The organism is Sorangium sp. So ce448 (assembly GCF_051520915.1).
GTDB classification, from domain to species: Bacteria; Myxococcota_A; Polyangia; order Polyangiales; family Polyangiaceae; genus Sorangium; species Sorangium cellulosum_B.
Genome location: NZ_CP150343.1, coordinates 11,425,041 through 11,655,726 on the forward strand (window position 1 = coordinate 11,425,041; position 230,686 = coordinate 11,655,726).

Sequence of the window (230,686 nt, forward strand, 5' to 3'; positions counted from 1 at the left end):
TGTTCCCAAGAGTGGAGGTGTGCCAGTGATCCTCGCATCCGGGCAGCGTGTTCCATGGGGAATCGCGGTTGATGCAGCCAACGTCTACTTCACGCGCAGCGATAACGGCGGCGTCGACGGAGCGGTACTCCAGATGCCGAAGGGCGGTGGGGACCTCGTCACGCTCGCCGCGAAGCCGAACGGCACCCCGCACGGCATCACGGTGGATGCCACTCACGTCTACTGGGGCTACTACGATGGATCGCTTTTCAAGGTGCCTATTGGAGGCGGAGTGCCCACCCTCATCGCCTCCAACCAACCGGCCCTGGCGGACTTGGCTGTCGATGAAACAAGCATCTATTGGATCAATGAGGTCACCATGTCCAAAGGGACCGTGATGAAGGCGCCGAAGTAGGACTAGCACTACTGCGGGAGGTTCGTCGCGGAAAGAGAGGAACCGCCAAGAACGCCAAGAACGCCAAATTTACGGGGAATGAACCACGCGCCTGACACCGGTACGGAGGAAGGCCACTTTGAAGGTGATCAAGAGGCCAAGCCGTAGTCTTGCCGCCTTGAGGTACGACAGAAGCTGCGCAACGTGGATCGGGGCAATGCCCTCGGTGGCCTTGAGCTCGACGACGAGCTGACCATCCACCACGAGATCCAATCGAGCCTGGCCCACCAGATTCCCCTTGTAGTCCACGCCGATGGGCACTTGCCGGGCGAACGGAATGCGGCGCAAGGAAAGCTCGACGCAGAGCGCTTCCTCGTAGATAGCTTCGAGGAAGCCAGGGCCGAGAGTTCGGTGCACTTCAAGCGCGGCGCCGATCACGCAGTGGGCGAGGCGATCCAACTCCGCGTCGGGCTCGCTCCTCACTTCTTCCTTGGCGTCCTTGGTGTCTTGGCGGTTCATCTCGTGTCTATCGACACAACCCCGCCCTCAGTTGTGCACTCCGCCGCAAAAGAATGCAGTTGACCCTTTGGAGAGTGTGGGATCCCTCGACGGTGACACAGAGGGCATCGAGGGAGCCACGCGATGAGGGCGTACGCTATGGCGAGGCGGAGAGTGGTGAAGGAGTCGGCGAAGTGGCGCTCACGCCGCGCTACGGAGCGCGTAGCCTTGCGCTTCCCCTCGGACCGAGGGGGGAAAATGCCGCACGCGTTCAGCAACAATGAACGCGTAGCAGCACAGGACGACGGACACGTGATGGTGCCATCCAGGGAACGACCGTCCTTCATAGTGGTCGAGCCCCAGCTCCCCTTTGAGCTCCTCGTAGGCGTGTTCGGTGCGCCATCGTTCCTTCAGGGTTCTGACGATCTGCTTCTTGCTCATCCGGCGAGGCAGCGTGGTCAGGGCAAACTTCGTCGGCTTCGTTTCGTCGTGCGGCCACTCGATCACGAGCCACAGGACCTCTCTGTCCTTGGGCTCGGACCCATCGTCATGGGCCGCCTTCACTCTGCGAAAGCAGAAGCGGCTGGCGAGCTTTCCGCGTGTTCCTGTGCGCCACGTCACTCGCCGGAAGGCCTGCAGCCCGAGCTCGATGCCGAGCTTCTGAACGCCGACGGCGGCGCCGCGGCGTCGTTCCTTGGCGTCGAGCAACCACACGCCCGTGGTCGCGTTGACGGCCACGGCGAAGTCAAGCCCATAGCTTCGCAGCGCGTCACGAAAACCGGACGAGGTGCCATAGGCCGCATCCGCGAGAACGATGTCTCCCGGGATCTCGTCGGCTATTGCGCGGGCGATCATGTCGAGCGCGAGATCCGGCTTGGTCTTGAACACCTGATCGGACGGAATCCTGGCCTCCTTCCGGCGCTCCTCGTCATCCAGCCACTGCTGAGGGAGGTACAGCTCAAAATCGAGAGGGACGTGCTCGGTTCTGTTTGCGGCGCAGAGGCTCACGCCAACCTGGCAGTTCGTGATCTTCCCTGCGGTGCCTGTGTACTGGCGCTGGACACCGACAGAGTGGTCCCCTTGCTTGAGGAAGCCCGTGTCATCGACGATCCAGACCGAGATCGGATCCTGTTCGTGCATGGCCCTCGTCACATAGTGCGCAGCCTCACGGCGGACATCGCGATCGCTCCACGGCGAGTCCCTCAAGAAGTGGAGAAGCCGGTCATGGGCGCGCTGCGTCTCGCGTGGCTCTCCGAACGCGCGCGCCGCGATGGGCTCGACGCTCTTTCTCTCCCCCTCGCCCAGAATGCCAAAGGCGTAAGCCGCGAACGACGCCCGCTGCTCCTTTCGTCGTAGGTGGGCGCCGATCTGGGCAAAGTAGTCATCCAACCGAGACTTCGCTGCGTTGTCCAGCGTGTATGTCATCGCGACGCCCATCTTGGGCACCCGACCGCAGATGGAAACCCCCTGTTCTAACTTTCGGAGGACAAAGTGAGAAACAAACGACACCAACCGACCAGGTGGCTGTCGCCGGCCTACTCAGGTCTCACCAACTTCCCGCAGTAGAACTAGGACTGAGCGGCTCGTTGATTTCAGGCGGTGCGTGCAAGTCGTGAAGGATGGCCCGGAGCCGCTCAACAAGCGCGGCGGTAGGTAACCGCCCGACCATCGTCATCGATTGGACTCAGCCCGCTCCCGTTCTCGCTCGCCAGCTGGGCCGCCCTGCGCTCCGCCGCGACCACGCAGCGGCCCCCGCCCGTCCCGTCTCCCTGCTTCAACCCAGAGGACGCCCGTCCGCATTCGCCCGCTGCGTCGTGGTCTGTCAACCCATAGAGCAAGCGCCGTGAAGCGGGCGCGAGAGCGATGCTCGACGAGCGCGGCGCGCTCGTCCTCGATGGTCAGTGCTACGACCTCGCCCTCTCGCACGGCGGGCGGTTCTGCTACGCCGAGCTCGTCCACGTCGGTGCGGCCAAAGCCGCGCCGACGCCAGGCGGCTCCGCACCAGCCCGCGTGTCGCATTCGAGACACTCCCGACGCAAGGTCTGTTGAATTCGCGGCCCCCTATGTCCTGTATGACCCGCGGTGTCAACGCCACCTCGATTACAACCGATTACAGCGCGCCGCCCTCTCCTCGCCTCGCCGGCCGCCTCTCCCTCGATGTCGCGCGAATGGCTCGGCGCAGCAGCATTCAGACGCCTCAGCGTGCCAAACGACCTTGACAGCCACTCTCGATACGCGACCATCCTCCGGTACCACTCAACCAGGAGGGAGCTCATGCCCCCGACAAGCACCGTGAAGAACACGCCCGGATCCACATCTCCCAAGGCCAGGTCGTCCAGCAGGACGCCGGCCGCAACGTCGAAGCGCCCGGCCGCAAGGCCCGACGAACCGACGAGCGATGAGGCGCTCCTCGCGCTGGACTCGGCCTACGCTTCCGCCCCCGACATGCCCACGAGCGTCGCGGAGCGCGAGCTCACCTCCCTGGCGCGCCTCGCGCACGCGCAGCAATCACGCATGTCGAGGATCGGTATCACCTCCGACAAGGTGGATCTCCTCGCGCGCTTCGCGCGGCGCCTCGGCGCCCTCGAGAAGGGGTGGCAGAGGGCGCGCGGCGCCGTGACGCTCACGTCCGCGCAGCGCAAGCTTCGCGACGAGGCCGAGGCGCTCGACGCGAAGCTCGTGGCCGGCGGCCGCTGGGGCTGCCGCAACGACGACGCCGCCCAGGCGGAGCTCTCGCGCATCGCCGACGGCTCCGGCCTTTCGGACACCATCCAGGACCTGCGCGATCTCGTCGACTTCTGGTCCGATCACGAGGGCGCGCTCGGCGTGACCGATATCACGGCGAAGGATCTCGAGCGGGCCAAGGCGCTCGCTGACGCGCTCGAATACGCCGCCGCCAACGAGGCATCGGACGCGATGCGCCGCACACGCGCTGGATCTGCGCAACCGTTGCTTCTGGGCCGCCGACGAGCTCGCCAAGGAGATCCGTGAGGGCGGCCGTTATGCGTTTCGCGACCAGCCCAAGATCGCGGCTAAGTTCGTGTCGCGCTACCGGACGAACGTGAGACGGCGCTCCCGCAGGAAGGCCCTGGCCACCGAACCCGTCGCCGCTCCCGAGCTGAGCCCGGAAGCATAAGCTCTCCCACGGGCGCCATTCTCTCGCTCCCGCGCCCGATCCTCTCGCTCCCGCGCCCGATCCTCTCACTCTGGCGGCCGATCCTCTCGCTCCCGCGCCCGATCCTCTCACTCTGGCGGCCGATCCTCTCGCCCCCGCGCCGATCCCCTCACCCCGGCCGCCGATCCTCTCGCTCCGCCAGCGGATCCTCTCACTCTCGCGCCAAGAGCTCTCTCTTCTTCTCCTCTGCCTCCTCACCCGCTCTCTCTCACCCATCCGCTCCACGCGTCGAGCCCGCACGGGTGCCGCTTCGCCCCTGACGTGCGTCTCCGTCGCGCGCGTTCCGCGCCGCATTCCCTGCGCCGAGGCGAGCCTTGCGCTGCGGCGCCCCCTGCGCTTTGATGCCCGCCCTTCCCCATCCGAGGTGGAACGAACCATGGCGACCCTGGGCGACCTTCGCGAGCGCATCGACAGCATCGACGACCGGATCCTCGAGCTCCTCGCCGAGCGGGCCGAGGTGGCCGTCGAGGTCGCGCACGCGAAGCGCGCCGCGAACGCCACGCAGTTTCACGACCCGGAGCGGGAGCGGCGCGTGCTCACCCGCCTGCAGGCGAAGGGCGCGGGGCGCTTCCCGGGCGACGCCATCCGGGTCGTCTTCCGGGAGGTGATGAGCGCCTGCCTGTCGCTGGAGGAGCCCATGAAGGTGGCCTTTCCGGGGACGGAGGGCGCCTTCGCGGAGGTCGCGGCGCGGCACCTGTTCGGGCTGGCCGCGCGCTACCGGGAGACGGGCACCATCGAGGGCGTCTTCGACGCCGTGCGCGCGGGCGAGGCGGCCTGCGGCGTCGTCCCCGTCGAGAGCTCGACCGACGGCTCGGTGACCCTGACGGCGGACGCCCTGATCGAGAGCGACCTCCAGATCCGGCAGGAGCTCGTGCTCGACGTCGCCTATTGCCTGTTCAGCAAGGCGGAGGGGCTGAGCGGCGTCGCGCGGGTCCACGCGCACCCGCACGCGCTCTCGCAGTGCCGCCTCTGGCTCGCGAAGCACCTCCCCGGCGCGCAGATCGTCCAGACCGTCTCCGCGGCCGCGGCGGCGCACGAGGCCCTCGGCGACCCCGCCGCGGCGGCGATCGGCAGCCGCGGGGCGGGCGAGCTCTACGGGCTGCCCCTCCTGCGGGAGCGCATCCACGACCGCGCCGAGAACGCGACCCGCTTCATCGTCATCGCCCCGGCCGACGCGCCCGCCACGGGCGGGGACAAGACCTCGATCGTCTTCTCGGTGCAGGAGGAGCCCGGCGCGCTCCGCCGGGTCCTCGCCATCTTCGACGACGCGGGCATCAACCTGACCCGGATCGAGTCGAGGCCCAGCCGGCAGAAGCACTGGGACTACGTCTTTCTTGTCGATCTGGAGGGCCACCGGAGCGAGCCGCGCGTCGCCGACGCGATCGAGCGGCTCCGCGCGCGCTGCGAGATGGTGAAAGTCCTCGGCAGCTACCCGCGGTCGACCGGCGCGCGCTGAGGCGCGGGCGCGAGCATCCGCCGGGCCACGACGGGGGATGGTGCCCCGCGGGGAAGGGTGATAAATTTCCGCGCCCGTGCCGGCTGCGTCGCTCGCGCTCGCCCTCCGCGCTGCCCGAACGGCCGCGAGCGCGGTCGCCGGCACCCTGCTGGCCGCCGTCGCCCTGCCCGCCGCAGCGGGCGAGCCTCGCGCCGCAGGTGAACCGGTGCTCGTCCTCGCCGCCTTCCCGGGCGCCGGCGGCATCGACAAACGCGCCATCGACCTCGTCGTCGCCCATATCCGCCCCGTCGGCGTCCGCCTTCAGATCGTCCGCCCCGGCACGCCGAGGCCCGTGCTGCAGACGCTCCTCCCCGAAGCCAACGCGCTCGCCGACGCGTGGGGCGCGCGGGGAGTGCTCTGGATCGACGCCGGGGCGAGCGACGAGCTCGCCTTGTACGTGGTCGAGCGCGACGGCGAGCAGATCTACGGCCGCCGCATCCCGGTCTTGCCCGGGCAGACCGCCACCGCCCTCGAGTCGCTCGCCAACATCGCCGGCGCGGTCGCCGAGGAGCTCCGCGAGGGCCACGTCGCCGGCCTGGCCGAGGTGAAGGTCGCCCCGGTCGGGCCGGCTCCAGCGGCTCCGCCCGAGCCCGTCGGTGCCCTCGAGCTCGCCACATCCCCCGCGGCGCACGCGGACGCCACGCACGCGGACGCCGCGCCGGACCTGCAGCCGCCCGCAGGCCCGCCGTCGCCATCCACGGGCGCCCGCCGCGATGCGAGCCCGCTGCCGACGTTCGCCGTCCTCGCCGGCTACACCGGCGCGAACTTCAGCAGCGCCGCGCCCTGGCAGAGCGCCGCCGCGCTCCGCGCCTCCTGGGCGCCGGTGGACTACGCCGTCCTCGGCCTGGGGTACGAGCTGATCCCCACGACCTCGCTCGGCGACGAGCAGTCCACGTTCGAGCTCTCGCGCCACCCGGTGATCACGACCGGCCAGGTCCGCCTCAGGCTCCCCCTTGGCCTCGACCTGCAGCTCGGCGCGCGCGCCACCGTCGATATCGTCGAGCGCGTTCCCGAGGAAGGCACGACCCAGCAGGCGCTCTCGGAGCCGCCCCCGTTCCCGCCACCTCCCGGTCATGGCCTACCACCACCGCCGCCCCCGTGGCGGTGGCCGCGGATGTTTCCGCAGCAGCTCCCCCCGCCGGAGGCCCGCACCGACGTGCTCGTGAGCGTCGCGCCGGTCGCGGAGCTCGGGGTCCCGCTCACCGGGTGGCTCCGCCTCAAGACGACGCTGGGTGTGGACGTGCTCCTGACGGAGCCTGACGCCACCGTACACCCGGGCCTCGCGCTTTCGGCCAATCCGGTGCGGATCTTCGCCGGCGTCGGGCTGGAGCTCGGTCTCTCCCTGTCGGCCTCGCCAGCCCCCGCGGGCATGGTCAGGAAATGACCACCCGCGCCGCATGACCCGTCACGAAAGGAAAATTGACCCGCTTCGGGCCGTGCATCGCACCAGGTCGAAGCGATGGACGCTGAGCACGCGCGAGCTCTCTCCAGGAGCCTCGGCCCACTGCCCGAGCTGCTCCTGGCCAGCGCCATGACGCGCCCCGTCCCCGCCCCGCCGCCTGCCCCGTCACCCGCCGTGTCCTCGCCGTCTGACCTCGAACGGATGCGCCACGCCGGCGCGGGTGACCCGGAGGCCCAGGCCTGGCTCATGACCCACGTGATCTCACGGGTCCGCCGGATCGCGCGGACGTTCCTCCGCAGCGCGGCCGACGCCGACGACGCCGCGCAGCTCGCCCTGCTCGCGATCCTCGAGAGCGCGTCGAGCTACCGCGGCGACGCCGCCGTCGACGCCTGGGCCAGGCGCGTCGCCGTCCGGACGATCCTCCGGTACGCAAGGCAGCAGCGCAGGGAAGGCGCGCCCGTGGCCCCGGAGAGCGCGATCGACGAGGAGATCGCCCAGGCGCCGCACCAACCCCCGTTCGAGGCCCTGCCGCGCGAGGCGCGCGCGTACCTCGACGAGCTGCCGGAGGCGCAGCGCCATGTGATCCTCCTGCACCACGCGCTCGATTACTCCATCGAGGAGATCGCCGGAATGACCGAGGTCAGCGCCGATACGGTGAAGAGCCGGCTGCGCCTCGGGATCGGCGCGCTCCGCAAGCAGGTGCGACAGGACCTCGCCGTCGGCCGGAAGAGAGCATCATGACAGGGACGCAGAAGTCCGAGATCGATCTGGACCTCCTGCCCGCGATCCTCGCCGCGGAGGCGCGCGGCGAGCCGATCCGCCCCGAGGACGCGGAGCTCCTCCGCCGCGCCGAGCAGGACGACCCCGAGCTCCTCGGCGAGGCGCCGCTCTGGGCCGCCATCGGCAGGCTCGGCGACGCGCGCGGCGACGGCCGCGAGCTCAGCGACGCCGCCATGCTGCAGCAGGTGCTCGCGCGCGCCCGCCTCGAGCCCGGGGGCGCCCGCTTCGAGCCCCGAGCCGCTCGCCTCGACCCGAGGGGCGCCCGCCTCGAGGCCGCGCCCGAGAGCGCGGCGCGGCTGCGCGCGGCGCCTCGGCCGATGCTGCGGCGCGGGATCGCCGGGTCGCTCGCGGGCGTCGCCGTCGCGGCGACGCTCCTGGCCGCGCTCGCGGCGGAGCTGTTCGACGGGCCTGCGCAGGCGCCCCCGCCGGCGCCGAGCGGGAGCGAGACGCTCGATCCGGGCGGCGCGCGGCGCACGGTCCTGAGCCTCCCCACGCTTTCGGTGCCGGAAGCGCCTCCGCCAGGCGCCGGCGCGCCCACCGCCGAGCCCTCACCAGGCGCCGGTGCCCCCTCGCCAGGCGCCGGCGCGCTCGCACCGGGCGCCGGCCCGCCCACCGTCGAGCCGCCGCCCGGCGCGAACGCGCCCGCCGCCGAGCCCTCGCCCGGCGCCGGCGCGCCCACCGGCGGGCTCGCGACCGCCAGCACCGCCAGCGCCGTCGGGGCGCGGGATCGCGCGCAGCAGCCGCCCAGGCCGCGCGCGGAGGAGCCCGCGGCGGGCCCGCAAGCGCTGCTCCTGCGCGCGCAGACCCAGCTCGGGCAGGGGAAGAGCGCCGAGGCGAACGCCTCCTACCGCGCGCTGCTCGCGCAGTACCCGGCGAGCCCCGAGGCGCGGGCGGCCCTGGTGTCGCTCGGTCAGATCGCGCTCCACCAGGGCAAGGCGGCGGAGGCGCTCGGCTATTTCGATCGCTACCTCGCCGGCGCCGGCGGCCCCCTCGCCGCGGAGGCCCGGGTCGGCCGGGTGCAGAGCCTGCGCCGGCTCGGCCGGGCGGCCGACGAGCGCGCGGCCATCGCCGATTTCCTCGCGCGTCACGGCGAGAGCGTCCACGCGCCGCGGCTGCGCGCGCGCCTGTCCGAGCTCGGCGGCGGCTGAGCGCAGGGGCCTGACGCCGGATCGCCGGCGTCCGCGCGGTGGGGCTTCTTCAAAAAAGATTGACCCCTGATCCCGCCGCGTCGCCACCTGGCCATCGAGATGTCGCAAAACCTTTGCCGAATTGAAAAATTCTCCTCACGAGGCGGATGGCGCGCCGGTCTCCTTGGCGGGGCCGTGGCCCTCGTGTCGCTCGCCTGCTCGAGCTCCGGGGGTGGTCCCAACGACGCGTCGGGCTCGGGGGGCTCGGCCGGCGGCTCCGGCGGCTCCGGCGGCTCCACCGGGTCGGGCGAACCGACCGGCGACCCCACGAAGCTCGTCGGCGCCTTCCAGGTGCGCTCGCTGCCTTCTGCCGAGCCGGGCGCGGCGGGCAGCACGGCGGTGATCGGGAAGATCTACGACGGCCCGACGCCCTCGCAGCTCGTCTGGGAGGTGCAGACCGAGGAGGGGGGCTGTCAGCTCCTGACGCCGCGCGTCCCGTTCTGCAACGAGCCCTGCGGGGGCAGCGCCGTCTGCGTGGAGGACGACACGTGCCAACCCTACCCCGCCGCGCACAGCGCCGGCAACGTGACGGTGACCGGCTTGAACCTCGAGTCGGGCGCGGCGTCCCTCGTCATGAGCCCCACGGCGAACAACTACCAGCCTCCCGCCGGCGTGAAGCTCCTCTACCCTCCCGTCGACGAGGGCGGTGTGCTCCGCTTCGAGGCGAGCGGCGATTTCTTCAGCGCCTTCACGGTGGAAGCCAAGGGCGTGAGCCCCCTGGAGCTCCTGAACGAGACGATAGCGCTCGAGCCCGATCAGCCCCTGCAGCTCGAGTGGACCCCGCCGGGGCAGGCCGACATCTCCAAGGTCTACGTGAAGCTCGACATCAGCCATCACGGGGGCACGAAGGGGATGATCGAGTGCAACGTCGAGGACACCGGCTCGCTCGATGTCCCGGCATCCCTCGTCAAGCAGCTCCTCGACCTCGGCGTCGCGGGCTTCCCGACGATCGTCGTCACGCGCAGGTCCGTGGGCTCCGCGACGATCCCGGCCGGCCGGGTCGATCTGGTCGTCTCGTCCCAGATCGAGCAGGCGGTGGTGATCGCCGGGCTCATGTCGTGCAACGACGACTCGCAGTGCCCCGAGGGCCAGACCTGCCAGAGCGATCTCACCTGCAAGTGAGCCTCGCCGATCCGCGGCGCGGCTGACCGTCTAGCTTAACAAGGAAAAGGACACAGAGACCATGACACGCACTTATCTCCCCTTGCTGCTGCCCCTTACCCTCGCGCTGCTCTCCCCTGTGGTCGGCGTCGGCTGCTCCGGCTCGGACTCGGATGTGGGCGCCTCGGGCGACAGCTCGACCACCACCTCGTCCAGCTCCGGCGGCAACACCACCTCGTCCAGCTCCGGTGGCAACACCACCTCGTCCAGCTCCGGCGGCAACACCACCTCGTCCAGCTCCGGCGGCAACACCACCTCGTCCAGCTCCGGCGGCAACACCACCTCGTCCACGTCCGGCGGCGACGCCACCTCGTCCACCTCCGGCGGCGGGACGACCGAGAAATTCAGCTTCTTCGTGACCAGCCTCGTCGCCCTGCAGGAGCTGTCGGGCTCCCAGGACGGCTTCGGCGGCGATCTCCGCTTCGGAGAGACGGGCGCCGGCGCCGGGCTCCGCGGCGCGGACAAGATCTGCGCGACCATCGCCGAGAAGAGCATGCCCGGCGCGGGGGCCAAGCAGTGGCGCGCCTTCCTGAGCGCCGTCGCAGGGGAGGACGGCAAGCAGGTCAACGCGATCGATCGGATCGGCCAGGGTCCCTGGTACGACCGGCTAGGCCGGCTGCTCGCCAACAACAAGGAAGAGCTGCTCAACGACCGCCCCTCCGCGGCCGACCCTGCGATCATCGACGATTTCCCGAACGAGGACGGCGTCCCCAACCACCAGCCCGATCCGAGCCAGCCCGAGGTCGACAACCACGACATGCTGACGGGGACGAACGACAAGGGACAGCTCTACAGCGCGACCGCGACCTGCAAGGACTGGACGGCCAAGTCGGGCGACTCGAGCGAGGGGCGGCCGCGCGTCGGCCACTCGTGGCCCAGGAACTTCGGAGGTGGCGGCTTCCCGACCGGCGGCGGCAGCAGCGGCGCCGGCTTCCCCGGCGGCAGCACCGGCGCCGGCCCCGGCGGCAACATCAACATGGCCAACTGGATGTCGTCGCTCGACGAGTCAGGGTGCGCGCCGGGCATCAACCTCCTGGAGCAGGGGGGACCGCTGCCCGGCGCGGTCACCGTCGGGTCCGGCGGCGGTTACGGCGGGTTCTACTGCTTCGCCCTGACACCTTGACACCTTGACGCGGGATTGACGCGGGATGACCGGCGCGCGCCGCTGCGCGGTCAGCTTACTTGTCTCAGGAGGAATCATGTACAAAGGCACTCGCATCACGTCGATCGTCACGCTCGCCTTGCTCGCCGCGGCGCTCCCGGGCGCGTGCGGCGGCGGCGGCACGGACGACCCCGGCGTGACCGGAGAGGTCTGCGAACGCAAGAACGCCGATGAATCGACGGAGTTCCTGAAGCGCGTCGGGTGCGCCGCGGACTTCGAGGCGCTCGCGTCGGCGCCCATCGACGCCACCTTGCCCGGCGCGCGGTCGGTCAAGGTCGTGCTGGATCAAGCCGATCAGAACGCGCTGTATTTCCAGAACAGCGTTCTCTACCTGATCCACTACGACTTCGTGTCAACGCACCTCTCCGGCGACGCGCTGCCCCTCGTCCCGCCCCTCGCCGAGTTCAACGCGACCGAGTACTTCACGCCGGATCGCCGCTTCGTCCTCGGCGCGGTGACGCACTACGAGGGCCCCGACGTGTGGGCCGTCGAGCTCTCCCCCTACGACACCGCGTCCGCGGACATGATCGCCACCCTGTTCAGGGCGGTCAAGGCGGCCTCCTTCTTCGGGGCGAAGCTCGCCTTCCACCCGACGTCGGAGGCCGTCGCGGCCGAGGCGAAGAAGCTCCCCTCCGACATCCCCGTGGTCAGCACCGGCGATCTCTACGCCGGCATCGACTACCAGCCGCTCTCGCTGGGCACGGCGGTGGGCCGGCTCCACTTCGCGAAGGCGGCGGATCTCGACTCGGAGTACCTGTCCCACCAGGACATCGTCGTCCTCGACGAGGCGCCCAACGACATCTCGGTCGTCCAGGGGATCATCACCGAGGAGTTCCAGACGCCGCTCTCGCACGTCAACGTGCTCTCCCAGAACCGGCGCACCCCCAACATGGGGCTGCGCAACGCCATGACCCACCCCGACCTGCTCGCGCTGAAGGACAAGCTCGTCGAGCTCACCGCGGGGCCGTCGTCCTGGAGCGTCCGCGAGGTCACCGAGGCGGAGGCCGAGGCGTTCTGGGAGGAGCACAAACCCACGCCCGTCACGCTCCCCGAGCTGGATCTGACGGTCACCGATCTGCGCGACATCGAGGACGTGACCCCCGATCCCCCGGAGGGCGAGCCGCTCCGGGACGCGATCAAGCAGGCCGTGCTCGCCTTCGGCGGCAAGGCGGCCCACTACTCCATCCTGGCCAGGCTCCCCGAGGTCCCCATCCTGAAGGCCTTCGCGATCCCGGTGTACTACTATGACCAGTTCATGAGGGATAACGGGTTCTACGAGCAGATCGACGCGCTGCTCGCCGACCCGAAGTTCACGACCGACGCCGCGGCCCGCGACGAGCAGCTGAAGGCGCTCCGCGACGCCATGAAGAGCGCGCCCATCGACGCCGAGTTCCAGGAGATCCTCAAGGCGAAGATCGAGGCGGATTACCCCGGGCACCCGATGCGCTTCCGCACCAGCACGAACAGCGAGGATCTCGACGGGTTCCCGTGCGCCGGCTGCTACGACTCGAACACGGGCGATCCGACGGACTGGGAGGATGTCCTCGACGCCATCCGCAAGACCTACGCGAGCGCCTGGAAGCTCCGCACCTTCGACGAGCGCACCTATTACGGCATCGACCACCGGACCATCGGGATGGCCTTGCTCGTGCACCACAATTTCCCGGCCGAGGAGGCGAACGGCGTGGCCGTGACCAACAACCCGTTCGACACGGCAGGGGTCCAGCCCGCCTTCTACGTCAACGTGCAGAGCGGCGGTGACGTGGAGGTGGTCGCCCCGCCCGCGGGCGTGACGAACGACGCGTTCCTCTACTTCTTCAACCAGCCGAACCAGCCGGTCACCTACCTGACGCACTCGAGCCTCATGCCGGAGGGCCAGACGGTCCTCTCGACGGCGCAGGTCCATCAGCTCGGCGTGGCGCTCGACGCCATCCACGAGCGGTTCTCCCCCGCGTACGGGCCGGCGAGCGGCAACGACGGGTGGTATGCGATGGACGTGGAGTTCAAGTACGACGACGACGCGAACCCCGGCGAGCCGCCGACGCTCTACATCAAGCAAGCGCGCCCCTACCCCGGCCGCGGCGCCGCCTCCGGGGCGCCGTGACGCGGACGCACGTGGATGGAGATGAGCGCGTGGATGTAGACGAGCGCGTGGATGTAGACGAGCGCGCGCCGCGCCCGCCGATCGCCCCAGGAAAGAGCGGCTCGCCGTGATAGACTGGCTCGGATGGGTCACCCAGGGGAGCGCCATGGACTTCCGCAAGGCGGTCGTGGCGCTCCTGCTGGCGTTCGGGCTCGGCCAGGCGGTCGCGCTCGTCTACATGGCCACATTTCGCGGGCTCTCCTACTCCCGCTCATCCGTGCACAGCATGGCGATGGGCAGCGTCATCACCTGCATGCTGATGCTCGCCGTCGGCAGCAGCATCGCGGCCGGCATCGGCGTCGCCGTGGGCCTGAGCGCGGTCCGGTTCCGCACGACCATGCGCGATCCGCGCGACGTCATGTTCGTCTTCGCGGCGCTCGGCGTCGGCATCGCCTGCGGGCTCCAGGCGGTCGGCGCGGCCCTCGGCGGGACCGCGATCTTCGCCGCCGGAACCTTGCTCCTCCATTTCACCGGCTGGGGCTCGCGACGACAGCCGGATGGCCTGCTCCGCTTCACCGCGCCCCCCGTGCCCGAGGTGGAGGACGCGCTCGCGAGGGTGCTCCGCGCGCACTGCCGGACCTTCTCGCTGGTGACCCTCCGGGAGGCTGCGCAGGGGACCGTGATGGAGCATGCTTACCAGATCACCGTCCTCGCGCCCGATCTGCGCTCGGCGCTCGTCGCGAAGCTCCAGGCCATCCCGGGCGTGCAGGACGTCTCTCTCATGCTTCAGGAGCCGACGCTGGATCTCTAGCGGCCGAGGTCCATCGCGGAGGATGCCTGTCGGTCACGCCCTCGTGGGCCCTCTCGCTTCGTTGACACAGCCGCCGTCGTCATCACCGCGCAAGGATCATCGATGTACAGCTACCAGCGACTCCGCGCGGCGCTCCAGGACGCCGCCCCCGCGATCACCTTCGTGCTCACGCTCGGCGCCGCCCTGTGGCTCCACCTGGGCAGCGGCCCGCGCGGGCGGGTCTTCGGCTACGCGGAGGCGCTGCCCGAGGTGCTCTCGCCGGTCGAGACGGCCCGCGTGGCCTCCATCGAGGTGGCCGTCGGCGAGGAGGTCGAGGCCGGGCAGATCATCGCGACGCTGGACAGCTCGGTGATCGACGCCGAGATCGCCGTCGCCAAGGCGGAGAAGGCCCAGGTCGAGGCCGATCTGAACATGGAGCTCGCCGTCCTCGAGCAGGAGCTCGACACGAACCGCGAGACGGTCGAGCGCCACCTCGCCGTCCACCGCGAGGAGCAGCGCCGGGCGGTCGCCGAGGCCAAGGTGCTGGACAGCGAGATATCGCGGGTGAAGGCGCTCGTCGAGAACCGGCAGGCGGTGCTCGACGACCTGACGAAGCTCGACCTGCAGCAGGCGACGGTCGCGGCGATCGCCAGCGAGAAGCCGCGGACGCTGAGCATGCTCACGGAGCAGCTCAAGGCGACCGAGCGGCGGCGGAACGGCCTCCGGGATCGGACGTCGGGGCTGGCGGCGAAGCTCGACGCGGACGTGCGCGTCGCGAGCGAGAACATCGCGATGCTCGAGCAGCGGCGCGCGAGCTACGTGCTGCGCGCCGCGAACGCGGGGCGCGTCACCTCCATCGAGAGGCAGCCCGGCGACGTGGTCCCGGCCGGGATGCCCGTCGTGCAGCTCCTGAGCGGGCGCACGGGCGCGCGCGCTGTCGCCTGCGTCCCCGAGCGCTTCGCCCTCGGCGTCAACGACGGGGACGCCGCCGAGCTCTACATCCGGGGCCAGCTCGGCGGCGCGATCCCGGGCACGGTCGTCGCCGTGGGGCCGCTCGTCTCCCAGCTCCCCCCGCGCTGCTGGCCGACGCCGGAGATGCCGGCGTGGGGCCGCGTCGTCACCATCTCGCTGGACGCGCCGATGGCGCTCGTCCCCGGCCAGGCCTTCGACATCACGTTCGACGCGCGCCGCGGCGCGGCCCCCGCCCAGCCGCCGCCGAAGCCCACCACCACCGCGCCGAAGGCGGGCGCCGCCCCGAAGGCCGGCGCTGTCGCGTCCCAGTCCCCCATGAAGCTGCCCCCGACCCTGGCGAGCCGGACGCGCTTCGAGCCGTCCGGCGTCCTCGCGCGCCCCGGCGAGTCCCGGTACCTCCTCGTCAGCGACGACACGGGCCACGAGCAGAACAACGAGGGCGCGCCGTGGCTCTTCGCGATGTCCGCGGGCGGCGCCGTCGACGCGGATCCGGTGCCGGTGAGCGGCGTCGACGAGCTGAACGACGTCGAGGGGATCGCGGCCGGGGACGCGGGCGAGATCTACCTCCTGTCGTCCCAGAGCTACAGCAAGAAGGGGAAGCGCAAGTCGGAGCGGACCGCGCTCCTCCGCCTCCGCCAGGACGGCCAGGGCTTCCGCGTCGACGGCGAGATCCACCTGGCCGAGGTCCTCGACGCGGACCCCTCGCGCGCCGCGGCGCTCGGCCTCCCCGAGGGGACGCGGGCGCTCGACATCGAGGGCCTCGCCTTCCGGCAGGGCGCCCTGTACCTCGGGCTGAAGGCGCCGCTCGACGCGCAGGGCAACGCGATGATCTGGCGGGTCGGCTCCCCGAGCGCGCTGTTCGGCGGCGAGGCCGCCGCGGCGGTCGAGGCCGCGAGCGCGAAGAAGAAGCATCGGACCGCGGCCGAGGCGACCCGCTTCGACGCGGCCCGGGTCTCGCTGTGGGCGCGCGCGCGCGTCGACGTGGAGGTCGCCGGGAAGCCCACGCCGGGCGGCATCTCGGAGCTCGTGTTCATGCCCGACGGCGCGCTCGCCATGACGTCCACGCCCTCGACGGCGGACGGCGACGCCGGCGCGCTGTGGCGGGTGGATCGCCCCGAGGGCGGCGTCCTCTCGCCGCGCCTCGTCCAGCGGTTCCCGGGGCTCAAGCCCGAGGGGATCTCGCCGTCGCTCACGCCGGGCACGCTGACGATCGTGTTCGACGCCGCCGTGCCCTCGTTCCAGGAGATCTCGTGGGGCCAGTGAGCCAGCGCCGCCGCCGCGCGGCGATCCCCGTCATGTTGCTCTGCGCGGCCCTCTCGGGCTGCTCTTCCCCGCCGAGGCCGGCGGCGTCCGACCGCGCGATCGCCCTCTATCGCGAGGGCCGCGCGTCCGCCGGCGCGCCGGCGCTCCGCCGCGCGGGCCCGGGCGAGCGGCCGGGCGCGTCCAGCGCGGGGCCGGTCGCGATGACCGTGGAGGACGCCGTCGCCTGGGCGAGGGACCACAGCGCCGAGCTCGCCGCGCAGAGCGCCCGCGCCGAGGCGGCCGCGGCGCAGGTCGACGCGGAGGACCACCTCGAGAACCCGGAGCTCCGCATCACGAACATCGAGCTCCAGCGCATCCGCGAGCGCGAGCCGCGCGTGAGCACCGCGCTCCGCTTCCCGGTGACCCGCCCTGGCGAGGTCGACGCGAACGTCGCGGAGGCGCGCGTGGACGAGGCCAAGGCGCTCGCCGAGGCGCGCGAGATCGAGATCGCCCTCGAGGCCGACATCCGGTCGCTGTTCGACGAGGTGCTGCTCTTCGACGCCGAGATCGAGGCCGCCGACGCGGTGGCCGAGGCGCGCCGGTCGCTCGCCACCTGGATGAAGGGGCAGCTCGCGGCCGCGCGGACGACGGCGGTCGACGAGGCGATGACGGAGCTCACCGCCGTCGACGCGGAGCAGGACGGCGTGGATCTGCGCGCGCAGCGGAGCGCGGCGCTCGCCGCGCTCCTGTCGCGCATGGGGCTCGATCCGGCGGTGCCCGTGCGCCTCCTCGGCGCGCCGAAGAGCGCGTGGCCTCCCCCGGAGCTGCCCACGGAGGCGGAGGCCGTCGAGCTCGCGCTCAAGCGCCGCCCCGAGATCGAGCTCGCGGCCGCGCAGGGCGACGCGGCGGACGCGACGCTCCAGGCCGAGCGCGCCGCGCGGTGGCCCTGGCTCTCCTTCGTCGAGGTCGGCTACGACTTCCGGCGAGAGAACGATCTCGGCCTCGGGTGGACGTTCGGGCTCGGCATCGAGCTGCCGGTGTTCGACACGCACCGCGCGGCCACCGTCGCGGCGGACACCGCGCGCAAGGCGGAGCAGCGCTCGCTCGGCGCCGCGGTCGAGCTCGTGACGCGCGAGGTGCGGACGAGCCTGAGCGAGGCGCAGGCCACCCGCGCCCTCGTGACCGAGCTCCGGCGCCGGATGAACCCCGCCGCCGAGCGCGCGGGCGCCGAGGCGCAGCGGGCGATCGAGGGCCGCAACGTCGACGTGGGGCGGGCGCTCGAGGTCGACGAGCGCCGCGTGCGCCTGGAGCTCCGGCTGCTGCGCTTCGTGCGCCGCTACTGGACCGCTGTCGGCGAGCTCCGCCACGCCGTCGGCGGCCGGCTCCCCGCCGAGGTGGGCCACCACGGCCGGAACACGGAGCCCGGGAGCGATGCGGCGCGGTAGAGGGGGAAGAGCGGGAACGATGAGATCCCTTCATGCATCCGCGGTCCTCGCGCTCGTCGCGGCGAGCCAGGGTGGCTGTGTGCCCCTCGACCCGGGCAGCGGCGTGGTCTTCGATCGGACGGCGCTGCACGAGATCGCGATCACCATCGACGACGCCCACCTGGGGCAGCTCCGCACGGACCTCGACAACCGCGTCCCGTGCACCCTCGTCTACGACGGCGACGTCGTCAGCGGCGCTGGCATCCGGCAGAAGGGCAACTCGGCCGTGGATCTGTCCGAGAAGCCGAGCTTCAGCGTCAAGCTCGACGAGTTCGATGAAGAGGCGAACCTGCACGGGCTCAAGAAGCTCCTGCTGAACAACTCCAAGCAGGACCCGACGTTCCTTCGCCAGCAGATCGGCGAGGACCTGCACGACCGCGCCGGCGTGCCCGCGGCGCGCACCGCGCACGCGGTGGTGAGCGTCAACGGCGTGGACGCGGGGATCTACGTCGTCACCGAGGCCATCGACAAGCGGTTCCTGCGGCTGCACTTCGGCGAGGTGAACGACGAGGGCGCGCTCTACGAGGGCCCGTGCTGCGGCGACTTCGCCGAGGACATCGACGCCGTGGAGCTCGACGGCGGCGATGACGGCGGCGGGGCAGAGCTCCGGTCTCTCGCCGCCGCCATCCAGGAGGCGCCGGACGAGCAGCTCGCGGCGGAGGTGAGCGAGCGCCTCGACCTGGATCGGTTCCTCACGAGCTACGCCCTCGAGGCGCTGCTCGGCCACTGGGACGGCTACGCCTACCGGGCGAACAACTATTACCTCTACGAGAACCCGGTCGACGGGCGCTTCGTGTTCATCGCCCACGGGATGGACCGCATCCTGGACGACCCGCATTTCGACACCGAGACGGAGCCGGTCGCCGTGCTCCCGCGCCGGATCCGGGAGATCCCGGCGCTCGACGAGCGGTATCGCGCCGAGCTCGCCCGTGTCGTGAACGCGGCGTGGGACGAGGGCGCCGTGCTCGCGGCCATCGATCGGGCGGAGGAGGTGCTCGGCAAGGCCGACGCCGGCGACGCGACTCGAGGCGACCTGAGCCAGTTCAAGGCGCACGTGGGCGCCCTGCGCAGCGATCTGAAGCTGCGCCGCGCGCTCGTCGATCCCGCGATCGTCTGCGGCGACGGCGACGTCGCGGGGCTCGAGACGTGCGATGACGGCAACACGGCGGCTGGCGACGGGTGCAGCGCGAGGTGCCGCGTCGAGCCTTGATGGGGGCCGGGCTCGGCCCTCAGCGCTGCAACCGCGCTGAACCTGATCCTCGGATTGGCATCCGAGCGCGACAGCGCTCAAACACTGCCGCTCACCTTCGCTGCGCGGGTGCTGCCGTCGACCGATGACTCGATCGTATACAGCGCTCCATGGAAGGAGATGCTCCCGTCCTCGCTCAAGCTTCCGCCGCGCAGCACGTTGGCGGCGCTCTCGTAGAGAAGAAAGGGAGCGAGGCCGACGGGCAGCTCGCTCGCGAGCGTCCAGGTGCCCTCCGTGCCGCCAGAGGCGATCACGAGGTACTGCTGAGCACCGGACGCGTTGACGAGCACGCCGAGCGTCGAGCCGCTCCGGTCGCGGGACGTCGCGCGGAAGTTGAGGTGGGCAGCGGTGGCGAGCAAGGTGGCAGAGGTGACGGGCTTCTGGGAGGTAGACATGGCTGTGTTTGCACGACTCGGTTGCTGGCTCAGCGACAAGTTCACGGTCCCGTGTCCTGCCGGAGCTGGCTGCTGTCCTCGCTCCCGGCCGTCACGGTCCAGGCTCTCACGCGATCGAGCTCTTTGGCTGCCAGAAGAGCCCATCGTACTTCCGGGGAGATCCCGAGCGGTCCAGCCGCTGGAACGTCTCGCCGAACTTGAGGTTCCGCTGGCGGTCGCGATCGAACGGACCATGCTGGCCGTCCGCCGGCTCGTACATGGCCTCGCTCCTCCCGTGCACCTGGAAGCGCCAGCAGAGCCTCTGTTCCACGCCATCCACGACCCGCGATAAACACGCTTTCATGGCGACCACTTTCCTTGCGCTCAGCCGCACGGACGCGGAAGGCACGCCGGGCGTGCGCTTCCGCATGTGCATGCAGGAGCTGCCTCGAGCGGCCCTTTACGGCGTTGCCTGTCGCTCGAGCCCAACGGGTCCAGGCGGCATCGCTATCGACTTCGCAATCAGCTTTCGCTGCGCGTGCGTCATCATGTACCAGAGAACGAGCCGCGGCACCACGAAAGTTGATAGGCCAGGGGTCGATCTCGTCGATTCGGGGCTTTTCACGATCCTGCGCTTCAGGTACCAGCGGCCAGAGACGACCGTGACCCCTCGGCGCGCGCGGCCGCGGGCTCCAGGCGAGCGACCTGATAGCTCGGGTCGACCTGGAACCATCGCACCGCGAAGCTCGGGCCCACTGAGGACTTGTGACGGTTGTTCTGGGAGAGCTCGCCGAGCGTCACGCTATCGAGGGCCAGCGTGTCGCGCGAGCCGTCGTCGTCGTTGAAGCCGCAGTCGCCGTGGCGGTGGCCGCACGAGCTCACGATGGCGCCGTGCGGCGGCCCCAGGGTCCAGTGGCCCTCTCGCCTGGCGCGGCGCGCGCGCACCGGCGCGCGGCTCGGGCGTCTCGAAGACAAAATAAACGCGGCGGGCCTTCATGGCCCGCCGCGATGTTCCGACTCGACGAAGGAGCGATCAGTAACGACCGCGACCGCCGCCGCCGCCGCCGCCGCCAGCCGGACGCTCCTGGGCCTCGTTCACCTTGAGCGAGCGCCCATCGAGCATCATGCCGTTCAGCTGCGAGATGGCGCTGTTCGCCGCCTGGGCCGAGCCCATCGTGACGAACGCAAACCCGCGCGGCTGGCCGGTCTCGCGATCGGTCGGCATCGAGACCTCGCGGACCTCGCCGCTGCCAGCGAACGCGGCCTCGAGGGACTCGCGGGTGGTGCTGTAGGAGAGATTGCCGACGTAGAGACGATTACCCATGACACGTTACTTTCACGGCTTGCAGCTGCGCTCGTGAGCGCTCTTCGCCTGCCATTCGATGAAGCCGTCGCGGATCGAACGGGGACGTGCCGCGCAGCGAACCCGCGCAGGCACACGGTGCGTCGTCCAGTCATCCGCGCGAGCAACGATCTCCCTCGCGTGGAGGAGAGAGAACGCATCGTGTCGAGAGCCAGTGACGTCGTGAGGGGCCCAAGTTACTCCCTTGGGGCACCAACAGCAAGGAGTGTCTCAGCGATCTTGTCTCTTTCTTTCCGCCCGCAGCGGCAACCAGCGCGTGTTCCCGTGCCGTGATGCGCGCGGGATGCGCCCGGGGGCGCTCAGCAACGTCTGCCGGCGGACGAGCTGGATGCGCGCTCCACTGCACCGGCAGCGGCCTCTCACGCGATCAGGGAGCCCCCGCCGACCGGACGCTCACGTCGGCGGATGAACGCGCGGTCCCATCGCCGGGCGCGGAGCCGCCGCCCGGGTGAGGCTCCGCCGCCCCCATGCTATGGGGCCGCCATGCCGAACACAGCCGGCGACATCGACGTGGAGGCGCTGAACGACCGCCTCGCGCGGGAGCACCCGATCGACGACTACTACGAGCGCTCCCCGCTGCCGATCCGGCTCATCGAACGAAAGCGGCTCGCCATCCTCCGCGACATGCTCGGCGACTGCGCCGGCCTCGATCTCGCCGAGGTCGGCTCGGGCGGCGGGCACGTGCTGCGCCTGTTTCCGCGGGCGCGCATCACGGCCATCGACGTCTCCGACGTCTACCTCGACACCGCCCGCAGGAACCTCGCGGGCTACGACGCCCGCTTCCTCAAGGGCGAGGTCGACAAGCTCGACCTGCCGGCCGCGAGCTTCGACCGCATCCTCTGCACCGAGGTCCTGGAGCACACCGTGGACCCCGCCGCCGTGCTCGCGGCGATCGCGCGCCTCCTGCGCCCCGGCGGCGTGGCCGCGATCACGGTGCCGAACGACCCGCTCATCGCGCGGCTGAAGGGCGTCGTGCGGCGCACGCCCGTCGGCTACCTCCTGCGGGATCGCATCCAGTGGGGCGGCGACGCCTACCACCTGCACCAGTGGACGCCCGAGGAGTTCGGCCGCCTGCTGGCGCGCCATCTGCGGGTGACCGAGCGCCGCGCCGCGCCGCACGACGCGCTGCCGATCCGCGCGTGCTTCCGCTGCGTGCCCCTGTGACTCCGGCCCTGTTTCCGGGCCGCGCCGCGCGCCCGCGAACCGCTGCGCGCTCCGCTACCAGGTAAACTAGGTGAACACGCCATGACCGACGCCCATCATGAGCTTGCTCCGGAGACGCCGATCGAGCTCTCCGTCCTCGTGCCCTGTCTCAACGAGGAGCTGAACATCCCCGAGCTCACCGACCGCATCCTCGGCGTCTTCCGCGAGGGGGCGCTCACGGGCGAGCTCATCCTCGTCGACGACGGCTCGACCGACGGCACCGCCACGACGATCCGCGCGCTCATGGCCGCGCACCCCGGGCTCGTCGTGGGGTGCTTCCACCCGCAGAACCGCGGCATCACGGCGGCGTGGCGCACCGGCGCCGCCGCCGCGCGCGGCAAGCTCGTCGCCACCATCGACGCCGATCTCCAGTACCAGCCCGAGGACCTCCTGCGCCTCCGGCGCGAGCTCTACGAGCACAGCGTCGATGTCGTCCAGGGCTGGCGGAGCGCCGTCGGGCGCCGCAGGGACCGCCGCTACCACCTGAGCCGCGGGCTCAACCACCTCTTGAACACCACCTTCGGCATGTCGCTCCACGACAACAAGAGCGGCTTCGTGATGTGCGCCCGGGAGGTGTTCCAGGATCTCTTGACGTACAAGGGCAGCTATTTTTACTGGCAGTCCTTCATCCTGGTCGCCGCCCACGCCAAGGGCTACTCGTACAAGGAGGTCGAGACGCTCTTCGAGCAGCGGCGGCAGGGCGTCTCCTTCCTCGACCAGGCCGCGGCGCGCGCCGTGGTCAAATCGTTCTACGACCTCGGCAAGGCCGCGTGGGAGTACCGCGTGGACCGGATCCCGCCGGACGTGGCCACTCAGTACCTCCGCCGCAACCCGGTGGTCGACCGCTCGCCGGAGCGCGACCCGCTCTCCACGGCGAGGTGGCGCGCGTACCTGGCCGCGTTCAACCACACCCACTGGATGATCACGCGCGACGTCGAGCACTACTACGAGACGCTGCGCAGGACGCAGTGGCTCACGCCGTCGCAGACCCGCGAGCTCCAGGACGAGAAGCTCCGGCGGCTGCTCCGCCACTGCTACCGCAACGTGCCTTATTACCGCGCTCGCATGCAGGAGCTCAAGCTCCGGCCCGAGGACATCCGTGGCCAGGAGGACCTCCACAAGCTGCCGTTCCTCACCAAGGCGGATATCCGGCGCCACCTCTACTTCGACATCATGTCGGAGAACCACGACAAGGCGCAGGTCCTCAAGATCACGACGAGCGGCTCCACCGGCGAGCCCTTCGTCTGCTACGCGGACCGGGCTCAGCTCGAGTTCCGCTGGGCGGCGACGCTGCGGGCGCAGGAGTGGACGGGCTACCGCTTCGGCGACCCCACGGTGAGGCTCTGGCACCAGACGATCGGCATGACCAAGTGGCAGGCGGCCCGCGAGCGCGCGGACGCCGTCCTCTCGAACCGGACGTTCATCCCCATCTTCGAGCTCTCCGACGACAACCTGGGCGAGATGATCGCGAGGATCGCCGGCGCGCGGCCGGTGCTCATGGATGGCTACGCCGAGGCGCTCGATTTCCTGGCCCATTACGTCAAGAGCACCGGAAAGGTCGCGGCCCGGCCGCGCGCGATCATGTCGAGCGCGCAGACGCTGCCGCTGCCGAGCCGCCGGCTCATCGAGGAGGCGTTCGGCTGCAAGGTCTTCGACAAGTACGGCAGCCGCGAGTTCTCGGGCATCGCGTACGAGTGCGAGGCGCACGAGGGCCACCACGTGGTGGCCGAGGGGTACATCGTCGAGGTCCTGCGCGATGGGCGCCCCGCCGAGCCGGGGGAGATCGGAGAGGTCGTGATCACCGATCTCAACAACTTCTGCATGCCGTTCGTCCGCTACCGCATCGGCGACCTCGCCGAGGCGATGTCCCCGTCCTCGCCGTGCCCCTGCGGCCGGGGGGCGCCGCGCGTCGGCCGCATCGAGGGGCGCGTCCAGTCCATCATCCGGGGGACGGACGGGCGCTACCTGCCCGGCACGTTCTTCGCGCACTACCTCAAGGAGTTCGATTACGCGATCAAGCGCTTCCAGGTGGTGCAGGAAGAGCGCGACGCCATCACGTTCCGCGTGGTCAAGGGCGGGCGGTTCTCGCAGCAGGTCCTGGACGAAGTGCTCGCGACGTTCCGCCATCACCTCGGCGAGCGGATGCGCATCGACGTCGAGTTCGCCGACGACATCGCGCTCGTCCGCACGGGCAAGCACCTCGCGAGCGTCTCGCGCCTCAACGTCGATTTCCAGCGCGCCGCGCCGGCGGAGATCCTCTCGTCCGGCCTGAACGGCGCGGGCGCTTGACCGGCGGCTCCCGATGACAGCGACGAGCCGCCGCGTGGTGACGGTCTCCCGGCCGGGCGTGAGCTACGGGGGCAGCGCGCCGTACGGCCCGCCGAGCCCGGTCTACGAGGCCGTGGAGGCGCTCTTCCGCCGGCTCGGCCTCGACGCGGCCCGCGCCGGCACGCCCGCGTGGAACCCGCTCGGCGACCTGATCGCGCCCGGGGACCGCGTCGTCGTCAAGCCGAACCTCGTCTCCTCGAAGAACCTTCACCAGAAGATCACGGGCGAGCGGCTCGCCGCCTCCAGCACGCACGGCTCGCTGCTCCGGCCCGTGCTCGACTATGCGCTCCGCGCCGCCGGCCCGCGCGGACGCGTGCGCGTCGTCGACTCCCCTGTCGAGGGCTGCGAGATCGAGAAGGTCGCCGGCCCGCTCGGCATCTTCGACGTCATCGATCACCTGAAGGCCCAGGGGCACGACGTCGGTTTCATCGACCTGCGGTATTTCCGGATCGCGCCTGTGTTCGCGCTCGACGACGTGCGCCGCTTCGGCCGCTCGTGGAACCTCGGCCTGCTCCTCCGCCGCCGCCTGCCCGGCGATCCGCGGGGCTACCGGGTCGTCGATCTGGGCTCGAGCAGCTTCTTCGCCGGCGCGGGCGCCCCGCGCGGCGCGGCGCTCCGCTTCCACCGCAGCCATTACGCGACGCCGGTGCCGCACCACACGGGGCAGCGGCACGAGTACAGCATTCCCCAGACGCTCCTCGACGCGGATGTCGTCATCAACCTCCCCAAGCTGAAGACGCACAAGAAGACGGGTATCACGCTGTCGTTGAAGAGCGTGATCGGCCTGACGAACGAGAAGTACTGGCTCCCGCACTTCACCGAGGGTGATCCATCGGTCGGCGGCGACGAGTTCGATCGGCCTCAGGGTCTCGGAGACGCGGTGGAGAACAAGCTCAGCCGGTTCCCGCTCCCCGGCGATCACTCGCTCGTCGCGCGCGCGCCGCGGCTCGGGGCGCCGCCGAAGGTGATCGATGGCAGCTGGGAGGGGAACAACACGCTCTGGCGGACCATCCTGGATCTCAACCGCATCCTGTTCTTCGCGGACCGCGGCGGCGCGCTGCGCGGGGAGCCGCAGCGACGGTACCTGACGATCGTGGACGGCATCGTCGCCGGCGAGGGCGAAGGGCCGCTCGGGGCGACGCCCGTGCGCGCAGGGCTCCTGATCGGCGGTTTCGATCCGGGCCTCGTCGACGCGATCGCCTCGCAGGTGATGGGCTTCGATCCGGCGCGGATACCGCTCGTGCGGGAGTCGCTGGGCGGGGTGTTGCTCCCTGGCAGTCACCTGGAGGGCGTCGAGCACGTCGTCGACGGGCCCGCGCCGACTTACCGGTTCAAGCCGCCCCGCAGCTGGCCGTCGCTGCTCCCCGGCATGGCCGGCGCGGCGGCGTGACGGGAAGAATCCAGTCTGCGTCCCTGTGACACCGCCGCCGGCCGCCGCTGCGCACCCATCGGGATCGAGGATGGACCGCGCGCCGGTTTTTGATTGACGCCGACAATGTGAACGTTCACAATTTGGTCTCCGGGTATCCTTCTGCTTTGCCCTGGGTAGGCCGTCATGGGCCCCGGCTTCTCGTCCTCGTGCGCGTTCACCCTGGCGGCCTCATGCGCGTTCACCCTGGCGGTCGGGCTCTGAGGAGCTCGCTGGCCCGATTGGGCATCCCTCTGGAGACTAGCATGATCACTCACCTCGATTTGCCCTCCCACGCTCTGGCTCCGTCTCGTTCCCTCCTTCGTCTCTCTGCTCTCGGCTGTGTGCTCGCGGCGCTCGCCGGCTGCAGCGGCGGCACGACCGACGACCAGCCCTCCCCTGATGGGATGGGTGGCTCGGAGAATCCGGTGACGGGCGCCAGCAGCGCCAGCAGCACCAGCAGTACGACAGGCACCAGCGGGAGCACTGGTGCGTCGAGCTCCGTCGGGAGCGGGGGAAGCGGTACGACGGGTACCGGCGGGAGCACGTCGGCCTCGGGGAGCGGCGGCGATCCAGGGGACGGTGGTGGAGGCGCAGGCGGCTCCCCGCCGACCTGCGAGTTGCCCACCACGTTCAAGTGGAAGGCGGGGCCTCCGGTGATCAGCCCCAAGCCGCCTGCCGGCCGCAGCTGGGCATCCGTCAAGGACCCGACGATCGTGTTCTTCGACAACAAGTACCACGTGTTTGCCACCGTGTTCGACACCACGTCGGGCAACGGCGGATGGCAGTCCATGTACTCGAACTTCACGGACATCCCTCAGGCGAACGCCGCTGAGCAGCACTACATGGCGAGCTGGCCCACCGGCAGCACGGTCGCGCCCCAGGTCTTCTATTTCCAGCCGCACAAGAAGTGGTACCTCATCTACCAGTGGAACGGCCGGTACTCGACCAACGATGACATCAACAACATGAACGGCTGGAGTCGGCCCCAAGGGCTGCTCCGAGGCGAGCCGAACGGCGCGCTGGACTTCTGGAACATCTGCGACGACAAGAACTGCCATCTGTTCTTCTCGCGGGACGACGGAAAGCTCTACCGCTCCAAGGTCAGCATCGACAAGTTCCCGAATTACGACGGTTACGAGACCGTCATGTCGGCCCCCAGCGCGAGTCTCCTGTTCGAAGCCAGCAACGTCTACAAGGTGGATGGGTCGAACAAGTACCTGCTCATGGTGGAGGCGTACGACAACAGCCCTCGCTTCTTCAGGTCGTGGACGTCCGAGAGCCTCGACGGCCCCTGGGCTCCCCTGGCGGACACCAAGCAGAACCCCTTCGCCGGCCCTGCCAACGTGACCTACGAAGGCCAGGACTGGAGCGACGACATCAGCCACGGCGAGCTGATCCGCTCCGGGCACGACGAGAAGATGACCATCAACCCGTGCGACCTGCGGTTCCTCTACCAGGGCAGAGATCCGAAAGTCGGGGGTGATTACGGCAAGTTGCCCTACAGGCTCGGGATGTTGACGCTCCAGAAGTAGCTCCGCTCCCCTCCAGTTGTGGTTTTACCACCCCGGTAAGCCTGGCGGCCGCTCGGGCCGCCAGGCGAACGCCACCTGGATTCCACCCTCCCATGACCCCCGTTCGTCGCGACGCAAAGACCGCGCTCGACGCGCTCGCGGCGCACACGTTCCCCGGCGGGCAGGTCTGGCAGGACCTCTCGGAGCGCTCATGAAAATCATCCGCTACCTGGACACGAACGGACGCGCCCGCTACGCGAGCGAGCAGGGCGATGGCACGGCCCTGCGCATCGAAGGCGACCCCTTCGCTCACTACACGGTCACACAAGAACGTGCGGAGGTCGCGCGCAGGCTCGCCCCGATCGCTCCCACGCAGATCCTCGGCATCGGCCTGAACTACCGCCGGCACGCCGAAGAGATCAAGGCCAAGCTCCCCGAGCACCCGATCGTCTTCATGAAGGGACTGAACGCCGTCCAGGATCCTGGCGCGCCGATCGTGATTCCGCGTCAGCTGGCGAGCGAGGAGGTCGATTACGAGTGCGAGCTCGCCGTGGTCATCGGCAAAGCGTGCAAGAACGTGAGCCGCGCGCGCGCGCTCGAGCACGTGCTCGGTTACACGTGCGCGAACGACGTGTCGGCTCGCGACTGGCAACTCCGGCGCGGCGGCGGGCAGTGGTGTCGCGGCAAGACGTTCGACACGTTCGCCCCGCTCGGCCCCCGCCTCGTCACCGCGGACGAGGTCGGAGATCCAGGAGCGCTCCGCATCGCCACCCTCCTGAACGGCGAGCGCGTGCAAGACTGGACGACCGGCGACATGATCTTCGGCGTGCCCGAGCTCATCGAGTTCTTGAGCGGCAGCACGACGCTGCTGCCGGGCACCGTGATCCTCACGGGGACGCCGCATGGCGTCGGCATGGCCCGAACCCCGCCGCGCTGGCTGCGCCCGGGAGATCGGGTCGAGATCGAGATCGAGAAGATCGGCGTGCTCGAAAACCACGTCGTCTCCGAACGAGAAGCGTGAATGACGGCGGCCCCGCCGCGCGGGGCGCCGGGCAGCTCGCGGCCCGCTCCTGGGAGCTCCTCGATTTCGTCAGCCGGCCGACCGTTCGGCGCGCGGCGCTCGCGCTCGGAGGTCGGGTCCAGATCCTGCCGGAACGGCTCGCGCCCGCGGCGGCTCGCGCCTGGCGCCAAGGTCACACATGGCCCGCGTGGCGCGGGGGAGCCTCCCGCCGCTGGCTCGCACCGGGCGAGCCAATCGCCCTGATCGTCGAGGCCTGGTAGAGCGACGCCGGGAGCGCGTTCCGAGGAATTTCCGGCGATCGGCATCGTGGCCGGCGCGTCCCGCGCGCCGGTTTTCAATTGACGCCGTAGATGTGAGCGCTCACAATTTGGCTCGGAGATTCCTCCGCTTTGCCCTGGGTAGGCCGCCATGCGGCACCGGGCCCTTCGTCCTCGTCCTCGTGCGCGTCAACCTTGACAGTCGGGCTCTGAGGAGCTCGCTGCCCGATCGGGCATCCCTCTGGAGACCAGCATGATCACTCCCTTCGATTTGCCTCGCCAATCTTTGACTCCGTCCCGTTCCCTCCTTCGTTTGTCTGCCCTCGGCTGTGTGCTCGCCGCGCTCGCCGGTTGCGCCAGCGACACGGGGGACGACCAGCCGTCCAGTGGTGGTACGGGTGGCTCGGAGAACCCGACGACGGGCGCCAGCAGCACGACAGGCGCGGGCGTGAGCACGAGCACGAGCGGCACGGGTGGATCAGGCCCCGGCACGAGCACGAGCACGAGCAGCGGAAGCGACCCGGGCACGGGCGGCGACCCGACGGGTGGGACCGGGGGGAGCGGCGGCGCTCCGGGGGACGGCGGCGGCGGCGCGGGCGCGGGCGGTTCGCCGCCCGTGACCTGCGACCTGCCCACCACGTTCAAGTGGAAGTCGGGGGCTCCGGTGATCAACCCCAAGTCGACTGCCGGTCGCAACTTCGTCTCCATCAAGGACCCGACGATCGTGTTCCACGACGGCAAGTACCACGTATTTGCCACCGTGTACGACACGGCGGGCAACGGGGGGTGGAGCTCCGTGTACTTGAACTTCACCGACTTCGCTCAGGCGGCCTCCGCGCAGCAGCAGCACATGGCGGGCTGGCCCACCGGCGGCACGGTCGCGCCCCAGGTCTTCTTTTTCCGGCCGCACAACAAGTGGTACCTCATCTTCCAGTGGAACGGCCGGTACTCGACCAACGACGACATCAACAACGTCAACGGCTGGAGCCGGCCCCAGCCGCTGCTCAAGGGCGAGCCAGGCCAGATGGGGAACACCCTTGGCGCGCTGGACTTCTGGAACATCTGCGACGACAAGAACTGCCATCTGTTCTTCTCGCGGGACGACGGGAAGCTCTACCGCTCCAAGGTCAGCATCGATAAATTCCCGGCTTTCGATGGGTACGAAACCGTCATGTCGGCTCCCACCAACGGGCTCCTGTTCGAGGCCAGCAACGTCTACAAGGTGGATGGCACGAACAAGTACCTGCTCATGGTCGAGGCGTTCGACAACAGCCCTCGCTTCTTCAGGTCGTGGACCTCCGAGAGCCTCGACGGCCCCTGGGCTCCCCTGGCGGACACCAAGCAGAAGCCCTTCGCCGGCCCTGCCAACGTGACGTTCGAAGGCGGAAAGTGGAGCGACGACATCAGCCACGGTGAGATGATCCGCTCCGGGAGCGACGAGCGAATGACCATCAACGCGTGCAACATGCAGTTCCTCTACCAGGGCAGGGATCCGAACGCCGGAGGGGCTTACGAAAGATTGCCGTACAAGCTGGGTCTGATCACGCTCGAGAAGTGACGCCGCGCCCCTCCTCGAGCTCTCGGGAGGGACGTCCAGGCAGAAGCGCCGATCTCCCGATCGGCGCCTCCCCGGCGGGCCCGGGCCGACATCGGCCAGGGCCTGGATCGGGGCAAACCATCGATGCGTCCGGGGCGCCGCGCACGCAGGATCCGCGGCCTGAATCCAGGGGATCGCTGGACGAACGGCATTCTCCGTCTATCCTTGAGCGGTGCGCTCGGGGGAGCTCTTGGGGGGGCGCTTCCGCGTCGAAGCGCTCGCGGAGAGCGGAGGCATGGGCGCGGTCTACCGCGCCTGGGACGTCACCACCGGAAGGCGGGTCGCCGCCAAGGTGCTGCACGATCCGTCGCCGCACCACCTCGCGCGCTTCGCGCGGGAGGCCGAGCTCCTCGCCCGTCTCGCACACCCCGGGATCGTCCGGTACGTCGCCTACAGCGCCGCGCGCGAGAGCACGCCCTTCCTGGTCATGGAATGGCTGGAGGGAGAGGACCTCTCCCGGCTCCTCTCGCGCCGGCGGCTCTCGGTCGCCGAGACCGTGGAGCTCGGGGCGCGCGTCGCCGCGGCCCTGGGCACCGCCCACGCGCTGGGGATCGTCCACCGCGATCTCAAGCCGGCCAACATCTTCCTCGTCGGCGGACGGGTCGAGGAGCCCAGGCTCCTCGATTTCGGGGTCGCCCGCCTCCCGGACATGGCGCCGATCACCGGCGCCGGGGTGCTGGTCGGCACGCCCGACTACATGGCCCCGGAGCAGGCGCGCAGCGGCGATGAGGTCGGCGCGCCCGCCGACATCTTCTCGCTCGGCTGCGTGCTCTTCCAGTGCGTCACCGGCGCGCCGCCGTTCCAGGCCGATCACCTGGTCGCCCTGCTCGCCAGGATCATCTTCGACGATCCGCCGCGCCTGGCGGAGCGCTGCCCCGGCGCGCCCCCGTGGCTCGACGCGCTGGTCTCGCAGATGCTCGAGAAGGATCCGGCGCGGCGCCCGCGCGACGGGGCCGCGGCCCACGCCGCGCTCGCGGCGCAGGAGGTCCACGGCGGGTCGATCTCGGGACCGACGAGCTCCGCCCTCACCAGCTGCGAGCGCCGCTTCCACGGCGTCGCGGTGATCGGCCGCGCGTCAGCGTCCGCGCTGGACGTCACCCTCTCGCTCTGCGAGGCGAACGCGGACGCCGGCGCGCTCCGGGAGGTCGCCGCCCGCTTCGAGGGGCGCCTGGAGCTGCTCGCGGACGGTACGGCGGTGCTCATCGTCGGCCGCCCGCACGTGCCCACCGACGTCGCCGCGCAGCTCGCGCGCTGCGCGCTGGCGCTGCGGGAGCGCGTCCCCGATCGCCCGATCGCGATCACGGTCGGCTGGGGCGAGCTCGGGCGCGGCCTGCCGGTCGGCGACGCGATCCAGCGCGCGGCGGGGCTGCTCCGGAGCGCGGGCCGCGCGGGCGCGCCGCAGATCCTCCTCGACAGGACCACCGCCGGGCTGCTCGAGGCCCGCTTCGAGGCCGCGATCACCGCGTCCGGCGCCGTCGAGCTGCGCGGCGAGCGCAGCGCCGCCGAGCCGTGGCGCCCGCTCCTCGGCAGGCCCACGCCCTGCGTCGGCCGCGATCACGAGCTCCGCCTGCTGGAGCAGACCTTCGCCGCCTGCGCCGGCGAGCCCGCCGCCCGGGCGGTGCTCGTCATCGGCGCCGCGGGCATGGGCAAGTCCCGCCTGCTCCAGGAGCACCTCGCGGCCCTCCGGCGCGCCCGCGCGCCCGCGGAGATCTGGGCGGGGCTCGGGGATCCGCTGCGCGCGCGCTCCATCGGCGGCCTGCTCGCGGAGGTGATCCGGGGCGCGGCGGGGATCCAGGGAGGCGAGCCGATCGAGGAGCGGCGCGCGCTCCTCCGGGCCCGCGTCGCCCGCCGCGCGCCCGAGGCCGAGCGGCGCCGGATCGAGGAGTTCCTCGGAGAGCTCGCCGGCGTCCCCTTCCCCGACGAGGACAGCCTCCCGCTCCGCGCCGCCCGGCAGGATCCCGAGCTGCTCGGCGAGCAGATGCAGCGCGCGCTGCGCGATTTTCTGCGCGCCGAGTGCGCGGCCCAGCCGGTGGTGCTCGCGCTGGAGGACGTGCACTGGGCCGATCGCGCCTCGGTCGCGGCCATCGACGCGGCGCTGCGCGAGCTCGCGGACCAGCCGCTCGTCGTGCTCGCCACCGCGCGCCCCGAGATCAAGCAAGCCTACCCCGATCTCTGGGGCGAGCGCGGGCGGCAGGAGATCTGGCTCAGGCAGCTCTCGCCGAGGGCGTGCGCGCAGCTCACGCGCGAGGCGCTGGGCGGCGCGGCCGACGGGGCGCTCGTCGATCGTCTGGTCACCCAGTCCGAGGGCCAGCCCTTCTTCCTCGAGGAGCTGATCCGCGCGACGGCGGAGGGCCGGGGCGAAGCGCTGCCCGACACCGTGGTGGCGATGGTGCAGGTCCGGCTGGAGGCGCTCCCGCCGCCTGCGCGCCGGATCCTGCGCGCCGCCAGCGTGCTCGGCGAGGTGTTCTGGCGAGGCGCCGTCGCGCACCTGCTCGGCGGCGACGCCGCGCTGCTCGCGGATCACCTCGCCGCGCTCGTCACCGGGGAGCTCTGCGTCCGCCGCCGCGAGAGCCGCTTCCCCGGCGAGGAGGAGTACTGCTTCCGCCAGGCGCTCCTGCGCGAGGGCGCTCACGCGCAGCTCACCGAGGACGATCGAGCGCTCGGCCACCGCCTCGCCGCCGAGTGGCTCGAGGCCGCGGGCGAGGCCGATCCGCTGGTGCTCGCGGCGCACTGCGAGCGCGGCGGCCTGACCGCCCGGGCGGCGTCGCTGCTCGTCCGAGGCGCCGAGCTCGCGGCCGCGCGCCGGGCCTACCTCGACGCCGAGGGCTGCTACGGGCGCGCCGAGGCGCTGGTCGGCGCGCTGCTCCCTGCGGCGCGCCACGCGCGGGGCCTCGCGCGCTTCCGGCTCGGGCGGCACACCGAGGCCCTCGCCGACCTCGCCGCGGCGCGCGAGGAGGCGACCGAGGCGTCGGAGCCAGGGGCGGAGATCGAGCTCCTCCTCGATGAGGCCATGATCCTCGACTGGACAGGCGACTACCGGGCCGCGAGCGAGCGGGTCGAGGCCGCCGAGCGCCTCGCCGGCTGGGTGGACTCCCCCCTGCTCGGCGCCCGCCTGCTCCTCGGCATGGGCCGCTCGCTCCACCGGGACGACCGCGAGGACGAGGCCGCCATGGTGCTGTCGCGCGCCGCGGAGCAAGCCGCGCGGCTCGGGGACGAGGGCTATGAGACACACATCATCGCCCGGCTGCTGCTCGGCTTCATCCTGGCCAGCCTCGGCCGGGTCGACGAGGCGGCGCGGGACCTCGACGCGGTGATCCGGAGCTGCGAGGAGCGCAGCGATCTCATGCACCTCGGCGCAGCGCTGAACAACCGCGCGCTCGCGCGGGCCCTCCAGGGCGACCGCGCCGGGATGATCGCCGACCTCGAGCGCACCCTCGCGCTCGGGCGCGACCTCGGCCAGCCCGCGTTCGAGCTCGTCGGCCGCTACAACCTCGCCGAGTACCTGTATCTGATGGACGATCTCGAGGCCGCGGCGCCCCACGCGCGCGCCGTCCAGGCGATGGGGCCGCGCTGCGACGAGCACCACGCGCCGATCGCCGTGGCGCTCCTGACCGCCCGCCTGCGCCTCTACCAGGGCGACGAGGCGGGCGCCCGCGGGATCGCCCTGCGGCTGCGCGCGGCGCAACAGGAGGCCGGCGGCGACGCGCTGAAGCCCTCGGAGGACGTGCTCTGCTCGATGATCGAGCTCGCGACGCGCGACGACGACGGCGCCGCGTGGGCCGCGCTCGAGGAGCGCTCCGCGCGCTGCTCGGTAGGACAGGAGCGGATCGAGGTGCTCGAGGCGCGGGCCCTCGCCGCCTTCCGTCGCGGCCGGTACGTCGATGCCCGGTTGCAGATCGAGCGCGCCCTCGCGGCCGCCTCCACCACGCCGACCGTCATGGGCAGTCGCCTCCGTCGCTGGCACACGGAGCTGACGGCGCTGTCACAATCGGACGCCCCGGACACCCACCCTCGTCGCCGCTGAATCACCTTGCACGGGCGTGATAATGCGAAAAGATAGAATATTGAACCCGTAGTCAACCTATGGGCGATGTTGGTGAGCCCGCGCTCGCGCGCCGCGCGCAGGGAGCCGCCGGGTATGCGCCAGAAATGGGGGGGAACCCATGTCGCTCAAGGAGACATTCATCGTGCTTGTCGGGGCCGGGGTGCTGTCGGGCTGCGCCGCGGAGGTGGGGGACACCGAGGCGCCGGATGAGCTCGTGGGGGAATCCCAGGGAGCCCTGCTGGGCGACAACGCGCTCGGCGCGAACGCCCTGAACCTCAATGCCTTGAACCTCAACGCCTTGAACCTCAACGCCCTGAACCTCAACGGTCTCAGCGCGCAAAACCTCGCCGCGATCCGGGATCCCGGCGCGAACGGCGCGCTGGCGCGCGAGTTCATGCGGTATGCGACGAGCTGTGCCCTGAGGAGCACAGAGTACTTCGCCTTCTCGTGGACGGACTCCGGCGGCACCGTCCACAACGAGCGCTACCCCGGGCTGCTCGGCGCCGCGCCCACCTGGGCGAGCGGGCCGCTCGACGAGCTCGGGCAGCGCATGGTCTCCAGCTGCGTGGCGGCGCGCGTGAACTACTATCGAATACCGGTCCTCCTCTCCGCCCGCTCGCTGCGGGATCCGCTGAAGACGCTCTCCTCCAGCCAGGAGCTCATCGATTATCCGGACGTCGAGGGGGCCTTCTGGGGCAACCTGTTCGCGGCGCAGCCCTACGTCAACGCTTGCTACAACAGCGCGACGGTCGCCAACTCGCGCGCCTACCAGCGTGACTGCGCCGCGGGCCACCTCATGTCCGATGGCCAGCTCGTCGGGTGCGGCGTGATCCGCATGGTCGGACCCTGCAGCGGGGTCTGCCAGAGCCTCAACGGGGCCGGCCAGTACTACCCGTCCTGCGTCGACCGCCCCGGCCAGAGCACCGCGACCGTCAAGGAGGTGATCACCACCGCCTTGCCCTGACCGGCATGTTGTTGAGCTGGCGTCGCTCTTCCAGCGAAGATGGGTTAACAGGCAAACACGTAACACGACTCACAGTCAGTGAGTTGACGCTCGACAATCTGCACGCGCTTTACTCGCGTGCAGTGCCCGAGGTAACCTGCCGGAATGGGGATCTCGCTGACCCCCGTGGGAGGCGTCGATGCGGTTCTCGCTGTTGCCTGTTCTGCTCGCGTTCTGTATGGGGGGCTGCTCCTGCGGGAGCGACACTGAGGCGGAGGGGCTGCCTACGGGCAGCACAGGTGTCGTTCCAGGCAGCACAGGCGGTGCAGATGGCGGAGGTGGCGCAGGTAGCACAGGCGGCGCAGGTGGCGGACAGGTAGTGTGCATCCCAGGGCTGCAGTCGATCGCCCTGTCGCCTGACAACTCCACGGTGGAGATCGATGGCCGCTCCGCTGCGCCGATCACCTTCACGGCCACGGGGACGCTCTCCGACGGCACCACGAGGGCGCTCGAGCCGGGGGCGCTCACCTGGTCAGCCACGCGCGGCGACGACACGCCTCCGGGGACGGTCGCGGGCGGTGTTCTGGCGCCTTTCGCCTCAGCGGGCGGCACGGTGCGCGTCACTGCGAGCGATGGATGCGTGACGGGAGAGACGACCGTCGTGCTCCACCTGAGCGCGGTCCTCGGTACGCCGAGCGATCAAGGCGCCTGGGCGGGCACCCCTGTCACGGGCGCTCCCGCGCCAAGCATCGTTTACCCGAGCGACCAAACGCGCTTTCCGCGGAACGTCTACCGCACGCTGTTCCAATGGCGGAGCCAGGGGTTCACGGAGTTCCGGCTCGTATTCACGGGCGCGAGCTCTACGGTCACCATCTTCACGGACGGCGCGCACGGCCTCTGCGAGGGGGCCAGCCCCGCCGCCGGGTGCTGGGAGGTGGACGAGGCGACCTGGAACTACATCGCTGGCTCCAATGCCGGCGGGACCGCGACGTGGACGGTCGACGCGCTCGATACCTCGACGACGCCCGCCACCGTGCGCCGCTCGGCCGCCGTCGAGATAGGCTTTTCCAGGCAGGACGTGAAGGGCGCGATCTTCTACTGGTCGACGACCTCTGCCGGAGTGCGGCGGGGGAAGATCTCTCGCCAGACTCCGGAGGACTACATCGTTGGCAAGCCCCCGACGACGTACTCCGACGGCGACAAGGTCAAGTGCGTCGCATGCCACGTGGTCTCGCGCGATGGCAAGTACATGGCAGCCCCTGTGTCCGCCAACTCCGGGAACAGCCTGTGGATCCTCGGGATAACGCCGGACGCGCCGCCCGACCCGCTCGTCAAGAGCGTAGAGAACACGGACGGCCACGTCTTTGCGACGATCTCGCCCGATGACGCGCGGGTCGTCGCCGCGTCGAAGGGAGCCATGTGGATGGTCGAGCGGGAGACCGGCGCCTATGTCAACGATCTCCCGACCGGTGCGCTGAAGGGGACGCATCCGGACTGGTCACCCCTCGGGACGGAGGTCGTCTTCGCCACGGGCGACGGCGACGCTCCCGGCGGCGCATCGCTCGCGCATATTCCGTACAGCAACGGCACCTGGGGGCAGGCATCGGTCCTGCTCGCGCCGCCCGCCAAGAAGACCAACCTCTTCCCGAGCTTCTCTCCGGACGCGGCATGGATCGCGTTCTCGCAGGGGAAGGGCGGCCACGGTGACAACACGGCCCAGCTCATGGTCCTCGGCGCGAGCGGCGGCCAGCCGGTGGAGCTCCTCAACGCGAACCGCGTCACATCGAACCAGATGACCGACGGGCAGTATCAGAACAGCCAGCCGACCTGGGCGCCGCCAGGCGATCTCAACTGGATCGCGTTCAACACGAAGCGGGAGTACGGCGTCGTCCGTCCCGAGGGGACCCAGCAGATCTGGGTGGCCGCTATCGACGTCCAGAAGGCTGATGCAGGCCAGGATCCGAGCTACCCGGCGTTCCGCGTCCCGTTCCAGGGTCTCGACGAGAACAACCACCGCGCCTACTGGACCCTCGACATCAACGAGGACAACAGCGGCGGGGGCGGGAGCGGCGGCGCGGGGGCGGGGGGCGCGGGGGCGGGGGGAAGCCCGACGGAGCCCGTATGCTCGGAGATCCTCGACGTGGGTGAGATCTGCGATGCCGTGAACGACTGTTGCCAGACCGGTTCTTACTGCGACACAGTCGATGATGGCGTGACGTACACCTGCATCGCATCGATCAGGTAGTCGCGCTGGCGCGCATGGGCGCCGGCCTCGCCGGGACGTGACGAGTGCGTCCTCAAAAGGCGCCCACCTCGCCGAGCAGCGTCCCGTTCTCGATCAGGTCCACATGGCCCCGAGGGGTCGACTCGCCCGCCGCCCAGCGCGATTCGACGGAGAGCTCGAATGCGCCGCCGCACCCGGCGCAGCTGTCCCCCGATCCGCGGCCGGCGTACACGTCCGGGAACGGGTTCTCGTCGAAGAGGAAGGACAGGCGAAGGTGCGCGGCCCCGTCGTCGCCCCGGTAGAGCGCCCCGCGCTGCTCGTTGTCGAGGATGCCGTCGCTGCTCGATAGATGCCCGAGCACGAGGATCTGCAGATACGCGTCGGAGCACTCCCTGCTGCGATCGATGTACGCCACGACCGGTGAGCTCTCGGTGTCGGCGACGAGGGACCAGCTCACGGCGCTCGTCGTCCCGTTGGCCCATGTCACGTCGAAGCTCCCGGCCCCCCCGGTCGCGTCGATGGCCTCCTGGCCGCTCACACCGAGGGGCGTCGGGTCGGAGAGGGCATGCTCCACGGCCTGCCCCGTTGACTGCGGGAGGAAGTCGCAGGGATCGGCGGCGACCTCCCCCGTCTGTCCCCCGCGCGTGCACCCGATGAGCAGCCCCGCCACGAGCCAGCAAGCAAGCCGTACGTTCATCGCAGCCTCCATCGACATCCACTTGCCGCGGCGCAGGAGCCCCCGCAAGCGCCGCGTAGCGCAGTTACGCATTATCTATCGCTCCGATGTGCTATGTTCGATGCATAGATGCGATACAAGCCATCGCAATACGCTGAAATAGCGAGGGATTTCTGCCGGGCGCTCCGCGGCCGGCGCTCGCAGCGGCAGCTGAGCGTCCGGCTCGGCTACGGGACGAACGTCGCCTTCGGCTGGGAGTCCGGGCGGCGCTTTCCCACGTTCCCCACGGTGCTGCGCGTCGCCGCGTACAACGGCGTTGACGTCCATCGAGTGCTCTCGGACTTCGTGCGCCAGGAGTCGGCCTTCGGCGCGGCCGTCGCCGTCTCGGACCCGGCCCTCACGGCCACCCTCTTTCAGGTCGTCAAGGGCGGGCTGAGCAACGCCGAGATCGGCGCCCGCATCGGGCGCAGCGCGTCCCAGGTGTCGCGCTTCATCGCGGGAACCTCCCAGCCGCGGCTGCCCGACGTGCTGGCCCTCGTCGACGCGACAACGGACCGGCTCCTCGACTTCCTCGCGCTCTTCGTCCCTCCGGGACAGCTGCCCTCGGTGGCGCGCGACTTCGGTGTGCTCGAGGAGCGCCGGCGGATAGCGACGGAGCTCCCCTGGTCTCACGCGGTCCTGCGCGTCCTCGAGCTCGCGGGCTACACGGCCCTCCCCTGCCATGACGACGCGTGGGTCGCCGCTCGCCTCGCGCTCCCGCGCGACGAGGTGCGCGCGTGCCTCGAGGCCCTGTCGCGGGCAGGCCTGATCCGATGGCGCGGAGGGCGGTACGCCGCCACGGCCGAGACGGTCGACATGACCCGCGGCGCGGCCGAGCCGCGACAGCGATTGAAAGCGCACTGGCTCGACGTCGCCGCGGGCCGGCAGCGCCGCGGCGATCCCGGGCTGTACTCCTACAACCTCGTCAGCGTCGCGCGCGGCGACCTCGCGCGGCTGCGGGCCTTGCACGTGCGGTATTTTCACGAGCTCCGGCAGATCGTGTCGGATTCGCGCGAGCCCGATTGCGTCGCGCTGGTCGCGATGCAGCTCTTCGAGCTGGGCGCGTGAGGCGCGAACCGGGCAGAGAAGGAGGTTCTGTCGACCCGGAGCAGGCAGGTCACGCAGCCGGGGCATGCGGGCTCCCGCGTGCAGACGCCGTACTTTACAGACCCGAAGGACCTTGAGCCCGCCCCTCGCGGTCGAGCCGCCTCCGCCCTAGATTCGGTGCGCTGACGGCCAATTCGACTGCCGGGGAAGCCGATCGGCTCGAAGGAGGAGAATCGCGATGCGTCGTACTATGCCGACCCTCACGGGAAGCCTGATCGCAGGGCTCGCGCTCGGCGTCATGACCTGCATTTCGTCGACCGCGCTGGCCGGGCGCCCCGCCGCCAAGGCCCTCGCGGCGGATCGCCTCGCAGCCAAGGAACCCGGCGCCACGGCGGAGAATGACGAGAACCGGACCATCACGATCGGCGGCATCGGCGAGGTCACGAGGCCTGCGGACTCGATGCGCACGAGCATCGGCGTGGAGGTGCGGGAAAGGACGCTCGGGGCCGCGCGCGACAAGGCCGCGGGCAGGTCGCAGGCCGTGCTCGCCGCCCTGCGCGGCCTCGCCATCCCGGGGCTGGAGATCCGCACGGTCGACATCTCGCTCTCGCCGATCCGGGAGTCGCACGTGGCGCACGAGGAGATCACCGAGCCCAGGATCATCGGCTATTCGGCTTCCAGCCAGCTCTCCGTCGCGCTGCGGGGCGTGTCGCCGGCCGAGCTCCAGGCCGCGGGCTCGAGGATCCTCCAGGCCGCGCTGGCCTCGGGCGCCAATGACGTCGGCGGGCTCGAGTTCTTCTTGGCCGACCGCACCGACGCGCGCCGCAGCGCCATCGCGGCTGCCGTGCAGGACGCGCAGGCGAACGCCAAGGCGGTGGCCAAGGCGGCGAACGTCAGGATCGGCGAGCTGCAGTCGATCTCGGTCGTTCAGCAGGAGCGTTATGCATTTGCGCAGCAGATGAAGGGGTTCGGAGGCGCGGACGGCTTCCCCGTCGAGCCCGGCAACATCCGTGTCACCGCTGCGGTGACGGTCCGCGTGGCGTTTGCCCCGAACCCGTGAGCTCAGGGCGGCGGCCGGGAGGCGGCGCTCGCGATCGCGGCTCGGCGCGTCCTCACGGCATGCCCGTGAAGAAGTCGTACATCGCCTTGATGGCGAAACACGGCACGCCGTGGCTCGTGTTGCTGTACGAGGGGTCGTCGTGGGAGCACCAGATCGTCGGCTCCGAACAGCCGTTGTAGGAGATGCAGCCGGGGTTCACCGTCTTGCCGCTGCTCTGGCAGCCCATCACCTCGGAATACGGCGTCGAGCTCATCTCGCACTTGTTGACGGTGCGGAACCTCGCGACCGTGCTCGCCCCGTCTCCCCCGCGGACCGTGTCGTTCTGGCCCTGGATGTACATCACGGGCGTGGGCACCTGCAGCGCCCCGTAATCGGAGGCCGCGACGGGCGCGACCGCCTTGAAGTTCAGGTGCTCGGCATCGGACTTGTGCCCCAAGATCTGCACGACCATCTGCGCGCCGGAGCTGTGGCCGGTGGCGAACACGCGGTCCATGTCGATGCAGTAGCTGTCCATGAGGTCGTCGTAGATCCGCAGGACCTTGGCGATGTCGCTGTTGTAGTTCCAGCATCCGCCCCCGTCCGACGACCTCCCCACGGCGCGCACGTACTCCGTCTCGAAGGCCGACCCTCGCGTGAGGTTGATGAACTGGTCGATCGGGTTGCCGCAGGCGTGGAAGCCCACCAGGAGGGGGAAAGGGGTGTCGCCATCGTAGCTGTCCGGGAACGTGTAGATGTGATCGCCGTCGACCGTCACCTTCCCGCCCTGGGGCCGCCCCGACTTGCCGCAGCCTGGGCTCGGGTTGCCCGCCGGTGATTCCGTGCCGCCGGTCCCCATGCCACCGGCCCCGGCCTGCGGTCCGCCCCCGGTCGAGCCACCTGTCGTGCTGCTGCTGCTGGAGGAGCTGGCATCATTGCTCGTTCCCCCTGTCGAGGTGGTCTCCCCAGCGCTCGTAGACGTGTGGGCCCCGCCTGCGCCGCCCGTGGCCTGATCGGCTCCGCCGCCTCCCGTGCCGGGCGAGCCGGTCTCGGACGAGCACGCGAGAAACATCAAGGCAACGACAGGAACGGAGGAGTAAGCAGCTAATCTCGGCATCGTCTGGACCCTCTCGTGATCGCCCGATTCGTCTATCCGCGCTCGCCGCGTGCCGATCCCACGATGATCTCGGGCGAGGATGCGACTCACCTGGAGGCACCAGCCCGACCGTCACGGCGGACGCGCAGAAGTGACGAAAGGCCCGGTGCGCACGGCACGCCTGTCCGTGGCAAAGCGGAAGAAGGATCGACGGGTCGACTGTGAACGCTCACATTACCGGCGTCAATCAAATTGGATCGGCGCGACGCCCTCCTCGAGCCCGGCGGGTGCGCGGCGGCGGCAGCCGCGGCACCCGCGTGAGCTGTCATCGGAGCTTGGCTCGCGGTCGGGTCAGTTGGCGATGAACGCGCAGCACCCGGCGATACAGATGTAGCCGTCGGCGCAGCCGTCACTGCAAGGATCCGCGCATGTCGGAGCCGACCCGCCTTCGCCACCGCCGGGGTCGGAGCTGCCGCCGGCGCCGTCGGAGCCGCCGCCGCCGTCGGTCTCGCCCGTGCTTCCGTCATCGGGGCAATCGTGCCCGCCGTCGCCGCCGCCCGGATCGCCGGAGCCGCTGCCCCCGGGGTCGTCGGAGCCGCTGCCGGGGCCGCCGTCGCAATGGCCAGGGCCGATGCCGCCCTCGTTGAAGTCCGCGAGCGCACCGGACAGCGCGACGGCATCCTCGGCCGCGCCGCCTTGCTTGACGCCGTACGGGAGCCGGCCATCGGCGTCCTTGTTGTCCTTCATCCACGCCTCGGCTTCCGCGAGCGCCCCGCCCAGGGCCGCGTCGCTCGCGCCGCTGCCCACGTTCAGCAGCGCGGCGATCAGCTGGTGGCCCAGGATCAGGCTGGTGTCGCCCCGCGGCGGCGTCTGAAAGAGCTCCAGCAGCTCCGCCTGGGAGTACTCGACTCCTCCGATGGTGAGCTTCGATGTCGGCCAGCTCTCCTCGTGGTTCTTCCAGTAGCCCTGGGTGAGCGTACAGCCGTCCCCCTCGGACCCGGACGGAGTCTCGACCACGTTGCCCCTCCCCTCGCCGAAGCGATCCGTGTCGCCGCTCCCACAGGCGACGAGAGCAGAGCCAACCAGCGACAGACACCCCACGAGCACCAACCTGCCAAGCGTCATGATTCCTCCTGAAGTTGCGCATCGCGCGATGGGCGCTGCTCGCGAGGAGCGAGCGACATCGCGCGTGTCAGGCGGCGGGCATCGCGCCGGATCGGGGCGCACAGGCGACCCCGTTCCGGCGGGACGATGTTCTCGATCCACCCGCCCCAGCTGCAGCCCATGAGGAGCCGCGCTCTCGGTTCCTTCAGTGCCGGCCTGCGCTCGGCGCGGCTCATGTTTTTGTGGGTGCTTTCCGATCCCGTGTCGTTCTCGAACGACTGAATTTTTCCTTCATCAACACATGAGTGACCGAGATCACTTCAGGCCACGAGATCCCGTATCCTTCTCGCTCGATCAAAATCTTCCTTCATGAGCACACGAGCGACCGAGATCACTTCAGCCCGTGACGATCCATCTTGTTGAGCAGCCCCTGCCGCGACAGCCCGAGCCGCGCTGCTGCCTGGCTCCTGTTGCCCTGGGTCGCCCGGAGCGCGGCGGCGATCTCGCGCCGCTCCAGCGCCGCGATCTTCTCTTCGAGCGTCGCCCCCTCGGCCGGCTCGTCGCCTGCCGGCGCCGCGGGCGCGCTGCCTCGCCGCGCCGGCGAGAGGTCCTCCTCGAGGATCTCTCCCCTGCCCCCGGCCATCACGAGCGCGCGCTGCATCTCGTGCCGGAGCTCTCGCAGGTTGCCGGGCCAGTCGCAGGCCTCGAGCCGGCGCATCGCGCCGGGCGAGATCGCTGTCGCCGGCGAGCGCGGCACGAGGGCCCGCGACAGGTTCAGGAAGTGCTGCGCGAGGAGCGGCAGATCGCCCACGCGATCCGCGAGCCGCGGCAAGGCGATCTCGATGCCGCGCACGCGCCAGTAGAGGTCGTCGCGAAAGGTCCTGTCCGCCACCATCGACTCGAGCGCTCTGTGGGTGGCCGACACGACACGGACGTCCACGGTCAGCGGGCGCGCCGCGCCCACCGGGAGGATCTCGCCCGTCTCGAGCACGCGCAAGAGCTTCACTTGCAGCGCCGGCTCCATGTCGCCGATCTCGTCGAGGAACAGGGTCCCTCCGTCCGCCTCGACGAACAGGCCGGGAGCGTCCTTGATCGCGCTCGTGAAGGCGCCTTTCCGGTGGCCGAACAGCGTCGATTCGAGGAGCGTCGGCGCGAGCGCGCCGCAGTTGACAGCGATGAAGGCGTTGTCCTTCCGGCGGCTCCTTGCGTGCAGGTAGCGGGCAAACACCTCCTTGCCCGTGCCGGAGTCGCCGGTGATGAGCACCGGGACGTCGGTCGGCGCCGCGCGCTCGCACAGCGTCCTCGCCTCGAGGAAGGCCGGCGACTGGCCGAGCATCGCCGAGGCGTCGCCCTCGCGGGCGGCGAGCGAACGCTCGAGCTCCGCCACCCTATCTTCCAGCGCGAGGCGCGCGGCGGCGCGAGCGACCACGGAGAGCAGCACGTCGGGGTCGACGGGCTTGGCCAGGAAGTCGTACGCGCCGCGCTCGACGAGGCGCAGGGCGAGCGGGGTCTCACCCGCGCCCGAGACGACGATCACCTTGGCCGCGGGCCGCTCGGCGAGGAGCCTGTCCGCGAGCGCCGCGCCCTCCTCGGCGCGGCCCGTCGGCGGGAGCATCAGGTCGAGCACGACGAGGCGCGCGCTCGTGCGGCGGAGCTCCGAGAGCGCCTTCGGGGCGGCCCCGGCCTCGGCGACGGCGTACCCCTCCAGCGCGAGCAGCTCGCGGTAGGCGTCGCGGAACCCCGGATCGTCGTCGATGAGCAGGACGGTCTCGGTCACGGGTGACCGTACCGCGTTAGCAGGGCGCGGATCCAGGGTTGCGCGGGGTGGGGGCGCGGCGATCTCCGTGCTTCACCCGGTTTCGCCCGGTACCTCGTGCCTGGAGGACGAACGGCCGGAAGGTCCGTATGCGAGGCTGGACGACTCCGGCCGACCTCAGCAGACTACCGCATGACCGAGAACGTCAAGACGTGGTTCGAGGACGGCTCCTACCCGGCCGACCTCGGGGTGAAGATCGAGGCCGCCGACGACGCGCAATCGCGCCTCTTCCTGCCCTACGAAAAGCGGAATACCATGTTCGGGCTGGTCCACGGCGGCGCGCTCGCGTCGCTCGTGTCGATCTCCGCGCACGCCATCGCGCGTGATCCCTCTCGCGCGGTCACGGAGCCACTCCGCACCGTCTCGATGCACGTGGGCTACGTGCGCGCGGCGCGCAAGGCGGTGACGGTCGAGACGCGGGCGTTGCGCCGCGTGCGTGAGCTGGGCTTCTTCGAGACGCTCATCACGGACGTGGACGGGAATGCGGTCGCACACGCCTCGTCGACCGTGAGCGAGGCCGGGCCGGACAGCGCACCGGCGGAGTTCCCTCCCCTTACCGATCTTCCCGAGGGAGAGCGCGCCGGCGTCGCTCCCTCGGACGACGCGGAGGGCGGCGGCGCGGGAGCGATCCGCGCGGCGATGGCGGCCAGTCCATTCCTGTCGCGAAGGCAGCTGCGCCTCCTGGGCATGCGCCGCGGGGCGATCGAGATGGCGATGGATGCAGCTGCGACGAACCTCGACGGCAACGGCGCCACGCACGAAGGGGCCGTCCTGACGCTCATCGATGCCGCAGGCGCCACCTGCCCGTGGACGGTCGTCCCGCCGTCGCCGGGGGCGTCGGGCGCGACGATCGCCCTGAGCGCGCAGGTCCTCGGGCCGTTGCCCCGAGCCGGGCTCGTCGCGCGCGCCGTCGTGCGTGCGCGCGATGCGCGGATCTGCTGGACCGACGTCACCGTCGTCGACGGCGCCTCCCGGATCGCGCACGCCTTCGGAACGGTCGTGTACCGCTTCAGCGAGAAGAGCTGGTCATGATCGGTCAGCCGAGCGAGCGCCGAAGCGCCCCGAGCGGCGCCTCAGGTGCGCGGGACCGCCGCGGCCCCGGGCGGCGCCGCCGCATGCGGCTCGGCGCGCCGCGCTACCTGGCGGGGCGCTCGCACCGGACCGGCATCGATTTCACGCCGCTCACCCAGTTCGAGCGGAGCCGCACGGCCGGCCCGGCGAGCTCGAGATCGGGGAGCCTGCGCAGGAGCTCCTCGAAGGCGACCCGCGCTTCCAGGCGCGCGAGCACGAGGCCCAGGCACACGTGGGGGCCGATGCCGAAGGAGAGGTGCTCGTTGGGCGTCCGGCCGACATCGAATTTCTGCGGATCGCTGAAGACCGCCTCATCGCGGTTGGCCGAGACGTACCACAGCACCACCTTGTCCCCGGCGGCGATCCGCTGCCCGTGGAGCTCGATGTCCCGCACCGCGGAGCGCCGGAAGTAATAGACCGGCGGCGTGAAGCGCAGCATCTCCTCGATGGCGGTCGGGAGGAGCGAGGGATCGTCGAGCAGGCGCCGGCGCTGGTCGGGGTGCTCGAGGAGCGCGAGCATCCCGTTGGTGATGAGGTTCTTCGTTGTGTCGTGGCCGGCCGTGAGCAGCAGGTTGAAGAAGCCGCCGAACTCCGTATAGGAGAGCTTCTCGCCGTCCACCTCGGCCGCCATGAGCAAGCTCAGCATGTCGTCCCTGGGCTCCTTCCGCCGCTGCTCGGCGAGCTGGTGCGCATAGGCGTTCATGTTGTGGAGCACGGCGTTCAGCTCCTCGGGCGTCACGCCATAGGCGGGATCGCTGGCCCCGAAGAACCGCGTCGTCCAGTCGAGCATCTGCTCCTGATCCTCGCGGGGGACGCCGATCACCTCGAGGATCACGGAGAGCGGCAGCTTGCCCGCGATGTCGCTGGAGAAATCGCACCCGCCGCGCTCGCAGGCGTCGTCGATGAGCCTCGTCACGAGCTCCCGCACGTGGCCTTCGAGGCGCTGGATGACACGGGGCGTGAACCCCTTGCTGACCAGCGCCCGGAACCGGGCGTGCCGGGGAGGATCCATGATGATCATGACATCGGGGTTGTCGCGCATGTCCCCCGGCGGGAAGTCCTCGATGAAGATGCCGCGCCCCGAGCAGAACGCGGCCGGATCGCGCGAGATGCGGGCGACGTCGGCGTGCCGCGTGATCGCCCAGAACCCCCTGCCCGCCGGCTCGGGGTGCCAGTGGACGGGCGCCTCCCGGCGGAGGATCTCGAAGCGATCGTGCGGCGCGCCCGCGAGGTAGAGGTCCGGATCGAGGATATCGACGGTTTGAGGGGTCATCTGGGCAGGATCTCCTCAGGAGCTTCGGGAGCGCAACCGCTTGCGACGCATTCTGAGCAGCGCGATGAGCGCGAGCGCCGCGGGCCATGGCCAGGGGGGCTCGTCACCGCCAGCGAAGCGGCACCCGCAGCCGGCCGTCGTGTCGCTGCTGGTGGGCGGGTCGCCGTTCGGGCTGGCGCCTGTGGTGGTGCCCGCCGTAGCCGGGCCGGTTCCCGCGCCGCCAGCGCCGCTGGCCGTCGCGCCGCCTTCGCCCGTGGTGCTGCCGCCGCTCGTGCTGGCGCCGCTGGCCGCCGAAGCGCTGCCGGTCCCCGCGCCGCCGGCGCCGCTGCCGGTCGCGCCGCCTTCGCCCGTGGTGCTGCCGCCGCTCGCGCCCGTGCCGCTGGCCGCCGTGGCGGTGCTGGTCCCTGCGCCGCCAGCGCCGCTGCCGGTCGCGCCGCCTTCGCCCGTGGTGCTTCCGCCGCTCGTGACGGCGCCGCTGGTCGCCGTGGCGCCGCCGGTCCCCGCGCCGCCAGCGCCGCTGCCCGTCGCTCCGCCCTCACCCGTGGTGCTTCCGCCGCCGGTACCGCCGCCTTCGCCCGTGCTGCTGCGCGGGCAGCCCAGGACCGACACGTCGTCGATCGCGAGACCGGCAAGCTGGACGCTCGCGTCGCTGTCGAGGTGGAACACCACCTCCACGCGCTTTCCGGCGTATCCGCTGATGTCGGCGTAGTGCGTGCCCCATCCCGCGCTCTCCTGGAGCACCAGGTTGGAGCTACCGACGGTCGTGGTCATCGATGCGTCGAGGAACTCCCAGAGGCGCCTGGCGTTCGCACCCCCGACCTCTCGGATTTCCACCCACCCGTGATCCGAGGACGCGTTGTCGAGCTGGTACTTCATCGCCCAGCGGAGCTGGATGGGCGCCTCCACCCCGGACAGGTCGATCGGCGGGGATACGAGGTCCTGATTCGAGCTCGCGTTGTACACGCCCGAGAGGTTCGTCTTCCAGCATTGCGTCCCGCCGTTGCACGTCGCGATCGGCGCGGCGCTCGGTGTGCCGAGCGCCCACGCGTCGGCTGTGCCGGCGTGCGTGAAGCCCTGCGCGCCGCCCTCGAAGTCCGCCGACAGCCGGGTGGACGGGGCGTCGCCGCTCGAGCACGAGAGCGCGGGGATCGGCGCGTCGCAGATCGTGAGGCTCCACGCGGCCAACACGCCGAGGTTGTTCGAGTTGTCCGTGTCGTCCCGGAGCGTGAGCGTCCACCGGCCCCCGCCGTTCTCCCCATCGAACCAGCGCAAGCGGTAGTCGAGCTCCGGCTGCACCATCATGCCGTTCAGCAGGGTGAAGTGTCCGGCAGGGAACGCAGCCTCGTCGTCGATCGTGATATCGATGTTCGGGTAAGTCCTGTTGCCGATATCGGTGAAGAGACCGTTGGTGTTGCCGGCCGGCGAGACGAGGTACACGTCCACGTCGGGGGGCATGGGATGGCTGAGCCGGACGCTCACGTTCAGGTCACCGATACGGGGCGCGCCCGGGACGTTGATGAACGACGTCGTGGGCGCTCCGAAGAGGATCTCCCTGGGCACGTTTGCGCTGTCGTACGTGGTGCACCCCACGCTCGGCGCCGCCGGATGCACGCTCACGCTGAGCCCGTAATCCCCCGCCGTCACCGAGCCGGTCACGGTCACTCTGTAGGTGCCCGCTGCTTTGACGGTCGCGAAGATGGCGTCCGAGTAGGGTGTCTCGACAGGCCCGGATTGGTTGTCCACCTGGATGTCGAAGCCGGCCCCGAAGGGACCGATCGCGAGCGCGGCGGCGAACTGCGTGAGGTCGCGCGTCGGGTCCTGATCGAGGCTCGCGAAGAGGGTGTCGCCGGCGTTGAGGGAGAGCGAGTAGCTGTCGACGTCGCTCGCGTTGCTGTGCGTACCGGCGATCCAGCCCGTCGCGGGGAGCGGCTGCGGTGTCGTGTCGTTCGGCTCGACCTCCGCCGTGGGCGCGCCGCTCTGCACCTTGAGGTGGAGGTCGTAGGGGCGCAGCTGGGCGGTCGCGGAGGGCGCGCGCACGCGCGCGTAGTAGGTTCCCGCGGTCGCGAGGGGCGTGCCCGCGATGCTCGGAGAGGAGCCCCCGAACGACCCGTTGAAGACGTCTGTCTCCAGCACGGTCGTGCCATCCTGATCGAGGATGTCGAGGTCGGCGTCCTGGGATGCGGTGGAAGACGCCGTCATCACGGCGGCGTAGACGCGGCTCCCGGCGGGCGCCTGGAACGAGAAAAGATCCGTGTCGCCGTCTGGAAAGAGGTTGGCGCGCACGACCGTGTCGCTTGAGATGGCGTTCGCCTGCGACGCCGTCCCGTTGGGCTCCGCCTCCGAAATGAGCTCCTGCCCGACGGCCAAGTGTGCCCTGCCAAGACCGTCGCCTTCGCCTGCGCCACAGGCGGCGAGGATTGACGCCGCCGCCCCCAGCGCGGCGGACGAGCTGATGAAATCCCTGCTCCTCACTTCGTTTCCCTTCCGTTCGGCTGCTCCACAGCGCTCAGTCTCCGTGGCGGGGCAACATCATAGCTGCCGTCTCGATGCCGTGGGTGCCGACCTCTGGAGCCGGATGCCTGAGGTACGTCGCTGTGCGCCCCGCAGGCTGTGGAGTGAAGGCGGCTCCTTCGGTACATGGATAAGCTGCTAATATAGCATCGCTTTTCCAGGGGGAGCAGGATGACACGATCGGGCGGGTTTGCGCAGGTTTCGAGGGCGTCGAGGCCGGTGTCAACGTGCCGATCGTGGGCGCTAACCCCGTGATCTCTGGTCGGCCGGACCATTCCGTGACGCTTCCGGCGGCGCGCTCGGCGCCCATGCACGAGGCAGCGCTGGCGACCCCTCCTCGATTCGAAGCAGCCCCGACCACGCCTCCGGCGAGCACCCCGCGCCAGGTGCTCGTCGCGACCCTCACGCAGACCATCGCCACTGCCCACGCTGCGGCCGACCTCACGACTGCACAGATCGCCGCTCGCACGCTCTCGGAGCTCCTCAGCGCCCCGAAAGCGTCCGCGCACGTCGCGCACGTCGTCGACCTCGCAAGCGCCCGCCGCGCGCGATCTTAAGCCCCTCAACGCCACCACGGTCGCGCTCGACGCTGTGGCGGTCCGTCAAGGCCGGGAAGCACCACCAAGACGCCTACTGCTGTCGGGAAGTCGCCGCCCCCGATCCGCTGGCCCACGTCGCCCGCCGGGATCTCGTGCCATCCCCCCACGTGGATCGAGGCGCGTGCCCTCCTCGAGCTGCTCTGGCGCGTCGAGCCCCGGGAGCGCCGGGTGCTGATCCTCGTCGGCGTGGGCGAGCAGGTGAGCGAGATCGCCCGGAGCCTCGGGATGCCCGTCGCGACAGCGTTCTCGCGGTTCCGCCGAGGACGGATTCGCCTTGTCACCGTGCTCAAGCGGTGGCGGCGCTCGCGGTAAATCCCACTTCCAACCGAACCGGCGAGGGCGAGCAGCTACCAACGTTGTCCGGAGTCCCGTGCTGCCCATCGAGATCGCACCCTCAAAATTGCTTTTTAGACGGAATTTTTGCCACGGTGTTTTCAGGCCGTTCGCGCCTATATCACTTCAATGGAGGCTTACCAGCCGAAGCCAGCTTAGCGTTTAGTGCGGCCTTTTTGTCATCAAGTCGCTTTGGTTGAACGAACACGAAATCAAATAGTGCTTCGAGAACATCTAGCAACCATGCGGCTTCTCCGGGTTCTACCTCCAGAACTTCGCCGATACTTGTGCTCTTCATTGGGTGGGCAGCAAAGTTCCCAACAGTACGTACTGCGTCTACAGCTTGCTTGAGGGTCGATGGAACATCATTTCGCGCGATAAATTCATCTATCTCACGCTCGAGTGACCTGCGGGTGATGCCGAGTTCTTCACGGAGCACATGCTGCAATATCCGTCTGCTAATTGCTGCGCTCGCTTTGGGACTTATGTCGAGTACAGCGGCAGCCTCATCGAAATCCGATCGATAAGGTTTCGGCACCTCAGGCGGCAGCGGCCGTGTGTTGCGCACTGGCGGATAAATAATCTTGATGGACTCCGGTGTCAGATCTCGAGCGCCGTCATCGTTGAAGTCGTGCTGATAATATTTGCCATGACGCAGCAGGACGATGAACTGATGGCATTCGGGACAAAATCCTTCGGCAACATCGTAGCCGGTCTGGCGTTTAGCGTCACTCGAATCGGCGTGAACTGGGCCAGTGTTCGACGGCTCGAACCGGATGGCGATGTTACATTTGGGGCAAATCATTCCGGCTTCCGTTGGTCTGATTGTTCTGTTCTGTTGTTGGATGTCGCTTAGGCCTGGTTTCGAGTCATGAAGTCTTTTAACCAATCGATAAACTGCATTGCCTGTTGGGCTGTGTAGTCTGTGTATTTGCCATGTGCTGCGCTATTGCGCAGGTCTAGCCATGCGGTAACCTGCTTCTGGTCGAACATGGAGTAGGCAACTTTCCCAAGCTCCTGATTTAGCTGGGATGACTTCTTGGGACGCGTGCCCCCGTCAGCTGTGGTGTGCGAAACATCGATACCGTGCTTGTGGCAGAGGCGCCGCAAATGTATTTCGAGCGTGCCGCCGGCTAACGATGCGGCTGCGTCTTTGAATCCTTCTTGGCAGAGGTAGGTGGCCATATCCACGAAGTCTTGAAATAGTTCGCCGCGCACAACTTCGGAAAAGTTGGCTAAGAGCGCCTAACAAAAGCCCGTCGGGATATGGTTGAGGCAGATCATGCATACGGCGAGCAGGAGGAACGCTCGGTGAATGTCGGCACGGCGCTCATACCGCACGGTCAAGCGCCGGAAGCGCCGGAGCCAAGCGATCGTCCGTTCGACGACCCAGCGGTAACGGCCGAGTTTCTCCGACGACTCGATGCCCTTGCGAGCGATGCGGGGCACGATGTGGCGCAGATGGCAAGCCAACCGCAGGGCCGGGTCGTCGTAGGCCTTATCGGCATGCAGTTTCTTGGGGCGGCGCCGCGATCGGCCGCGTGGACGCGCGATCGGCGGCACCGCGTCCACCATAGGAGTGAACATCCTCGAGTCATGGACGTTCGCCGGTGTCATCTCGACGGCGAGCGGGATACCATTCTGATCGACCAGAAGGTGATATTTCGTGCCCGGCCGGCCGCGATCCGTGGGGTTCGGGCCAGTTTTTTCACCCCCCTTTTTGCCGGAACCAGCGAGGCATCCAGCGCAGCACGCTCCCAGTTGATCCTATCGGCTTCGCCGAGTTCATCGAGCAAGACCTCGTGGAGCCGAGCCCAGACGCCAGCCTGCTGCCAGTCGCGCAACCTGCGCCAGCATGTCATGCCGCTGCAGCCGAGCTCTTGCGGGAGATACTCCCAAGGGATCCCGGTCTTGAGCACGAACAAGATACCGGTCAGCGCGATCCGATCAGGCGTACGCGGCCGGCCACCCTGCGGCTTCGGCTCCGTTTTCGGCAATAGAGGTACGATTCGTTCCCAGAGTTCGTCCGGCACCAACAGCTTGCCCACGCTGTATTCTGCCGCACCATCGGCTTCCCTCAAGCAAGCGGGGTGAACGGGCTTTTGTTAGGTGCTCTAAGAATCCATGTTGAATGTCGGCGCGCAATCCCTCGACTATCCCGACGATCTGTTCGGCCTTGTACGCAACATGCGACTCTTCGGCCAATATGGCTTCCATCTGCCGCGTGTAGTGTGACCGTTTTCCGCTAATTTTTTCGACCGCGGTCCTGGCTCGTGGAATTATGCCATGTGCCATGCGCTCGGAAACTCTCTCGAAGTCGATCATCTTGTTGTTGTACGTGTTAATTATCGAGTCGAGGGCCGCCAGGTACTGCTGGATTGAAGTATTGTCCATGGCATGATTCTATGGCTGCAACTGTAAGTGCAACGGTTGGAGGACTCAGAAGGTTTGGTCACAGTGGCGCAGTCATGATGTGAGATGGTCCGGAGTTTATGTCGGAGCAATGAAGCCGCGCGCCCGATCGTTCCTCCGGGTGTCGCTCGTCGGAACCTGCGCCACTCCGGCATCGCTGTGCGTCACTCAGGCGAGGTCTAGAATCGGAGCGTCGATCTCCTCAGTAAACAACGACAGCAAGTTGTTGGGCCATAAGACATATTCAGGCCACTCAAGGCGGGCGCGTTCCAGATCTTGCCTTCTGCTGCCGCGAACACTGTCCCTTCCTGCGCTTAGGAATCCACTAATGAGCTCGGCCACTGTGTCCGTTTCATGTATGGCTGGAATTGTGACGAACATCTCGCGGATAAGCGGCGGCACGATAATATGAATTATGTATTTGTGTAGCTTTTCTGTGCTTTGGAGAAATTCCGTAACATTGAATTCACGATCGAGTGCTGTGGGGGAGATCAAATGTAGCCGATAAATTAATCCGACCGTCGCCCCTGGGGTTTGTTTTTCGTGCGCCACAACGTGGAGGTCGGCGTTCATCAGCGGGCGCATGCGGTAGGATCCTGGGGCGTAGAGCCATTCGCCCTTGGGACTTCTAAGCTCAATGCCGTAACCGACGCGCTCCCAGGAAGCAGCCAGACGCCCTGTGACAGGATCGTTAGACGATTGGCTTAAGCTTGTTGCTCTGGTGTATCTGATGCAGAACTGCCGAATGCCCGGCTCAAGATCGCGCAGGAACAGCTCTAGACGCGCCTCGTCCTGGGGATGTGGTTCGCGAAAATGGGCGACTCTGTTTCGAATGGCCTTTATTTCTTCTATGCGTGCGTCGGTGATTGCCTTCGGCGGAAAGTATGGCTCAAAGAGTGGCCAGTTGTCGTTGTCGGAAATCACGGCCCAGAGCTGGCCAAAGGTTAAGTATGACACTGATGCTTGATGCGACGTCGTCATATGGTGAAGCCGCTTGTCGTTCCCGAATGATGATGGAGGCCATTCGCGGACCCGTCTCTTGATCGGTTCCTCCCAATCAAGGCGAGCCGAACGCAGCTCAACGTACACGAGCAGGCGCAGCCACGTCTCGAGCTGCCATGTCAGGCGATACAAACGGAGCGCGGCGCGTGGAACCGGTTCGTAAATCTCGGACTTTTCGTCTTCACCGTGGGTCACGTGATGCTCCAGGACGGATAGGCGCGTGAAATTGCAGAATGCACGAAGCACATAGCGTGCCAACGCGTTTGAGCGCGTGGACGAGGGGGAAACCCCGGGCAGCGTCGGCCTGGTAGATGTCGGGATAAGATCGTAGACCAACGGATAAACCGTGCCGCTATGTTCCCGAAGGACGTGGGCAATGCGTGGCCTGCGCACCACCTCCCGCCGGCGCTCTGAGGCATCTTCCTGGTCCTCGCTGCCGCTCCAGCTACCCCCTCCGAGGCCAGCCGAGATACCGTCCCGTGTCAAGACGGGCATGCGTTCGGCAGGGAGCCTGGGCCAGCGTCGGGGCGGGGAGACAGGCCACGGACCTCGCCCGCCGCCAGCATCCCCGCTCGGACGTGGCCGCTCACTTGGCCCCGGACTGCGCTAGCAGACCAGCACGCCGGTTCGGCGTTCGATGCGCCGTGTAGCTGTGGACTCTCGAAAGGAAGTTGGACGCCTGGTGGGCTCAGATCGCCAGGGCACCCGCCGCGTAACTGGTTCCCATCGCCCACAATGTGTGGAATGTGGAAAGAGCAACTACTTTAAACGAGTTAGCAGCAATTTGATTCTTGGTCATACCTGCCTCCTTTGCAGCTTTCTGGGTTGGCCAGCTAACAGCAACGTGAAAGATCACGAGGAGGACGACGAAGAACCAGACGCACGCCGGTGGAGTTGAGCCACCGCTGACGACCCCTTGCGGTCTGAGCCCACCAGGGACGCTCAAACTGTGCAGTGTGCTTGCTTTGTCAAGGGGTCCGCGTCCGCCGGCTCGCCCGGCCGCGCTGGAGGTGCCGGCATCGCAGATTCGGACCCGGGATCGAGCCCGCCGGCCGGCTACCCGCCGTGGAGCTCCGTCGAACCCTGTACCCTGGCGCCACCCGCCGCGCCCGCTCCGATTGGTCTCGCCTACATCCTGCTGCGTAGCAATCCAGCGCTGCCGAAATTTGTCAGGTCACACGCAGGTCACACGCCAAAAAAAGACACGGCTCTCGCCGTGTATCTGTGGTGGAGGCACCGGGAATCGAACCCGGTGTTGAGTTGACTAGCTGCCCGCTGCGCACTTTGTCCTCGTGGCGCGCCCGCCGATCGCAGCGTGGCACCAGCGTAGGCCAGCACGGGCACCGGACCGTGGCGGATCTCGACCGGCCGGCGCCGGACCCAGGGCCCCGTACCACGACGGATCACAGCGCCCTCGATCTCAAGCACCATCGTTAAGGAAGGCCCTGTCTTCGTCCCCTGCCCGTCATCCCGGGCTCCTCCCCGCCACTCCGTTCGCCCTCGTGGCACCCCCGCAACCGGTCGCCGCCGGGTCGGCCGCTAGCGCGCGGGAGCGTGCGCGCTACAGCGAGAAGCAGATGGCAGATAGACTGGTGGCGTCTGTGCCGACGACATCAACCTCGGCATCGCGGCACCCGCGTGTTCATCGAATAATCCCACGGCTGCGGCAAACACTCCCCCAACAAACACGGAGCACTTCATGTGCGACCTCCTTGTGTCCGCAAGATTCATAAGGATCGAAGCGGTCGCCTGGAAGCCTCTACGGCAAGACTCGGTGTACGTGGGATGTGTGCGAGCAGCAGGCGTCATCGAGCCGTGCGCGCGCATCATGAGAGACGTCTCGGCAGTCGCCCCCGGGGCGAATCGGCGTCGAGCTCCGCGCCTCGTCGCACGGCCATCTCGGCCCACAAGCGCTGATGCCCCTCCTTCGAGAGCACATCCATGCTTTCCAGCGGAATCTCCGCAAAGCGCGTGTTCGACCACGCCTCTGCCGCAGCCAACCTCTTCTTGCCCCTGGCGCGCCGCAAGCTTCACGGTCTCGATCCCGAGACCTACCCGGCCGCGGTCATCCGCATCACCTCACCCCGCCGCCTCCGCCGCCCTCTCGGGCCACCGCGCCTCGAAGCGCGCTCCGCCCCCCGGAGCGCGCTCGTAGCGCAGCGCTCCCCCGTGCCGCTCCAGCCAGCGCGCCGCGACGGCCAGGCCGAGGCCCGTGCCCGGGTGCTTCGCATCTCGCCCCCGACCCGTCACGAACGGCTGGAACAGCATCGCCTCGATCTCGGCCGGCACCCCCGGGCCGTTGTCCTCCACGCGCACGACAACGAAGCCGGCGTCGCCCCGCGCGACCACCGCCCGGATCCGCCCCTCGGGGCTCCCGTCGAGCGCGATGGCCGCGTTCTGCAGCAGCGCCGTGGCGACGTCGAGGAACGCCCCGCGGTCGGCCTCGACGAAGATCGACCCGCCTGCCTCGGTCGCCACCTCGATGGGCGGCGCGCCCTCGCCGACGATCTGCCGGACCTGGCTCGCCGCGAGCCGCAGCGTGGAGAGCACGTCGACCTCGCTCACCTCGAGCGGCCTCGGGCGGCTGTAGCGGAGGAGATCGTCGAGGAAGCGCCTCGCCCGGTCGACCTGGGCGCGCAGCGACGCCACGGTCTCGGGCCTGGCGCCCTGCCGCTCGAGCAGCTTCGCCTGCGCGGCGATGACCCCGAGCGGATTGCGGATCTCGTGCGCGACCGCGCTCGCGAGGCGGCCGAGCTCCGCGAGCCGCTCGGCCTGGTCGGCGCGCACCTCGACGCGCTCGATCTCGTCGGCGAGATCGCGGACGCCGATGGGCCTCGAGAACAGCCGGCGACCGAGGTGCTCCACGACGAGCATGCGCAGCGGATCGGACGGGAGCGCGGCGAGGAAGACGACGAAGGCGAGCCAGCCGAGTGACGCGCCGCCGCCCGGCGCGAGCGCGGGCAGGACCTTGAAGAAGACAACGAGCCCGAGCGTCGAGAGGAGCGCCGTCAGGCCGGCGTAGGCGAGCCCCTGCGCGAAGACGCGGCGGGAGCGGCCCAGCTCGCCGATGAGCACGGCGTAGGCCACGAGCAAGATGGCGAGGAGCAGGAGCGGCGCGCCGAGGAGCACGTCGCCGAGCCGGAGCACGCGCAGCACCACGACGAAGCCGCCCCCGAGCGTCGCGAGCACGCTGCCGAAGAAGAGCGCGGCGATGCGCTGCCGCTGGAGCCCCCGGGCCGCGAGCGCCGCGCGCCCGAGGCGAACGCCGACCACGACCCAGGCGACGGCCATGACGGCCGAGAGCGGGAAGAACAGCGGGCCCGGCGAGCGGGCGCCAGGACCGTAGAGGAGGCGCGGGTCGACGGCCCCGAGCAGCGCGACCGCGGCGCTCACGGCGTAGGCCAGGACGACGAGGCGGCGCGAGGCGCCGGCGACGTCGGCGTAGGCGTGGGCGAGGCCCGCGCAGACGATGATCCCGCTCGGAATGACGTGCTCGGCGAGGACGAGCGTGCCGTCCGTCTCGAGCAGGATGAGCCCTGTGACCCAGAAGGCGAGGAAGAAGCAGAGCGCGACGAGGCCGCGGCCCACGTTGCGCCCGAGCCGCAGCGCGGTGACCGCGACGGTCACGGCAGCGGCCCAGAGCGGGTAGTACGCGAGAGCGACCAGGGGTCTCACACGGCCTCGGCGGGGTAGGAAGCCCCGACGATAGCGCCAGAGGCCCCGGCAGCGCGAGGTGTCCACGGCGTGGACAGCGGCCTGCCCATGGCCTGGGCACCGCGGCCCGCCGCCGCGCCTCGATCCGGTCGATCAGCGCGGATCCCGCGGATGGCACGGGCGCTGCTGAGAGGCCTGTCGAGGAGACGAACCATGGCAGAAGCGGTCGAAAGCTATCTCATCGCGGTGTACGGGGCCTATGCGGTCATCAGCGTCGGACTGACGATCTGGATCGCCCGCACGCTGTTCAAGAATGGATCGGTGTTCCTGGAGGAGGTGTTCGCCGACAACCCGAGGATGGCCGAGGCGGTGAACCGCCTGCTCGTTGTGGGGTTCTACCTGGTGAACCTGGGGTATGCGTCGCTGATCCTGAAGGCGGAAGGCTCGGCGACGATGACGGAGGCGGTCGAGGTGCTGTCGTCGAAGCTGGGCCTGCTCCTGCTGTCGCTCGCGGTGATGCACTTCATGAACCTCCTCGTGTTCCACCGCATCCGCCGCCGCGCGAAGCTCGCGGTCCTGCCGCCTCCGGTCGCGCCGCAGATGCGCATCGATCCGCGCACGGAGCGCGCGGAAGAGGAGATGGCCGCGCAGCGACAGCGCCGGCGGGCCGTCGCGGAGGCCTCGGCGTGACGAGCACAGACGCGGGCGTGAGGCGCCGTGGCGCCTCGCGCTGGCGGCGCGGCCAGGCGCCCTGGCCTCCGCGCCGCGAGGAGAGCGGGCCATGATCGAGCGAATCACCGTGCTCTATGACGCCGAGTGCGCGCTGTGCACGCGGTGCCGCCACTGGATGGAGCACCAGACGGCGCTTGTCGAGATGGAGTTCCTGCCCGCCGGCTCGCCCGAGGCGGCGGAGCGGTACGGGGCCGTGCCCTGGCTCGGCGAGGAGCTCGTCGTGATCAGCGATCGCGGCGAGGTCTGGGCCGGCCCCGCGGCCTTCATCGTGGCGCTCTGGGCGCTCGAGGGGTACCGCGAGTGGTCGTACCGGCTGAGCGGCGACACGCTTTCGAAGATGGCGGAGCGCTTCTTCCACGCGCTCTCGGGCAACAGGAAGTGGCTCGCGGGCTGGTTCGGCCACCCGTCCTGCGCGAGCGGCTCCTGCCGGCTGCCGGGAGCGCCGGCAGCAGGGCCCTACCGGTGAAGAGAGCTAGTTTCGCCCGCGAGAGGTCCCGCCAGGGATCCGGCGAGAGATTTCAACGCAAAGTCGCAAAGCCGCAAAGTCGCAGACGCTGCCCCTGACCGGGCCGTGTCCCCTGCTTTCGACCGTTGACAAGCGGCAAGCCATAAACTACAAATGTAGTTCTGTAGGAGGCGTTCCAGGAGCCTCTCCTGATGCGGAGACGCGTGAGGGCCCTGTCAGGAAGCGTGCGATGAAGAGGCGCTCGGCGGCGGCAGTTGCCGCAATCGCCACGCAGGTCTGAGCTCGCCCCGGACGGTTCGATTTAGAAGAGGAGTGCCATGGGAAAGAGCGTGCTCGATTGCAAGTTTCCCTCGACGTTGTTCGGCGGTGCGACGTTGTTGCTTCTTCTGGTGAGCGCTTGTGCGACGCAACCGTCCCCGGCGCCTGTGTCCGCTGACTCGAAGCTCCCGCCGAACGGGCCGGAGGCGACGGCGGTCGTTCGAACGCAGGAAACCGAGGGCGGCGCGGCTCCAGCGCCGGCGGCCAACGCCAACCAACTTGCCTCGCCTGCGGTGGAAACGCACCCGAATGCACGAGCTCCGGCGACGACCGCGCCAGGCTCCGCAGGAAGCGCGGAGCGCGCCCAGGAACCGAAAACTGCCCAGGGGATCTCGCGCACGCTGCTCGATCAGGCGGACTTGCAGGAGCTTCCCGGGTGGGAGACGCGGATGTACCTTATCGAGTATGCGCCCGGCGTCGCGGCGCCGCCGCACCACCACCCGGCGCCTGGCGTCGGGTACGTAGTGAGCGGCAGCTTCGACTCCGCCTTCGAGGGCGGCAAGACCATCGAGGTCCGCGAAGGGCAGAGCTTTCGGGACTTGCCGAACGTGCCCCACGTGATGTTCAAGAACACGAGCGCCACGAAGCCGCTCAAGTTCGTCATATCTTACGTGGTCCGGAAGGGCGCTCCAGTGCTGGTCGTCCCGTGACAACGCTTCGCATCGTCGCAACGCTCAGCTGAACGCGGCGAGATGGTCCGAGACGGCCGAGGCGTCGCCGGCGTCGGAGATCAGCGCGACGTAGCCGTCGGGGCGGATGAGCACGAGGGTGCGCTGCGTCGCGCCGTAGGCGCGGGCGAGGTGGCCAGCGGTGTCGGCGACGTCGTCGCGGCCCGCCGGCTGCCCGACGACATGGAGCATCCTCAGGTCGGAGGCTGAGGCCCCGATCGCAGGCGCGGGCCCGAAGCTCAGCAACGTGAAGCGCCCGCCGCGCGTCAGCTCGAACAGCCGGCGTTCACCTGCCACCGTGGTCAGCCTCGTCGCGTCGGGGGCGCGGTCGCCGGCGCGGAGCAGGGCAGCCTCGCCGCGGTCGTCGCGCGCCAGGGAAGAGCCGCGGTAGTGGATGTCGATCTGGGTGATGCTCGCATCGCGGCGGAGGGCGACGTCCTTCCGCTCGAGCACCTGCTGGAGGCGCGTGTTCGAGAGCGCGAGCACGCCGGCCGCGATCGGCCGCCGCTCGGCCTCGTAGCTGTCGAGCAATGCCGGCGAGGCGCCCTTCGCGACCGCCGCCAGCTTCCAGCCGAGGTTGTGCGCGTCCTGGATGCCCGTGTTCATCCCCTGGCCGCCGGCGGGCGAGTGGATGTGCGCCGCGTCGCCGGCGAGGAACACGCGACCTGCGCGATACCTGTCGACGAGGCGGACGTTCGCGCGCCACAGCGACGACCACGTCGGCTCGTGGAGCCGGAGGTCGGAGCGGCCGCTCCGCCGCTCGAGGATCGCCCGCAAGTTCGCGAGGCTGAGCTCGGGGTCCTGTCCCGGCGCGACGACGGCGTGAACCTGGAAGAGGTCGGTCGAGGGCAACGGGCAGAGGCCGACGGCGCCCTCCTCATGCCACCAGATGCGCCAGGCGGCGCGGTCGAGGCCGTCGACGCCGGCGTCGGCGACGATCATCCGCACTTCCTCGCGGGTCTCGCCCTCGAACGCGATGCCGGCCTGCTTGCGGACGACGCTGTGGCCGCCGTCGCAGCCGACCAGCCAGCGCGCGGCGACCGCCTCCGCCTCGCCGCCCTTGACGACCACCGCCGACACGCCTTCGTCGGACTGCTCGAAGCGCGCGAGCGCAGCACCGAACTCGACCGCGCCGCCGAGCTCCAGGAGCCGCAGCCGCAGCGCTTCCTCGGTGCGCCACTGGGGCGTGATCAGGCTCGCCGGATAGGGGATGTCGGAGCGACCCTTCAACGCCTCGGGGACGGCGCCGCCCAGCGTCTCCCGGCCGTCGGGAGCCGTGGAGAGGATCGGCATCGCCATCCGGCCGTGGGCGATCACGCGATCGACGATGCCGAGATCGTCGAAGACCTCGAGCGTGCGCGGCTGGATGCCCTTGCCGCGCGAGCCGGGCCGCGGGCCTGGGGCGGCCTCGATCAGGCGGAAGGACACGCCGCTGCGGGCGAGCTCGCAGGCCAGCGTCAGCCCGGTCGGGCCGGCGCCGACGATCAGCACTGCGCACGCCTCGGGACCCGCCATCGCCAGCCTCCGGTCGAAGAGAGTGATCCATCTCTTATCATCCGCGGCGTTGATAAGAAATGAAAATCTCTCTAAACGATCGGGGCCATGACGACAGGAACAGGAACGGGAGCGCCCCGCAGGCGACGCGGCGCGGAGCTCGAGGCCGATCTGCTCGACGCGACCTGGGAGGAGCTGGTCGAGGTCGGCTTCGCGAACCTGACCATGGACTCGGTCGCCGCGCGCGCTCGCACGGGGATCGCGGTCCTGTACCGTCGCTGGGCGAACAAGGACGAGCTGGTGCTCGCCGCCCTCCAGCACCGCCGGGACGCGAGCCCGGTCGCGGTCCCCGACACCGGCGCCCTGCGCAGCGACCTGCTCGCCCACCTGACGGCCCTGAGCGACGCCCTTGCCGGCTTCTTCGCCATCGCTGCGGCCGCCGCCTTCTCGGGGTTGCTGGCCGGCACCGGCCTGACCCCCTCGCAGGTGCGCGACAAGGTCATGGACACCCGGAAGCCGCGTGTCCGGGTCCCCTACCAGCGCGCCCACGACCGCGGTGAGATCGACCTCGAGCGCATCCCCTCCGCCGTGCTCGCCATGCCGTACGACCTCGTGCGGCACGACCTGCTCATGGATCTCAAGCCGCTGAAGCCCGCGCGCATCCAGTCCATCGTGGACGAGCTCTTCCTGCCCCTGGTGCAGAGCTTTGGAGCGCGCGAAGGCAATGCAGCACGTCGCGTCCGGCGTCGATGACGTACTGACGGGTCCACGAGAGCGCGGCGCGTGGAGCTCGTCGAGAACGCGGCTCTCGCCCGTACGGATCTCGATCAGCTCGTCGTCATCGACCGGTGTCTCTGGCGGGATTTGTGGCACGCGGAGCTACGGGAGCCACTGGCCCACCTCGGCGATGGCACGGGCGACCCCCACGATCGCCGCCGTCCCGCCCAGCCGTTGCAAGAGCGGAGAGAGCTCGGTGAGGCTGCCGTACCCCACCAGCATTCGAGGGAGCTCGTCCGTCCAGTCGTTGCCGAGCGTGTTGCAGATGACGCTGGCTGCATCGGTAAGGGCCATCCAGGGCGCGCAAGCCGAAAGGACGCGCAGCGCCTCCCGATCGCCATGGGCCCAGTATGCGGACATGACCTCTCGTACGGCCCTCTCGCGCATTTCCTCGGGGAGATCGGGCAAGATGCCTGCGAAGCTGACCATCCGCGATTCCCCTTCTCGGCTCTCCGCGAGGCGCCAAGCTTCGTCGGGCGAGAGGTCCGTGGGGCGAATCACCATGTCCCTCGACAGGTACTCGTCGACCTCGTCGTACGTCGCGCCCGCGCGGATCCGACGGGTGCGTTCGCGATTCGCCGCGCTCTGGTCCGTTGCCACGTGAGGGATCGGTCGGGGAAGGATCTCGTCAAGACCTGCGCATGCATCCGTTGCCCATCCCTGAACCAGCTGCCGTTCCGATCCTGTCAACACGGAGGCGAGCGTCACCAGAGCCTCGGCGCGCTCGCGCACGGCGCCCGTCAGCTTCTTCAGATCGACGGTTGGTTCTACATAAGGCTCCGTGCGATAGTCTTCTTCTTCGCGACTTCCCTCTTTCGCGAACAGAGCTCCTTCGGCCAAGGCGCACCGAACAACAGCGCAGAGCAGCGTTGACCGTTCTTGCTCGGCCAATCCAGCGCGCTCTGGACGGCAGAGTTCGATGAGTGCGTCCTCCGCGGCGTAGCGGGCGCGACGAGCGTCGGTGGTGAAGCCGACCAAGCCTCCGGGACGGCTCATCCAGATCCGGAGCCACTCGGGCGACACAAGTTTCATCAAGTCGGATACAGAGGTTGAGCGCCGCTTCATGTGAGCGCCCAGGTATTCCACGAGATAGGATGGCCACGCGTCGGGTGCGAGTTCTCCGCACGTAAGCGCAGCCAGCCCCTTCCCTATGAGAGCGTCTTCCGCGGATGCGACCTTGCCCGCTTCCATCGTCCAGTGCGCGCGGGTCGCGTCATCGCGGAAGGAATATTTTCCATCGTCGCTCAACTGGACAAGCCTATGAACCGCAGGCGGACCGTTCTCGAAAGCGCCAAGCTCGGTCGCATCCAAACCCACTGCCGAGACGAGATCATCGTTCGACACGGGAGCGAGCACCGTCCCAAGCGCATCGAAGAAGCGGACCAACGAGGGTTCCAGGTCGCCAGCTTTTTCAACGGTTCGCCGCGCCTGCGTCGTTCCTTCCGAAGAGTCGCTCTCGCCGGCAAGCAAGAAATGGCTCGTCTGCTCTGGAGACCAGGCGAGGCGTTCATGCAAACCTGGACCGCGCGCGGAAGAACTCTCCGGGCTGGTTGATACAATGATGTGTGCCCCATCGTAGGCTTCGCCCAAGAAGGGCATTCGCCTATGCGGCCATCCATCCGCTGCCCGTTCGATCCCGTCCACGATCACGAGCAACTGGGGACACTCCTCGTTAGGAACCGAGGAGACCCAGTCGACACACCGCAGTGCCATTCGGATTGACAACATCAGCTCCTCGGGGCTCCGCGGTCGACTGAAGACCGCCGTTGTTGAGCTCCGAAATAAGCCGAAGAACAATTTCAGCATGTCGCGTTCGACCGCGGTTCCGAAGCATGGGCTTACCGGCACGAAGATCACCTCGGCGGCCTTGCGCTCCACGATCGATAGAGCCCATCGCGCCAGGAGGGCCGTACGCGCCGCGGGATTGGTGCTGACGACCATCCCGCAGGGCGGCCCGCCGACAAGCCAGTCGTCGAGCTGCGTGAGCAACGGGAGGATGTCGGGCGAAGTCGGCCGAGCGCGGATCTCTTCCGCAATGGTCCGCCAGAACGAAGCAAGGCCGCGGTGTGATCGGGCATAGCCTCCCTCCGGGCCACGCAAGGAGTGGAGCGCATCTCGTCTCACGGCGAGCTCCTGACCGCCAGTCGAGTCGTCGAACCCATCCGCCCACGTACGTGTGCTCATCGAGCTCCCTGGAATACTTTCGCGGTTGCAGGATGATAGGTCGTCGCGCACCCGATGTGGACGCCCACCGCAACCCCGGCGACGCCCATCGAGCCCTGCCGCCCTCCGCCCGGGCGGCCCGCGGGCGGTCCCACGACCCGTGCACATCCGGCGGAGCGATGGCCGCGATGGCCGCAGCGCCAGTTCACTCTCACTGCAATCTCCGGAGGCGTCGCCACGGGACGCATCGCCTCCGGGAGAGCCGCTCGCGGTCCCCAGGAGAGCGCCTCGATGCGCTATTTGTCTGGTGAATGCCCCAGGATGCACCCACCAGCAGGCCAGGCGAGGTCACGCCCGCGGCGACGACCGAGGAGAAGGCGCCTGTGGTCCGGCGCGGCCTGCTGCGGGTGTTCCGTCTGCGCCTTGTTTACTCCGGCGACGACCTCCTGAACCCGCCGGTCACCTTCGCGCCGTCGCGAGGTGCGACGCCCATGGGGCGGGAGGTGCGGAGCGGCATCACCCTGCCCCGCGACGCTCGCGCATCGCGGCTCCACGCGACGCTCCACACAGACGCGCTCGGCCGGCTGCGGGTCGTCGATGAAAAGAGCCGCAACGGCACGCACGTGAACGGACGGCGCATCGACGAAGCGTTGCTGGACGACGGCGACGTGCTCTCCATCGGCGATTCGTACCTGGTGGTCCGCGCCGAAGCAGAGCCTCAGACCGACGCGCCGGTGCCATCGCTCCTCGGCGACGCTCCATCGATGTGCACGCTGCGTGCCGCTATCCACCGCGTCGGCCCCACCAGGGTCACGGTGCTGCTCCTCGCCGAGAGCGGCTGCGGCAAGGAGGTGGTGGCGCGTGCCGTGCACGACGCCAGCAAGCGACGAGGGCCGTTCGTGGCCGTGAACTGCAGCGCCATCCCCGAGGGCCTCGCCGAGAGCCAGCTGTTCGGTCACCTGGCCAACGCGTTCAGCGGGGCTGTGGCCCGCCCCGGGCTGTTCCGCGCCGCCGACGGGGGCACCCTCTTCCTGGATGAGGTCGGCGATCTCCCGCAGGGCGTGCAGCCCAAGCTCCTTCGCGTGCTGCAGGATCGCATGGTGCTCCCCGTCGGGGCGACAGCCCCGGTCGCCTGCGACGTCCGCATCGTCGCCGCGACGAACCGCGACCTCACGGCGGATATCGCGGCGCACCGCTTTCGCGGCGATCTCTTCGCGAGGCTCTCGGAGTTCCCGCTCGGGATCGCGCCGCTCCGCGAGCGGCGCGAGGACGTGCTGCCCCTGCTCGATCACGCGCTGGGCCGGCCCCGCCCGCGCATCAGCTCCGCGCTCGCGGAGGCACTGCTCCTGCATCCGTGGCCGTTCAATGTCCGTGAGTTGTTCGCTCTCGCCGCGCAGCTCCGCATTCGCGGCGGAGAGGCCGAGGTGCTGGATCTCGAGCTCGTGGCCGACCGGCTGGGCCCCGCGTCCGGCGAAGCGGCCGCAGCTTCGCAGGGAACCGCCAGCAGCCGGCGTCCTCTGCCGGACAGCGAGCCATCCAGCGACGAAGAAGCACGGGGCGAAGCCGACGAGAGGGAGCCTCCGCCCGGCCGGGAGCAGCTCGAGGAGTTGCTCCGGGCGCACCGCGGGGTGGTGGCGGACATCGCGCGGGCGACGCGCCGGTCGCGCAAGCAGATCTATCGCTGGATCTCCCATCACGGCCTCGACGTGCAGCGCTTCCGCGGGTGATGTGACACGCACCGCGAGCGCGTCGCCTCCGCCCCACCGATCCCGATGAATATTACAGCGTGGGCGGCATGCTGTGGCACGCCATGGCTGCCGCGCGCTAGTCCATCGATCCGTCTTCTTTCCCGCTCCGTTCGCCGGTATAGGGCTCTGCCGAGCAGCTCGACGCCATCGAGTCTGACCCGAGGCAATGCGTGGATTCACTCGTCGGATCGTGCATCGGCCAGTACCTCGTCGCCGAGGAGATCGGCCGTGGGGGGATGGGGATTGTTTTTCGGGCGGTCCACCAGGGCATCGGGCAGCTCGCGGCTGTCAAGGTGCTCTCCAGCCGCTTCGCTGACGATGCGAGCCACCTTCGTCGCTTCGAGAACGAGGCGCGCGCGCTGAGCCGTGTGGCTCACCCCGGCCTCGTGAAGATCTTCGATTTTGGCCAGACAACTCGGGGCGAGCCGTACATCCTCATGGAGTACCTTGAGGGCGAGCTGCTGCGCAGCCGCCTGGCACGCAGCAAGAAGCTCTCCCTCTCGGAGGTGCTTCAGATTGCCCGCCAGGCCGCCTCCGCGCTCGCGGCGGTCCACAAGAACGGGATCGTTCACCGCGACGTGAAGCCCTCGAACATGATGCTCGTCGCCGACGACGAGGCGCCGGGCGGAGAGCGCCTGAAGTTGCTCGACTTCGGCATCGCCCGGTTCGCCGGCGAGGGGGCCGATCTCACGGCCCCGGGCGCGGTACTCGGCACGGCCCTGTACATGTCGCCGGAGCAATGTGCTGGCGAGTCGCAGGTGGACGGCCGCGCGGACGTCTATGCCCTAGAGCGACAAACACATTGAAAACCATTTAATTCCGTCAGGTTACGCTGCCTGCTGTATCAGGCGCTGGGCCGCCTCGAGATTCTGGATCGCTGCTGCGCGCCGGAGGTCGAAGAGATTTCGCCTGGCGCCGATGTAGCGTGCAGTGTGGCCCTTCCGTGCCGCGATGTGGGCGAGCGCATGCTCCACAGCTACCCGCTGGCGGAGCACGGCGCGACCTGCCCCCGTTTGCTGCAGCTTCCGGAATTTGCGCTGCAGAGTCTCGTCCTTCGCGATGGACACGGTCCGCCCCCGTCCCGAGGCGGCTTGGGTGCATCTGGCTCGGAGGGGGCACGCGCCGCACTCCTCAGGATCGAACTGGACCGTGTCGCCTGGCTCGAATACCTCGACCTGTCCTGCCGGACAGGTGATCGTCTTGGTGCGCAGGTCGATCTTGAAGTCGCGCTTGCTGAACAGGTTGGGGTTGCGAGCACGCTGTCCCCAGGGCTTCGAGAACACCTGGCCACCATCGCGGATCACATCGCCGACGACGGGACTGTTCACATAGGCGCGATCGATGTGGAGCTCGCCGACGTGCAGCCGCTGACGCCGGATGTCCTCGGCGATCGGTGCAGCCCCCTCTTCTTCGGGGCGATTCGCTGGCGTGACCGCACAGGCGACGATGACGGGAAGGTCCAGGTCGCGTGCGATGTGTTCCTTGTAGCCATCGAACCTCTTCGAGCGGCTCTTTCTGCCGTGGCGCATCTCGGCGTCCTCAATGGATACACGGCGGTCGGCTGCAACACCTTGACGGATGCGAACGGTCCCATCCTCACCCGTTTCCAGGTCTTGGTCCCGAACCTGTGTGACCGCATCCAAGTAGAAGCGGAGCGGCTGCTCGACGACGTCGTCCAGATGGCGGTCCACCCACTGATGCAGCGACGAGACCTGCCGCTCCAGGATCTGAATCGCCGCCGCCTTCTGTTTCGGGTCGCTCCAATCGAGGTCGAGCCCCGCCTTGATGCTGGGCGCCAGCAGCAGCGGAATGCCCGCCTTGCGGCAGATCTCCTCGGGCGGGCGCTCCATGATCTTCGACACGACGCGAACGATGCTGCGTGCTGCATGGCCGAGCAGGTTGATCGTGTCCTCAACCCGCCCGGCTCCCGCTAAAGGGCGGCTATCGACGGCCACGCGCAGCGCTTTGGACACCGCACGCCTCTCGCCCTCCGTCATCGCGCCGGACCGAACGAGCGCCACGGTCCGCTCCAGCAGCACCCGGTCCATCTCATGCTCGACCATCCGCTCTCGGAACCCCTGCAGCGCGCCCTGCGAGAACGCGGGCGTGGCCGCCCCCAGGCAGCCGAGCACCATCTGCCAGCGAAGGTCGACGATCGACAGCTCCACCGCCTCGGCATCCGATGCACCGACGTAGCCCTGGAGCAGCGTGACCATGCACATCAGCGCCGGCGGATGCGGCGGCTCACCTGCGCCCGTGGTCCGGTACATGCTCTCGAGCTGCTCCTGGAACGTCTCGTCGAATAGCTCGTGCCGGTGCAGCCTGAGAAAGCCGAACAGGGCTCGCACCCGGGTCAACCGCTTCATGAGCGCCTGTTCCTGCCGCGACAGCTCCACCGGTGGCAACCATCGTTCCATCCGTGCACCTCCGGATGCGGACGAGATCATGGTCCGACGAGACCGTCGAGCGCTTCCGTCGAAGCGCTCGGGATTACCACAAAATCAAACTGATCGGTCCTCTAGGGGTCGTTCTCTACGAGCTCCTCGCCGGGAGGCCACCGTTCAGCGGCCACTCCGCCGAGGTCTTGCGCATGCACCTGTTCCAGGATGCGTGCCCGCTCGATGAGATCGCGCCGGAGATCCCTCTCGAACTATCGTTCTTGATCGGGCGCATGCTGGCGAAAGCGCCATCGCTGCGCCCAGATATGGTCCAGGTCGCCGAGGCCGTGCGCCGCGACGACCGCCACGGTGGTCGTGCGAGCGCGGCACCAGCAGCCGCATCGGAGCTGGAACGGCCGGGAGGTGCCGCCGAGCTTCAGGACGAAGCGGCCCTTCGGGCCCCGACCACCCAGCCGAAGACGCCGCTTCGGAGCAGCACGAAGGTTGTTCGCCACGCCGAACTTGCCCGCCCACGGGCTGCTCCATCGCCTCCCGCAGCCACAGGATCCCAGGCGCCGGAGCGTGAGGTAGTCCATGCCAGTCCAAATGGATCACAAGGGGATGCCACGCCGCACGCGCGGTGGAGGCGGCTGCGCGCCCTCGCTGCGAGCGCCCGCGCCATGCTACGCGCGACTCCAGGGAGGACCTCGAGGCAGAGGCGGAGGCTGCTCATCGTAGGAACTCTTGCATTTCTTGTATTGGTCGCGATCGCATTTTCAGGCCTGTTCCGTGATCGTAACAACGTGGTCTCTGGTCTGGCTCCAAGGAGCAATGACGCTTCCTCCCGCCTGGCTCCTGGGAGCAACAGCGACAATACTGCCGTGCATCTGTCCAACATGGTGCGGCTTCAGGGCGGCAAATTCCGGATGGGAAGCACGCTCGCCGAGATCGACGCCGAGTGCAGGCGCGTCGGGCCCCAGTGCCGCCGAGACCTGCTCGAGCGAGAGCAGCCGGTGCGAGAAGTGACTGTATCTCCCTTCTACATCGATGCGCACGAGACCACGAACGCAGAGTTCGCCGCCTGGCTCGATGCGAACGCGCCGGCGCTCGACATGAAGGAGGATCCGGAGCACCGCATCCAGCGCTACGTGCATGAGCGCGCGCGCGGCTATCGGCTGATCGATCTCTTCCCCGAGTATTCGGGGATCCTCTTGCTCCCGGAGAGGCGCTTCGTGCCCCGACCGGGCTACGAGAACAAGCCGGTCATCCAGGTGACCTGGGACGGCGCCTCGCTCTACTGCGGAGCCCGGGGGAAACGCCTCCCCACCGAAGCCGAGTGGGAGTTCGCCGCGCGTGGAACGACGGCGCGCAGGTTTCCGTGGGGCGAAGACCCGCCTCGCTGCGATGGGGTCGCCTTCGGCCGGTACGAGAAGGGCCTCTGCGAGAGGTCTCCGAAGGGCGAGCGTGACGTGGGCACGTCCCCGCAGGACAGGACGCCGGAGGGGATATGGGACCTCGGCGGCAACGCGGCGGAATGGGTGCAGGATCAGTTCTTGCTTCCGCATTATGACGCATGCGGCGATTGCATCGATCCGGTAGCAGAGAGGCCTGGTGTAACGCGCGAGGAGGACCTGCGCATACGCCGTGGCGGCTCGTGGCCGGCGTCCGATGTGCTGTCTCGCGGTGCGACGCGCGCCCGCAGCAAGCGCATCGAAGCCCGCTACGGGCTCGGGTTCCGCTGCGCCTCGCGGTGAAGCACCTTATCATGGGCGAGGCGACCAGGACGCGCCAGCGAGCGCAATGAACCACGAACCGATCGAGACAGGCACCGCCGCCTGGTGCCCTCGCCTGCAACAGTCCCTCAATCCTCGCGAGATTCGTGCAATCCACCCATACTGTTCCAGGAGCCAATGTTCATGCCGATTCGCAACACCATTACGACAGCCGCGCAGCCGACACAGTCCACGGCAGAACCAGCCAGCAGCGAGGTTACCCAAAGCGTTCCTTCCGCGTCGGGCAACGCTCTCCACCGCCTGCGGTGGAACCTCTTGGTGCTCGTCAACCATGCGATCAAGAACCTATCCGCCGCCGCGGTCGAGAATTTCACGGCTCCCGCCGGCACGAAGATAGCTTTTGAGGGGAAGATCGACCAAAACGCCTATGTGTACCTCGTGCAGGTCGCCGAGCCCAGTCGGACCGTCACGAGGTACCCGGCGGAAGGTGAGACCATTCAGGTCACGGCCGGCGAGGCCACGCGCATTCCAGCCGAGGGCTGGCTCGTCGTCCCGACCAAGGGGAGGATCTTCGCGTTCAGCTCGCCGAACCCCCTCAGCCACGAAGAGATCGTCGCCGCGCTCGACGGGCGCGAGCCGCCGCCTGGACCGGCGGGTGATCCCGACGCCAAACTCGCTAAGTTCGGCAAGTTCTCTGACCCCGGCATCGTGAAGGGTTCCCAGGGCCCGCTCGAGGGTCCGGAAAATGCTGGCGTCGCTTCAGCGAAAAAAGCCTGAACCGCGCAGGGCGGGTTGCAAGGACACTGTGATCGACGGTTGGCGGTTGGTTGCCTGAGCATAGCTCGGCAAGACCGCAGCCAGGCGCATGAGCCGCACGCGGGACGGCAGCAGAGCCTCGCACACGGAGCGCACGCGCGGCACGTCACCGCTCGTGGTCTGCGTATGGACGCGCCGGTCGCGCTCCCGCAAGTCGACGGGCCGACAGCGGCGATTCTTCAGGCGTTCCGCTCCCGGAAGTCGGCGAGGATCATGCTCCCGGTCCCCTCGATCCTCGCCGTGGGGGTCTGCAGGGAAAGCGACTGCTCGCGGCTCCATTGCTGGACGCCGCACGTGACGTAGTGATTCAGGTCATCCACGGTCACGAACCCCTTGCGACCGGCCCGATCGGCCGCGCCGCGGAGGCCCTCGAGCACGAACGAAGTGAACACGCCGAGCTTGGCTTCCGGGCGTTCCATCGCGATCTGCTGGGAAGTGCTGCCCGAGAGCACGGCGAGGCCCTCGGCGAGCTCGAAGGCATCATGGACGAAGGCAGGATCGAGGGAGGGACCGTCGAGCGCCCGGCCGAGATCGACCCCGGCATGACAGGCGTCGAGGAAGAGGATCTTGCGGCGGGCGGGGGACTCGAGGAGGATCTTCTTGATTCTGTTCACCGAGAGACATGTCTCGGAGAGCACCTGCTTGCCTGTGTCGCGAAAGAGGAGAACTGGTTTGCCCTTGTGCAGCGCGCCGTGACAGGAGAAGTGCACCAGGAGAAGGTCATTGGGATGCAGCCCGCTGGCGAGTAGGCTCAGCTCCTGCAAAACGCGGTTGCGCAGGGGTAGCATGGTGTCGTCCTCGACGTCGTCATGCATCACCTTCACCGTGGTGTAGCCCAGCTCGTTCTTGAGCGCGTTCCCGAGGGCGACGACGTCGTTGACGCAGAAACGCAGGTTGCCGATGCTGCGGTCATCGTAGCGGCCGACGCCGACGAGGAAGGCGTGGCGAGCGGCCACGAGACCGAGCACTTGCGCCTCCGCAGCGGCCATGGCGCGCTCCGCCTCTTCGTCTGCGGTGCGCTCTGCGTCATCGCCGCGGGCGTGAGCACGCTCTGAACGCACCGCCGTCACCTGCTGGGGCGCGGGCTGCTGGACCAGCTCGACCGCGCGCATCACCAGGGTACCTCCTTGGTTGCGCGCGGCCGGCGCCGACGGCGGCGCGAGCGAGGTCAGCGCCGACGGTGGCAGAGGCGCAGTAGGCGCCGAAGGTGGCGGGGTCGGGCTTGGCGCCGACGGCGGCGGGTACACGGCAACTGGCGTCACACCAGCGTGGTATGTGGCCGGCCTGGCTGCCGCGGCCTCGGCCGCGAGTTGCTCCGTGATCAGGGTCCGGAGCTCGTCGTGAAAGGGGCAGAACGTGTCCTCGGCGCCCGGAGCCGAGAATCGCTGGAGAAATGGGCGGGTGACGCGGAGGAAGGTGGCCGGGTGGAGACGGCCGCTCCAGCCGGTATGCGCGGCGATGTACGAGAGAGGGAGCGGTGACGGGGCGGCGCAGAGGAGGGCCAGGCTGCGCTTGACCAGCGCCTCCGGCTCGGCGGGCAGGCAGTTCACGTGTCTCCACAGCCTCACGAAGACGTCGCGCAGCGTGCGAGGGAGCGGATCGACGAGGCGGCGCTCAGGGGGCAACCGCCGCAGCCACTCGGCGAGCTCGACGGAATAGAGCATGTTGCCCTGGGCGCGCTGCACGGCCTGGTCCGCGACATAGGCCGGGAGCTGGAGCTCCCCGACGACGCCATCCCAGAAGGCACGGCACGCCGCGTGGTTCGAGGGGATCCACCGCGGGGCGTCGAGGTCGACGTGTGCCGGGGCGTAGCGCATGAACCAGTTGAGATTCGTGGTCGGACGCGAGGAAGCGAGCAGGACGACGCGCGGCGGGAGCGGAGCGGGGAGCAGGCGGGCAAGCTCGGAGTAGCCGTTCTCGTCTTCGGCTTCGTCGAGGTCATCGATGACGAGGAGGAGGCGCAAGGACTCCGGCTCCAGGACGCGCATCGAGATGCGCTCAACGAGATCGACGAGGCGGCGCTCGGGGCGCGCGTGCTCGTCCCGCATGTCGATGAAGCGGTCCTCGAGCTGGGTCGCGAGGGAGCGTGCGACGATCTCGGGCCGATCGAGCGCGCTGGTCCTCAGGAAATGGGAGGCGACGACCCAGCGCTCCTCGCCTCGCACGTTGCGCTCTACCTGCTCGGCCCAGCGGGCGAGATACCGGCTCGCGCCGGCGATCACGCCGCGCACGCGCTCCACCTCACAGGCCGAGGCGACGCGCTGAAGATAGCTGGCGAGGATCGCGCTCTTGCCGACGCCAGGGGTTCCCGTGACGAGGACCGAGGTCGCGCCTCTCCGGAAGAGCTCGTCGATCTCGTGGAGCACTTCGCCGCGGGCGAAGAGTCGAGGGTGGTGCTGGCGTTCGCCGCCGAGATTGACCCGATCGTCAGAGGTTCGATCGCCGTGCTGCATGGTCACGCTGCCTACGTGCTTCGAGTTCTGGACGGGTGTCAAGGGGCTACCCATGGGGTCTGCATCGTTCCTGGCTTTCGACATGGATCCTGAGTCCCCTTCATCAGCACCGAGCGCCGGTGCGCTCACGCGTCGGCCCGGGACGTATGCACGCCGAGAGCTGTGGCCAGGGGTCTCATTGCAGCCAGCGCGCCTGCGCCCCCCTGACGGCAGTCCGGCGGAGATCGCCGCTGGCGCACATGGGACCGCCCGCGGGCGGCCCGTGCGCGTCCGGACAGTCGATCGTGCAGGGCGCCGCGGCGAGCCTCCTGCTCCATCGGGCCGTGATTCGGGCTGCCACGGATCGGTCGCTATAAATAGCCCGGCCAGGCGGCCATGCTTCCCTCGCCTCGCCGCTTCCGGTGTGCGCGTCGGTCGCCGGCAGTCGGCATCCTGGGCCCGACGTCAAGATGTCTCTCGGGTGCGCGCGGGGTAGATACATCTCCTGCGTAGCGCCTGGTACGCCCCTTGCTCCATATACTCGTAGAGACGAGTTCTTTTGCCGATACAGCGGTCTCGCGCGTTCTACTCGAAGGGTCATGATCCGGTGTCCAACCCGCGGGCGTCGAGCCCTCGGGCATGGATGCTGTCCGCTTTTCTGGTCAAGATCGACTTCGGTGTGCAGAGGCGCGCGACCACAAATGGGACCGACATCTGTGTCCGGAGGCTCAGATCTGGCTCCAAGCCACCGTTTCAGCTCGGCACCCCCCAGACGTCCTGCAGTGACTATCCTTCAACATGGTGAGGTTTACATGATTATCATTGGATACGTCTGCCACGACACCAGCGATGGTGGCAAGTTCTGCGTCCCGATCTTCGCGGCCCTGGAGAGAAGGCCCACGCTGGGCCCCATCCCTGATCCAGAGCCGTGGTACGATTGGAAATTCAACGGCAGGGTGCATCCCGCAATTCGAACTCTCGCGACGCTGGGCACCATAGAGCTCCTCGCTCGCGATCTGAGCGACGACGTGAGGAGCCGCCTTGGCGCGGTGATCAACCAAGCGCAGCGTCACGCCATCGGTCAGCTGCCAAGCGGCGTCACGTTCACGGAAGAGCGCGCCACGATTGCGCGCGGCTGACTCTCGCTGAGACGGAAGTAGCGCCTGCGTCAGACATATCGGTAGGCAAAGCCCTCTCGACACACGTCCGTGCGGGACAGGAGATCCTTATGTCATTCGATGCACGCAATATAACTGGAGTATCGACACTGCTATTCGTCGTCACTGCATGCTCCGGCGCCGACGATTTCGAGCCATGGGAGGAAGACACTGCCTCCTCCGAGGAGGCCATCAGGTCCGGCACATACGAGGATCCATTCGGAACGACTTCGACCTCGACGTCCGCCAAGTCCGTCGTAATGGTGCCGGACTGCAGCGCCACCATCATCGACCCGGAATGGGTGCTGACGGCGAAGCACTGCGGTCTAGCGGTAGGGGCCCGAGCGACGAGCGTGCGCTCGTCGGGTAACGTGGCGCGCACGGTCGATCGCGTCGTCCATCATGCTTCGCTGGACGTGACGCTGGGCCACCTTTCGACGCCGTTCCTGGACGTGCCGCGCATGTCGCTCTACGACGACACCACCGCGTCCATCGCGGGTAAGATCGTCAAAGCCTACGGGTTTGGCGCCGTGGCGATGGGCGTCGAGTGTACCAGCAATGCGCAGTGCTCGGGAGGTGAGCACTGCAACTCGAATTGGAAACGCTGCATGCTGCCTACCTCGGAGGTCCCGCTGCGCAGCGCGTTGCTCGCCGTCTCCAGCGCAGGCTCGGCCACGTTAACACTTGCGGCCAACAGCATCGGCCAGATTACTCTGCCCGGCGATTCGGGCGGACCGAGCTTCTACGGCACGACCGGCACGAATATCGTGGGGGTGCACTCGGCGGGCGACGGCACCGTGGCCTGGGACGTAGCGGTGCCCGACTTCAGGGACTGGGCGCTCGCATCGATGAACCGAGCGTCGTCGCTGTGGAGCGGTAGCTTCTCGGACGCGAACGCCTGGGATCTGGTGGGCTCGTACATGACGCTTGACTATCCCGACGTGAACAACGACGGTCGGGCCGACGTTTGTGGCCGCGCCGCAGCAGGCATCGTTTGCGCGACGTCCACCGGAGCCACGTTCGGTGCAGCCACGACGTGGCAATCTTCCTACAGCGACGCGAACGGCTGGAAGGAGCCCAAGCATTACTCCACCATCCGCTTCCCGGATCTCAACAAGGACGGCCGCGCCGATGTGTGTGGTCGCGGCGGCAGCGGCATCTGGTGTGCAATATCCAGCGGGGCCGGCTTTGGAACCAGCACACAATGGGAAGGCTCGTTCAGTGACTCCAACGGCTGGGACACCCCCGAGTACTACAGCACCATCAGCTTTCCCGACGTGAACGCCGACGGGCGCGCCGACGTGTGCGGCCGCGGCAAGGGCGGCATCATATGCGCCACGTCCACCGGATCGGGGTTCACGGGCGTGGCTCTCTGGTCCTCGACATTCAGCGACTCGAACGGATGGACACAGCCGAAGTACTTCAGCACGATTCGGTTCGCTGACGTAAATGCCGACGGTCGAGACGACGTTTGCGGCCGCGGCAGCGACGGTATTTGGTGCGCCGTTTCGACGGGCGCGTCCTTCGGATCTGCGACAAAATGGTCGACCAACTTCACCGACGCATACGGCTGGGACATGGTGGACAACTACAGCACCATCCAGTTCGCCGACGTGAACGCCGACGGGCGCGATGACGTGTGCGGGCGCGGCGGTGCCAGCGTGCTGTGCGCGCTCTCCACGGGAGTGGGCTTTAACGCCCTGACCACGTACTCGACGCAGTTGCAGGATGCCTGGGGTGGTGACAAGCCGGAGTACTACCGCACGATGACGATCAAGGACATTGACAACGACCGCAGGGCGGACCTGTGCTTTCGTGGTATCCTGGGCGTGTACTGCTCGCCGTCAACCGGCAGCGCGTTCTCGAACAACCGTGTTTGGGCGAGCGACTACAGCGACGCCAACGGCTGGAACTCGGACGCCAGGTACTACCGCACCATCGACATGGTCGACGTCGACGGTGACCACCTGGCCGACGTCTGCGGGCGAGGCGGCCGCGGCGTGTATTGCGCTGTCGATTGAGAGCACCTGAGGCTCCGCACTCCGCGTCGGCGACGGGATCCCGCCCCGCGTCGCCGACGCCCCCAGGGATCCCGCCCCGCGTCGCCGACGCCCCCAGGGATCCCGCCCCGCGTCGCCGATGTGGCCTCTCGCCTCAGTGCACCCGCATCCCCGGCTTCGCCCCCGAGTCCGGCGACAGGAGATGCACCGTCTCGTCCCCCGCCGCGAGCACCATCCCCTCGCTGAGGCCGAACTTCATCTTCCGCGGCGCCAGGTTGGCGCACACGATGACGAGCCGCCCGATGAGATCTTCCGGCTTGTAATACGCCTTGATCCCGGCGAACACCGTCCTCCGCGCCTCCCCGCCGAGCGAGACGGTCAGCTTGAGCAGCTTCTTCGCCTCGGGCACGTGCTCCGCCGCGACGATGCGCGCGACGCGCAGGTCGACCTTGGTGAAATCGTCGATCGTACACTCCGGCGCGAGCGGCTCCTTGGCGAGCGCCGCGCCGTCGTCCTCCGCGGCCGCCCCCGCCGCGTGGTCCGCGACCGCCGGCGCGCCCGCCGCAGCAGCCGGCGCCGCCGCCTCCTCGGCAGGGCGGCCCTCCGCGATCATCTTCTCCACTGCGCCCGGCTCGACCCGCTTCATGAGGTGCTCATACGCGGCCACAGGCGTGCCCACAAGCGGCGTCTTCGCGAGCTCCCACCGGTCCATGGGGCACCCGAGCAGCCGCGCGACGTCGTCCGCCAGCTTCGGGAGCACCGGCGCCAGGTAGAGCACGATCTGCCGGAACAGGTTGAGCGCCACGGTGCAGACGGCCTGCAGCTCCGCCTTCTTCTCCGGCTGCTTCGCCAGCGCCCACGGCTGCATCCGGTCGACATACTCGTTCGCCCGGTCCGCCAGCGCCACGATGCTCCTCGTCGCCCGCGCATAGTCGAACGCCGCGTACGCCGCCCCGATCGCCTCGCCCTCCGCCGCGGCCGCCGCGAACAGCCCCCCGTCCTCGGGGTAAACCGCCGACAGCCCCGTCTGCGCCACGAAGCGCGACGACCGGCTCGCCAGGTTCACGACCTTGTTCACGAGCTCGGCGTTCACCTTGTTCACGAGCTCTTCCAGGTTCAGATCGATGTCGTCGACCTTCGAGCTCAGCTTGCTCGCGTAGTAATAACGGAGGTACGCCGGGTCGAGGTGCTTCAGGTACGTCGAGGCCAGCACGAAGGTGCCCTTGCTCTTCGACATCTTCTCTCCGTTCACGGTGAGGAACCCGTGCACCTGCACGCGCGACGGCAGCGAGAAGCGCGCGCTCTTCAGCATCGCCGGCCAGAAGAGCGTGTGGAAATACACGATGTCCTTCCCGATGACGTGGACGATCTCCGTCTCCTCGGATCGCCACCAGTCGTCGAACGCCTCGCTTTCCCGGGCGCACCACTCCTTGCTCGCCGCCATGTACCCTATCGGCGCGTCGAACCAGACATACCAGTAGTTCCCCGGCGCGTCGGGGATCTCGAACCCGAAGTACGGCGCGGGGCGCGATACGTCCCAGTCGCGGAGCGGCTCCGACAGGAAGTGTCCCGCGAGGTAGTTCGCGATCTCCTTCGGCATCCGCCCCTCGCCCTGCGTCCAGGTCGACAGGAACGGCCGCTCCGGCTCGATGGCCACCATGAGGTGCTGCGCGCTCCGCACCTCGGGCCGCGCGCCCGTGAGCGCGCTCCTCGGCTCGACGAGATCGGTCGCGGCGTAGGTCGAGCCGCACCGGTCGCAGCTATCGCCGTACTGGTCCGGCGCCGCGCACTTCGGGCAGGTGCCCTTGACGAAGCGATCCGCCAGGAACATGCCCTCCTGCGGATCGAAGAGCTGCGTGACCTCCTTCGTGGTCACCATGCCGCGCTCGCGCAGCGACGCCCAGATCTCCTCGCACAGCGCGCGGTTCGCGGGGGAGTTCGTGCTGCCGTAGTGGTCGAACCGGATCTGGAACGCCGCGAAATCGCGCTGGTGCGCCGCGCTCATGTCCGCGATGACGTCGGCCTCGCTCCGCCCCTCTTGCCGAGCGCGGATCATGATGGCCGTGCCGTGGGTGTCGTCGGCGCACAGGTAAATGCACCTCCGCCCGGTCATCCGCCAATAACGGGCAAAGATGTCGGTCTGGGTGTACTCGACGAGGTGGCCGATGTGGATGTGCCCGTTGGCGTAGGGCAGCGCGCTGGTGAGCAGGAGCCGTTTCATGCTGCGCTGGACTTTGCACGAAATCCCGGCCGGATGCGAGCGGCCGATGCGGCGCGGCGCGCGCTATCCAGCGGACGCGCGCGGAAAGCTGCCCCGCGCGGACCCGATATCGGACGTGCGGCTGTGGACGGAGCCGGCCGCAGCCCTAGATACGCAGTGAACCAGTCGACGAGGAGGGGATCATGTCATCGAAGCACCAGCAACAACGTGGCAAGGATGGACAGACGCGAATCCACGAGGCCCAGCCGCTACTCCGGCAGCGAAGCCCCGAGATCCAGCCTTTCGGGACGCTCGTGGAGTATCAGCTGGCGCTGAGCGTGAAGACTCGCAGTGCGAGCGTCAGCGCGTTGAATCAGATCCTGGCGGACACGCTCGTCCTGCGCGACATGTACAAGAAGCACCACTGGCAGGTCTCCGGACCGACCTTCTACCAGCTCCACCTCCTCTTCGATAAGCACTTCAACGAGCAGAACACGCTCATCGACCTGCTCGGCGAGCGGGTGCAGACGCTGGGCGGCATCGCGGTGGCCATGGCGCACGACGTCGTGGAGATGACGAAGATCGAGCGGCCGGCCCGCGGCCGCGAGCAGGTGCCGGTGCAGATCTCGCGCCTGCTCGACGCCCACGAGGTGGTCCTCGCGGACACGCACGAGGCGTTGAAGGCGACGGCGACCGGTGACGACGCCGGCACCGCCGACCTGCTCATGGGCGAAGTCCTCCGCATGAACGAGATGCACGTGTGGTTCCTCTCGGAGCACCTCGTGGACACGCCCCTGGTCCGCGCCACCTGAGCGACCCGCGCCCCCGCGCCTGCCAGCGGCGCGCGGGGGCGTTCCTCCGTCGCCCTTCCCCTCGCCCTGCCAGAGACCGCTCCGAAAATTCGGCAGCGCGCGCGTAACCTTTCCGGCCCCCCGATCGTGGTACCGCCAGGAAAGGGGTCATGTGATGCGTACTACAAAAGACGTGGTGGTGGTCGGCGGCGGGCTCGCGGGCCTGGCCGCGGCGGCGTACCTGGGCCGGGCGGGTCGGTCGGTCGCCCTCGTCGAGAAGGCGCACGCGCCGGGCGGCCGCGCCTCCACGCAGGAGAGCCACGGCTTCTCGCTCAACCTCGGCGCCCACGCGCTCTACCGCGGGGGCGCGGCGCACGAGGTGCTCCGCGAGCTCGGCGTCCGGTTCACCGGCGCGCCGCCCTCCCAGTCGGGCGCGCTCGCGCTCGACCGCGGCGCCCTCCACACCTTGCCGTCCGGCGCCCTGTCGCTCCTCACGACGGGCCTCTTCCCCCTCGCCGCGAAGGTCGAGATGGGGCGCGTCCTTGGCAGCCTCGCCGCGGCGAACCCCGCGCCGCTCGCGTCGGTCCCTGTCTCGGCCTGGCTCCGCGACGCCTTCCGGACGCCCGAGGTGCGCCGCTTCGTCGGCGCGCTCGTCCGGCTGTCGACCTACTGCGCCGACGACGATCGCCAGAGCGCCGGCGCGGCGCTCGCGCAGGTGCAGCTCGCCCTGAGCCACGGCGTGCTCTACCTCGACGGCGGCTGGAGGACCCTCGTCGACGGCCTGCGCGACGCCGCCGTCGCGGCCGGCGTGGAGATCCTCACCGGCGTGCGCGCGGCGCAGATCGCGGCCGAGGGCGGCGCCGTCTCCGCCGTGGAGCTCGCGAACGGCGACCGCCTCGGCGCCGGCGCCGTGCTCGTCGCCGCGAGCCCGCGCGCCGCGGCCGCCCTCGCGCCCACGTGCAGCGCGCTCGCCGCGCACGCCGAGCGCGCCGTCCCGGTCCGCGCCGCGTGCCTCGACGTCGCGCTCTCGAGGCTCCCTCGCCAGCGCCCGGGCTTCGTGCTCGGCATCGACCGCCCGCTCTACCTGTCGGTCCACACCGACGCCGCGCGCCTCGCCCCCGCGGGCGGCGCCGTGATCCACACCGCCCAGTACAGCCCCGAGCTCGCCGGCCGCGACCCCGAGCGCGAGCTCGAGGATCTGCTCGACCGCGCGCAGCCCGGCTACCGCGGCGCGATCGTCGAGCGCCGCTTCCTGCCCTCGCTCATCGTCTCCAACGCCGTGGTCACGGCGGAGGGCGGCGGCCCCGCAGGGCGCCCCGGCGCCCGCGTCCCGGATCTCGACGGGCTCTTCCTCGCGGGCGACTGGGTCGGGCCGACGGGCATGCTCGCCGACGCGAGCCTCGCCAGCGCGCGGGACGCAGCGCGGGCCATCCTCTCGCGCCGCGCCCTCGACCGCGCCGCGTGACGGGGTTACCCGACGCTCCATGAGCAGCTCCACGGCCTCTCCTGCCCCGAGCGCCGGGCTCACCGCCCCCGGCTTCGTCGCCGCGAGCTACCGCGAGCACGAGCGCTTCCTCTGGGCCCTCTCCTACCGGCTCACCGGCAGCGCCGCGGACGCGGACGACATCGTGCAGGAGACGTTCGTCCGCGCGCTGGAGCGCCCGCCCGCGCGCACCGGAGAGCCCGTCCGACCCTGGCTCGCGCGCGTCGCGCTGAACCTCGGCCGCGACGCCCTCCGGCGCCGCAAGCGCCTCGCCTACGACGGACCGTGGCTCCCCTCCCCGATCGAGGCGGAGCCCGAGCCCCCGTCGTTCGAGATCCCGGGCAAGGAGGGCACCGAGGGCCGCTACGACCTCCTCGAGAGCGCGTCCTTCGCCTTCCTCATCGCGCTCGAGGCGCTGACCCCGCAGCAGCGCGCGGTGCTCCTGCTCCGCGACGTCTTCGACTACTCGGTGCAGGAGACCGCCGCCGCGCTCGACCTGTCGGAGGCCAGCGTGAAGACGACCCACCACCGCGCCCGCCGCGCCCTCGAGCCGTACGATCGCGACCGCTGCCGCCCCTCACCCGAGCTCGTCGAGCGGTCGGGCGCGGCGCTCGTGCGCTTCCTGCAGACCCTGGCGACGCAGGACGTCGCCGCCATCGAGGCGCTCCTGAGCGAGGGCGTCCGGGTCATCAACGACGCGAACGGCGAGTTCAAGGCGGCGCGCCGGATCGTCGTCGGCCCGAACCGGGTCGCGCGCTTCTACGTCGGCCTGCTCAGGATCGACGACCCCGGAGCGCTCCGCCACGAGCTGCGCCTCATCAACGGCCTCCCGGCGGTCGTCATCGAGCGCACGACCACCGTGGAGAAGCTGGCGCCGCGGTTCGTCATGCGCTGCGAGATCGACGCGGGCGGCCTCATCACCGCGATCCACTCCGTGCTGGCCTCGCACAAGCTGACGGCCGTGAAGGCGCTCGCTCCGTGAGCGCGACGGCGAGACCGGCAGGTGAGCAGCGAGGAGACAGCCCCCTGCCGGCCGAGCACTGGAGTGAGTCGTGTCGCGGGGCGTACTTCGGCCGGCGAAGTAGATACTGTTGGAGCAACATAGCGCCGACTGGCGCTCATGTCCATAGTGGAACAGCCCGCTCGCTCAGGTGGCTTTGCCGCCTCCCTGGGCCCGTTCGCGGTGCGCCTCTGCGATGAAGTGACGAACCTCCTTGTCGATGGCGGCGATCGCTACTCCCTTGAAGGGGCGCATCAGGAGAGGCACGTCGAGATCCACGTCCACGGCGCCGGGGCGGAGCTCCATGCTGCCTTTCAGCTTGACGCCCTTCACCGAGAAGCCGAGCTCGGCGCGCTTCGCGTCGCGCCACACGAGGAAAGGCTCGTACTCGGCGTACCGCGCTCGGTACTGCGCGATCGCTCGTTCGGTCGCCAGCTTTGCCTCGGTGTCGCTCAGATCGTGCTCAATCGTGTGCTTCATGATGGGACCTCGCAGTTCGTATCAGGGCACATCGCGAGAATCGGCCAGGGGACCGTGCGTCGTGAGGCGCCGTGAGGCGTCGCTCGCGGGCGCGTCGCCCGGCCGGGTTCCATCGGTGAGATATCACGGATGCGCGGGCCCTGCGGCCCTCTGGCGCTCTTCCGCGTCGCGCGTCGCGCGCCCGAGCTCTGTGACATTTCGCCACGCGGCGGAGCTGCGGGTGTCTGTGGGCGGACGAACGGGGCCATCGCCGTGAAGGCATCGTCACGCCGGAGGGCGCCTCTCCACGGACCGGACGCCGTCCCTTCGCCGGAGGCCGCCCTTCGCGCGGGGGCGCACTGGCCCTGCGCCCCTCAGTGGCCAGTGGTCACCGAGCCCGGCCTCGCGTAAAGAGAGCCGCCGCCGTGGACCTCCTGTATTTCGCGCTGCTCTGCTCCGTGCTCATCTTCGTGCACGAGCTCGGCCACTTCGTGTGCGCGAAGATCTTCGGCGTGAAGGTCCTCACCTTCTCGATCGGCTTCGGCCCCCGGGTGCTGCGCCTGCGGGGCCGGGAGACGGAGTACTGCGTCGCGCTCCTGCCCCTCGGCGGCTTCGTGAAGATGCTCGAGGAGAACCGGCAGGAGGCCGTGCTCCCCGAGGATCGCAAGCGCACCTTCGAGTCCCAGGCGCTCTGGAAGCGCGTGATCATCGTCATGGCCGGCCCGGCGATGAACGTGCTCTTCCCGGTGCTGCTCTACTTCGCCGTCTTCATCGGGGAGACCCGCTTCGTCCCGCCGACGGTCGGCGTGGTCCTGCCGGGGCACCCGGCCGAGGGCCGGCTGGTCCCGGGCGATCGCATCCTCGAGGTGGACGGCGAGCGCGTCAGCACCTTCGCCGAGCTGCACCGGATCGTGACGAAGAGCCCCAACCAGGAGCTCCGGCTCAAGGTGTTCCGCAACAAGGAGCACGTCGAGGTCACGGTCGTCCCGGAGGAGAAGGTCGTCCAGAAGCCGCTCGAGATCGTGGACCGGGTGGGCGAGATCGGCATCCGGCCGAGCCGCCCCGCCGCCGTGGTGGGCGTCTCGCGGCCCGACTCGCCCGCGTTCCGGGCCGGGCTGCGCACGTTCGACGTCGTGACGGAGGTGCGCGGCACGCCCGTGAAGACGTTCGCCGACCTGGAGATCGCGCTCGAGGAGAGCCGCGGCGCCACGGTGCCGGTCACGTACCTGCGGCCCGTCACGGTGCCGCGCGCGCTCGGCGGCCTGGCCGAGCTCGCCGTCTACGAGTCGGGCGTCGCCGCGCTGACGCCGGAGAGCGGCCACGGCGACCTGCTCGCGCGGACCGGCATCGAGCCGGCCGACCTCTACGTCGCCGAGGTCCCCGAGGGCTCGGCCGAGTGGGACGCCGAGCTCCGGCCGGGCGATCGCATCACGGAGGTCGACGGGGTCGAGGTCACCGCCTGGTCGACCTTCGTCGAGCGGCTCTTCGCGGCTCCGGACAGACCCCACGTCATCACGTGGCAGCGCTCGGGCCAGCGCAAGAGCGGCACCATCGAGCTACGCCGCGAGGACTGGATCGACGAGTACGGCCAGCACCGCCCGCGCTTCTACCTGCGCGCGTCGAACTGGTCGCCGATGGTGGCCGAGCCGTTCGTCGACAGCCCGTCGGCCTTCCAGTTCGCCCTGGAGAGCGCGGTCGACGAGACGTACGACGTCATCCGGTTCATCATGGTCGGGATCGTCCGCATCATGGAGGGCAAGGTCAGCATCTCCACGCTGGGCGGCCCCATCACGGTGTACGACGTGATCGGCGAGGAGGGCGCGAAGGGCGTCAGCTACTTCGTCTGGGCGATGGCGGTCATCTCGATCAACCTCGGGCTCATCAACCTGCTGCCCATCCCGGTGCTCGACGGCGGCCACCTCCTGTTCTTCACGTTCGAGGCCGTGCTGCGGCGCCCGCTGCCGCTGCGCGTCCGCGAGATCGCGAGCCTTGTCGGGCTCATGGTGCTCATCGGCCTGATGGGCATCGCCTTCAAGAACGACGTCGAGCGCCGCTGGGACGTGATCCAGGGGCAGTTCAAGGAGCTCGTTGGCTGACCGGGGCCAAGGTGACGGGCGCGACGGGCGTGACGCGCGCGACGCCGGCCGCGGCGCGGCGCGCGCGCCGCATCCGCCCGAGAGCGCGGCGCGCGCGGTCGCGGCGCGCGTGCTCGCGCGGGTGTGGGGTTCGGACGCCTTCGCCTCGGCGGCCCTCGACGCCGAGCTGCGCCGCGCGCCGGCGCTGGACCCGCGGGACATAGGCCTCGCGACGGAGCTCGTCTACGGCGTCCTGCGCGCGCAGGCGGCGCTCGAGGCGCGCATCGCCGAGTTCGCCGCGAAGAGCCGCTGGACGGCCGACCCGCTGGTGCGCGCCCACGTGCTGATGGGGGCGTACTCGCTCTGCTTCCTCGATCGCGTCCCCTCGTTCGCCGCGGTCTCGGAGGCGGTGGACGGCGCCCAGGCGGCCGGCGGGCCGCGGGTCGGCGCGTTCGCGAACGCCGTGCTGCGCCGGCTCGCGGCGGCCGTGGAGTCCGGCGGTCGCCCGCCGCTCGCGAGCGCGGTGGTCGCCTCCGCGCCGGGGTGGCTGCGGGGCGCCCTGCGGCGCTCGCTCGGCCGGGCCGCGGCCGAGGCGTTCCTGTCGGCCGGCCCGGTGCCGCCGCCGACCGGCCTCTGCCTCGCCCCTGGCGAGGACCGCGGCGCGTGGCTCGAGGCGCTGCGGGCCGCCGCGCCCACCGGGTCCTTCGAGGCGGGGTGCGTCTCACCGACCGCGATCGTCGCGCGGGGGGCGGGCGATCTCCGGCGGCTCCCGGGCTTCGGCGCCGCGTGGATCGGCCAGGAAGAGGGGGCGCAGGCGCTCGCCTTCGCGCTCGGCGCGCGCCCCGGCGAGTCCGTGCTCGACGCCTGCTCCGGCCGCGGCAACAAGTCGTGGCTCCTGTCGCGCGCGGTGCTGCCTTCCGGCGCGGTGGACGCGGCGGATCTGTACCCCGCGAAGCTCTCGCAGCTCCGCGCGGCGCTCGGCGCGCCTCCGGCGAGCGCGGAGGGCGAGGGCGCAGGCGCGGAGGCCGGCGATGCGCAGGCCGGCGCGCGCGACGGGCTCGGGCGGGCTGCGGCCTCCGTGCGCGAGACCTACGCCGTCGACTGGACGGTGGGCGCGGGCGACGTCCCCGAGGGCTACGACCGTGTGCTCGTCGACGCGCCTTGCTCCGGGGTGGGCACGCTGCGGCGGCGCCCGGAGATCGCGCTCCGGCGCGAGGCGGACGATCTCCCGCGCCTGGCCGACCTCCAGGTCGCGATCGCGCGCCGCGCCGCGACCCGCGCCCGGGACGGCGGCCGGCTCGTGTTCGCTGTGTGCAGCGTGCTGCGCGAGGAGTGCGAGGCCGTGGCGGCGCGGCTCGCGGCCCCGGCGGACGACGGCCTCGGCGTCCGGCTGGAGCCGGCGCCGTTCGACGCGGAGCTCGCGCGCGAGCTCGCGGGCGGCGGCGACGCGTTCCGGCTGCTGCCGCACGTGCACGGCACGGACGGGTATTTCGCCGCGATGTTCGTCGTGCGGCGGTGACAGCGCGTGGAGACGCGTGGCGACGCGTGGCGACGCGCCCGTCCGCCTTCCTTGTACGATGGTAGGCGCATAAGAGCAGCTTGACTTCCGGACAGCGCTTGGACTTCCTAGCGACGTTTTCGCGGCAGCTGCCCAGCCACGAAGCGCCGCCGCCAGCCGTCGGCCAATGTAAGGAGGTGGGGGTATTGGTGCGATAGCCGCAATTTGTCTCCGCGATGTTTCTTCTTGCTGGGCACTCGCTTCGTGACGCCGCACACTCGTACGGTCAGGGCACTTAACAAACCTTCCGAGTAGCGTGAATCCTGCCCCGAACCTCCTGCAGAACACCCCGGCCGAGCTCGGGCCCGGGTCCGTGTTGGGTCGTTACGAGCTGCTGCTGCCGATCGCGGCAGGCGGCATGGCCATGGTGTGGGCGGCGCGGCTGAAGGGGACGCGCGGCTTCCAGAAGATCGTCGCAGTGAAGACGATGCTGCCGACGCTGTCGGAGGACGACCAGTTCGAGCGCATGTTCCTCTCGGAGGCGTCGCTCGCGTCCCAGATCCGGCACCCGAACGCCGTCGAGATCCTCGACCTCGGCGAGCAGGACGGCGTGCTGTTCCTGGCGATGGAGTGGATCGACGGCATTCCGCTCAACCAGGTGATGAAGGTCGCGAAGCGGCAGAACGGCATGCCGATCCCGATCGCGGTTCGCATCGTGGCGCAGGCCTGCGCCGGCCTGCACGCCGCGCACGAGCTCAAGGACAAGAGCGGCAAGCTCGTCGGCCTTGTGCACCGCGACATCTCCCCTCAGAACATCCTGGTCACGTACAACGGCCTGGCCAAGGTGGTCGACTTCGGCGTGGCCAAGGCCACAGCGCTCAACGACAGCACGACGCAGGCCGGGCAGCTCAAGGGCAAGGTGAGCTACATGGCGCCGGAGCAGGTGCGCGGCGACGCGATCGACCGGCGCGTCGACGTGTTCGCGATGGGCATCGTGCTCTATACGCTCACCACCGGCAAACACCCGTTCCGCAGGGATTCCGAGGGCGCGACGCTGTTCGCCATCTCGTCCACGGACCCGGTGGAGGCGCCGCACGAGTTCCAGGCCGACTACCCGGCGTCGCTCGAGGCCGTGCTGATGCGCGCGCTCGAAAAGGAGCGCGACCAGCGCTACGCCACGGCCAACGAGCTGATGCGCGCGCTCGACAAGGCGCTTCCGCCGAACCAGCGAGCCACCGACGAGGACGTCGCCAATTTCATCCGCGAGCTGTTCGAGGACCAGCAGGAGCAAACGCGCGCGGCGCTCACCGAGGCGCTGGAGCGCGCCGATCGCAATCAGCTGAGCAACAACCGGGGCAGCTCCGACGTGACCGGCGCCGGCCCCTCGTCGGTGAGCGCCTTCAGGACCGTCAACCTCCGCGGCGCGGCCCGTGGCGCGGCCGGGAAGAGCGCGCTCGACGACGAGCTCCCGCCGTTCGCGCGCTCCAGGAGCCGCGCGCTGCCCGCCGTCGTGATCCTCGGCCTCCTCGCCGCCGGCGTGCTCGCGGTGCTGCTCCGGAGCGGCGACGCGCCCGCCCCTCTTCCTGCCGGCGCCGCGCCCGCCGCCCCGGCGTCCGCCGCCCCGGCGCCGGCGCCCTCCAGGGCGGAGGCGCCCCCTGCGACCGATCTCGACGCGCCCCCGGGCCAGCCCTCTGCCTCCGTCTCGGCCAGCGCAGCGCCGACGCCGGCTCCGCTCCCGGTGTCACCCGCGCGCGCGACGCCCCGCCGTCCGACCAAGCCCGCCGAGCAGACCAGCTCGCCGAGCCCGACGCCAACCCCCACGTCGCCGAAGTCGTGGAAGCATGATCCGGGGTTCTAGCCCCCCGCTCTGACCAGCTCGACTCTCTCAGAACGTTCCTGAGAGACTCGCGCCGATCTCGGATCCGCCCGCGACGGGCACGAGCTGGAGCGAGGTCTTCTCGGGCTGCTTTGGCTTCCTGTTCTGAAGGAACAAGATCGCGGTCGCCGTGCCGGCCGCGACGACGCCGACGCCGAGCGCCACCTGCGCGCCATAGTGATAGAATTTCAGGTCGTCGTAGCGCGACTGCATGGACGCCGGACACGACCTGCCTTCCGAGCCGCAGGCATCTTCCAGATCCTGGAGCGCTCCCTGGCGGAGCCCGAACAACACCCCGGCGCCGATCAGGCTCGCGGCGCCGACGCCCCCGATCACGTACGGCACCACCTTGGACGGCGGCCTCTCCCGCAGGGCGCCCGCCTGGATCAGCAGCTCTTGCGGCAAGGCTTCGAGCGTCACCTCGACGCGCGTCACCCCCTTCTCCTTCAGCTCCACCGTCTGTTGAAACGGCCTGTAATTGGGGGCCTTGGCGGTGAGCGCGTGAGGCCCGGGATCGAGCGGCACCTCGACGCCGATGGACGTCCCGCCGAGGGCGACGCCGTCGAGCGCAATGGCCGCGGAGGCCGCGCCTTTGCCGCGCACGATGACGAGCTTCGGGATCCGCGCGCGCAGCCGGCCGATCGACTGCTCGACCTCGGCCCGAAAATCGGGCCCCACGGTGTCGGCCTCCGCGAGCGCCAGCTCGTAGCCGCCGAGCGCGGTCACGAGCCGCCCCAGATTCTCCTCGCACACGGCGATGTGGAAGCGCACCTGAGGCGTCATCCGCACCTGGCCGACCTCGCGGAACCGCTGCAGGGCCGCGGCCCAGTTGCCCGCTTGCTCGAGCTCTGTCGCCTGCTGAAACTGCGCGCGGGCTTGCTTGAGCTCGTCGGTGTCCTGGGCGAGCGCGGGCGCCTCGAGCAGCAGCAGCACCGCTGCGACGCGGAAAATTCGCGGGAAATTCCTCATGCGGCGCCTGCCATGGTGACTTGACGCCTCCGCTCCTGTCAACGAGGCGGCGCGGCCTTCGCCGCACGCGTCAACGTGGCGGGCGCGGCCTTCGGCCGCCCCGACGCCGCACCGCGTCGTGGCCGGAGGTGCGCGCGCGCCGGCGGAGCTTTCGCGCGCGGATCCTGACGCCGTCTTCTCAATTTGTGGCCGCGAAATCCGCCGGCGAATGATACTTTTGTCGCTGGATGTCGACCCCTAGCTTTGGCTTTCTGCGTCGCTTCGCGCTGCTCCGCGCGTTCTCGGCCGCCGCGCTGACGGCGGGGATCTTCGCCGCCGCCGCTTCGTGCAGCGTGCCGGACTTCGAGTTCGCGTCGGTATCCGGCCCCCCGGCGCACTGTACAGACGACGCGCAGTCCGACGGCGAGACGGGCCTGAACTGCGGCGGCGACTGCGATCCATGCCCGCTCGGCTCCGGCTGCGCCGCGAGCCGCGACTGCGCCGAGGGCGAGTGCATCGACGGCGTCTGCCAGGAAGCCGGTTGCATGAACGGCGCCCGCGACGGCACGGAGTCGGACATCGATTGCGGCGGCAGCTGCGACAAGAAGTGCACGACCGACCAGACGTGCAACCGGGCCAGCGACTGCGAGAGCGGCGTGTGCCAGGAGGGCCAATGCGTCGCGGCGACCTGCACCGACGGCGTGCGCAACGGCACGGAGAGCGACGTGGACTGCGGCGCCGACTGCGAGGGCTGCCAGGACGGCAAGAATTGCCGCTCGAGCGGGGACTGCCTCAGCGTCGATTGCATCGACGGGGTGTGCGGCCCCACCTGCCCGGATGGCTACGCCAACTGCGATCGCCTGGCCCAGGGTGAGTGCGAGGTCAACATCCGCACCGACACGAACAACTGCGGCAGCTGCGGCCAGAAGTGCGCGCTGCCGCACGCGACGGTCGAGTGCCAGGGCGGCGCCTGCAAGATCAAGGCGTGCGAAGCCCCCTACGCCGACTGCGACGGCGACCCCGAAAACGGCTGTGAGGTGAACACCTCGACCGACTCGAGCCACTGCGGCGAGTGCGAAGCACTGTGCCCGGCCGTGAACGGCGACGCCTATTGCGAGGCGTCGGAGTGCAAGGTCGAGTGCGACAAGGGCTTCACCAACTGCAACGGCCAGATCGCCGACGGCTGCGAGAGGGCGATCAACCGCGACGTGTTGAACTGCGGCGGGTGCGGCATCGAGTGCATCCCCACGGCGGGCGGCAGGCCCTGGTGCCGCGACGGCGTGTGCGGCGAGACGACTTGCCCGGCCGGCAGGGGCGACTGCAACGGCGACCCCGAAGACGGCTGCGAGGTGGATCTCGCCGCCGATGCGGAGAACTGCGTCACGTGCGGCGGCCTGTGCACGGTCGCCAACGGGACCGGCAAATGCACGGCCACCGGCTGCGCCATCGGCAGCTGCGAGCCAGGCTTTGCCGACTGCGGCGGCGGCTACGACGACGGCTGCGAGACCAGCACGGAGACGAGCATCAGCCATTGCGGCGGCTGCGGCGACGCCTGCACCATCGCCGGCGGCACCCCCAAGTGCGAGGGCGGCGACTGCCAGGTGAAGACCTGCGACAGCGGGATGGGCGACTGCGACGGCAATCCGGACAACGGCTGCGAGACGAACGTCAACATCAACCAGACCCACTGCGGCGCCTGCGCGTCCGCCGGCGGCGTCAACTGCAACACCATCTACGCGAACGCCACCGCGACCTGCCAGAGCGGCCTCTGCACCTTCGCCGGCTGCAAGGCGGACTACTCCGACTGCAACAACTCGCTGACCGACGGCTGCGAGGCCAACCTCGAGACCGACGAGGGGCACTGCGGCACCTGCAGCACCCAGTGCAACACCCTCCACACCACCAGCAACCAGTGCCTCGACGGCAGCTGCAACCCGGTGTGCACGACCTCGCAGTACGACGACTGCGGGGTACCGAAGAACGGCTGCAACATCGATCTGTGGAACGACGAGAACAACTGCCTCGGTTGCAACCTCGTGTGCCAGAGCGGGGCCAGCGCCCACGTCACCAGCAACACCTGCAGCTCGTCGGGCTGCAACCCCGTGTGCTCCGGAGCCTACGAGAGCTGCGACGGCAACGCGAACAACGGGTGCGAGACGGACACCGCCACGAACGCAAACCACTGTGGCGACTGCAACCAGGTGTGCAGCATCGCCGCCGGCGCGCACGTGACCAGCAACGGCTGCAGCGGCGGCGAATGCCGGCCGACGTGCAGCGGCGCGTGGCGCGACTGCGACGGCAACGGCATGAACGGCTGCGAGAAGGACGCCTCCAGCGACATCAACGCCTGCGGCGCTTGCGACATCCGGTGCCTCACAGCGCACGCGAGCGCCACCGCCTGCACGGCCGGCACCTGCGCGCCCACCTGCAGCTCGGGCTGGAAGGCGTGCGCGAACCCGGAGGCCGGCTGCACCACCCAGCTCGGCACCACCAGCAACTGCGCCGACTGCGGCGACGTGTGCAGGGGCACCAACGCGAGCGCCGTCGCCTGCACCTCCGGCACCTGCGTGCCCACCTGCAACGCGGGCTGGAAGGCGTGCGGCGACCCCGGCGACGGCTGCACCACCCAGCTCGGCACCGCCAGCAACTGCGGCGACTGCGGCGACGTGTGCTCGGCGGCGAGGCCCATCTGCTCGAACGGCACCTGCGTCGTCACGCCGGACATCGTCATCGTCAACTCGCGCACGAACGGCAGCCTGAGCTCCACCGCGGCCATTCCCATCATCAACGTGACCCACGCGCTGCAGACGCCGGCGGGCGCCGATCGCCTGGTCCTGGTCGGGGTCGTCGGCTCCGAGCTCTCACCCCTGCCGATAAGCGTCACCTACGACGGCACGGCGATGACGCGCCTCAAGGCGCAGCAGGTGTCGGGCGAGAACAACGCCGGGGCCAGCATCTACTACCTCCTGGACAGCCAGCTGCCGGCCGCCACCGGCAACAAGCCCGTGGCGGTGCAGATGTCGAACTCGACCGGCTCCAGCTGGGGCATGTACTTCGCCAACGTGGTGGAGCTGAAGGGCGTGCATCAGTCGAGCCCGTTCGCCAGCAACACCTCGACCGGCATCCACACCAACGCCGACGACTGCGGCGGCCCGTCCCGAGGGGTCAGCACCAACTTCAACGCGACCAATTCGTTCGTGTACACGGTGCTGGGGGCGCGCAACGCCAACGCCGGCGCCACCATCATCCCCACCGCGGCGACCTCCGTCATGAACCTGCGCCTGACCTCTCCGTCGACCATGGTCGCGCTGGCCGGCTACCTCGTGGCCAACACCAACACCACCATCTCGTGGAACATGAGCGGCTGCTGGAGCACCGCCGGCGTCGGCGTCGCCGTGCGGCGCGCCAGCGGCGGCTGAGCGCCTCGAGGCGCTGCTCCGCCCGGGCGCGCCGCTCCTTGCCCCTGAGCACCGGCTCGTGCGGCGACGTGTCATGCTGCGACTCCTCACCCGGCCCGGAGTGGTAAAGCCGGGAGCCGTCGCGGCAACGACGCGAGTTCCTGCGTCGGCGCGTCTACCGGCGGGCGGAACGACCCCCCGTCAGGGAGTTCATCAACCCAAGGAATTGAACAGGGAGGCAGGGAGACAGGGAGATTGATGGGACTTCACTCCCCGTCTGCCCGCCACCCTGTGAGTTTACCGGAAATTCGAGGGGATACTCCAGCCCACCCCCATCTCTCGCCGCGCCTCGGAGGCCGACCGCCTGGACGTTCGGGCGAGCCCGATCGCTGCCATGTCGCGCGCCCTCCAGCCGCTGTACCGTGCCGCGCGCGTGTGAGAGGATCGCGCGCGATCATGAAGAGGATCAAGCTCAAGCTCCACAGCGACGAGTACCACCTCAGCGCCGTCGGCTATCTGTTCGAGGACCCGGCGCCCGCGGCGGATCCGGCGGGGGTGAGGCCGTTCTCGATCCGCAACACGGTCTTCCCCGAGTTCGATCTGGATCCCGGCAACTACGTGTTCCGCTTCAGGGTCCGGAACGGAAGCGGCAAGTTCCAGATCTTCGCCTTCGATCCCAAGACGAACCAGAGCACCCGCGCCGAATACGACACGTCGAGCGGAGCCGATTGCCTCACCTTCCGTTTCACGGTGGCGCCGTGAGGGGCGCCCTGCTGCTCGAGTGCGCCGCGGCGCTGTTCTCACTCACGCTGGCCGCGCCCGCGCTCGCCCAGGGCGCGGGGCAGCCGTCGGCTCCCGTGCCGCCGGGCGCAGCGCCCCCGGCGCCCGTCCGGCCGGCCGCCTCCGCGCCCGGCGCCCCCACGGCGGCCAGCGCCCCCACGGCGCCGGTCCCGTCTGCCGCGCCGAGCACACCCGCGACGCCTGCCGCGCCTGCGCCGGGCGCTGGCGCGGCCGTGGCGCCCGCGCAGCCGGGCCGCGCGATCGCGCCGGTGGCCCCGGCCGCGTCGGGCGCTCCCATCGCCCCCATTGCGCCGCTGGCGCCTGCCGGGGGCGCGGCCATCGCGCCGGCCGCCACGGGCCGCGAGCTCGTCTACCTCGTTCCGGTCGGGGTCACGGGCAGCTCCGGGGGCGCGGCGCTCGCGCGCGTCGGCTTCGGCGTGCTGGCCGGGTTCGGCGAGGTGACGGATCCGACGGCATGGGACGTGAGCGCCGTGATCGAGGCCGAGGTGGCGGCCGAGAACGGTCTGGCCACGCTGATCGGGTTCTCCGCCACCGGCGATGCGGCCCAGACGCCCACCGGCACCCTGCGCCTGTCCGCCTCGTTCGCGCGGCTCGACTTCGAGGGGGAGGGCAGCTCTGCCTATCCCCCGCTGATCCTCTACGTCGGCGGCGCGGTCGGCCGCACCCGGTTCAGCTACCTGGGTCCGGGCCCCGAGCGGCGCGACCAGAGCCTGCCGCCGACCTACGCGCCGCGCGAGCTCACCGCTGTACCCTGGAGCGTCGGCGCGGCGGCGGTCTACGTCGGCGAGGGCGGGAAGAAGCTCGCGCCCACGCTCGAAGGGCAGATCAAGTTCGACTCGCGCTGGACCGCGTCGGCGGACACGCTCGGGTGGTGCGAGCCCGCGGGCGACGTCGTCCACGGCGTGGATCCGGTCAACCAGTCCACCGCCTTCGTCCCTGCCACGCGCTGCAGGCAGGAGGTGCTCGGCGCGCCGGTGCAGAGCCAGGAGCTCACGATCGCGGCGCACGCCGGGCTCGTCGACAAGGTGGCGAACGCCACGTTCCGCGCGGCGCTCGGCGCGAAGGTAGCGGTCGCGCTCAACGACGAGGCGCCTGCCGATGTCCGCCTCAGCCTGCGCGCCCCGGTCCACGTGACGCTGGCGCGCGCGCCGGTCGGGACGGCGTACCGCGGGCTCATCCGGCTGATGCCAGCGCTCAACGTGATCCGTAGCTCGACCGGAGGGACGGACGTCAGCGGCACGCTCGAGATCGCCTTCCTCGGTCAGCGCGCGATGTTCGCCGACAACTACACCGACCTCTGACGCCGGGCCGCGACACGCCCTCTGTGGCCGCCGCGCCCTTGCCCGCGCAGCGTCGCCACGCCCTCTCCCGCGCACGGCCGCCGCGCCTCCGCCCAGCGAACCCTGCCGCCAGACGCGGCGCCCCCGGCCTGGGCGCCGCCCCTGCCCGGCACCTTTCTTGGCCCACTGCGCCAGCATCCGCTACCGACGCACGAGAGCAGCGGAGGTGCACCCGGAAGCAGCATCGGGTGGGCCGCCGCGGCTCGCTAGGGAGACAGCGATGGGCCCGAGCGCAGCGTACAAGGTGGAGGGGCTTGGCGACGGCGTGCCGGCGTCGGGCGGCGCGGAGGGGTGCGGGCAGGGGCAGCTGAGCAGCCTCTGCAGCGCCCCCACGATGCCGTTCACGTCGCACGCCGGCGGCGCGGAGGAGGCACCGGCGGAGTCGAAGCCCTGGTGCATCGACCGCGGCGACTTTCTCGAGGCGATGAGCACGGTCACGCTCTGGCGCGCGCTGGAGCTGGGGGAGCTCCCCCACAGCACGCGCGTCTGGCGCGAAGGTCTCGAGTGCTGGACGCCTGCCGGCGAGGTGAAGGCGCTCGGCTGGACCATTTCCCAGCCGCCCCCGCGCGACGAGGCGCCCGCCCTCTCCGCCGCGGGCGAGGCGCCTGAGTCCACCGGCCCGCTCAGCTTCGCGTTGACGCCGGACGACCTCGGCGCCGTGGCGCCCCGCTTCCACCAGGGCGCCCCCGCGCAGGCGCGCGGCGAGCGCGCCGAGGCCCTCACCCTCGGTCGCTTCCCGCTGGCCGAGGCCGTGCTGCGGCCGGACAGCCCCTCGCAGCCGATTTCTCTTGATATTCCGTCCTGTTTCCCGGCAGCCCCCTCGTCCCCGCCCGACACGCTCCCGAGCGCCGGGGCGCCGAGGCCCGGCGCCGCGAAGCCCGGGCCGGCGCGTGGCGCGCGCGACGCGGATCAGACGCCGCGCGGGCGGGTGTCGGGCGCCTGGTCGCGGCTCGCGCGGCGCGCGCGCGTCTCTCGCGGCGCCGCCGGAGCGGCCGCGGGCAGCGCGGCGCTCGTGCTCGTGCTGGGCCTCTCGGTGCTGAGCGTGGTCGCCCCTGCGGCCTCGCCTGCGAGGCCTGCGGCCGCGCAGGCTGCGCACCTCGGCGTGGCCCAGGGCATCACGGCCGCCGCCGCGCAGGTCGCCCTGCCGGCCCCGGAGCTCGCCGCGACGGCCGGCGCTGCGGCGCTCGCTGCGGCGACCCCGGCGCGCGACGGCGCTACGGCCCCCGTGGCGACCCCGGCGCGCGACGGCGCTACGGCCCCGGCGCGCGACGGCGCTGCGGCCCCGGCGCGCGACGGCGCGGCAGCCGAGGCAACCCCGGCGCGCGACGGCGCTGCGGCCGAGGCGACCTCGGCGCGCGAGGAAGCGGCCGCGACCCCGGGCGAGGACACCGGCGCGCCCGCGCTGCCGCTCCACCGGGCGGAGAAGGCCTCGGCGTCCGGCGCGAAGCCGGCGCCGGCGGGTCGCCGCGAGCGCGGGCAGTTCCGCCTGAGGCGAGGCCGATCCGAGGCGGACACCACGCGCGGCATCAGCTATCCGGCCCGCAGAGCCGACTCATGGATCGGGACGGGTGCCATCCTGCGCGACTCGCGCTAAGGTGCGCGCCGCGCGGCGGTCGGCTCCGTCCCGCAGCACTCCGGCGTCGTTCAAGGGCAGGACGGGGGACTTTGAATCCCCTAATCGTGGTTCGAATCCACGCGCCGGAACCATCGAGCACCCGCGCCCTCTGAGGGGGGTCATGGCGGCCGATGTCCATCGCGTGGGCGCGAGCGTCTCGGGCGAGGTCGCACCGCCTCGCGGGTGCGTCCTGCGCCGTCACTTGCTCGCTATTGTCTGGCGCGGTCGAGCCGGGGTTGTTTACCGTGGTCTCACCGAGGGCTCTTCGCCTGCCGCGCGGCGTGCGCGAGCCCCTGGCTCCTGGAGGACCGGACGGCGTGGCGAGCGATGAAGGGGCCCGCGGACGCGGAGCCCCTACCCATGTAGATACGGACCGCGGAGGCGGCTCTCCGCCCGCTGCGGGCGCGGAGCTCGGGCGCGCGTCGGCGGCCCCGCTCGAGGCGGGCGAGGCGCAGTTCATCGCGCGGCTCGTCGCGCGTGACGAGAGCGCGTTCAACGAGCTCGTGATCATGTACGAGCGCCGCGTGTTCGCGCTCGTCTACCGCATGCTCGGCCGGCGTGACGAGGCCGAGGACGTGTCCCAGGAAGTCTTCGTGCAGGTCTTCAAGGCGATCGATCAGTTCCGCGGCGAATCGAAGCTCTCGACGTGGATCTATCGGATCGCCGTGAATCTCTGCAAGAACCGGACGAAGTACCTCTCGCGGCGGCACGCCGGCGCCCAGGACGACGTCGACGCCATGGCCGAGCGGGTGCCGCTGTCCGCGGCCAAGGGCGTGAGCGTCGGCGACGTGAGCCGCCCTGACGAGCTGGTCGAGGGCATGCAGCTCGAGGCGGTCGTGAAGCGCGCCATCGGGCAGCTCGATCCCGAGTTCCGGGAGGCGCTCATCCTTCGCGACGTCGAGGACATGTCGTACGAAGAGATCGCCTCGGTCACGGGTTTGCCGGACGGGACGGTGAAGAGCCGGATCCATCGCGCGCGCGGCCAGCTCCGCGCGCTGGTCGAGAAGATGATGGGCGAGAAGGTGAGAGGCGGGAAATGAGCGGAGCGGACGACCCGAAGCGCACGGGGCGAGCCGATGAGCCGGCCGCTTCGGGCGCGGAGAGCGGCAGCCGTCCCTCGGCTCCCCCCGCGGAGCGCCCGCCCGCCGCCGCCACGTCCCGAGACGACTTCCCCGAGGACGGCGACCTCCCCGAAGACGGCGACCTCCCCGAAGACGGCTCGTTGCCGCTCGTCGACGAGCTCGATCTGCGCGAGCTGGTCCGAGGAGCGATGCGTCCGCCGCCTGCGGCGCCGCCGAGCCTTCTCCGCGGCGTGCAGCGCCGGATCCGGGTGCGCTCGCGGGGGAAGTTCTACGGCGACGGCTGGAGCACCGCGCGTTCGCCGCGCTCGACCTACCTGATGACGAGCCTCTTCATGCTCGCCCTCATCGCCTTCGTCTTCCTGGTCCTGATCCCCTGGAGCGGCGGCGCCCTGCCCTGATCACCGTCGCCGAGCGGCGGTCACTGGGTCCAACGAACGAGGACGCAGGTTACGTTGTCGGGCCCGCCGTTCTCGTTGGCGCGCTCGATCATCTTGGCGGTCGCGACCTGGATGTCCTGATGCTCCGTCAGGATCTGCGTCATCTCCAGGTCGCTCACCGGACCGGAGAGCCCGTCCGAGCAGAGGACGTACGTGTCGTTGAGCTGCGGCACCTCGAAGCGGGTGTCGACCTTGACCGTGTCCTTCATCCCGAGCGCGCGCACGATCACGTTCTTGTGCGGGAAGTTCGCGATCTCCTCGGGCGTGAGCCGCTTCATCTTGATGTAGTCGTTGAGGAGCGAGTGGTCCTCGGTGAGCATCTCGAGCCGGCCCTCGCGGAAGCGGTAGACCCGGCTGTCGCCGACGTGGGCGACGTACACGCCGTCGTTCGCCGTGAAGATGCCGACGAACGTCGTCCCCATTCCCCGCTTCTTCGCCTCGCGCTGCGCGGTCTCGTAGATCCGCAGGTTCGCGAGCTTGATCCCCGTGATCAGCCGGTTCTCTTCGTAGCCCTTGGACCGGTCCATCTTGTAGGGCCAGGTCCGCTCCGGGTCGTCCTGCGTCTGGGCGAAGAAGTCCTGCATCGCGTCGACGGCCATCTTCGACGCGACCTCGCCCGACGCATGCCCCCCCATTCCATCGGCGACCATGAAGAGGCCGTACTCCACCATGATGCCGAAGTTGTCCTCGTTGTGGTTGCGCTTGCGCCCGACGTTCGTCTCGCCGGCCACTTCGATTCGAAACGTTTGGGACACGGATCACCCGATCGATGGCCCCGCGCGAGGCGCGAGGTTGAATGAGAACCGCGAGCGCGCCCGTCCGAGCCGCTCGAGCCCGATCCTGGAGGTCCGGTTGACGGGGTGTCAACCGGGTCGGGCCCGAGCGCCGAGCTTATAGAATCCGCGCGCGGGCCCGCATCAGTTTTTTCTTACTTGCGGTACTCCTCGGTCGACTTGCCGCTCGAGCTCGGCGGCGGGAGCTCGGCCTCCGGCCGCTTCGCCGCGGGGGCCGACGGATCCGGCGCGGCGCGGAGCACGACCGTGACCTGCCGGTACCTCCCGCGGCTCAGCAGGGTGAGCGGGACCTTCTCGCCGACCGCGTGCGTCCGGATCGCGTCGGAGAGCGCCTCGGGGCTGGTGACGGGCACGCCGTCGACGGCGAGGATCATGTCGCTCTCCGCGCGATCGCCGCCCGTCAAGCGGGCCTCGTCCGCAGGGCTCTCGGGGTGCACCACGGTGACCCGGACCCCCTTCGCGACCGGCGCCGCCTCGCTGACGCCCTGGATCCCGAGCCACGCCGCGGGCGGCACGGCCGTCGGGGGCACCGCGCGAAGGAACGCCCTGACCGCGCTGATCGGCACGCCGAACGCGACGGGGGTGCACGGCTTGCCCTCGTTCGGGGCGCAGCCGCGGCCCAGGATCGCGACCACGCGGCCGTCCTCGTCGATGATGGGCGCGCCCAGATCGAGCGGCGAGACGCGCGAGCCGAGCTCGATCGCGCGCTCGAGCGGCCGGTCGTCGCCGCCGATCAGCGTCTTGTGCGACCGCAGCACGAGCGCGGTGGCCGCGACCTTGCCGCGCGCCGCCGAGAACGAGCGGATCTGCGCGTCCGGCCGCACCGGATCGCGCGACGAGGCGGTGAGCCCCTCGGCCCACTTGCCGGTCTGCGGCACGAGCAGCGCGAGATCCCACACGCGGTCGTGATGGCCGAGCTTCACCCGCACGGTGGTCCCGTCGGCGAGGCGCGCCGTGAGGTCGTTGCCCGCGCCGAGCGGCGAGAGCGCCGTCAGGATGCGCCCATCGCCCGCGAGCGCCGCGCCGAGGCCGAGGACCTGCCCGCCGCGCTCGATGACCACGACGCCGCGCGCGGCGCGCTCCTCCACCGGCGGCTCCGCCTTGTCCTTCTCGGCCGGGCCCCCCTTCGGCTCGGCGGTGGCCGCCTTCTTCTCCTTCCCGCCCGCGCTGGCCCGGGTCGGGAGCACCACCCGCTTGCCGGCCGGCGGGGCTTCACCTTCCCCCTGAACCTGCGCCTCGCCTTGCGCGAGCGCCGCGGGGGCGGCGAGCGCTGCGGCGGCGGACACGGCAGCGGCGAGCGCCAGCGACCGTCTCCATCGCTTCACACGCGACCTGTCAACGGGATCGCACGACGCCGCACCTCGGAGCGCGGCGGCTTCTGTGACACCAGGCGGGCTTGTCTCGTTCATAAGCGCGGCTCCTGAGGCGACGGCCGATTCTGCTGCGGCGGGGATCGCATTGCAAAAGGCAAAGGCCGGACCGCGCTGTACCGTGGGATCGGGCACCGGAGTCCGCCGGGGGCGGGGGGCGAAAAAAATCCGGTCACGAACTCGGGGGACGGGGGCACATGGCCGGCGATGAGGCAGCGATGGCAGCTGGGTTAGCGCTCGTGGGGGCGGGGGTCGACACGCGGACTGAGGGCGACGCGCGAGCCGACGAGGCGCGCGCGATCGAGGGGCTGATCGGGACAGGCGACTTCCGGGAAGCGCTGTCGCGGTGTGCGAAGGCCTACGCCATGCCGCTGGGCCGGCTGTGCATGGCGTTCACGGGGTCGCAGGCCGAGAGCGAGGAGCTGGTGCAGGAGACGCTGCTCGCGGCGTTCGATGCGTTCCCGCAGTACCGCGCCGAGGGGAGCGTGAAGGCCTGGCTCTTCGGGATCGCGCGGCGCCTCTGCGGGCGGCACACGGAGCTCAGGGCGCGGCGCGAGGCGCGGCTGCGCCTCGTCCACGACACCCGACCGCGGCCCGACGCGAGCGAGCTCGCGGCGGAGCGCGAGCGGGCCGAGCGCGCCCGCGCCGCGCTCTCGCGGCTCAAGCCGAGCGAGCGCGAGGCGGTGGTGCTGCGCTTCGAGGCGGGCCTCTCCTTCAAGGAGGTGGCCATCGCGTGCGGGATCGACGAGGCGGCGGCGCGGAAGCGGGTGAGCCGCGCGCTTTCGCGGCTCAGGGCCGAGCTGGGCGAGGAGTGAGGGCGATGGGCGCGACAGAGACGGGTTCGGTTGGGCTTTGCGGCGAGGTCGAGGAGCAGCTCGCGGAGGTGCTCGACGGGACGGCGCGGCCGGCGCTGTACGAGCACATCGCCGGCTGCGACGCGTGCCGCGACCTCCGCCACGACGCGGCGCGCGCCGCGGAGATCGCCGCGGCGGCAGGCGCGGACTTCCGGCCGGCAGACGGATTCGCGGACGCGCTGCTCCGGCGGATCGAGGCGGCGCGCCCCTCGGAGGGCGCAACGAGCGGTGCATTGCTGAAGGTGGCCGCCGAGGAGCAACACGGCGCCGCTGGCGCGCGATCCGGCGTGACCGAGGGGCGCTCGGACATCGCCGAAGGGCGATCGGACACCGCCGAGGGGCGCTCGGACATCGCCGAAGGGCGATCGGACACCGCCGAAGGGCGATCGGACATCACCGAAGCCCGATCCGACATCGCCGAGCAGCGATCCGACACGCCCGAGTGGCGTTCCCCTACGCCCAGGCCGCGTTCCGACACCTCCGGAGCGCGATCCGGCGCGGCCGAGGCGCGCACGGGCGGACCGCGCTCCACGATGCCGGAGCGAACCGCGCCGGCAGCGCGCCGCACGGCCTTCGGGCGGCGCTCGGCCTTCGCCGCCGCCGCCCTGGCCGCGGCGGCGGCGGTAGCGGCCGGGGTCGCCCTGCGGCGCGGCGGCGAAACGACGGCGCCGTCCGTCGCCGCGGCGTCCGGGGCGCCGTGGTCCGGCAAGGTCGCCTCGGTGTCGCGCGCGTCGTCCGACAGATCGGGCGGCCTCGAGGCGTGCGACGCCGCGGGCGCCTGCGCGCCGCTCGCCGCGGGCGCCCCGCTCCCGGAGGGCGCGACCCTGCGCACCGACGCGCGGACGCGCGCCCACCTGTCGCTCGCGGACGGCTCCGCGCTCGCCATCGACCGCGGCTCCCGCGTGTGGATCGCCGGCGACGGCCGCCGCGCGCGCGTCGACGAGGGCGCCGTCGTCCTCGACGTCACCCCGAGCCCCGGCGCGCCGCCCGCGCGCATCGAGGTGCCGCACGGCCAGATCGAGGTGCTCGGGACCAAGCTCGCGATCACCGCGGGCGACGCGCGCGCCTCGGTCGAGGTGGCCCGCGGCGCCGTGCGCGTCACCGGCGAGCGGGGCGAGCCCGTCGAGGTGCGCGCCGGCGAGGAGGCGACGCTCGCGAAGGGCGCCGCGCCCGAGGTCGCGAGCGCGACGTCGATCGCCGACACGCTCGAGTGGAGCGACCGCTCCGCCGAGGAGGCCGACGCCCCGGCGCTCCGCGGCCTCGGCGAGCTCAGGGCGCGCAAGCCGGGCGCGACGCAGGAGAAAGAGCGGGCCGTCCGGCTCGCCAGGCACGCCGTCAAGGTGCGGATCGTCGACGTCGTCGCCAGGACCGAGATCGACGAGACCTTCGCCAACGACACCGACGAGGAGCTCGAGGGCATCTTCCGGTTCCCGCTCCCGCCGGGCGCGCAGATCGAGCGGCTCGCGCTCGAGGTGGACGGCAAGCTCATCGAGGGCGCGTTCGTCGATCGCGATCGCGGGGCCGCGATCTGGCGCGGCGTCCTCCAGAACGCCGCCCCCAAGGCGCCCAAGCCGCGCGAGGAGATCATCTGGGTCCCCGGCCCGTGGCGCGACCCCGCGCTGCTCGAGTGGCAGCGGGGCGGCCGGTTCGAGCTGCGCATCTTCCCCATCCCGAAGCGCGGCTCGCGGCGCGTCGTGCTCACCTACACCCAGCTCGTCGAGCAGGCCGGCGGCGTCCGGCGCTTCACCTACCCGCTCGCGCACGACCAGAGCGGCACGACGAACATCGGCGACTTCTCGCTCGACGTGCAGGTGCTCGGCCACGACCGGGAGTTCGGCGTCGCGACGCGCGGCTACGAGCTCGCCGCCGCGCCCGCGGACGGCGCGGCCGACCGCCGCACGCTGGAGGCCCGCGGGTTCACGCCGGCCGGCGACCTCACGGTCGAGTACGCGCCCCCCGATCGCGACCGGCCCGTCACCGCCTGGGCCTACCGGATGCCCCCCGCGCCGGCGCCGGCCACGCCGCCCGCGACCTCCCAGGCGCGGCGCGGCGCGGCCGGAACGTCGAAGCGCGACGGCGCGGAGCACGAGGCCTCCCTCGCCGCGGCGCAGGCCATCGCGAGCGACACGTCGCCGTACGTGGCGATCGCGATCCGGCCCCGGCTCCCCCGGTGGCAGGAGTCGACCTCGCGGCGCCACGCGATCGTCGTCGACTCGAGCCGATCCATGGTCGGCGAGCGGTTCGCCCGCGCGACGCGGCTCGCCTCGTCGCTCGTCCGCGAGATGGACCGGCGCGACGAGGTCGTCGTGCTCGCGTGCGACACCCTCTGCCGCTCGCTCGGCGACGCCGGCCAGGGCGGCGCCGCGCGCCCCATGGCCCCCGGCGCCGCCTCGGCGGGCGAGGTCGAGCGCTTCCTCGGCGGCATCGAGCCCGACGGCGGCAGCGACCTCGCCGCGGCGATGATCGCGGCGCGCGCGGCCGCCGGCCCGCTCGACGGCAAGGAGCTCCGGATCATCTACCTCGGCGACGGCACGCCCTCGGTCGGCCCGACGCGCCCCGCCCACATCGAGGCCGCGGTGCGCGGCGCCGTGCCCGCGGACGGCGCCGCCGCCGTGGTCGCGGTCGCGCTCGGGAGCGACGCGGACACGACGTCCCTCAGGGCGCTCGCGCGGGGCGGCGGCGGGGTGATGGTCCCCTACGTGCCCGGCCAGAAGGTCGCGAGCGCGGCGCAGTCGGTCCTCGGCGCGGCGTACGGCCTCGCGCTGCGCGATCCCGAGATCGAGCTCCCGCCCGGCCTGACCCAGGTCACGCCGGCGCGGCTCGACCCGATCCGCGCCGGCGGCGAGGCGCTGGTCGTGGCGCGGATGAGCTCCGGGGCCGACGTCAACGGCGCGATCCGCCTCCGCGGCCGCGTCTCGGGCGAGCGCTTCGAGCAGACCTACCCCGTCAACATCGTCGCCACGACCGGCGCGGGCAACGCCTTCGTCCCGCGCCTCTACGCCGCGGCGAAGATCGCGGAGCTCGAGGAGACCGGCGGCGACGCGCAGAAGCCCGCCGTCATCGAGCTGTCGCGGCGCTTCTCGGTGGCGAGCCGGTTCACCTCGCTGCTCGTCCTGGAGAGCGAGGCGATGTTCAAGGCGTTCGGCCTCGATCGAGACGGCATCACCTCCGCCTTCACGGGCGAGGAGCAGGCCGAGCGCGTGAGCGCGAGCGCCGAGGGGGAGGAGCCCGGCAACCCGGCGGACGAGAGCGCCGAGGAGAAGGGCGACGCGCTCGGGGCGGGCCTTGGCCTGTCGGGCAGCGGCAGGGGCGGCGGCGGCTCCGGCTGGCCGGACGCCGCGCCGGCCGCGAAGGCGGAGTCTCGCACGTCAGCCGGCGCCCGCCCGGCGTCGCCCGCCAAGCGACGATCCCAGGAGCTCGATCCCCTCTCGGGCTCGTTCGACGACATGCCGGCGCCGCCGCCGGCGCCGGCGCCGACGGCCGCCGCGCCCGCGGAGCCGAAGCCGGCGCTCCCGCAGGACGAGCGCGCCCGGAGGTCGCGCGATGACCTCTTCGCCGCCGAGGAGTGGTCGCGCCCGCGCCCGCGGCGGATGATCCCGATGCGCCGGGTGTTCGATCGCAAGGTGAGCTTCGACGCGACGAACACGCTCGCGCCCGAGAGCGCAGCGAAGACCGCGGCCGCCGAGGCGGCGCTCGCGGCGGCCCCGGACAGCCGCGACAGGACGGCGGGCCTCTACGCGCTCTACGCCACGACCGGCCGCCTCGGCGAGGCCCAGGAGCTGACCGCGCGCTGGAGCGGGCGCGACGCGCTCGATCCCGACGCGCTCATCGCCCGCGCCGACCTGGCGGCGCGGCAGGGCCAGCGCGACCGCGCCGCGCGCATCCTCGGCGGCCTCGCCGACGTGCGCCCCGGCGACCGGGCCACCCAGGCGCGGCTCGCCGAGCTCTGGGACGCCGCGGGGCGGCCCGCGTTCGCGTGCCAGCACCGGGTGGCGCTCGCCGACCTCGCGCCCGCCGACGCGAAGCTCGTCGCCGCCGCGATCCGGTGCGCCGGCGAGGGCGGCATGAGCGAGCTCGCGAGCCAGCTCCGCCTCGACGCGACCTCCGCCCTCCGCGCGGAGATCGACCGGCGGCTCGCGCAGCCGGACGCGGCGCCGGCCGCCGACCTGCCCGGCGACGTGCGGCTCAGCGCCGAGTGGACCGGCGGCGCCGACCTCGACCTCTCCCTCATCGACGCGCAGGGGCGGCGCGTCTCGTGGATGGGCGCGACCGTCCCGTCGGTGGGTGTGCGCTCGCGCGACGCGACGAGCACGCGTTCGGAGTCCCTCGCGCTGCGGAGCCTCGCCAAGGGGAGCTACGTCGTCGAGATCGCGCGCGCGTCGGCCGAGGAAGGCGCCGGCGCCGCGAGCCCCGGGGCCCGCGCGCCGGGCCCGGTCCGCGGCGAGCTGACCCTGCGCCTCGCCGGAGAGACCCGCAAGGTGCCCTTCACGCTCGACGGCGCGCGCCTCGAGCTCGGCACGGTGCGCGTCTTCTTCACCTCCCGCCTGGTGCCGGTCGACGGCCCGACGGCCCCGCCGTTCTGACGAAACCGACGAAACTGACGAAACCGACGAAACTGACAGAATCGACAAGGACGAACCTGACGGGACCGACCTTCGCCCACGCGCGGAGGCTCTCTCTTGCGCACCCCTCCCTTCACATGTCCTGAACGACCCTGGCAGCGCGCTTCCGTAACAACCTCTTCATCGCCGCCCGGGCGCGCTCGCCCGGGGATCGAGGGGCCCTCCCGCCGCGCTCGTGTCGGGCGGAGATACCCGATACAGTTTCGACATGAATCCGCTCGTCCCGGACTTCATCCTCGAACAGGACGCCGAAGGGCAATACGCGGGCGCGGTCGACGCGGCTGTCCTGCACGTCTCGCTGCCGGCGATCGTGGAGCTCGCCGAGCAGATGATCGCGCGCCAGGCGCTCGATCCGGACGCGCTGCGCTCGTTCTTCGATCCGCTGTTCGAGGCCGTGCACCAGTCGGGCGGGTTCGTCGCGACGCTGTCGCCCGCCGGCGGGTTCACCGCGCTGTTCCCCGATCGGCCAGGGCGCAACGTCACCCGGCACGCCCGCAGCGCGGCGCTCGCGATGCGGCGCAGCCTCCTGGAGCTCGCGGCGCGGCGAACGCTGGGCGCCGGGGGCGCGCAGACGCCGTTCCGGATCGGGCTCGCCTGGGGCACGGTCCACTGGACGATCGTGCGCATCGCCCCGGATCGCGCGTACTACCTGATCTACGGCCCCGCGATGGAGGCGTGCCAGGCGACCGACCGCGGGGTGGACGACAGCGAGCTCCACCTCGATCGCAGCTTCCGCGAGCGGCTCCCCGCGGCGAGCGCGCGGGAGAGCGTGGCGGAGCTCGACGAGGCCGATCTCCTGAGCGGGCCCCCCTCGCTGACGATCACGTCGGGCCCGACGGACGCGGACGTCGAGGCGTTCCTGCCGCCGGGCGCGGGCGATCTCGCGCCGGAGGGCGAGATCCGCGAGGTGACGACGGTGTCGGTCTCGCTCGATCGGGTGGCGAGCCCGACGGAGCTCCTCCAGCAGCTGCACGAGATCTCGGCGATGTACGGCGCGACGTTCGCCGGCATGACCGTGACGGAGCGCGGCTTCGGCGCGCAGTTCTACTTCGGCGCGCCCGTCGCGCACGAGAGCGACCACGATCGCGCCCTCGACTTCGCGCTCGAGCTGAAGAGCAACGGCCTCGGCGTGCCCCGGCTCGCGGTGGGCGTCACCCGCGCGCGCTGCCTCGTCGGCTTCTTCGGCGCCGTGGGCCGCCGCGAGTTCGCGTGCGTCGGCCGCGCCATCCACCTCGCCGCGCAGATCGCGCGGAAGGCCGCGCCGTCGTCGATCTGGGCGGACGAGCGGGCGTTCCGCGCGGGCGAGGCGAGCCACCAGTGGTCGACGGAGAACATCTTCCGGTTCGACGGGTTCGATCTGCCGATCCTCGTCTACTCGCTCGAGCGGCGGCGCATCGCGGTGCAGGAGGAGTTCTACGACCTCGGCCCCATCGGCCGCGAGGTCGAGCTCGGGCGGCTCACGCAGGCGCTCGAGCCCCTGTTCACCGGGCGCTCCGCGGGCGTCGTGTACATCCTCGGCGAGGCGGGCATCGGCAAGAGCTACCTCGTGCACAGCTACCGCCACCAGCGCGCGCAGCTCATGGACATGCGCCCGCTCCTGTGGATCGAGGCCCGCTGCGATCAGACGCTGAGGACCCCGCTCTACGCGTTCGAGTTCGCGCTCAAGGAGTACCTCGGGATCTCGTCGGAGCTCGGCCAGCGGGCCAAGGAGGCGGGGCTCGATCTCGCGCTGGAGCTGCTCCTGGAGCGGCTGCCCGAGAGCTGGACCGAGGTGCGGGCCGGGATCGACAGGTCGCGCGAGGCGCTCGCGCGGCTGCTCAGGCTGCACGGCCAGGAGGCGGCGGCCGAGGCCGGGGGGCGCGACGAGGTCCTCGGGGCGCTCGCCGCGCTGCTCGTCGCGGAGAGCTCGCTGCAGCCGGTGGTGGTGCACCTCGACGACGCGCAGTGGGCCGATCGGACGTCGCTCGACGCGGTGCGCGCGATCACGGCCGCCTGCAGGGACCTGCCGCTGGCGGTGATCTGCTCGGCGCGGCCGGCGGCGTCCTCGGGGGAGGGCGTGGACGCCCGCATCCCGCTCGACGCCGGCATCCCGTCGCAGGCGATCGAGCTCGCGCCGCTCCCGGCGGAGCGGCTGCTCGCGCTCGCGGAGCCGTTCTTCGGGGGCCCGCTCCCCACGATGCTCGGGTCGCTGCTCGGCCAGACCGCGGGGGGGAACCCGTTCTTCGCGCAGGAGATCCTCGCGTACTGGCTGGAGGACGGGCGGTACGGGTCGGCCCACGACGCCGCGCGCTCGAGCCGGTTCATGCCGCCGCGGACCGTGAACAGCCTGCTCGTCGCGCGGCTCGAGCGGCTCGAGCCGCGCACGCGGCAGACGGTGATCTCCGCCGCGGTGCTGGGGCGCGAGTTCGACACGCGCGTGCTCGCCCGGATGATCCCGGACGCCTCGGCGCTCGTGGATCACCTGCGCTTCGGCGAGGCGCAGCGGATCTGGTCGCGGATGGGGGAGCACCGCTTCGAGTTCTGCACGGTGCTGATCCGCGACGCCGCGTACGGGATGCAGCCGGAGGAGACGGCGGAGCGGCAGCACCGGCTCGCGGCGGAGGCGATCGAGGCCGTCTACGGCGACGATCTCGAGGATCAGCGCGCGGCGCTCGACAGCCACCGGCGGCTCGCGGGCTGAGCGCGCCCGGCCGCTCTGGCCGGCGGGGCGCGGGGCGAGACGTGGGGGCGAGACGTGGAAGCGCGTGGAACCCCCTCGACGCCGCTTTCGAAGTGCGGCAACTGTCCGCGCATGAGCACGGCCCATCACGAGGCTCACGCGGCCCCGGCGCACGACGTGAGCGATCACCATGGCTTCGACGGGGAGCCCGCCCGCGCGCTGCCGGCGGACGAGCCGCCTACCCCGAACTGGGTCCCTGCGCTGGGGCTCGCGGTCTTCGTGGTGGCTGGCGTCACGTTTCTCGCGCTGAACAGCGACGACGACGGCGCCGCAGGGCAGGCCGCGCCGGCGGGCGCGCGCCCGGCTGCCGCCGAGGTTCGCCCGGCCGCGGCCGGCGCTCGCCCCGCCCCCGCTGGCGCCCGCCCGGCGACCGCCGAGGCTCGCCCGGCGGCGCAGCCCGGCGCGCGCCCGGCGGCGCCGACCGGGCCCGCGGCAGGGGCGGCCGCAGAGGCCCTGAACGCCGCCGCGGCCGAGCGCGCGGCGGGCACCGCCGCGCCGAGCCCGGCGAACCTGCGCAAGCTGACGCCGCAGGAGGTGGATCTGGTGCGCAAGCGCATGGAGGCGCGGCAGAAGGACGGCGCCCCGGCTCCGCCGAAGTGAGCGCGATCGTGGCGGACCCCGCCGCGGCGCGCATGCGCACGGTGCTGGTGCTCGGCGCGGGCACGATGGGCCAGGGGATCGCGCAGGTCACGGCGGTCGCCGGCTACGTGACGCGCCTCTACGACGTCGACGCCGCGCGGATCGGCGCGGCGATCGAGGACACCAAGCGCGCGACCGATCGCCTCGTCCAGAAGGGCAAGATGCTCAACGAGGCGCGCAGCGAGATGATCGGGATGCTGGTGGCGTCGCCGGATCTCGAGCGCGCGGCGGCGGACGCCGATCTCGTGATCGAGGCGGTGCCCGAGCGGATGGACCTCAAGGTCGAGGTGCTCGGCCGGGTGAAGGCGGCGGCGCCGGAGCGGGCGCTGCTCGGCACGAACACGTCGAGCCTGAGCGTCACGGAGCTCGGGCGCCGGCTCGGCGCGGGCGGGCGCACGATCGGCCTGCACTTCTTCAACCCGCCGCCGGTGATGGAGCTGCTCGAGGTGGTGCGGGGGCTCGAGACCGACGAGGCGACGGTGACGGCGGCGCTCTCGGTGGCGAGGCGCCTGGGCAAGACGCCGATCGTGGTGAACGACACGCCCGGCTTCGCGACGAGCCGGCTCGGCGTGGCGCTCGGCGCAGAGGCGATGCGGATGCTGGAGGCCGGGGTGGCGTCGGCGGTCGACATCGATCGGGCGATGGAGCTCGGGTACCGGCACCCGATGGGGCCGCTCAAGCTGACGGACCTCGTGGGGCTCGACGTGCGGCTCGCCATCCTGGAGCACCTCCACCGCGAGGTGGGGGAGCAGTTCCGGCCGCCTGTGATCCTGCGGCAGATGGTGCGGGCGGGGAAGCTCGGGAAGAAGACGGGGGAAGGGTTCTACCGGTGGACGGAGGCGGGAGCCCAGCCCAGCGACGGCTGGCGTCGCGGGTAGGGAGCGCGAGCGCGGCGGGCGCCGCGCGCGGCCGAGGGCGCGCTACCGGTTCATCTTGTCCTTCTTGGCGTTCTCTTCGGCTTCCTTCAGGCGCTCGGCCTCGCGCTGGACGATGCGCTCCTTGACCGCAGCGTAGTCCTTCTCGTCCTTCATCCGCCGGTCGACCTGCTTCTGCCTCTCCGCCGCGGTCGCCGGATAGCCGGTCGCCTTGGGGTTGCTCGTCAGGTACGCGCTGTAGGCCGCCCACGCCTCCTTCACGGCCTGCCAGTTCTTCTGACGCTCGCGCAGATCGGCGAGGCAGAAGAGCACCTTGGCGTGGAGCTCCTCCGTGCCCTTCTTGCCGATCGCCGTGGTCCAGGCCGTCTCGGCCTCCGCCATGTTGCCGGACTCCAGCATCGCCTCGCCGAGCAGGTAGAAGCCGAGCATCTTCGAGGAATCCAGCTTGATCGCCTCCTGGAATGCCGCGATCGACCCGGGGATGTCGCGCGCCACGAACGACGCCTGGCCCTTCAGGACCTGCTCCGTGTAGGGGCTGATGCCGGTGTGCCCGTTGGGATCTTTGCGCTGCGACGGAGCAGCGTCGGGCGCGGCCGCCGCCGGCTCGGACGCGGCCGCCTGCGGCTTCTCCTTGCCCGCAGGCGGCTGGGCGGCGACCGGCGCCGCGGAGAAGACGACAGCGAGGGCGAGCGATGCGACGACAGCGAGCGAGCGGTCCTGCATGCCCGCCAAGGTACCGCAGCTCAGGCAGGGCGCGCTACTTCCGCCGCGGCCTGAACGGATCCGGCGGCAACCCGGCATCCGGAGGCCGCCCCGCGTCCACCGGCGGCCAGCCCGCGTCCACCGGCGGCCAGCCCGCGTCCGGCCAGCCCGCGTCCACCGGCAACCTCCCCGCGTCCTGCCACCCCGCGTCCACCGGCGGAGAGCCCCCATCGGGGCCAGCGTCCGGCCAGCCCGCGTCCGCCGGTCCCCCGGCGTCCGCAGGCAGCTTGCCCGCGTCCCCCGGCGCGCCCCCGTCGAGCGCCACCCCGCCCTGCGCGCCCAGCGCCACCAGGCGGCCGTCCGGCTCCGGCGGCCAGAAGAAGCGCTCCTCCGCGCCCGTCTGCCGATCCACCAGCTTGACCCAGCTCGCGCGCGGGTTGTCCGCCATCTGCACGCTCAGCCGCGTCGTCACGCCGTTGTCGAACGTCGGACGGCGGGGCAGGACGCCCGGCGACCGCTCCGGCGCGTCCCCCGTCAGCGGCACGTTGAAACGGACCCGATCGAGGAGCTCCTGGCCGACGTACAGCTCGATCGCGAACCGGCCCATCATGCGCGCCGTCGCCAGAGGCCGGTCGAGCGTCACCGGTCGCACCCGCACGATCGCGCCCTTCACCCTCGCGTAGTGCACGTCGAAGATCCACTGCTTCGCGCTGGGCCGCGGGGCAGGGTCCGGCGCATACCCCGCGCGCGACGGCGGAGCCTCGGGCTCGGCCACGGCGACCACGCCGGCGGCGGCGAGCGCGAGGCCAGCGAGGATCCCCAGAGCGGCGCGGGTGAGAGGGCGAGGCGAGGTCATCGGGTACCGGGAGGAGGCCCGAGCGGCAGGGCCACCTCGAGCGTCGCGGAGAGCACCTCTTCCCACGTCGAGCCGTCGCCGTCGAGCGCCCCCCAGAGCTCGCGGAGCTCGTCCGGCACCGGCGCGATCGCCGCGCAGAGCTCGCCGCGCTCGTCCGGCACCGTGACGCGCAAGGCGTGCAGCGCGACGCGCGAGAGCGGGATCACCCGGCCCCTCGCCGTGGTCACCGACCGGGCCCCTCCATGGTCGCGATCGCCGAGGAGCGGCGCCCCCGCGTGCGCCGCGTGCACCCGGAGCTGGTGCGTGCGGCCCGTCACCGGGTCGAGGCGCAGCAGCGTGGCCGGCGCCGCGCCGCCGCCCGCCGAGGCGACCGCGCGGTAACGCGTCGCCGCGTCTTTCGCGTCCGCGCCGCCCACCGCAGGCAGGCTGCGACCGCCCCGCGCCCGCGCCGCGCCGATGGGCGCATCCCACGTGCCCGCCCCGTGGACGCGACCCCCGGCGATGCCCACGTAGACCCGCGCGATGCGCCCCGCCTCGCGCATCGCCGCGAGGTGCCGCCGGCCCCGCGCGCCCGTCGCGCACAGCACCGCGCCGCTCACGCCGACGTCGAGCCGCGAGGCCGCGTGCGGCAGGTCGCGCAGCCCGAGCAGCTCCGCGACCTCCGTGACCAGCGACCGCGTGCCCCGGCGCTCCGGCTCCGTCGGCAGCGCCGCAGGCTTCGACGCGACAAGGAGCTCCCCCCAGCGCGCCAGCACCTCCACCGGCGGCGCCCCAGGCGCGTCGCGCCGCGCCGGCCACACCGCGAGCTCGTCGCCGAGGGCCACCGCGTCGCCGGGCCGCGCGCGCCGGCCGTTCAGGAAGGCGCGCCCCTCCGCCGCCGCGCCCGCGAGGCCCCGCGACGCGCCGCCCGCGCGCTCGAGGGCGTCGGCCACCGTGGGGCCGTCCGAGGGCCCGACGCGGAACCGCGCGGCCGTCATCCCGGCGGCGCCGCGCGCGGAGCAGCGCCGCCGCCAGGAGCTCCCCCGGCGACGACGCCCGGCGACGAAGGCGAGGCGCGATCATCCAGGCGCTCGACAACGCCGCGATCGCCGTCGATCCGGAGCCGATCGCCCGTCTTGATCGCCAGCGTCACGCCGGGGACGTTCACCACCGCAGGGATGCCGTACTCCCGCGCGACGATCGAGGCGTGCGACATGGGGCCGCCGAGCTCGGTCACGACCGCGGCGGCCACCAGGAACAGGGGCGAGAGGCCGACGTCGGTCGTGCGCGCGACCAGCACCTCCCCCGGCGCCACCGCGTCGAGCGCCGAGGCGCCCGGCTCGAGCACGCGGGCCCGCCCCTCGACGACCCCAGGGCTCGCCGGCAGCCCGAGCAGGCGCTCCCCGGACGCGGGCGGCAGCACGACCGGCGGGGGCCGACCGATGAAGGTGGCCGGCGGATCGGGGCGCGCGGCGTCGCGGAGGTGCTCGGCGCGCCGCAGCCGGACGAGGTGGCCCACGTCGGCGCGGCCGCTGGAGAGCGCCGTCGCGAGCTCCTCGTAGGTGCAGAAGAAGACGCTCCCGGGCTCCAGCGAGGGATCGAGGCGCCGGAGGCGCCGATCGATGTCGAGCGCGACCCTGCGCAGCATGCCGAGGACGCGCGTCACCCACGTGCGCATGCGCTCCCGCAGGCGCACGTAGCGCTGCGCGCGGCCGACGAGCGTGCGCAGGAGCGCGAGCTCCAGCCGCGGCACGCGCGTCTCGAGCATCGCCATCTCCCGATCGGCGAGCGCCCGGGCCCGCGCCAGCGCGCGCTCCGGATCGCCCGGCGACCCGCGCAGCGACGCCGTGAGCATCGCGACGACGGGCGACGGGTCCTCCCGCCAGCGCGGCGTCGCGAGCTCCGCCTCGCGCACCGCGCGATCGCCGTAGGCGTCGAGGAACCGCGCGTACGCGTCGCGCGCCGGCCCCTCGGGCAGGTCGCGCGGCCACAGGACCTCGCCGGCGAGGAGCCGCTCGCGCGCCGTCCGATCCTGCATGACGAGCTCGGCGACCCGCGCGAGCTCGATGCCCGGCCCCGCGCTGTCGAGCTCGCGCACGCCGCCCGCGAGCACCTGCGCCAGGTGCTCGACGTTCGTCTCCGCGCGCCCGGCCGGCGCGTCGAGGTGCGCCTCCCCGGAGGCGGAGCGCGCGGAGGCGCGGCGGCCCGCGATGCGCTCGAGCGCCTTGCACAGCGCGAGGTGGCTCGCGAGCGACGCCGACGCGCAGTGCAGCATCCGCGTGCCGGTCCGCTCGAGCAGCAGGAAGACGCTCCGGAGCGTGGTGCCGATGGCGTCGTCCGGCAGGAGCGTCATGTCGAGCTCGGAGAGGGCGCGCTGCGCCCACAGCGCCTCGCCCTCGTAGGCCGCCACCTCGCGCTCGAGCCGCGCCTGCCGGAGGAGGAGCCGCGGCCCCGTGAGCGGCAGCCGCGCATAGAAGCCGCGCCGCGAGACGCCCTCGCTCTGCTCGGCGAGCCGCGCGATGAGCGCCTCGCTCGCCCCGCCGCTCATGCCGAGCAGCGCGCGCGGCGAGAGCCCGGGGACCTGCGCCGCGATCCGCATGAAGGCGGTGAGGTTGAGGTAGAAGCGCCCGTGCACGTTGGCCACGAGGCGCGCGCCCCGCGGCACGCGGCAGCCCAGCGCGGCGAACGCCTCGCGGAAGCCCCGGTCGGAGAACGCCCGCGCCACCGACCAGGTGAGCGGCGTCGCCGCCCCGGGGAGCGCCTCGCCCACGTTGGCGCGCGACCAGATCGTGTCGGCGTCGCCGCCCTCGGGGAAGCCGCCGCCGCTCACCGGGCGCACCTGGAGCAGCCACACGCGCCGCGCCGCCGGGGAGGGCGCGCCTTCGCCGCCGTCCGATGCCACCGAGGAGGGCGCGCCTTCGCCGGCTCCCCGCGCCACCGGAGCGGACGCGCCCGCCGCGGCGGCGCCCTCCGGCGGGTCGGACGGCGCTTCCCCGTCGACCATGCGCGCCGCGCCGGGCGGGCCCTCGCCGCGCTCCTCGACCGCCTCGACCGCGAACTCGACGTCGAACGGGCCCTTGCCGCCCTTCTCGAGCCGCTCGGCGAGTTCGGCGAGCTGCCGCAGCGCGGCCTCGCCGAGCGCCGGCTGCTCGGCGCTCGCCTCGGGCACAGGGACCTCCTCGAGCCCGGCCGCGCCCACGACGAGCGCGCGCCGCTTCTGCGCCACCGCCGACGCGACGACCCTGCCGCCGTCGCGCGCGAGCCGGATCGTGTCGGCCGCCGCGGCGCCGTCGACGACCGGCGCGCCGAGCCCGAGCGTGGCGTTCACGAGCCGCTCGCCGGCGTGCCAGTGCTCGCCCTCGAGCCCCGGCGGGGGCGCGGTGAACAGCACGCCCGCGGCCTCGGCGCGCACCATCACCTGCAGCACGACGCCCATCGCGACGTCGCGGACGCCGGCGTGCGCGAGGTACGCGAGCGCGCGCGGCAGGAAGGCGCTCGCCCAGACCTGCCGGATCGCGGCGTCGAGCCCGGCCTCGCCGCGCACGCCGAGCACGGACGTCGCGAGCCCCGCCATCGACGTCTCCTCGCTGTCCTCGCACGTGGCGCTGGACCGCACCGCGAGGCCCCACGGCGCCTCCTGCTCGACGGCCTCCCAGAGCGCCCGCAGCGCGGTCGAGAGCGCCTCGGGCAGCGGCTCGCTCAGGATGCGGTCGCGCGCGCGCGCCGCCCGGTCGACGCCCGCCCTCGTGCCCGAGAGCCGGATCAGCGTGGCGAGGTCGTGCCCCGGCGGCAGCTGCCGGTCGACGAGCTCCGTGAAGCACCGCGCGTCGAGCACCCACCCGCGCGGCACCGGGAAGCCGTCGCGGAGCAGGCGCCCGAGCGAGGCCGCCTTGCCGCCGACGCGCTTCGCGCTCATGTGACGGCGCAGGCCGGCGCTCTCGAGCGGCTTGAGCCACTCGCGCACGGTGGGCGGGTCGGTCGCGCCGTCGGCGCGGGCGGTGCGTGTGGGGTCGGCCACGTCGATGCCGAGGGAGTAACACGGTTCGGCGGCCTGGGTCAGGGGCATGTGACGGCCGGGCCGCCGCGATCACGGCGGCGGCAAACCGCGCTGGATCCGCTCGTGCCAGAGCACCATTTCAACGCCGCCCGGCCCCCGATTCCAGGCGTAATCGTGCGGGCCGGGCACGACGAGCAGTGTGTGGGTCACGCCGTCTTGCCGCAGCCGATCGCTGAGCGCCTGGATGGCGGGCAAGAAGGGGTCGGCCTCGCTCGACACGAGCCGGAGCGCGACCGCGCGGCGCTCCATGGCCCGGCGCGCGAGCGCGGAGAACATCTCCGCCTCGCCCGCCCGCACCGCGGGCTGCAGGGCGCCGACCGCGCCGAAGACGTCGGGGAACGACAGGCCGACGAGCAGCGCGAGGCGACCGCCGAGGCTCACGCCGTCGATGCCGGTGGCCTCGCGCGCCGCCTGGCAGCCGCCCTCGGCGCGCGCGCGCGGCAGGAGCCGCTCGACGAGGAAACGGCCGAAGCCCGCGGCCCCCTCGACGGAGCGGTCGCGGAGGTCGGGCGTGAACGGCGTGGCGATGCAGAGCCCGCGGTAGGGGTGCTCCTTCAGCGAGGCGTTGAGCTGCGCGAGCCGCTCGGGCGTCACCATCTGCCCGAGATCGTCCGGCGTGAGCGGCGGCGAGCGGAGCCGCCGGAGGGCCGCGTCGAGGCTGTAGTCGTCGCGCCACCCGCGCGCGCCGACCTCGAGGCCTCGCACCGCCTCGCCGCGCCCGTGCAGCGCGACGAGGAGCGGCGGCGCCGGCGCGGCCTCGGGCGCGAGGAGCAGCGCGCGCTGCGGGCCTTCGCCCTCGGAGGCGGGCTCGAACGGGAGATCCTTCCAGGCCGAGGGGGCCGCCTCCTCCGGCGCCGGCGGTGAGGTGCCTCGCCGGCACGAGGGCGCGGCGAGCGCGGCGAGGCCGAGCAGCGCGCGCCGGCGCGAGAGCGGGGGGATCGTCGTGGCGGCCATCGGCGGCGAGGGTAGCAGCGGGGCGCGGGCGCAGCCCTGGGCAGGCCCACGCGCCCGCATGTAGGCTGCATGGGTCCGGGCGAGGGCCCTCGAAGGGGGGAGCGCTCATCGGCGGGACGCGCCGATCCTGACGAGGCCCGAACGGCTCCGTCGGCCCCGGGCGAGAGACCGTGACGAAAGGGGACCGCTCATGAGCCATGAGACGAAGGGGGACGTCGGGCCGCGCGCAGCCGCGCCGGGCAGCGTGGAGGGCGTGATCGCGGACGACGTGAAGACGCTCCACAGCATGGGCTATGCGCAGGAGCTGCTGCGCAGGATGGGGGGCTTCTCCAACTTCGCGATCTCGTTCTCGATCATCTGCATCATCGCGGGCGGCATCACGTCGTTCCAGATGGGCTTTTGCAGCGTCGGCGGCGCCGGCATCGGCATCGGGTGGCCGGTGTGCAGCGCGCTCACGCTCTGTATCGCGCTCACGATGGGCCAGGTCGCGTCGGCGTTCCCGACCGCGGGCGGCCTGTACCACTGGGCCTCGATCCTCGGCGGCCGGGGCTTCGGCTGGGCCACCGCGTGGTTCAACCTGATCGGGCTGATCACCGTCCTCGCGGCCATCAACGTCGGCGCCTACCTGTTCATCATGAGCTCGCTCGGCCCGCTGTTCGGCGTGGATCTCGCCGCGATGCCCCCGGATCGCGCGCTGGTGACGCAGGCCGTCGGGGTCACGCTCATCACGGGGACGCAGGCGCTCTTCAACCACCTCGGCATCCGCGTCACCACGCTGCTCACCGACTTCAGCGGGTACCTCATCCTCGTCGTCTCGGTGATCCTCACCGCCGCGATGCTCTTCTACGCGCCCGCGATCGACGCCAGCCGGCTCGTCACGTTCACGAACTACAGCGGGCCGAAGGGGGGCGACGTGTGGCCGGAGACGGGCAGCATGACAACGCTGTTCCTCCTGAGCTTCCTCCTGCCCGCGTACACGATCACGGGGTACGACGCGTCGGCCCACACGTCGGAGGAGACGATCGGCGCGGCGCAGACGGTCCCGCGGGGCATCGTCCGGGCGGTGCTCGTCTCCGGCGTCTTCGGGGCGCTGATGCTGAGCGCGATCGTGCTCGCGATCCCGGACATGGATGAGGCGGCGTCGAAGGGCGGCGGCGTCTTCTTCTGGGTCATGGAGCGCGTCATTCCGGAGAACCTCCGGATCGCGCTCTACGCCGGCATCTCGGTGGCCCAGTACCTCTGCGGGCTGGCGACGGTGACGTCGGCCTCCCGCATGACCTTCGCGTTCGCCCGCGACGGGGGGCTGCCGCTCTCGGAGCAGCTGCGCAAGGTGAGCCCGAAGTTCCGGACGCCGGCGACGGCGATCTGGGTCGTCAACGCGCTGACGATCGGCTTCACGGTGTACACGCCCGTCTACTCGACGATCACGGCCGTCTGCGTGATCTTCCTCTACATCTCGTACGTGATGCCCACGACGATGGGCGTGCGCGCCTACGGCCGCACCTGGGTGAAGATGGGCCCGTGGGACCTCGGCCCGCTGTACCGGCCGCTCGCGATCATCAGCGTCCTCGCGTGCCTGATGCTGATCGTGGTGAGCGTCCAGCCGCCGAACGACAAGGCCCTGGGCATCATGCTCATCGTCTTCGCCGTGACGGCCGTCGTCTGGTTCGCGCTGGAGCGCCGCCGCTTCCAGGGCCCGCCCCAGGGGGTGATGATCCAGCAGCGAGAGCAGGAGATCGCCGAGGCGGAGCGGGCCGTCGGGCAGATCGCCGCGCGCGGCGGGCCCTAGGGATCCGGCGGAAGAGAGGGACGCAACAACCGACGGAGAGGCTGAGAAGGCGAATCAGCCTCTCGAGGGGTCGAGGCGAGGGATCAGCCGCCGGACGGGCTGAAGAGGAGGGGATAGGTCACGGTCACGATGCCTGCGTCCGGCGGCGGGAACGACAGCCCGTAGAACGAGCGCACCACGCAGGAGACCACGCCGGCGTCCGGCAGATCGGAGCCGCCGTTGTGGACGCTCGATACCGCTCCGTCGCGGCCGATCACGAAGCCGACCGACACGCGCCCGGTGAGGTTCGGGCTGTTGCGCAGCCCGTTCTCGTAGCAGAGCCGGAAGCGACCGAAGTTCTGGCGCACGATGCGCTGGATGACCTCCGGCGGGATCCGGCCCGACACCGAGGGCGAGCCGACCCGCATGCGCGGCGCGCTCGCCTTGTGGCCAGGGCCGTTGGCGAAGCGCGACGCGCCGCCGCCGGGGCCGAAGCCCGGCCCATCGCCGACGCCGCTCCCGTGGTTGATGGTGCCGATGGCCCCGATCCCGATGCCCATGAGATGCCCGCCGCCCCCCTCGCCGACGCCTGTCAACCCGAGCCCGCCCACGCCGCCCGACTCGTCGATCGTCTCGCCCCACATGTTGCCGATCACGCTCCTTTCGCCGTTGCCGAGCGTGTCGGGGCCGCCCCAGGGGGCCGAGAGCGCGTTGGGATCGCCGCCGGGCCCCGCGTTGAGCACGCCGATCATGCCGAAGCGCGCCGCGTCGTCGAGCGCCTGGGCCCGCGAGATCCGCACGTCGCGGTTGTCCTTCGGCCCCTGGATCTCGAAGCGCCCGCCCGTCTTCCGGCTCGTCTCGCTCCCGGCTTTGCCCGACTCGCCCATCGCGGCCGCGCCGGAGCCGCCCTCGCGCTCGGTCCGACCGCTCGCGTCGGTGATGTCCTTCGGCTCGGGCAGCTCCTTCTCGGCGATCGCGCCGATCGCCTGCGCCATGAAATAGGCCTGCTCCGCGCTCACGCCGCCGTCGTCGGCCATGGCAAGCGGGGGCATGAACGCGGCCATGGCCCCGAGCAGGCCGACGTGGAGCAGCGTCGAGAGCGCGGTGAACGGCAGGTTGCGGCGGTCCATGCCGGCCTTGCCCGCGACGCGGCGGCCCGCCCTGCCCACCGCCACCTCGAACCCGAAATCGCCGAGCTCGAGCCTCGCGCGAGCGCCGGGCGGCAGCGTGATCCGCCGCGCCCCGTCGAGCTCCGCGCACGGCGCCGCGCGGCCGGCGGCGATCGCCTGCGCGATCGTCATCCTGCAGCTGCCGAAATCGATGGATCCCGACGCGCCCGGCGGGATGACGGCGCTCACCTCACCGCCCTCGCTCACAAGCACGAGCGGCGCCCGCGCCGCGCCCAGGCGCTCCGCAGGTAGGAAGAAGTCGCACACGCCCCCGGGGCCCTCCGCCTCGCCGACATGAAAGGCGCGCGGCGGCGTCAGGTGCGCCACGTGAAGCGGGGTGTTCCCCCACCGGATGATCACCTCGAGCGACAGCGCGTCCGTCTCGCACTCATCGGCGGGGACGTCCGGCGCGCTCTTGACGAGCGCGTACGTATAGGAGCCCTCCGGCGCGTCCGCGGGCACGTCGGCCTCGATGGCCGGATACGGGCTGAAGGGCAGGTTGCTGAGGAACGGATTCGAGGGTGCGATGCCCGGAGCCATCTTGAACGTGTCCATCGGAGAACAGCCCTTTCCCTGCTCGCGCTCGCGCGCATGTCCGCGCGGCGAGCGGTCTGAATGGAGCGAGCCCTCGAGGGCCCGCCTCTCTCGGCGCGCCCCGGCGCACGCGCGGCGAGCTTCACCGCTCTCTGCGTGCGCCGCGGAGCACCGCGTCCACGCCAGGGATCGACAGCGCCGCCCGCCCCAGGTTCCGGAGCCGCGCCGCGATTTTCGGCGGCACATCCGCGCGCCGGGGGATTGAATAAACTGGACCGCCGCCTGGCGCCTCGAGGTGGTGGTGACCCGCGCCATCACCCCGCGGGATCGCGCCGCCACCTCGAGCGGACCGGCAGGGCGGCCGGCGGCAGTCGACGGCACCCGCGCGGCGCGATCCCCGCGCATCCCGGGGAGATCGCCGAAGCCTGGGGTGACGCGACGCCCCGGTTGACGGACGCCAGGCGATGGCACGGAAGCTGCGAACAACGTTGGTGCGTTGGCGACGTCGTCGACGTCGTCGAGGTCGACGTCAACGACGCGCGACCGCGCTGAACGGAGCGCGGCGCGCTGACGCCCGCGCCCGTCGACGCTGCCCGGCGAAGGTACACGCCCGAGATCCACCGGCGGCGCGCCCGTGGAGCGCGCGCCGGGCGGCGGGCCGCGGCGAACACCCACCGATCGAGACAACGAAGGAGTCGAACGTATGAGCAACAGGCGATTGTTCCATGTCCTCGCAGGGGTCCCGGTGCTCGGGTGCCTCCTTGCGATGCCGTCGTCGGCGCGCGCGCAGCACGAGGCGCACGTCTACGGGATCGCGAACTTCGGACACACGGGGGAGTGCGAGGACGACACCAGCCTGTCGCACTCGGTGCACACGAGCACCGCCGCCGCCTTCGCGAGCACGTTCAACCTCCTCAGCATGGTCTCCCTCTGGGATGAGGTCTCGACGCGCAACAACACGAGCGCCCGGGGGAGCTACTGGACCGACTCGAGCCAGGCGGCGTCCTGCGCGTGCTCGGCGAACGACATGGCGTCCGGCTCGGGCGCGGACGAGGCCGATGTCGTCTTCATCCACACGCACGGCTGGCACGACGCCGGGAGCTCGTCGACGCCCGCTTACAGCGGCCTGGTCATGGGCAACGGCAGCTACGACTGCGGCGTCCTGACGAACGAGAACATGCTCTTCGGCAACCCGGGCACGGGCGGGGATCTGGAGATCGCGGTCGTCAAAGCGTGCCAGTCGGGCGATTACGACGTGTGGAAGAACGGCGGATACCGCCAGCAGATCACGACCTCGGACAGCACCATGACGATGTGGAACGCGTTCCACGGCGACTCGTCGTGCGGCAATCACGTGAAGGACTACGTGGGTGACTACTCGATCAGCTCCATCTCCAACGGGGTGGGAGAGAACTGGATCGACGAGGCCTACGACGACAGCCAGTTCAGCAACGACGACGACTGCCCCGTCTCGATCGTGTTCGGCTCGTCGTTCGCGTCCCGGGAGCTCATGTACGAGTACGGCGGGTGGCGCGACCGGAAGAACACCGGGCTGAAGACCGGCTCGACCATCTACTACATCGCCGGCTGCGACCCCTCGAACGGGCGCGTGCTGCCCGGCGGATGAACGACGAACGCCGCGTGTTGCCCGAAGGATTCGAACGACAGGAGACATGACGATGACGACGCGAACGATTGGTTTCTGGGCCGCGCTCTCGATGACCCTCATCGCCTGCGGGGCGCCGGAGGTAGCCACCGAAGGGGGCGGCGATGACGGCGAGATCGCCGCGGCCGCGCAGGCGCTCGAGGGGTTCACGTTCGACTCGCGGGAGCTCGCCACGGCGCCCGCCGCGAGGCTCCCGGCGGCCCGGCTGACGCTGCGTTCATTCGATGACGCGCTCATCCAGCGCTCGCTCATCGGGGCCGATCAGCAGTTCACGCCGCTCAGCGAGCTGGGGCGCCGGACGGAGCACGAGTCGGCGGACTGGACCTACGAGAAGGACCCGTCGAACGGCCAGGTGCTCGTCCTGCGGAAGACGCCGAGCGGGCCGCGGATCTCGCCGGACGAGGCGCTCCTCCGGCGGAACGCGCTCGCACGCCTGAACAGCTGGGGCATACCGAACGACGAGATCGGGGCCGTTGTGCAGCGGAGGACGCTGCGCGAGGATCAGGACGGAACGGCGGCTTCCGCCCCGGAGGTCCATCGTTACAAGACGTTCGTGTTCCGGGCCGTGAACGGCGTCCGGGTCCAGGGGCATCGCGCGGTCGTGACCCACACGCTCGATGGGACCTTCAACCGCGCCCTCATCCGCTGGCCCGCCATCGCCTCGACGGGCCACCGGCTCCGCACCGCGCTCACGGCGCCGGAGATCGAGCGGCGCGCCGTGGAGGCGCTCTCGGCAGAGGGGGAGAGAGGCGGCGGCGTGCGGCTGCGCTGGAAGTACGTCGCCACGCCCCTCACGAGCGGAGAGGTGACCCTGACCCTGACCGTGGGCGCGATCCTGGGCGCCGGGGCCACGCCGAGCGGCGTCACCGAGGAGCCGCGCGAGGTCGACATCGATGTCGCCGCGCTGTGACGGGCGCGCCGGAGAGGCGCCCCGCGCCGGACAGCGCGCGGGCGCGGGCTGCGCGAAACCGGATCGCAATGGTTCGGCGCTCGCTGGTTAAACGCGGCGGACCCATGAGGCGAGGCCGTCAGGAAAGCGTGTCGGCAACTCGCCGCATCGCTCGCGCTCCACCGCCCTACGATCCAAGCCGCATCGTTGATCCAGAGCCGCGCAGTCGGCCAGAACACACGAGTTGGGGTGGCGGCGCGCCCGTCATCGCGCGTATAGTAAAGACCATGGGTGCGGCCAGGAGCAACGGTCAAGACCCCCTCATCGGCGCGACGATCGCCGATCGATACCGGATCATCTCGCTCATCGCGCGCGGGGGGATGGGCAGGGTCTACAGGGCAGAACAGTTCGCGCTGGGCCGGGTCTGCGCCCTCAAGCTGCTCCTCCCCGATGAGCGCTTCGAGCAAGATCCGGAGTTCTTTCGACGCTTTTCGCGCGAGGCCGCGACCGCGGCGAGGCTCACCCACCCGAACTCCGTCACGGTCTTCGATTACGGCCGGGACGATCCGCGCGGGATCTACTTTATGGCCATGGAGTATATCGCCGGGCGCACGCTCCACCGCGTGCTCCACGACGAGGGCGCGCTCCCGGAGGCGCGTGCGGGCCGGATCGCGCGGCAGATCTGCCGCGCGCTCGCCGAGGCGCACGGCCTCGGCCTCGTGCACCGGGATCTCAAGCCGGGCAATGTGCTCCTCGTCGACCAGGAGGACGAGAAGGACTTCGTCAAGGTGCTCGACTTCGGCCTGGTCAAGGACGTCTCGGGGCGGCAGCTGGACGAGCTGACGCAGAGGGGCGTGTTCATCGGCTCTCCCAAGTACACCGCTCCGGAGCAGGCGATGGGCCACGAGCTCTCGCCGCGCGCGGACATCTATGCGCTCGGCGTCCTGCTCTACGAGATGCTCTGCGGCAGGGCGCCGTTCGACAGGAAGGTGGCCGCGGCGACGCTCATGGCGCACGTCAGCGAGCCGCCGCCGCCGCTCGCCGATGGCGCGCTCGTGTCGCCGGCGATGACGGCCATCGTGATGCGGTGTCTCGAGAAGAGCCCTGACAGGCGCTTCCAGTCGATGAGGGAGTGCCTTACCGCGCTGAAGAGCGCGGCGGGCGAGCCGTTCGACGTCTCGCACGTCTCGCACGCCTCGCGGGCCTCGGCCCCGGAGCGCCTGTCCCTGGCGCAACCCCGGAGCGCGCTGCCCTCCGCGTCGTCGATCTCGGAGCTCCGCATCTCGGCCTTCTCGCCCTCTCCCAGCGAGCCGCTCGTGTCGCTTCGCTCGGCGCAGCTCGACTCGCTCTCTCCGCCGCAGGCTCTCGCGACCTTCAGCAGCTCCGTCGCCCCGCCCCGTCACTCGACCGTGTCCCTCTACCTGGTCGCGCTCGTGGCGGCGCTCGTCGGCGGGGGCCTTGTGCTGGCGCTCGGCTGGCGCGTGCCGGACGCCGCGAGCCCCCCTGCAGCCGTCCAGGCCGCCCCCATGCCGGTCGAGGCGTCAACGTCGACTACGTGTTCTCGCTCAAGCTGGTGCTGCCCTGATCGCTGGCAGCGCGGCCGGCCCTGAGCAAAGACCCTGGCCGAGAGGCAAACGACGACGTGAACGCTCATGGCAGGAAGGGGTCGGTTTGCGCTGGGCTGGTCCTCTGTCTCGCGGCGCTGCCCGGCTGCTCGCGGGAAGAGACCTCCCAGCCGGCCGCCGGGAGCGGGGCCACGCGGCCTGCGGCGCTGCGGGCCGAGCTCGAGCCGGCGCCGGAGGGCGGCGAGATCACCGCGCTTGTGCAGCAGGCGCGGGAGCGCGCGCGGCGGGAGGGCCGCGAGCTCGTCGTCTACGTTGGCGCGCCCTGGTGCGAGCCGTGCACGAGGTTTCACGACGCGGTGAAGGCCGGCCAGCTCGACGCGGTCCTGCCTGCGCTGCGCCTGCTGGAGTTCGACCTCGACCGCGATCGGGATCGGCTCGCCGAGGCCGGCTATGCGTCGGAGATGATCCCGCTCTTCGTGGTGCCCGGCGAGGACGGCCGGGGAACGCCCCTCCGCATCGAGGGGTCGGTGAAGGGCGAGCGCGCGGTGGACGAGATCGTGCCCCGGCTCGCGGCCATCCTGAGCCGAGCGCGGGCCTCGGCGCGGTGATCCTCGAGGAGCGCCGGCCGCCCCGCCCGCGCGGGCGCCGCCGCGTCGCGGTGCGCGTCGGCGTCTCGGTGGACGCGCGGAGGCCGCGGCACCATGGATAGGGCCTCATGAGGACCGCCGCCCTGCTGCTCGCAGCCGCCGCCGTGTCGCTCGCCGCGGGCTGCCGCAACGGCGCCGGCAGCGAGCCTGCCCAGCCCATGCCGAACGTCACGCCGATCGACACGCGCGCCTCCGCCGAGCCGGCGGTCGACGACGCGCCGCCCACGCCGCGGCCACCGAAGGAGGCCGATCCCACGAGCACCGACGCGTTCGAGGGCACCGCGGGCGCCACCGACAAGCCGCGCGCCGGCGCGAAGGTCGCGGTCCTGCGCGACGTGCGAACGGCCCGGCACGACCACTACGACCGCGTCGTGTTCGAGTTCGAGGGGGACGCGGTGCCGGGCTACCACATCGATTACATCGACAAGCCGGTGCGCCAGTGCGGCTCGGGCGAGGCGACGGAGATCGCGGGCGACGGATGGCTCGCGGTGCGGATGACCCCCGCGGCGGCGCACGACGATGCAGGGAACGCCACGGTCCCGTTCCGCGAGCGGAAGCTCGCGCTCGGCGTGGCGCGCGAGATCGAGCGGACGTGCGACTTCGAGGCCGAGGTGACCTGGGTGCTCGGGGTCTCGTCGCCGAACCGGTACCGCGTCCTCGAGCTGACCAAGCCGGCGCGGCTCGTCGTCGACGTGAAGCACTGAGGCCGCGTCCACGGCACCCCTGCGGCTCGCCGCGCCGCGGGCGGGCGCTGGGCGCGGCGCGCCTCCCGCCGCTCAGCCGCCTCCCGCCCCTCAGCCGTCCAGCGCGGGCCCGGGCTCGCCGTGGCGCGCGGGCGGCGGAGGCGCGTCGGCCGCCTTCGGCGGGGGCAGCCGCCGCGGCGGCACGACGACCTGCTTCGGCGGCGCGGCGGGGCCGCTCGACGGCCGCGGGATGTTGTAGACGCGCTTCGCCTGGATCGCCGTGGATCGAAGGCCGTTGGCCCGCTTGATCGCCTCCACGGTGGTGCCGTACTGCCGGGCCAGCGAGCCCAGGGTCTGCCCCTTCTTCGCGGTATGGCGCACGTAGTGCGACGTCGGCTTGATCGCCCCGCGCTTCACGAGCAGCGGATACGCGCGCGCGGCCGACTCCTGCGCGATCGGGCTGTAGAACCGGACGTGGATGTGGTTCGCGTGCCCCCGGGCGTGGCGGACGAGCGGACGCGGCTTCTTCGACCCGAGCTGGAAGACCTCGTCGAGCCAGTCCTTGTCCTCCCCGATCTTCAGCGCGTGCTCCTTGAGCAGCCGCTGCACGCTGCTGTCGATGAGGATGAGCTCCACGTCGGTCTCGGTGATGAGCGCCCGGACGAAGGCCCAGGTGCGCTCCCGATCGAGGTTCGCCGCCGTGGCCCGCTGGTACCAGCGGTGCCGGGCGTCGAGGAAATAGCTGATGTCGACGTCGCGCCCGGCCTGGTGGCTCTTGTGGGGCGAGAGGCGGCCGCCTTCCCGGGCGCTGATGTGCCCGATATAGAGCTTCGGGCTCCCCGGAAACTGCCGGTGCACGTCGGCGATCGCCCGGTCGAGCGCGTCGATCGTCTCGCGCGTCCCCCAGGCGTGCGCGGGATCGACGAGCTCCCACCGATCGCCCTCAGGCATCCGGACGCCGTTGAACAGCGCGCCCGCGTTGGTCGCGCCCAGCGACATCGGCCCGAGCGCCGCCGGGTCCTTCGAGAGCAGCTCCTCGATCTGGGCCTCGGTCATCGCCGAGAGCGGCGAGTGCGCCCGCGCCCCGGTGCCCGGATCCGCCGGCAGCTCCAGGCCGTCGTCGACCTCACCGCCGTCGTCGTCGACGTCGGCATCGTGGGCGTCCGCGAGCGCGGCCTCCTCCGCCGCCGTCCCGGGCGCGGGCGACGGCGCGGCGCCGCGCTGCTCCGGGGACACCCCGGAGGCCACGCGCAGCAGGCTGTCCTTGGACCGCGCCGCCTCCGGCGCCCTCCCGGCGCAGCCCGCGAGGAGGAGGGCGCAGAGGACGGAAACCAAGCTGCTGCGCCCCATCGCGGGCCACTATACTGACACGAGGGAGCGACGCCAACCGCGGCCCCGCGCTCGCGTGCGGCGCGCTCCACGCGACGCGCGTTCAGCGTGAGCCTGCGTTACGGGGCGTTTATGCGGCGTTGCGCGATGTTTTGCAGCGGCGCTCGCGTCCGCGCACGAGGACGTTGCCGCCGCCGCGCCGGCGGCTACATGCTGCCCTCGTGCAACCGTCCCAGCGGAGCGGCCGCCCCGATCGGGCGGCCCGGGGGGCAACCGCGCCGGCGCCGACGCCGGGGCCGGACAACGCGCCGCGCCACGACGACCGCGGCGAGCGCACGGGCGTGACGGGCGGGACCGGCGAGCGGCAGCCGGGCGGTGGGGGCCAGCAGAAGCTCTTCTCGGCCCGGGAGGTGGCGGGCAACGGGGCGGCGACGGTCGAGGGAGAGGTCGTCCGCGTCACGTACGAGAGCGAGTCGAGCGGCTTCCGGGTGCTGCGGGTGGAGGTCACCCCCGGCGCCCCGCCGGAGGTCTGGGTCGGCGTGGTCCCGCAGGTCGGGCCGGGCACGCGCGTGCGCGCGACGGGGCGTTATGAGCGCGATCCCAAGCACGGCGAGCAGCTCAAGGTCGAGACCCTGCTGCCGATCGCCCCCGCCACGCTCGATGGGCTCGAGCGCTACCTCGGGTCCGGCATGGTGCAGGGCATCGGCCCGGCGTACGCGAAGCGGATCGTGGAGGCGTTCGGCACGGAGACGCTGGAGATCCTCGACCGGTCGCCCGAGCGGCTCGCCGAGGTCCCCGGGCTCGGCCAGCGGCGGGCGCAGGCCGTCGCGAAGGCGTGGGCGGCGCAGCGGGCGATCGGGGCCATCATGATCTTCCTCCAGGCGCACGGCGCCTCCCCGGCGCTGGCGAGCCGCATCTACAAGCGGTTCGGCCCCCACGCGATCGACATCGTCTCCCGCTCCCCGTACCGGCTCGCGCTCGACGTGTGGGGCATCGGCTTCAAGACCGCCGACCGGATCGCGCGCTCGATCGGCGTCCGGGCCGACTCGCCGGAGCGGGCGCAGGCGGGCGTGCTGCAGACGCTGGTCGATCTGTCGACGCGCGGCCACACGCTGGCGGCGCGGCCGGAGCTCGCGGAGCTCGCCGCGGCGATGCTCGAGCGCGACGCCGCCGAGGTCGACAGCGCGATCGACGCGCTCGTGGCGAGCGGCCATGTGCGGGTCGAGACGCTCGAGAGCGGCGAGGTCGCCGTCTACCCGAAGGACCTCCACGAGGCCGAGGTGCGGCTCGCGCGCCGGATGCGCTCCTTGCTGGGCGACGGCGAGGACGGCGCGGCGCCCGAGGCGCGGCTCGTGGAGGGCGTCGACGCGGCGATCGCCGCGTTCGAGGCGAAGACGCAGGTCTCGCTGGCGCCTGCCCAGCGGGACGCCGTGGCGCAGGCTGCGCGGAACAAGGTGCTGGTCATCACGGGCGGCCCGGGCGTGGGCAAGACGACCATCGTCCGGGCCATCCTGGCGCTCTTCGACCGCGCCCGGCTCCCGGTGCGGCTCGCCGCGCCCACGGGCCGCGCGGCGAAGCGGATGAGCGAGGCGACGGGGCGCGAGGCCGTCACGCTCCACCGCCTGCTGGAGTTCGACCCCAAGCAGCGCAAGTTCGGCCGCCAGCGAGGCCGGCCTATCGAGGCGGGGGCCATCGTGGTCGACGAGGCGTCGATGCTCGACCTGGCGCTCGCCGACGCGCTCCTGCAGGCGACGTCCGACGCCGCGCGCCTCGTGCTGGTGGGCGACGTCGATCAGCTCCCGTCGGTGGGGCCGGGCGCGGTGCTGCGGGACGTGATCGCCTCCGGCGAGGTGCCCACGGCGCGGCTCACGCAGATCTTCCGCCAGGCCGAGGGCAGCCTCATCGTCCGGAACGCGCACCGGATCCACGACGGCGAGCCGCCGGAGGGCGCGCGCGGGCCCGGCGGCGAGTTCTACGTGATCGAGCGGATCGAGGCCGAGGCGGCGGCGGATCTGATCCTCCACCTCGTGACGGAGCGCATCGGCAAGGGGTTCGGGCTGGATCCGCGGCGCGACGTCCAGGTCCTGACGCCGATGCACAAGGGCGAGGCGGGGGCGATCACGCTGAACGCGCGGCTGCAGGCGGCGCTGAACCCCGAGGGCCCGAGCGTCACGCGCGGCGCGAGGACGTTACGGCTCGGCGACAAGGTGATGCAGCTCCGCAACGACTACGACCGTGAGGTGTACAACGGCGACGTCGGCTTCATCACGGACGTGAACACCGAGGAGCGGAAGCTCCAGGTGCGCTTCGACGATCGCGAGGTCAGCTACGAGGAAGCGGAGATCGACGAGCTGACGCTCGCGTACGCGACGAGCATCCACAAGAGCCAGGGGAGCGAGTATCCGGCGGTGATCGTGCCGATCCTCACCCAGCATTTCGTGATGCTGTCGCGCAACCTCATCTACACGGCGGTGACGCGCGGCAAGCGGCTCGTGGTGCTCGTGGCGGATCCGCGGGCCGTGTCGCTGGCGCTGGCGGAGACCCGCCGTGAGGAGCGCCGCACGCACCTCGCGGAGCGGCTGCGCAGCGGCGCGCCGGCGCGCGCTGGATCGGCGCGCACGCTCGAGGCACCCCTCGCCGCCGGCCCACGACTCGACTAGGACGGCGCGCGGCGAGGGAGAGGGCGAGCGAGATGGGCGTCCGAGACGGCGATAGCGACAGCGAGCACGACAGGACTCACACGAGCGACCGCGACGCGGCGACGGCGACGCGAACCGCAGCGGCGCAGCCGGCTTCGAGCGCGGGGACCGCGGCGAGGTTCACGGTCGCGACGCGCGGATTCACGGGTGGAAGCGGTGGAGGCGGTGGAGGCGGCGGAAGCGGAGGAAGCGCGTCTGACCCGAACGCGATGGCCGCGATGAGGCCGCGCGCGCTCCGAGCTCCCCCGTTGCCCGGCTGGGCCCTCCCTGCTAGCGTTCGCGCCCCTTCTACACGAACTACGGCCCCCATCATGACGGCGCGCAGGGTACCGGGGCGAGGCTGGGCGATGCCTGCGCCTCGGCGCGCGTGGGGGAGAGATCTCGGAGCATCGACGATGACGACCAACGGACAGCAGCAGGCGGGTGGGCTCAACATCACCGGAGGGGCGGCGATCGTCGCGCCCGTGAGCGCGTTTCCGAACGGCGTGCCGGGGAACGCGCTCATCGTCATCCCGATGAACAAGCCGACCGACGAGCTGAAGGGTTTGCTCGAGCAGGGTCCCGCGGCGGTGACCCTCGAGCAGATGTGGCAGCTCCTCGGCTTCAACGGGCCGGCGGTGCAGGTGCAGGACGATCAGGGGCGCCCGATCGCGATCGGCCTGGAGGACCTGCTCGCGGGGCTCGAGAAGCACTGGACCGAGCAGCCTGACGACCTGAACCGCGGGCGCATCTACGCGCAGGAGCTCCTCAAGCACAACCGGCTGGCGCGCGCCGAGCAGGTGCTCTCGAAGGTGGTCGCGAAGGGCGGCACGGGCGACGACTGGCTCGCGCTCGGCATCGCGCAGCTCTCGCAGGACAAGCACGACAAGGCCGAGGGGACGCTGAAGGGCGCGCAGAACCTGCTCAAGGACAACCCCTACCCCTCGCTGCACCTGGCGAAGCTCTACCAGGCGAAGAAGGACGACGCGAAGGAGCGCGAGTTCATCGAGAAGGCGCTCTCGATCGACGTCGACTGTATCGACGCGTGGGCCTACCTCTTCCAGTACGAGAAGCAGCGCGGCGACGAGGCGAGCGCGGTCGCCGCGATCGAGAAGTTCTCGGCCGACAAGAAGACGGCCGCGCCGTACATCGCGATCCAGGGCTTCTACGCGGCCAACGAGGAGACGCGGGACAAGGCGGTCGAGTACGCCAAGAAGGCGGTCGCGCAGAACCCGGACAACCCGCTGGCGCTGCTCTGCCTGTCGGCGCTCTACGGGCAGAAGAACGACCTCGAGGCGGTGGTCCGCCTGCTCCAGCCGCACGAGGCGAAGATGAGCCGCGACGTGCGCCTGGCGAACAACTACTTCGAGGCGCTGTTCCAGTCGCGCCAGCTCGAGAAGGTGACCAAGCTGCTGAATGCCCTCGCGGGCTCTCCGAACAAGGAGGTCAAGCAGTTCGCCATCGAGCGGTCGCGCGCCGTTGCTCAGTACCTGCAGCAGCAGCAGCAGCAGCTCGCCGCGGCGGCCCAGCCGGCGCAGCAGCGCAAGACCTGACGCGCACCACGTGGGGGAGCGCCGAGCGGCGCTCCTCCGCTGCCCTCGCCGCTCGCCGTCTGCCGGCGCTCAGTGACCGACGCCGCTCCCCGTCTGCCGGCGCTCAGTGACCGAAGGCGCGGCGGATGGCTTCGGCGATGCCGCCGCCCACCAGGCCGTCGGCCTTCAGGCGGTCCGTCGCCGCCTGCTTCACCTGCTCGGGCGCCTGCGCCATCGCGAACGAGCGCCCCGCCACCTCGAACATCGGCACGTCGTTGAGCCAGTCGCCGACGACGACCACGTCCGACAGCTCGCAGCCGTGGTGCTCCGCGAGCCACGCGATCGCCGTGCCCTTCGTCGGCCCAGCGGCCCGGACCATCATCGCGAAGAGGCTCGTCTGGTCGTCCCTCATGAGGGGGAACGAGACGACGAAGGCCGCTTCACCGAGCTCGGCTCGGACCTCCTCGACGGCCGCCGCGACCTGGAGCTCGGTCCCGAGCGCGACCAGCGCGAGCAGGCCGTGGTCGTGCTCCCAGTACGGGTGCGACGAGACGCGCTCGACCTCGGCGATGGCGTGCGACCAGCCCCGGACATAGTGGACGTGCGGCGCGCCGGTCGCGTCGTGGACGATGCTGTCCTGCGCGAAGAGGAACGACGCCGTCGCGTGCCGCTCGGTGATCGAGCGCAGCAGGGACGCCTCGGCGCCGGAGATCGTGCGCGAGTACAGATGCGCGTCGCCCTCGGTATGCACGATGTGGCTGCCGTCGACGCACGCGATGGGGCCGAGCACGCCGATCCGCCGCGCGACCTCGCGCGTCCCCGAGTACAGACGCCCGGTCGCGATCGAGACCGGGACGCCGGCTTCCTGGAGCCGCTGGATGGCGCGGAGGTCCTCGTCGTGGATGGACCCATCACGACGGACGAGGGTCCCGTCGACGTCGAGGGCGAGGAGTTTGTAGGTCGTCACCGCGCTTGAGTAGCTCGGAAGCGCGCGGAGCGCAGCAGGCGGGACGGGAGGGGACGGTTCAGGACGCCCTCCCGGTGAGGAAGGCTCAGGAAGCCGGGTAGACCGACACCTGCTTCTTGGTGTTGGACTTCCACTCGTACGTGACGACGCCGTCGACGAGGGCGAAGAGCGTGAAGTCGCGGCCGGTGCCGACGTTGTGGCCGGCGTGGATCGAGGAGCCGACCTGCCGGACCAGGATGTTGCCAGCGCGCACGGGCGCCCCGGCGTACACCTTGACCCCACGGCGCTGTGCGCTTGAGTCGCGGCCGTTCCTGGAGGAGCCGCCGCCTTTTTTGTGAGCCATCTCTACTTCTCCTGCTAGGCGGTGATGCCGGTGATCTTGAGCTCGGTGTACGGCTGGCGATGGCCGTTCTTGCGGCGGTAGTTCTTCCGCCGCCTGAACTTGAAGACCACGATCTTCTTGCCGCGGTCCTGCCCGGTGATCTCGGCGGCGACGGAAGCGCCGCTCACGAGGGGCTTGCCAACCTTGGGAGAGTCACCGCCGACGAGGAGCACCTCGCTGAAGGTGACCTTGTCACCGGCATTGCCGACAAGCTTCTCAACCCGGAGCTTCTGACCTTCGGCGACCCGATACTGCTTGCCGCCCGTCTTGATGACCGCGTACATGGTGCGTCTTCCTCAACCTGGGGACCGCGATCCCTCGCCATACGCCACGCAAATGGCCCTCGATCGGAGGACCCGGTGAGCGAGGGAGCGGCAGTATACGGACCTTCTCCGGCTTGGCAAGTGCTTCGCAGCGGCGTCGCCCAGGTTCTTCGCCGGAGCGACGCCCGCGCCCTCCGCGCGCGGGCAAGGCCCTGGAAAGCCCCTGGCAAAACGCTGCCCGGGCCGCTCGGCGGTCGTGGCGCGGGTCGCGCGCGTCGCGTATCGCGCGCCTGCTTCGCCCTCACGCCTTGGTGAAGACGAACTTCTCGTCGACCACGTCGACCTGCATCGTCTGGCCGGGCTGGTACCCGCCGGCGAGGATGGTCTCGGCGAGCGGGTTCTGGAGCTCGCGCAGGATCGCCCGCTTCAGCGGGCGAGCGCCGAGGCTCGGCTCGTAGCCGAGCTCGACGAGCCGGGCCTTCGCGGCGTCCGTGAGGGCGAGGCGGATGTCCTTGTCCGCGAGCAGCTGCTCCAGCCGCCGGAGCTGGATGTCGACGATGCCCCGGAGGTCCTCCTTGCTCAGCGCCTTGAAGACGACGATGTCGTCGACCCGGTTCAGGAACTCGGGGCGGAAGAACCCGCGCAGCTCCTCGAGCAGGACGTCGCGGATCGCCTCGCGCCCGTCCTCCGTGGTCCAGAGCTTGGCGTCCGTCTCGAGCACGCGCTTCGACCCGATGTTCGAGGTCATGATGACGACCGTGTTCGAGAAGTCGGCGAGCCGCCCGCGCCCGTCGGTGAGCCGGCCGTCGTCGAGGATCTGGAGCAGCAGGTTGAACACGTCCGCGTGCGCCTTCTCGACCTCGTCGAACAGGAGCACGCTGTACGGCCGGCGCCGGGCGGCCTCGGTGAGGAAGCCGCCCTGCTCGCTGTCCGCGTAGCCCGGGGGCGCCCCGATCAGGCGCTGGGCCATGTGGCGCTCCATGAACTCGCTCATGTCCATGCGCGTCAGCGCCTGCTCGTCGTCGAACAGGAACTCGGCGAGCGCCTTCGCGAGCTCCGTCTTGCCGACGCCGCTCGGGCCGAGGAACAGGAACGAGCCGATCGGCTTGCCCGGATCGCGCAGGCCGACGCGCCCGCGGCGCACCGCCTTCGCGATCGCGCGCACCGCCTCGTCCTGACCCACCACCCGCTGCGCGAGCCGCGCCTCCATCTTGAGGAGCTTCTCGGCCTCGCCCTCGAGCATCTTGGCCACCGGGATGCCGGTCCAGTCGTTGAGCGTCGCCGCCACGTCCGACTCGGCGACGACGTTCGAGGTCGGCGCGACCCCCTCCCGCTGCGCGGCCTCCTCCGCGGCCTGGAGCCGCCGCCTGATCTCCGGGAGCGTGACGTGCTCGAGCTCGCCGATCTTGGCGAACGCCTTGTCGCGCTGGGCAGCCTTCAAGGCCTCCGTCGCGGCGACGAGCTCCCGGCGAATGGCCTGGCACGCCGCGATGACGCCGCGGCGCGACGCGTTGCGGCTGCGCATCGACGACGCCTTCGGCTCGATCTCCGCGAGCTCCGCCTCCAGGCGCGTGCGGGTCTGGACGCTGAGCTTGTCGTCGTCGTCCACGAGCGCGGCGATCTGGGCGCGGAGCGCGTCGACACGCCGGGTCAGCGTGTCGAGCTCGGCCGGCACGCCGTCGACCTCCACCCGCTTGCGGGCGGACGTCTCGTCGAGCAGGTCCACCGCCGTGTCGGGGAGCGCGCGGTCCGAGATGTACCGCTTGGCCAGCGCGACCGCCGAGGTGATGGCGCTCTCCCCCACGCGGACGCGGTGGTGGGCCTCGTACTTCGTGGCGATCCCGCGCAGGATCTCCGTCGCCTGATCGATGCTCGGCGCCTCCAGCGTGATCGTCGAGAACCGCCGGATGATCCCGGGATCGCGCTCGTTGATCTTGCGCACCCCCTCGGGCGTCGTCGTGGCGATGATCCGGATCTCCCCGCGCGACAGGAGCGGCTTCAGGAGCTCGCCCACGCCGGCGCCCTGCACCCCCTGGCCGAAGAGCGCGTCGAGATCCTCGACGACGAGGATGCTCTCCGCGTCCTGCTCGCCGCGCAGCCGATCGACAAGGACCTTGAGGCGCTGCTCGATCTCCCCGCGGAGCTTCGCCCCGGCGACGAGCGCGCCGGTGTCGAGCTCGTAGAGGTGGGCGCCCGCGAGGTTCGTTGGCACGTCGCCGTGCGCGATCCGGTCGGCCAGGCCCCGGATGAGCGCGGTCTTGCCCACGCCGGGCTCGCCGACGATGAGGGGGTGGTTCTTGAACCGCCGCTCGAGGATCTGCAGCAAGCGGCGCGCCTCGACGTCACGGCCGATGACCGGGTCGAACCGCCCTTCACGCGCGTCGGCGACGAGGTCCCGCGTGTAGGGCGCGGGTTGACCCGGCTCGGCCGCGTTGGCCGGCGCGGGCGAGGGCTCCCGCGAGGCCGCCTCCAGCGCCCCGAGGTGCGGCCGGAACGCGCCCGGACCGATGCCGAACGAAGAGAGGATCTCCCCGGCAGGCCCGCGGATCTCCTGGGCGAGCGCGTGCAACAGGTGCTCGATGCCCACGTTCTGCGACTTGTCCCGGGTCGCCTCCCGCTCGGCGCGCCCGAGCAGATCGAGCAGGCGAGGGCTCACGTACGCAACACCGCTGCTGCCCGCCCTGGACAGCTTCTTCAGGGCGTTCTCGGCGAGCTGGAGCACCTCGTTCGGGTCGGCGCCCGCCCGCCGAAAGACCTCGGACACGCCCCGATCGCGCTCCAGCAACCTCATGAGCAGGTGCAGCGGCGTGACCTCCGCGTGCTGGCGCTCGTCCGCGATCTGCTGTGCGCCGGCGACGACCTGCTTCGCGTCGCCGGTATAGCGATCGAGGTGAATCGTGCCCTCTTTCTCGGCCATGCGCGCAGCCTACCGCAAGGTGGAGCCCTGTGCGCTTGCATCTTTGGCGTGCCCGGGAAAGGAAAGAGGACGAGATGCCCATGCAAGCAGCCGAAGTCACCATCTACGTCACCGACTACTGCCCATACTGCGCCATGGCGAAGCGCCTGCTGACGCAGAAGCAGGCGCGCTTCACGGAGATCAACGTGGAGAACCGCGACGACCTCCGCGCCTGGCTGGTCAAGGCCTCCGGGCAGCGGACGGTTCCTCAGATCTTCATCAATGGAGCCAGCATCGGCGGATTCAGCGACCTCTCGGCCCTGGACAAGGAGGGGGGGCTCGATCCGCGCCTCGGTGAGGCGCCCAGCGCGGACGCACCTCCCATGCCGCGCTGAGCGACGAGGGTGGCTGAGGTACGACGGAGAATCCTCGTCGGACGCACCCCTCGGGCCCCGCCGGCGAAGGTGCACCCCGGCGTGAGGAGGTGATAAGCTGCCGCGCGGGGACGGGGCGCAGCTTTCTTTGATGCGGTTCGTCCAAAGGGCTTCACGGGCTTCGTCAGCTTCCCCCACGTCGAACCGCCATGCCTAGCAGCACCGACACCACCGCCGCAGCGACCCAGCCGGTCGAGGGGGCGCTCGTCGGAAAGCGGGTTCAGAAGTACGAAATCGTACGGACGATCGGGCGTGGCGGGATGGGCACGGTCTACGAGGCGGTGAATACCGCCATCGGCAAGCGCGTCGCGATGAAGTTCGTCGACGGCGATCTCGCGCAGAACAAGGACGCGGTGGCACGGTTCCACCGCGAGGCGCAGGCGGCCAGCGCCGCCGAGAGCGCGCACATCGTCGAGATCTTCGACGCCGGCTTCGCCGACGACACCCCCTTCCTCGTCATGGAGCTGCTCCGGGGTGAGGACCTGGGCCACCGCATCCGGCGCTGCGGCAGGCTCGATCTCGGCGAGGCGCTCCACGTGACCGCGCAGCTCCTCCGCGGCCTCCACCGCGCCCACGAGGCGGGCATCGTCCACCGCGACCTCAAGCCGGACAACGTCTTCCTTGTCGACCGCGACGACGACCCGAACTTCGCCAAGATCCTGGACTTCGGCATCTCGAAGATGCGCCGCGCCGACGGCGCTCCGGCCCACACGTTGACCCGGCAGGGCACGGTGCTCGGAACGCCGTTCTACATGTCGCCGGAGCAGGCGCAGGCGATGCCCGACGTGGACGGCAGGACCGACCTCTGGGCCGTCGGCGCGATCCTCTACGAGTGCCTCACGGGACACCCGCCGCACAGCGGCGGCTCGTACGAGCAGGTGATCGTCAACATCTGCATGAAGGACGCCCTCGACGTGCGGATGAGCAACCCGGCCGTCCCCGAGCCGATCGCCCGCGTGATCGCGAAGGCGCTCACGCGGGACAGGGACGCGAGGTTCTCCTCCGCGCGAGATTTCCTGGACGCCCTCGTCGCCGCCGCCGGCGGGCTCCTCGCGTCACGGCGCAGCTCGAGCGACGAGCTCGGAGCGCACACGACGAGCGCTCCTGGCGCCCTCGGGCAGACGCCGGCGAAGCAGACACCGGGTGATCCGAGCATCGGGCTGGATCCGACGCTCGAGGTGCACGGGAGCGGCTCGAAGGTGGGCTGGTCGAGCAGCGGGTCCACGGGCGCGCGCGGCCCGCGGCGGCTCGCGTTCGCCGCGGTGGCGCTTGTCGCGCTGGTTGGCGGGCTCGCCGGCGCGGTCCTTCACGCGCGCCGCTCGCCGGAGGCAGGCACGGTGGCCACCGCGCCTGCGCTGCCCACCCAGGTCTCGGTCGAGCTCCGGACGAACGCCGAGGGCGCCCTCTTCACCGTCGACGGCGCGGCGCTGGCCGATCGCACGCTGCGCGGCCGCACGGGCGAGACGAAACGTGTGCGGATCGAGGCCTCCGGCTACACGCCCGTGGACAAGGAGGTGACGCTCCAGGACGGCAGCTCCCCGATCGACGTCCTGCTCCACCCGCTGCCGGCGGCCGTGACACCGGCGCCGCCTCCGGCCGAGGCCACGACCGCGGCGCCCGTCGCGCTCGCTCCCAGGCCCAAGGCCGAGCCGACCCCGAGGAAGGCGACGGCGCTCCCCTTCGCGGCCCGCCCCAGGGACGCTGGCGCCGGGGCGAAGGCCGCCGGTCCGGCGCAGGCCGCCCCGGCGGTCGCGACGCAGAAGCCGGCGGGGGTCGCGGCTGGTTTGCAGCTCAAGGTCGACTGAGGCGGGATTGGGCAGATCACACGGACGACTCACGCTGGCGCTCTGCGCGGCGACGCTCGGCCTGGCCGTGCAGCTCTCGCCGGCGCTCGCGCAGGTCGAGCCGTACCGGCAGCACATGGAGAACGGCATCAAGCTGTTCCAGGACAGGAACTACCGGGCCGCGGTCGTCGAGTTCGAGGCGGCCTACAAGGAGAAGCCGAAGGCCAGCCCCCTGTTCAACATCGCGCTCGCCGAGAAGGCCCTCTTCAACTACCCGAGGGCCATCGCGGCGCTCGAGCGCGCGCTCGCGCAGCACCGCGACACGATGGATGAGGGCGACGAGAAGACGGCGCGCAGCGCCATCGAGGAGATGCGCGCGCTCCTCGCCCATCTCACGATCGAGCTCAGCCCACAGACCGCCACGCTGATCATCGACGGCGAGGAACAGCCCCCCTCGTCCTCGGGGACGCGGGTCGTGGAGCTCGGGCCGGGGGTGCACCGCATCGGCGCGCGCGCCGAGGGGCACGCGAGCGCCGACGAGAGCGTCACCGTGGCGAGCGGTGAGCGCGACAAGAAGGTGAAGCTCGCGCTGGTGCCGGACAGAGCCCCCGCGACCCCGGCGGCGCAGCCGTTCACGCCGCCCCTGCCCCCTCCGCCGAAGCCGGTGCCCCTCTCGCTCCCGCCCCAGGGCTACTACGTGATCGGCGCCGCGTCGTTGCTCTGGCCGCTCGGCCACCCGCGAGCCTTCCCGGCGCCGGAGGCGAACAGCGGCGGGGCTGGCTCGATCCGGGTGGGATACCGCGTGAACACCCCCGCGGCGTTCGACGTGATGCTTCAGTACGCGAACATCGCGACCGGCTCGGACGATCCCGCTTACCCGAACGCCAGTTACACGCTCGGCTCGACGCGCCTCGGTCTGAACGTCCGCCTGATGACCCCTGGGCAGACCTGGCGGTTCGTGGGCTCGATCGGGGGCGGTCTCACCTACGATTCCGTGAAGTTCGACAGCATCAAGACGCAGGACGGAGACATCTGCAAAGGCCTGTGCCAGAAGGCCGCCGGGGTGAACGCGTTCGTGTTCTCCGAGGTGGGCGTCGAGCTGGACCTCGGGGGCGTGCTCCTCGGGTTCTCGCTCGACAGCTACTTCCAGTCGTCGCGCGGCATCAGCTACAAGAACAACGATCAGGACGACGTCACGCTCTACTCGGCGGTGCTGCTGCAGCTGGGGGGCAGTTTGCACGCCGGCTATGCGTTCTGGTGATCGGCCTCTGCCGATCCCGGGCGCTCGTTCCATCCTTGTTCTGCCGCTTGACGGATGTATCCTCGCACGCCCTCGCGGTGAGCCGTAGAGGGTTCGCCGCGCTCTCCAGCGGGGAGCATGGGCCGGGGATCGGCTGCCGCCGTCCCCTTCAACGTCAGCGGGGGATCGGCTGCCGCCGTTCCCTTCAACGTCAGCCGGGGATCGGCTGCCGCCGTCCCCTTCAACGTCGGCCGGGGATCGGCTGCCGCCGTCCCCTCAAGGGGTGACCATGTCGCAGGATGCCATCACGTCGTTGCTCAAGGAGACGCGCCGGTTCGAGCCGCCGGCCGAGTTCTCGCGTCGTGCGCGCGTCGGCGCGCAGGCGACCTACGAGGCGCTCTACCGCGAGAGCATCGAGCAGCCGGACGCGTTCTGGCGCCGGGAGACGAGCGACCTCGTGTTTCGCACGCCGTGGACCACGACCAGCGACTGGTCCCTGCCGCACGCCAAGTGGTTCCTCGGCGCCACCCTCAACGTCACGGAGAGCTGCCTCGATCGACACCTGACGACGGCCACCAAGAACAAGGCCGCCATCATCTGGGAGGGCGAGCACGGCGCCACGCGCACGTTGACCTACGCCCAGCTCCACCGCGAGACGCTGCTGCTCGCCAACGCGCTCAAGCGGCTGGGGATCGAGAAGGGGGACCGGGTCGCGATCTACATGGGCATGGTCCCCGAGGTCGCCGTGGCGATGCTCGCCTGCGCGCGCCTCGGCGCGGTGCACACCGTCGTGTTCGGCGGCTTCGCCGCGGACGCGCTCCGCGACCGCATCCACGACAGCCAGGCCAAGCTCGTCATCACGCAGGACGGCGCGTACCGGCGCGGGCAGGTCGTGCCGCTGAAGGCGACCGTCGACAAGGCGCTCGCGCAGCCGGAGGCGAAGAGCGCGACGCGCGTCGTCGTGTACCAGCACCTCGGCAAGGAGCGCTGCGAGGTGCAGATGACGGAGGGCCGCGACGTCTTCTGGCACGACCTGCTCGCCGGGGCCGCCCCGGCCTGCGAGCCGACGGTCGTCGACGCCGAGCACCCGCTCTTCATCCTCTACACGAGCGGCTCGACCGGGAAGCCCAAGGGGGTGCTCCACACGACCGCCGGCTACCTCGTCGGCGCGCACGTCACGACGAAGTACGTCTTCGATCTGCGCGACGACGACGTCTACTGGTGCACCGCCGACGTCGGCTGGGTGACGGGCCACAGCTACATCGTGTACGGCCCGCTCTCGAACGGCGCGACGTGCCTCATGTACGAAGGCGCCCCGAACTTCCCCGACTGGGGCCGCTTCTGGAGGCTGATCGAGAAGCACGGGGTCACCATCCTCTACACCGCCCCCACGGCCATCCGCGCCTTCATGCGGCAGGGCGACGAGTGGCCCGCGAAGAGCGATCTGTCGAGCCTCAGGCTCCTCGGCTCGGTCGGCGAGCCGATCAACCCCGAGGCGTGGGTCTGGTACCACCGGACCATCGGCGGCGGCCGCTGCCCGATCGTGGACACCTGGTGGCAGACGGAGACGGGCTCGATCATGATGACCACGCTGCCCGGCGCGTCGTCGTCGAAGCCGGGGTCGACCGGGCTGCCGATGTTCGGCGTCGTGCCCGAGGTCGTGACGAAGGAAGGCAAGCCCGTCGCGGCGGGCGAGGGCGGGCTGCTCGTCCTGAAGCAGGCGTGGCCGTCGATGCTGCGCACGGTGTGGGGCGACGACGAGCGCTTCCGCAAAACCTACTTCAGCGACGTCGAGGGCTGCTACTTCACCGGCGACGGCGCGCGCCGCGACGAGGACGGCTACTTCTGGGTCGTCGGCCGCATCGACGACGTGCTGAACGTGGCCGGCCACCGCATCGGGACGGCCGAGATCGAGAGCGCGCTCGTGTCTCACCCCTCCGTCGCAGAGGCGGCCGCGGTCGGTCGCCCGGACGACCTCAAGGGACAGGCGCTCGTGGTGTTCGTCTCGCTCCGGCCGGGGGTGAAGGCCGGGCCGGAGCTCCAGGCAAAGCTCGCCGAGCACGTCGCCAAGGAGATCGGCAAGTTCGCGCGCCCCGACGCCATCCGCTTCGCGGACGCACTGCCGAAGACCCGCAGCGGCAAGATCATGCGCCGGCTCCTGAAGGACGTCGCCGCTGGTCGAGAGCTGACCGGCGATACCTCGACGCTCGAGGACCTGAGCGTCATGGCGAAGCTCCGCCAGCAAGAAGACGAGTGAGCCCCGCGGCGGCGCAGGGGCCCGGCCGTGCCCCTGGGACCGACGCGAAGGCGCCGCGCGCGACGGCGCAGCGCCTGCTCCTCGGCGACGGGGAGGAGCCCCTATGGAAGAGCTCGATCCTGCGGCTCTTCCGCCGCGCTCGGCCCAGGGAAGAGCGACGGCGGCCCACGACCGGCATCCCGCGGCTTACGGTCGGATCACCTCGTTCGCGCCGGAGAATTTGATCCTCTGCATCGTCGCGGAGGATACTCTGGGGCGAGGGCGCGCTTGGAGCTCGAAGCTGGAACCGTCGTTGCGAACCGCTATCGCATCATCCGCCAGCTCGGCCGCGGCGGCATGGGCGAGGTGTTCGCCGCGGAGAACATCCGCACCGGCCGCCAGGTGGCGATCAAGCTCCTGCGCGCGGAGTCGAAGGCCAAGTCGTCCGCGGCCGAGCGGTTCCGGCGCGAGGCGCGCGCCGCCGGATCCATCAACAGCGATCACGTCACCGAGATCCTCGACGTCGAGGAGGACCCCGAGCACGGCATCGTCCTCGTGTTCGAGCTGCTCGAGGGCGAGTCGCTGATCGATCGGCTGAAGCGGACGGGGCCGATCGATTTCGAGGAGCTTCACCCGATCATCGAGCAGGTCTGGATGGGGCTCGCCGACGCGCACCGCGCCGGGATCATCCACCGCGATCTGAAGCCGTCGAACGTGTACATCGAGGCGCGCCCCGACGGGTCGAAGCGGGTCAAGATCCTCGACTTCGGCATCTCCAAGCTGCCGAAGGAGATGGGAGCGGAGACCCTGACCGAGATGGGCCAGAGCCTGGGCACGTTCTCGTTCATGCCGCCCGAGCAGATCGGCAAGGCGAAGACGGTCGACCACCGCGCGGACATCTACGCCTGCGCCACGATGATCTACCAGTCGATGAGCGGCCAGCTGCCTTACCAGGCGCGCAACCTGCTCATCATGGTCGAGATGAAGCAGAAGACCGACGCGCGGACGCTGGCCGAGGCGATGGACGGGCCCGTCGACCCGCGCCTCGAGGCGTTCCTCGCGAAGGGGCTGGCGCGGGAGCCCGCGGACCGATTCCAGAGCGCGCTCGAGGGGCTCACCGCCTGGCGGGAGCTGCGGCCGGCGAGGAGCTCCAGCCATCCGGTCAGCGGCTCACCCATCTCCACGCTGCCGGCGAGCAACGCCTCCGGCCATGCGCGAAGCTCACCCATCCCGCCAGCGCACCCGAGCTACAAGCCCCCGTCCTCCGGCGCGGTCAAGCTCCCGGTGCCGCCGGTCGACCCCATCTTGATCCGCACGGCGACCGACCCGGGGGCGCAACCTCGGGTCGAGACCCTGGTGCGCCCGCACGGCGAGCCTGAGCGGCCGGCCCGCCCCCTCGGGGAGCCGCCGCTCATGCAGAACGAGGGCCAGCTCTCGCCGTACATGCCCGGCGGGCGCGCGCCGGGCGGGCAGGCGGCGGTGGCGCCCGTCCAATGGACCGGCCCGAACGGCACCATGGTGCTCAACAACGCGGTCCGAGAGCTCGTGCCCCCGCTCGTGTCCCACCCCGTGACGCCGCGGACTCTCCCGGATTTCTCCGAGGACAGCTCGGGCGGGTCGACGACCGCCCAGGGTCCGACGCTCGTCTACAAACCCGTGCGGCCAAGCATGGGCTCGGTGAACCTGGGGCCTGCCACCGCCGGTGAGCCAGAGCCGATCGAGCAGCGGCCTCCGGCGCCGCCGCCAGCGCGGACGCTTCGAACCATCGTCTATGTGCTCGCGGCGATCCTGTTCGCCGTCGTGGGCTTCCTCCTCATGGGGTATGCCCTCGAGTACCTGGACATGCCGAAATAGGCCGCGCGCAGCGGCTCCGCGTCGGACGTCCCGCTCTCCGCCGCGCGAGCGATCCGCGGCCGGCGCGGCTCACAGCACCTCGTCCGCGGCGCGGCCCTGGGCCGGTGAGCGCGCGGCGGGCAGCGCGATCCGGAACCGCGTTCCCCCCGCCTCGCGCGGCTCGCACGAGATCGTGCCGCCGTGCGCCTCGATGATGTCCCGCGTGACCGCGAGCCCGAGCCCCGTACCGCGCTGCTTCGTCGTGAAGAAGGGGTCGAAGATCGACGCGCGCAGCTCCTCCGGCACGCCGGGGCCCGTGTCGTCGACCGCGATGGTCGCGGCGCCGCTCGAGAAGCTGACGCTCACGACGATCTCGCCGCCCTTCGGCATCGCCTCGCGCGCGTTGCGGAGCAAATTCAGGAGCGCCTGACGGATCTGCGACTCGTCGAGGAGGATCTCGGGCCCCGCCTCCTCCACCTCGACGCGGACCGCGACGCCGGCGCGGTCGAGCTCGGGCCTCACGAACGCCACCAGCTCCTGCACCAGGTCGTCCACCCGCTCTGGCTCCACGCGCGGGCGGGGGCGGCGTGCGACGCTGAGGTACTGCTCCGCGATGCGAGACAGGCGATCCACCTCGGCCCGGATGGCGGTGACGAGCTGCGCCGACTCCTTCATCACCGGCCTGAGCTCCGCGTCAGGGGTGTCCGCGGCGGAGGCGCGAGCCACCTCCTCCTCGAGCAGCTCCAGGTTCAGCCCGATCGACGACAGCGGGTTCCTGATCTCGTGCGTGACGTGCGCGGCCATCTTCCCGATCGCCGCCAGCCGCTCGGCGTTCACGAGCTCGGCGCGCGCGCGGCGGATCGCGGCGACCATGTCCTCGAACGTCGTCGCGAGCTCGCCGATCTCGTCGTTCGTCGCCAGCGCCTGCTTCGGGGTGAGGTCGCCGCGCGCGACGGCGTTGGCCCGCTCGGTGACCGCGGTCAGCGGGGCGAGCACGCGCCGCGCGTACAGCGACATCATCACGCCGACGAGGAGCGTCAGCACGCCCAGCCCGAGGAGCAGGTGCATCGAGCGCTCCTCGCGCAGCTCCGCCTCGTCGGTGAGGCTCGCCATTTGCCCCTCGACGCGGCTCCTGATCGCCCGCAGCCGCTGCGCGCCCTCGACCTCTCGCTTGACCAGCTCGTCGCGCGTGCGCTCCGCGAGGTCGCGGTCGCCGACGGCGAGCGCCTGGAAGAGCTGGGCGAACCGCTCCGGGCTGGCGCCGACGAGCCGCTCGATCGCCGCCACCTCGGCCGCGACCTCGTCGCTGAACCGGCGGACGCCGGACGACGCGGCCGCCTGCCCGACGCGGGCGTCCACGCCGGTCGCCTTCTCATCGGCGCCGGCGAGCGCCCGGGCGGCGTCCTTGACGATCGAGAACGCGAGCGGGCGGGTCCGCCTCGCGGTCTCGATCCACTCGCGCACGTCCCCCGGGTTCTTCGCGGCCGTGATGTGGTTGAGCTGGGCGTTGAAGACGTTCTGCTCGGCCAGGACCTCGCCGATGCGGAGCAGCAGCGGGACGTACCCGGCGCGCAGCAGCTGGGCGTCGCGCGAGGCTGCCCGCAGCGCCTGGACGCTCCAGCCGACGGTCAGCGCGAAGGCGGCGAGCACCACGAGGTAGCTCGCGAGGAGCCTCCCCGCGACCGTGCGCCGCTTCTGGGGCGCGCGTTCCTCCGGCCCCGCGGCGCCGCCGCGCGCCTCGTCCGCGGCTGGCGGCGGCGCGGTCATCGCGGCGCGACGGCCCGCGCGACGAGGCTCGCGAGGTCCTCCGCCGGCTCGCCCCGCATCCTGAACCGCTGGAGGCTCTGCGCGCAGTGCGTCACGAGCAGCCCGCCGCCGAGCGCGCGGTGCTCCTCGATCCTGGCGTCGGCGATGGCGGCGGACGACGCGGGGCGCGTGGCGGGCAGGAGACCGCCGCCGCCGCTGCAGTCGGCGTGCTCGCGGCGGTGGATGAACTCCTCCGGCGGGCGCCCCGTGATGCGGGCAAGGATTTCCCGGGGCGCGTCGTAGCGATCGAGGCCGCGCCCGAGCTGGCAGGGGTCGTGGTAGCGCACCCGCCGCTCCGACGCCGATCGCTGCAGCCTGTCGAGCGACGAGCGCGCGAGATCGACGAACAGCTCCGGGGCCGTCACGCTCACCCCCGCGCGCGGGTACTCGACGCGCACGGCGCGCGCGCAGCCGGGATCGACGGCGACGAAGCGCCCCCCGGGCGCGACCTCCGCGGCGAGCCGCCGCGCGGCGGCCTCGAAGCCCGGGCGATCGCCGGCGTACAGGAGCGGCAACCCGCAGCAGGCGCGCACCGGGCGGGCCGGGGCGCCCGTCAGCGCTTCGGTCGCGTCGAGCGCGTCGCGGGCGACGTCCGGCGCGTGACGTTCGTAGCCGCAGCCGAGCAGCACGTGGACCGCGTCGGGCGCGGCCGCGGCCGATCGAGAGCGCGCGTCGAGCTCACCCGCGCGGGCCTCCTCGCGGGCCGAGAAGCGCTCCGCGACGCGCCTGGCCCCCTCCGGCGCGAGATCGCGCGCGAAGAGCTCCGCGCGCGCGTCCGTCAGCACGGTGGCCACCTCGTTCTTGTGATCGCAGCGCTCGCGGCACCCGAAGCACGCGGAGCACGCCCAGGCCGGCTCGGCGTGGCCTGCGTCGAGCGGCACGTCGCCGCGCGCGGCGAAGTACGCCATCGACATCTTCCCCCACGGCGTCACCGTCTCGTTGGCCTCGACGTTCGACACGGGGCAAGCGGCGCGGGAGAGCTTGGGGCAGTAGACGCACTTCTCGAGCGACGTCCGGTGCGGCTCGAGGAGCTTCAGGCGGAGCTGGGACACCGTTCGAGTCTCTCCATCCGGTGCGCCTCGCGCAAGCGGCGGGAGCGCGTCAGGCGTCCGAGCCGTTGCTGGACGAGCGCCGGCCCCGCTCGTTCACGGGGGTGACGGAGGGAGCTGAGCCCGCCGGCCTGCGGCGGGGGATGCCCTCGTGGACGACCGGCGCGACGCTCGCGCCCGCCTTGGTCGCCGAGCTGCCGTCCGTCGACGCCAGCTGGGGCTGCCCCCCTGCGGTCCCGGGAGACCGCGACGGCGCGCTCTCCTGGGGCAGGCGGACGGTGAACTTCGCGCCCTTGTCGGACGACGCGACCGTGATCGTCCCGGCGTGCTCGTCGACGATCTTCTTCACGATCGCGAGCCCGAGGCCGGTGCCGCCGCGCTTGCCCGAGGTGACGAACGACTGGAAGAGGCGGCCCTGGATCTCCTTGGGGATCCCCTTCCCGGTGTCCGCGACGCAGATCGCGAGGTCGCCCGCGTCGCGGTAGGCGCGGATCGTCAGCGTGCCCCCGCCTGGCCGCATCGCCTCGACCGCGTTGCGGACCAGGTTGTGCAGGAGCCGCGTCATCTTCGCCTCGTCGAACCGCGCGGTCCCTCGGTCCTCGAGCTCCAGGGAGAGCGAGACGCCGGTCCCGGCGAGCTCGTGCTCCAGCTGCTTCTCGATGTCGCCGAAGAACTTGGTCAAGTACACCTTGCGCACGAGGATGCTCCGCTCGCCGCGCGCGAACTCCAGCACCTCGCGCTGCATCGCGCTGATGACGTCGAACTGCTTGAGGATCAGCCGCGCGTGGTCCTCCCTCGTCGCCGCGTCGGGAGCGCCGGCCATGAGCTGGACGTAACCGCTGATCACCGTGAGCGGCGTGCGCATGTCGTGCATCACGCCCGAGAGCAGGCGCCCGATCGTGGTGAGCCGCTCGCTCTGCTCCCGCTCGAGGCGCGACCGGAACAGGCGCAGCGCGGTCGACGCGTTCGCCGACACGAGCCGCAGCAGCGCGCGATCATCCTTCGAGAAGCCGTGGGGGTGCCTGGAGTTGTAGAGGGCCATGGAGCCGATCGGCACCGCGTCCTCGCCCTCGAGCGGCACGGCGATCGCCGTCCTGAGCTCCGCGCCGACGAGCTGGGCGAGCCTCGGCGACACGAGCGTGTCGTCCGGATCCCGGCCCCCGCCCTCGCGCGAGAAGAACACCGCCTCGTTGTTCACCATGGCGCGCCCGACCACCCCTTCGCCGCGGCGCATCGCGATGCGCTTCACCGCCGGCCCCGGGGGGGCCCCGACCACGACGCCCTCCGGCTCCTCTCCGAGGGCGGGCGCGCGGGGCGGCGCGCTGCCCCCGTCGAACGCCGCGAGATCGAAGAAGTAGAGGAACAGCCCGCCCTCGATCTCGTCGACGAGCATCCCCCCCGCCCGCGCCTCGCACGCCCTGCCGGCCTCCGTGATGACCGCGCGCGCGAGGTCCTCCATCGTGGTCGCGCGGCCCATCGCGCTCTCGAGGTCGAAGAGCAGCTTGAGGTCGCTCACGCGGTGCTCGAGCTGCTCCTTCGTCTCGACGAGCTGCGTGTTCTTCTGGATCACCGAGAGGAACAGCCGCGAGTTGTCGATCGAGACGGCCGCCTGCGTCGCCAGCGCGCTCAGCAGCTCCTCGTCGTGGACCGAGAACTCCCCTTCCCCGTGCTTGTTCAGGACCTGGATGACCCCGATGGTCCGGCCGACGTGGTTCTTCATCGGCGCGGCGAGGATCGAGCGGGTGCGGTACCCCGTGACCTCGTCCCAGTCGCGCTGGAACCGGCGATCCCGGTAGGCGTCCTTCACGCGGACGGTGCGCCCCATCTTGGCGACGTGGCCCGCGATCCCCGCGCCGACGGGCAGCTCGATCGCGCGCGCCTCCTCGCCGATGATGATGCGCGACAAGAGCCGCTGCCGCTGCTCGTCGAGCAGGTAGAGGGTGGCTCGGTCCGCGTCGAGCAGCTCGGTGATCTTGTTCAGGATCAGCGCGAGGAGCTGGTCGAGATCCAGGGTGCTGCCAAGGGCCAGCCCGACATCCCGGAGCGCCCGCACCGTCTTGTCGGCGTGGGCGAGGCGCGCCTCGAGCTCCTGTACGCGAGCCTGCAGCGCCTTCGTGCGTTGTTCCGCCTTAGCGGTCACCAGGAGACGCTAACACGACTTCGCCCGGAGGAGCGCGCGCGCGGGCCCCTGCGCGGACCGTTCGTGCGGCAGAGAGCGCTCCCGACGACCCCCGGGAGCGCCCCTGCGACGCGCCGTTACTGGTTCATGCTCTCGAGGAATTCCTGATTGGTCTCGGTGCGGCTCACCTTGTCCAGGAGGAATTCCATCGAGTCGATGACGTTGAGGGGGTGCAGCAGCTGGCGGAGCAGCCACACGCGCTGGAGGATCCACTCCGGCAGCAGCAGCTCTTCCTTGCGGGTCGCGCTCTTGTTGATGTCCAGGCAGGGGAAGATCCGCTTCTCCATCAGCTTGCGATCCAGGTGGATCTCGCTGTTACCCGTGCCCTTGAACTCCTCGAAGATGACCTCGTCCATGCGCGAGCCCGTGTCGACGAGCGCGGTGGCGACGATCGTCAGCGAGCCGCCCTCCTCGACGTTGCGCGCGGCGCCGAAGAACCGCTTCGGCTTGTGCAGCGCGTTCGAGTCGACGCCGCCGGAGAGGATCTTGCCGCTCGGCGGGACGACCGTGTTGTACGCGCGCGCCAGGCGGGTGATCGAGTCCAGCAAGATCACGACGTCGTGCTTGTGCTCGACGAGGCGCTTCGCCTTCTCGATCACCATCTCGGCGACCTGCACGTGCCGCGTCGGGGGCTCGTCGAAGGTCGAGCTGATCACCTCGCCCTTCACGGTGCGCTGCATGTCGGTCACCTCCTCCGGGCGCTCGTCGATGAGCAGCACGATCAGCGTCGTGTCCGGGTGGTTCGCGGAGATCGCGTTGGCGATCTGCTGGAGCAGCACCGTCTTGCCCGCGCGGGGCGGCGAGACGATGAGGCAGCGCTGCCCCTTCCCGATGGGGCAGAGCATGTCGATGATGCGGGTCGAGAAGCTCTTCGTCCCGTTCTCGATGTTGAACTTCTGCTGCGGGTAGAGGGGCGTGAGGTTGTCGAACAGGATCTTGTCGCGAGCGACCTCGGGGGGCTCGCCGTTGATCTTGTCGACCTTGAGCAGCGCGAAGTACGCCTCGCGCTCCTTGGGCGGGCGGATGGAGCCGCTCACGCTGTCGCCGGTGCGGAGGTTGAAGCGCCGGATCTGGGACGGCGAGACGTAGATGTCGTCCGGACCCGGCAGGTAGTTGTAGTCCGGCGCCCGGAGGAAGCCGAAGCCGTCGGGCAGGCATTCGAGCACGCCCTCGCCGTAGACCGGCTGGTCCTGCGCCGCGTGGGCCTGCAGGAGAGCGAAGATGACCTCCTGCTTGCGCAGCCCGGCAGCGCCCTCGATGTTGAGCCCCTTCGCCATCTGGACGAGCTCGGCCATCGGTTTCTGCTTCAGTTCCCTGAGGTGCATGAGTCGGAAAGCTCCAGGATGCGACGGCGCGTGCCCTGTCAAGGGCGTGGAGGCCGTCGGTCGTTGGTTTTTGTTTGGGGGGGTCTAGCGGGTCGGACCCGAGGCGGGGCCGAGCATGTCGTCGATGTCGGCGGGTCGCCAGAGGGAAGAGGGCTCGCCTCGCAACCGGCGCCCCTCACGTTCATGTCGCTCGATCGGCGGGCTATGCTTGCCGATCGGGCGGCGACTCTATCAAGCGCGTCTGCTCTGTCAATGCGCGGCGGGAGGCGCGGACGACGCGCGCGCGTCGTCCGTCGTGCGGCGCGGCACGGACACAGGTCGCCCGCGCCGTCCTTACGAAGAACGGCGCGGGCGAACTGCCCGTGGCCCCCAGGTGCTGCCTGAAGTTGCCTCCCCCGGAACGCGCGGCTAAGTCAAGCTGGTTCCATGGGGCTCAAACAGGTTCAGCTGTTCGTCCGCGGTCGCGTCCAGGGCGTCTTCTTTCGTGCCTCCACGCAGCGCGAGGCCAAGCGGCTCGGCCTCACCGGCTGGGTGAAAAACCGCTCCGACGGCAGCGTCGAGGTCCTCGCCGAGGGGGAGGAGGACGAGCTGAAGGAGCTCATCGCCTGGGCGAACCGCGGCCCGAGCGCCGCGCGGGTCGAGCGCGTCGACGTCCGGTGGCGGGGCTTCTCCGGCGATTTCTTCGACTTTCGCATCACGGATTGAGGCGCTTGGCACGCCACACGTCGGATCCGAGGGGCACAGGCGCGCGATCAGCGCGGCGACGCACGCCGGCGTGCGCGTGGCTCATCCTGATTGGCCTGCTCGCAGCGGCGCCGCTCGCGACGCCTCCGGCGCGCGCCGCCGGCGAGCGCGACGCGGGCACTTCCGCGCCCGCCTCCTCCGCGCTCCCTGAGCTCCCGCGGCTCGCCCCGATCGCCCGCCCGGAGCCTGACATCGCCGCGGTCCGCGAGCTCGACCGGATACTCGACCAGATCACGTCGGAGGACGCGCGCTCGCGGGAGAACGCCCGCGCGGCCCTCGATGAGCCGATCCCTGGCATCGTCGATGCGGTGCGGCTGCGCGTTCAGGACATCCGCGGCTCGCTCGATCGGAGCGCGGCGCCTCGCGTGCTCGCGGACGCGCGCAGAGAAGGCCGCAAGGCGATGAAGGGGGAGGACGAGCGCGACGGCAACAAGAAGAAGACTGCAGACGCGAAGGCCGACAAGGGCACGAAGAAGGGCGCTGGCGACGCAAAGAAGAGCGCCGGTGACGCGAAGAAGGACGCCAAGGCCGAGCAGGGCGCAAAGAAGGACGCCGGCGACGCGAAGGGCGCGAAGAAGGACGCCAAGGCCGACCAGGGCGCCAAGAAGGACGCCAAGGCCGACCAGAGCGCCAAGAAGGGCGCTGACGACGAGAAGGACGAGGGGGACTGGCTGGATTTCATGCTGGCCGCGGCGCGGCCGCGGGACAGCGCGTGGCGCGATGTCGTCAAGCTGCTCGCGATGGAGCGGATGCTCGTCGCTGCAGGCACGACGCCTGCGGTCCGCGAGCTCATCGCGCTGCACGCCTATTTCGGCGAGCTGCTCCGCATCGATCTCCAGCGGCAGGTGGCCAAGCTGCGCGACAAGGCGGTCCCCGCGCTGATCGAAGCGCGCCAGCACGACGCCAAGATCGTCCAGCGGTGGGCCAACAAGCAGCTCGACCTGCTCGGCCGGGCGATCCCCGGCGAGGCGATCGCGTCCAATGACACGCAGATCCTGACCGACGTCCTCCGCGCCTACGGCCGCGTCCGGGACGTGGACGCCGTGCGCGTGATCCTGAGCTTCTGCAACAGCGACCGCGCGCGGCTGCGCGACGCCGCGCGGGAGGCGATCTCCGCGATCGGCGAGCCCGGCATCTGGCAGCTCCGCGACGCCTACCTGGACCTCACCGGCGCGAAGCCGCCGCGCGAGTGGTCGTGGGACCGTGTCGCGCGCGAGCTCTTCGGGACGTACGATCGCGCGCGCCTCGCGGAGGTGTACAAGCTGATGGACGAGGGCGTCGCCGCGGCGAGCGCGGGCAAGCCCGCCGAGGCGACCGACGCGTTCGACAAGGTGCTCGCCCGCGCGCCGCTCTTCGAGCGCCGCAAGGAGATGGTGGACGCCTACGTGGAGCGGGCGCGATCGCTGTCTGCCGACCGGCGCGACGACGCGCTCGCCATGCTGCGCAAGGCGCTGCGCCTCGACGCGCCAGGCGAGCGCGCGAAGAAGGTCGAAGCGGAGATCGCCTACCTCGAGGGCGCGCTCCTCATCGAGCGCGGCACGCCGGACAAGTTCGTGCTGGAGCGTGCGATCGAGCTCGACCCTTCCCACGCCGGCGCGAGGGCGGCGCTCACCTCCCTCGGGGACAAGGTCGCGGAGCGGAAGAGCCAGACGAACCGCCACATCGCCGCCGGAGCGGTAGGTCTCGCCGCGGTGCTCTCGATGTTCTTCATCGCCCGGCGACGGAGCGCGCCGTCGCCCGCTCGAGCGCAAGCCGGCACCGTTCCTGCTCACCCACCGGCGTCTCCTGCTGCCTCGACGCCGCCCCCTCCGCAGCCGGCCGCATCGCCTGCCTCGACGCCGCCCCCTCCGCAGCCGGCCGCATCGCCTGCCTCGGCGCCGCCCCCTCCGCAGCCGGCCGCATCACCATCCTCGGCGCCCCGAGAGCAGGACAGCGCCGTTCCTCCGCAGCCCCAGACGTCTCCCGAGCCGGCCCCGGCCGCCGCCTCGAAGGCGGACCCCGACCTGCCAGCACAGCCTGTCGAGGAGGCGGAACCGCGCAGCGACGACGCCCCTGAAGCCGGCGCGCACAACCGCTGAGCCGTCGCAGCGATCGGCCCCTGAGCGCCGGCCGGGCTCAGAACGCAGAAACGCCGGGCGAGCAGAGCGCTCTCCCGGCGTGCTGTCTGCGACTGTGCCGGCGCCGCGCGGCGCCGGCCTGGTTCCGGCTCAGCCGGCGGTCGTCGCCGGAGTGGCCGGCTCCGCCGCGGCGACCGGCTCGGCGGCCTGCGCAGGCGCGTCCGCGACCGGCGGCGCGTCGATGAACTCGATGAGGCTCATCTGCGCGCAGTCACCGCGGCGCGGACCGAGCTTGATGATCCGCGTGTAGCCGCCCGGCCGCCCCTCGAAGCGCTTCGAGAGGTCGATCATCACCTTCGCGATGATGTCGACCTTCTTGCCGTCGGTCGCGACCCCCCAGCGAGGGATGTAGCTGCCAACGAGCCGCTCGGCGTGGAGCCGGCGCGCCCTGTCGCCGGGGGTGAGCTCCCCGTGCGCGGTGTACGCGACCTTGCCAAGCCGCGTCGCCTTGGTGATGAGCCGCTCGGCCACGCGCCGCAGCTCCTTCGCCTTGGCGTCGGTCGTCTCGATCCGCTCGTGGGTGATCAGGTTCGCCGTCAGGTTGCGAAGCATCGCCCTGCGGCTGGAGGTATCCCGACCAAACTGCCTGCCCGCTTTCTTGTGACGCATGACGTTCCCTCAGTACCGACTCACGCCTGCGCCTGCTGCGCCTTCCAGCGCTCGAGGAGCTGCGGCCAGTTGTCGATCTTCATCCCGAGCGAGAGCCCCATGTTCGCGAGGATCTCTTTGATTTCCTTCAGCGACTTGCGACCGAAGTTCTTGGTCTTCAGCATGTCCTGCTCGGTCCGCTGCACGAGCTCGCCGATGAGCGTGATGTTCGCGTTCTGCAAGCAGTTCGCGGAGCGGACGCTCAGCTCGAGCTCCTCGACGGAGCGGAACAGGTTCTCGTTGAGCGGCTCGTCGTCGCTCATCACCGCCTGGTAGCTCGTCTCCTCGCTCTCTTCGAAGTTCACCCAGATGGAGAGCTGCTCCTTGAGGATCTTCGCGGCGAAGGCGACCGCGTCCGCCGGCGAGACGGACCCGTTGGTCCAGACCTCGAGGGTGAGCTTGTCGTAATCGGTCACCTGCCCGACGCGGGCGTTCTGCACGGTGTAGTTCACCTTGCGGATCGGCGAGAACAGCGCGTCGATCGGGATCGTCCCGATCGGCATGGTCGGCGTCTTGTTGCGCTCGGCGGGCACGTAGCCGCGGCCCACGTTGACCGTGAGCTCCATCGAGAGCGGGCCCTTCTTGTCGAGCACGGCGATGAGGTGGTCGGGGTTGAGCACCGACAGGCCCTCGACCAGCTGGATGTCGCGCGCGTACACGGGCCCAGGCCCCTCGCGGTCGATCCGCACCGAGTACGTCTTCGGGGTGGCCGCCTTGAAGACGACCTCCTTCACGTTGAGGATGATGTCGCTGACGTCCTCCACCACGTCCGGCACGGTGGTGAACTCGTGCAGCGCGCCCTCGATGCGGATGGCCGTCGCGGCCGCCCCCTGGAGGGAGGAGAGCAGCACGCGGCGCAGCGAGTTGCCGATCGTGATCCCGAAGCCGCGCTCCAGGGGCTCACACGTGAACTTGGCGTAGAACTGGGTCCCGCTCTCCGCGTCGATCGAGATGCCCTTGGGCCGGATCAGATCGCGCCAGTTACGGGCGATCATCGTGAGGTTCGGGTTGTTCATCGTCATGACGATCTCCTTCCTTCATGAGGTTTGCGCGGAGGTCTCACGCCGCGGCCGCACTCGACCGATCGTCGCCGCCTCCTGCCCGCATCCTAGGCTCCATGCCCCCGCGCGTGAGCGCGGGACGGCGGCGCCGAAGGGAACCCGCAGCGAGCGCACCCTGCAAGGTGCGCTCGCGACGCCGCCCTCCTCCGCGCCGCCCTCGCGCGATCAGCGCGAGTAGTACTCGACGACGAGCTGCTCGCGGATCTCCGGCTCGTTGAGATCCTCGCGGATCGGCGCGCCCTTGATCGCGCCGGTGAACGCCGCGCGGTCCACGTCGATCCAGCTCGCGACCGGGCGCTTGTCCGCGCCGCCGACGGAGGCGAGGACGAACTTGAACTTGCGCGCCCCCTCGGTGAGCTCGACCCGGTCACCCGCCCGAACGACGTAGCTCGGGATGTCCAGCCGCTTGCCGTTCACGTGCACGTGCCCGTGCCGGACGAGCTGACGCGCCTCGGCGCGGGACGAGCCGAAGCCCATCCGGTGCACCACGTTGTCGAGCCGCCGCTCCAGCAGCCCGAGCATCTCCTCGCCCGTCCGACCCTTGCGCCGGTTGGCCTCCTGGAAATACCCGCTGAACTGCCGCTCGAGCACGCCGTAGATGCGACGCACCTTTTGCTTCTCGCGCAGGCGCACCGCGTACTCGCTCAGCTTGATGCGCCCCTGGCCGTGCTGGCCGGGGGGATACGGACGCCGCGTGTACGCGCACTTCTCGGAGTAGCACCGCTCGCCCTTGAGGTAGAGCTTCATCCCCTCGCGGCGGCAGAGCTTGCAGACCGGACCAATGTAGCGAGCCATCGTGAATTACCTCAAACCCTGCGCCGCTTCGGCGGCCGGCAACCGTTGTGGGGGATCGGCGTGACGTCGCGGATGAGCGTCACCTTGAAGCCAGCGGTCTGGAGCGCACGGAGCGCGCTCTCGCGCCCGGCCCCCGGCCCCTTCACGAACACGGCGACCGAACGCATCCCGTGCTCCTGCGCCCGGCGCGCCGCCTCTTCCGCCGCGAGCTGCGCGGCGAACGGCGTCGACTTGCGCGATCCCTTGAAGCCGCGAGCGCCAGCGGACGACCACGCAATCGCGTTGCCGTTGATGTCCGTGATCGTCACGACCGTGTTGTTGAAGGTCGACTGAATGTGCGCGATGCCCGCGGAGACATTCTTCTTGACCTTCTTCTTCTGCTTGGCCTTCGTGGTAGTGGCAGCCGTCTTCGCTTGCGCCATGGCGTCCTAATCCCCGCTCGTCACTTGGTCGCGGCAGGACGCCGCTGCAACATGCCCTTGCGCGGTCCCTTCCGGGTGCGCGCGTTCGTATGCGTCCTCTGCCCGTTCGCCGGGAGCCCACGCCGGTGGCGGAGCCCCCGGTAGCAGCCGAGGTCCATGAGCCGCTTGATGTTGAGCTGCACCTCGCGCCGCAGGTCGCCCTCGACCTTGTACTCGGCGTCCAGGAGGTCGCGGATCGCCTTCACCTCAGCGTCGCTGAGCTCCTCGACCCGCTTGTTCTGCGGAATGTTGGTCTTCTCGCAGATTTGCAAGGCGAGGGTCCGCCCGATGCCGAACAGGTACGGCAGGGCGTAGGCGACATGCTTCCGACGCGGGAGATCGACACCAGCGATACGAGCCATGGTTACTCCAAACCGAAACGGGGGCGGGGTTCCGCCGAAAGAGCTAGTTCCCCTGGCGCTGCTTGTGGCGGGGGTTCTCGCAGATAATCCGAACGACACCACGCCGCCGGACCACCTTGCACTTGTCGCAGATCTTCTTGACGCTCGGGCGCACCTTCACGGGGAGCCTCCAGATTCCTCAAAAAACTACGTTACTTATGCCGGTACGTGATCCGGCCTCGGCTCGGGTCATACGGCGAGACCTCGACGGTCACGCGGTCACCCGGCAGGATCTTGATGTAGTACTGCCGCATCCGGCCGCTGATGGTCGCGAGGACGCCGAGGCCATTGTCCGCCTTCACGCGAAACATGGCGTTCGGCAGGGCCTCTTGAACCACGCCGTCGAACTCGAGCTTGTCGCCCTTCGGTTCTTTCGGCGGTCTGGTCTGATTCTTACGCCTCATTCTCCACCCGAGCCCGGCCGGCCAATGGCCGACAGCACCCTGTGCGTCACTTCGTCAGGCTTCCCGACCCCATCGACGCGATGCAGCAGGTTCTTCTGCTCGTAGAACGGCAGAAGGGCCGCCGTCATCGCCTCGTAGGCATCGAGACGCTTTGCAACAGCCTCGGGCCGATCATCGGCCCGATGCTCTAGCTCCGCACCGGGGGGCGGCGGATTATAGACGAGATGATATATCTGTCCACTGCGTTTGTCAGTTCGGCGGTGGATCAACCGTTCCTCGAGCAGGGGACGCGCCACGTCCAGCTGGATCACCGCATCGATCCGGGTGCCGCCCTGGCTGGCGAGCAGCTCGTCGAGCGCGTCCGCCTGGGGCACCGTCCTGGGAAATCCGTCCAGGAGGAAGCCATTGCTGCAGTCGGGCTCGACCGTCCTGCGAGCGATGAGGCCGATGACGGCCTCATCCGGCAGGAGTCCGCCAGAGTCCATGATGTCCAGATAGCGCTTCTCCAGCGTCCCCGACCGCTTCGCCTCGCGCAGCATGTCGCCTGTCGAGATTTGCGGGATGCCGAAGCGGGCGCACAGCAGCTTCGCCTGCGTACCCTTCCCAGCTCCAGGAGGCCCGACCAGAACCAAGATCATTTGCCCTCCATCACGCTTCCGGGAGCCTGCGGCCCCGGATGCGGGTGGCACCGGGGCCCGTCAGCCCCTCGTAGCTCCGCGTGATCAGGTGCGCCTCCAGCTGGTTCACCGTGTCGAGCGCGACGCCGACGACGATCATGAGCGACGTGCCTCCGAAGCCGAAGGGGACACGCAGGAGGTTGCCGACGATCGAGGGCACCACGCACACCGCGGCGACATAGAGAGCGCCGCCCACGGTGATCCGCTGGATCACGCGGTGGATGTAGTCCGCCGTCTGCTTGCCTGGCCTGATCCCGGGGATATTTGCCTGTTGCTTCTTCAGGTTCTCCGCGACGTCCACCGGCTGGAACGTGACGTTCGTGTAGAAGAAGCAGAAGAAAACGATGAGCAGCGCGTAGCCGGTGTTGAAGACCCAGTCCCCCCGGTTGATGATCGCCTGAAGGTGGTCGGCCCCCGGGACGTTCATGTTCGCGAGCGTCTGCGGGAACATCAGCAGCGACGACGCGAAGATGGGGGGGATGGTCCCGGACGTGTTCACCTTCAGCGGCAGGTGCGCCGTCTGCCCGCCGTAGACGCGACGACCGACCTGGCGCCGCGAGTACACGATCGGGATCTGACGCCTGCCGTTCTCGAAGAAGGCGATGACCGCGATGACGAACACGATGAACGCGGCGATCGCGGCCATCGTCAGCGGCTGGAGGTCGCCGGCGTTCTGGGCGAAGTAGTTGCCGATCTCCGCCGGGATGCGCGTGACGATGCTCGCGAAGATCAGGAGCGAGACGCCGTTCGAGACGCCGCGCTCCGTGATCTGCTCGCCGATCCACATCAGGAACGCGGTCCCGGTCGTCAGCGTGATGACCGTCATCAGCTGAAAGCCGATGCCGGGGTGGTTCACGATCCCGGCCCCGGTCTCGCTGCTCGACAGGCCCTCGAGCATCTTCGCGATCGAGAAGGCCTGGAACAGCGAGAGCGCGACCGTGCCGTACCGCGTGTACTGATCGATCCGCCGGCGCCCCTGCTCGCCCTCTTTCCGCAGCTCGTCGATGGGCTTGTAGACCATGCCCATGAGCTGCATGATGATCGAGGCCGAGATGTACGGCATGATCCCGAGCGCGAAGATCGACAGGTTCTCCAGCGCGCCGCCCGAGAACATGTTGAAGAAGCTCAGGAGCCCGCCGGACTGCTTCGCGACGTACTGCCGCATCGCGTTCCGGTCGACGCCGGGCGTCGTCACGAAGACGCCGACCCGGTAGACCGCGAGCATCACCAGGGTGAAGATCACGCGTCGCCGGAGCTCGGGGATCTTGTGGAAGTTGGTGATTCCCGCGAGGCTGGCCATAGGCGATCCTGGACTCCGGCTGGGTGGGTGCGCGTGCGCGCTGACTACGAGGACGAGGAGTCCGTCGAGCTGCCCTGGGGTGCAGGCGCCGCGAGCACGACCGCCTTGCCCCCCGCCTTCTCGATCTTCTCGACCGCTCCCTTGGAGAAGCGGTGCGCCGTCACCGTGAGCTTCTTCGTGAGCTCACCGTCGCCGAGGATCTTCAGCACGTCGAACCGCCCCTGCACGAGGCGGCGCTCGTGGAGCGCGATCAGATCGACCTGGGCGCCATTGTCGAACGCCTCGAGGTCGCCGACGTTGACGTTGACGACGATGTCCGCGAGCGGGTTGCGGAAGCCACGCTTCGGGAGGCGACGCTGGATCGGCGTCTGGCCGCCCTGAAAGTGCTTCTTGTTGATGTTGCCGCCGGCCCGCGCCTTCTGCCCTTTTTGTCCGCGGCCAGACGTCTTGCCGACGCCCGACCCCACGCCACGGCCAACGCGGAGCCTCTTGGTTACGGCGCCCTCAGGGGCTTGGAGCTTAGAAAGAATGTCCATGTTTCACACTTCCGTACGCGGCGACTCCGCTGGAATGACGATCTCGCTTCTCAGGCCTTCGACGAGGTCGCTCCGTCGGCGACCTCCTCGACCTCGACGAGGTGGAGGACCTTCTTCACCATGCCACGGAACGAGGGCGTGTTCGCGACGACCACCACGGACCCCGGCCCACGCAGGCCGAGCCCCTTGATGATCTTGCGGGTGTGCTCGACCTGGCCGATGTTGCTGGCCTTCTGACGTACCCGGAGCTTCACTGCGAGCCTCCTTCACCGCCGCCGCTCGGTGCACCACCGCCGCCGCCCGGCTTCCCGGGGGGCGGCGCCACGCTCGCGCGCCGTCGACCCGCGGTGTTCGTGCTACCGCGGCGCTGGTAGTCGAGCGAGTCGAGCTGCATCGACCGCTTGCCGGCGACGCTCTCCGGGCTCTTGAGCCCACGGAGCGCGGCGACGGTCGCGTGCACGACGTTGTGCGGGTTGCTCGTGCCGAGCGACTTCGACAGCACGTCGTGGATCCCCGCCGACTCGACGACTGCGCGCACCGCGCCGCCAGCGATGACGCCCGTCCCAGGGCTGGCCGGCTTCAGCAGGACCTTGCCCGCCCCGACGTGACCGAACGAGTCGTGCGGGATGGTCACGCCGTCCAGGGGAATGCGGAACAGGTTCTTGCGAGCCTGATCGTTCCCCTTGCGGATGGCCTCCGGCACCTCGTTGGCCTTGCCCAGGCCGATGCCCACGTGCCCCGCTTCGTCGCCCACCACGACCAGCGCCGAGAAGCTGAAGCGCCGGCCGCCCTTGACGACCTTGGCGACGCGGTTGATGTGGATGACTCGCTCTTTCAGCTTCTCTTCGTCGACATGATCGAACGCCATAACCGTCCTCTATCACGTTCTCCGCCGCGGCAGTTGACCGCGCCCGCCGCCCTCACCATCAGGGCAGCGGCTGTGGGAGTCAGAAATCGAGACCTGCCTCGCGCGCCGCCTGGGCGAGGGCGCTGACGCGCCCATGATACAGATAGCCGTTGCGGTCGAAGACGACCTTGTCGATCTGCCTGTCCTTGCAGATCCTCGCGATCAGAGCCCCGACCTTCTTCGCCGCCTCGACCTTGTTGTCCTCGTCGAGGGAGCCCTTGAGGTCCTTCGACAGAGTCGAAGCGTGGGCGAGGGTCTTGCCGCTCACGTCGTCGATGACCTGCGCGTAAATGTGCTTCGAGCTGCGAAAGACGCTGAGGCGCGGGCGCTCCGGCGTCCCCTCGACCTTCTTGCGGATACGGAGCTTCCGGCGCTCCCGACCGACGATTTTCATGCCCATGACCGTCTCGTCCCTCGGTGCAGCGGCGTACACGCCGCCGCTCGCCTTTACTTCTTGCCGCCCTTGCCGGCCTTGCCAGCCTTCTCCCGCACGCGCTCGCCGCGGTAACGGACGCCCTTGCCGCCGTACGGCTCCGGCGGCCTGAAGCCACGGATCGTCGCGGCCGTCTGCCCGATGAGCTCCTTGTCCGCGCCCGTCAGGACCAGGATGGTGCCCTTCGAGTCCGCCGGGATCGTCGCCGTGAGCCCCGTCGGCACCGGGAACGTCACCGGGTGGGAGAAGCCGAGGGCGAAGTTCAGCGTCGTGCCCTTGAGCTCGACGCGATAGCCGGTCCCCTTGAGCTCGAGCGTCCGCTCGTAGCCCTCGGCGACGCCCTTCACCATCGCGGCCACGAGCGCCCGCGTGAGGCCCTGGAGGCGCGACGCGTCGCGCCCCGGCGCCACCGAGCTCACGTGCAGCTTGCTGCCCTCGAGCTTGATGTCCACCTTGTCGGTGATCGCGCGGGAGAGCTGGCCCTTCGGGCCCTTGACGTCGATCTTCCGGCCGTTGACGGTCGCGGTGACCCCCTTCGGAAGGTCGATCGGGCGCTTGCCAACGCGCGACGTCTTCGGAGCGAGCCGGCTGTCACCGTTCGCGGGCTGGGCTGCGTTCGCCTGAGCTTCCATCACCACACCTCGCAGATCAGCTCGCCACCCATCTTCAGGCGGCGCGCATCCCTGTCGCTCATGAGCCCGCGGGACGTGCTCAGGATCGAGATCCCGAGCCCGCTGAACACGCGCGGGATCCTGTCGTGACGCACGTACACGCGGCGCCCGGGGCGGGAGACGCGGCGCACGCCGTCGATCGCGCTCTGTCGATCGCGCCCGTACTTGAGCACGATCGTGAGCTTCTTGGGACCCTCGCCCTCGGTCTCGCGCACGTCGGCGATGAAGCCCTCGGACTTGAGGATCTCCGCGACCGCGGCCTTGATGCGGCTCGCGGGGACCTCGGTCCGGTCGTGCCGCGCGAGCGCCGCGTTGCGAATGCGGGTCAGCATGTCGGCGATGGGATCGGTCATCATAGAATCACCAGCTGGCCTTGATCACACCAGGGAGCTCACCACGCAGCGCGAACAACCGAAGGCAGACGCGGCAGAGCTCGAAGTCGCGGTAGTAAGCGCGCGCGCGCCCGCACACCTTGCAACGGTTCTTGTGCCGCGTAGAAAACTTCGGCGGACGGTTCAGCTTCGCAAACTCTTTTGCACGGGCCATCGAAAATCCCTCAATGCCGGAACGGGATGCCAAGCTCGGTCAGGAGCGCGCGTCCTTCTTCGTCCGTCTTCGCCGTGGTCACGAACGAGATGTTGAGCCCCTTCACGACATCGATCTTGTCGTAGTCGATCTCGGGGAAGATGATCTGCTCGCGCAGGCCCATCGTGAAGTTACCCTTGCCGTCGAACCCCTTCGGGCTCACGCCCTTGAAGTCGCGAACACGCGGGAGAGAGAACGCGATCAGGCGATCCACGAACTCCCACATCCGCTCGGCACGAAGGGTCACCATCACCCCGATGGGCAGGTTCTCGCGCAGCTTGAAGGTCGCGATCGACTTCCGGGCCCGGGTCACCACCGGCTTCTGGCCGGAGATCGCCCGCATGTCCTCGACGGCGGAGTCGATGATCTTCGGGTTCTGCACCGCGGCGCCGAGACCCATGTTGATGACCACCTTCTGCAGGCGGGGCACCATCATCGGGTTCTTGTAGCCGAACTTCTTCGCGAGCGCGGCCGTCACGCTCTTCCTGTAGTGCGTGCGAAGCCGCGGGGCGTAGTTCGGGTCGCGCGGGCGCTCCTCGGCCGGCCCGGAGGCCTCGGCGTCGGCGCCCTTGGCCTTCGCGCCCTTGGCTTCCTTGCTCTTGGCGGGCGCCTGGGGCTTGGCCTGCTGCGGCTTGGGCTTGTCCTTGCCCTTGCCGGCGTCCTTGGCCGCCTTGTCCTTGTCCTTCTTGTCCGCCATGGCTAGCCCACACCGATCGCGCTGCCGCTCTTGCCGACGCGCGTCTTCTTGCCGTCCTCACCGACGCTGACCTTCACGCGCGTCGGCTTGCCCGTCGCCGGATCGACCGGCATGACATTCGAGGCGTGAATCGGCGCCTCCTTGGTGATCTTCCCACCCTCCTGGTTGCGAGGCGTGGGCCGCTGGTGGCGGGTCACCGTGTTCAGGCCTTCCACGACCACGCGATCCTCGTCAGCGAGGATCTTGGTGATCCGGCCCTGCTTCCCCTCCTCCTTGCCGCTGATGACCTGCACGAGGTCACCGACCCTGAGGCGCTTCATCAGAGGACCTCCGGAGCGAGAGAGATGATCTTCATGAACTTCTTCGCGCGGAGCTCACGAGCGACCGGCCCGAAGATACGGGTACCGATCGGCTCCTTCTCCTTGTTGATGAGGACCGCGCTGTTCCCGTCGAACTTGATGTAGCTGCCGTCCGAGCGCTGGTACTCCCGGGCGGTGCGGACGACGACGGCGCGCGCCGTCTCGCCCTTCTTCACCTTGGTGCCCGGCAACGCCTCCTTGATCGAGACGACGATGACGTCGCCGAGGGCGGCGTACTTGCGGCGCGAGCCGCCGAGCACCTTGATGCACTTCACGATTCGGGCGCCGGAGTTGTCCGCGACCTCGAGATGCGTCGACACCTGGATCATGGCGCTACTCCTCCACCGGGCGGGCAACGAGCTTGGTCACGAGCCACCGCTTGTCGCGGGAGATCGGCCTGTGCTCCGTGATCTCGACGCGATCGCCCACCTTGTACTGGTTCGTCTCGTCGTGCGCCTTGTAGCGCTCCCGCTGACGGACGTACTTCTTGTACACAGGGTCGAGCGCGTTCCGGATGACCTCGACGGTGACCGTCTTGTTCATCTTGTCGCTGGTCACCTTGCCGACCAGCTTGCGCCGGAAGCCGTGCGCCTTCGCCTCGGTCTCGGCCTGCGCAGGCGCCGCGGCTGCCAGCTCGGGCGCCGCAGCGGCCGGCTGCTGGGTCTCTGCCTTCTTCTTCGCCATGGCTACGCCTTCTCCTCGGCACGCGCGCGCTGCGTGAGGATCGTCTTCACCCGCGCGAGATCCCGCTTCGCCTTGCGGATCGTCGCCGTGTCGTTGAGCCGATTCGTGAAATTCTTGAACCGCGACTCGAACAGGCCCGCCGCCAGAGATTTCTCGAGCTCGCGCAGGTGCTCGGTGGTGCGTTCACGCAAATCCTTCGCCTTCATCGCCTACCTCACGTCAGCCCGCGGGCGAGGAACTTGCACTGCATCGGGAGCTTGTGCGACGCGAGGCGGAACGCCTCCTTCGCAGTCTCCTCGCTCACGCCGCTGATCTCGTACATCACGCGGCCCGGCTGCACGAGCGCGCACCACTCCTCGGGCGCGCCCTTGCCCCCACCCATGCGGACCTCGAGCGGCTTCTTCGTCACCGGGCGGTCCGGGAAGATGCGGATCCAGAGCTTGCCCGCGCGCTTCACGTGCCGCTGGATCGCCATACGAGCCGCCTCGATCTGCCGCGAGGTGACGCGGGCAGGCTCGACGCACTGGAGCGCAAAGTCGCCGAAGGAGACGTCGCTGCCCGTCATGGCGAGGCCGCGGTTGTTCCCCTTCTGCATCTTGCGGAACTTGGTTCGCTTCGGAGACAGCATTCTGCAATCCCTCTACTGGATCCGGCGCGCCTTACGCTGCAGGACCTCGCCCTTGAACATCCAGACCTTCACGCCGATGATGCCGACCTTCGTCTTCGCCTCGGCCAGGCCGAACTCGATGTCGGCGCGGAGCGTGTGCAGCGGCACCCGGCCCTCGCGGTAGGTCTCGACGCGGCTCATCTCGCTGCCACCGAGCCTGCCGGCGCAGCGCACGCGGATGCCCTTCGCGCCGAACTTCATCGCGGTGGCCACCGCCTTCTTCATCGCCCGGCGGAACGCGATCCGGCGCTCGAGCTGCGTCGCGATGTTCTCGGCGACGAGCTGCGCGTTGGTCTCGGCCTTCCGGACCTCCTGCACGTCGATGAACACCTCGTTGTCGGTGAACGACGACACGCCGGGGAAGAGCGTCTCACCCTTGGACGCGGTGCCGACGTTCCCGCTCTTCAGCGTCTCGATGCCCTTGCCGCCCTTGCCGATCACCATGCCGGGGCGGGCGGTGAAGACGATCACCTTCGCGCGGTTGGCGGCGCGCTCGATCTCCACGCCGGCGATGTTGGCGTTGTAGAGGTACTGCTTGATCGCGCGCTTGATGCGGATGTCCTGGTGGAGCCACTTCTGATACGCAGCGCCGTCCTCGTACCACTTGCTGCTCCACGTCTTGATGACACCGACGCGGAAGCCATACGGATGGGTCTTTTGTCCCATATCGGCAGGTCCTCTACTTACTTTCTCTCGTCGACTTCGATGACGATGTGCGACACGCCCTTGGTGATCCGGGTCGCACGGCCCATCGCGCGCGGCCGCCAGCGGCGGTTGAACTTGTTCGGCCCCTTGTCGACGGTGGCCTTGCTGATGAAGAGCGCGTCGATGTCGGCGCCCGCCTGCTGGGCGTTCGCGACCGCGCTCTCGATGATCTTCCGCAGGACGGGGGCTCCGCTCTTCTGCGTGAACGAGAGCAGCTGGATCGCCTCGTCCGCGTCGCGACCTCGAACGAGATCGGCGATCATGCGAGCCTTGCGCGGGGCGATCCGCGAAAACATCGCACTGGCTTTGCTTACCATTCGAGACACCTCGCGACACCGGCGGGCGGAGTGACTCCGTACCGGGTTTCGGTTCACTGCGAACCGGTTGCACCGTCGTACGCTTCCGGTCCCAGCCCGACGTCCATCGACGTGGGCCCCCTTCGCGTCACCGGGGGGGTTCCCGCGGCGGCCGAAGGGGCGGAGCTGGGATCGAAGCGCCGTTACGGCTCTTCTACTGGGAGACCGGGAGGACACCCGATCGCCCGGGAAAACGGAGCGCGGTGATTACCAGCGGGAGGCGCGGTACGCAAGCGCGATCCTTCCGCTCCCTTTCAGTTTGTTTCGCGCGCCCCCGCGGGCTGAGCAGCTTTTCAGATCTTCCTGAACGGACGTCGGGGGGCACCGCGCACGCCGAGCCCGGTGCCCGGGCAGGCGGACGGACGAGCACGAGGCTGAGATCTGTTCTTGACACGGACGAAATGCAGCTGAAACAAGCTGCCGACGGCGGCCTGAGCCGTCGACGGCGGAGGTGCACGCCCGGAGCGTCGGCGTCGGACGGCTGGACCAGGCCGAAGAGCAGGATTGCGAGGGGAATAGGGGAGCCCCAGGTTCAGTCGAACGCACCAGGCCGTGGAACTCTTCCCTGACATTGTAGGAGGCAACGTGACCATGCTTGCTCGCCATCGCCATTCTTTCCTCGCGCTTACCTTTCTCTTGCCCGCCATCTACACCGGCTGCGTCGTGACCACGGAGGACACCGACAACGAGGTGGACCAGACGGTCGGCCCCGGCGTCACCCACGGGTCCACGAGCAGCGGCGGCGACGGCGGCGACGGCGGCCAGGGCGGCACCGGCGGCCAGGGCGGCAACGGCGGCGACGGCGGTACCGGCGGCGACGGCGGTACCGGCGGCGACGGCGGCCAGGGCGGCACCGGCGGCAGCGACGCCTGCATCGAGGCGTCGGACGGCGACCTCACGGTCGCGGCCTGTGACGAGCTCAACATCTCGCCTGCGCAGGGGGCGACGAGCCAGTGCGGCGCGAACCGCGACGAGGACCCCATCGGCTACGGGCTCTGCAAGCACGGCTTCGCCGTCTTCTCTCCGGGTCACGCCGCAGACCTCGTGGACTGCCTGAGCGACATCGGCGTGGAGCGGGCGTGCGACCTGGATCCCGTTCAAGCGTGCATGAACCGCACGTACGCCAACGCGTGCCCGCACCAGGCCGACGAGATCTGCGACACCATCTCCGACTTCTGCGACGCCGGCACGTTCGACCCCGCCAAGTGCGCGGCTCAGATGAACCCCCTCAACCGAGATGCAGCGGACGATCTCGTCGCTTGCATGAACGACAACCCGAACGTCTCCTGCCAGGAGGCTTACGACGCATGCTACGAGGACATCATGGCCTTCGACTGATCCGGCCGCCGCCACGGATGCACGGCCTGCGCGCCCACCGTGCGCGCTCTGCTCTCGCCGTTCTTTTCCCCTGGCATTCGACGCACACCAGATGACCTCTGGGCCTCTCACCAGCCCACACCCACCTTAGCGCCCCGGCGCGCGCACCCTCTCATGTAGGCGCGTTCGGGGAGCCCCCGAGCGCGGTATTCGGTTGCAAAAAAGAACGCGGGAAGGGATCCTCGGCTCCTCCGTGGCCAAGGACTCCTCCCGCCCGCGCCTGGTAGCCTCCGTTCCGCGATCGCCGGGGGCGCGTCCATTCCGCGGTGGAGCGCTGCTCGGCGTGCTCGTCGCGTCGGCCGGCTGTGCTCCGGGGTCGACGACAGCGGAGCAGATCACGCCGCGCCTGATGGTGCGCGCCTCGCTCGAGGGGACCGCCGCCGTCCCGACGGAAAGGCGCATCAAGGCCAAGGAGAGCGCGCTCGCTGCCGTCAAGGACAGCGCAACGCTCGCATCGGGGATGGAGTCCGAGATCGGCGCCATCCCGATGTCCTCCTCTACGGCCAGCGCGCGCTGCCCCGCGGAGATGGCCCTCGTCGACGATCGCGTGTGCGTCGATCGCTGGGAGGGCGCTCTGGTCGAGGTGACGCCCAGCGGTGAGCGCCCCTGGTCGCCCTACGATCCGATTGACGGGAACGAGCGCCGCGTTCGCGCCGTGTCCTGGCAGGGGGTCATCCCCCAAGGCTACATCAGCGGGCGGCAGGCCAAGCTGGCGTGCGCGGCATCGGGCAAGCGCCTGTGCACCTCGGAGGAGTGGGTGACCGCCTGCCGAGGGCCCGACGACACGACGTTTCCCTACGGCGCGCTCCGCCAGCAGGGCGTGTGCAACGATGACGAGCGACGGGTTCACCCCGTCGCCGAGATCGCCGCGCTTCTCGACATCAAGCCCGAGGAGCGCTGGACGACGGCGATGAACAATCCGCTCATCAACCAGCTGTCCCAGGCGCTGCTCACGACGGGCGAGCGCGCGGGATGCACCAACTCTTACGGCGTGTTCGACATGGTGGGCAACCTCCACGAGTGGGTCGATGATCCGAGCGGCACCTTCCGGGGCGGCTATTTCATGGACACGACGCGCAACGGCGAGGGCTGCAAATATGCCACGACCGCCCACTCCTTCGGCTACCACGACTACTCGACGGGCTTCCGGTGCTGCATGGATCCGGAGCAGGCCGACTAGTGCAGGCCGCGCGGCGTGCGGCCGGCACGATAGCGGGGGTGCAGGTTGGTGTGATACGGGCTCAGCCGCCAGGCAGGCGAGTGAGGCGTACGAAGGTACGCCGCAGCGAGCCGAACGAAGCGGATGAGCCTGAAGCGCACGAACCCGCACCCCGCTGTGGGGCAGACGCGAATCGAACGCGGAGCTCGGGACGATCCAGCGGGGAGACAGGGCGGTCGCCGCGCGCGCATCTTGCCGAAACGCCACGGGCGCTCCGACAAGACGGCTCGGGCGCGGCGCAAGCGAGCGTGCGAGTCGTGGAGGAGCCAGGGCCGACGCGCAGCAAGCCATGGCGACATCAGCGAAGAGATTGCCCATGCCCGACTCCATAGTGAGCGCGCCCACGCGGCGCCGTGCCGCTGCGACCGCCCTTGCCGCCCTGACGGCCCTCCTGGCGCTCGGTTGCGGGAAGAAGGAAAAAGCAGCGCCCATCACCGTCCCGCCGCCCCCGGGTGCGGCGTCCTCGGATGAGCTCACCACCGCCATTGGCCAGGCGCGTGGCATCGATTCGGCGCTCGCGCCGTCGTCGACCCGATGGCGACGGGCGTTCGTGCTCGATGAGAGGCGAGCCGTGGTGACAGGAGAGGTCGAGAACGAGGCGATCGCGCTCGTGACCGAGAACACAGGGCGGACCTGGCGGTCTCTGCGGCGCGTCCGCGAGGGGTGGTCGACCTGGTCGGTCGGCGGAGACGGCGCCACGGTGCTCACCACCGGTCCGCGTGGCCCGGCTCTCCCGACGGAGACACGCGGGAATCGAGGGACGCCGTCCGCGCTGGACCCGCCGAGTCTCTTCTTCGCTCCGTTCGAGGCGACGGACCTATCGGCACCTTCACCGGTCACGCTTCCCGCGCTGAGCCGCGGAGCGCGGCCGCTGGTGAACGCTGTGCCCGCGGTCCTATCCGCCGAGAGCGCCGCGCTGCTCGTGGAGCCCAAGCCTCGGCACGCGACCCTCATCTATGCGGGGCCGGCGGGCGCCGAGCCCGTGCCTCCCGTCCCGCTCCCCACGCAGGAACAAGCGCTGCCCGTGCCTTATGGCCGCCCACCGATGCTCCTGTCGGTGCGCGGGCGCAGCCTCCTCGTGCGGCCCGTCCCCGCGCCGGGGAAGCCGCTTGAGGCACCGAAGAGCGTCGAGGGACTCGCGATGAACCCAGCGGCCATCGCCGCGCTCTCCACGACACCAGCATGCGACTTCGCCGGCTGGTCGATCCAGCTCGTTCCTCAGCCGCCCGACAAGACCGCCGTGGTCGCCGTCTCCGCTGCCCAGACAGCCGTGCTGAAGCTCCCGGCGAAAGCCCCGCCCGGAGCGTCGGTCGGCTGCGCAGCCGACCGGATCATGGTCGAAGTCATGACGCCCACAACCGGTGAGCCCACGCTCGCGACGTGCACCCTCCAAGGCACCTGCGTCATCGCCGAGAAACCGCCCTTTCGACCGTGGCTGGAGCCGCATGAACGGTCTGTCGCCCTGGCGCCCACACGCGAAGGCGTCGCCGCAGTGCTGACCTCCCGCGCGGCAGCGCGATGGGGGCTCTATATCGCGATCGCGCAACCGCCGGAGGTGGGCAAGATCTACGACGTCCCCAGGGTAATCGGCGAGGCCACGGGCGAGCGCGGCCGTATCGAGCTAGGGGCCCTCCTCTCGTTCGGAAATCGACTCTTGATGCTCCTCCAAGCGGATGTCACCGGGACATCGCGCCGCGGCTGGTACGTCGCGGCCTCCGATGATGGCGGGCTCACCTGGAGCCCGCCCTGAGCTCCGTCTCGAACGGGATAGTCATTCCAAACGCAGCGCGTCAGCACAGCTTGCATCCCATCTGATGCTGACGTGCGCGGTGGTCTCGAGACCTACTTCGGAGGAGCGGCAGCCGGAGCGACGCGCTTGCGCCCCTTGACGCTCGGCTTCTTCACGACAGGCGCAGGCCCAGCCGCGGTCTTGCGCGCGTTCGCGCTCGCCTGCTCGGCGGTCTTCGCGTCGCCTGCATAGCGGGCGAAGCGACGGTCGCCGCCTTGGAAAATCCGCTTCTCCAGCTTCAGCTCCTTCAGCGCGGCGGCGGCGCGGGTCTGCGGGATACCCGCCTGCTTCGCCACCTCGCTCGCGCTGACGCCAGAGCTCGCTTTGACGACGCGCTCGACGGCATCCAGCGTCTCCTGACGCTCCGCCGAGGCGGCCGGCGACTTGCGCGGGCGACCAGGCCGACGCTTCGGCGCGGCGCCGCGCTTGGCCGCGACGGAAGACGTTTTGGACTGGACCGCTCCAGCAGCGCGGGCGCGCGCGCGGCTGCGGCGCGGCGCCGCAGGAGGAACCAACGGCGCTTCCCCTGTCACGGCGCCCAGCTGATTCTTGACGAGCGCGAGGATCGCCTCGTCCGGCATTTTCCGCACGAGGTTTACAATCTGCTGTGAAAAGGCGTCCGTTGCCATGTGCTCTCCCTCGTCGCCGAATCCAGCTCGGCGGTTGGATACGACTATGCCGTTGCCACTTGCCTGGTCAAGCGAATTGAGGATAGAGGGCCGTCTTTTCTTTCAATACGCGCTGCGGGCGGGCTCAATCGGAGAGCTCATTGGACGGGACGGCCCCGAACGGCTGGGCTGCTTTGCTCGACAGGCGCCGAGCGATGAAACCCCGCCAGCGTCGATTGATGGCCGGGACCCCTCCCCCGCGCAGGACGGCCCCTGGGCCGCGCCAATCCTCACTCGGCCCCCCTTGACGATGCAGCGCGGCATTGCGTGTCTCGGGTGCTCGGGTCTGGTCAGGTAAGCACCGTCCGAGAACCGAGCAACCCTGCGCCGCGGGGCCGCGCCCGTCACGGGCGGCAATGCGGGCGCGCGCACATCCCCGAGGTGCAGCGACCCGGCGCGAGCCTCGCCACCCCCAATCATTGAAGCGCCTCACGCAGGGTGCGACCGCCTGGCGACCCCACACAGGCGGCCGGCGCGTGGCTACATTGCACGCCCCGGGCGCACGACTGACCTATGCGGAGGCGTGATAGGATGCCCCGCTCGGCGGGTGGGGCGCAGCACGGACGCTTCGCTATGAGCGCCGGCGGGGCGGGACTCCGGGTCGAGCTCTCTGCACGACATCCGCTCATCACGCCGGGGATTGCGCGGACCCACGCTGACCGCCCGATCATGCGCCAACCCGCCGAGCTCTTCGAAATGACGACTCTGCGCCGCTCCCGCCGCCGGAGGCGCGCTCTGACCGCGCAGCGCCGCTCTCGACATCACGCGCGCGGCCGCCGCCCGCGGCTCCCGCTGGGTGGGCGCCTGAAGGCCGTCGTGTCCGTCGGACCGGTGTGCACGCGCGGCTGGAGCCGGCCCGCTCCGCCCCGACTTCTGCAAACGCCTTCCTGTCCATATCTACATCTACGACGCCCGGGATCCACCCCGCCCCCGCTCGACCTCCGTCCGACCGGCGGCCGAGATTGACCAGCCGCCGACAATCGGTTGACACGCGCGTCGGCCGCGGAGAAGGATGCGCGCATGTCGCTGGTGCGCGTGCTCGAGCCAGAGGTCATGGATACCGACGAGGACGCGCGGGCCTACGACAGCATGGATCACGCCGCCGTGAACACGGCGTTCTGCGACGCGCTGCTCTCCCACAACCCCGGTCTCGCATACGCCCTCGACGTCGGCACAGGGACGTGCCTGTTGCCCATCGAGCTTTGCAGGCGCGCCCCCGCCGCGCGGATCAAGGCGATCGATCTCTCCGCGGCGATGCTCGAACTCGGGCGCCGCCGTGTCGAGCAGGCCGGGCTCACCGAGGCCATCGCGCTCGCGCTCGTGGATGCCAAGGCGCTGCCCGAACCGGATGAGACGTTTTCAGCCGTGCTCTCGAACAGCATCGTCCACCACGTCCCGGAGCCAGCGCAGGTGCTGCGCGAGATGCTCCGCGTCCTCCAGCCCGGGGGGCTCCTGTTCGTGCGGGACCTGGTCCGTCCGGAAGACGAGGCGTCGATCGCCGCCCTCGTCGACACGTACGCAGCGAACGACACCGCGTACCAGCGAGCCCTCTTCGACGCGTCGCTGCGCGCGGCGCTCTCGCTCGACGAGGTGCGTGATGTGCTGCGCTCGCTCCGGATTCCCCCCGAATGCGCGCAGGTGACGAGCGACCGGCACTGGACCCTCGCGTTCCGCAGGGCCTCCTGATCCGAAGGCGCCGCGCGCTGGTCCGGGCCGCGTCGCGGGCACGTCAAATCGACGCGACGGCCAGCCCGGCTCGTAATAAAAGCGTCCACGTGAACGCCAACGGAACACGAGCTCGCCGGGCGCGCGGCGTTGCCCCCGCGCTCTTCCTGTCCTTCGCCGTCGTCCTCGCGGCATGCGAGGAGGGCCCGCCTCGCCCGAGCGAGCCGGAGCGGCCCGCGCCCCCGCCGCCTCAGTCGAGCGCGGGGCTCGCGCCGCCCGCGGCCAGCTCGGCCGCAGCAGAGCCCCCGAGCGCAAGCGCGCCGGGAGACGCGGGCGAGCCGAAGAGCACGCCCGCATGGCAAGGGACATGGGAGGGGCGCTACGACGCCAAGAAAGGCAGCGTCGTGATGCCCCCGAAGGTCAAGGACGCCGCGCGCCAGAAGGACGACGGGAAGCAGGTCACCGGCCCTGGGACGGTGACGCTGACCATCGAGCCGAGCGGTGAGCTGAAGGGCGCCGCGAAGGGAGCGCTCGGCGACGCGACGCTCGTGGGAAAGGTCGAGGACGGCATGGTCCGCGCATCGGTCTTCCCCGACGATCCGCGCGCACCGAACGCCATGACCGGCGTCCTGGTCGGCGAGCTGAAGGAGAACGTCATCCACGGCAGGATCCGGGTGACCGGGCCCGATGCCCTCCTGGTGCGCGAGTCCCCCGTCGAGCTGAAGAAGAAATGAACAGCGCAGCCGGGCAAGACGTCGACGCCGGCGTCTCGCTCGGCTGCGTCGCGCGTCAGCTCCCTGCGCCGGCTCCTCCCGGCTCGCCTGCTGGCGCGCGGCCCTGCGGCTCCTGCGGTGCAGCCCCGGCCTCTCCCGCGGCGCCGCCGCGCGCGCCGCCGCGACCCGCCTCCGCCCGCCGCTCCTCGCGCTGGCGTGCCACCTCGGCGTCCCGTTGCTCGTACGCCACGATGATCCGCTGCACGAGCGGGTGGCGCACGACGTCGACCTCGGTGAACGAGCAGATCGCAATCCCCTCGATCCCCGCGAGCAGCTCGCGCGCCTCCGCGAGGCCGCTGCGCGCGCCGTGCGGGAGATCGACCTGCGTGACGTCGCCCGTCACCACGGCGCGGGAGGCGTAGCCGAGGCGGGTGAGGAACATGCGCATCTGGTCACTCGTCGCGTTCTGCGCCTCGTCGAGGATGACGAAGCAATCGTTGAGCGTGCGGCCGCGCATGAAGGCCAGCGGCGCGACCTCGATCTGACCGCGCGTCACGAGGCCTTGCGCCTTGTCCGCATCCATCATGTCATGGAGCGCGTCGTAGAGCGGGCGCAGGTAAGGATTCACCTTCTCGGCGAGATCGCCGGGAAGGAAGCCGAGCCGCTCTCCCGCCTCGACGGCAGGGCGGGTCAGGATGATCCGCTTCACGCGGCGCTCGAGCAGCGCGTGCACGGCCATGGCCATCGCGAGGTAGGTCTTGCCCGTCCCCGCCGGCCCGATGCCGAACGTCATGTCGTGCGATCGGATCGCCTGGATGTAGCGCTTCTGCGCCAGCCCCTTCGCCGAGATAGGCCGGCGGCGCGCCGAGATGAGGACGACGTCCTCGAACAGGTCCCGCAAGGTCATCCCCGGGTCGTCCCGGAGCGCCTGCACTCCGCGCACGTAGTCCTGGGGATCGAGGACCACGCCGCTCCTCAACATCTGCGCGGCTTCCGCCAGGCACCGCTCGGCGAGCGCGACCTTGTCGGCGTCCCCGGCGAGCCGGATCGTGTTGCCTCGAACGCCCGACTCGATGCCAAGAGTGCGCGCGATGAGCTTGAGATGCTCGTTCCCCGGCCCGGCGAGGGCCACCAAGGTGCTGTTGTCGAGCACCTCGACATCCGCCGTGATCCGCACGCTGGTCGTCATCCCGTGATCCTTCCCCGCCTCTGCCCCGGCGCTCCGTCGCCGGCACGTGCCGCCACTCCATGAGCAGGACCTTGACGCGGCTCACATCTCGCTCGAATGTCGCGCTCGCTCGCCGTATGGCCTACACAGAATCGTAACGTCCTGGTCATAATTTCGCGTTGTAGTGCATGCGAGATCCGGCAAGCGGGCGAGCCGCACACAGGGAGAACTGCATGAGGTTAGCTACATCGGCGCTGCTGGGCATGACTGTTACGCTGTCGAGCCTTTCGGCGCTAGCACAGCCTGGACCCCAGGGCCCAGCGCAACCCGCCCCGGCGCCGCCTCCGGCCGCTGCCCCGGCGGCTCCTGCCGGCGCGGTTCCGCCTGCGCCCGCTCCGACGCCCGCTCCGACGCCCGCTCCGACGCCCGACGCAGCGCCGCCCGCAGAGCAGCTGCCGCCGCCCCCTGGAGCGGCACCGACCGCCGCCCCGCCGCCTCCTCCGCCTGCGCAGGTGTTCGCGCCGACCGCCGATGCCGCCGTCGTGAAAGAAGAGCAGCAGCCGCTCGCCGGCTGGCACGGCGGCTTCTTCCTCCGCGACGCGAACGACAACTTCCGGCTCTACCCGAAGGGGAGGCTGAACTTCGACTTCGCCAGCAGCTTCGGCGCCGGCGTCTCGGACGTGCCGGCGACGAGCGGTGGGAGCACGCTCAAGCCGCGCCTCTTCATCCGCCGCGCGCGGCTCGAGGTGGCCGGCGAGTTCCTCAAGAGGTTCTCCTTCGATGTCGACGTCGACTTCGGCGGCCAGGGGCTGGGGAACGCCAACGGCCGCACCGAGAACGCTGCCGGCGCGGCCGGGCAAGCGCCGACGGCCGATACCGCGCGCTTCGCGCCTGTCGAGAGCACCACCGCGAACGCCGTGCTCGCCGACGCCTGGATCAACTACTCGGTCATGCCCGCGCTCAATTTCCTGTTCGGGCAGCACCAGGCGTTCTTCTCGATGGATAACCAGACGAGCGACAACGGCACGACGTTCATGGAGCGCAACATCGCGACCCGGAGCTTCGCCTACCCCGAGGGCAAGGACATCGGCCTGACGATCTGGGGCGACGTCGCCGACAGGATGGTCGTCTACGGCGTCAGCGTGGTCGGCGGCGACGGGCAGAACCGGCCAGGCGTCGACAGCCAGTTCGATTTCATCGGCCGCGTGGCCGCGCGCCCGTTCGCCAGCGACAAGAAGGGGTTGCTCGCGAAGGCGCAGATCGGCGTCAGCGCGCGCTACGGCGACCGTGACCAGAGGTACGTGGGCTACGACTATGCGGCCATCAGGACAGCGCAGGGCTACACGCTCTGGGGCGCCGGCTACACGGACTCGCTGAAGCGCCCGATCCACGTCATCCCGTCGGCTTCGCAGGCCGCGATCGGCGGCGAGCTCCGGCTGCCCATCAAGATGGTCGAGCTCCGAGCCGAGGCGTATTACGTCGCGAACGAGACGCGCGAGGCCGTGGAGGGCTTTCAGCTCACCAACACCGAGCGGCTCGGGCAGGTGAAGGGGCTCGGCTGGTACGTGCAGCTCTCGGCGTGGCCGGTCGGCGACGCCTTCGTCAGCGGCGATCCAGGGTTCAGCCCGCGCCCCACGAAGATCGATCTGACGAAGGAGATCGAGAAGCCGAAGTCGGGGATCGAGGTCGCGGCGCTCCTCGCGGGGATCAACGCGACGTACGACGGCGCGTCGCGCGGGGGTGCGTACGACGAGAAGACGCCGGGCGCCGAGGGGGGGCCGGGCACCGACCTCAACGTCATGCAGATCGGCCTCGCCGCGAACTACTGGTACACGAAAAACATACGGCTCGGCGTGAATTACAGCGCCTACCTGACGCCCGGCAGCGGCTCCAGCGAGAACCTCCTCCGGGTGCCCGGCAATACGGTGACGCCCGCCGATCCGGACGCGCACGCGCTGCACGAGCTCGGCGCCAGGGTCAGCATGTCGTTCTGACGCGTCCCCGCCCCGCCGCGGCCGGCGTCCCGGCCGCGCCCCTCATCCGTTTGCCCTCCAACGATCCGCGCAGCGGGCGTCCCGCGCGGCGCGCCGGCAGCGCGGGAGCCCCGCCGGCGAGGTCGCGCGCCTCAATTTTGGCCCAGGACAGCGCGGCGGGGTACCCGTCGGGCCATGCGCGACATGCGTCAGTGGATCGCCGTCGGTGCAGCCGTGGGGCTCGTGGCCGTGACCCTCCCCATGCTGCGCGAGCACGACGTCCAGCTCGGGGGGCTGCTCGCCAAGAAGACGACCGCCGGGGGCCCGACGATCACGCGGACCGTGACGCCGCCGCCGCTCACGGACCTCGATCTGACGCGCATCGACGACCGGAAAACCCCGCCCACGGCGCCGGCGCACGGCGACCGCGTCGCGGAGCTGACCGTCGACCCGATGTACCAGCGGGCGGCGCTCGGCTTCCTGCGGGCAGGCCAGGTCCCGGAGGGCGCGGTCGTCATGACCGATATCCGCACCGGGAAGGTGCTGGTCTGGGCGAGCTACGTGAACGAGGGGGCCATGCACGACGTCGCTGCAGAGGCCACCGCGCCGTCGGCGAGCGTCTTCAAGGTCGTCACCGGCACCGCCCTCGTCGAGGCGGGCCTGAGCCCGAACACCAAGCAGTGTTATTCGGGCGGCGAGCACTCGATCCGGCCTGCGGACATGGTCGACAACAAGCGCCGCGACAAGTACTGCGCGACGCTCGCGCAGGCGATGGGCCGGAGCATCAACACGGTGTTCGCGCGGCTCGCCGCGAAGAACCTCGACCGCGAGAAGCTCGGCGCCGTGGCCGAGAAGCTCGGCTGGGGTCAGGAAATGCCGTTCGACGTGAAGGTCGCGGCGAGCACGATCTCGCTCCCGGAAGACGACCTCGGCTTCGCGCGGACCGCCGCGGGCTTCTGGAACACGACGCTGTCGCCGTTCCAGGGGGCGAACCTGGCGACCACGCTCGCCAATGGCGGCGAGATGATCCGGCTCCACGTCGTGTCGAGCGTCAAGGACGAGATCGGCGACATCTACCAGGGCCCGAGCGAGCGCCAGGTGCTCAAGCGGGTGATGGACGAGAGCACGGCCAACGCGGTGACCGCGATGATGGAGGCGACGGTGGATAACGGCACGAGCTACCGCTCGTTCCATGATCGCAACGGCCGCCCCTACCTCCCGGATATCCGCGTCGCGGGCAAGACGGGGACGCTCACGAAGCCGACGCCCGAGGGGCCCTTCTACACCTGGTTCGTCGGGTTCGCGCCGAGCCGCAAGCCCGAGGTCGCCATCTCCGTGATGGTCGCCAACGGCGCGAAATGGCGGGTGAAGGCGACGAACGTCGCATGCGACATGCTCCGCACCTACTTCGCTGACAAGGGCGCGCCCGGCGTGAGCGATCCGAACAACCGGACAGGCGCGACAGCGCTCCGCCGCTGACGCCGGGCCGCCGAGCCGCAGCGCGCCAGGCCGATCGGCGCCGCGCTGCGCAGATGCACCTGAACGCGGTGCCGTGCCCCCGGCGAGGTCCCCTCGGCCGACGATGCCAGCGCATTGTCGGGCCGTCAGGAAGACCACCGCGCAGCCTTCACGAGGCCTCCATAAGGCCGAGATCGTTCGTCGGGATTTCCGCCCTCACCAGGATCCGGCGATGACGGTGCGTCACGGACCGGTGTGCCTGCCTGGTGCCGGCAGGTGTGCAGGCTCAACGTACACGCCGCGACGGCGATCGATTCATGGAAACTTTCCGCCCGGGGGCGACCCCTCCCGCCGGCTCGCCGTCCGCGGCGCGAAGGTCCGGACCGCTCCGATGCAGCCAGACACCCTGGGCCAGGGTGGGACCTAGTTGCGAGAGGTGCTGCTTGTGCAGCTTGTGCTCGGCCGAGATCCGCGTGCTAGCATCTCTGTTGTGCAGGTTGTGCTCCGCAAGCTCGGCCGGGGATCACGCGCAGTCGTTGGCCGGCTCGTCCGTGCACCACGGAAAGGCTCGGTCATCGTCATCGAGTTCTCCGACGGAATGCATGAATACGTCACGACGCCGGTCAAGCGCGTGTTGCGCCTCGCGGGGCGCGAAGTCTTCTACATAGAGACCGTGAACTCCCGGTACCGCCTCGAGGTGCGCGGCCGCGAAGTCGCGCTGGACGGCGCGGTCGGCGGCTGAGCCCTGCCAGGTGCGGCTCAGGCGGCGCGGATCCTTCGGATTTTTCAGAACGAGCGCGCGCCTCTGATGTGACCGCGCGCCTCTGACGTGACCGCGCGGAGGTCAACGCCTCACGGCGGCGCGATGCACTGCACACTCGTCTAGCACGAGAACTGCATCTCCGCGCGCATTGCCCCTTGCGCTTCCATTCGCTCTTGGGCAGAGTCCCGCTCCCTTTGAGGGGCCCCGCGGTAGGCCATCCACCGGTGCAGGATGGGGCTCGCCTGGCGAGCTGTCGTCATGATGCCGCGCCCCCGACCGTGAGGAGATTGAAGCAGATGGGCAAGCGCGATCGCCGCCAGTCGATGAAGATGAGGCGCCGCAAGGCGCAGGCTGCCAAGAAGGAGCGCGCCAAGCGCAGCAAGCTGGCGAAGGCCCCGGCGGAGGTCGCTGGCAAGGCCAAGAAGCCCCGCGCTCCCAAGAGCGCCGCTCCTGCGAGCCCTTCGCCGGCTGCTTGACGTGGTGCGAGGCGCGGTCGATCGACCGCGCACCGCGCACCGCGCGCCACCCGTCGCATCGCCGCGCTGTTGCCATCCCGTCGCTCACCGAGGCCGCGAACGCCGGCGTTGTGCTCGGCCCGGCGCGCGGCCGCACGCCTCGTCAGCGGCGGCGCTCACTCGTCGCGAATCACACGCGTGTGGAGGCTCAGGCCGGGCTGCCGACCCATGTCGGCCGCGCTCGCCGAATCGCCAGCCCCATTCTGCGTGGGCTGGGGCTCCTTGGGCGGGGGCTCGCCGAGGAGGCCAGTGTCGCCCTCCCTTCGCTCCTCGCCGATAAGCTCCCAATGGCCCCGTTCGTCGCGCCAGCGCTGCGCCACGCGGGTGCTGCGGACGGTGGCCTCGTCGTTCCGCAGCCAGAGGACGTCGAGGTAGACCTCGGCTTCCTCGCGCTGGGTCATCTCGAAGCCGCCGAACTCCACGTCGACGACCCGGAGGCGGGTGCCCCACCCGGCGTGACGATTCATGAAATCCTGGCGCGCGTTCGAGCCGACGCGCTCGAGCGCGACATCCATGCGGCCGAACCGGGCAGCCGTGTTCATCTCGAGCGCCGCTTCGGTGAGGCGCTGGGACGTGCTCGGGGCGATGCCGCAGCTGGCGAGGGGCAAGAGGCTCAGGGCGAGGAGGACGCGGCGCATGCCGAGCACCCTGGGCGAAGGGGTCGGCGCAGGCAAAATTTCCGGCAGGCGCGCGGCGCTCAGAACGAGTTCGTCGCGACGAAGTAAAATTGACCTCCAGGGATCGCGAGATCGCTCAGACCATAGGCGTACCCGAAGCGCAGCTGCGAGGAGAGGACGTACCCGATGCTCAAGCTCAGCCACAGCTCGCCGCCGACCGAGGCGTGCAGCTGGGGCGAGAGCAGGCTCTTCCGCGTGAAGAGGGCGATGTCGTCCATCTCGAAGCGGTTGAATGCGCCGCCGTGGTCGAGGAAGAGGCTCGCGTCGATGCGGCGCAGGTAGATCGGCAGCGTCACGAGGCCGCGATCAGGTTGCAGGACGGGCACGCGGTACTCGAACGTCTGCGCGAAATAGGAGCGGCCGAACATCGCGCCCGGCGCGTAGCCACGGAGCGTGAACGAGCTATTCGTGACCCCGGTGAGCAATGTGTCGACGAGGGTGAGGTTCTCGAGATCGTACCCGCCCACGCCATAGCTGGCGCCCCGGGGGAAGTTGCCGCCAGACACCGCCCCGGCGACGCGAAACGCAAGGGTGTGATCGCCTGACCAGGGCATGGCGACGTAGGCGGTGAGGCCCGTCGAGAACGCGTAGGTCGTATAGCTGCTGCCCGTCTCCGGGCCGGCGTAATCGAGCCCAGCGCTCAGCGACACCCCGCGCGGCGCGCCGGCGGCGTCGAGCGAGCCCTCGGCGTTCGAGAATGCGTAGCCGAGGTGCGCGAGGTTCAGCGTGCCCCGCGGCGGGAGGATGGTCCGGGGCGCGTACGGGTCGAGCTTGTCGCCGATGGGGAGCTGCCCCTTGAACGCGGCGCTTCCGAACGACGCGCTCAGGGTTTGCCGCGAGAACTCGCCGCGGATCGGATAGCTGATGCCCGAGGAGATCCCGATCGTTCGCTCGTCGTAGACGACGTTGCGGCCGTTGAGGCGGTAGCCGCCGCGCGGCGAGATGTTGTGGTACGCGCGGACGCCGAGGTCGACAGGCAGCCGGCCATAGTTGTACCCGAGCAGGACGTTCGGGGCCGGCGCGTCCGGCTGCACGGTGAGCTCGCCGAAGATCGTGTGGCGACCGACGATGTCAGTGCCGGTCACGCTCACCGTGAGCGCGTTCGAGCCATAGCTCCCGGGCGCGTAGTCGAGCGTGATCGCGCGCGGCGCGAGCGTGGGAAGCGGGTTGTAAGGGACGCGCTCGAGCCGCGCCGCCGAAGGCTCGGTGGCAGGATCGGGGCGATCGCCCGGGGGCGGCGGCGCCGGGAGGAAGCGCGCCGGATCGAGCGGCATGGCGAAGAGGTCGTGGCCCCGAGAGGTATATCCAACATAGACAAGCGTCTTGCCATCGGGGCTGATCGCCGGGTGCAAGGCCCCGAGTCTCACGTTCGTGACCTGGCGCAAGGCGCCGGACGAGACGCCGTAGGCGTAGACGTTGTGGATGCCGGTGCGATCGGAGGTGAAATAGAGCGTCTCGCCGTCGGGCGACCAGACGGGGTTCATGTCGGTCGCGCGATCGCGGGTCACCTGTCGGAAGCTGCCGGTGGCGACGTCCACCACGCGGATGTCGCGGTAGCCGCCGGCGGTCCAGACGCTGTACGCGAGGCGCTTGCCGTCGGGCGAGAACGACGGGGAGTAGGCCTGCTCGAAGCGGGCGCTCGGGACGAGATCGCGCCGCTCGGACAGGGCGCCATCCCTGGAGAGCCGCGCGATCTCCAGGTAGCGGGTGCCCTTGCTGTTGAGGGAGAAGGCGACGAGATCTCCGGTCGGGCTCACGTCCGGGGCCGAGGATCGGAGGCCGTGCGTCAACCGGCGCCGCCAGGGCTCGTCGCCGTCGGGCGCCGCCTTACCGCGCGGGAGCGAGACCAGATCGTTTCGGTAGTAGTGGTTGCGCCACGGCAGGAGCGCCGTGAAGATCAGGTCACCTGCCGGCGTGAACGCCGGTCGCGAGGGCGCGTTGGTGCGCGCGACCAGCGCTTCGTGGCGCTCGCTCCCGGGCGCGGGCGCGGCGAGGGAGACGCGGTAGATACCGGGGCGCTCCCTGCCGTCGTCGCGGAAGTAGACGATCTCGTCTGCAGCGGTCCGGCGCGCGGCGGGCGGGACGAACCGCGGGTAGAGCACGGTGCGCCCGTGGTAGGTGAGGCGCGCGCCCTCGCGGAGCCCGCGCGCCTCGACGGCCGCCATCTGCTCTCGGTAGAGCCGGCGGAGGTGGTCCTTCCAGCCCTCGTACAGCTCGACGTAGGTCCTGCCGGTCACGCGGCGGATGGCGCGGTTGATCCCCCACGGGAGGAGCGACGCCCCGTAGTCGGCGGAGACGGCGCGCATCGTGTTGGGCCCGTAGACGTCGATGATCCAGCCCAGGAACCTCGATCCGTAGAGATACCAGAGGTTGCCCTGCGGCCAGCGGAACGCGGAGCTCGAGATCTGATCGAGCCCCGCGATGTTGTCCTCGAGCACGTCGGCGCGCAGGTACATGTCGAACATGCTCGAGCGCATCCGGCCACCACTCGAGTGGTGGCTCTCGCTCACCACGGCGAGCCCCTCGATGATCCACCGCGGCTGCACCTGGTTCGGCGAGAACGTCTTGCCCACGATCGCGTTCAGGATCGCCGGGATCCCCGACGTGTTGTCGATGTGCGCGATGTGCGTGAACTCGTGCGTGAGGAGATCGAGGTACCAGTCGTCGTAGTCGCCGAGCGTCGACAGGTCGTCCGGACCGGATGCGAGCAGGTGGATCGAGTTGTAGGGGAGCGTGCCGGCCGACCCGTTCGCTATCTCGGAGTCGTCGGTGATCAGGATCTCCGTGCGGCCCTTCGGGGCATAGCCGAGCGCATCCTCGACGCGCCCGTAGATCGTCTCGGCGAGCGAGGCGATGCGCGCCGCGATGGGCTCGAGGCCCTGCGGATGGTGCACGCGGAAGTGGGCGGTCTCGAACGTCCAGAAGGCGAGATCGGGGTCGCCCGTCGCCCGGGCCGGCCGCGGCGCGAGGAACAGCAGCGCCGCGAGGGCGACGGCAGAGAGGACGGACGCTGCGCGGTGGAGCGGCCGGCTCGCTCGCGAGCCGGCGCGCGCGGGAGAAGAGTTCACCACGATCGAGGCGGCGTTGCGACCTCAGAGGTCGTCGTAGAAGAGCGGCTCCCTGTTGCGCGTGAACCGAGACACGAGCTGCCGGCCCTCCGCCGAGATCTGCGTGATCCGGGCGCCGAAGCCTGGCTCGGCCGAGTCCCTCGATCCGCCTGCCTCGCGCGTCCACCGGACCGCGGCCTGCGCGGTGAACTCGTAGTTGCCCGGCAGGCGGACACGCAGGGTCACGACGGAGCCCGTCGGCGGGATCTTGTAGGTCGCGACGAAGATGCCCCCGTGCTCGATGACGTCGTTGCCTGCCAGCCCCTTGTAAAAATTCGACGGTGTCAGAGCGCCGAGCTCGACATCGACGACCGCCGCGTGCGTGCGGTGGTCGACGGGCTGCTGCATGGCCTGGGGCGGCGGAGCGCCGCGTGGGTCCGCGGCCGGGTGCGACGCGGCGGGGTAAGCGGGCGAGGACGGCGAGGCGGGCGCCGGCGCACGCCGCGGCTGCTGCGGCGAGGGGAGCGTGTGCTGGAGGGGCGCAGACACGGCCACCGCGGGCACAGGCGCGAACGGCGCGGGCGCGGCCACCGCTGCAGGTGCTGGCGCGAACGGCGCAGGCGCGGCCACCGCTGCAGGTGCTGGCGCTACCGGCGCAGCTACGGGCACAGGCGCGAACGGCGCTGGCGCGGCCACCGCTACAGGCGCTGGCGCTACCGGCGCTGGCGCGGCCACCGCCACGACGGGCGCTGGCGCGACCACCGCTACAGGCGCAACCGGCGCTGGCGCGGCCACCGCTACAGGGGCCGGCGCAACCGGCGCTGGCGAGGCCGCCGCTACGGGCGCACGCGCCTGCGCGGAGGCGCCGGCGGCCTGCGCCCTGCTCAGCGCGTTGACCTTGCTCAGCGAGGAGGCAACGTGCTCCATCAGCACGTCCACCACCGGCTCGGCCGCGGTGATCCTCTGCAGACGGTTCAGGACGTCGCGCACATGGCCGAGCGCGATCTCGCTGCCGTCGAGGGCCTGCCCCCCGGAGCGCTCGATGCGGTGCATGATGCCCATCGCCTGCGCTATCGGCTCGGCGAGCGCCTCGATCTCAGGCGACACCCCCCCGTTCGACTGGAGCGCATTGAGCGCCGCGGCGAGCAGTTCGCGGGCGCTTTTCGCAAGCTGCGCGGGTTCCGACATGAATCCTCCGAAGGGCGCATCCTACGCGGTCGCGCGCGCATAGGTTCAGGATTCGATGGCCGCGAGCCGGCCAGGCGACCCCGCCGGCGACGCGGCCGGCCGCCAAGCGCCTCCTCTGCCGGCGGTCACCCGCGCGACGCCCCCGACGCCACGAGGGCCGCGAGCTCACCCACCGACGCCGGCTCTCCGTCGATCTCCCCCTCCAGCAGCGCGACGGCCGTGTCGCCGGTCCGCACCAGGACCACCCCGCCCTCGACCACCGCCTCGCCGGGCGCAAGCGCTTCAGGGAATCTCGCCGCCGGCGCGGCCCGCAGGACGATGACGCAGGCGCCCTCGATCTCGGTCCACGCTCCCGGAGCCGGCGCGAGGGCGCGGACATGCCGGAGGACGCGCTCCGTCGGCCAGGTCCAGCAGATGGCGCACGCCTCGTCGTCCGGCGCAGGTGCCTCCGTCGCGAGCGTCGGATCCTGGACGACGCCCGCCACCTCCTCGCCGCGCGCGAACCGGGCGACCGTGCGCCGCAGGACCCGGAGGCTCGGCCGGTCGAGCGCCCGAGCGAGCTGCCACGCGGTCCACCCCGGATCGATGGGGAGCCTCTCCTGTTCCAGGATCTCGCCGGTGTCGTACTCCGCCTCGATCCGGTGCGCCGTGACGCCGCTCTCGGCGTCCCCCGAGGCGATCGCCCAGTACGTGGGGTCCGGCCCGCGATGACGGGGGAGCAGCGAGGGGTGCACGCCGATCCCGCCGAGCCGCGCCGCCCTCACGAGCGACATCGGCAGGCGCGTGGTCCAGAACCAGCTCACCAGGAGATCGGGCGCGAGCGCCTCGACGCGCGACGCGAGCTCCGGGCCATCGACGTCGGGACGCAGCAGGAGGCGCGAGCCGAAGAGCCGGCGGGCCCGGCGGAGCCCCACCGCGTCGGCGCGGCTGATCGCGGCGAGGGCGATCTCGTGACCGTCGCCGTGAAGCAGCAACGCCGCCAGCGGGAGGCCAAAAAAGGCGACTCGCAGAGGGCGCTCGCCCGAGCGTCGGCCGAAAAGTTTTCCGTGTGCGAGCAGGCTGATAGGTGAAGGCTCCGATGGCGGCGCCCCCTCTGCAAGGCTCATTTCGTCCGGCGCTCCGGCCCGGCCACCGCTACGACGCGTCCGCCGCGCGCCGGCCGATCCTCGTCTTCGAGGACGTCTACAAATCGTACCGCGCCGATCAGCCGGTGCTGCGCGGGATGTCGCTCTCGATCGAGCGCGGCGAGTTCGTGTTCATCACGGGCCCGAGCGGCTCGGGCAAGAGCACGCTCCTCCGCCTCGTGCACCGCACCGAGCGCGTCGACGATGGTCGGATCCTCTTCCTCGGCCGGGACATCGCGCGCCTGACCGACGCCTCGATCCCCGCGCTCCGGCGCAACATCGGCTTCGTCTTCCAGGATTTCAAGCTGGTCCCGAGCTGGACCGTGTTCGACAACGTGGCCATCACGCTGGAGGTGCTCGGCCTCCCGTCGCGCCTGCTCCGGACCCGGGTCGGCGAGGCGCTCGAGCGCGTCGGCCTGGCGGGGCGCGGCGGCGACAGAGCGCAGGTGCTGAGCGGCGGCGAGCAGCAGCGCGTCTCGATCGCGCGGGCGATCGTCGGGGAGCCGACGCTGATCCTCGCGGACGAGCCGACGGGCAACCTCGACCCGCAGCTCGCGATCGATCTGCTCGGGCTGTTCGAGGACATCCACGAGACCGGCACGACCGTCCTGTTCGCGACGCACGATCGGACGCTGCTCGACGTGCGCCCCCGGCGCGTGGTCGTGCTCGACGACGGGAAGGCGACCGACGTACCGCACGGCCTCGGGTCCGGCGGCGAGCTCGCGGACGGCGACGAGGATGAGATGGATAGCGGCGTGCGCGGCGCGGCGTAGCGCCGAGGGCTCCGCCTCACGAGACGGATAGAGGGAACCGGATGCAGACCAGCGAGCGTGACGATCGGCGGAGATGGCTTCGCACCTGGCGGGCAGGGAGGAGCGATTGGCGGCTGCAGGCGCTGTCGATCTTCTCGCTCGCGGTCGCGTTCGTCTGCCTCGCGTCGGCCCTCCTCGTGGTCACGAACCTCGTGGCGGTGCGCGATCGCTGGTCGCGCGCCGGCCGCGCCACGGTCTACCTGCGCGACAGCGCGACCGATGCGCAGACCGCGGAGCTCACCCGGGCGCTCGAGGGCACCGAGGGCGTCAAGAAGGTGCGGCTCGTGACGAGCGCCGAGGCGCGCCGCGAGGTGGTGCACGACGACGGCGACAAGGCGCTCGCCGCGCTCCCGCCGAGCGCGTTCCCCGCGTCGCTCGAGGTCGGCTTCACCGAGGAGGTCTCCGACGAGGCGCTCGCCTCGATGACGGTGAAGCTGCGCGCCCTGCCGGCCGTGGACACGGTGGAGACGTACCAGCGCTGGACGGAGCGGCTGTCGTCCCTCCTCAGCGGCGGCGTCGCCGCGAGCGCGTGCCTCGCCGCGATCGTCCTCTGCGCCGTCGTGAGCGTCATCGGCTCGACGATGCGCCTGCTCTTGCATCGCCGGAAGATCGAGGTCGAGGTGCTGAAGCTGGTCGGCGCGACCGACGGCTTCGTGCGCCGGCCGTTCATCGTCGAGGGCGCCACGCAGGGCGCCGCCGGCGCGGCAGGCGCGCTGCTCCTGCTGGGCGCCCTGTTCATGATGGTGCGCGGCCGCTTCGATCACGAGCTCGCCAACCTGCTGGGCGTCTCGCCGTCGTTCCTGCCGTGGGAGGTCGCGTTCGGGATGGTCACGCTCGGGGCCGCGCTCGGCGCCACGACCGCGCTGCTCACGCTGCGCAAGATGGTGGCCGTGTGAGGCGCCGCGCCCGGCTCGCGCCGCTCGCGCTGGCGCTCCTCACCGGCGCCGCGACGAGCGGCGCCGAGGTGCCGGCGCCGGGCGCCCCGGCGCCCACGTCCGCCTGGGCGGCCAGGGCCCCGGCGGCGCGCCCGGGCTCCGCGCTGGCCGAGAACGATCTCGATCGCTTGCTCGCGAAGCTCGACGCCGAGGAGAAGGCGCTGCGCGCCGAGCTCGACGCGATCGGCCCCGCGCTGGAGCTCACCCGCCGCCGGATGATCGCGCGCGGGCGCGCGTACTACCGCCACGTCCGCGCCGGCTTCCTCCCGGTGGGCGGCGGGTTCGACGCGCTGGTGGACCACGCCGCCCGCGTGGAGCGCACCCGGCTCGCCCTCGAGCGCGACCTCGCCCGCGAGGCGGAGCTGACCCGGCGCAGCGCCGAGCTCGCGGACCGGCTCACGCACCTCGGAGCGGAGCGCGCGCCCCTCGAGGTGCACCGCGAGGCGATGAACCGCGCACGGGTCGCGCTGGCCCAGGAGGAGGAGCGCCGCGCCGCGTTCTCGCGCGCGTTCGAGACGAGCGTGCGCCCCGACTACCTCGCGATCTACGGCGCGGACACCGGGCCCGCCGAGCTCGATCGCCGCGCCGGCTTCCGCTCGCTCATGGGGCGGCTCCCCTTCCCGATCGCCGGCCGCGCGGAGGTGCGTAAGGTGTCCCGCCGCGGCGCCGGCGGCCCCGGCGTCGAGCTCACCGCGCTGGACGGCGCGCCGGTCCGCAGCGTGGCCGCGGGGCGCGTGGCCTTCGCCGACACGTACGCGGACTACGGGCTCACCGTGATCGTCGATCACGGCGAGCGGCTCTACTCGGTATACGCGAACCTCGGCGCCGCGGACGTGCGCGCCGGCGATCAGCTCCCGGGCGGGGCGCGGGTGGGCACGGTCGCGAGCGGACCGGACGGCGCGAAGCTCTACTTCGAGCTGAGGCGCGGCGCCGAGGTGATCGACCCGGGTCCCTGGTTCGGGATGTAGCGGCCCGGGCCCGCAGCGCGCCGCCGCGAGGCGCGCCCGCGCGACGCGCGAAGTGTGCTAAGGCGGCCCCGTGAATCGCCCTGACGGCCGCGCCCTCGATGTCCATCGCCCCGTGGAGATGATCCTCGGGTTTCACCGCAACGCAGAGGGATCCGTCCTCTACCGCGCCGGGAGGACGGTCGTGCTCTGCACGGCGTCGGTCGAGCCCACCGTGCCCGCCTGGATGATGGGCAAGGGCGCGGGCTGGCTCACGGCCGAGTACCAGATGCACCCGCGATCGAGCCCGGCCCGCAGGGAGCCGCGCGACGGGCGCGGCAAGGCCCCGAGCGGGCGCACGCAGGAGATCCAGCGGCTCATCGGCCGCGCGCTCCGGGCGGCGATCGATCTCAAGCAGCTCGGCGAGCAGACGATCGCGATCGACTGCGACGTCCTCGAGGCGGACGGGGGCACGCGGACCGCGTCGATCACCGCCGGCTTCGTGGCGCTCGCGCTGGCGCTCGACCGGATGCGCGCGGCCGGATCGCTCGAGGCGCCGGTGCTCCGCGATCAGGTGGCGGCGATCAGCGTGGGCCACCTCCCGGGCGGGCTCGCGCTCGACCTCGTCTACACCGAGGACAGCTCGGCGCGCGTCGACATGAACGTCGTGGCGACGGCGGTCGGCTCGATCGTCGAGGTCCAGGCGACGGCCGAGGACGAGGCCATCCCCCGGGCGGAGCTCGATCGCATGACCGACCTCGCGCTCGCGGGCGTGGCGTCGCTCGCGAGCGCGCAGCACCGGGCGCTGTCGAGCGCCGGCGTCGACCTCTCCGCGCTCTTCCAGACGGATCGCTGGAGGGTCGCGTGAGCCGAGAGCCGCTGCGCCTGCTCGCCGCGACCTCGAACCGAGGAAAGCTGGTGGAGCTGCGCTCGTTGCTCTCCGACCTCCCGATCGAGGTGCTCTCGCTGGCGGAGGTGCTGCCGGGCGCGCCGCCGGTGGTCGAGGACGGCGCGACGTTCCTGGACAACGCGCTCCTCAAGGTGCGCGCCGGGGCGCTCCGGTCGGCGATGGTGACGCTCGCCGAGGACTCGGGGCTCGAGGTGGACGCGCTCGACGGACGACCGGGCGTCCGGTCCGCCCGCTTCGCGAGGGAGGGCGCGACCGACGCGGAGAACAACGAGGCCCTGCTCGCGGCGCTCGCCGAGGTCGCGGACGACCGGCGCCAGGCGCGATTCCGCTGCGTGATGGTGCTGCTCGATCCGCGGTCCGAGGCGCAGCCCATCGTGACCGAAGGGCGCTGCGAGGGGCGGATCGGCAGGCAGCCCAGGGGCGCGGGCGGCTTCGGATATGATCCGCTGTTCGTCGTGGAGGGCTACGGACGGACGATGGCCGAGCTCGGCGAGGCCGAGAAGAACCTCGTGAGCCACCGCGGCAAGGCCGCGCGGGAGATGCGTTCCGCGCTCGAGGCGCTGGTCGCGCGACGGTAAGCGACGGTAGGACGACAGGCGCGGCGACGCCGGACGGCGGTTGACCCCGTCCGGGACCGCTTGTAATCGCGACCGGAGGCACCCACGTACTGCCCGGTGATCGGATCCCCTGATGAAGCAGGACTGGAAGGCCGTCGGAAGCTACGGGACCGTCGGTCTCGAGGTGGTGCTGTGCATCCTGGTCGGCCTGTTCATCGGCCGCTGGCTCGACGGGAAGCTCGGGACCGATCCGTACCTCTCGGTGCTCTGGTTCTTCTTCGGGCTCGGCGCCGCCGGCAAGGCGGTCTTCCGGGCGTGGAAGGAAATGCAGGCCGTGGCCGAGCGCGAGGAGCGCGAGCAGGGGAACCCTGCGCCGAGGTTCGACGACCGGAAGGCGCGGCAGGGCGAGCGCGCGCCGGGCGACGACCGCCGGACAGGCTCGAGCGACGAGGTCCGCGATCCCGGCGGGCTGCAGGACGCGAAGGGGAACGATGAGCGCTGAGCGAAGGCCGGGGGCGCCCGATAGCGATCCGCCGCACGAGGAGCCCGACGCGGAGGAGCGGCCCGGCGTCGGGGACGCCACCATGCGATCCGTGCTCCGCTGGGTCGCCGGCACGGCCGCGGTCCTTTCCGTGGCCGCGCTGCTCGCGTACGGCGCGCGCGCGGCGCTCGGCGTGTGCATCGGCGGCGCCATCGCGACGGTGAACCTGTACGTCTTCGCGCGCATCGTCGACGCGTTCCTCTCGCGCCGGGGCCACACGGTGTCGTGGACGCTGATCGCGATGATCAAGCTGCTCGGCCTGATGGGCGGCGTGTGGCTCCTCCTGAAGAGCGACATGGTCTCGGGCATCGCCTTGATGGTCGGCTACGCCTCGCTCGTCGTCGGCATCACCCTGGGGACGCTGTTCGGACCGAAGCCCCCGGCGGACGGAAGCCCGCCGGGCGCTCACGGCTGAGCTCCTGCCGGAGCCGGCCTCCGGGAGCGACCCGCGCGGCGTGAGGAGACTTGGCGCGCTCCAGGGTGCCCACCGTAAACGAGTTGTGGTAGAGGCGAGGCCCCTCGCTCGAGGGCGAACTCCCACAAGGCGCGCCAGCGCTCGCGGCCGTGCCGGCACAGCCGCGCGGCTGCCGGCGCGGCGCATCGACGACGAAAGCCATGCCTGAGCACACAGGGTTCCTCACGTACCTCCTGGCGCAGCTCCCCGGACTCCGGGAGAACGCTCGCAACATCGGCAAGACGTTCATCGGTCACCACACGGTGGACTACCGCGGGACCGAGCCGATCTTCATGAGCCTTCTGATCATGGTGCTGTTCGTGCTCCTCGCCAGCGAGGTCCGCGGCCAGTACCGGCGCCTGAACGAGTCCGTGATCCCGGAGGACAAGCTCACGCTGCGCACGTTCTTCGAGGCGTTCTTCGGCTACTTCTACGGGATGGCCCGGGACGTGATGGGGCCCGCGAACGCGAAGCGGTACTTCCCGCTCATCGGGGGCTCGGCCGCGTTCATCTTCTTCTCGAACGCGTCGGCGCTCGTCCCGGGAGTGAACCCGCCGACCTCCAACCTGAACATCACGATCGGGTGCGCGGTCGTCGTGTTCGTCCTGTTCAATTACTACGGGCTGAAGGAGAACGGCTGGAGCTACCTCGCTCACCTCGCCGGGCCGAAGTGGTACCTGGCGCCGCTCATCTTCCCCATCGAGGTCATCTCCACCTGCGTCCGCCCGGTCACGCTCTCGATCCGGCTCATGCTCAACATCGGCGTCGATCACCTCGTGGCGAGCATCTTCCTGGGGCTCGTCGCGCTGTTCGTCCCGGTGCCCCTGATGTTCCTGGCGATCATCGTCATCGTCGTGCAGACGCTGGTGTTCTGCCTGCTGAGCTGCATCTACATCGGGCTCGCGACCGAGAAGGCGGACCACCACTGACCGCTTCGCCTGACCGCCTGGTCAGCCGCCCACCGGCGCCGCGGAGAATGGCGCTGGAGGTGAAGAGAAGGCTAGCCAGCCCTCGAAAATCGGATTAGAGGGGCCCCGCTGTCGATGGGTTGCCCCACAACGGTGGTGGATCGCGGAAGCGCGGCCCCTGCCGAGCAGTAGCAGAGGTCCCTGGAGCGATCCCCGGATCTCGATGGGGGACCGCCCCGCGGCCCCCGACCCAAGCAGATGTTTCGCATGCAGCCCCGCGGGCTGTGTGGCTTGAAAGGAGCAGATTCGGATGTCGCTGAAGAGCAAGCTGTCGCTGTCCGCCGTTGTCGGCACTGCGCTGGTACTGGTTCCCGCTATGGCGCTGGCGCAGGATGGCGCGGCGTCGAACAAGTACGACGCGAACTCGTGGCTCGCCGTCGCTGCCGGATTCGCGATCGGCATCGCTGCCCTCGGCGGCACCATGGGCCAGGGGCGCGCGGCAGCCGCCGCCCTGGAGGGCATCTCCCGGAACCCGGGCGCCGCTGCCCGGATCCAGACCCCGATGATCCTCGGCCTGGCGCTCATCGAGTCGCTCGTGCTCCTCTCCTGGGTCATCGCGTTCTTCCTCCAGGGCAAGATCGCCCCCTGAGCCAGCGCTCGCCGCGCCTACCGGGCCCGGCTCCGCTGCTCCTTCCCACCCCCTCCCTTCACTGCTACCCCGACGGGCCTCGCGCCTGTCGCTACCTCACGCGCACGACGGTGCCCGGCTCGTGCGCCGTGGGGAGGACGGCCGTCCAGCCGGCGGGGAGCCGGGGCGATGTCCACCAGAACAGCCGCTGCGCATCGAGCGGAGCCAGGTTCACGCAGCCGTGGCTCCGCACCTGGCCGAACGAGCGATGCCAGAACGCGCCGTGCAGCCCGATGCCCTTCGAGAAGTACTGGACGTAGGGGACGTCCTCCATCCGGTAGTACCGCTCGGCGGCCTCGTCCTCGAGGTTGTCCATGTCCGAGGTGAGCAGCTTGGCCCAGATCCGGAAGGTGCCGGCGGGCGTGGCGCGCTGCGACCCGGGCGCGCCCTTGCCGGTCGAGACGAGCGTCGCGAACACGGGGCGAGGCCCTTCGTAGGCCACGAGCGTCTGCGTCGAGCGCTCGACGTCGATCCAGCGCTCACCCGCCTCGACGTCGACCTCGGGCGGCGGCGCCACCGACGGGCGCCGGAGATCGCGCGTCGAGATCCACGCCGCGACGTCGCCCTCCGCGATGCGCGCGAGCTTCCCCGAGGCGCCCTGCGCCTCCTCCAGGTAGGGGACCACCTCGAACCGCACCTTGCTCTCGTCGGTCCGCGTGAAGCCCGCCCCCGTCCGCGTGTAGAGCGGAGCCCGCTCCGACACGACCCACGCGGCCGCGATCTGCGCGGCGCCCGGCGCGACGTCCACCCCGTGGAACGCGAACGCGCGCACTGGACCGAGATCTCGCATCGGCAACCAGAAGCCGCTGTTCGTGCGGCCGTACCGGGCGCCTCCCTCGACCCGCTCCTCGACGATCGCCACCGCGAAGCCGGGCTCGAGCTGCGCGTCCGGCGCGTCGATGTCGGCCGCCTCGGCCCGCCGGTAGCCGAAGGTCCCGTCGGGGCCGACGAAGTAGTAGCGGTACGGGAGCCCATCGGGCATCTCGCGCCACGTCCGCACCAGCGGGCTGATCGGACCCGCGGCGGACAGCTCGACGGCGTCGTCGCAGACCCAGGCCGCGGCGCCCACCTCGAGCCAGCGCCCGAGGCATCCGCCGGCGCGCCTGGCCGCAAAGAGGGGCAGCTGCACGTTGCGATCGACGGAGCCGCGCCGGCGCGCGCCCTCGCCGGGGGCGTCGAAGAGCGGCTGGTCGCGCTTGAGCACGCGCGCGCTCCTGGCCCACGCCGGCAGCGGGGTGTCGCCCGCGGAGACCCACGGCGGCAGCTGCGAAGCGAGGACCGCTCCGCTCCAGATCGCCGCGCCGAGGGCCATCGCCGCGGCGCCGCCGCGACGCGCTCGTCGCAGCGCCCCGCGGCGCCGTTCCTGCGAGCCGGCCTCGGCGCCTCCACGCTTCGTCATCCTGCAGCGGGATCCTAAGCGTTCGCCTGCGCTCCAGCCAAACTCCCGCCTGCGCGCCCGCGGCCGGCGGGTTCAGCGGTAGGAGAAGCGCACTTCGTGATCGCAGATCCGGAAGAGATCACCCTCGACGATGGCCTTCCGGGCGATGCGCTGGCCGTTGTACTCGACGCCGTTCGTCGAGCCCATGTCGACCATGTAGTACTGGCCGTTCAGGAACTCGACCATGGCGTGCTGGCGCGACACGTTCGGGTCCTTGATCGTCAGATCGCTCGACTGCTTGCCGCGCCCGATGATGAACCGATCCTTGTTCACCACGAACCGCTGCCCCGCGTAGAACGCGGCGAGCGTCGGGCCGACGGGGACCTGATTCGGCATCCCCATGGCCATCGGCGGCGGACCCGGCACGCTGCTGGAGGCCTGCGGCGCAGCGACGTACGGCGGCGGCGACAGCGGGGGCGCGAGGGGCGGCGCCACCGGCGGCCCCATCGGCGAGGCGTAACCGGCGGCGTTGCTCAGCGGCGGCGGCGGCGGCCCCGAGCGGCTCACCGAGGCGCCCGGGAGGCTCTGGCGCCCGCCGGGGTTCGTCACCTGCGACGGGAGCGGCGGCGGCGCGCCGAGGCGCGTCACGCTGGTCGGCGGAGGCGGCGGGCCGCCGACGCGACCCGGAACGGGCGGCGGCACGGGCAGGCTGGGCCGCTTGCCACCCGCGTTGCTGCTGCCGGGGGGCGGCGGGGGCGGCGGCGGCGCGCCCGCACGGACCTGCCCCGGAGGCGGAGGAGGCGGCGTGATCGCCGGGATCGGCGTCGGCCCTGGCCCGACGGGCGCCACGCCGTACTGCGGCGACGGCGCGCCGTACGCAGGCGCCGAGGCGCCGTAGGGCATCCCGGCTGCCGGCTGCTGCTGCAAGCCTCCCAGGGGCGGCGCCGAGCCGGACGTCGCCAGCCCGGGCGGCTGGGACGTCGCGAGGGGAGGCGGCGCGCTGGCCTGATGAGCGTGCGGGACCGCCATGTGCCCGGAGGGGGGCACCGCGTCGCCCCTGGCGGGCGGCGGGAACGGCGTGCGCGGGCTGTAGCTTCGCTGCCGCGCGTACTGCTTCATCGACTCGTTGATGAGGTAGTCGATGGAGCACTCGAGCTCGCGCGCCATCTGCTCGAACGTCTCCCAAAGGACATCGCGACACTGGAACGTCCGTGCGCTTTTCTTGTTCGGATCCGCGCTCATCTCTACCCAACGATAATGGAGGATGAATTGCGCTGGGAAGCCTCCTCCCGGCCTCTTCCCTGCAAGCAGCTGACGGCTCTGGGCCGCGCGTGACGCGCGCGGCGGACGAAGAAGCGCGTCACTTCTTCTCGCCCTTCTCGAGCTCCGGCTTCCTGTCCTGCATGGCCGGCTCGATGCAGTACTGAACGAACTCGCCGACGGTCTTCACGTCCCTGAGCTCGCGCTCGGTCGATCCCTCTTTCTGCACCTCGCACGCCCACTTGCAGTCCGGGTCGGCCTCGCAGACCGGCACGCGCGTGGTGTCGCCCTCGAGCGGCTTGACCGCCGGGAGATCGGCCGCCGTGCCGAACGTGAAGTAGTAGGCGATCGCGCTCGTCCGCACCGCCGCCGAGCCCGCGGTGAAGTGCTTCTTCAGCGCCTCGACGGGCGAGCCCTCCTTCAGGTCGCCGAGCGCGGCGCCGTACGTGAGCGCCTCCGGCATGGCGAACCCCTTGCTCTCCTTGCTGTCGGGGAGCCTGCTCATGAACTCGTCGATGTGCTTCGCCGTCGACATCTTCAGGATGGTCGCGGCGGCGGCGCGGCGGATCTTCCACTTGTCGGTCTTGAAGAGGCCGTAGAGCTTCTCGACGACGAGCTCGCGCGGCATCTCGCCGACGCGGCGGAAGGCCTGGTCGAGCACCGCGTCGGGCGCGTCCGCGGTCGCGATCTCGAGGATGCGCTGGATGTCGCTCGGGTTGTTGCGATCGAGCCGGCCTTCGAGCGCGGCGAGGGCGGCCTGGCGGCGCTTCTCCGGCTGCTCCTTGTCCGCCGCGAACCCGAGGAGGAAGTCCACCGACGGCCGGCCGCCGAGCTTCTTCATCGACCCGAAGACCCGGAACAGCTCCTCCTCCTGGTACTGCGCGAGCTGCGCCTCGAACTGCTTCTCGGTCGGCGCGAGCTTCGACGCGGCGTTCGCCGCCTGGAGCTCGGGCTTCTTGACGGCGGTCCACTCGCCGGAGGTGACGAACCTGGCGATGGCGACCAGGTTCGCCGAGGCGGCCTCCTTCGTCGGCGGGTCGCCGTACTCGGCCACGAGCGACGCCAGCTGGTCGAGCCGCTTCGCCTCGCGGGTCATCAGCTTCGGCAGGCCGGCCACCGCGGCGGGGCCGATGAAGCGCAGGAGCTGCTCCATCCCGTAGGCCTGCGAGCGGTCCTCGATCCGGTGCTCGAAGTCCGCCATCGCCCAGTCGATGAGGGCGGCCTTGAGCCCCTCCTTCAGCCCCTCGTCCGCGATGATCACCGTCCGATCCGACGTGAGCATGGCGTACGCCGCGTCCTTGTAAGGGAACGACGTGTCCTGCGGGAGCGGCTGCCCTGGCTGCGCGACGGGCGGCGGCTTCCTGAGCTCGGCGATGATCGACGGCACGAGCGCCGCCACGATCGATTGCCGGGCCTCCGGCGCCATGGTCGCGAGGGTCTCGACCATGATGCCGATGCCCACGCGCCGGCCCTGCCGCGGCTTCATGCGGATGAGCGAGGTGGCCGCCTCGACGCGGAGCGAGCTGTCGTACTTATCGTGAAACAGCACCGCCCTGAGCTTGTCCGGGCCGTGCGCCGTGGTCTCCCACCGGTGGATGTCGTTCTCGTTGACGCGGCACCCGCTCGTCGCGAGCCCTGCGCCCGCGGTCGCGAGGCACAGCAAAAGAAGGCCCGCAGCGCCGACGCGCCGCCCTGCTCGTTCGACAGTTTCCATGCACGTCCCAGGAGGGTCGGGATGGTACCGCCCGCAGCGCTCTGTTTGAAAGAATTTCAAGGCCGGGATAGAGAGGAGCCTTTTCAAAGTCTGCGCGAAATCTGGCCAGAACTCCAGCGCGCCGGCGGCCGGCGATCCCCCGCCCTCCCGGCTCCCTCCCCCCTCGCCCACGCTGCCCGGAAGCGGCTGCGTTTCGCCCTCCCCGGCGAGCTCAGGCGCGCGCGCATGGCAGCCGCTCACGTCGCCTCGCCCCTTCCTTGTCCGTCCCGCCTCTTCCGGTCTCTTCCACTTCTTGCAGCCCTCCCATACTTCTTGCCCCCGGAGCGAAGTGCGCATATGTGAGCAAAGTAGGTCCAGGTAGGTATGCACGTCCCCTTGTTCGCTCCTCGCCGTGCCCAGCCCGCCGCCGGCCTTGGCGAGCCCCTGCGGTCCGGGGCGCGCGGCGCCGCGCGGACCAGCGCAGCTGGGATCGCAGGTCCTGCTGCGCCGCCGGGCCATGGCTACACCCGGGATGCGGCGGCGCTGGTTCTGCTGGTCTCCGCCCTGTACAGCGCGCTGGCGCTCACGTCCTTTCGCGGGGATCCGCTGCGGCCGGAGGTCTCCGGCGACGACTGGGTGGGGCCCGTGGGCGCTGCGCTCGCGGGGACGTCGATCGAGGCGATCGGCGTCATCGCGTGGTTCGTCCCGCTCGAGCTCGCGCTGCTCGCGATGCCGCTCCTGGGGGCGAAGCGCTCGATCGCCAGCCTGTTCCGGCTGAGCGGCGACATCGTGGTGGTCATCGTGCTCGCGGCGCTCGCGCACGTCGCGTTCCCGCGCGCGGTCGCGTTCGGCGCGATGCCGCTCGGCGGGGCCGTGGGCGAGCTGTTCGGGGAGGTGCTGCGCGCGCTCTTCTCGAACATCGGGTCCTACATCATCGGGCTCACCATCGTCGCGCTCATCCTGATGGGCCGCGCGACGTTCTCGTTCATCGAGCTCGCGCACCGGGCCGAGCAGCTCGCGATCGCCGTCGCGGCGCGCGTCGCCGGCTGGGCGCGCGCGCTCTTCGGGGCGTGGGCCGCGGCGCGCGACCTGGAGCGGCAGACCGAGGCCAAGACGCAGAACGCGCCGCCGATCATCGCGCGCAACTCGAGCCCGGACGCGATCATCGCCGCGCTGGCCGACGACACCGACGAGCGGCCCTCCGATCCCGCCGCCAGGGCGACGCCCGTCGAGCCGGCGCCCGTCGCGGCGCCGGCGCTCGATCTCTGGAAGAGCGCGCCGTTCGAGGCGTCCCCCGAGGAGCCGGCCGCCCCGGCGAAGCCGCGGCGCGGGCGGAAGGCGCAGGCGAAGGAGCCGCGCGAAGCGGCGCAGCAGGGCGCAGCGCCGCGCGGGGCAGAGGCGCACGACGCCGAGCCGCGCGAGGTGGAGATCCACGGCGGTGAGGCGCACGAGCTGGTGCCCCACGGCGCCGAGCCGCACGAGCTGGTGATCCACGGCGGTGAGACGCACGAGGTGGTGACCCGCGGCGCCGAGCCCAGCGAGGAAGCGCAGCGGGACGACGAGCCGCGCGAGGCGGTGTCGCACGGCGTCGAGCCGCGCGGCCGGGCGCAGCGCGCTGCCGAGCCGCGCGAGGAAACGCCGCGCCGAGCAACACGGCGTCGCGCCGCGTCTCCCGCGGCGCCGCGCGGCGCCGCCGCCCAGGAGGACAGCGAAGAGCCGTCGTTCGCAGGCGAGGCGCACCTCGACGACGAGCAGAGCGACCTCGACGAGGAGCAGGGCGACCTCGACGAGGAGCAGGGCGACCTCGACGAGGACGAGCCGGTGGCGCTCGCGGCGCTCGACCCGGGCGACGACGAGATGGTGACCGCTCTCGGAGAACCGGACGAGGTCGACGTGCCGACACCGTCGCCCATCCTGCCCGTGCGCCAGCGGCGCGAGCCGCCGGTGCGCGAGCTGCCCGCGCGCGCGCCCGACGCCGCGGCGGCCCACCGCGAGCTGCCCGCGCGCGCGCCCGACGTCGCGGCGGCTCATCGCGAGCTGCCCGCGCGCACGCCCGACGTCGCGACGGCTCATCGCGAGCTGCCGGTGCGCGCGCCGGACGTCGCGGCGGCTCATCGCGCGCCGCCCGCGCGCACCCCGGACGTCGCGGCGGCCCACCGCGAGCCCCCGCCTGCCATCGGCCCGGAGCGGGCTCGCGGGGTCGCGCTGCGCGACCCGACGATCGTCGATACGAGCCGCGAGCTCGTCAGCGAGAAGCCGGCCGTGGTGAAGGTCGTCCCGGCGGCCGGGGCGGGCTTCCGCCTGCCGCTGACGGACATGCTCGAGGCGGCCGCGGGCGGGCGCCTGCAGCTCGACGCGGATCAGCTGAAGGCGACCGCGCAGCTCCTCGAGAAGACGCTCGCCGACTACGGCGTCAGCGGGAAGGTCGAGGAGATCCACCCGGGGCCGACCGTCACGACGTTCGAGGTCTCTCCCGCCGCCGGCACCAAGGTGTCGAAGGTCGCCGGCCTCGCGGACGACCTCGCGCTCGGCCTCTCGCGCAAGGTCCGCATCGTCGCCCCCATCCCCGGGAAGAACCGGATCGGCTTCGAGATCCCGAACGAGCACCGCATGCCCGTCAACCTGCGCGAGCTCGTCGAGGATCGCCGCTTCGTCGAGATGAAGGCGCCGCTGCCGTGCGTGCTCGGCCGCGACATCATCGGGACGCCCTACTTCGCCGACCTCGCGTCGATGCCGCACGTCATCGTCGCGGGCGCGACCGGCGCGGGCAAGAGCGTCGGCCTCAACGTGATGCTGGTGAGCCTGCTCTTCCGCAAGACGCCGGAGGAGCTCAGGCTCCTGATGATCGATCCCAAGGTCGTCGAGCTCGCGCCCTTCGACCGCATCCCGCACCTGCTCCTGCCGGTCGTGACGGACATGAAGCAGGCGGCGAACGCGCTCAAGTGGGCCGTCGACGAGATGGAGCGCCGGTACCAGCTCTTCGCGAACGCGGGGACGAAGAACATCACGACCTACAACGCCTGGGTCGAGCGCGTGCAGCGCGGCGAGGCGCGCCCGCCGAAGCCCCCGGCCAAGGTGAGCGCCATCGGCGCCGACGGGCTCGAGGTGGAGATCGACGCGGCGAAGGACGGATCGGACGCGGCGCTGCCGGAGAAGATCCCGTTCATCGTGATCGTGGTCGACGAGTTCGCCGACCTCATGATGCAGCAAGGCAAGGACGTGGAGGCGAGCGTGGCCCGGCTCGCGCAGAAGGCGCGCGCCGCCGGCATGCACGTGATCCTCGCGACGCAGCGGCCGAGCGTCGACGTGATCACCGGCATGATCAAGGCGAACTTCCCGACGCGCATCGCCTTCCGCGTCGCGCAGAAGGTCGATAGCCGGACGATCCTCGACGAGCAGGGCGCGGAGCACCTGCTCGGCCGCGGCGACATGCTGATCAAGATGAACGGCTCGAACGATACGCGCCGCGTCCAGTGCCCGTTCTGCTCGGAGGAGGAGGTCCAGAAGATCACCGACTTCCTCCGGCTCCAGGGCGAGCCCGTCTACGACGAGGCGATCCTCCGGCCCCGAGACGAGGAGGGCGAGGAGCCCGACACGTCCGACGCGGAGGCCGATCCGATGTACGACGCCGCGGTTCGCATCGTGGCCGACACCCGGCGCTGCTCGACCTCGTGGCTGCAGCGCAAGCTCGGCGTCGGCTACAACCGCGCGGCCAAGCTGGTCGAGGCGATGGAGAAGCGCGGGCTCGTCGGGCCCGCGAACGGCGCCAAGGATCGCGAGGTGCTGATCGCGCCGATTTGACCCCATGTGATTTATATTGACGCCACTGCACAGAGGGTATTGGCACGCCGCCGACCCAGGCGAGCGGGACAGACGGGATGTCGAGGAGCACACAGCGTCGAGGTGCCCGCCGACGGGGCTGCGCGCCGGCATGGCGGTTCTTTTGACTTTCCCGTTCGAATGCTTCATGGAGCACCCAGCATGGCGCCCGAGGAAACGCGCACGCGTCTGATCGCCCAGATCGCGAGCCTCCTGAACGACGGGACGATGCCCGCAGACGCCCGCGCAGCGGGGCTGACGCTCATCGCCTGGCTCGCGAGACGCATGCCCGGAGAGGCCGCATCGCGGGATGGTGTCGAGGAGATGTGCCGTCGCGCGGCGGTCCTGGGCTGCCGGCCGCGGCGCATCGGTGGACGGCGCTCCACCTGACCCGGCGTCATTGCACAGGCCGCGGACGCCCCCGCGCGTGCCCCGTGCTCAACCAGGATCCGCCAGGCCCCCTGGCCAGGCGCACGCAGCGTTCGCTCCTTATACGTCGGGCCACGTCGAATTCACCTCGGAGCGTCGCCCCGGCTCCGCGTTCGCGTCGCGAATGTGTGCCAGCACCGGGTTCTGACGGGCATCGGACGGGCAACGATGGCGAGGCGAGCGCTAAAAGCGACATCCGTACCGTAATTTGTACGTGCCGTAGCGAGCGCGGCTAAGCTCCTGGGTGGCGCGGCTTTCCGCGCCGCGGGGCTCGCGCGACGCCCGATCCGGGACGTCGGCTCGCTCGGTACCATGGGGTAAACGGCCGCAGTGGGGCCTGTGATAGGTGGTGTTGCTCATGGCGAACCGCGTGGTCGCCCTCCCCGAACCTCACCCGAATGACGATGAAGATGTCGTGTGGGGGATCTCCACGGCAAGCGCGCTGTGGGCGCGCGGCGAGCGGCGCGACGCTATCGTGTGGCTGCGACGCGCGGCCGACGCCGCCGGGGCGGCCGGGCAGCCGTTCCGCGCCTCGGAGCTCGGGCTGTGCGTGACGGCGCTCGAGGAGGTCATGGCCTCGGAGGTCGGGCAGCCGAGCGATCCCGATCTCCTGGAGACCATCGACAGCGAAGGCGACGCGCCGCCCCCGTCCTCTGACGAGGCGCCGCCGTCGGACGAGCAGACCTGGCGCCGGCGCATGTCGCTCGCCCAGGAGCTGCGCGCCTCGATGCCCTCGATCGAGATCGACATGTTCGAACCGCTCTCGCAGCCGGAGCTGGCGGCCGAAGCAGAGCGACTGACGGGAGCGTCCCGGCCGTCGCCGCCGCTCAGCCCGGGAGCAGAGGGCGGGCAGGGCGCCGGAGCACGACCGATCGCGCCGTTCTCCCCCGCGCCGCCCGGCCATGCGCAAGGCAGCACGTCGCCCCCCACGCCGCCGATGGCGCAGCGGCCGACGCAGCAGCCTCCCGACGGTGCCTTCCCGCAGGCTGCGCCGCCCGTTCAGCCGCAGCCGCCGCCCTTCGCGCCGGCGGCTCCGCCTGGCGTGTCGCGCTCGCAGCCGCCGCCCTTCGCGCCGGCGGCTCCGCCCGTGTCGCGCTCGCAGCCGCCGCCCTTCGCGCCGGCGGCTCCGCCCGTGTCGCGCTCGCAGCCGCCGCCCTTCGCGCCGGCGGCTCCGCCTGGCGTGTCGCGCTCGCAACCGCCCCCCGCCGCGTACCCGCAGCGGCTCGACCCACCGCACGCGCAACCGCTGGCGCCGTCGGCCGCGCCCTCCGCACCACCGGCTGCGCCCAACGTCCAGGCCGGCGCGATGTACCGGAGTCAGCCACCGCCGGCGGCTCCGCTGCCTGCCCCCATGGCGAACGCCATTCCGCCGCTGCCTCCCGCGCCGGGGGTTCCGTCGTTCCGGCAGCAGCTCACCACGGACCCGCTTCTGGTGACAGCGCAGGCGAAGACACCGAGCGCGCAACCGCCCGCCCCGATACCACCGCTGACCGTACCGCGGGGAGCAACGCGGCGGCCGTCATCGATCCCCCCTCGCCCTGCCTCCGTGCCCACGCCGCAGGAGCTGCAGTCGGCCCTACCTCCATCGCCGGACCGCGGCCGGTCCGACCCCGCGATGAGCCCCCCGCAGCCCCCGCGCCCCGCCGGGACACGCTCCATGAGCGAGCCACCGCCCGCGGCACCGCGGCCTCCGTCGGCGCTTCCGGCGGTACCTCTACCTGCTCCACCGCTGCCGAGCCTCATCGCGGAGACGCAGCCGCCGGCGACAAGAGGCGCCGCGCCCGCGTCGCGCCCGCCGTCGTTCAGACCTCCGCCAGCGCCTCATCCGGCGTCCCTCGGACTTCCGCCAGCGCCGCCCCCGCCGTCGTTTGGGCCTCCACCCGCGTCGCACCCGCCGTCGTTCGGACCTCCGCCAGCGCCGCCTCCGCCGTCGTTCGGACCTCCGCCAGCGCCGCCTCCGCCGTCGTTCGGACCTCCGCCAGCGCCGCCTCCGCCGTCGTTCGGACCTCCGCCAGCGCCGCCTCTACCCACGTTCGGGTCTCCACCCGCGTCGCACCCGCCGCCTTTTGCGCCCCCACGCCCGCAGCCGGCGCCGGTACCGCATCCGCCGTCTTTTCAACCTCCGCGCCCGCAACCTCCGCCTCCGCCCGCCGGGCCGACCCCCTCTGCACCGTCAGCTGGCGTGCTTGCACACCCGCAGGTGCTGCCCCCGCCGGTGTCGCCGCCATCTTTCGCGCCGCCGCAGCCGCCGATCAGCACGCCGTCACACCCGCAGGCTCTGCCTCCCCCGACGCCGCCGCCGCCCACGCTGGCCTCCGCGCTTCCGCCGCCCGGCGCGCTTCCGCCGCCCGGCGCGCTTCCGCCGCCCGGCGCGCTTCCGCCGCCCGGCGCGCTTCCGCCGCCGGCTGCACCTCCGGCACCAGCCACGCGTCCACCGGCGCTCTCGGCCACCGCCACGCCGCCTCCGCCCCTCGCGCCTCCGCCGCCCCTCGCGCCGCCGCTGGCCTCGTCGATGCCGGTCGCACCGCCTGCTGCGCTTCCCGATGCGCCCTCGGGGGCCGCCGCGCCACCGCAATCACCTCCCGTGCCGCCGCTCACCGCGCCGCCGCCATCGCCTGCTGCGCCGGCGCTGTCCGTCTCGGCGTCCGCCACGCCATCACCCTCCGGCCCGCCGCCCGCCGCGCCGTCGCCGGCGTCCGTCCCGCCGCCCGCGCAGCCCGCCGCGCCATCGTTGCCGGTATCCGCCGCACCGCTGGCCGCAGCGGCTTCGCTCCAGACATCGGCGTCGCACCAGGCCCCGAGCCCTCCAGCCCCCGCCGACGAGCACGCGCCGAGCGACGACATCGGCGAGATCGTCGTCGAGGCTGAGGCCCCCACGCCCACGCCGGCCCGCACAGGCACGGCCGCGCCCGCACAGGGAGCGATCAGCTCCAAACGCAGGCCGCGCGAGCCGATCCTCGACCCCTGGTCCGAGGACGCGGAGCCGGCCGCGCCGCCACGGCCTCCCCAGGAGATCATCACGTCGAACGGCGACACGTACCTCGTGGCCCGCAGACATCCCTCGACGCCACAGCCGGGCGACGAAGAGGAAGACGAGGTCATCACCTCGGCCGCGCCGCTCGATCTGACGCTCAAGCGGAAGCCGATCTCCGCGCGACCTCCCGCGCCCCCGACGCCTGCGGCGGCGCGCACCCGCCCGGCGACGCCCACCGGAAACGAACCCCCAGGACACCTCGGGGCCTCGGCCGACAGCATCCCCGCGAAGGGCGCCGCCAGCTCCGCGAGCGACAGCGCAAACATCGAGCCCCCTGCGAGCGCAGACGCGTCGCCTGCGGAGTCGACGATCGAGGGGACGGTCGTCATCGAGCTCTCCGACAGCGACCTCGAAGCGCCGATGTCAAGCCGGCTCGCCACCCCTCCGCCTTCGCCACAGGCAGCGGAGCAGGACGACGACCTGCAGACGAAGGCCACCGCGTCCCGCGGCGAGCCCGCGCCCCTCGGCGCCGAGGTCCAGGCGCCGCGCCCACGCGCGCTCGATGAAGCCTCGGGCGTGCCTGCGCCGGAGCCCGTGGAAGAGCTGCTCGACGACGCGGATCTCGCGCTCGTCGAGGAGCCCCCGGCCCAGGCGCCCGCCGCCGCGCCGCGGCCTGCGTCCGCCGCCGACGCCCGCGCGCCGGCCTCGGTCGAGGCCCTCCCCGATCTCGCCGCGGCGCCGCGCGTCGGTGTGCCCGAGGTCGAGCGGCGGCCAGCCGCAGGCGAGAGCGCCGACCTCGCCGCGATGGCGCTCGACGCGCCGACCAGCGCGCCACCGGAGACGGAGGCGCTCGCGGCCCTCGACCTCGCACCGGAGATCGCCCCGGATCTGCCGCGGCCCGGCGCGGCCAGCGCCGCGCCAGCCGCCGACGCCGCGGCCCTCACCGGCCGCGACCTGGAGCAGATCGAGGCGTTCGCGGACCTGCCCGAGGAGATGCACGACGAGCTCGCGCTCGCAGCGCGCGTGGAAGACCTCTCTGCCGACGAGGAGCTCGCCGTCGACGGGGCGGCGCTTGTCCTGCGCGGGGACGCCGCCGTGTGCGCGAACATCGTCGATATCCCCGCCGAGCGCGCCGCGACGAGGGCGCTCGTGCCGTCCCGAGGGACGCTCGAGGAAGGCATCCCCCTGCGCGTCGTCGCCGGCGCGGGCGGCGCGCGGGTGGCGATCTGGGACCAGGCGACCATCGATCACGCGCTCCGCAGCTGCCCGTGGGTGCTCGACGAGCTGCGCACCGTCGCAGACCGGATCCAGTCGCTCGCGGGCGCCACGATGGGGCCGCTGGGCGAGCTCGAAGATACGCTGCTTCGCCGCGTCCTCGGCCGGCTCCGGCTGCGCGGCCTGGCGCCCGGCGAGCACTTCATCCACGCGGGCAACCCCATCCCCGGGCTCGCGATCATCGGCGCCGGCGCGCTGGAGCTGGTCGCGGAGCGCTCGCAGGAGATCGCAGGCACCGCGAGGCCCGGCGAGCTCCTGTTCGCCTCGGAGCTGCTCGGAGGCCAGCCGGCGCCGTCGATCGCCCGCGCAGCCGGGGGCGGCGCGCTGCTGCTCATCGCCGACCACCCCACGCTGCGCGAGCTGTTCGAGAGCACGCCCGAGCTGCTCTCCATCCTGGCGCAGTCGGTCTCGATGAACGCCCAGCGCGGCTGAGGCGGCGCGCGGGGCCAAAGCCGCGCGGGGCTCGGCTGGCTCCGCGCGTCAGCGAGCCCTGGCGGGATGCCCGGCGCGCAGAGCTGGAGCTGGCCGCCTAGAGCTGGCCGCTCTTCGGTCGCAGCGGCCGCGCGGCCCCCTGCTCCAGCTCGGCGGGATCGATGGGCTCCGCTTCCTCGTTGACCTGCCAGACGAGCTCGCTGTTGCCCTGCGCCCCGGCGAAGCGGAGCCCGAACCACCTCGCGCTCGGCGAGATCGTCGGCTTCCCGTCCGCGGTCGCGCGCGGGAAGCGGATGCGGAACGCCTGGCGCCACACCGTGTTGTACGGAAAGTACGTCCGCTCGAGCGCGTTCGGCTTGGCGATCGCGACGATCTCCTCGGGCGCCGTCTCGTTCCCGGTGTCGTCGATCAGCCGCACGATCCACGCGCTGTTCGGCGTCGAGAGGTCGTTGTACTTGCGCTCGCCCCCGAAGATCGCGACGAAGAACTGATGGCGCTGGCGCGTCTCCTCGAGCGTCTTCTCGAGCAGCTTCTGCCGCTGCTCGATCGTGAGCCGGTAGTCCTGCGCGTAGCGGACCACGTAGGCCCAGCGGAAGTCCCACGACTCGAAGGTCGCGGTGGCGGTGAGGAAGTTGTCGAGCTCGGAGAGCGCGAACAGGTGCTCCGTGCGCGTCCAGCTGCGCAGCACGTTCTCGTAGTCCGTCGCGACGTACTCGCGGGGCCCCTCGTTCAGGCTCACGAGCTGGGTCGAGCAGCCGGCCGGGCCGAGTAGCGCCGCGAGAACCAGACCGCGCCGGAGCCATCCTGCGTTGACCACGCGGCCAGGGTACCGAGCGCCCGCGCTGGATGCACGCACACTCGGAGCCGATCCCGCGCCTTCGGCGCCTTCGGCGCCTTCGGCGCGCATTCGGCCAGGAGCGCGCCCGGCGAGCGCGCCCGCCGCGCTCACGGGGGCGACCGTGGAGCGCCCGTCGGGAAGGTGAACCCGACGCTGAACCGCGCGGCGTAATACGAGGCGACGTCGCCGCGCAGCGGGGTCGTGACCGGCAAGAGCACGCTCAGCGCCGGCTGCACGTTCGACAGGATGAAGCGGACGCTCGGCGAGACCGCGAACGTCGCGCGCCGGTCGTCCGGCAGGTCCTGGGTCAGCTGGTAGACCTCCCACAGCTCCAGCCCCACCCCGACCGGCCTCGCGAGCCGGTAGCCGAAGTAGAACGCCGTGTGCGCCGTGATGTCGGTGCGGCGCTCCCCGGATCGCGGGCCGCGCACGACCAGCGACCAGTCGAGGCCCTGCCTGAGCTGGAAGATGAACGGCCCGGTGATGTGCCGCATGTCGAACCAGGGGCGGAACGTGAGCGTGAGCTCCCGGAAGCGCGTCTCGTCCCACGGCCGCACCACGCGCGCCGTCCGGAGCACCTCGGCCTGGTCGCGCGAGACGTCGCGCGGGACCGGGAGCACGAGGCCGAAGCCTCCGCCGGAGGCGAGCCCGCGCACGCTCGACCACACGCCGCGCCCGTACAGCTCGGGGCTCCCGAGCAGGATCGACCGCTCGACCCCCGGGACGCTCGCCGCGGCGCTGTCATGCACCGCGCCGACGAACCACTTGCGCGGGACGAGCGGCACCTCCATCTCGCCGTGCGAGTACCAGGCGAAGGCGAGCTTGCCGCCCGCCCGGCTCGCCGCGTCGGGCTCGATCACGGCCGCCGTGTACTCGAAGGTGAAGGTCGGATCGCGCAGCGTGAGCCCGGGGAGCGTCGGGGGCGCGGGGACGTCGAAGACGGCCTCGTCTTCCTCGTCGGACCACGCGCCCGGCGCCGCGGCCAGCGCGGACGCCGGCCGCGCGCACGGCCAGAGCAAGAGCAGCGGCAGGCAGCGCAGCAGGAGCCGCATCACCGCGCGGGCGAGGCGCCCGTCGGGCGCCGGAACCCGCGCGGGCGGCCTCGTCGCCACGCAGGGAGGGCTACTTCGACCCGAGGCCGAAGTCGTTCGCGGTGACGTAGAGCATCAGCCCGAGCAGCATGAACACGCCGACCAGGTGGATGTGCGCCTCGACGCGCGCGTTCGGCCGGCGCCGCGTGGCGGCCTCGTAAAACAGGAACATCAGGCGGCCGCCGTCCAGGGCGGGGAACGGGATCAGGTTGAACGCGCCGAGGTAGGCCGAGAGCACCCCGAGGAACTCGAGCGCGTGCGGCAAGCCGCGCTTGGCCGCGTGCGCGGTCTCCCCGATCATCCGCGCCGGGCCCCCGAGCTCGCCCTCGATCTTGCCCGTGAGGACCTGGCCGAGCCCGACGACCAGGTCCTGCACGACCTTCGGCGGCATCTTCAGCGCGAGCAGCGCGGCCTCACTCGCGGTCACCGGCACCCGCTGGACCGGCCCGACGGGGATCACGCCGATCTTGCCCGAGCCGCTCTCGTTCGCGGGCGTGACCTTGGCCGAGACGCGCTCACCCGCGCGCTCCACCACGAGGTCGAGCGGACGGCCGGGGCTCTTGGAGATGATCTCCGCCATCTTCTCCCAGTCGTGGACCGGGGTCCCGTCGATCTCGACGATGCGATCGCCGTCCTTCAGGCTGGCCGCCGCCGGCATCCCGGCGACCACGCCGATGTCGGTCAGGCGGTGGGGCTTGCCGCCCACCATCAGGCTCGCGAAGAAGAGGACCGACGCGAACAGGTAATTGGCGAGCGGACCGGCGAAGATCGCGGCGATCCGGCCCATCAGGCTCGCGTTCGCGTAGCTGCCCTTGTCCTCGGGATCGACCTCCTCGAGGGGGTTCATCCCCGCGATCTGCACGTACGCCAGGAAGGGGATCATGGCGACCTGGAACACGGTGGGGCCGTGCTTCACCGGGTCGTGGCGGAAGAGCCGCACGCGGACCTTGTCCGCGGCGGTCGTGAACCAGTAGTACCCGTCCTTCGGGACAACCTTGAAGAAGGTGGGGCCGAAGCCGATCGAGAACTTCAAGACGCGCATGCCGTAAGCGCGCGCGGCGAGATAGTGCCCTCCCTCGTGGACCACCATCAGCAGGGCGAGACCGAGGATGCCTACGAAATACCAGCCGACCATCTCCGGCTAGTCTAACCAGGGCGGGCCCTGTCCGCACGTGCCCGATGTCCGCGCCGTACGCCCGCCCCGGCGAGATGCCGCCCGCGGCGGAGTCCGTGCGCTCCCGCCGGCCCCGGCTGCGCCGGGAGAGCGCGACAGCAGTGCAGCGCCCGGGGCGGCTCAGCCCGCCAGAGGGCCAGAGCCGGCGGGGAGCGGCTCAGCCGACGAAGAACGAGACGCCGACGCTGAAGAAGGGATACCCGATCCGCATCGTGAGCGACATGTTGTCGTTGAAGTGGTAGCGGCCGCCGACCATGGTGACGAAGTCGAGCCACACGTCGTTGTAGAACCCGTCGGTACGGACGACAGCGCCGAGATCGGCGAACGCGCTCCACTGATCGGTGAAGAAGAAGTTCCACTGCATGGTGACCGGACTCCAGATGGTGAAGTCGCGGCGGCAGTACCTGCAGTTGGTGAGATCCAGCCCGAACGAGATGGCGACAGTGTTGTTGAGCTTCGGGATGAACGCCGGGTCGGCGAGCTCGATGCTCGCCCTGAAGCCGACGCCGAACTCGGGGTCGCCGAAGTCGTTGTAGCGCCCGGGCCCGTACCGCCGCAGGCCGTAGTCGCGGTGCATGAAGACGAAGTCCCCGTGCGGCTCGAGCTCGGCGAAGTAGCGGGGGTGATCGTTCGGATTCTTGATGTTCGCCTGCGCTTCGGGCGCGAGCGTGAGGAGGGTGGCGCCGGCAAGAGCGACGCTCACGAGCGAGGGCAGCGCTTTCATGAGCTCTTCGTACCAAAGGAAGGGCAGCGACGGAAGCAAACGGGCACGTGTCGGCTGCATGACGGCCGCCGCTGGAAGGCGATGTCGCACCTCGCGCTGCGCGCGGCGCGGGCCGAGCGCGCGGGCCCTGGCCGAGGCGCGCTCGTCTGGCTGAAGCGCGCGCTTTGGGGTAAGCCGGTGTAGCCAGAGCCGGGCGCCGCACGCGCGGCGCTCGTCGGAGGGGCTGCCTTCCCCGGAGCGTCGAGATGAGAGGATCGACAAGCGTCATCCAGCTGGCCCGTGGCTGCGCGCGCATCGGCGGCGGGCTCGTCGCGGTCGCCACGCTCGCGTGCAGCGGCACGATCCAGGTCGCGGGGCCACCGCCCGAGGAAGCGGCGCCCCCGCCGACGCAGGCGCAGAAGCGGCCCCCGCCGGCGAAGACCGCCGAGGCGCCGGCGCCGCAAGCGCCCGCGGCAGCCGAGCCTTTCGTGACCACGCGGGACTCCGACGAGTGGGTGCGCCAGACGCTGAAGCTGCAGGCGCGCTACGAGCGCGTCCTCGTCGTCGGCGCGCCGGCCCCCGCCACGATCCGCGCGGCCGCGCTCGATCTGAACGCGCGCGGCGCTGCGGCCGAGCCACGGGAGCTCCCTGTCACACGCGCGTTCGCGACGCTCCAGGAGGCGGCGGACGCGGCGCGCGGCGGCGATCTCATCGCCGTGTTGCCCGGGACGTACGCGGGGTTCTCGGTTGGCGACAAGCCGAGCGCCGGGCAGGAGCGGTACATCCATTTCAAGGCGATGGGGAGCCCGGGCGAGGTCGTGATCCACCGGGCGTGCGCCGCGGACCCGAGCTGGATGATCTACCTGAAGGCGGCGCACCACGTGGTGATCGAGGGTTTCCGCCTCGCTGGCAGCAGCGCGCCTGGCAGGCAGAGCGCGGCTGATCCGAAGGCGGGGATCATGATCGACGGCGCCTTCGGCGAGACCAGCAGTCTCGCGCACCACATCGCCATCATCGGCAACTTCGCCCATCACCATCGGACGTGGGGGGTTCACTCCACCGACAGCCACACCGTCCTCCTGCAGGACAACCTGTTCGCCTTCTCGGCGGGCGAGCACGGCGCCTACGTATCCGACGGATCGGACAACTACGTGGTCCGTCGCAACGTGTTCTTCGGCAACAACGCGAGCGGGTTCCAGGCGAACCTCGATCCGGAGGCATCGCTCGACGCGGTGCTGGAGCACCCGTCGTTCCGGGATCATCCGCGCAGGGAGCCGACCCGCGCCTGGGCCGCGGAGCTGATGAAGCGCGCGACGGAGCGGTTCGGCGAGCACGGGTTTCCGGACGGCCGCGGCGTGAACTTCATCATCGAGCAGAACGTCATCAACGGCAACGGGCGCAGCGGCGGGGGGGCGATCAACCTCGCAGGGGTGTCGGACTCGGTCGTCCAGAACAACCTCATCTATGGCAACCTCGCCAGCGGGATCGCGCAGTGGGACAACGCGAACCCGTTCGACCGGGTCTATGTGGAGCCCGGCCCGCGCGCTCCGGAGCAGGTGACAGGGCCTGACGCGCTGCCGCTCTGGGGCTGCCGCAACAACCTGATCCGCAACAACACCGTGGTGCTGAGCGCGAGGGGGCGGCCGGCGCTCCAGTGCGGCAATGGGAGCTGGGGTTGCCGCCTGCGGAACAACATCCTCGTGAGCGACGCCTCGCCGTCGATCGAGGTGCTGAGCACGAGCATCTACCGGTTCGACGCCGGCCACAACGTGGTGACCCAGGTGAGCTACGGCGGCATGCCGGAGGGGCTGAAGCGGCTGGCGGCGGCGCTGCCGGAGACGCGGGCGATCACGGGCATCACGCGCGCGCGGCTCGCCGCGGAGGTGGTGCGCGCGAGCGAGGAGCCGTGGGTGATCCTCGAGGGGGGCTGGTGGAAGCTGAACCCGAGCCGCCCGGATTTCAGGCCGAAGCGATCGTCGAAGATGCTGGTCGGGCAGGGCGACCCGCGCGAGATGCCCCCGCGGGATCTGCTCGGGGTGGAGCGCAGCGGCGCGGAGCTCGGGGCCCTGTCGCCGGGGCCGGGCTGAGGGGGCGGCGGCGAGGGATCGTCGAGCACGGCGTGGCGTGCCGGGGGCGCGCCGGGCGCGGCCACGGCGCGGAGGGCGACGACGGGGCCGGCTTCGGGTGGACGACGCCGGAGCCGGGAGCTGGTCACGCGGATGCGCGCGCCCGGGCATGGGTTCCTCGGCGAAAAACCTTGCCGGGGGAATGAAGCAGGCGAACGATCCCGCGCCGTTGGGGCAATAACGTGGAACACCCGCGGCGTGCCCAGGGAGAACGGCGATGCGCAGCAGGACTTCTTCTTTGGTGTTCGTATTCTGTCTCGCGGCGGGCGCCGCGTTCACAGCGTGCTCGGGCGAGACGACGGAGAACCCTGGCGGCGGGGGGAGCGGAGCGAGCGGCAGCGCGGGAACGACGAGCAGCGCGACAGGGGCGAGCACGACAGGGGCGAGCACCAGCTCGACGACGGCCGCGACGTCGAGCGGAGCCGGCGGGGGCGCCACCGTGTGCGATCAGGCCTGCGACAAGGCTGACGAATGCGGCTTTCCCGTGTGCGACGCCCTTCCGTTCGACTGCGCAGATCCAGCATCGGAGTGCAGCGCGCAGTGCGTCGTCGGCGCGACGTGCGAGCAGCTCGAGTCGCTCCAGTCGCCCCAAGAGGACGCCGTGGATCCGGAGCTCTCCGGCTGCCTGCAGGAGTGCCAGGGTAGCGAAGGCGGCAGTTCCGTAGAGTGCCTGAGTTGCTCGACGCGAAACGGCTGCCTGGATGCCTGCCAAGACGACTCTGCATGTCAGCTCTGGCTCCTGTGTGCGCTGGGGTGCATGAGAGACGATCCGCAGCCCGAGTGCTTCCGGAGCTGCGATGCGGACGCCTCGGCCCTCCCGAACGGCGAGGAGGTGGAGGCTCTCTATCGCGCTGCCTACGAGTGCACTTGCACGAGCTGCGCGGACATGTGCGAAGCCGTCGCCGACCCGTGCAACCGGTGAGTTGAGAGACGTGAGCAGCGTATAGCTCTATCACCACTGACAGCCCGCTACCGCCAAGCACAACCGGAGCGCCCTCAGGCGCTTCACGGGCTGAAGCTTGCGATGAAGATATCCCCGTCGCCCAGCGGGGTCATCACTCCGGCACCGAAATCCACCCTCCCCTGCGCCTTGCCGGCGACCAGAAGATCTCCAGAGTCACTGAGCGCGATCGAGCTCACGCTCGCCCCATCCTCATCCATCAAGCCAAAGGTCCTGGTCCAGAGAGGATCCCCCTGGGGCCCCAACTTGACGAACATCAGATCGAAGTCCGACTTCGCGCGAAGCAGCTCGCCATCCAAATCAACACTTCCGGCCAAGCCGCCAACAATCAACACACCACTCGCAGACTCGGCCGAAAGCGCGCCAACACTCATGGGCCTCTCAAATATTCGGCCCCACTCATAGTCATTCGACGTCGTATACTTCAGCACGGCGTTCGCATGCTCATTCGCCATGACCTCTCCACCGCCAAAATCAACCGCCCCCCGGAACCCTACCGCGACCACCGGGCCACCCAGCCTATCTACAGCGATCGACCAGGGCACCTCGTTTTCTGGGCCTCCCATGGTCCTCGCCCAGCTGATGAGGCCACGGCTCGTCAGCTTCACCAGAAACACATCCGAACCACCTGCGGACGCGTATGAAAGGTCGCCCAAAACCAACTCGCCATAAAACGTCCCCATAAGGATGATGTTGCCAGCGGCATCGACCACCACGTCTGCGACAGCCTGTTGGTCCTCGCCACCCCAAACCCGAACCCAGCCGTTCTCATCATCGACAGTACCATCAGAAGACCTCAGCTTGGCAACAAATACATCCACCAACTCGGTCTCATTAAAAACAACGTGAGCATCATCGAACCGCATCGCCCCGCAATAACTGCCGGCGAGCAACACGTCCCCATCCGGCAGAAACACCATCCCCCGCACGACACTCGGCACGATACCACATAGCTTTCCGCCCAGCGACTTCCGCCATAGCGACCGGCCATCCGTGTCGTATTTATGCAACATCAGACTCGTCGACTCAGAACCGATATCGATCTCCAGGCTCGCAGCAATGATTTCGCCCTGGGGACTAACCGCTATCGAGAACAACGTCTCACTGTTTACATCCCCCAACTGCCGACTCCAAACGTACTCTCCCAAAGGGGACATTTTTACTAGAAATGCGTCAGTGCCCGCGGAAGCGATGAGCACGTCATTCCCAAACGAAATCGCTCCCTCGAAGTTGCCCGCAACATAGACGTTGCCCGCTGAGTCCACCGCGATCTGGCTCACCGTCTCTTGCTCTGTGCCGCCGATGAGCCTCGCCCACCTGACACAATCCTTCCCGTCGCAGTCCTCGTCGTCCGTGCTCGCGCACGTCTCCACCGCCGGCGTCACCTCTCCCTCGCACCCCTCGTATCCGGAGCCGTCCCGCTTGCACGCCTGCGTCCCGGCCTCGCAGATCCCGGCGCCCTTCGTCCCGGGGGGCCCGGAGTAGCACTCGATCACGTGCGCGGGCTCGCACGCGGAGCCTCCGCCTGTCCCCGTCGCCGTCGTGCCGTCGGCAGGCGCAGCGTCCTGGAAGTCGTCGAGGCCAAGCACCAGCCCACAGCCGGATACGACCATGATGCCGATACCAGCGAGCCATCGGAGCGATGTGCGCATTCTCATACGCGCCATCGTAGTGCGAGAACCGCGGAACGTCAGCGTCAATGCTCCTCGCGGACCATTGCGTCGAGACGAGACCACCGCTCCGCCGATCGAGCGCGACAGCCTCCTTGACTTCGACGCTTCGCTCCTGCCTTCCGCGTGACCTCAGTTACCATGACGCGAGCCCACGGGAGCGACGCGGCCGCGCTGGCGGCAAGAGGGAAGGGCGCACCGCGATCTCACGCCGCCGCGCGGGACGCGTGTACACTCCGCCTCGTGCCTTCTGCGCCGCCCAGCGATCGCCTCCGGGCTCGCCTGTCGAAGAGAGCCGCGTCGCCCCGACACCGCCCGTCACGTCCCGCAGGCTCCGCCTTGCTCGCCGCACTGGTAGGGCTCACCGCGTGCTCCGTTCCGAACGACGGCGGGGCCAGCCCCGCGAAGAAAGCGGACGCCGCCGGCGCCCCCGCCATGCCGGATGCCGTTAAGGGGACGGCTCCCGCCGCGGCTTCCGCGCTCACGGCGCCAGCATCCGCCGGCAGCGCGTACGCCGGCGCAACCATCTCGGGCAGCGCAGCCCCCGAGCCCGCGCAGATCACCATCAGCCCGAGCGCCCTCCCCACAGAGGCGCCCCCGCTCGGCTCGACCGGCGTCCCGCAACCCGCCGCTCCCGCCCCGCCGCCCGGCCCCTGCCCCGCCGACATGGCCCTCGTCGCCGGCTTCTGCATCGATCACTACGAGGCGCACCTTGTCGTCGACGCCGGCGGAGAACTCGCCGTCCACCCGCACTTCAAGCGCCCCGAGCCGGGCGTCCGGTACCTCGCCCGCAGCGCGGCCAGCGTCTTTCCGCAGGCGTACATCAGCCGCGTCGAGGCCAAGGCCGCCTGCGTCGCCGCCGGCAAGCGCCTCTGCACGCGGCGGGAATGGCAGCGCGCCTGCCGCGGCAACGGCGCCCACCGCTACCCCTACGGCCCGCGCGGCGAGCGCGGGCGGTGCAACACCGGCAAACCCCACCTCCTGAGGGAGGTCTTCGGCGAGCACCCGCCGGGCGGGTGGAGCTACGAACGACACTTCAACAGCCCCGACCTCGACCAGAAACCAGGCTTCCTGGCGAGGAGCGGCGAACACGCCGGCTGCGCCAGCGAGCTCGGCGTCCACGACATGGTCGGGAACCTGCACGAGTGGGTCGGCGACATGGTCGATGGCGAGCTCGTCATGCGGATGAGCACCGAAGGCGTCGAGCGCCGGGATCAGCCGTGGCACGAGGGCAACGGCGTGTTCATGGGCGGCTTCTTCAGCACGACAAGCGAGCTCGGCCCCGGCTGCTACTTCACGACCATCGCCCACGAGCCGACCTATCACGACTACTCCACGGGATTCCGCTGCTGCGACAGCGCCGACCTGCCGGCCGCTCCGGGGGCGATCAACGCGAGCCAGCGAGACGGCGGCAGCTGACAGCGCGGCCGGCCGCGACGCGCGGCTCGGCGCCGAGCTCGCCGGCGCCCGCAGGCCCCGGCGAGCTCGCCCGCGGCGCGATCCCTGCGACGCTGCGCCCAAGGACGGCTGCGGCGTGCTCATCGCGGGCGGCCGTCTCTCATCGCGGGCAGCCCGCTCGGAGGGTCGCCCGTCGATTCCTGCCCGCGCCAGGAACAGAGCACCTCCTCCAGATGTCCTGCCCTCTCGATGACCACGAGCGCAGCCACGACCCTGGAGGACGCTCGCGCGATCACAAGGCTTCGCCCCCGCCACGGCCGGTGGGCGGCGGCGGCCGCGGCGCTGCTCCTCTCCGGCCTCGCGGCCATCGGAGCCTGCGTCAGCCAGCCGCTCGTGGCGGCGCTCCCGCCGCCCGCTCCGGCGCTCTCCGCGGACCCCGCTCGCATGGAGCGCGACGTCCGGATGCTCGTGGAGGAGTTCCGCCCGCGGGGCCACCGGCAGATCGCGCAGCTGGACCGAGCCGCGGCGTACCTGCGCGACGAGCTCAGCGCCGCCGGAGGACGCGTGACCGAGCAGCTCTACGATGTCGAGGGACGGACGTACCGCAATGTGCTCGCGCGGTTCGGCCCGGACTCGTCGACGCGCGTCGTGGTCGGCGCCCACTACGACGCGGCGGACGACTTGCCCGGCGCCGACGACAACGCGAGCGGCGTGGCCGGGCTGCTCGAGCTGGGGCGGATGCTCGGCCGCGCGCCCCTCCGCGGCGACGTCGAGCTCGTGGCGTTCACGCTGGAGGAGCCGCCCTATTTTCGGTCTGCGCACATGGGCAGCGCCCATCACGCGAATTCAATGCAAGCAGCAGGCGTGAAGGTCCGGGCGATGATCAGCCTGGAGATGATCGGGTATTTCACCGACGAAGAAGGCAGTCAGGCGTTCCCGCTGGCGCCGCTCTCCATGCTCTATCCCACGAAGGGGAACTTCGTGGCCGTGATCGGCAACCTGGAGGGGCTCTCGCTCGTTCGCACCGTCAAGGGGGCGATGCGCGGCGCGACCGATCTGCCCGCCTATTCCCTGAGCGCTCCGGCGCTCGTTCAGGGCGTGGACTGGTCCGACCACCGGAGCTACTGGGAAGCCGGTTATCCAGCGGTCATGATCACGGACACAGCATTTCTGCGCAACCGGCGTTACCACACCGACAAGGACACGCCGGATACGCTCGACTACACGCGCGCTGCAAAGGTCGTCACCGGCGTGGCCCAGGCCGTCCTCGCGCTCGCGAACGAGTGAGCGCGCTGCCGCCGCCCTGCTTCACGCCGCGAACATCCGATCGAGCACCGCCCTCGGCGCGCCGCCCTTCAGGGTCGCCTCGAGCGCCTCGAACACCCCCGCATCCACCTTCCGCGCCTTCGCGAACGCTACGACGCGCGGGATCAGCGGGATCGCCTCCACCCGCAGCCTGGCCTCCGCGACCGCCTCGTCGAGCGTCCGCCCGCGCGCGAGCGCCTTGCCGAGCACCACCTCGGGGCGGCCCTCGAGCCGGATCGAGGCGAGCAGGTCGCCGTAACCGCCGAGCCCCAGCATCGTCCGCTCCTCCGCGCCCGCCGCGGCGGCGACGCGGGCCGCGCTGTCGACCGCCCTCGAGATCAGCGCGGCGAGCAACCCCGGCCCGGCGCCCGCCTGCTCGGCGAAGCCGACGCCGACGGCGAGGCAGCCGACCAGCGCCGACGCCCACTCCAGGCCCTGGAGATCCGGCGTCGTGTAGACGTGGAGCGCCTCGGACTGGAACGCCGCGGTCACCGCGGCGTGGACCTCCGGGAAGCGCGAGCCGCACACCATCGCCGAGGGGCGGCCCTCCCGGAGCTCGTCCTCCTGCACGGGGCCGCCCAGCGCGCCCACCCGGCGCGCCGGGGTCTCCTCGCGCACCAGGTCCGAGACGGTCTTCAGCGCCTCCCCCTCGAGGCCGCGCACGCCGTGGATCACGAGGTGCGAGCCGTCCATGTGATCGCCGAGCGAGCGCAGCGCCGTCCGGGCCGCGTTCGACGGCACCGCGATCACGAGCAGCCGCGCCCGGGCGACCTCCGCGTGGTCCCGCACGATCCGCGGGCCGCCTTTGATCTGCGGCTGCTCGCGGCGGGAGTACAGGAGGACCTCCGCGCCGGTGCGGCTGGCCGCGAGCGCCAGCGCCACGCCCCAGAAACCGCCGCCGATGACCCCCACCGAAGGCGCCGGAAGCGCGCTCCCCGGGGCGCTCACTGGCCACCCCCGGCGCCGTTCATCGAGCCCACATGCGCGTCCGCCTCGCCCGCGCGGGACGACGACGACGAAGCGGACGAGGCCGAGCCCCGAGGCTCCTCCAAGGGCGGCGGCGACGAGACGGGCTCGAGCGGCGGGAGCGGCGGCTGGACCTGCAGGCCGGAAGGGACGCCGGGGGGCGCGATGACGTCCCACGCCACCCCGTGGGCCGCGAGGCGGTTCTGGTAGTAAAAGAGCAGGTTGGTGTCGCAGATCGCGATGCCGTCGGGCCGCGAGTCGAGCACCGGCGACGAGTGGTAGCCCGCGAAGGAGCGCAGCGCGCGCTCGACGATGTCCCCGCCCGAGCCGAGCCGGACGTCCTCCCCCAGCACGATGCACCCCCGCTGCTCCAGCGCGCGCAGCCGATCGCAGAGCGCCACCACGTCGGCCGCGAGGTCATCGCGCGGCACCGTGAGCACGTCGCGCTGCCGGAGCACCGTGAAGAGATCCGCGGCGGGCGCCTGGCTGCGGAGCCGGGCGAAGCTCGCCGCCGCGACGACGTGCGTCGCCATCACGACCGTGTCGCGCGCGTACGCCCGGCAGATCTCCTCGCCGAGCTCGCGCGCGTACTGGGCGTCGCGCGCCGCGTCGATGACCGCCTTGCCGCCCTGATCCTTCACGTAGCTCGCCGGATCGACCTCGCGACCGCGGGCGTCGAACGAGCGGCCGAGCTCGTCGACCCGGTTGCCGAACGGATCGAGCGGCTCGGAGAAGCGGATGACCACCGCGGCGTTCATCGCGAGGAGCTTGCGCAGGAACGAGGCGATCCGGCCGATGCGGCTCGACTCGTCGTCCTCGATGATGAAGCGGCCCTTGCCGGCCTCGGAGAGGAAATCGGCGATCAGCGTCTCGGCCTCGAGCGTGATGAGGTAGTTGATCGTGGCCGGGACGAAGAAGACGCGGCGCTCGCGGCCGCTCTGCAGCGTCCGCGTGTAGGCCTCGAACGCGCTGCCGACCAGGCCCAGCTTGAGCTTCCGCTCCACGCCGCCCGAGCGGGACCGCGTGCCGCCCGGGAAGAACAGCGAGTGGTAGCCGCGCTCCAGGAGCACGCCCGAGTACGTCTTCAGCACGTCCTTGTAGAGGTTGTGCCGGATGCGCCGGTCGACGCGGTAGGCGCCGAGGTTGTGCATGAAGAACGAGAGGACCGGGTTCGTGAACAGGTTCTTGCCGGCGCCGTACGTGGCGGGCGGCAGGCCGGCGCGCTCGAGGGCGTAGCCGAACACGATCGAGTCCATGTTCGACATATGGGTCGGGACGTAGACGGCCGTGCCGCGCTGCACGAGCGAGCGGAGCTTCGCGAGCGGGCCCTCCACGAGCACCCGGTCGGCCAGGAGCTCGAGGCTGACGAGCTTGAGCGGGTCGCGGACCACGGTCATGAGCTTGCGCGGCGCGAGCAGGGCGCTGACGACCGGCGGCAGGAGCCGCGACGACAGCTGGTAGACGCGCCGGTCGAAGTTCCCCGCGATGTCCCACGCGTACTCCTCCGAGAGCTCCCGCAGGCGGCGGCGGCGCTCGGCGTCGTGCATGCGGCCGAGCGAGCGGGCGAGCCGCTGCCACTCGGCGAGCTCGCGGACGTCCTGCGGCTTCCGGGACCCCTCGAGCCGCTTCGCCTCCTGATACGCCGCCTCGTTCATGGCGAGCAGCGGATCCCTCGTGGAGCCGACGACCCGGTCGACCACGGTGCGCACGATCTCGTCGCGCGCGTCGTTGAACCCGAAGATGGGAGCGCGGGAGTCCATGGGCCTAGTCGTATAGAAATCGGACGGCGGGCGCGAGCGGAATACGGCCGCGCGCGACGCCGAAAGTCAGCGGTAATCGTCCTTCGCGCGACGCACGGCGGCGAACACGTCGGACGGCGTGGCCCCCGGGAAGCGCGCCTGCAAACGCGGCTCGCCGCAGCGCAGGAACGGGTTCGTCGCGAGCTCGTCGGCCATCGTGCTCCCGACCGTGGGCTCGCCGCGCTCCCGCGCCGCGCGGGCGGCCGCGAGCTTCTTGCGGACAGCCTCGTTCTCGGGCTCGACCGCCTCGGCGAAACGCAGGTTGTTCACGGTGTACTCGTGACCGCAGAAGACGCGCGTGTGCGCCGGGAGCGCGGCGAGCTTGGAGAGCGAGGCGTGCATCACCTCCGGCGTCCCCTCGAACATGCGGCCACATCCGGCGATGAAGAGCGTGTCTCCGGTGAACACAACGTCCTCGACGCAATACGAGACGGCACCGAGCGTGTGGCCGGGGACATGCAACGGCTGGAGCGTGAGGCCGGCGACCTGGACCGGCGTGCCCTCCTCGACCCGCTCCGTCTGCGCGGGAACGCGCCCGACGTCGCTCGAGTGCGCATAGACCGGGAGATCGCCGTAACGCTCGCGGAGCGCCTCGTTGCCGCCGACGTGATCGTGGTGGTGGTGCGTGTTGACGATGGCGACCAGACTGAGCTTCTCGCGCTCGAGCGCCGCGATGATCGGCTGGGCCTCCGATGGATCGATGACGATCGCCTCGCGCCGCCCGTCCGCGGCCACGAGGTACGCGTAGTTGTCGCTGAGGCAGGGCACGGGGAGGATGCGCATGAGGCGTCGACTATAGCGGCGCCCCCGGCGAGAGCCGGGGAAAAGGTGCGCGCGGCGCGCGTGGATCGCGCATGAGCTCGAGAAAGTTTGAGAATTTTGCGACCGAACCGGCAAGTGATCCCGAGCCGGACGGCGGGCGGCCTGGCGGAGAGCCGCGCGGTGACGCGGGCGCCATGGTGTGGCAGAGGGGCCGGCATGACGTCCGCCGAGCCCTCCGTCCGCTACCGCATCGGCGTCGATGAGAACGGGCTGGGCCCGCGGCTCGGTCCGATGGTGGTGACGGCGGTCCTCACGCGCGTCACGGAGGCGGGCTGGCAGGTCGCCGGCCGCGCCCCTCGCGGCGCCCTCGCCCAGCGGCTCGGCGACTCGAAGCAGCTCGTGGCGCACGGGGATGTCTCGCTCGGCGAGGCCTGGGCTCGCGCGCTGGTCGCGCGCGGCTGCGGCCGAGCGGGGACGGCCAGCGGCGCGTCGTCGGTGGACGAGCTGCTCCACGCCGTCGCGCTCGACGATCGCCCCGCGCTCCGCGCGCTCTGCCCGGGCCACGTCGAGGAGCAGTGCTGGTCGGCGGAGGGCGAGGCGTTCACCGCGCCCGACGAGATGGTCTGCGCGATCGGCAAGGACCTCGACAAGCTCTCGGAGAAGGGGGTCGAGATCGTCGCCGTGCGCTCGGTGCTGCTCTGCGCGAAGCGGATGAACGACGGGGCGCGCGCCGGGAAGAACAGGTTCGTCCTCGATCTCCACGCGATGGAGCGCCTCGTCCTGGAGCTCCGCGGCCTCGCCGGCGCGGAGGTCTTCGCGGTGTGCGGAAAGGTCGGTGGTTTCGGCAAGTACGGCTCCGTGTTCGGCCCGCTCGCAGGGAGGATGCACGCCGTGCTCGAGGAGGGCCGCGCCCGCAGCGCCTACCGCTTCCCTGGCCTCGGCGAGATCGCGTTCGTCCGCGATAGCGACGCCTCGGATCTCTGCGTCGCGATGGCGTCGATGGTGGGCAAGTACGTCCGCGAGGCGCTCATGGAGCGGGTCGCGCGCCACTACCAGCGCGCGGTCCCGGGCCTGCACGGGGCGAGCGGCTACTACGATCCGGTCACGTCGGCGTTCATCGGGGCGACCCGCCTCGTCCGCCGCGCGCGCGAGATCCCCGCCGAGTGCTTCGAGCGGGGCGCCGGCGAGAGCGACGCCTCGCTCGAGAGCGGCGGCCCGTAGCGCCGAGGCCGGCGCCGCGCGGGCCGCGCTCGCCGGGCGAAACCAGCGGCGCCGCGGGGCGTAGGAGGGTTAGGTGCGCTACCCTCGACAGGCCAGGTGGATGATGAAACGGCTCCGCGCTGCTGGTCTTCTCTTCGCGCTCGTCCTCATTGCGTGCGCCGCCGTGTTCGCGTGCTTTCGCGCTGGCGATGCAGGGAGGGCGAGCAAGGTGATTCCGGGGTCCAAGGAGGCTGTGACGATGTCGGACAGAAGCTATCGCAAACCGTCGGATGAGGAGCTGCGCAAGCAGCTCACGCCGCTCGCGTACGAGGTCACCCAGCGCGACGCGACCGAGCCGCCGTTCCGCAACGCCTTCTGGGACAACCACGAGGCGGGCCTCTACGTGGATGTCGCGAGCGGCGAGCCGCTCTTCACGTCGCTCGACAAGTTCGACTCGGGCACCGGCTGGCCGAGCTTCACGCGCCCCGTCGAGCAGGAGCGGGTCGTGGAGCGCTCGGACAGGGGCCACGGGATGGTCCGAACGGAGGTGCGCTCCAAGGCCGGCAACTCGCACCTCGGGCACGTCTTCGAGGACGGGCCCGGGCCCGACGGGCTGCGCTACTGCATCAACTCCGCGTCTCTCCGGTTCATCCCGCTGGCTCGCCTCGAGGCGGAGGGGTACGGCGCCTATCGGGCGCTGTTCGAGGGCCGCGGCGGCGCGCCTCGGGAGCAAGCCAGCGCGAACGCCTGCGCCGTGCCGGCGCCGGGGGAGGCGCCTGGGTGCCAAACGACGCTGGAGACGGCCGTCCTGGCGGGCGGCTGCTTCTGGGGGATGGAAGAGCTCCTCCGGCAGATCCCCGGTGTCCTCGAGACGGAGGTCGGTTATGCCGGCGGCCGGACGAAGGCGCCGACCTATCAGGACGTGAAGACCGGATCGACGGGCCACGCCGAGTCGGTGCGCATCGTCTTCGATCCCGCGAAGCTGTCCTATGCCGAGCTGCTCGAGAAGTGGTTCTTCCGAATGCACGATCCCACGACGCGGAACCGCCAGGGCAACGACGTCGGGACGCAGTACCGCTCAGCGATCTTCGTCACGACGCCCGAGCAGCGCCGCATCGCCGAGGAGGTGAAGGCGCGCGTCGACAAGAGCGGCAAGTGGCGCGCCCCCCTCGTCACCGAGATCGTGGAGGCCGGGCCGTTCACGCGCGCCGAGGAGTACCACCAGAAGTACCTGGAGAAGTACCCGGCCGGGTACACGTGCCATTTCATGCGCGATTGATGAGGGCGGTGGCCCGCGCCGTCGACTCGATGGTTTCGTCGACGGCGCAGGCTGGTGATGATCGAGAGCGGGCGGGTCAGCGATTGGCGATGTGGATCGCCGCGCCCATGGCGTGGGCGGCGGCTTCCATCAGCGACTCGCCGAGGGTCGGGTGGGGGTGGATCGTGAGCGAGAGATCCTCGAGGAAGGCCGCCATCTCGAGCGAGAGGGACGCCTCGCTGATCATGGTGCTGGCCTCCGGCCCGACGATGTGGACGCCGAGCACCTGCTTCGTCTTCTTGTCGGCGACGATCTTCACGAAGCCCTCGGTCTCGTTCATGGCCATGGCCTTGCCGAGCACCGAGAACGGGAACTTGCCGATGCTGACCTCGAGGCCCTTCGCCTTCGCCTCGGCCTCGGTGAGCCCCACCGTGGCGATCTCCGGATCGGTGAAGATCGCGCCCGGGATCGCGACCCAGTCCTTCTCGGCCTTGTGCCCCGCGATGACCTCGGCGGCGATCTCGCCCTCCTTCGTCGCCTTGTGCGCGAGCAGGGGCGGCCCGCTGACGTCGCCGATGGCGTAGATCGACGGCACGTTGGTGCGGCAGAACTTGTCCGTGGGGACGAACCCGCGCTGATCGACCGTCACGCCGACCTTCTCGAGGCCGAGCCCCTTGCTGCTCGGCCGCATGCCGACGGCGACGAGCACGGTGTCGACGACGATCGTCTGCTCCTTGCCGTCGGACTGGATCTTCACCCCGACCGAGCCGTCCTTCTGCTTCTCGTACCCGAGCGCCTTGGCGTTCTTGTGGATCGTGCCGCCGCGCTTCAGGATCTTGCGCTCGACGATCTTGGTGCAATCGGGGTCGACGCCCGTGAGCAGCTCCGGCAGCGCCTCGACGACGATGAGCTCGGCGCCGAACGCCTGGTAGACCATGCCGAGCTCGAGGCCGATGACGCCGCCGCCGATCACCATCAGCCGCTTCGGGACGCGGCGCAGGCTGACCGCCTCCTTCGCGCCGATGATCGTGTCGCCGTCGAACTTGAACGTCGGGATCTCGATGGTCGTCGAGCCGGTCGCGATCACGATCGCCTTGGTCGCCTCGAACTGCTCCACCGAGCCGTCCGCCCGGGTCACGTCCACGCGCTTCGGCCCCACGACCGTGGCGGTGCCGTTCACCACGTCGGCGCCGTTGCCCTTGAGCAGCGAGCCGACGCCGCCGGTGAGCTTCTTGACGATGCCTTCTTTCCAGTCCTGCATCTTGTTGGCGTCGAGCTCGACGCCGCTGACCTTGATGCCCATCGCGGCGCCGGCCTGCGACTTCTCGTAGAGGTGGGCGGCGGAGATCAACGCCTTGGAGGGGATACACCCCCAGTTGAGGCAGACGCCGCCGACGGTCTCCTTCTCGATGCAGAGCACCTTCAGCTTGAGCTGAGCGAGCCGGATGGCGCAGGGGTAACCGCCGGGGCCGGCTCCGATCACGATTGCGTCGTAGGTCTTCATCCTTGTCCTTTTGTGCGCTTCGAAGACTGGAACTAGGGGCGCCGGGGTTCGTCAGGCAAGCCCCTCGCCGACAGCCCTGAGGCCGCGCCCGCAACCGCGAGCCGTCCCTGGGTGGCCCGGGGCTTACACGACCTCGCAGCGAGGGGAAATCCCTCCCCGAGGTCAGCGCCCGCCGCCGTGCGGCGGCGCTTTCGGGGAGCGCAGGAGCTCAGCGCGCTGGTCGCGCAGGTGCCAGGGCAGCTCCGCGTAGACGTCGTCGAACAGCGTCTCTCGGGCAGGCGGGCCCATCGCCTCGACCTCGGCGACGGCGGCGGCGATCTCGGCGTTGAGCTCCGCCTCGAGGGAGGACTCCGCGGCGTCGTCGAGGAGCCCGCGGCCGGCGAGGTGGCGCGCGAGGCGCAGCAGCGGGTCGCGCTGCGTCCAGCGATCGACCTCCTCCTGCGACCGGTAGCGGCTCGGGTCGTCGCTCGAGGAGTGCGCGCCGACGCGGTAGGTGAGCGCCTCGATGAAGCTGGGGCCGCCGCCGCCCCGAGCCCGCGCGACCGCCTCGGAGACGGCGCGGTAGACGGCGATGACGTCGTTGCCGTCGACCCGCACCGACGGGACGCCGTAGGCGCGCCCCTTGATGGCGATCGTCCTCGCAGCCGTCTGCCGGTCCGTCGGCACGCTGATGGCCCAGTGGTTGTTCTGGCAGATCATGACGCACGGCGCCTTGAAGACGGCCGCGAAGTTCATCGCGCTGTGGAAATCGGGCTCGCTCGTCGCGCCGTCGCCCATGAACCCCACGACCACGGTGCTGTCGCGCCGCAGCTTCGCGGCCCACGCGGCGCCGACCGCCTGCGGGAGCTGCGGGCCGATGCAGCTCGACCAGGACACCTGGTTCACCTCCCGCCCGCTCATGTGCGACGGCATCTGGCGCCCCTGGAGGAGGTCGCCCGAGTTGCCGAACACCTGGGCCACATAGGTGCGGAGCGGGAAGCCGCGCACCAGCATCATCACGCTCTCGCGCAGCGCGGGGAAGATCCAGTCCGTGGGCCCGACCGCGAGCGCCGTGGCGATCGGCGTCGCCTCCTGGCCGGTGCACGCGCCGTAGAAGCCGACCCGCCCCTGCCGCTGGAGCAGGAGCATGCGCGCGTCGAGCAGCCTGAGGCGCTTGATCTCGCGGTACGCGCGCAGCAGCAGCGCGTCGCTCAGGCAGGGGTCGGTCGCGGGATCCAGGGATCCATCGTCCCGGAGGACGCTGAGCAAGCCCTCGTCGGCCCCCTCCCCGGGTCGGGACGTGGGCGCGTGAGGTGGAGGGGCGTCGGCGGCGGACCTCGCGGAGGCGCCGGGCGGCGTGGCTTCCAGCTCGCTCATGACCGGACCATACCGCGAAATGACAGCGCTCGCGGCCCCTTCGGCCCGCGGGGACGCCCGTCCCGCCCCCGCGGCGCGCCCGAGCGAAGCGGCTCACATCGCTCGCGCACGAGCTCAGCCGAGCAGGACGCGGAACATCCGCTTGCTGTCCGAGAGGTAGTAGTAAGCGGCGCGGTCCGCGTCGCCCATCAGATCGAGGATGGCGCGCTCCATCTGATCGGGGCTCAGCGTGTTGGACACTTCCCACGTGTCGGGCGTGACCTCGTCGCCCTGCCACGGTCCGGCGCAGAGCGCGACGAGGCGCGACCGGCTCGCCTCGTCGGCGATCGAGAAGGTGAGGATGTAATCGTGGTTGACGAAGCCGCTATAGAGCTTGTTGTCACGCGGCATCGGATCCCTCCGTGTCGTGGGCGCGATGCGCGGCGTCCTCACCGCGGGCCGGGCGGCAGCGGGGCGGCCGCTTCGTCGTCGTCGTCCTGCTCGGGGCGGCGCGCGCCGAGCGTGAAGACGTGCAGGAGGACCAGGCTCGCGCCGAGGAACACCTCCGACTTGCCCACGAGCTCGGCGCGGCGATGGACGCGCTCGAGCTCCATGCCGAGCTCCCCCTCGCCGCGCCGGACGCCCTCGCGGTGGAGCGCCGCGATGCGGGGGGTGAGCGCCAGGCCGACGTACGCGGCGCACCCGGCCAGCACCATGGCGACGACCCGGCGCACGCGCGCCGCGCGGCCGGCGCCCTGGCGGTACGCGGCCCAGGTGCGCGCCACCTCCGCGCCGAGGAGGATCACCGCGGCGCCGAGCGCGAATTGATCGAAGCGCGCGAACGCCGCGCTCATCGCGTCACCGGAGAAGGGGGCCGGGGCGAGCCGGAAGACGAACGGGGCAGCGCAGGCGCCCAGCGCCACGATGCCGCCGACCCAGGCCCCCGCCGCGAGCGCGGCCACGCTCGCGGCCACGCGATCGATGAGGGAGCGGCGCGACGCGGCGCGCTCTTCGGGGCTCGGGGCGAGGTCCGCCTCGCTGAACTGGGCTTCATCGTTCATGCATCCACCTCGGCAGCGAGGACGGCGAGCGCCTCCTCGACGGCCCCCTGATCGGCCTTCCGCTCGTCTCCCCGCATCGCCGCGATCGCGCCGCGGGCGGCCGAGAGGCGGGCGCGACCGGCGGCCGCGACGGCGAGCGTGCGCTTGTGGCGGTCCCACGCGCCTAGCTCGCTGAGGATGTCGCGGATGGCCCGCTCGTGGCCCATCCGCGCGAGCGCGACGCGCGCGTGCCAGCGCAGCGGATCGCGGCCGAAGCCGAGCCTGAGCCCGAACGCGCGCCGCTCCAGGGCGCTCCGCGAAGCGGCGAGGCCGAGCTCGCCGCAGAGCTCGATGGCCGCGGCCTCGTCCTCGCGATCGACCTCGTGGAGCTTTCCTCCCACGATCTCGGCGAGCACGGGGTGGCCCACCGGATCGCCGAAGCGCGCGGTGACGACCGCCGCCGCTGCCCGGACGAGCGGGGACGCGTGGTCGAGCAGCGCGCGGGCCCGCGCCATGCCCAGCGGAGGCAGCTCGCCGCTGGACTCCCCCAGCTCCTCGAACATCCGCAGCGCGATGTGGCAGACGAGCGGGTCGTCGTCGTGGGTGGCCTGCATGACGGCCTCGATCGCGTCGGCCTGCTGGGCGCAGACGCGCGGGAACGCGATCACCGCCTGGAACCGCACCTCGGGCCGCTCGTCCGCGAGGGCGCGCCGGAGCCGGCCCGTGGCCCGCACGTCGCCGATTTCACCGAGCGCCGTGATCGCCATTTGCCGGACGTAGGGATCCACGTCCTCGACGGCGAGGAGCAGGGCCGGGAGCGCCTCGACGGCCTTCGTGTCGGCCAGGGCGATGGCCGCCGCCGCGCGGACCGCCGCGTGCTCATCGACGCGGAGCGCGCCCTCGATCGCGCGCACGACCTGCTCCCGTGCCGTCGCGGCATACGGGACGAGATCGCTCACGGCCTCCGCGCGCACGGCGGGCTTCTGCGAAGCGACGTCGCGCAGCGCAGCCTCGAGCGTCCTTTTCGCGGGGGCCGGTCCGAACACGCGGCCAACGCTAGCACGGTCGCTGCGCAAAGCCGGACCGCACCGAGCGGCGCTCAGCCGCCGCCCGAGCCGCCAGCGCCGCCCGAGCCGCCAGCGCCACCCGAGCCGCCACCTTCGCCGCCCGAGCCACCGCCGCCACCCGAACCGCCGCCAGCGCCACCCGAGCCGCCAGCGCCACCCGCGCCGCCAGCGCCACCGCCTCCCGCGCTCGAGGCCGTGTACGTGGGCCATTCCCCCGGGACTCCCGACTGTTCAGGAGCGGCCCTGCAGACGCCAGGCTCGCTCTCGACGTCGCCCGGCGGCTCGCTCGACGCAGACGGCGGTTTCGGCAGGCAAGCTTTCGAGCCGTCCGGCCTGGCGTCGACGATCGCGGCGTTGCGTTCGCCCGGCGCTATCTCCGCGGCCCCCTGGATGTTGCCCAGCGCGACGCACGAGTAGCCGCGGCGGCAGTCGTCGTCCTCATCGCAGGTGGCCATGCAGAAGGTCCGCTCGAAGCGCGGCCAGCGGACGTTCTCGAGCTCGCTGCACGCCGGATCGATCACCGGGTTGAACGCGACACAGACGCTGCTCCCGGAGCAGCTGTCCGGCTCGCAGTTGAAGACCGTGCAGTAGCCGCCAGGCTGCGTCCCATCGCAGAGGAGCTGCTGCTCTGCCTGCACGCAATCGAGCGACGAGGTGCACGGATCGCCGATCTGGGGGCCACATCCGGCGAGCAGCGAGGATGCGCCAAGGGCGACGAGCAGGAGGGCGGGCTCGGTGAGGCGGAGCATCGAGGAGGCCGCTTAGTACCGGCAGGGGCGCCCGCGCGCAAGCATGGGCCCACGACGCCCACGACGCCGTCCCGGAACCGGCGCTTGCTTCCGCCCGAATTGACACCTTGCGGCCAGGCCTCTACAAACGAGCGGACCGGGGTGACCCCGGAGAACGAAGCGAAGGCCATGGCGACTTACATCACCGAAGACTGCATCAACTGCGGCGCCTGCGAGCCCGAATGCCCGAACGAAGCCATCAGCGAGGGCGACGAGATCTATGTGATCGATCCGGAGCTCTGCACCGAATGCGTCGGCTTCTATGATCACGAAGCGTGCCAGGCCGTATGCCCGGTCGAGTGCTGCCTGCCCAACCCGCAGATCGTGGAGACCGAGGAAGTCCTCATCGCGCGCGCCGTCAGGCTGCACCCCGACGATGGGGAGCTGAAGAAGCGGGCCGCCGCCAACGATTACCCCTCGCGCTTCCGCAAGTAGCGCGCCTCGTCGCGCACCATCGCGTCGCCTCTCCGGCCGCGCTTCCCATGCCTCCGCCGGCACCGTCGGTTCAATGCGGCGCCCGGGTCACACCGTGATCCGGCGCTGGGCCGCAGTGGTTCTCGCGGGTGCCTGCGCGGGCTGCCATGGCAGCGGTCCGCTGCTCCACCCGGCCCACGTCCTCCGTCCCGGCGCCGTGCGCCTCGGCGGCGGCCTGTCGGGTGACATGGTCGTCGCCGGCGCGGCGGACGCAGGGGCGAGCACCGCCGACCCGGCGGCGGCGGCGAAGGGCGCCGCGCGGCGAAAGCTCTCCGAGATCACCGTATCGCCGGGCGTCGCGCCCTGGGCCAGCGCTCGCATCGGGATCGAGGGCGAGAACGAAGCGGGGCTGACGTACACGGGGCGAGCCATCCGGCTCGACGGGCGCCATGCGTTCCCGCTCGGCGACGCGGCCCTGTCGATCGGCCTCGGCGCCTCGGCGCTGCTCGCGGGCGGGCCGGGCCCCAGCGCGGAGGGGATCGACGTCCACGGCGCAGGGCTCGACGTCCCTCTCCTGCTCGGCTTCCGGTCGGACGCGGATCTGTACGCGCTCTGGTTCGGTCCCCGGCTCGGCTTCGAGCTCCTCGGCGGCGAGGTGCGGCTGCCCGCCGCCGGAGCGGCGCTCCGAGGACCGCTCGTCGACGCGTCGGGCCAGCATCTCCAGCTCGGGTTCGTGCTGGGCGTCCGTGCGGGGTTCCGCCATGTGCACGTCGCGGTCGAGGCCACCGCGACCTACCACCACGCCGAGGGCGAGATCGCCGGCGATCCGGTCGCGATCGATCAGGGCACCGTCGCCCCGGGCGCCGGCCTCACGGTCACCTTCTGACGTGGCTGCAACAAACGCAACGACGTTGCAACGTGGCGAGCACGACGTAGCACCACGTCGGAGCGTTCGCAGACGTAACCCAACGTAACGAAGCGCAACGAAGCGCAACGAAGCGCGACAAAACGTAACGAGGCGGATTCCCTGCCATTTTCGGTGGCAAGCACAGGCGCTTGCCCGGCCGGAGGACCCGTCTTAGACTCGGATCTATGCGTCCCCACGGCGCCCTCGCCACCTCATGCCTGCTCGCCGGTGCGGCTCTCGTCGGCTGTTCGGCGCCTGTCGCGGGCGACGCGACGGAGGTCAACGGGGTGGTCACCCAGGGGGTCGTGCGTGTCGAGCGCGCGATCAACCTGAGCCGGGACGCCGCCTCGACCGCCACCCCCGGTGAGCTCGACGAGGCCGCGCTGCCGAGCGCGGGCGCCGAGGGGGCCGGGGCGGTCACGAACGTGCTGGCGAAGTTCATGCGGCTCTCGTCTGCGATGGATCCCGAGCTCGCCGAGGGGGCCGTCGGGAAGCCGTTCGTCCTCCCCTCCGCCGGCAGCTGCATGGTCCTCTCACCCGCCGCCGACGACGAGGCGAGCAGCTTCAGCTCGCTCAGCCCCATCGAGCTGCTCGACGCGGGCGACGTGACGATGAAGACCGAGAGCACCGAGATGCCGCTCGCCGCCCGCGCGTTCCCGGACGTGGGCGCCCTGGTCTTCGGCGTGTTCTACACGTCGCGTGACGCCACCAGCGACCTGCCCGCGCCGGCGCGGTACGTGTTCGAGAGCTCCGGCTCGGGGCAGCTCGACCGGTTCGCGTTCGAGGCCGATGCCCCCGCGGGTCCCGAGGAGGTGCGCATCGGCGACGCCGAGCTGGCCGACGGCGTCGATCTCGACGCAGGGGTCGGCGCGGTCGTGCAGTGGCGCGCGGACGAGGGCAGCGAGGCCGGCCGGGCGCGGGACATCATCTACGTCGACGTGACCTCGGCGCACGGCGCGACCGTGCGGTGCGCGTTCAAGGACACCGGGCGGGGCGTGATCCCGGGCTCCTTGCTGGATCCCTCGACGCTCGGGCCTCTGCCGGCGAACGCGACGCTCGCCGTGCACCGGACGCGGCAGGTGCCGATCAACACCTCGGGGATCGACCTCGGCGAGGTGCGCTTCGACCTCTCCGTGAACGGCCGAGCGCGCATCGCCGCGCGCTGACGGCGCTCCGACCGACATCGGCGTGGCGTACGAGGATCTGCGACGTCGCGCGGCCGAGCTCGCCGCGATCGGGCAGCGCGACCGCGGCACCGCGCTCCTCGCGGCGGCCGGAGATCACGCGGGCGCCTCCGAGCTGCTCGAGCGCGTCTGCGATTTCGCCGGCGCGGCCCGGGAGGCGCTGACAGCCGGGGACCCGGCCCGCGCGGCGCTGATGGCCGCGCTCGGCGGCGACGAGGCGCTCGCGCGCGAGGCGCTCGAGCGGATCGCCGCCACGTCGCCCCGGGACGCCGCGCTGCGCGCCGCCGCCGACCTCGCGGCGCGCGGGTTCTCGCGCCACGCGGGCGCGCTGTTCGCGGCGCTCGGCGCTCACGCGGCGGCCGCGGAGGCGTTCACCGCGGCCCACGACGCGTGCCGCGCCGCCGAGAGCTTCGAGCTCGCCGGCCGCCCCGCCGACGGCGCGCGGGTGCTCGAGGCCGCGCTCCGCCGCCGCCCGGGCGACGCGGCGGCGTGGCTCGCGCTGGGCGAGCTGCTCGCGCGCCACGGCCGCACCGAGGCCGCCGTGCGGGCGCTCCAGCAGCTGCCGCCCGCCGCCGCCGAGCGGGCGCGCGCGCTGCCGCTGCTCGGCCGCTGCCTGAGCGAGCTCGGGCTCGAGGAGGCCGCGCGGACCGTCCGCGACGAGCTCGCGCGACTCGAGCCGTCCGGCCAGGAGGCGCTCTCGTCGCGGGGGACCGCTCCCGGCAATGCCACCGCGGGACCTCCTCCTGCGGGCCCCGCGCCCGTCGGGCCGCTCCTCTTCGGGCGCTACGAGACCCTGCGCGAGGTCACGGCCACGCCCCACGCGCGCGTGGTGGAGGCGCGCGACCGGATCACGGCGGAGCGCGTCGCCGTGAAGATCTTCGCGGGGGCGGCGTTCGGAGCGGGCCGCGACGCGCTCCTCCGGTTCGAGCGCGAGGCGCGCGCCCTCGCCCAGCTCCGGCACCCGAACGTCGTCGCGCTCCGCGCGTACCACCCCGAAGGGCCGGCGATGGTGCTCGCCTGGATGACGGGCGGGTCCCTGATCGAGCGGCTGCGGGGGGATCCGGTCACGCCCGCGCGCGCCGTCGAGATCGCGGGCGCGCTCCTGTCCGCGCTCGGCGAGGCGCACCGCCTCGGCATCCTCCACCGCGACGTGAAGCCGAGCAACGTGCTCTTCGACGAGATCGGGACGGCTCACCTCGCGGATTTCGGCGCGGCGCACCTCGGGGATCTCTCGTCCACCGCCACGGCGGGCGCGATCGGGACGTTCGCGTACATGTCGCCGGAGCAGCGCATGGGCCGACCGGCGACGCTGGCGAGCGATCTGTACGGCGTCGGCGCGGTGCTCGCCGAGCTGCTCACCGGAGAGCCGCCCGCCCCCGCCGTGCGCGGGCAGCTCGATCCCGCGCCGAGCGAGGTCCATCCGGACCTCACGGCGGCCCACGACGCGGCCGTGGCGGCGCTGCTCGCGGAGGACCCCGCCGCGCGGCCGGCCGACGCGTTCGAGGCGCGGCGCGCGATCACCGCGATGGCCTGGCCAGAGCGCACGCGGCCGCGGCGGTCGCGCGGGAGCGGCCGGCCCCGATCGAGCGACGCGCCGCCCACCACGACGGCCCGGCTCACGGCGACCCTGGAGGTCGGCGACGGCCGGGACACGGAGGGGCGCTGGCACGACGCCTGGCTCGATCGCGACGTCCTCGTGCTGCAGCTCGACGACGCGACCCTCGCCCGGGCCCGGGCCTTCGCGCGCGCCGGCCACGCGGCCTTGACGTCCGTCCTCCGGGTCGATCTCGCGAGCGGCGAGGTCTGGGTGGCGCTGCCCCAGGGCCGCGCGCTCGCCGACGAGGCGCGCGCGCTGACCAGGGCCCAGCGCGCGCGCCTCGGCGAGGCCATCGCGGCGCTCCACGCGGCCGGAGGCGCGCACGGGTGCATCGACAGCCAGCACCTTTACGTCCACGACGGCGAGCTCACGCTGGCCTACCCGCGCGAGGCTCCCGGCGACGTGGAGGAGCTCGCAGCGCGGGATCTCGCGGCGCTTCAGGAGCTCGACAGGAACGCGCTGGACGAGCTGTAGATCGAGGAACCAGGGCGGAGGCGGCGCCAGACGCGAGGCCCGCGATGCGCGGGCGCGGGGGGGTGTCCGGCGCGCCGGCTCAGTTCGGCGGAGACGGGGCTGGCGCCGGCTGCGGCGGCGAGATGCGCCCGCCGGGCGAGGTGCAGGTGCCCCCGTACTCGTCGCGCTTGGTGATGTCGTAACAGCAGTAACCGTCGTCGAACTCGGGCTCGCTGTCGACCGACTCGACCTCGCCGCCGCACGTGTCGCTCCCGAAATAGGCGAGCGCCTCTTCCTGGGAGGGGCATGATCCCCCGTTCTCGGTCCACTCGATCTCGGTGTATTCGAAGCACCCGACCTTGTCGCACCCCGCGGTAGCGAGGGCGAGCGCCAGGGCTGCGAGCTGGAGGGCCCGGACCGGACAAC

General features: G+C 71.0%; 191 protein-coding genes, 1 tRNA gene and 2 pseudogenes (2 of these 194 only partly in view). 101 read left to right on the forward strand and 93 right to left on the reverse strand.

Features of this window, described 5'->3' with window-relative positions:
• Positions 1-394, forward strand: partial view of a hypothetical protein gene (locus WMF45_RS43160; protein WP_437712371.1) — the 3' end only. The gene continues 710 nt to the left of window position 1, outside the view; 394 of the gene's 1,104 nt are visible here — the last part of the coding sequence; its start codon lies beyond the left edge, outside the window; the stop codon is at positions 392-394.
• A gap of 69 nt (positions 395-463) precedes the next feature.
• Here the strand turns inward: WMF45_RS43160 and WMF45_RS43165 are convergent, their stop codons facing one another.
• Entirely contained in the window at positions 464-892 is a 429-nt protein-coding gene (locus tag WMF45_RS43165) for a GxxExxY protein (RefSeq protein WP_437707092.1), read from the reverse strand.
• Between the two features lie 180 nt (positions 893-1,072).
• A complete protein-coding gene (locus WMF45_RS43170; RefSeq protein WP_437707094.1) occupies positions 1,073-2,308 on the reverse strand; it encodes an IS701 family transposase in 1,236 nt (411 codons plus the stop codon).
• Positions 2,309-2,734: 426 nt separating this feature from the next.
• On the opposite strand from WMF45_RS43170, the gene WMF45_RS43175 reads away from it, so the two are divergent.
• From WMF45_RS43175 to WMF45_RS43235, 13 genes are all read left to right on the forward strand, one after another.
• Positions 2,735-2,920, forward strand: a complete 186-nt coding sequence (locus WMF45_RS43175; protein ID WP_437712373.1) for a hypothetical protein — start codon at positions 2,735-2,737, stop codon at positions 2,918-2,920.
• A 225-nt stretch (positions 2,921-3,145) separates the two neighbouring features.
• Complete coding sequence (locus tag WMF45_RS43180; RefSeq protein WP_437712375.1) at positions 3,146-3,862, forward strand: hypothetical protein; 717 nt, start codon at positions 3,146-3,148, stop codon at positions 3,860-3,862.
• Between the two features lie 560 nt (positions 3,863-4,422).
• Positions 4,423-5,502, forward strand: a complete 1,080-nt coding sequence (gene pheA / locus WMF45_RS43185) for a prephenate dehydratase (RefSeq protein ID WP_437712377.1) — start codon at positions 4,423-4,425, stop codon at positions 5,500-5,502.
• Between the two features lie 76 nt (positions 5,503-5,578).
• On the forward strand, positions 5,579-6,925 hold the full coding sequence (locus WMF45_RS43190) for a hypothetical protein (protein WP_437712379.1): 1,347 nt from the start codon (positions 5,579-5,581) through the stop codon (positions 6,923-6,925).
• 75 nt (positions 6,926-7,000) lie between these two features.
• Positions 7,001-7,684 (forward strand): RNA polymerase sigma factor, encoded by a 684-nt coding sequence (locus tag WMF45_RS43195; protein ID WP_437712381.1) that lies wholly within the window; start codon positions 7,001-7,003, stop codon positions 7,682-7,684.
• Complete coding sequence (locus tag WMF45_RS43200; RefSeq protein ID WP_437712383.1) at positions 7,681-8,871, forward strand: tetratricopeptide repeat protein; 1,191 nt, start codon at positions 7,681-7,683, stop codon at positions 8,869-8,871. The genes WMF45_RS43195 and WMF45_RS43200 overlap by 4 nt, the downstream gene beginning before the upstream one ends.
• 174 nt (positions 8,872-9,045) lie before the next feature.
• Positions 9,046-10,032, forward strand: coding sequence for a hypothetical protein (locus tag WMF45_RS43205; RefSeq protein WP_437712385.1), 987 nt, complete (start codon positions 9,046-9,048; stop codon positions 10,030-10,032).
• A 61-nt stretch (positions 10,033-10,093) separates the two neighbouring features.
• The gene (locus tag WMF45_RS43210) at positions 10,094-11,194 is read left to right on the forward strand and encodes a hypothetical protein (RefSeq protein WP_437712387.1); all 1,101 of its coding nucleotides are present in this window, start codon (positions 10,094-10,096) and stop codon (positions 11,192-11,194) included.
• A 76-nt stretch (positions 11,195-11,270) separates the two neighbouring features.
• Positions 11,271-13,337 carry a PEP/pyruvate-binding domain-containing protein gene (locus WMF45_RS43215; RefSeq protein WP_437712389.1) on the forward strand — a complete coding sequence of 689 codons (2,067 nt, stop codon included), beginning with the start codon at positions 11,271-11,273 and terminating at the stop codon, positions 13,335-13,337.
• Between the two features lie 106 nt (positions 13,338-13,443).
• Entirely contained in the window at positions 13,444-14,127 is a 684-nt protein-coding gene (locus tag WMF45_RS43220) for a DUF4956 domain-containing protein (protein WP_437712391.1), read from the forward strand.
• A 102-nt stretch (positions 14,128-14,229) separates the two neighbouring features.
• A complete protein-coding gene (locus WMF45_RS43225) occupies positions 14,230-16,341 on the forward strand; it encodes an HlyD family efflux transporter periplasmic adaptor subunit (protein WP_437712393.1) in 2,112 nt (703 codons plus the stop codon).
• Positions 16,329-17,765 (forward strand): TolC family protein, encoded by a 1,437-nt coding sequence (locus tag WMF45_RS43230; RefSeq protein ID WP_437712395.1) that lies wholly within the window; start codon positions 16,329-16,331, stop codon positions 17,763-17,765. The genes WMF45_RS43225 and WMF45_RS43230 overlap by 13 nt, the downstream gene beginning before the upstream one ends.
• A gap of 19 nt (positions 17,766-17,784) precedes the next feature.
• The gene (locus tag WMF45_RS43235; protein WP_437712397.1) at positions 17,785-19,014 is read left to right on the forward strand and encodes a CotH kinase family protein; all 1,230 of its coding nucleotides are present in this window, start codon (positions 17,785-17,787) and stop codon (positions 19,012-19,014) included.
• Positions 19,015-19,091: 77 nt separating this feature from the next.
• Here WMF45_RS43235 and WMF45_RS43240 read toward each other — a convergent pair whose 3' ends face one another.
• The 4 genes from WMF45_RS43240 to WMF45_RS43255 form a co-directional block, all read right to left on the reverse strand.
• Positions 19,092-19,448: a hypothetical protein gene (locus tag WMF45_RS43240; protein ID WP_437712398.1), complete on the reverse strand. Its 357-nt coding sequence runs from the start codon at positions 19,446-19,448 to the stop codon at positions 19,092-19,094.
• A 106-nt stretch (positions 19,449-19,554) separates the two neighbouring features.
• Positions 19,555-19,791 (reverse strand): hypothetical protein, encoded by a 237-nt coding sequence (locus WMF45_RS43245; protein ID WP_437546357.1) that lies wholly within the window; start codon positions 19,789-19,791, stop codon positions 19,555-19,557.
• Positions 19,792-20,063: 272 nt separating this feature from the next.
• Positions 20,064-20,372 (reverse strand): hypothetical protein, encoded by a 309-nt coding sequence (locus tag WMF45_RS43250; RefSeq protein ID WP_437712400.1) that lies wholly within the window; start codon positions 20,370-20,372, stop codon positions 20,064-20,066.
• An 88-nt stretch (positions 20,373-20,460) separates the two neighbouring features.
• Positions 20,461-20,751: an RNA recognition motif domain-containing protein gene (locus tag WMF45_RS43255; RefSeq protein WP_437546361.1), complete on the reverse strand. Its 291-nt coding sequence runs from the start codon at positions 20,749-20,751 to the stop codon at positions 20,461-20,463.
• Positions 20,752-21,273: 522 nt separating this feature from the next.
• On the opposite strand from WMF45_RS43255, the gene WMF45_RS43260 reads away from it, so the two are divergent.
• The 9 genes from WMF45_RS43260 (at position 21,274) to WMF45_RS43300 (ending at position 37,351) form a co-directional block, all read left to right on the forward strand.
• On the forward strand, positions 21,274-21,954 hold the full coding sequence (locus tag WMF45_RS43260) for a methyltransferase domain-containing protein (protein ID WP_437712402.1): 681 nt from the start codon (positions 21,274-21,276) through the stop codon (positions 21,952-21,954).
• 81 nt (positions 21,955-22,035) lie between these two features.
• The gene (locus WMF45_RS43265; RefSeq protein ID WP_437712404.1) at positions 22,036-24,282 is read left to right on the forward strand and encodes a glycosyltransferase; all 2,247 of its coding nucleotides are present in this window, start codon (positions 22,036-22,038) and stop codon (positions 24,280-24,282) included.
• 34 nt (positions 24,283-24,316) lie between these two features.
• Positions 24,317-25,711, forward strand: coding sequence for a DUF362 domain-containing protein (locus tag WMF45_RS43270; protein ID WP_437712406.1), 1,395 nt, complete (start codon positions 24,317-24,319; stop codon positions 25,709-25,711).
• A gap of 284 nt (positions 25,712-25,995) precedes the next feature.
• Positions 25,996-27,264, forward strand: a complete 1,269-nt coding sequence (locus WMF45_RS43275; RefSeq protein WP_437712408.1) for a non-reducing end alpha-L-arabinofuranosidase family hydrolase — start codon at positions 25,996-25,998, stop codon at positions 27,262-27,264.
• A 190-nt stretch (positions 27,265-27,454) separates the two neighbouring features.
• Positions 27,455-28,264, forward strand: a complete 810-nt coding sequence (locus tag WMF45_RS43280; RefSeq protein ID WP_437712410.1) for a fumarylacetoacetate hydrolase family protein — start codon at positions 27,455-27,457, stop codon at positions 28,262-28,264.
• 570 nt (positions 28,265-28,834) lie between these two features.
• Positions 28,835-30,079 (forward strand): non-reducing end alpha-L-arabinofuranosidase family hydrolase, encoded by a 1,245-nt coding sequence (locus WMF45_RS43285; RefSeq protein ID WP_437712412.1) that lies wholly within the window; start codon positions 28,835-28,837, stop codon positions 30,077-30,079.
• A 211-nt stretch (positions 30,080-30,290) separates the two neighbouring features.
• Positions 30,291-34,142, forward strand: coding sequence for a serine/threonine-protein kinase (locus tag WMF45_RS43290; protein WP_437712414.1), 3,852 nt, complete (start codon positions 30,291-30,293; stop codon positions 34,140-34,142).
• A gap of 139 nt (positions 34,143-34,281) precedes the next feature.
• Entirely contained in the window at positions 34,282-35,127 is an 846-nt protein-coding gene (locus WMF45_RS43295) for a hypothetical protein (protein WP_437712416.1), read from the forward strand.
• A gap of 358 nt (positions 35,128-35,485) precedes the next feature.
• Positions 35,486-37,351 carry a TolB family protein gene (locus WMF45_RS43300; protein ID WP_437712418.1) on the forward strand — a complete coding sequence of 622 codons (1,866 nt, stop codon included), beginning with the start codon at positions 35,486-35,488 and terminating at the stop codon, positions 37,349-37,351.
• A 52-nt stretch (positions 37,352-37,403) separates the two neighbouring features.
• On the opposite strand, the gene WMF45_RS43305 is transcribed toward WMF45_RS43300, so the two are convergent.
• A complete protein-coding gene (locus WMF45_RS43305) occupies positions 37,404-38,027 on the reverse strand; it encodes a hypothetical protein (RefSeq protein ID WP_437712420.1) in 624 nt (207 codons plus the stop codon).
• Positions 38,028-38,135: 108 nt separating this feature from the next.
• Between WMF45_RS43305 and WMF45_RS43310 the strand changes: the two genes are divergently transcribed.
• Both WMF45_RS43310 and WMF45_RS43315 read left to right on the forward strand, forming a co-directional pair.
• Positions 38,136-39,113: a DUF4423 domain-containing protein gene (locus WMF45_RS43310; protein ID WP_437712422.1), complete on the forward strand. Its 978-nt coding sequence runs from the start codon at positions 38,136-38,138 to the stop codon at positions 39,111-39,113.
• 217 nt (positions 39,114-39,330) lie between these two features.
• Positions 39,331-40,152 carry an SIMPL domain-containing protein gene (locus WMF45_RS43315; RefSeq protein ID WP_437712424.1) on the forward strand — a complete coding sequence of 274 codons (822 nt, stop codon included), beginning with the start codon at positions 39,331-39,333 and terminating at the stop codon, positions 40,150-40,152.
• Between the two features lie 52 nt (positions 40,153-40,204).
• On the opposite strand, the gene WMF45_RS43320 is transcribed toward WMF45_RS43315, so the two are convergent.
• The 3 genes from WMF45_RS43320 to WMF45_RS43330 form a co-directional block, all read right to left on the reverse strand.
• Positions 40,205-41,245, reverse strand: a complete 1,041-nt coding sequence (locus WMF45_RS43320) for an alpha/beta hydrolase family esterase (protein ID WP_437712426.1) — start codon at positions 41,243-41,245, stop codon at positions 40,205-40,207.
• 330 nt (positions 41,246-41,575) lie between these two features.
• Positions 41,576-42,349, reverse strand: coding sequence for a hypothetical protein (locus tag WMF45_RS43325; RefSeq protein ID WP_437712427.1), 774 nt, complete (start codon positions 42,347-42,349; stop codon positions 41,576-41,578).
• A 370-nt stretch (positions 42,350-42,719) separates the two neighbouring features.
• Positions 42,720-44,105: a sigma-54-dependent transcriptional regulator gene (locus WMF45_RS43330; RefSeq protein ID WP_437712429.1), complete on the reverse strand. Its 1,386-nt coding sequence runs from the start codon at positions 44,103-44,105 to the stop codon at positions 42,720-42,722.
• A 171-nt stretch (positions 44,106-44,276) separates the two neighbouring features.
• Here WMF45_RS43330 and WMF45_RS43335 point away from each other — a divergent pair, with 171 nt between their 5' ends.
• On the forward strand, positions 44,277-45,176 hold the full coding sequence (locus WMF45_RS43335; protein ID WP_437712431.1) for a PaaI family thioesterase: 900 nt from the start codon (positions 44,277-44,279) through the stop codon (positions 45,174-45,176).
• Positions 45,177-45,279: 103 nt separating this feature from the next.
• Here the strand turns inward: WMF45_RS43335 and WMF45_RS43340 are convergent, their stop codons facing one another.
• Entirely contained in the window at positions 45,280-46,488 is a 1,209-nt protein-coding gene (locus WMF45_RS43340; protein WP_437712433.1) for a cytochrome P450, read from the reverse strand.
• A 15-nt stretch (positions 46,489-46,503) separates the two neighbouring features.
• Positions 46,504-48,960 carry a pre-peptidase C-terminal domain-containing protein gene (locus WMF45_RS43345; protein ID WP_437712435.1) on the reverse strand — a complete coding sequence of 819 codons (2,457 nt, stop codon included), beginning with the start codon at positions 48,958-48,960 and terminating at the stop codon, positions 46,504-46,506.
• Positions 48,961-49,709: 749 nt separating this feature from the next.
• On the opposite strand from WMF45_RS43345, the gene WMF45_RS43350 reads away from it, so the two are divergent.
• A complete protein-coding gene (locus WMF45_RS43350; protein ID WP_437719638.1) occupies positions 49,710-49,910 on the forward strand; it encodes a sigma factor-like helix-turn-helix DNA-binding protein in 201 nt (66 codons plus the stop codon).
• A gap of 142 nt (positions 49,911-50,052) precedes the next feature.
• Here the strand turns inward: WMF45_RS43350 and WMF45_RS43355 are convergent, their stop codons facing one another.
• The 5 genes and pseudogenes from WMF45_RS43355 to WMF45_RS43375 all read right to left on the reverse strand — a co-directional run bounded on the left by WMF45_RS43355 (position 50,053) and on the right by WMF45_RS43375 (position 57,020).
• Positions 50,053-50,736 (reverse strand): DUF4145 domain-containing protein, encoded by a 684-nt coding sequence (locus WMF45_RS43355; protein ID WP_437712436.1) that lies wholly within the window; start codon positions 50,734-50,736, stop codon positions 50,053-50,055.
• A 47-nt stretch (positions 50,737-50,783) separates the two neighbouring features.
• Positions 50,784-51,116: a hypothetical protein gene (locus WMF45_RS43360; RefSeq protein ID WP_437712438.1), complete on the reverse strand. Its 333-nt coding sequence runs from the start codon at positions 51,114-51,116 to the stop codon at positions 50,784-50,786.
• A 60-nt stretch (positions 51,117-51,176) separates the two neighbouring features.
• A pseudogene (locus tag WMF45_RS43365) lies at positions 51,177-51,979 on the reverse strand (IS5 family transposase).
• 532 nt (positions 51,980-52,511) lie between these two features.
• Positions 52,512-53,540: a hypothetical protein gene (locus WMF45_RS43370; protein ID WP_437712440.1), complete on the reverse strand. Its 1,029-nt coding sequence runs from the start codon at positions 53,538-53,540 to the stop codon at positions 52,512-52,514.
• Positions 53,541-55,424: 1,884 nt separating this feature from the next.
• Positions 55,425-57,020: a sensor histidine kinase gene (locus WMF45_RS43375; RefSeq protein ID WP_437712442.1), complete on the reverse strand. Its 1,596-nt coding sequence runs from the start codon at positions 57,018-57,020 to the stop codon at positions 55,425-55,427.
• A 192-nt stretch (positions 57,021-57,212) separates the two neighbouring features.
• Here WMF45_RS43375 and WMF45_RS43380 point away from each other — a divergent pair, with 192 nt between their 5' ends.
• From WMF45_RS43380 to WMF45_RS43390, 3 genes are all read left to right on the forward strand, one after another.
• Positions 57,213-57,689 (forward strand): hypothetical protein, encoded by a 477-nt coding sequence (locus tag WMF45_RS43380; RefSeq protein WP_437712444.1) that lies wholly within the window; start codon positions 57,213-57,215, stop codon positions 57,687-57,689.
• A gap of 91 nt (positions 57,690-57,780) precedes the next feature.
• Positions 57,781-58,197: a thiol-disulfide oxidoreductase DCC family protein gene (locus tag WMF45_RS43385; RefSeq protein WP_437712446.1), complete on the forward strand. Its 417-nt coding sequence runs from the start codon at positions 57,781-57,783 to the stop codon at positions 58,195-58,197.
• A gap of 707 nt (positions 58,198-58,904) precedes the next feature.
• Positions 58,905-59,165 carry a cupin domain-containing protein gene (locus tag WMF45_RS43390; RefSeq protein WP_437712447.1) on the forward strand — a complete coding sequence of 87 codons (261 nt, stop codon included), beginning with the start codon at positions 58,905-58,907 and terminating at the stop codon, positions 59,163-59,165.
• A gap of 24 nt (positions 59,166-59,189) precedes the next feature.
• On the opposite strand, the gene WMF45_RS43395 is transcribed toward WMF45_RS43390, so the two are convergent.
• Positions 59,190-60,698 (reverse strand): FAD-dependent oxidoreductase, encoded by a 1,509-nt coding sequence (locus tag WMF45_RS43395; RefSeq protein WP_437712448.1) that lies wholly within the window; start codon positions 60,696-60,698, stop codon positions 59,190-59,192.
• 87 nt (positions 60,699-60,785) lie between these two features.
• Here WMF45_RS43395 and WMF45_RS43400 point away from each other — a divergent pair, with 87 nt between their 5' ends.
• Positions 60,786-61,430, forward strand: a complete 645-nt coding sequence (locus WMF45_RS43400) for a TetR/AcrR family transcriptional regulator (RefSeq protein WP_437712449.1) — start codon at positions 60,786-60,788, stop codon at positions 61,428-61,430.
• 126 nt (positions 61,431-61,556) lie between these two features.
• Here WMF45_RS43400 and WMF45_RS43405 read toward each other — a convergent pair whose 3' ends face one another.
• Positions 61,557-63,638: a hypothetical protein gene (locus WMF45_RS43405; protein WP_437712451.1), complete on the reverse strand. Its 2,082-nt coding sequence runs from the start codon at positions 63,636-63,638 to the stop codon at positions 61,557-61,559.
• Between the two features lie 290 nt (positions 63,639-63,928).
• On the opposite strand from WMF45_RS43405, the gene WMF45_RS43410 reads away from it, so the two are divergent.
• Entirely contained in the window at positions 63,929-65,344 is a 1,416-nt protein-coding gene (locus WMF45_RS43410; RefSeq protein WP_437712453.1) for a sigma 54-interacting transcriptional regulator, read from the forward strand.
• A 191-nt stretch (positions 65,345-65,535) separates the two neighbouring features.
• Complete coding sequence (locus WMF45_RS43415) at positions 65,536-66,171, forward strand: serine/threonine-protein kinase (protein ID WP_437712455.1); 636 nt, start codon at positions 65,536-65,538, stop codon at positions 66,169-66,171.
• 21 nt (positions 66,172-66,192) lie between these two features.
• On the opposite strand, the gene WMF45_RS43420 is transcribed toward WMF45_RS43415, so the two are convergent.
• Positions 66,193-67,782, reverse strand: a complete 1,590-nt coding sequence (locus tag WMF45_RS43420) for an IS1182 family transposase (RefSeq protein WP_437710910.1) — start codon at positions 67,780-67,782, stop codon at positions 66,193-66,195.
• An 842-nt stretch (positions 67,783-68,624) separates the two neighbouring features.
• On the opposite strand from WMF45_RS43420, the gene WMF45_RS43425 reads away from it, so the two are divergent.
• A complete protein-coding gene (locus tag WMF45_RS43425; RefSeq protein WP_437712457.1) occupies positions 68,625-69,497 on the forward strand; it encodes a formylglycine-generating enzyme family protein in 873 nt (290 codons plus the stop codon).
• Between the two features lie 156 nt (positions 69,498-69,653).
• Entirely contained in the window at positions 69,654-70,253 is a 600-nt protein-coding gene (locus WMF45_RS43430; protein WP_437712459.1) for a hypothetical protein, read from the forward strand.
• A 218-nt stretch (positions 70,254-70,471) separates the two neighbouring features.
• On the opposite strand, the gene WMF45_RS43435 is transcribed toward WMF45_RS43430, so the two are convergent.
• Positions 70,472-72,799: a caspase family protein gene (locus tag WMF45_RS43435; protein ID WP_437712461.1), complete on the reverse strand. Its 2,328-nt coding sequence runs from the start codon at positions 72,797-72,799 to the stop codon at positions 70,472-70,474.
• A 707-nt stretch (positions 72,800-73,506) separates the two neighbouring features.
• Here WMF45_RS43435 and WMF45_RS43440 point away from each other — a divergent pair.
• Positions 73,507-73,863 (forward strand): hypothetical protein, encoded by a 357-nt coding sequence (locus WMF45_RS43440; protein ID WP_437712462.1) that lies wholly within the window; start codon positions 73,507-73,509, stop codon positions 73,861-73,863.
• 89 nt (positions 73,864-73,952) lie between these two features.
• Positions 73,953-75,902, forward strand: coding sequence for an FG-GAP-like repeat-containing protein (locus WMF45_RS43445; RefSeq protein WP_437712464.1), 1,950 nt, complete (start codon positions 73,953-73,955; stop codon positions 75,900-75,902).
• A gap of 133 nt (positions 75,903-76,035) precedes the next feature.
• Here WMF45_RS43445 and metG read toward each other — a convergent pair whose 3' ends face one another.
• Complete coding sequence (metG, locus tag WMF45_RS43450; protein ID WP_437712466.1) at positions 76,036-78,102, reverse strand: methionine--tRNA ligase; 2,067 nt, start codon at positions 78,100-78,102, stop codon at positions 76,036-76,038.
• A gap of 182 nt (positions 78,103-78,284) precedes the next feature.
• Here metG and WMF45_RS43455 point away from each other — a divergent pair, with 182 nt between their 5' ends.
• The 3 genes from WMF45_RS43455 to WMF45_RS43465 all read left to right on the forward strand — a co-directional run bounded on the left by WMF45_RS43455 (position 78,285) and on the right by WMF45_RS43465 (position 81,337).
• Positions 78,285-78,893 (forward strand): Dps family protein, encoded by a 609-nt coding sequence (locus tag WMF45_RS43455; protein WP_437712468.1) that lies wholly within the window; start codon positions 78,285-78,287, stop codon positions 78,891-78,893.
• A gap of 154 nt (positions 78,894-79,047) precedes the next feature.
• A complete protein-coding gene (locus WMF45_RS43460) occupies positions 79,048-80,337 on the forward strand; it encodes a phytoene desaturase family protein (protein ID WP_437712470.1) in 1,290 nt (429 codons plus the stop codon).
• 19 nt (positions 80,338-80,356) lie between these two features.
• The gene (locus WMF45_RS43465; RefSeq protein ID WP_437712472.1) at positions 80,357-81,337 is read left to right on the forward strand and encodes a sigma-70 family RNA polymerase sigma factor; all 981 of its coding nucleotides are present in this window, start codon (positions 80,357-80,359) and stop codon (positions 81,335-81,337) included.
• Positions 81,338-81,502: 165 nt separating this feature from the next.
• On the opposite strand, the gene WMF45_RS43470 is transcribed toward WMF45_RS43465, so the two are convergent.
• Entirely contained in the window at positions 81,503-81,835 is a 333-nt protein-coding gene (locus WMF45_RS43470; RefSeq protein WP_437712474.1) for a polyhydroxyalkanoic acid system family protein, read from the reverse strand.
• Positions 81,836-82,239: 404 nt separating this feature from the next.
• On the opposite strand from WMF45_RS43470, the gene rseP reads away from it, so the two are divergent.
• The 3 genes from rseP to WMF45_RS43485 all read left to right on the forward strand — a co-directional run bounded on the left by rseP (position 82,240) and on the right by WMF45_RS43485 (position 87,245).
• A complete protein-coding gene (gene rseP / locus WMF45_RS43475; protein ID WP_437712476.1) occupies positions 82,240-83,910 on the forward strand; it encodes an RIP metalloprotease RseP in 1,671 nt (556 codons plus the stop codon).
• The gene (locus WMF45_RS43480) at positions 83,903-85,408 is read left to right on the forward strand and encodes an RsmB/NOP family class I SAM-dependent RNA methyltransferase (protein WP_437712478.1); all 1,506 of its coding nucleotides are present in this window, start codon (positions 83,903-83,905) and stop codon (positions 85,406-85,408) included. The genes rseP and WMF45_RS43480 overlap by 8 nt, the downstream gene beginning before the upstream one ends.
• A 295-nt stretch (positions 85,409-85,703) precedes the next feature.
• A complete protein-coding gene (locus WMF45_RS43485) occupies positions 85,704-87,245 on the forward strand; it encodes a serine/threonine-protein kinase (RefSeq protein WP_437712480.1) in 1,542 nt (513 codons plus the stop codon).
• A 27-nt stretch (positions 87,246-87,272) separates the two neighbouring features.
• Here WMF45_RS43485 and WMF45_RS43490 read toward each other — a convergent pair whose 3' ends face one another.
• Positions 87,273-88,232 carry a PEGA domain-containing protein gene (locus WMF45_RS43490; protein ID WP_437712482.1) on the reverse strand — a complete coding sequence of 320 codons (960 nt, stop codon included), beginning with the start codon at positions 88,230-88,232 and terminating at the stop codon, positions 87,273-87,275.
• A gap of 227 nt (positions 88,233-88,459) precedes the next feature.
• Between WMF45_RS43490 and WMF45_RS43495 the strand changes: the two genes are divergently transcribed.
• The 7 genes from WMF45_RS43495 to WMF45_RS43525 all read left to right on the forward strand — a co-directional run bounded on the left by WMF45_RS43495 (position 88,460) and on the right by WMF45_RS43525 (position 96,845).
• On the forward strand, positions 88,460-91,630 hold the full coding sequence (locus WMF45_RS43495) for a hypothetical protein (RefSeq protein WP_437712484.1): 3,171 nt from the start codon (positions 88,460-88,462) through the stop codon (positions 91,628-91,630).
• A gap of 435 nt (positions 91,631-92,065) precedes the next feature.
• A complete protein-coding gene (locus tag WMF45_RS43500) occupies positions 92,066-92,371 on the forward strand; it encodes a hypothetical protein (protein WP_437712486.1) in 306 nt (101 codons plus the stop codon).
• Complete coding sequence (locus tag WMF45_RS43505) at positions 92,368-93,711, forward strand: hypothetical protein (RefSeq protein WP_437712488.1); 1,344 nt, start codon at positions 92,368-92,370, stop codon at positions 93,709-93,711. Before WMF45_RS43500 ends, WMF45_RS43505 begins: the two co-directional genes overlap by 4 nt.
• 259 nt (positions 93,712-93,970) lie before the next feature.
• The gene (locus WMF45_RS43510) at positions 93,971-95,344 is read left to right on the forward strand and encodes a hypothetical protein (protein WP_437712490.1); all 1,374 of its coding nucleotides are present in this window, start codon (positions 93,971-93,973) and stop codon (positions 95,342-95,344) included.
• A 39-nt stretch (positions 95,345-95,383) separates the two neighbouring features.
• A tRNA-Gln gene (locus tag WMF45_RS43515) sits at positions 95,384-95,457 on the forward strand.
• Positions 95,458-95,682: 225 nt separating this feature from the next.
• Positions 95,683-96,405, forward strand: a complete 723-nt coding sequence (locus WMF45_RS43520) for a sigma-70 family RNA polymerase sigma factor (protein WP_437712492.1) — start codon at positions 95,683-95,685, stop codon at positions 96,403-96,405.
• Positions 96,402-96,845 (forward strand): hypothetical protein, encoded by a 444-nt coding sequence (locus tag WMF45_RS43525; protein WP_437712494.1) that lies wholly within the window; start codon positions 96,402-96,404, stop codon positions 96,843-96,845. The genes WMF45_RS43520 and WMF45_RS43525 overlap by 4 nt, the downstream gene beginning before the upstream one ends.
• Positions 96,846-96,865: 20 nt before the next feature.
• Here WMF45_RS43525 and WMF45_RS43530 read toward each other — a convergent pair whose 3' ends face one another.
• Both WMF45_RS43530 and WMF45_RS43535 read right to left on the reverse strand, forming a co-directional pair.
• Positions 96,866-97,639, reverse strand: coding sequence for a Stp1/IreP family PP2C-type Ser/Thr phosphatase (locus WMF45_RS43530; RefSeq protein ID WP_012240508.1), 774 nt, complete (start codon positions 97,637-97,639; stop codon positions 96,866-96,868).
• 173 nt (positions 97,640-97,812) lie between these two features.
• Positions 97,813-99,003, reverse strand: coding sequence for a S1C family serine protease (locus WMF45_RS43535; protein WP_437712496.1), 1,191 nt, complete (start codon positions 99,001-99,003; stop codon positions 97,813-97,815).
• 263 nt (positions 99,004-99,266) lie between these two features.
• Here WMF45_RS43535 and WMF45_RS43540 point away from each other — a divergent pair, with 263 nt between their 5' ends.
• From WMF45_RS43540 to WMF45_RS43560, 5 genes are all read left to right on the forward strand, one after another.
• On the forward strand, positions 99,267-99,863 hold the full coding sequence (locus tag WMF45_RS43540; protein WP_437712498.1) for an RNA polymerase sigma factor: 597 nt from the start codon (positions 99,267-99,269) through the stop codon (positions 99,861-99,863).
• A gap of 5 nt (positions 99,864-99,868) precedes the next feature.
• On the forward strand, positions 99,869-104,485 hold the full coding sequence (locus WMF45_RS43545) for a VIT domain-containing protein (RefSeq protein ID WP_437712500.1): 4,617 nt from the start codon (positions 99,869-99,871) through the stop codon (positions 104,483-104,485).
• 247 nt (positions 104,486-104,732) lie between these two features.
• A complete protein-coding gene (locus WMF45_RS43550) occupies positions 104,733-107,204 on the forward strand; it encodes an AAA family ATPase (protein WP_437712502.1) in 2,472 nt (823 codons plus the stop codon).
• A 111-nt stretch (positions 107,205-107,315) separates the two neighbouring features.
• A complete protein-coding gene (locus tag WMF45_RS43555; protein WP_437712504.1) occupies positions 107,316-107,843 on the forward strand; it encodes a hypothetical protein in 528 nt (175 codons plus the stop codon).
• Positions 107,844-107,848: 5 nt separating this feature from the next.
• Positions 107,849-108,760 carry a 3-hydroxyacyl-CoA dehydrogenase family protein gene (locus WMF45_RS43560; protein ID WP_437719639.1) on the forward strand — a complete coding sequence of 304 codons (912 nt, stop codon included), beginning with the start codon at positions 107,849-107,851 and terminating at the stop codon, positions 108,758-108,760.
• Positions 108,761-108,802: 42 nt separating this feature from the next.
• Here WMF45_RS43560 and WMF45_RS43565 read toward each other — a convergent pair whose 3' ends face one another.
• Genes WMF45_RS43565 through WMF45_RS43585 form a run of 5 tightly spaced genes read right to left on the reverse strand, consistent with a single transcriptional unit; the run spans position 108,803 to position 115,305 of the window.
• Positions 108,803-109,480: a tetratricopeptide repeat protein gene (locus WMF45_RS43565; RefSeq protein WP_437712505.1), complete on the reverse strand. Its 678-nt coding sequence runs from the start codon at positions 109,478-109,480 to the stop codon at positions 108,803-108,805.
• A 34-nt stretch (positions 109,481-109,514) separates the two neighbouring features.
• On the reverse strand, positions 109,515-110,315 hold the full coding sequence (locus WMF45_RS43570; protein ID WP_437712507.1) for a hypothetical protein: 801 nt from the start codon (positions 110,313-110,315) through the stop codon (positions 109,515-109,517).
• Entirely contained in the window at positions 110,312-111,292 is a 981-nt protein-coding gene (locus WMF45_RS43575) for a pseudouridine synthase (RefSeq protein WP_437712508.1), read from the reverse strand. The genes WMF45_RS43570 and WMF45_RS43575 overlap by 4 nt, the downstream gene beginning before the upstream one ends.
• The gene (locus WMF45_RS43580; RefSeq protein ID WP_437712510.1) at positions 111,289-114,360 is read right to left on the reverse strand and encodes a PEP/pyruvate-binding domain-containing protein; all 3,072 of its coding nucleotides are present in this window, start codon (positions 114,358-114,360) and stop codon (positions 111,289-111,291) included. Before WMF45_RS43580 ends, WMF45_RS43575 begins: the two co-directional genes overlap by 4 nt.
• A gap of 21 nt (positions 114,361-114,381) precedes the next feature.
• A complete protein-coding gene (locus WMF45_RS43585; protein ID WP_437712512.1) occupies positions 114,382-115,305 on the reverse strand; it encodes an alpha/beta hydrolase in 924 nt (307 codons plus the stop codon).
• Between the two features lie 286 nt (positions 115,306-115,591).
• On the opposite strand from WMF45_RS43585, the gene WMF45_RS43590 reads away from it, so the two are divergent.
• Entirely contained in the window at positions 115,592-117,094 is a 1,503-nt protein-coding gene (locus WMF45_RS43590) for an amino acid permease (protein ID WP_437719640.1), read from the forward strand.
• An 83-nt stretch (positions 117,095-117,177) separates the two neighbouring features.
• On the opposite strand, the gene WMF45_RS43595 is transcribed toward WMF45_RS43590, so the two are convergent.
• Entirely contained in the window at positions 117,178-118,797 is a 1,620-nt protein-coding gene (locus tag WMF45_RS43595) for an AgmX/PglI C-terminal domain-containing protein (RefSeq protein WP_437712514.1), read from the reverse strand.
• 682 nt (positions 118,798-119,479) lie between these two features.
• Here WMF45_RS43595 and WMF45_RS43600 point away from each other — a divergent pair.
• The 5 genes from WMF45_RS43600 (at position 119,480) to WMF45_RS43620 (ending at position 124,247) form a co-directional block, all read left to right on the forward strand.
• Entirely contained in the window at positions 119,480-120,403 is a 924-nt protein-coding gene (locus WMF45_RS43600; protein WP_437712516.1) for a hypothetical protein, read from the forward strand.
• 52 nt (positions 120,404-120,455) lie between these two features.
• Positions 120,456-121,352: a hypothetical protein gene (locus WMF45_RS43605; protein ID WP_437712518.1), complete on the forward strand. Its 897-nt coding sequence runs from the start codon at positions 120,456-120,458 to the stop codon at positions 121,350-121,352.
• Between the two features lie 266 nt (positions 121,353-121,618).
• Complete coding sequence (locus WMF45_RS43610; protein WP_437712520.1) at positions 121,619-122,941, forward strand: protein kinase domain-containing protein; 1,323 nt, start codon at positions 121,619-121,621, stop codon at positions 122,939-122,941.
• Positions 122,942-122,973: 32 nt separating this feature from the next.
• Entirely contained in the window at positions 122,974-123,504 is a 531-nt protein-coding gene (locus tag WMF45_RS43615) for a thioredoxin (protein WP_437712522.1), read from the forward strand.
• A 107-nt stretch (positions 123,505-123,611) separates the two neighbouring features.
• Positions 123,612-124,247 (forward strand): AMIN-like domain-containing (lipo)protein, encoded by a 636-nt coding sequence (locus WMF45_RS43620; protein WP_437712524.1) that lies wholly within the window; start codon positions 123,612-123,614, stop codon positions 124,245-124,247.
• A gap of 90 nt (positions 124,248-124,337) precedes the next feature.
• On the opposite strand, the gene WMF45_RS43625 is transcribed toward WMF45_RS43620, so the two are convergent.
• On the reverse strand, positions 124,338-125,576 hold the full coding sequence (locus WMF45_RS43625) for a LysM peptidoglycan-binding domain-containing protein (RefSeq protein WP_437712526.1): 1,239 nt from the start codon (positions 125,574-125,576) through the stop codon (positions 124,338-124,340).
• A 200-nt stretch (positions 125,577-125,776) separates the two neighbouring features.
• Between WMF45_RS43625 and recD2 the strand changes: the two genes are divergently transcribed.
• Together recD2 and WMF45_RS43635 are read left to right on the forward strand one after the other, a co-directional pair.
• Complete coding sequence (gene recD2 / locus WMF45_RS43630; protein ID WP_437712527.1) at positions 125,777-128,215, forward strand: SF1B family DNA helicase RecD2; 2,439 nt, start codon at positions 125,777-125,779, stop codon at positions 128,213-128,215.
• Positions 128,216-128,649: 434 nt separating this feature from the next.
• Positions 128,650-129,786, forward strand: coding sequence for a tetratricopeptide repeat protein (locus tag WMF45_RS43635; RefSeq protein WP_437712529.1), 1,137 nt, complete (start codon positions 128,650-128,652; stop codon positions 129,784-129,786).
• 103 nt (positions 129,787-129,889) lie between these two features.
• On the opposite strand, the gene WMF45_RS43640 is transcribed toward WMF45_RS43635, so the two are convergent.
• The 4 genes from WMF45_RS43640 to WMF45_RS43655 form a co-directional block, all read right to left on the reverse strand.
• Positions 129,890-130,732, reverse strand: a complete 843-nt coding sequence (locus tag WMF45_RS43640; RefSeq protein WP_437712531.1) for an HAD family hydrolase — start codon at positions 130,730-130,732, stop codon at positions 129,890-129,892.
• An 85-nt stretch (positions 130,733-130,817) separates the two neighbouring features.
• The gene (gene rpmA, locus WMF45_RS43645) at positions 130,818-131,075 is read right to left on the reverse strand and encodes a 50S ribosomal protein L27 (RefSeq protein WP_272102141.1); all 258 of its coding nucleotides are present in this window, start codon (positions 131,073-131,075) and stop codon (positions 130,818-130,820) included.
• A gap of 14 nt (positions 131,076-131,089) precedes the next feature.
• Entirely contained in the window at positions 131,090-131,398 is a 309-nt protein-coding gene (gene rplU, locus WMF45_RS43650; RefSeq protein ID WP_437712533.1) for a 50S ribosomal protein L21, read from the reverse strand.
• A gap of 280 nt (positions 131,399-131,678) precedes the next feature.
• Positions 131,679-134,294 (reverse strand): ATP-dependent Clp protease ATP-binding subunit, encoded by a 2,616-nt coding sequence (locus tag WMF45_RS43655; RefSeq protein WP_437712535.1) that lies wholly within the window; start codon positions 134,292-134,294, stop codon positions 131,679-131,681.
• A gap of 80 nt (positions 134,295-134,374) precedes the next feature.
• On the opposite strand from WMF45_RS43655, the gene grxC reads away from it, so the two are divergent.
• The 5 genes from grxC (at position 134,375) to WMF45_RS43680 (ending at position 141,821) form a co-directional block, all read left to right on the forward strand.
• Positions 134,375-134,668: a glutaredoxin 3 gene (gene grxC, locus WMF45_RS43660; RefSeq protein WP_044966993.1), complete on the forward strand. Its 294-nt coding sequence runs from the start codon at positions 134,375-134,377 to the stop codon at positions 134,666-134,668.
• A 188-nt stretch (positions 134,669-134,856) separates the two neighbouring features.
• Positions 134,857-136,512, forward strand: coding sequence for a serine/threonine-protein kinase (locus tag WMF45_RS43665; RefSeq protein WP_437712537.1), 1,656 nt, complete (start codon positions 134,857-134,859; stop codon positions 136,510-136,512).
• Positions 136,513-136,519: 7 nt separating this feature from the next.
• Positions 136,520-137,752, forward strand: a complete 1,233-nt coding sequence (locus WMF45_RS43670; protein ID WP_437712538.1) for a hypothetical protein — start codon at positions 136,520-136,522, stop codon at positions 137,750-137,752.
• A gap of 268 nt (positions 137,753-138,020) precedes the next feature.
• Positions 138,021-139,988, forward strand: coding sequence for an acetate--CoA ligase (gene acs, locus WMF45_RS43675; RefSeq protein WP_437712540.1), 1,968 nt, complete (start codon positions 138,021-138,023; stop codon positions 139,986-139,988).
• Between the two features lie 267 nt (positions 139,989-140,255).
• Positions 140,256-141,821, forward strand: a complete 1,566-nt coding sequence (locus tag WMF45_RS43680; protein WP_437712541.1) for a serine/threonine protein kinase — start codon at positions 140,256-140,258, stop codon at positions 141,819-141,821.
• A gap of 69 nt (positions 141,822-141,890) precedes the next feature.
• On the opposite strand, the gene WMF45_RS43685 is transcribed toward WMF45_RS43680, so the two are convergent.
• The 4 genes from WMF45_RS43685 to rho form a co-directional block, all read right to left on the reverse strand.
• Complete coding sequence (locus WMF45_RS43685) at positions 141,891-143,567, reverse strand: ATP-binding protein (RefSeq protein ID WP_437712543.1); 1,677 nt, start codon at positions 143,565-143,567, stop codon at positions 141,891-141,893.
• Complete coding sequence (locus WMF45_RS43690; RefSeq protein ID WP_437712544.1) at positions 143,564-144,658, reverse strand: (Fe-S)-binding protein; 1,095 nt, start codon at positions 144,656-144,658, stop codon at positions 143,564-143,566. Before WMF45_RS43690 ends, WMF45_RS43685 begins: the two co-directional genes overlap by 4 nt.
• Positions 144,659-144,707: 49 nt before the next feature.
• On the reverse strand, positions 144,708-146,795 hold the full coding sequence (locus WMF45_RS43695) for a GAF domain-containing protein (protein WP_437712546.1): 2,088 nt from the start codon (positions 146,793-146,795) through the stop codon (positions 144,708-144,710).
• A gap of 116 nt (positions 146,796-146,911) precedes the next feature.
• Entirely contained in the window at positions 146,912-148,159 is a 1,248-nt protein-coding gene (gene rho, locus WMF45_RS43700; protein ID WP_012240541.1) for a transcription termination factor Rho, read from the reverse strand.
• Between the two features lie 426 nt (positions 148,160-148,585).
• On the opposite strand from rho, the gene yccX reads away from it, so the two are divergent.
• Together yccX and WMF45_RS43710 are read left to right on the forward strand one after the other, a co-directional pair.
• Positions 148,586-148,864: an acylphosphatase gene (gene yccX / locus WMF45_RS43705; RefSeq protein ID WP_012240542.1), complete on the forward strand. Its 279-nt coding sequence runs from the start codon at positions 148,586-148,588 to the stop codon at positions 148,862-148,864.
• A 5-nt stretch (positions 148,865-148,869) separates the two neighbouring features.
• Complete coding sequence (locus tag WMF45_RS43710; protein ID WP_437712548.1) at positions 148,870-150,981, forward strand: hypothetical protein; 2,112 nt, start codon at positions 148,870-148,872, stop codon at positions 150,979-150,981.
• Positions 150,982-151,110: 129 nt separating this feature from the next.
• Here the strand turns inward: WMF45_RS43710 and rplQ are convergent, their stop codons facing one another.
• The 24 genes and pseudogenes from rplQ to rplV form a co-directional block, all read right to left on the reverse strand.
• A complete protein-coding gene (gene rplQ / locus WMF45_RS43715; RefSeq protein ID WP_437546521.1) occupies positions 151,111-151,629 on the reverse strand; it encodes a 50S ribosomal protein L17 in 519 nt (172 codons plus the stop codon).
• A gap of 20 nt (positions 151,630-151,649) precedes the next feature.
• Entirely contained in the window at positions 151,650-152,690 is a 1,041-nt protein-coding gene (locus WMF45_RS43720) for a DNA-directed RNA polymerase subunit alpha (protein ID WP_012240545.1), read from the reverse strand.
• A 204-nt stretch (positions 152,691-152,894) separates the two neighbouring features.
• A complete protein-coding gene (gene rpsD / locus WMF45_RS43725) occupies positions 152,895-153,524 on the reverse strand; it encodes a 30S ribosomal protein S4 (RefSeq protein WP_437712550.1) in 630 nt (209 codons plus the stop codon).
• Positions 153,525-153,535: 11 nt separating this feature from the next.
• Entirely contained in the window at positions 153,536-153,946 is a 411-nt protein-coding gene (rpsK, locus tag WMF45_RS43730) for a 30S ribosomal protein S11 (RefSeq protein ID WP_012240547.1), read from the reverse strand.
• Between the two features lie 20 nt (positions 153,947-153,966).
• The gene (rpsM, locus tag WMF45_RS43735; protein WP_012240548.1) at positions 153,967-154,347 is read right to left on the reverse strand and encodes a 30S ribosomal protein S13; all 381 of its coding nucleotides are present in this window, start codon (positions 154,345-154,347) and stop codon (positions 153,967-153,969) included.
• A 43-nt stretch (positions 154,348-154,390) separates the two neighbouring features.
• Positions 154,391-154,507 carry a 50S ribosomal protein L36 gene (rpmJ, locus tag WMF45_RS43740; RefSeq protein WP_012240549.1) on the reverse strand — a complete coding sequence of 39 codons (117 nt, stop codon included), beginning with the start codon at positions 154,505-154,507 and terminating at the stop codon, positions 154,391-154,393.
• A gap of 31 nt (positions 154,508-154,538) precedes the next feature.
• On the reverse strand, positions 154,539-154,790 hold the full coding sequence (infA, locus tag WMF45_RS43745; RefSeq protein ID WP_012240550.1) for a translation initiation factor IF-1: 252 nt from the start codon (positions 154,788-154,790) through the stop codon (positions 154,539-154,541).
• The gene (locus tag WMF45_RS43750) at positions 154,787-155,428 is read right to left on the reverse strand and encodes an adenylate kinase (protein WP_437712552.1); all 642 of its coding nucleotides are present in this window, start codon (positions 155,426-155,428) and stop codon (positions 154,787-154,789) included. Before WMF45_RS43750 ends, infA begins: the two co-directional genes overlap by 4 nt.
• 10 nt (positions 155,429-155,438) lie before the next feature.
• Complete coding sequence (gene secY / locus WMF45_RS43755; protein ID WP_437712553.1) at positions 155,439-156,767, reverse strand: preprotein translocase subunit SecY; 1,329 nt, start codon at positions 156,765-156,767, stop codon at positions 155,439-155,441.
• Positions 156,768-156,811: 44 nt separating this feature from the next.
• Positions 156,812-157,303, reverse strand: coding sequence for a 50S ribosomal protein L15 (gene rplO / locus WMF45_RS43760; RefSeq protein ID WP_437546532.1), 492 nt, complete (start codon positions 157,301-157,303; stop codon positions 156,812-156,814).
• Positions 157,304-157,353: 50 nt separating this feature from the next.
• Entirely contained in the window at positions 157,354-157,557 is a 204-nt protein-coding gene (gene rpmD / locus WMF45_RS43765; protein ID WP_437295775.1) for a 50S ribosomal protein L30, read from the reverse strand.
• A 134-nt stretch (positions 157,558-157,691) separates the two neighbouring features.
• A pseudogene (gene rpsE, locus WMF45_RS43770) lies at positions 157,692-158,171 on the reverse strand (30S ribosomal protein S5); the annotation flags it as partial.
• Between the two features lie 79 nt (positions 158,172-158,250).
• Positions 158,251-158,610: a 50S ribosomal protein L18 gene (gene rplR / locus WMF45_RS43775; RefSeq protein ID WP_437712555.1), complete on the reverse strand. Its 360-nt coding sequence runs from the start codon at positions 158,608-158,610 to the stop codon at positions 158,251-158,253.
• A 47-nt stretch (positions 158,611-158,657) separates the two neighbouring features.
• The gene (gene rplF, locus WMF45_RS43780; RefSeq protein WP_437712557.1) at positions 158,658-159,275 is read right to left on the reverse strand and encodes a 50S ribosomal protein L6; all 618 of its coding nucleotides are present in this window, start codon (positions 159,273-159,275) and stop codon (positions 158,658-158,660) included.
• Positions 159,275-159,670 carry a 30S ribosomal protein S8 gene (gene rpsH / locus WMF45_RS43785; RefSeq protein ID WP_012240558.1) on the reverse strand — a complete coding sequence of 132 codons (396 nt, stop codon included), beginning with the start codon at positions 159,668-159,670 and terminating at the stop codon, positions 159,275-159,277. The genes rplF and rpsH overlap by 1 nt, the downstream gene beginning before the upstream one ends.
• 4 nt (positions 159,671-159,674) lie before the next feature.
• A complete protein-coding gene (locus tag WMF45_RS43790) occupies positions 159,675-159,860 on the reverse strand; it encodes a type Z 30S ribosomal protein S14 (protein WP_012240559.1) in 186 nt (61 codons plus the stop codon).
• A 10-nt stretch (positions 159,861-159,870) separates the two neighbouring features.
• A complete protein-coding gene (gene rplE / locus WMF45_RS43795; protein ID WP_437712559.1) occupies positions 159,871-160,596 on the reverse strand; it encodes a 50S ribosomal protein L5 in 726 nt (241 codons plus the stop codon).
• Between the two features lie 2 nt (positions 160,597-160,598).
• A complete protein-coding gene (rplX, locus tag WMF45_RS43800) occupies positions 160,599-160,916 on the reverse strand; it encodes a 50S ribosomal protein L24 (RefSeq protein WP_437712561.1) in 318 nt (105 codons plus the stop codon).
• Positions 160,916-161,284 (reverse strand): 50S ribosomal protein L14, encoded by a 369-nt coding sequence (rplN, locus tag WMF45_RS43805; RefSeq protein ID WP_012240562.1) that lies wholly within the window; start codon positions 161,282-161,284, stop codon positions 160,916-160,918. Before rplN ends, rplX begins: the two co-directional genes overlap by 1 nt.
• A 4-nt stretch (positions 161,285-161,288) precedes the next feature.
• Entirely contained in the window at positions 161,289-161,588 is a 300-nt protein-coding gene (rpsQ, locus tag WMF45_RS43810) for a 30S ribosomal protein S17 (protein ID WP_272102908.1), read from the reverse strand.
• Positions 161,589-161,641: 53 nt separating this feature from the next.
• Positions 161,642-161,845: a 50S ribosomal protein L29 gene (rpmC, locus tag WMF45_RS43815; RefSeq protein ID WP_437277610.1), complete on the reverse strand. Its 204-nt coding sequence runs from the start codon at positions 161,843-161,845 to the stop codon at positions 161,642-161,644.
• 8 nt (positions 161,846-161,853) lie between these two features.
• Positions 161,854-162,267: a 50S ribosomal protein L16 gene (gene rplP / locus WMF45_RS43820; RefSeq protein ID WP_012240565.1), complete on the reverse strand. Its 414-nt coding sequence runs from the start codon at positions 162,265-162,267 to the stop codon at positions 161,854-161,856.
• A gap of 12 nt (positions 162,268-162,279) precedes the next feature.
• Positions 162,280-162,972 (reverse strand): 30S ribosomal protein S3, encoded by a 693-nt coding sequence (rpsC, locus tag WMF45_RS43825; protein WP_061609597.1) that lies wholly within the window; start codon positions 162,970-162,972, stop codon positions 162,280-162,282.
• Between the two features lie 17 nt (positions 162,973-162,989).
• Positions 162,990-163,328: a 50S ribosomal protein L22 gene (gene rplV, locus WMF45_RS43830; RefSeq protein ID WP_012240567.1), complete on the reverse strand. Its 339-nt coding sequence runs from the start codon at positions 163,326-163,328 to the stop codon at positions 162,990-162,992.
• A 630-nt stretch (positions 163,329-163,958) separates the two neighbouring features.
• On the opposite strand from rplV, the gene WMF45_RS43835 reads away from it, so the two are divergent.
• From WMF45_RS43835 to WMF45_RS43845, 3 genes are all read left to right on the forward strand, one after another.
• Positions 163,959-164,705 carry a hypothetical protein gene (locus WMF45_RS43835; protein ID WP_437719641.1) on the forward strand — a complete coding sequence of 249 codons (747 nt, stop codon included), beginning with the start codon at positions 163,959-163,961 and terminating at the stop codon, positions 164,703-164,705.
• 322 nt (positions 164,706-165,027) lie between these two features.
• Positions 165,028-165,924, forward strand: a complete 897-nt coding sequence (locus tag WMF45_RS43840) for an SUMF1/EgtB/PvdO family nonheme iron enzyme (protein WP_437712563.1) — start codon at positions 165,028-165,030, stop codon at positions 165,922-165,924.
• 1,084 nt (positions 165,925-167,008) lie between these two features.
• Positions 167,009-167,713, forward strand: a complete 705-nt coding sequence (locus WMF45_RS43845; RefSeq protein ID WP_437712565.1) for a hypothetical protein — start codon at positions 167,009-167,011, stop codon at positions 167,711-167,713.
• Between the two features lie 92 nt (positions 167,714-167,805).
• On the opposite strand, the gene WMF45_RS43850 is transcribed toward WMF45_RS43845, so the two are convergent.
• Complete coding sequence (locus WMF45_RS43850; protein ID WP_437712567.1) at positions 167,806-168,381, reverse strand: hypothetical protein; 576 nt, start codon at positions 168,379-168,381, stop codon at positions 167,806-167,808.
• Positions 168,382-169,440: 1,059 nt separating this feature from the next.
• On the opposite strand from WMF45_RS43850, the gene WMF45_RS43855 reads away from it, so the two are divergent.
• The gene (locus tag WMF45_RS43855) at positions 169,441-170,106 is read left to right on the forward strand and encodes a class I SAM-dependent methyltransferase (protein ID WP_437712569.1); all 666 of its coding nucleotides are present in this window, start codon (positions 169,441-169,443) and stop codon (positions 170,104-170,106) included.
• 89 nt (positions 170,107-170,195) lie between these two features.
• Entirely contained in the window at positions 170,196-170,819 is a 624-nt protein-coding gene (locus WMF45_RS43860) for a hypothetical protein (RefSeq protein ID WP_437712571.1), read from the forward strand.
• A 55-nt stretch (positions 170,820-170,874) separates the two neighbouring features.
• On the opposite strand, the gene WMF45_RS43865 is transcribed toward WMF45_RS43860, so the two are convergent.
• Entirely contained in the window at positions 170,875-171,987 is a 1,113-nt protein-coding gene (locus WMF45_RS43865) for a PhoH family protein (protein WP_437712573.1), read from the reverse strand.
• A gap of 491 nt (positions 171,988-172,478) precedes the next feature.
• Here WMF45_RS43865 and WMF45_RS43870 point away from each other — a divergent pair, with 491 nt between their 5' ends.
• From WMF45_RS43870 to WMF45_RS43885, 4 genes are all read left to right on the forward strand, one after another.
• The gene (locus tag WMF45_RS43870; RefSeq protein WP_437712575.1) at positions 172,479-173,960 is read left to right on the forward strand and encodes a porin; all 1,482 of its coding nucleotides are present in this window, start codon (positions 172,479-172,481) and stop codon (positions 173,958-173,960) included.
• Between the two features lie 174 nt (positions 173,961-174,134).
• The gene (locus WMF45_RS43875; RefSeq protein ID WP_437712577.1) at positions 174,135-175,418 is read left to right on the forward strand and encodes a penicillin-binding transpeptidase domain-containing protein; all 1,284 of its coding nucleotides are present in this window, start codon (positions 174,135-174,137) and stop codon (positions 175,416-175,418) included.
• A 415-nt stretch (positions 175,419-175,833) separates the two neighbouring features.
• Positions 175,834-176,139 carry a hypothetical protein gene (locus WMF45_RS43880; RefSeq protein WP_157907252.1) on the forward strand — a complete coding sequence of 102 codons (306 nt, stop codon included), beginning with the start codon at positions 175,834-175,836 and terminating at the stop codon, positions 176,137-176,139.
• Positions 176,140-176,438: 299 nt separating this feature from the next.
• Positions 176,439-176,636: a hypothetical protein gene (locus WMF45_RS43885; protein ID WP_157907253.1), complete on the forward strand. Its 198-nt coding sequence runs from the start codon at positions 176,439-176,441 to the stop codon at positions 176,634-176,636.
• A gap of 155 nt (positions 176,637-176,791) precedes the next feature.
• Here WMF45_RS43885 and WMF45_RS43890 read toward each other — a convergent pair whose 3' ends face one another.
• From WMF45_RS43890 to WMF45_RS43905, 4 genes are all read right to left on the reverse strand, one after another.
• Entirely contained in the window at positions 176,792-177,313 is a 522-nt protein-coding gene (locus tag WMF45_RS43890; RefSeq protein WP_437712579.1) for a hypothetical protein, read from the reverse strand.
• A gap of 59 nt (positions 177,314-177,372) precedes the next feature.
• The gene (locus WMF45_RS43895; RefSeq protein ID WP_437712581.1) at positions 177,373-180,420 is read right to left on the reverse strand and encodes a BamA/TamA family outer membrane protein; all 3,048 of its coding nucleotides are present in this window, start codon (positions 180,418-180,420) and stop codon (positions 177,373-177,375) included.
• A 24-nt stretch (positions 180,421-180,444) separates the two neighbouring features.
• The gene (locus WMF45_RS43900; protein WP_437712582.1) at positions 180,445-181,587 is read right to left on the reverse strand and encodes a hypothetical protein; all 1,143 of its coding nucleotides are present in this window, start codon (positions 181,585-181,587) and stop codon (positions 180,445-180,447) included.
• 125 nt (positions 181,588-181,712) lie between these two features.
• Positions 181,713-182,561: a methionyl-tRNA formyltransferase gene (locus WMF45_RS43905; protein WP_437712584.1), complete on the reverse strand. Its 849-nt coding sequence runs from the start codon at positions 182,559-182,561 to the stop codon at positions 181,713-181,715.
• A 104-nt stretch (positions 182,562-182,665) separates the two neighbouring features.
• Between WMF45_RS43905 and WMF45_RS43910 the strand changes: the two genes are divergently transcribed.
• From WMF45_RS43910 to WMF45_RS43950, 9 genes are all read left to right on the forward strand, one after another.
• On the forward strand, positions 182,666-183,484 hold the full coding sequence (locus tag WMF45_RS43910; protein WP_012240581.1) for a cell division ATP-binding protein FtsE: 819 nt from the start codon (positions 182,666-182,668) through the stop codon (positions 183,482-183,484).
• 41 nt (positions 183,485-183,525) lie between these two features.
• On the forward strand, positions 183,526-184,419 hold the full coding sequence (locus WMF45_RS43915) for a cell division protein FtsX (protein WP_437712586.1): 894 nt from the start codon (positions 183,526-183,528) through the stop codon (positions 184,417-184,419).
• Positions 184,416-185,426 (forward strand): murein hydrolase activator EnvC family protein, encoded by a 1,011-nt coding sequence (locus WMF45_RS43920; RefSeq protein WP_437712588.1) that lies wholly within the window; start codon positions 184,416-184,418, stop codon positions 185,424-185,426. Before WMF45_RS43915 ends, WMF45_RS43920 begins: the two co-directional genes overlap by 4 nt.
• Before the next feature lie 70 nt (positions 185,427-185,496).
• Positions 185,497-186,270, forward strand: coding sequence for a ribonuclease PH (rph, locus tag WMF45_RS43925; protein WP_437527822.1), 774 nt, complete (start codon positions 185,497-185,499; stop codon positions 186,268-186,270).
• Positions 186,267-186,890 carry an RdgB/HAM1 family non-canonical purine NTP pyrophosphatase gene (rdgB, locus tag WMF45_RS43930; protein ID WP_437712590.1) on the forward strand — a complete coding sequence of 208 codons (624 nt, stop codon included), beginning with the start codon at positions 186,267-186,269 and terminating at the stop codon, positions 186,888-186,890. The genes rph and rdgB overlap by 4 nt, the downstream gene beginning before the upstream one ends.
• 112 nt (positions 186,891-187,002) lie before the next feature.
• Positions 187,003-187,371, forward strand: a complete 369-nt coding sequence (locus WMF45_RS43935; protein ID WP_437712592.1) for an AtpZ/AtpI family protein — start codon at positions 187,003-187,005, stop codon at positions 187,369-187,371.
• Positions 187,361-187,825: an ATP synthase subunit I gene (locus WMF45_RS43940; protein WP_437712594.1), complete on the forward strand. Its 465-nt coding sequence runs from the start codon at positions 187,361-187,363 to the stop codon at positions 187,823-187,825. Before WMF45_RS43935 ends, WMF45_RS43940 begins: the two co-directional genes overlap by 11 nt.
• A 200-nt stretch (positions 187,826-188,025) precedes the next feature.
• Positions 188,026-188,793 carry a F0F1 ATP synthase subunit A gene (gene atpB / locus WMF45_RS43945; RefSeq protein ID WP_437712596.1) on the forward strand — a complete coding sequence of 256 codons (768 nt, stop codon included), beginning with the start codon at positions 188,026-188,028 and terminating at the stop codon, positions 188,791-188,793.
• A gap of 289 nt (positions 188,794-189,082) precedes the next feature.
• Positions 189,083-189,421, forward strand: a complete 339-nt coding sequence (locus tag WMF45_RS43950) for an ATP synthase F0 subunit C (protein ID WP_012240589.1) — start codon at positions 189,083-189,085, stop codon at positions 189,419-189,421.
• A 91-nt stretch (positions 189,422-189,512) separates the two neighbouring features.
• Here WMF45_RS43950 and WMF45_RS43955 read toward each other — a convergent pair whose 3' ends face one another.
• The 3 genes from WMF45_RS43955 to WMF45_RS43965 all read right to left on the reverse strand — a co-directional run bounded on the left by WMF45_RS43955 (position 189,513) and on the right by WMF45_RS43965 (position 193,812).
• Positions 189,513-190,859 carry a L,D-transpeptidase gene (locus tag WMF45_RS43955; RefSeq protein ID WP_437712598.1) on the reverse strand — a complete coding sequence of 449 codons (1,347 nt, stop codon included), beginning with the start codon at positions 190,857-190,859 and terminating at the stop codon, positions 189,513-189,515.
• 72 nt (positions 190,860-190,931) lie between these two features.
• The gene (locus tag WMF45_RS43960) at positions 190,932-192,080 is read right to left on the reverse strand and encodes an FHA domain-containing protein (protein ID WP_437712600.1); all 1,149 of its coding nucleotides are present in this window, start codon (positions 192,078-192,080) and stop codon (positions 190,932-190,934) included.
• Positions 192,081-192,198: 118 nt separating this feature from the next.
• Positions 192,199-193,812 carry a hypothetical protein gene (locus WMF45_RS43965; protein ID WP_437712602.1) on the reverse strand — a complete coding sequence of 538 codons (1,614 nt, stop codon included), beginning with the start codon at positions 193,810-193,812 and terminating at the stop codon, positions 192,199-192,201.
• 363 nt (positions 193,813-194,175) lie between these two features.
• Between WMF45_RS43965 and WMF45_RS43970 the strand changes: the two genes are divergently transcribed.
• Entirely contained in the window at positions 194,176-197,592 is a 3,417-nt protein-coding gene (locus WMF45_RS43970; protein ID WP_437712604.1) for a DNA translocase FtsK 4TM domain-containing protein, read from the forward strand.
• Positions 197,593-198,429: 837 nt separating this feature from the next.
• Here the strand turns inward: WMF45_RS43970 and WMF45_RS43975 are convergent.
• The 4 genes from WMF45_RS43975 to WMF45_RS43990 form a co-directional block, all read right to left on the reverse strand.
• A complete protein-coding gene (locus tag WMF45_RS43975) occupies positions 198,430-198,789 on the reverse strand; it encodes a hypothetical protein (protein WP_437712606.1) in 360 nt (119 codons plus the stop codon).
• 249 nt (positions 198,790-199,038) lie between these two features.
• Positions 199,039-199,329: a hypothetical protein gene (locus WMF45_RS43980; protein ID WP_437712608.1), complete on the reverse strand. Its 291-nt coding sequence runs from the start codon at positions 199,327-199,329 to the stop codon at positions 199,039-199,041.
• A gap of 512 nt (positions 199,330-199,841) precedes the next feature.
• Positions 199,842-200,084 (reverse strand): hypothetical protein, encoded by a 243-nt coding sequence (locus WMF45_RS43985; protein WP_437712609.1) that lies wholly within the window; start codon positions 200,082-200,084, stop codon positions 199,842-199,844.
• Between the two features lie 70 nt (positions 200,085-200,154).
• On the reverse strand, positions 200,155-200,883 hold the full coding sequence (locus tag WMF45_RS43990) for a hypothetical protein (protein ID WP_437712611.1): 729 nt from the start codon (positions 200,881-200,883) through the stop codon (positions 200,155-200,157).
• A gap of 199 nt (positions 200,884-201,082) precedes the next feature.
• On the opposite strand from WMF45_RS43990, the gene WMF45_RS43995 reads away from it, so the two are divergent.
• A complete protein-coding gene (locus tag WMF45_RS43995; RefSeq protein ID WP_437712613.1) occupies positions 201,083-202,720 on the forward strand; it encodes a hypothetical protein in 1,638 nt (545 codons plus the stop codon).
• 97 nt (positions 202,721-202,817) lie between these two features.
• Here WMF45_RS43995 and WMF45_RS44000 read toward each other — a convergent pair whose 3' ends face one another.
• The 4 genes from WMF45_RS44000 to WMF45_RS44015 form a co-directional block, all read right to left on the reverse strand.
• Positions 202,818-203,537 carry a hypothetical protein gene (locus tag WMF45_RS44000; protein ID WP_437712615.1) on the reverse strand — a complete coding sequence of 240 codons (720 nt, stop codon included), beginning with the start codon at positions 203,535-203,537 and terminating at the stop codon, positions 202,818-202,820.
• A gap of 128 nt (positions 203,538-203,665) precedes the next feature.
• Positions 203,666-204,670, reverse strand: coding sequence for a hypothetical protein (locus tag WMF45_RS44005; protein WP_437712616.1), 1,005 nt, complete (start codon positions 204,668-204,670; stop codon positions 203,666-203,668).
• A 10-nt stretch (positions 204,671-204,680) separates the two neighbouring features.
• Positions 204,681-205,784, reverse strand: coding sequence for a M50 family metallopeptidase (locus WMF45_RS44010; protein WP_437712618.1), 1,104 nt, complete (start codon positions 205,782-205,784; stop codon positions 204,681-204,683).
• A gap of 196 nt (positions 205,785-205,980) precedes the next feature.
• Entirely contained in the window at positions 205,981-206,547 is a 567-nt protein-coding gene (locus WMF45_RS44015) for a hypothetical protein (RefSeq protein ID WP_437712620.1), read from the reverse strand.
• Positions 206,548-206,792: 245 nt separating this feature from the next.
• Between WMF45_RS44015 and WMF45_RS44020 the strand changes: the two genes are divergently transcribed.
• Positions 206,793-208,613 carry a right-handed parallel beta-helix repeat-containing protein gene (locus WMF45_RS44020; RefSeq protein ID WP_437712622.1) on the forward strand — a complete coding sequence of 607 codons (1,821 nt, stop codon included), beginning with the start codon at positions 206,793-206,795 and terminating at the stop codon, positions 208,611-208,613.
• A 280-nt stretch (positions 208,614-208,893) separates the two neighbouring features.
• Positions 208,894-209,574, forward strand: a complete 681-nt coding sequence (locus WMF45_RS44025; RefSeq protein WP_437712624.1) for a hypothetical protein — start codon at positions 208,894-208,896, stop codon at positions 209,572-209,574.
• An 83-nt stretch (positions 209,575-209,657) separates the two neighbouring features.
• Here the strand turns inward: WMF45_RS44025 and WMF45_RS44030 are convergent, their stop codons facing one another.
• A complete protein-coding gene (locus tag WMF45_RS44030) occupies positions 209,658-210,893 on the reverse strand; it encodes an outer membrane protein assembly factor BamB family protein (protein ID WP_437712626.1) in 1,236 nt (411 codons plus the stop codon).
• A 22-nt stretch (positions 210,894-210,915) separates the two neighbouring features.
• Here WMF45_RS44030 and WMF45_RS44035 point away from each other — a divergent pair, with 22 nt between their 5' ends.
• The 3 genes from WMF45_RS44035 (at position 210,916) to WMF45_RS44045 (ending at position 213,968) form a co-directional block, all read left to right on the forward strand.
• Positions 210,916-211,098 (forward strand): hypothetical protein, encoded by a 183-nt coding sequence (locus WMF45_RS44035; protein ID WP_437712628.1) that lies wholly within the window; start codon positions 210,916-210,918, stop codon positions 211,096-211,098.
• Between the two features lie 620 nt (positions 211,099-211,718).
• Positions 211,719-212,702, forward strand: a complete 984-nt coding sequence (locus WMF45_RS44040; protein WP_437712629.1) for an SUMF1/EgtB/PvdO family nonheme iron enzyme — start codon at positions 211,719-211,721, stop codon at positions 212,700-212,702.
• A 228-nt stretch (positions 212,703-212,930) separates the two neighbouring features.
• Complete coding sequence (locus tag WMF45_RS44045) at positions 212,931-213,968, forward strand: M28 family peptidase (RefSeq protein WP_437712631.1); 1,038 nt, start codon at positions 212,931-212,933, stop codon at positions 213,966-213,968.
• Positions 213,969-213,989: 21 nt separating this feature from the next.
• On the opposite strand, the gene WMF45_RS44050 is transcribed toward WMF45_RS44045, so the two are convergent.
• The 3 genes from WMF45_RS44050 to gloB all read right to left on the reverse strand — a co-directional run bounded on the left by WMF45_RS44050 (position 213,990) and on the right by gloB (position 217,534).
• Entirely contained in the window at positions 213,990-214,934 is a 945-nt protein-coding gene (locus tag WMF45_RS44050) for an NAD(P)-binding domain-containing protein (RefSeq protein WP_437712633.1), read from the reverse strand.
• Positions 214,931-216,712, reverse strand: a complete 1,782-nt coding sequence (locus WMF45_RS44055; protein WP_437712634.1) for a 1-acyl-sn-glycerol-3-phosphate acyltransferase — start codon at positions 216,710-216,712, stop codon at positions 214,931-214,933. The genes WMF45_RS44050 and WMF45_RS44055 overlap by 4 nt, the downstream gene beginning before the upstream one ends.
• A gap of 66 nt (positions 216,713-216,778) precedes the next feature.
• Positions 216,779-217,534 carry a hydroxyacylglutathione hydrolase gene (gene gloB / locus WMF45_RS44060; RefSeq protein WP_437712636.1) on the reverse strand — a complete coding sequence of 252 codons (756 nt, stop codon included), beginning with the start codon at positions 217,532-217,534 and terminating at the stop codon, positions 216,779-216,781.
• A 195-nt stretch (positions 217,535-217,729) separates the two neighbouring features.
• Between gloB and WMF45_RS44065 the strand changes: the two genes are divergently transcribed.
• Positions 217,730-218,734, forward strand: a complete 1,005-nt coding sequence (locus WMF45_RS44065) for a hypothetical protein (RefSeq protein WP_437712638.1) — start codon at positions 217,730-217,732, stop codon at positions 218,732-218,734.
• 103 nt (positions 218,735-218,837) lie between these two features.
• Positions 218,838-219,992, forward strand: a complete 1,155-nt coding sequence (locus tag WMF45_RS44070; protein ID WP_437719642.1) for a bifunctional methionine sulfoxide reductase B/A protein — start codon at positions 218,838-218,840, stop codon at positions 219,990-219,992.
• A gap of 76 nt (positions 219,993-220,068) precedes the next feature.
• Here WMF45_RS44070 and lpdA read toward each other — a convergent pair whose 3' ends face one another.
• The 6 genes from lpdA to WMF45_RS44100 all read right to left on the reverse strand — a co-directional run bounded on the left by lpdA (position 220,069) and on the right by WMF45_RS44100 (position 225,666).
• Entirely contained in the window at positions 220,069-221,475 is a 1,407-nt protein-coding gene (gene lpdA, locus WMF45_RS44075; protein ID WP_437712640.1) for a dihydrolipoyl dehydrogenase, read from the reverse strand.
• Between the two features lie 162 nt (positions 221,476-221,637).
• Positions 221,638-222,831 carry a thiamine pyrophosphate-dependent dehydrogenase E1 component subunit alpha gene (locus tag WMF45_RS44080; RefSeq protein ID WP_437712642.1) on the reverse strand — a complete coding sequence of 398 codons (1,194 nt, stop codon included), beginning with the start codon at positions 222,829-222,831 and terminating at the stop codon, positions 221,638-221,640.
• Between the two features lie 114 nt (positions 222,832-222,945).
• Positions 222,946-223,221, reverse strand: a complete 276-nt coding sequence (locus tag WMF45_RS44085) for a hypothetical protein (RefSeq protein ID WP_437295821.1) — start codon at positions 223,219-223,221, stop codon at positions 222,946-222,948.
• A gap of 38 nt (positions 223,222-223,259) precedes the next feature.
• Positions 223,260-223,871, reverse strand: coding sequence for a DUF4149 domain-containing protein (locus WMF45_RS44090; RefSeq protein WP_437712644.1), 612 nt, complete (start codon positions 223,869-223,871; stop codon positions 223,260-223,262).
• Positions 223,868-224,896 (reverse strand): HEAT repeat domain-containing protein, encoded by a 1,029-nt coding sequence (locus tag WMF45_RS44095; protein WP_437712646.1) that lies wholly within the window; start codon positions 224,894-224,896, stop codon positions 223,868-223,870. The genes WMF45_RS44090 and WMF45_RS44095 overlap by 4 nt, the downstream gene beginning before the upstream one ends.
• A 53-nt stretch (positions 224,897-224,949) precedes the next feature.
• A complete protein-coding gene (locus tag WMF45_RS44100; RefSeq protein WP_437712648.1) occupies positions 224,950-225,666 on the reverse strand; it encodes a hypothetical protein in 717 nt (238 codons plus the stop codon).
• A gap of 168 nt (positions 225,667-225,834) precedes the next feature.
• Between WMF45_RS44100 and WMF45_RS44105 the strand changes: the two genes are divergently transcribed.
• From WMF45_RS44105 to WMF45_RS44120, 4 genes are all read left to right on the forward strand, one after another.
• Positions 225,835-226,140: a YfhL family 4Fe-4S dicluster ferredoxin gene (locus WMF45_RS44105; RefSeq protein ID WP_012240614.1), complete on the forward strand. Its 306-nt coding sequence runs from the start codon at positions 225,835-225,837 to the stop codon at positions 226,138-226,140.
• A 94-nt stretch (positions 226,141-226,234) separates the two neighbouring features.
• Positions 226,235-227,005, forward strand: a complete 771-nt coding sequence (locus WMF45_RS44110; protein ID WP_437712650.1) for a hypothetical protein — start codon at positions 226,235-226,237, stop codon at positions 227,003-227,005.
• A 206-nt stretch (positions 227,006-227,211) separates the two neighbouring features.
• The gene (locus WMF45_RS44115) at positions 227,212-228,192 is read left to right on the forward strand and encodes a hypothetical protein (RefSeq protein ID WP_437712652.1); all 981 of its coding nucleotides are present in this window, start codon (positions 227,212-227,214) and stop codon (positions 228,190-228,192) included.
• Between the two features lie 22 nt (positions 228,193-228,214).
• Entirely contained in the window at positions 228,215-230,281 is a 2,067-nt protein-coding gene (locus WMF45_RS44120) for a protein kinase domain-containing protein (protein WP_437712654.1), read from the forward strand.
• Between the two features lie 79 nt (positions 230,282-230,360).
• Here the strand turns inward: WMF45_RS44120 and WMF45_RS44125 are convergent, their stop codons facing one another.
• Positions 230,361-230,686: the 3' portion of a hypothetical protein gene (locus WMF45_RS44125; RefSeq protein ID WP_437712656.1), read on the reverse strand. The gene runs 31 nt beyond the window's last position; only the last 326 of its 357 coding nucleotides appear in the window; its start codon lies off the right edge, out of view; it ends in the stop codon at positions 230,361-230,363.

What these genes read in the sequence shown, in the direction of transcription:
- WMF45_RS43200 (WP_437712383.1), top strand. Translation starts at nt 7,681, where the DNA reads ATGACAGGGACGCAGAAGTCCGAGATCGATCTGGACCTCCTGCCCGCG.
- WMF45_RS44080 (WP_437712642.1), bottom strand. Translation starts at nt 222,831, where the DNA reads ATGAGCGAGCTGGAAGCCACGCCGCCCGGCGCCTCCGCGAGGTCCGCC.
- WMF45_RS43405 (WP_437712451.1), bottom strand. Translation starts at nt 63,638, where the DNA reads ATGAGCACACGTACGTGGGCGGATGGGTTCGACGACTCGACTGGCGGT.
- WMF45_RS43605 (WP_437712518.1), top strand. Translation starts at nt 120,456, where the DNA reads ATGACGACGCGAACGATTGGTTTCTGGGCCGCGCTCTCGATGACCCTC.
- pheA (WP_437712377.1), top strand. Translation starts at nt 4,423, where the DNA reads ATGGCGACCCTGGGCGACCTTCGCGAGCGCATCGACAGCATCGACGAC.
- WMF45_RS43580 (WP_437712510.1), bottom strand. Translation starts at nt 114,360, where the DNA reads ATGCCCCTGACCCAGGCCGCCGAACCGTGTTACTCCCTCGGCATCGAC.
- WMF45_RS43470 (WP_437712474.1), bottom strand. Translation starts at nt 81,835, where the DNA reads ATGAAGCACACGATTGAGCACGATCTGAGCGACACCGAGGCAAAGCTG.
- WMF45_RS43380 (WP_437712444.1), top strand. Translation starts at nt 57,213, where the DNA reads ATGGCAGAAGCGGTCGAAAGCTATCTCATCGCGGTGTACGGGGCCTAT.
- WMF45_RS43295 (WP_437712416.1), top strand. Translation starts at nt 34,282, where the DNA reads ATGTCGCTCAAGGAGACATTCATCGTGCTTGTCGGGGCCGGGGTGCTG.
- rplX (WP_437712561.1), bottom strand. Translation starts at nt 160,916, where the DNA reads ATGAAGCGCCTCAGGGTCGGTGACCTCGTGCAGGTCATCAGCGGCAAG.
- rplF (WP_437712557.1), bottom strand. Translation starts at nt 159,275, where the DNA reads ATGGAAGCTCAGGCGAACGCAGCCCAGCCCGCGAACGGTGACAGCCGG.
- WMF45_RS43525 (WP_437712494.1), top strand. Translation starts at nt 96,402, where the DNA reads ATGAGCGGAGCGGACGACCCGAAGCGCACGGGGCGAGCCGATGAGCCG.
- WMF45_RS43310 (WP_437712422.1), top strand. Translation starts at nt 38,136, where the DNA reads ATGCGATACAAGCCATCGCAATACGCTGAAATAGCGAGGGATTTCTGC.
- WMF45_RS43610 (WP_437712520.1), top strand. Translation starts at nt 121,619, where the DNA reads ATGGGTGCGGCCAGGAGCAACGGTCAAGACCCCCTCATCGGCGCGACG.
- WMF45_RS43600 (WP_437712516.1), top strand. Translation starts at nt 119,480, where the DNA reads ATGAGCAACAGGCGATTGTTCCATGTCCTCGCAGGGGTCCCGGTGCTC.
- WMF45_RS43940 (WP_437712594.1), top strand. Translation starts at nt 187,361, where the DNA reads ATGAGCGCTGAGCGAAGGCCGGGGGCGCCCGATAGCGATCCGCCGCAC.
- WMF45_RS43435 (WP_437712461.1), bottom strand. Translation starts at nt 72,799, where the DNA reads ATGGGTAGCCCCTTGACACCCGTCCAGAACTCGAAGCACGTAGGCAGC.
- rplO (WP_437546532.1), bottom strand. Translation starts at nt 157,303, where the DNA reads ATGGACATTCTTTCTAAGCTCCAAGCCCCTGAGGGCGCCGTAACCAAG.
- WMF45_RS43215 (WP_437712389.1), top strand. Translation starts at nt 11,271, where the DNA reads ATGTACAAAGGCACTCGCATCACGTCGATCGTCACGCTCGCCTTGCTC.
- lpdA (WP_437712640.1), bottom strand. Translation starts at nt 221,475, where the DNA reads ATGAAGACCTACGACGCAATCGTGATCGGAGCCGGCCCCGGCGGTTAC.
- WMF45_RS43325 (WP_437712427.1), bottom strand. Translation starts at nt 42,349, where the DNA reads ATGACGCTTGGCAGGTTGGTGCTCGTGGGGTGTCTGTCGCTGGTTGGC.
- WMF45_RS43570 (WP_437712507.1), bottom strand. Translation starts at nt 110,315, where the DNA reads ATGACCTCGCCTCGCCCTCTCACCCGCGCCGCTCTGGGGATCCTCGCT.
- WMF45_RS43410 (WP_437712453.1), top strand. Translation starts at nt 63,929, where the DNA reads ATGCCCCAGGATGCACCCACCAGCAGGCCAGGCGAGGTCACGCCCGCG.
- WMF45_RS43975 (WP_437712606.1), bottom strand. Translation starts at nt 198,789, where the DNA reads ATGTCGATCTCGATCGAGGGCATCGAGGCGCGCAGCTCCTGGGCGAGC.
- secY (WP_437712553.1), bottom strand. Translation starts at nt 156,767, where the DNA reads ATGGCCAGCCTCGCGGGAATCACCAACTTCCACAAGATCCCCGAGCTC.
- WMF45_RS44070 (WP_437719642.1), top strand. Translation starts at nt 218,838, where the DNA reads ATGAAACGGCTCCGCGCTGCTGGTCTTCTCTTCGCGCTCGTCCTCATT.
- acs (WP_437712540.1), top strand. Translation starts at nt 138,021, where the DNA reads ATGTCGCAGGATGCCATCACGTCGTTGCTCAAGGAGACGCGCCGGTTC.
- WMF45_RS43180 (WP_437712375.1), top strand. Translation starts at nt 3,146, where the DNA reads ATGCCCCCGACAAGCACCGTGAAGAACACGCCCGGATCCACATCTCCC.
- WMF45_RS43445 (WP_437712464.1), top strand. Translation starts at nt 73,953, where the DNA reads ATGTCATTCGATGCACGCAATATAACTGGAGTATCGACACTGCTATTC.
- WMF45_RS44010 (WP_437712618.1), bottom strand. Translation starts at nt 205,784, where the DNA reads ATGGTCGGCTGGTATTTCGTAGGCATCCTCGGTCTCGCCCTGCTGATG.
- WMF45_RS44085 (WP_437295821.1), bottom strand. Translation starts at nt 223,221, where the DNA reads ATGCCGCGTGACAACAAGCTCTATAGCGGCTTCGTCAACCACGATTAC.
- rplR (WP_437712555.1), bottom strand. Translation starts at nt 158,610, where the DNA reads ATGGGCATGAAAATCGTCGGTCGGGAGCGCCGGAAGCTCCGTATCCGC.
- WMF45_RS43910 (WP_012240581.1), top strand. Translation starts at nt 182,666, where the DNA reads ATGGCGGCGCCCCCTCTGCAAGGCTCATTTCGTCCGGCGCTCCGGCCC.
- rpmC (WP_437277610.1), bottom strand. Translation starts at nt 161,845, where the DNA reads ATGAAGGCGAAGGATTTGCGTGAACGCACCACCGAGCACCTGCGCGAG.
- WMF45_RS43260 (WP_437712402.1), top strand. Translation starts at nt 21,274, where the DNA reads ATGCCGAACACAGCCGGCGACATCGACGTGGAGGCGCTGAACGACCGC.
- WMF45_RS43685 (WP_437712543.1), bottom strand. Translation starts at nt 143,567, where the DNA reads ATGACCGCGCCGCCGCCAGCCGCGGACGAGGCGCGCGGCGGCGCCGCG.
- WMF45_RS43400 (WP_437712449.1), top strand. Translation starts at nt 60,786, where the DNA reads ATGACGACAGGAACAGGAACGGGAGCGCCCCGCAGGCGACGCGGCGCG.
- metG (WP_437712466.1), bottom strand. Translation starts at nt 78,102, where the DNA reads ATGAAACGGCTCCTGCTCACCAGCGCGCTGCCCTACGCCAACGGGCAC.
- WMF45_RS43320 (WP_437712426.1), bottom strand. Translation starts at nt 41,245, where the DNA reads ATGCCGAGATTAGCTGCTTACTCCTCCGTTCCTGTCGTTGCCTTGATG.
- WMF45_RS43620 (WP_437712524.1), top strand. Translation starts at nt 123,612, where the DNA reads ATGAGGACCGCCGCCCTGCTGCTCGCAGCCGCCGCCGTGTCGCTCGCC.
- WMF45_RS43235 (WP_437712397.1), top strand. Translation starts at nt 17,785, where the DNA reads ATGAGATCCCTTCATGCATCCGCGGTCCTCGCGCTCGTCGCGGCGAGC.
- rplP (WP_012240565.1), bottom strand. Translation starts at nt 162,267, where the DNA reads ATGCTGTCTCCGAAGCGAACCAAGTTCCGCAAGATGCAGAAGGGGAAC.
- WMF45_RS43590 (WP_437719640.1), top strand. Translation starts at nt 115,592, where the DNA reads ATGGGCTATGCGCAGGAGCTGCTGCGCAGGATGGGGGGCTTCTCCAAC.
- WMF45_RS43355 (WP_437712436.1), bottom strand. Translation starts at nt 50,736, where the DNA reads ATGATTTGCCCCAAATGTAACATCGCCATCCGGTTCGAGCCGTCGAAC.
- WMF45_RS43490 (WP_437712482.1), bottom strand. Translation starts at nt 88,232, where the DNA reads ATGAGGAATTTCCCGCGAATTTTCCGCGTCGCAGCGGTGCTGCTGCTG.
- WMF45_RS43845 (WP_437712565.1), top strand. Translation starts at nt 167,009, where the DNA reads ATGCTCCTGTCGGTGCGCGGGCGCAGCCTCCTCGTGCGGCCCGTCCCC.
- WMF45_RS43865 (WP_437712573.1), bottom strand. Translation starts at nt 171,987, where the DNA reads ATGACGACCAGCGTGCGGATCACGGCGGATGTCGAGGTGCTCGACAAC.
- WMF45_RS43240 (WP_437712398.1), bottom strand. Translation starts at nt 19,448, where the DNA reads ATGTCTACCTCCCAGAAGCCCGTCACCTCTGCCACCTTGCTCGCCACC.
- gloB (WP_437712636.1), bottom strand. Translation starts at nt 217,534, where the DNA reads ATGCGCATCCTCCCCGTGCCCTGCCTCAGCGACAACTACGCGTACCTC.
- WMF45_RS43175 (WP_437712373.1), top strand. Translation starts at nt 2,735, where the DNA reads ATGCTCGACGAGCGCGGCGCGCTCGTCCTCGATGGTCAGTGCTACGAC.
- WMF45_RS43340 (WP_437712433.1), bottom strand. Translation starts at nt 46,488, where the DNA reads ATGACCCCTCAAACCGTCGATATCCTCGATCCGGACCTCTACCTCGCG.
- WMF45_RS43275 (WP_437712408.1), top strand. Translation starts at nt 25,996, where the DNA reads ATGATCACTCACCTCGATTTGCCCTCCCACGCTCTGGCTCCGTCTCGT.
- WMF45_RS43460 (WP_437712470.1), top strand. Translation starts at nt 79,048, where the DNA reads ATGCGTACTACAAAAGACGTGGTGGTGGTCGGCGGCGGGCTCGCGGGC.
- WMF45_RS43935 (WP_437712592.1), top strand. Translation starts at nt 187,003, where the DNA reads ATGAAGCAGGACTGGAAGGCCGTCGGAAGCTACGGGACCGTCGGTCTC.
- rpsC (WP_061609597.1), bottom strand. Translation starts at nt 162,972, where the DNA reads ATGGGACAAAAGACCCATCCGTATGGCTTCCGCGTCGGTGTCATCAAG.
- WMF45_RS43790 (WP_012240559.1), bottom strand. Translation starts at nt 159,860, where the DNA reads ATGGCCCGTGCAAAAGAGTTTGCGAAGCTGAACCGTCCGCCGAAGTTT.
- WMF45_RS43225 (WP_437712393.1), top strand. Translation starts at nt 14,230, where the DNA reads ATGTACAGCTACCAGCGACTCCGCGCGGCGCTCCAGGACGCCGCCCCC.
- WMF45_RS43305 (WP_437712420.1), bottom strand. Translation starts at nt 38,027, where the DNA reads ATGAACGTACGGCTTGCTTGCTGGCTCGTGGCGGGGCTGCTCATCGGG.
- WMF45_RS44055 (WP_437712634.1), bottom strand. Translation starts at nt 216,712, where the DNA reads ATGGACTCCCGCGCTCCCATCTTCGGGTTCAACGACGCGCGCGACGAG.
- atpB (WP_437712596.1), top strand. Translation starts at nt 188,026, where the DNA reads ATGCCTGAGCACACAGGGTTCCTCACGTACCTCCTGGCGCAGCTCCCC.
- WMF45_RS43565 (WP_437712505.1), bottom strand. Translation starts at nt 109,480, where the DNA reads ATGCAGGACCGCTCGCTCGCTGTCGTCGCATCGCTCGCCCTCGCTGTC.
- WMF45_RS43875 (WP_437712577.1), top strand. Translation starts at nt 174,135, where the DNA reads ATGCGCGACATGCGTCAGTGGATCGCCGTCGGTGCAGCCGTGGGGCTC.
- WMF45_RS44015 (WP_437712620.1), bottom strand. Translation starts at nt 206,547, where the DNA reads ATGAAAGCGCTGCCCTCGCTCGTGAGCGTCGCTCTTGCCGGCGCCACC.
- rho (WP_012240541.1), bottom strand. Translation starts at nt 148,159, where the DNA reads ATGCACCTCAGGGAACTGAAGCAGAAACCGATGGCCGAGCTCGTCCAG.
- rpsH (WP_012240558.1), bottom strand. Translation starts at nt 159,670, where the DNA reads ATGATGACCGATCCCATCGCCGACATGCTGACCCGCATTCGCAACGCG.
- rpmA (WP_272102141.1), bottom strand. Translation starts at nt 131,075, where the DNA reads ATGGCTCACAAAAAAGGCGGCGGCTCCTCCAGGAACGGCCGCGACTCA.
- WMF45_RS43720 (WP_012240545.1), bottom strand. Translation starts at nt 152,690, where the DNA reads ATGACGATGAACAACCCGAACCTCACGATGATCGCCCGTAACTGGCGC.
- WMF45_RS43855 (WP_437712569.1), top strand. Translation starts at nt 169,441, where the DNA reads ATGTCGCTGGTGCGCGTGCTCGAGCCAGAGGTCATGGATACCGACGAG.
- WMF45_RS43585 (WP_437712512.1), bottom strand. Translation starts at nt 115,305, where the DNA reads ATGGCCGCCACGACGATCCCCCCGCTCTCGCGCCGGCGCGCGCTGCTC.
- WMF45_RS43665 (WP_437712537.1), top strand. Translation starts at nt 134,857, where the DNA reads ATGCCTAGCAGCACCGACACCACCGCCGCAGCGACCCAGCCGGTCGAG.
- WMF45_RS43635 (WP_437712529.1), top strand. Translation starts at nt 128,650, where the DNA reads ATGACGACCAACGGACAGCAGCAGGCGGGTGGGCTCAACATCACCGGA.
- rpsM (WP_012240548.1), bottom strand. Translation starts at nt 154,347, where the DNA reads ATGGCTCGTATCGCTGGTGTCGATCTCCCGCGTCGGAAGCATGTCGCC.
- rplU (WP_437712533.1), bottom strand. Translation starts at nt 131,398, where the DNA reads ATGTACGCGGTCATCAAGACGGGCGGCAAGCAGTATCGGGTCGCCGAA.
- WMF45_RS43950 (WP_012240589.1), top strand. Translation starts at nt 189,083, where the DNA reads ATGTCGCTGAAGAGCAAGCTGTCGCTGTCCGCCGTTGTCGGCACTGCG.
- WMF45_RS43970 (WP_437712604.1), top strand. Translation starts at nt 194,176, where the DNA reads ATGCACGTCCCCTTGTTCGCTCCTCGCCGTGCCCAGCCCGCCGCCGGC.
- WMF45_RS44115 (WP_437712652.1), top strand. Translation starts at nt 227,212, where the DNA reads ATGCGTCCCCACGGCGCCCTCGCCACCTCATGCCTGCTCGCCGGTGCG.
- WMF45_RS43555 (WP_437712504.1), top strand. Translation starts at nt 107,316, where the DNA reads ATGAGCACGGCCCATCACGAGGCTCACGCGGCCCCGGCGCACGACGTG.
- WMF45_RS43500 (WP_437712486.1), top strand. Translation starts at nt 92,066, where the DNA reads ATGAAGAGGATCAAGCTCAAGCTCCACAGCGACGAGTACCACCTCAGC.
- WMF45_RS43595 (WP_437712514.1), bottom strand. Translation starts at nt 118,797, where the DNA reads ATGGACACGTTCAAGATGGCTCCGGGCATCGCACCCTCGAATCCGTTC.
- WMF45_RS44020 (WP_437712622.1), top strand. Translation starts at nt 206,793, where the DNA reads ATGAGAGGATCGACAAGCGTCATCCAGCTGGCCCGTGGCTGCGCGCGC.
- WMF45_RS43900 (WP_437712582.1), bottom strand. Translation starts at nt 181,587, where the DNA reads ATGTCGGAACCCGCGCAGCTTGCGAAAAGCGCCCGCGAACTGCTCGCC.
- WMF45_RS44090 (WP_437712644.1), bottom strand. Translation starts at nt 223,871, where the DNA reads ATGAACGATGAAGCCCAGTTCAGCGAGGCGGACCTCGCCCCGAGCCCC.
- rplN (WP_012240562.1), bottom strand. Translation starts at nt 161,284, where the DNA reads ATGATCCAGGTGTCGACGCATCTCGAGGTCGCGGACAACTCCGGCGCC.
- WMF45_RS44105 (WP_012240614.1), top strand. Translation starts at nt 225,835, where the DNA reads ATGGCGACTTACATCACCGAAGACTGCATCAACTGCGGCGCCTGCGAG.
- WMF45_RS43210 (WP_437712387.1), top strand. Translation starts at nt 10,094, where the DNA reads ATGACACGCACTTATCTCCCCTTGCTGCTGCCCCTTACCCTCGCGCTG.
- WMF45_RS43430 (WP_437712459.1), top strand. Translation starts at nt 69,654, where the DNA reads ATGTTCATGCCGATTCGCAACACCATTACGACAGCCGCGCAGCCGACA.
- WMF45_RS43890 (WP_437712579.1), bottom strand. Translation starts at nt 177,313, where the DNA reads ATGCGCCGCGTCCTCCTCGCCCTGAGCCTCTTGCCCCTCGCCAGCTGC.
- WMF45_RS43850 (WP_437712567.1), bottom strand. Translation starts at nt 168,381, where the DNA reads ATGGCAACGGACGCCTTTTCACAGCAGATTGTAAACCTCGTGCGGAAA.
- WMF45_RS43915 (WP_437712586.1), top strand. Translation starts at nt 183,526, where the DNA reads ATGCAGACCAGCGAGCGTGACGATCGGCGGAGATGGCTTCGCACCTGG.
- WMF45_RS43965 (WP_437712602.1), bottom strand. Translation starts at nt 193,812, where the DNA reads ATGGAAACTGTCGAACGAGCAGGGCGGCGCGTCGGCGCTGCGGGCCTT.
- WMF45_RS43315 (WP_437712424.1), top strand. Translation starts at nt 39,331, where the DNA reads ATGCGTCGTACTATGCCGACCCTCACGGGAAGCCTGATCGCAGGGCTC.
- WMF45_RS43280 (WP_437712410.1), top strand. Translation starts at nt 27,455, where the DNA reads ATGAAAATCATCCGCTACCTGGACACGAACGGACGCGCCCGCTACGCG.
- infA (WP_012240550.1), bottom strand. Translation starts at nt 154,790, where the DNA reads ATGAGGCGTAAGAATCAGACCAGACCGCCGAAAGAACCGAAGGGCGAC.
- WMF45_RS43550 (WP_437712502.1), top strand. Translation starts at nt 104,733, where the DNA reads ATGAATCCGCTCGTCCCGGACTTCATCCTCGAACAGGACGCCGAAGGG.
- WMF45_RS43255 (WP_437546361.1), bottom strand. Translation starts at nt 20,751, where the DNA reads ATGGGTAATCGTCTCTACGTCGGCAATCTCTCCTACAGCACCACCCGC.
- WMF45_RS43540 (WP_437712498.1), top strand. Translation starts at nt 99,267, where the DNA reads ATGGCAGCTGGGTTAGCGCTCGTGGGGGCGGGGGTCGACACGCGGACT.
- WMF45_RS43265 (WP_437712404.1), top strand. Translation starts at nt 22,036, where the DNA reads ATGACCGACGCCCATCATGAGCTTGCTCCGGAGACGCCGATCGAGCTC.
- rplQ (WP_437546521.1), bottom strand. Translation starts at nt 151,629, where the DNA reads ATGCGTCACAAGAAAGCGGGCAGGCAGTTTGGTCGGGATACCTCCAGC.
- yccX (WP_012240542.1), top strand. Translation starts at nt 148,586, where the DNA reads ATGGGGCTCAAACAGGTTCAGCTGTTCGTCCGCGGTCGCGTCCAGGGC.
- WMF45_RS43165 (WP_437707092.1), bottom strand. Translation starts at nt 892, where the DNA reads ATGAACCGCCAAGACACCAAGGACGCCAAGGAAGAAGTGAGGAGCGAG.
- WMF45_RS43625 (WP_437712526.1), bottom strand. Translation starts at nt 125,576, where the DNA reads ATGGGGCGCAGCAGCTTGGTTTCCGTCCTCTGCGCCCTCCTCCTCGCG.
- WMF45_RS43195 (WP_437712381.1), top strand. Translation starts at nt 7,001, where the DNA reads ATGGACGCTGAGCACGCGCGAGCTCTCTCCAGGAGCCTCGGCCCACTG.
- WMF45_RS43465 (WP_437712472.1), top strand. Translation starts at nt 80,357, where the DNA reads ATGAGCAGCTCCACGGCCTCTCCTGCCCCGAGCGCCGGGCTCACCGCC.
- WMF45_RS43360 (WP_437712438.1), bottom strand. Translation starts at nt 51,116, where the DNA reads ATGGCCACCTACCTCTGCCAAGAAGGATTCAAAGACGCAGCCGCATCG.
- rplV (WP_012240567.1), bottom strand. Translation starts at nt 163,328, where the DNA reads ATGGTAAGCAAAGCCAGTGCGATGTTTTCGCGGATCGCCCCGCGCAAG.
- WMF45_RS44040 (WP_437712629.1), top strand. Translation starts at nt 211,719, where the DNA reads ATGCCGGATGCCGTTAAGGGGACGGCTCCCGCCGCGGCTTCCGCGCTC.
- WMF45_RS43335 (WP_437712431.1), top strand. Translation starts at nt 44,277, where the DNA reads ATGACCGAGAACGTCAAGACGTGGTTCGAGGACGGCTCCTACCCGGCC.
- rpsK (WP_012240547.1), bottom strand. Translation starts at nt 153,946, where the DNA reads ATGGCGCAAGCGAAGACGGCTGCCACTACCACGAAGGCCAAGCAGAAG.
- rplE (WP_437712559.1), bottom strand. Translation starts at nt 160,596, where the DNA reads ATGGCGGACAAGAAGGACAAGGACAAGGCGGCCAAGGACGCCGGCAAG.
- WMF45_RS43455 (WP_437712468.1), top strand. Translation starts at nt 78,285, where the DNA reads ATGTCATCGAAGCACCAGCAACAACGTGGCAAGGATGGACAGACGCGA.
- WMF45_RS43960 (WP_437712600.1), bottom strand. Translation starts at nt 192,080, where the DNA reads ATGAGCGCGGATCCGAACAAGAAAAGCGCACGGACGTTCCAGTGTCGC.
- WMF45_RS43420 (WP_437710910.1), bottom strand. Translation starts at nt 67,782, where the DNA reads ATGGAACGATGGTTGCCACCGGTGGAGCTGTCGCGGCAGGAACAGGCG.
- WMF45_RS43170 (WP_437707094.1), bottom strand. Translation starts at nt 2,308, where the DNA reads ATGGGCGTCGCGATGACATACACGCTGGACAACGCAGCGAAGTCTCGG.
- WMF45_RS43395 (WP_437712448.1), bottom strand. Translation starts at nt 60,698, where the DNA reads ATGGCGGGTCCCGAGGCGTGCGCAGTGCTGATCGTCGGCGCCGGCCCG.
- WMF45_RS43575 (WP_437712508.1), bottom strand. Translation starts at nt 111,292, where the DNA reads ATGACGGCCGCGCGGTTCCGCGTCGGGCCCTCGGACGGCCCCACGGTG.
- WMF45_RS43390 (WP_437712447.1), top strand. Translation starts at nt 58,905, where the DNA reads ATGTACCTTATCGAGTATGCGCCCGGCGTCGCGGCGCCGCCGCACCAC.
- WMF45_RS43495 (WP_437712484.1), top strand. Translation starts at nt 88,460, where the DNA reads ATGTCGACCCCTAGCTTTGGCTTTCTGCGTCGCTTCGCGCTGCTCCGC.
- grxC (WP_044966993.1), top strand. Translation starts at nt 134,375, where the DNA reads ATGCAAGCAGCCGAAGTCACCATCTACGTCACCGACTACTGCCCATAC.
- WMF45_RS43955 (WP_437712598.1), bottom strand. Translation starts at nt 190,859, where the DNA reads ATGACGAAGCGTGGAGGCGCCGAGGCCGGCTCGCAGGAACGGCGCCGC.
- rpsD (WP_437712550.1), bottom strand. Translation starts at nt 153,524, where the DNA reads ATGGCTCGCTACATTGGTCCGGTCTGCAAGCTCTGCCGCCGCGAGGGG.
- WMF45_RS44035 (WP_437712628.1), top strand. Translation starts at nt 210,916, where the DNA reads ATGAGCCTCGCCCACCTGACACAATCCTTCCCGTCGCAGTCCTCGTCG.
- WMF45_RS44065 (WP_437712638.1), top strand. Translation starts at nt 217,730, where the DNA reads ATGACGTCCGCCGAGCCCTCCGTCCGCTACCGCATCGGCGTCGATGAG.
- WMF45_RS43655 (WP_437712535.1), bottom strand. Translation starts at nt 134,294, where the DNA reads ATGGCCGAGAAAGAGGGCACGATTCACCTCGATCGCTATACCGGCGAC.
- WMF45_RS43835 (WP_437719641.1), top strand. Translation starts at nt 163,959, where the DNA reads ATGCTTGCTCGCCATCGCCATTCTTTCCTCGCGCTTACCTTTCTCTTG.
- WMF45_RS43245 (WP_437546357.1), bottom strand. Translation starts at nt 19,791, where the DNA reads ATGAAAGCGTGTTTATCGCGGGTCGTGGATGGCGTGGAACAGAGGCTC.
- WMF45_RS43545 (WP_437712500.1), top strand. Translation starts at nt 99,869, where the DNA reads ATGGGCGCGACAGAGACGGGTTCGGTTGGGCTTTGCGGCGAGGTCGAG.
- WMF45_RS44100 (WP_437712648.1), bottom strand. Translation starts at nt 225,666, where the DNA reads ATGCTCCGCCTCACCGAGCCCGCCCTCCTGCTCGTCGCCCTTGGCGCA.
- WMF45_RS43990 (WP_437712611.1), bottom strand. Translation starts at nt 200,883, where the DNA reads ATGTCGTCGCTCGGCGCGTGCTCGTCGGCGGGGGCTGGAGGGCTCGGG.
- WMF45_RS43510 (WP_437712490.1), top strand. Translation starts at nt 93,971, where the DNA reads ATGGGCCCGAGCGCAGCGTACAAGGTGGAGGGGCTTGGCGACGGCGTG.
- WMF45_RS44045 (WP_437712631.1), top strand. Translation starts at nt 212,931, where the DNA reads ATGACCACGAGCGCAGCCACGACCCTGGAGGACGCTCGCGCGATCACA.
- WMF45_RS43750 (WP_437712552.1), bottom strand. Translation starts at nt 155,428, where the DNA reads ATGATCTTGGTTCTGGTCGGGCCTCCTGGAGCTGGGAAGGGTACGCAG.
- WMF45_RS43385 (WP_437712446.1), top strand. Translation starts at nt 57,781, where the DNA reads ATGATCGAGCGAATCACCGTGCTCTATGACGCCGAGTGCGCGCTGTGC.